At 72.5% G+C, this 190075-nt stretch carries 162 protein-coding genes, 2 pseudogenes and 2 riboswitches (1 of these 166 cut by a window edge); of the genes and pseudogenes, 78 read left to right on the top strand and 86 right to left on the bottom strand.

Annotated elements, in window-relative coordinates:
• On the top strand, positions 1-56 hold the final stretch of the coding sequence (locus E0F75_RS24475) for a LysR family transcriptional regulator (protein ID WP_187624716.1). The gene continues 934 nt to the left of window position 1, outside the view; only the last 56 of its 990 coding nucleotides appear in the window; its start codon lies beyond the left edge, outside the window; its stop codon occupies positions 54-56.
• A gap of 7 nt (positions 57-63) precedes the next feature.
• Here the strand turns inward: E0F75_RS24475 and E0F75_RS24480 are convergent, their stop codons facing one another.
• Positions 64-297: a hypothetical protein gene (locus tag E0F75_RS24480; RefSeq protein ID WP_187624717.1), complete on the bottom strand. Its 234-nt coding sequence runs from the start codon at positions 295-297 to the stop codon at positions 64-66.
• A gap of 327 nt (positions 298-624) precedes the next feature.
• Between E0F75_RS24480 and E0F75_RS24485 the strand changes: the two genes are divergently transcribed.
• Positions 625-1065 carry a hypothetical protein gene (locus tag E0F75_RS24485; protein WP_187624718.1) on the top strand — a complete coding sequence of 147 codons (441 nt, stop codon included), beginning with the start codon at positions 625-627 and terminating at the stop codon, positions 1063-1065.
• Positions 1066-1414: 349 nt separating this feature from the next.
• On the opposite strand, the gene E0F75_RS24490 is transcribed toward E0F75_RS24485, so the two are convergent.
• From E0F75_RS24490 to E0F75_RS24500, 3 genes and pseudogenes are all read right to left on the bottom strand, one after another.
• Positions 1415-1972: a 2'-5' RNA ligase family protein gene (locus E0F75_RS24490; RefSeq protein WP_206706134.1), complete on the bottom strand. Its 558-nt coding sequence runs from the start codon at positions 1970-1972 to the stop codon at positions 1415-1417.
• 333 nt (positions 1973-2305) lie between these two features.
• Positions 2306-2509 (bottom strand): annotated as a pseudogene (locus E0F75_RS40450) (hypothetical protein); the annotation flags it as partial.
• Between the two features lie 42 nt (positions 2510-2551).
• On the bottom strand, positions 2552-3013 hold the full coding sequence (locus E0F75_RS24500) for an Rrf2 family transcriptional regulator (protein WP_187624719.1): 462 nt from the start codon (positions 3011-3013) through the stop codon (positions 2552-2554).
• Between the two features lie 232 nt (positions 3014-3245).
• On the opposite strand from E0F75_RS24500, the gene E0F75_RS24505 reads away from it, so the two are divergent.
• Both E0F75_RS24505 and E0F75_RS24510 read left to right on the top strand, forming a co-directional pair.
• The gene (locus tag E0F75_RS24505) at positions 3246-5921 is read left to right on the top strand and encodes an FAD/NAD(P)-binding protein (protein ID WP_229312817.1); all 2676 of its coding nucleotides are present in this window, start codon (positions 3246-3248) and stop codon (positions 5919-5921) included.
• A 146-nt stretch (positions 5922-6067) separates the two neighbouring features.
• On the top strand, positions 6068-6259 hold the full coding sequence (locus E0F75_RS24510; RefSeq protein ID WP_187624721.1) for a hypothetical protein: 192 nt from the start codon (positions 6068-6070) through the stop codon (positions 6257-6259).
• Between the two features lie 133 nt (positions 6260-6392).
• Here E0F75_RS24510 and E0F75_RS24515 read toward each other — a convergent pair whose 3' ends face one another.
• Positions 6393-7289 carry a hypothetical protein gene (locus E0F75_RS24515; protein ID WP_187624722.1) on the bottom strand — a complete coding sequence of 299 codons (897 nt, stop codon included), beginning with the start codon at positions 7287-7289 and terminating at the stop codon, positions 6393-6395.
• 247 nt (positions 7290-7536) lie between these two features.
• Between E0F75_RS24515 and E0F75_RS24520 the strand changes: the two genes are divergently transcribed.
• Positions 7537-8298: a transposase gene (locus tag E0F75_RS24520; RefSeq protein ID WP_187624723.1), complete on the top strand. Its 762-nt coding sequence runs from the start codon at positions 7537-7539 to the stop codon at positions 8296-8298.
• Positions 8299-8631: 333 nt separating this feature from the next.
• On the opposite strand, the gene E0F75_RS24525 is transcribed toward E0F75_RS24520, so the two are convergent.
• Together E0F75_RS24525 and E0F75_RS24530 are read right to left on the bottom strand one after the other, a co-directional pair.
• Positions 8632-10206, bottom strand: a complete 1575-nt coding sequence (locus E0F75_RS24525) for a CATRA conflict system CASPASE/TPR repeat-associated protein (RefSeq protein ID WP_229312818.1) — start codon at positions 10204-10206, stop codon at positions 8632-8634.
• The gene (locus E0F75_RS24530) at positions 10193-10528 is read right to left on the bottom strand and encodes a CATRA system-associated protein (RefSeq protein WP_187624725.1); all 336 of its coding nucleotides are present in this window, start codon (positions 10526-10528) and stop codon (positions 10193-10195) included. Before E0F75_RS24530 ends, E0F75_RS24525 begins: the two co-directional genes overlap by 14 nt.
• A 130-nt stretch (positions 10529-10658) precedes the next feature.
• Here E0F75_RS24530 and E0F75_RS24535 point away from each other — a divergent pair, with 130 nt between their 5' ends.
• Together E0F75_RS24535 and E0F75_RS24540 are read left to right on the top strand one after the other, a co-directional pair.
• Positions 10659-12944 carry a CHAT domain-containing protein gene (locus tag E0F75_RS24535; RefSeq protein WP_187624726.1) on the top strand — a complete coding sequence of 762 codons (2286 nt, stop codon included), beginning with the start codon at positions 10659-10661 and terminating at the stop codon, positions 12942-12944.
• A gap of 10 nt (positions 12945-12954) precedes the next feature.
• Entirely contained in the window at positions 12955-16122 is a 3168-nt protein-coding gene (locus tag E0F75_RS24540) for a hypothetical protein (RefSeq protein ID WP_187624727.1), read from the top strand.
• Between the two features lie 668 nt (positions 16123-16790).
• Here E0F75_RS24540 and E0F75_RS24545 read toward each other — a convergent pair.
• Positions 16791-18314, bottom strand: a complete 1524-nt coding sequence (locus E0F75_RS24545) for an aldehyde dehydrogenase family protein (protein WP_187624728.1) — start codon at positions 18312-18314, stop codon at positions 16791-16793.
• Between the two features lie 44 nt (positions 18315-18358).
• Positions 18359-19753 (bottom strand): GAF domain-containing protein, encoded by a 1395-nt coding sequence (locus E0F75_RS24550; RefSeq protein WP_267499543.1) that lies wholly within the window; start codon positions 19751-19753, stop codon positions 18359-18361.
• Between the two features lie 92 nt (positions 19754-19845).
• Positions 19846-19954: riboswitch (ZMP/ZTP riboswitch) on the top strand.
• A gap of 28 nt (positions 19955-19982) precedes the next feature.
• Here E0F75_RS24550 and E0F75_RS24555 point away from each other — a divergent pair.
• Positions 19983-20837 carry a bifunctional 5,10-methylenetetrahydrofolate dehydrogenase/5,10-methenyltetrahydrofolate cyclohydrolase gene (locus E0F75_RS24555; RefSeq protein ID WP_187624729.1) on the top strand — a complete coding sequence of 285 codons (855 nt, stop codon included), beginning with the start codon at positions 19983-19985 and terminating at the stop codon, positions 20835-20837.
• 135 nt (positions 20838-20972) lie between these two features.
• On the top strand, positions 20973-22118 hold the full coding sequence (locus E0F75_RS24560) for a hypothetical protein (RefSeq protein ID WP_229312820.1): 1146 nt from the start codon (positions 20973-20975) through the stop codon (positions 22116-22118).
• Here the strand turns inward: E0F75_RS24560 and E0F75_RS24565 are convergent.
• Both E0F75_RS24565 and E0F75_RS24570 read right to left on the bottom strand, forming a co-directional pair.
• Positions 22099-23475, bottom strand: coding sequence for an SWF or SNF family helicase (locus E0F75_RS24565; RefSeq protein ID WP_187624731.1), 1377 nt, complete (start codon positions 23473-23475; stop codon positions 22099-22101). The two genes, E0F75_RS24560 and E0F75_RS24565, sit on opposite strands and share 20 nt — an antisense overlap.
• The gene (locus E0F75_RS24570; protein WP_229312821.1) at positions 23472-26627 is read right to left on the bottom strand and encodes a DEAD/DEAH box helicase; all 3156 of its coding nucleotides are present in this window, start codon (positions 26625-26627) and stop codon (positions 23472-23474) included. The genes E0F75_RS24565 and E0F75_RS24570 overlap by 4 nt, the downstream gene beginning before the upstream one ends.
• Before the next feature lie 393 nt (positions 26628-27020).
• Between E0F75_RS24570 and E0F75_RS24575 the strand changes: the two genes are divergently transcribed.
• Together E0F75_RS24575 and E0F75_RS24580 are read left to right on the top strand one after the other, a co-directional pair.
• Positions 27021-28112 (top strand): acyl-CoA desaturase, encoded by a 1092-nt coding sequence (locus E0F75_RS24575; protein ID WP_187624733.1) that lies wholly within the window; start codon positions 27021-27023, stop codon positions 28110-28112.
• Positions 28113-28199: 87 nt separating this feature from the next.
• Positions 28200-28745: an MOSC domain-containing protein gene (locus tag E0F75_RS24580; RefSeq protein ID WP_187624734.1), complete on the top strand. Its 546-nt coding sequence runs from the start codon at positions 28200-28202 to the stop codon at positions 28743-28745.
• A 159-nt stretch (positions 28746-28904) separates the two neighbouring features.
• On the opposite strand, the gene E0F75_RS24585 is transcribed toward E0F75_RS24580, so the two are convergent.
• From E0F75_RS24585 to E0F75_RS24605, 5 genes are all read right to left on the bottom strand, one after another.
• A complete protein-coding gene (locus E0F75_RS24585) occupies positions 28905-30293 on the bottom strand; it encodes a tannase/feruloyl esterase family alpha/beta hydrolase (RefSeq protein WP_187624735.1) in 1389 nt (462 codons plus the stop codon).
• A 223-nt stretch (positions 30294-30516) separates the two neighbouring features.
• On the bottom strand, positions 30517-31554 hold the full coding sequence (locus E0F75_RS24590; protein ID WP_187624736.1) for a hypothetical protein: 1038 nt from the start codon (positions 31552-31554) through the stop codon (positions 30517-30519).
• Between the two features lie 162 nt (positions 31555-31716).
• The gene (locus E0F75_RS24595) at positions 31717-32052 is read right to left on the bottom strand and encodes a hypothetical protein (protein ID WP_187624737.1); all 336 of its coding nucleotides are present in this window, start codon (positions 32050-32052) and stop codon (positions 31717-31719) included.
• Positions 32053-32138: 86 nt separating this feature from the next.
• Positions 32139-34118: a bifunctional serine/threonine-protein kinase/glutamate ABC transporter substrate-binding protein gene (locus E0F75_RS24600; RefSeq protein ID WP_187624866.1), complete on the bottom strand. Its 1980-nt coding sequence runs from the start codon at positions 34116-34118 to the stop codon at positions 32139-32141.
• 174 nt (positions 34119-34292) lie between these two features.
• A complete protein-coding gene (locus E0F75_RS24605; RefSeq protein ID WP_187624738.1) occupies positions 34293-34901 on the bottom strand; it encodes a class I SAM-dependent methyltransferase in 609 nt (202 codons plus the stop codon).
• A gap of 177 nt (positions 34902-35078) precedes the next feature.
• Between E0F75_RS24605 and E0F75_RS24610 the strand changes: the two genes are divergently transcribed.
• Genes E0F75_RS24610 through E0F75_RS24630 form a run of 5 tightly spaced genes read left to right on the top strand, consistent with a single transcriptional unit; the run spans position 35079 to position 40555 of the window.
• Positions 35079-35906 carry an MHYT domain-containing protein gene (locus E0F75_RS24610; protein ID WP_187624739.1) on the top strand — a complete coding sequence of 276 codons (828 nt, stop codon included), beginning with the start codon at positions 35079-35081 and terminating at the stop codon, positions 35904-35906.
• A 54-nt stretch (positions 35907-35960) separates the two neighbouring features.
• On the top strand, positions 35961-39083 hold the full coding sequence (locus E0F75_RS24615; protein WP_187624740.1) for a nitrate- and nitrite sensing domain-containing protein: 3123 nt from the start codon (positions 35961-35963) through the stop codon (positions 39081-39083).
• A complete protein-coding gene (locus E0F75_RS24620; protein WP_187624741.1) occupies positions 39080-39514 on the top strand; it encodes a roadblock/LC7 domain-containing protein in 435 nt (144 codons plus the stop codon). Before E0F75_RS24615 ends, E0F75_RS24620 begins: the two co-directional genes overlap by 4 nt.
• Before the next feature lie 14 nt (positions 39515-39528).
• The gene (locus E0F75_RS24625) at positions 39529-39945 is read left to right on the top strand and encodes a DUF742 domain-containing protein (protein WP_030316908.1); all 417 of its coding nucleotides are present in this window, start codon (positions 39529-39531) and stop codon (positions 39943-39945) included.
• Positions 39926-40555, top strand: a complete 630-nt coding sequence (locus tag E0F75_RS24630) for an ATP/GTP-binding protein (RefSeq protein WP_187624742.1) — start codon at positions 39926-39928, stop codon at positions 40553-40555. Before E0F75_RS24625 ends, E0F75_RS24630 begins: the two co-directional genes overlap by 20 nt.
• A 25-nt stretch (positions 40556-40580) precedes the next feature.
• On the opposite strand, the gene E0F75_RS24635 is transcribed toward E0F75_RS24630, so the two are convergent.
• Positions 40581-41006: a PPOX class F420-dependent oxidoreductase gene (locus E0F75_RS24635; RefSeq protein ID WP_187624743.1), complete on the bottom strand. Its 426-nt coding sequence runs from the start codon at positions 41004-41006 to the stop codon at positions 40581-40583.
• A 152-nt stretch (positions 41007-41158) separates the two neighbouring features.
• Between E0F75_RS24635 and E0F75_RS24640 the strand changes: the two genes are divergently transcribed.
• The 7 genes from E0F75_RS24640 to E0F75_RS24670 all read left to right on the top strand — a co-directional run bounded on the left by E0F75_RS24640 (position 41159) and on the right by E0F75_RS24670 (position 47356).
• A complete protein-coding gene (locus tag E0F75_RS24640; RefSeq protein ID WP_073905463.1) occupies positions 41159-41572 on the top strand; it encodes a roadblock/LC7 domain-containing protein in 414 nt (137 codons plus the stop codon).
• Positions 41573-41719: 147 nt separating this feature from the next.
• A complete protein-coding gene (locus tag E0F75_RS24645; protein ID WP_187624744.1) occupies positions 41720-42826 on the top strand; it encodes a DUF6397 family protein in 1107 nt (368 codons plus the stop codon).
• Positions 42827-42875: 49 nt separating this feature from the next.
• Positions 42876-44423, top strand: coding sequence for an ATP-dependent DNA ligase (locus tag E0F75_RS24650; RefSeq protein ID WP_187624745.1), 1548 nt, complete (start codon positions 42876-42878; stop codon positions 44421-44423).
• Between the two features lie 41 nt (positions 44424-44464).
• A complete protein-coding gene (locus tag E0F75_RS24655) occupies positions 44465-44917 on the top strand; it encodes a hypothetical protein (protein ID WP_229312822.1) in 453 nt (150 codons plus the stop codon).
• 193 nt (positions 44918-45110) lie between these two features.
• The gene (locus E0F75_RS24660) at positions 45111-45896 is read left to right on the top strand and encodes a polysaccharide deacetylase family protein (RefSeq protein WP_187624746.1); all 786 of its coding nucleotides are present in this window, start codon (positions 45111-45113) and stop codon (positions 45894-45896) included.
• A 378-nt stretch (positions 45897-46274) separates the two neighbouring features.
• On the top strand, positions 46275-46988 hold the full coding sequence (locus E0F75_RS24665) for a hypothetical protein (protein WP_187624747.1): 714 nt from the start codon (positions 46275-46277) through the stop codon (positions 46986-46988).
• The gene (locus E0F75_RS24670) at positions 46985-47356 is read left to right on the top strand and encodes a peptidase inhibitor family I36 protein (RefSeq protein ID WP_187624748.1); all 372 of its coding nucleotides are present in this window, start codon (positions 46985-46987) and stop codon (positions 47354-47356) included. Before E0F75_RS24665 ends, E0F75_RS24670 begins: the two co-directional genes overlap by 4 nt.
• An 89-nt stretch (positions 47357-47445) precedes the next feature.
• Here E0F75_RS24670 and E0F75_RS24675 read toward each other — a convergent pair whose 3' ends face one another.
• From E0F75_RS24675 to E0F75_RS24690, 4 genes are all read right to left on the bottom strand, one after another.
• Entirely contained in the window at positions 47446-48633 is a 1188-nt protein-coding gene (locus E0F75_RS24675; RefSeq protein ID WP_187624749.1) for a globin domain-containing protein, read from the bottom strand.
• Between the two features lie 70 nt (positions 48634-48703).
• Positions 48704-49147, bottom strand: a complete 444-nt coding sequence (locus E0F75_RS24680) for an Rrf2 family transcriptional regulator (RefSeq protein ID WP_187624750.1) — start codon at positions 49145-49147, stop codon at positions 48704-48706.
• Positions 49148-49204: 57 nt separating this feature from the next.
• A complete protein-coding gene (locus E0F75_RS24685) occupies positions 49205-50131 on the bottom strand; it encodes a hypothetical protein (protein ID WP_187624751.1) in 927 nt (308 codons plus the stop codon).
• A gap of 36 nt (positions 50132-50167) precedes the next feature.
• Complete coding sequence (locus tag E0F75_RS24690; RefSeq protein ID WP_187624752.1) at positions 50168-50569, bottom strand: SHOCT domain-containing protein; 402 nt, start codon at positions 50567-50569, stop codon at positions 50168-50170.
• A 160-nt stretch (positions 50570-50729) separates the two neighbouring features.
• On the opposite strand from E0F75_RS24690, the gene E0F75_RS24695 reads away from it, so the two are divergent.
• Positions 50730-51170: a DUF6325 family protein gene (locus E0F75_RS24695; protein ID WP_187624753.1), complete on the top strand. Its 441-nt coding sequence runs from the start codon at positions 50730-50732 to the stop codon at positions 51168-51170.
• A gap of 2 nt (positions 51171-51172) precedes the next feature.
• Positions 51173-51544 (top strand): SHOCT domain-containing protein, encoded by a 372-nt coding sequence (locus E0F75_RS24700; protein ID WP_187624754.1) that lies wholly within the window; start codon positions 51173-51175, stop codon positions 51542-51544.
• A gap of 120 nt (positions 51545-51664) precedes the next feature.
• Here E0F75_RS24700 and E0F75_RS24705 read toward each other — a convergent pair whose 3' ends face one another.
• Positions 51665-52114, bottom strand: a complete 450-nt coding sequence (locus E0F75_RS24705) for a peroxiredoxin (protein ID WP_187624755.1) — start codon at positions 52112-52114, stop codon at positions 51665-51667.
• A 127-nt stretch (positions 52115-52241) separates the two neighbouring features.
• Complete coding sequence (locus tag E0F75_RS24710) at positions 52242-52850, bottom strand: PadR family transcriptional regulator (protein ID WP_187624756.1); 609 nt, start codon at positions 52848-52850, stop codon at positions 52242-52244.
• A 147-nt stretch (positions 52851-52997) separates the two neighbouring features.
• Here E0F75_RS24710 and E0F75_RS24715 point away from each other — a divergent pair, with 147 nt between their 5' ends.
• Both E0F75_RS24715 and E0F75_RS24720 read left to right on the top strand, forming a co-directional pair.
• Complete coding sequence (locus E0F75_RS24715; RefSeq protein ID WP_187624757.1) at positions 52998-53483, top strand: SRPBCC family protein; 486 nt, start codon at positions 52998-53000, stop codon at positions 53481-53483.
• Between the two features lie 306 nt (positions 53484-53789).
• On the top strand, positions 53790-55001 hold the full coding sequence (locus E0F75_RS24720; protein WP_374115431.1) for an Ig-like domain-containing protein: 1212 nt from the start codon (positions 53790-53792) through the stop codon (positions 54999-55001).
• Positions 55002-55184: 183 nt separating this feature from the next.
• On the opposite strand, the gene E0F75_RS24725 is transcribed toward E0F75_RS24720, so the two are convergent.
• Positions 55185-56795, bottom strand: coding sequence for a PHB depolymerase family esterase (locus E0F75_RS24725; RefSeq protein ID WP_187624759.1), 1611 nt, complete (start codon positions 56793-56795; stop codon positions 55185-55187).
• Positions 56796-56964: 169 nt separating this feature from the next.
• Here E0F75_RS24725 and E0F75_RS24730 point away from each other — a divergent pair, with 169 nt between their 5' ends.
• Positions 56965-57483, top strand: coding sequence for a tetratricopeptide repeat protein (locus E0F75_RS24730; RefSeq protein WP_187624760.1), 519 nt, complete (start codon positions 56965-56967; stop codon positions 57481-57483).
• Between the two features lie 128 nt (positions 57484-57611).
• Here the strand turns inward: E0F75_RS24730 and E0F75_RS24735 are convergent, their stop codons facing one another.
• Positions 57612-57929, bottom strand: a complete 318-nt coding sequence (locus E0F75_RS24735) for a cupin (RefSeq protein WP_187624761.1) — start codon at positions 57927-57929, stop codon at positions 57612-57614.
• Complete coding sequence (locus E0F75_RS24740) at positions 57926-59200, bottom strand: MFS transporter (RefSeq protein WP_187624762.1); 1275 nt, start codon at positions 59198-59200, stop codon at positions 57926-57928. The genes E0F75_RS24735 and E0F75_RS24740 overlap by 4 nt, the downstream gene beginning before the upstream one ends.
• Positions 59201-59329: 129 nt before the next feature.
• Between E0F75_RS24740 and E0F75_RS24745 the strand changes: the two genes are divergently transcribed.
• Positions 59330-60220, top strand: coding sequence for a LysR family transcriptional regulator (locus E0F75_RS24745; RefSeq protein WP_187624763.1), 891 nt, complete (start codon positions 59330-59332; stop codon positions 60218-60220).
• Between the two features lie 10 nt (positions 60221-60230).
• Here the strand turns inward: E0F75_RS24745 and E0F75_RS24750 are convergent, their stop codons facing one another.
• The 7 genes from E0F75_RS24750 to E0F75_RS24780 all read right to left on the bottom strand — a co-directional run bounded on the left by E0F75_RS24750 (position 60231) and on the right by E0F75_RS24780 (position 68970).
• On the bottom strand, positions 60231-61571 hold the full coding sequence (locus tag E0F75_RS24750; protein WP_229312823.1) for a M20 family metallopeptidase: 1341 nt from the start codon (positions 61569-61571) through the stop codon (positions 60231-60233).
• A gap of 82 nt (positions 61572-61653) precedes the next feature.
• The gene (locus tag E0F75_RS24755; RefSeq protein WP_229312824.1) at positions 61654-62886 is read right to left on the bottom strand and encodes a VWA-like domain-containing protein; all 1233 of its coding nucleotides are present in this window, start codon (positions 62884-62886) and stop codon (positions 61654-61656) included.
• Between the two features lie 122 nt (positions 62887-63008).
• On the bottom strand, positions 63009-64265 hold the full coding sequence (locus E0F75_RS24760) for a MoxR family ATPase (RefSeq protein WP_187624765.1): 1257 nt from the start codon (positions 64263-64265) through the stop codon (positions 63009-63011).
• A gap of 112 nt (positions 64266-64377) precedes the next feature.
• Positions 64378-65799 (bottom strand): hypothetical protein, encoded by a 1422-nt coding sequence (locus E0F75_RS24765; RefSeq protein ID WP_187624766.1) that lies wholly within the window; start codon positions 65797-65799, stop codon positions 64378-64380.
• Between the two features lie 193 nt (positions 65800-65992).
• Complete coding sequence (locus E0F75_RS24770; RefSeq protein WP_187624767.1) at positions 65993-67648, bottom strand: acyl-CoA dehydrogenase family protein; 1656 nt, start codon at positions 67646-67648, stop codon at positions 65993-65995.
• Positions 67632-68249: a TetR/AcrR family transcriptional regulator gene (locus tag E0F75_RS24775; RefSeq protein ID WP_187624768.1), complete on the bottom strand. Its 618-nt coding sequence runs from the start codon at positions 68247-68249 to the stop codon at positions 67632-67634. Before E0F75_RS24775 ends, E0F75_RS24770 begins: the two co-directional genes overlap by 17 nt.
• Before the next feature lie 139 nt (positions 68250-68388).
• Positions 68389-68970: a TMEM165/GDT1 family protein gene (locus E0F75_RS24780; RefSeq protein WP_187624769.1), complete on the bottom strand. Its 582-nt coding sequence runs from the start codon at positions 68968-68970 to the stop codon at positions 68389-68391.
• Between the two features lie 298 nt (positions 68971-69268).
• Between E0F75_RS24780 and E0F75_RS24785 the strand changes: the two genes are divergently transcribed.
• From E0F75_RS24785 to E0F75_RS24800, 4 genes are all read left to right on the top strand, one after another.
• A complete protein-coding gene (locus tag E0F75_RS24785; RefSeq protein ID WP_187624770.1) occupies positions 69269-69913 on the top strand; it encodes a TetR/AcrR family transcriptional regulator in 645 nt (214 codons plus the stop codon).
• On the top strand, positions 69910-71364 hold the full coding sequence (locus E0F75_RS24790) for an MFS transporter (RefSeq protein WP_187624771.1): 1455 nt from the start codon (positions 69910-69912) through the stop codon (positions 71362-71364). Before E0F75_RS24785 ends, E0F75_RS24790 begins: the two co-directional genes overlap by 4 nt.
• Position 71365: 1 nt before the next feature.
• Positions 71366-72478 carry a PP2C family protein-serine/threonine phosphatase gene (locus tag E0F75_RS24795; protein WP_187624772.1) on the top strand — a complete coding sequence of 371 codons (1113 nt, stop codon included), beginning with the start codon at positions 71366-71368 and terminating at the stop codon, positions 72476-72478.
• 178 nt (positions 72479-72656) lie between these two features.
• Positions 72657-74582, top strand: a complete 1926-nt coding sequence (locus E0F75_RS24800) for a CocE/NonD family hydrolase (RefSeq protein WP_187624773.1) — start codon at positions 72657-72659, stop codon at positions 74580-74582.
• Between the two features lie 152 nt (positions 74583-74734).
• Here E0F75_RS24800 and E0F75_RS24805 read toward each other — a convergent pair whose 3' ends face one another.
• The 3 genes from E0F75_RS24805 to E0F75_RS40750 all read right to left on the bottom strand — a co-directional run bounded on the left by E0F75_RS24805 (position 74735) and on the right by E0F75_RS40750 (position 77464).
• On the bottom strand, positions 74735-76099 hold the full coding sequence (locus E0F75_RS24805) for an NtaA/DmoA family FMN-dependent monooxygenase (RefSeq protein WP_187624774.1): 1365 nt from the start codon (positions 76097-76099) through the stop codon (positions 74735-74737).
• Complete coding sequence (locus E0F75_RS24810) at positions 76096-77217, bottom strand: LLM class flavin-dependent oxidoreductase (protein WP_187624775.1); 1122 nt, start codon at positions 77215-77217, stop codon at positions 76096-76098. Before E0F75_RS24810 ends, E0F75_RS24805 begins: the two co-directional genes overlap by 4 nt.
• 118 nt (positions 77218-77335) lie before the next feature.
• The gene (locus tag E0F75_RS40750; RefSeq protein WP_374115430.1) at positions 77336-77464 is read right to left on the bottom strand and encodes a putative leader peptide; all 129 of its coding nucleotides are present in this window, start codon (positions 77462-77464) and stop codon (positions 77336-77338) included.
• Positions 77465-77738: 274 nt separating this feature from the next.
• On the opposite strand from E0F75_RS40750, the gene E0F75_RS24815 reads away from it, so the two are divergent.
• Entirely contained in the window at positions 77739-78908 is a 1170-nt protein-coding gene (locus E0F75_RS24815) for an alpha/beta hydrolase (protein WP_187624776.1), read from the top strand.
• 51 nt (positions 78909-78959) lie between these two features.
• Here the strand turns inward: E0F75_RS24815 and E0F75_RS24820 are convergent, their stop codons facing one another.
• The 4 genes from E0F75_RS24820 to E0F75_RS24835 form a co-directional block, all read right to left on the bottom strand.
• A complete protein-coding gene (locus E0F75_RS24820; protein ID WP_187624777.1) occupies positions 78960-79544 on the bottom strand; it encodes a nucleosidase in 585 nt (194 codons plus the stop codon).
• Between the two features lie 66 nt (positions 79545-79610).
• A complete protein-coding gene (locus E0F75_RS24825; protein WP_187624778.1) occupies positions 79611-79820 on the bottom strand; it encodes a DNA-binding protein in 210 nt (69 codons plus the stop codon).
• Positions 79821-79881: 61 nt separating this feature from the next.
• Complete coding sequence (locus tag E0F75_RS24830; protein WP_229312825.1) at positions 79882-81297, bottom strand: VWA domain-containing protein; 1416 nt, start codon at positions 81295-81297, stop codon at positions 79882-79884.
• Positions 81294-82163, bottom strand: a complete 870-nt coding sequence (locus E0F75_RS24835; protein WP_187624779.1) for a MoxR family ATPase — start codon at positions 82161-82163, stop codon at positions 81294-81296. The genes E0F75_RS24830 and E0F75_RS24835 overlap by 4 nt, the downstream gene beginning before the upstream one ends.
• Before the next feature lie 181 nt (positions 82164-82344).
• Here E0F75_RS24835 and E0F75_RS24840 point away from each other — a divergent pair, with 181 nt between their 5' ends.
• Entirely contained in the window at positions 82345-83883 is a 1539-nt protein-coding gene (locus tag E0F75_RS24840; protein ID WP_229312826.1) for a SpoIIE family protein phosphatase, read from the top strand.
• A 136-nt stretch (positions 83884-84019) separates the two neighbouring features.
• Positions 84020-84385 carry a luciferase family protein gene (locus E0F75_RS24845; RefSeq protein WP_229312827.1) on the top strand — a complete coding sequence of 122 codons (366 nt, stop codon included), beginning with the start codon at positions 84020-84022 and terminating at the stop codon, positions 84383-84385.
• A 131-nt stretch (positions 84386-84516) separates the two neighbouring features.
• On the opposite strand, the gene E0F75_RS24850 is transcribed toward E0F75_RS24845, so the two are convergent.
• Positions 84517-85008, bottom strand: a complete 492-nt coding sequence (locus E0F75_RS24850; RefSeq protein ID WP_187624780.1) for a PaaI family thioesterase — start codon at positions 85006-85008, stop codon at positions 84517-84519.
• A 112-nt stretch (positions 85009-85120) separates the two neighbouring features.
• On the opposite strand from E0F75_RS24850, the gene E0F75_RS24855 reads away from it, so the two are divergent.
• From E0F75_RS24855 to E0F75_RS24865, 3 genes are all read left to right on the top strand, one after another.
• Positions 85121-85594, top strand: a complete 474-nt coding sequence (locus E0F75_RS24855) for a helix-turn-helix domain-containing protein (RefSeq protein WP_187624781.1) — start codon at positions 85121-85123, stop codon at positions 85592-85594.
• 108 nt (positions 85595-85702) lie between these two features.
• Positions 85703-86620 (top strand): YhjD/YihY/BrkB family envelope integrity protein, encoded by a 918-nt coding sequence (locus E0F75_RS24860; protein WP_187624782.1) that lies wholly within the window; start codon positions 85703-85705, stop codon positions 86618-86620.
• Positions 86621-87096: 476 nt separating this feature from the next.
• Entirely contained in the window at positions 87097-87606 is a 510-nt protein-coding gene (locus E0F75_RS24865; RefSeq protein ID WP_187624783.1) for an NUDIX domain-containing protein, read from the top strand.
• A 65-nt stretch (positions 87607-87671) separates the two neighbouring features.
• Here E0F75_RS24865 and E0F75_RS24870 read toward each other — a convergent pair whose 3' ends face one another.
• Entirely contained in the window at positions 87672-88193 is a 522-nt protein-coding gene (locus E0F75_RS24870; RefSeq protein ID WP_187624784.1) for a hypothetical protein, read from the bottom strand.
• Positions 88194-88416: 223 nt separating this feature from the next.
• Here E0F75_RS24870 and E0F75_RS24875 point away from each other — a divergent pair, with 223 nt between their 5' ends.
• Both E0F75_RS24875 and E0F75_RS24880 read left to right on the top strand, forming a co-directional pair.
• The gene (locus E0F75_RS24875; RefSeq protein ID WP_229312828.1) at positions 88417-88629 is read left to right on the top strand and encodes a hypothetical protein; all 213 of its coding nucleotides are present in this window, start codon (positions 88417-88419) and stop codon (positions 88627-88629) included.
• Between the two features lie 123 nt (positions 88630-88752).
• On the top strand, positions 88753-89250 hold the full coding sequence (locus E0F75_RS24880; RefSeq protein ID WP_187624785.1) for a peptidylprolyl isomerase: 498 nt from the start codon (positions 88753-88755) through the stop codon (positions 89248-89250).
• A 180-nt stretch (positions 89251-89430) separates the two neighbouring features.
• On the opposite strand, the gene E0F75_RS24885 is transcribed toward E0F75_RS24880, so the two are convergent.
• From E0F75_RS24885 to E0F75_RS24895, 3 genes are all read right to left on the bottom strand, one after another.
• A complete protein-coding gene (locus E0F75_RS24885) occupies positions 89431-90270 on the bottom strand; it encodes an NAD(P)H-binding protein (protein ID WP_187624786.1) in 840 nt (279 codons plus the stop codon).
• 110 nt (positions 90271-90380) lie between these two features.
• Positions 90381-90629, bottom strand: coding sequence for a type B 50S ribosomal protein L31 (locus E0F75_RS24890; RefSeq protein WP_187624787.1), 249 nt, complete (start codon positions 90627-90629; stop codon positions 90381-90383).
• 111 nt (positions 90630-90740) lie between these two features.
• On the bottom strand, positions 90741-93326 hold the full coding sequence (locus E0F75_RS24895) for a SpoIIE family protein phosphatase (protein ID WP_229312829.1): 2586 nt from the start codon (positions 93324-93326) through the stop codon (positions 90741-90743).
• 159 nt (positions 93327-93485) lie between these two features.
• Between E0F75_RS24895 and E0F75_RS24900 the strand changes: the two genes are divergently transcribed.
• From E0F75_RS24900 to E0F75_RS24910, 3 genes are all read left to right on the top strand, one after another.
• Positions 93486-94250 (top strand): alpha/beta fold hydrolase, encoded by a 765-nt coding sequence (locus E0F75_RS24900; protein ID WP_187624789.1) that lies wholly within the window; start codon positions 93486-93488, stop codon positions 94248-94250.
• A gap of 333 nt (positions 94251-94583) precedes the next feature.
• On the top strand, positions 94584-95180 hold the full coding sequence (locus E0F75_RS24905) for a hypothetical protein (RefSeq protein ID WP_187624790.1): 597 nt from the start codon (positions 94584-94586) through the stop codon (positions 95178-95180).
• 117 nt (positions 95181-95297) lie between these two features.
• Positions 95298-96587 (top strand): alpha/beta family hydrolase, encoded by a 1290-nt coding sequence (locus E0F75_RS24910; protein ID WP_187624791.1) that lies wholly within the window; start codon positions 95298-95300, stop codon positions 96585-96587.
• Here E0F75_RS24910 and E0F75_RS24915 read toward each other — a convergent pair.
• Complete coding sequence (locus E0F75_RS24915) at positions 96581-97468, bottom strand: LysM peptidoglycan-binding domain-containing protein (RefSeq protein WP_187624792.1); 888 nt, start codon at positions 97466-97468, stop codon at positions 96581-96583. The genes E0F75_RS24910 and E0F75_RS24915 overlap by 7 nt on opposite strands.
• Positions 97469-97473: 5 nt before the next feature.
• Positions 97474-97657: riboswitch (cyclic di-AMP (ydaO/yuaA leader) on the bottom strand.
• Positions 97658-97998: 341 nt separating this feature from the next.
• Between E0F75_RS24915 and E0F75_RS24920 the strand changes: the two genes are divergently transcribed.
• The gene (locus E0F75_RS24920; RefSeq protein ID WP_187624793.1) at positions 97999-98601 is read left to right on the top strand and encodes a hypothetical protein; all 603 of its coding nucleotides are present in this window, start codon (positions 97999-98001) and stop codon (positions 98599-98601) included.
• 61 nt (positions 98602-98662) lie between these two features.
• Here the strand turns inward: E0F75_RS24920 and E0F75_RS24925 are convergent, their stop codons facing one another.
• Entirely contained in the window at positions 98663-100687 is a 2025-nt protein-coding gene (locus tag E0F75_RS24925; RefSeq protein ID WP_187624794.1) for a phosphocholine-specific phospholipase C, read from the bottom strand.
• Positions 100688-101052: 365 nt separating this feature from the next.
• Here E0F75_RS24925 and E0F75_RS24930 point away from each other — a divergent pair, with 365 nt between their 5' ends.
• On the top strand, positions 101053-102156 hold the full coding sequence (locus E0F75_RS24930; protein WP_187624795.1) for a peptidoglycan-binding protein: 1104 nt from the start codon (positions 101053-101055) through the stop codon (positions 102154-102156).
• A gap of 24 nt (positions 102157-102180) precedes the next feature.
• On the opposite strand, the gene E0F75_RS24935 is transcribed toward E0F75_RS24930, so the two are convergent.
• Positions 102181-103002, bottom strand: a complete 822-nt coding sequence (locus tag E0F75_RS24935; RefSeq protein ID WP_187624796.1) for a DeoR/GlpR family DNA-binding transcription regulator — start codon at positions 103000-103002, stop codon at positions 102181-102183.
• Between the two features lie 148 nt (positions 103003-103150).
• Between E0F75_RS24935 and E0F75_RS24940 the strand changes: the two genes are divergently transcribed.
• Positions 103151-104074: an SIS domain-containing protein gene (locus E0F75_RS24940; RefSeq protein ID WP_187624797.1), complete on the top strand. Its 924-nt coding sequence runs from the start codon at positions 103151-103153 to the stop codon at positions 104072-104074.
• Between the two features lie 110 nt (positions 104075-104184).
• Positions 104185-105021, top strand: coding sequence for a class II fructose-bisphosphate aldolase (locus E0F75_RS24945; protein ID WP_187624798.1), 837 nt, complete (start codon positions 104185-104187; stop codon positions 105019-105021).
• 32 nt (positions 105022-105053) lie between these two features.
• Here the strand turns inward: E0F75_RS24945 and E0F75_RS24950 are convergent, their stop codons facing one another.
• Positions 105054-105935, bottom strand: coding sequence for a LysR family transcriptional regulator (locus E0F75_RS24950; protein WP_187624799.1), 882 nt, complete (start codon positions 105933-105935; stop codon positions 105054-105056).
• Between the two features lie 71 nt (positions 105936-106006).
• On the opposite strand from E0F75_RS24950, the gene E0F75_RS24955 reads away from it, so the two are divergent.
• Positions 106007-106984 (top strand): DMT family transporter, encoded by a 978-nt coding sequence (locus tag E0F75_RS24955; protein WP_229312830.1) that lies wholly within the window; start codon positions 106007-106009, stop codon positions 106982-106984.
• On the opposite strand, the gene E0F75_RS24960 is transcribed toward E0F75_RS24955, so the two are convergent.
• The gene (locus E0F75_RS24960; protein ID WP_187624800.1) at positions 106981-107418 is read right to left on the bottom strand and encodes a nitroreductase family deazaflavin-dependent oxidoreductase; all 438 of its coding nucleotides are present in this window, start codon (positions 107416-107418) and stop codon (positions 106981-106983) included. The two genes, E0F75_RS24955 and E0F75_RS24960, sit on opposite strands and share 4 nt — an antisense overlap.
• A 116-nt stretch (positions 107419-107534) precedes the next feature.
• Between E0F75_RS24960 and E0F75_RS24965 the strand changes: the two genes are divergently transcribed.
• From E0F75_RS24965 to E0F75_RS24980, 4 genes are all read left to right on the top strand, one after another.
• Positions 107535-108332 carry an alpha/beta fold hydrolase gene (locus tag E0F75_RS24965; RefSeq protein ID WP_187624801.1) on the top strand — a complete coding sequence of 266 codons (798 nt, stop codon included), beginning with the start codon at positions 107535-107537 and terminating at the stop codon, positions 108330-108332.
• Between the two features lie 226 nt (positions 108333-108558).
• A complete protein-coding gene (locus tag E0F75_RS24970; protein ID WP_187624802.1) occupies positions 108559-109773 on the top strand; it encodes a S8 family peptidase in 1215 nt (404 codons plus the stop codon).
• 140 nt (positions 109774-109913) lie between these two features.
• On the top strand, positions 109914-110900 hold the full coding sequence (locus tag E0F75_RS24975; RefSeq protein WP_187624803.1) for a serine/threonine dehydratase: 987 nt from the start codon (positions 109914-109916) through the stop codon (positions 110898-110900).
• Positions 110901-111026: 126 nt separating this feature from the next.
• Positions 111027-111560: a GNAT family N-acetyltransferase gene (locus E0F75_RS24980; RefSeq protein ID WP_187624804.1), complete on the top strand. Its 534-nt coding sequence runs from the start codon at positions 111027-111029 to the stop codon at positions 111558-111560.
• A gap of 20 nt (positions 111561-111580) precedes the next feature.
• Here E0F75_RS24980 and E0F75_RS24985 read toward each other — a convergent pair whose 3' ends face one another.
• Complete coding sequence (locus E0F75_RS24985) at positions 111581-112855, bottom strand: serine hydrolase (protein ID WP_187624805.1); 1275 nt, start codon at positions 112853-112855, stop codon at positions 111581-111583.
• 269 nt (positions 112856-113124) lie between these two features.
• A complete protein-coding gene (gene katG, locus E0F75_RS24990; RefSeq protein WP_187624806.1) occupies positions 113125-115344 on the bottom strand; it encodes a catalase/peroxidase HPI in 2220 nt (739 codons plus the stop codon).
• Positions 115345-115516: 172 nt separating this feature from the next.
• Between katG and E0F75_RS24995 the strand changes: the two genes are divergently transcribed.
• Positions 115517-115927, top strand: coding sequence for a Fur family transcriptional regulator (locus E0F75_RS24995; RefSeq protein WP_187624807.1), 411 nt, complete (start codon positions 115517-115519; stop codon positions 115925-115927).
• A gap of 100 nt (positions 115928-116027) precedes the next feature.
• On the opposite strand, the gene tpx is transcribed toward E0F75_RS24995, so the two are convergent.
• Complete coding sequence (gene tpx / locus E0F75_RS25000) at positions 116028-116528, bottom strand: thiol peroxidase (protein ID WP_055601924.1); 501 nt, start codon at positions 116526-116528, stop codon at positions 116028-116030.
• 294 nt (positions 116529-116822) lie between these two features.
• Here tpx and E0F75_RS25005 point away from each other — a divergent pair, with 294 nt between their 5' ends.
• From E0F75_RS25005 to E0F75_RS25025, 5 genes are all read left to right on the top strand, one after another.
• Positions 116823-118046, top strand: a complete 1224-nt coding sequence (locus tag E0F75_RS25005; RefSeq protein ID WP_187624808.1) for an alginate lyase family protein — start codon at positions 116823-116825, stop codon at positions 118044-118046.
• Between the two features lie 139 nt (positions 118047-118185).
• On the top strand, positions 118186-119487 hold the full coding sequence (locus E0F75_RS25010; protein ID WP_187624809.1) for a glycoside hydrolase family 16 protein: 1302 nt from the start codon (positions 118186-118188) through the stop codon (positions 119485-119487).
• Positions 119488-119562: 75 nt separating this feature from the next.
• Positions 119563-120522, top strand: coding sequence for a GlxA family transcriptional regulator (locus E0F75_RS25015; protein ID WP_187624810.1), 960 nt, complete (start codon positions 119563-119565; stop codon positions 120520-120522).
• Positions 120523-120637: 115 nt separating this feature from the next.
• Positions 120638-121633: a type I glyceraldehyde-3-phosphate dehydrogenase gene (gene gap, locus E0F75_RS25020; protein ID WP_187624811.1), complete on the top strand. Its 996-nt coding sequence runs from the start codon at positions 120638-120640 to the stop codon at positions 121631-121633.
• Positions 121634-121842: 209 nt separating this feature from the next.
• Positions 121843-122718, top strand: coding sequence for an acetylxylan esterase (locus E0F75_RS25025; protein WP_187624812.1), 876 nt, complete (start codon positions 121843-121845; stop codon positions 122716-122718).
• A 79-nt stretch (positions 122719-122797) separates the two neighbouring features.
• On the opposite strand, the gene E0F75_RS25030 is transcribed toward E0F75_RS25025, so the two are convergent.
• The 4 genes from E0F75_RS25030 to E0F75_RS25045 all read right to left on the bottom strand — a co-directional run bounded on the left by E0F75_RS25030 (position 122798) and on the right by E0F75_RS25045 (position 128929).
• Positions 122798-123352, bottom strand: a complete 555-nt coding sequence (locus E0F75_RS25030) for a hypothetical protein (protein WP_187624813.1) — start codon at positions 123350-123352, stop codon at positions 122798-122800.
• Positions 123349-123720, bottom strand: a complete 372-nt coding sequence (locus E0F75_RS25035; protein WP_187624814.1) for a PadR family transcriptional regulator — start codon at positions 123718-123720, stop codon at positions 123349-123351. The genes E0F75_RS25030 and E0F75_RS25035 overlap by 4 nt, the downstream gene beginning before the upstream one ends.
• A 98-nt stretch (positions 123721-123818) precedes the next feature.
• Complete coding sequence (locus E0F75_RS25040) at positions 123819-126908, bottom strand: glycoside hydrolase family 3 N-terminal domain-containing protein (RefSeq protein WP_187624815.1); 3090 nt, start codon at positions 126906-126908, stop codon at positions 123819-123821.
• 71 nt (positions 126909-126979) lie between these two features.
• Positions 126980-128929, bottom strand: coding sequence for a lectin (locus E0F75_RS25045; RefSeq protein ID WP_206706136.1), 1950 nt, complete (start codon positions 128927-128929; stop codon positions 126980-126982).
• A 207-nt stretch (positions 128930-129136) separates the two neighbouring features.
• Here E0F75_RS25045 and E0F75_RS25050 point away from each other — a divergent pair, with 207 nt between their 5' ends.
• The 7 genes from E0F75_RS25050 to E0F75_RS25080 all read left to right on the top strand — a co-directional run bounded on the left by E0F75_RS25050 (position 129137) and on the right by E0F75_RS25080 (position 143608).
• Positions 129137-130147, top strand: a complete 1011-nt coding sequence (locus tag E0F75_RS25050) for a LacI family DNA-binding transcriptional regulator (protein ID WP_187624817.1) — start codon at positions 129137-129139, stop codon at positions 130145-130147.
• A 296-nt stretch (positions 130148-130443) separates the two neighbouring features.
• Positions 130444-133812 carry a CARDB domain-containing protein gene (locus E0F75_RS25055; protein WP_187624818.1) on the top strand — a complete coding sequence of 1123 codons (3369 nt, stop codon included), beginning with the start codon at positions 130444-130446 and terminating at the stop codon, positions 133810-133812.
• A gap of 31 nt (positions 133813-133843) precedes the next feature.
• Entirely contained in the window at positions 133844-138130 is a 4287-nt protein-coding gene (locus E0F75_RS25060) for a discoidin domain-containing protein (protein ID WP_187624819.1), read from the top strand.
• A 306-nt stretch (positions 138131-138436) separates the two neighbouring features.
• Positions 138437-139855: an extracellular solute-binding protein gene (locus tag E0F75_RS25065; protein ID WP_187624820.1), complete on the top strand. Its 1419-nt coding sequence runs from the start codon at positions 138437-138439 to the stop codon at positions 139853-139855.
• A 92-nt stretch (positions 139856-139947) separates the two neighbouring features.
• A complete protein-coding gene (locus E0F75_RS25070; RefSeq protein WP_187624821.1) occupies positions 139948-140913 on the top strand; it encodes a carbohydrate ABC transporter permease in 966 nt (321 codons plus the stop codon).
• A gap of 16 nt (positions 140914-140929) precedes the next feature.
• Complete coding sequence (locus E0F75_RS25075; protein WP_187624822.1) at positions 140930-141805, top strand: carbohydrate ABC transporter permease; 876 nt, start codon at positions 140930-140932, stop codon at positions 141803-141805.
• 192 nt (positions 141806-141997) lie between these two features.
• Positions 141998-143608 carry an alpha-amylase family glycosyl hydrolase gene (locus E0F75_RS25080; protein ID WP_187624823.1) on the top strand — a complete coding sequence of 537 codons (1611 nt, stop codon included), beginning with the start codon at positions 141998-142000 and terminating at the stop codon, positions 143606-143608.
• A gap of 430 nt (positions 143609-144038) precedes the next feature.
• Here the strand turns inward: E0F75_RS25080 and E0F75_RS25085 are convergent, their stop codons facing one another.
• The 9 genes from E0F75_RS25085 to E0F75_RS25125 all read right to left on the bottom strand — a co-directional run bounded on the left by E0F75_RS25085 (position 144039) and on the right by E0F75_RS25125 (position 153836).
• Positions 144039-145442 carry a hypothetical protein gene (locus tag E0F75_RS25085; RefSeq protein ID WP_187624824.1) on the bottom strand — a complete coding sequence of 468 codons (1404 nt, stop codon included), beginning with the start codon at positions 145440-145442 and terminating at the stop codon, positions 144039-144041.
• Between the two features lie 104 nt (positions 145443-145546).
• Positions 145547-146797, bottom strand: a complete 1251-nt coding sequence (locus tag E0F75_RS25090; RefSeq protein ID WP_187624825.1) for a hypothetical protein — start codon at positions 146795-146797, stop codon at positions 145547-145549.
• 5 nt (positions 146798-146802) lie between these two features.
• The gene (locus E0F75_RS25095; protein ID WP_187624826.1) at positions 146803-147396 is read right to left on the bottom strand and encodes a phage tail protein; all 594 of its coding nucleotides are present in this window, start codon (positions 147394-147396) and stop codon (positions 146803-146805) included.
• Positions 147393-149381, bottom strand: coding sequence for a putative baseplate assembly protein (locus tag E0F75_RS25100; RefSeq protein WP_187624827.1), 1989 nt, complete (start codon positions 149379-149381; stop codon positions 147393-147395). The genes E0F75_RS25095 and E0F75_RS25100 overlap by 4 nt, the downstream gene beginning before the upstream one ends.
• A gap of 7 nt (positions 149382-149388) precedes the next feature.
• Positions 149389-149787 (bottom strand): GPW/gp25 family protein, encoded by a 399-nt coding sequence (locus E0F75_RS25105; protein ID WP_030317086.1) that lies wholly within the window; start codon positions 149785-149787, stop codon positions 149389-149391.
• 58 nt (positions 149788-149845) lie between these two features.
• Entirely contained in the window at positions 149846-151660 is a 1815-nt protein-coding gene (locus E0F75_RS25110) for a VgrG-related protein (protein WP_187624828.1), read from the bottom strand.
• The gene (locus tag E0F75_RS25115; RefSeq protein WP_187624829.1) at positions 151657-152397 is read right to left on the bottom strand and encodes a LysM peptidoglycan-binding domain-containing protein; all 741 of its coding nucleotides are present in this window, start codon (positions 152395-152397) and stop codon (positions 151657-151659) included. The genes E0F75_RS25110 and E0F75_RS25115 overlap by 4 nt, the downstream gene beginning before the upstream one ends.
• Before the next feature lies 1 nt (position 152398).
• Complete coding sequence (locus E0F75_RS25120) at positions 152399-152836, bottom strand: phage tail protein (protein WP_030317091.1); 438 nt, start codon at positions 152834-152836, stop codon at positions 152399-152401.
• 61 nt (positions 152837-152897) lie between these two features.
• The gene (locus tag E0F75_RS25125; RefSeq protein ID WP_229312837.1) at positions 152898-153836 is read right to left on the bottom strand and encodes a hypothetical protein; all 939 of its coding nucleotides are present in this window, start codon (positions 153834-153836) and stop codon (positions 152898-152900) included.
• A gap of 1783 nt (positions 153837-155619) precedes the next feature.
• Between E0F75_RS25125 and E0F75_RS25130 the strand changes: the two genes are divergently transcribed.
• The gene (locus tag E0F75_RS25130; RefSeq protein ID WP_187624831.1) at positions 155620-155961 is read left to right on the top strand and encodes a hypothetical protein; all 342 of its coding nucleotides are present in this window, start codon (positions 155620-155622) and stop codon (positions 155959-155961) included.
• On the opposite strand, the gene E0F75_RS25135 is transcribed toward E0F75_RS25130, so the two are convergent.
• The 4 genes from E0F75_RS25135 to E0F75_RS25150 all read right to left on the bottom strand — a co-directional run bounded on the left by E0F75_RS25135 (position 155925) and on the right by E0F75_RS25150 (position 158634).
• The gene (locus tag E0F75_RS25135) at positions 155925-156077 is read right to left on the bottom strand and encodes a DUF6760 family protein (RefSeq protein WP_167346856.1); all 153 of its coding nucleotides are present in this window, start codon (positions 156075-156077) and stop codon (positions 155925-155927) included. The two genes, E0F75_RS25130 and E0F75_RS25135, sit on opposite strands and share 37 nt — an antisense overlap.
• Positions 156074-156493: a hypothetical protein gene (locus tag E0F75_RS25140; RefSeq protein WP_030317097.1), complete on the bottom strand. Its 420-nt coding sequence runs from the start codon at positions 156491-156493 to the stop codon at positions 156074-156076. Before E0F75_RS25140 ends, E0F75_RS25135 begins: the two co-directional genes overlap by 4 nt.
• Positions 156493-156936, bottom strand: a complete 444-nt coding sequence (locus E0F75_RS25145; RefSeq protein WP_073814308.1) for a phage tail protein — start codon at positions 156934-156936, stop codon at positions 156493-156495. The genes E0F75_RS25140 and E0F75_RS25145 overlap by 1 nt, the downstream gene beginning before the upstream one ends.
• 105 nt (positions 156937-157041) lie before the next feature.
• Complete coding sequence (locus E0F75_RS25150; protein ID WP_187624832.1) at positions 157042-158634, bottom strand: phage tail sheath subtilisin-like domain-containing protein; 1593 nt, start codon at positions 158632-158634, stop codon at positions 157042-157044.
• A 491-nt stretch (positions 158635-159125) separates the two neighbouring features.
• On the opposite strand from E0F75_RS25150, the gene E0F75_RS25155 reads away from it, so the two are divergent.
• The gene (locus E0F75_RS25155; protein ID WP_187624833.1) at positions 159126-160799 is read left to right on the top strand and encodes a peptidoglycan-binding protein; all 1674 of its coding nucleotides are present in this window, start codon (positions 159126-159128) and stop codon (positions 160797-160799) included.
• Positions 160800-160893: 94 nt separating this feature from the next.
• Here E0F75_RS25155 and E0F75_RS25160 read toward each other — a convergent pair whose 3' ends face one another.
• The 5 genes from E0F75_RS25160 to E0F75_RS25180 all read right to left on the bottom strand — a co-directional run bounded on the left by E0F75_RS25160 (position 160894) and on the right by E0F75_RS25180 (position 167875).
• Positions 160894-162954, bottom strand: a complete 2061-nt coding sequence (locus E0F75_RS25160) for an ATP-binding protein (protein ID WP_187624834.1) — start codon at positions 162952-162954, stop codon at positions 160894-160896.
• Positions 162951-163718, bottom strand: coding sequence for a DUF4255 domain-containing protein (locus tag E0F75_RS25165; RefSeq protein WP_187624835.1), 768 nt, complete (start codon positions 163716-163718; stop codon positions 162951-162953). Before E0F75_RS25165 ends, E0F75_RS25160 begins: the two co-directional genes overlap by 4 nt.
• On the bottom strand, positions 163718-164368 hold the full coding sequence (locus tag E0F75_RS25170) for a LuxR C-terminal-related transcriptional regulator (protein WP_187624874.1): 651 nt from the start codon (positions 164366-164368) through the stop codon (positions 163718-163720). Before E0F75_RS25170 ends, E0F75_RS25165 begins: the two co-directional genes overlap by 1 nt.
• Before the next feature lie 242 nt (positions 164369-164610).
• Entirely contained in the window at positions 164611-166746 is a 2136-nt protein-coding gene (locus tag E0F75_RS25175; RefSeq protein WP_187624836.1) for an FUSC family protein, read from the bottom strand.
• A 127-nt stretch (positions 166747-166873) separates the two neighbouring features.
• Positions 166874-167875, bottom strand: coding sequence for a helix-turn-helix domain-containing protein (locus E0F75_RS25180; protein ID WP_187624837.1), 1002 nt, complete (start codon positions 167873-167875; stop codon positions 166874-166876).
• Between the two features lie 197 nt (positions 167876-168072).
• Between E0F75_RS25180 and E0F75_RS25185 the strand changes: the two genes are divergently transcribed.
• Positions 168073-169047: a hypothetical protein gene (locus tag E0F75_RS25185; protein ID WP_187624838.1), complete on the top strand. Its 975-nt coding sequence runs from the start codon at positions 168073-168075 to the stop codon at positions 169045-169047.
• Positions 169048-169098: 51 nt separating this feature from the next.
• Here the strand turns inward: E0F75_RS25185 and E0F75_RS25190 are convergent, their stop codons facing one another.
• The 5 genes from E0F75_RS25190 to E0F75_RS25210 are packed head-to-tail and all read right to left on the bottom strand — an operon-like array spanning position 169099 to position 175111.
• A complete protein-coding gene (locus E0F75_RS25190) occupies positions 169099-170535 on the bottom strand; it encodes a cellulose binding domain-containing protein (protein ID WP_187624839.1) in 1437 nt (478 codons plus the stop codon).
• A gap of 57 nt (positions 170536-170592) precedes the next feature.
• On the bottom strand, positions 170593-172092 hold the full coding sequence (locus tag E0F75_RS25195; RefSeq protein ID WP_187624840.1) for a beta-N-acetylhexosaminidase: 1500 nt from the start codon (positions 172090-172092) through the stop codon (positions 170593-170595).
• A 9-nt stretch (positions 172093-172101) separates the two neighbouring features.
• Positions 172102-172935 (bottom strand): carbohydrate ABC transporter permease, encoded by an 834-nt coding sequence (locus E0F75_RS25200; protein WP_187624841.1) that lies wholly within the window; start codon positions 172933-172935, stop codon positions 172102-172104.
• A complete protein-coding gene (locus E0F75_RS25205; RefSeq protein ID WP_229312832.1) occupies positions 172932-173855 on the bottom strand; it encodes a carbohydrate ABC transporter permease in 924 nt (307 codons plus the stop codon). Before E0F75_RS25205 ends, E0F75_RS25200 begins: the two co-directional genes overlap by 4 nt.
• Complete coding sequence (locus E0F75_RS25210; RefSeq protein ID WP_187624842.1) at positions 173852-175111, bottom strand: extracellular solute-binding protein; 1260 nt, start codon at positions 175109-175111, stop codon at positions 173852-173854. The genes E0F75_RS25205 and E0F75_RS25210 overlap by 4 nt, the downstream gene beginning before the upstream one ends.
• A 180-nt stretch (positions 175112-175291) precedes the next feature.
• Here E0F75_RS25210 and E0F75_RS25215 point away from each other — a divergent pair, with 180 nt between their 5' ends.
• Positions 175292-176059, top strand: a complete 768-nt coding sequence (locus E0F75_RS25215) for a GntR family transcriptional regulator (protein WP_187624843.1) — start codon at positions 175292-175294, stop codon at positions 176057-176059.
• A gap of 35 nt (positions 176060-176094) precedes the next feature.
• Positions 176095-176859 (top strand): GntR family transcriptional regulator, encoded by a 765-nt coding sequence (locus tag E0F75_RS25220; protein WP_187624844.1) that lies wholly within the window; start codon positions 176095-176097, stop codon positions 176857-176859.
• A 468-nt stretch (positions 176860-177327) separates the two neighbouring features.
• Here the strand turns inward: E0F75_RS25220 and E0F75_RS25225 are convergent, their stop codons facing one another.
• The 5 genes from E0F75_RS25225 to E0F75_RS25245 all read right to left on the bottom strand — a co-directional run bounded on the left by E0F75_RS25225 (position 177328) and on the right by E0F75_RS25245 (position 182067).
• Entirely contained in the window at positions 177328-178236 is a 909-nt protein-coding gene (locus tag E0F75_RS25225) for an ADP-ribosylglycohydrolase family protein (RefSeq protein WP_187624845.1), read from the bottom strand.
• A 225-nt stretch (positions 178237-178461) separates the two neighbouring features.
• Entirely contained in the window at positions 178462-179664 is a 1203-nt protein-coding gene (locus E0F75_RS25230) for an ABC transporter permease (protein WP_187624846.1), read from the bottom strand.
• Positions 179664-180464, bottom strand: coding sequence for an ABC transporter ATP-binding protein (locus tag E0F75_RS25235; RefSeq protein ID WP_187624847.1), 801 nt, complete (start codon positions 180462-180464; stop codon positions 179664-179666). The genes E0F75_RS25230 and E0F75_RS25235 overlap by 1 nt, the downstream gene beginning before the upstream one ends.
• Positions 180461-181555: a peptidoglycan-binding protein gene (locus tag E0F75_RS25240; protein ID WP_229312833.1), complete on the bottom strand. Its 1095-nt coding sequence runs from the start codon at positions 181553-181555 to the stop codon at positions 180461-180463. Before E0F75_RS25240 ends, E0F75_RS25235 begins: the two co-directional genes overlap by 4 nt.
• Positions 181552-182067, bottom strand: a complete 516-nt coding sequence (locus tag E0F75_RS25245) for a hypothetical protein (protein WP_187624848.1) — start codon at positions 182065-182067, stop codon at positions 181552-181554. Before E0F75_RS25245 ends, E0F75_RS25240 begins: the two co-directional genes overlap by 4 nt.
• An 89-nt stretch (positions 182068-182156) precedes the next feature.
• Here E0F75_RS25245 and E0F75_RS25250 point away from each other — a divergent pair, with 89 nt between their 5' ends.
• The 7 genes from E0F75_RS25250 to E0F75_RS25280 all read left to right on the top strand — a co-directional run bounded on the left by E0F75_RS25250 (position 182157) and on the right by E0F75_RS25280 (position 189806).
• Positions 182157-182816, top strand: a complete 660-nt coding sequence (locus E0F75_RS25250; RefSeq protein WP_187624849.1) for a response regulator transcription factor — start codon at positions 182157-182159, stop codon at positions 182814-182816.
• A complete protein-coding gene (locus E0F75_RS25255; protein ID WP_187624850.1) occupies positions 182813-184057 on the top strand; it encodes an ATP-binding protein in 1245 nt (414 codons plus the stop codon). Before E0F75_RS25250 ends, E0F75_RS25255 begins: the two co-directional genes overlap by 4 nt.
• Positions 184058-184179: 122 nt before the next feature.
• Positions 184180-184758 (top strand): TetR/AcrR family transcriptional regulator, encoded by a 579-nt coding sequence (locus E0F75_RS25260; RefSeq protein ID WP_187624851.1) that lies wholly within the window; start codon positions 184180-184182, stop codon positions 184756-184758.
• 125 nt (positions 184759-184883) lie between these two features.
• A complete protein-coding gene (locus E0F75_RS25265) occupies positions 184884-186359 on the top strand; it encodes an MFS transporter (RefSeq protein ID WP_187624852.1) in 1476 nt (491 codons plus the stop codon).
• Between the two features lie 116 nt (positions 186360-186475).
• Entirely contained in the window at positions 186476-186916 is a 441-nt protein-coding gene (locus E0F75_RS25270; protein WP_187624853.1) for an SRPBCC family protein, read from the top strand.
• Positions 186917-187037: 121 nt separating this feature from the next.
• Positions 187038-188450 carry a carotenoid oxygenase family protein gene (locus E0F75_RS25275; RefSeq protein ID WP_187624854.1) on the top strand — a complete coding sequence of 471 codons (1413 nt, stop codon included), beginning with the start codon at positions 187038-187040 and terminating at the stop codon, positions 188448-188450.
• Between the two features lie 108 nt (positions 188451-188558).
• Positions 188559-189806: a glycosyltransferase gene (locus E0F75_RS25280; protein ID WP_187624855.1), complete on the top strand. Its 1248-nt coding sequence runs from the start codon at positions 188559-188561 to the stop codon at positions 189804-189806.
• 186 nt (positions 189807-189992) lie between these two features.
• Here the strand turns inward: E0F75_RS25280 and E0F75_RS25285 are convergent.
• Positions 189993-190075: pseudogene (locus E0F75_RS25285) on the bottom strand (TetR family transcriptional regulator); the annotation flags it as partial.

Raw genomic sequence — 190075 nt, forward strand, 5'->3', positions numbered from 1 at the left:
TGGCCTCGGCGCGGGACCGGGGGGCCGTCCGGGGCAGGAGCCAGGCCGAGGACTGACCCCACGTCACAGGTCGCTCCGGGCGCGGGGTCCCGGCCGCTGCCCCCAGCGTCCGGCGGTGGGCGGGAGGAACCTCGGGTGGCCCACGGCAGGAGGGGCCGGAGCGCGGCTGGACCGCGCCCCGGCTGTCTCGGGGAGGGCGGCGGTGAGGTGCTCGACCTGGCTGCGTAGTTCGCCGGCCCGGGCCGTGGTCTCGTCGTGCCGAGCCTGCAGGTCTGCCAGGAGCTCGAAGACGTTCACGCAGCCAGCCCACGGGTGCCGCGCCAGGTGGGGGCGGGTGTGGTGGGGCGGCGAGTCATGTTCGCGATGGCAGCCCAGTAGGCGCGTGAGGCGGAGGTGTCCGGGCGGTGGTCGTGCTGGCGGGCCAGGCGGCGATGCAACATCGATGTGCCGTTGACCTGCTCGACCACCCACCGCTTGGGCTGCGGGACGAACCCTTTGCCCTGGTCTTCGATGTCCGCCGGACGACCTCGACGTCGGTGTCCATCAGCGCCCCGTGGATGAGGACCTCGTCCTGGGCCGGGGCCCTGGTGCGCGGGTGGCGGCCGGGCAGGCTAGTTTGCTTGGATGAGTCTTCTTGATGATGTGGCCGAGCGCGACGGCTGGCGGTGCTGGGTGTGCGACGAACCGGTCGACCCCGACGAGTCGGTGAACGACCCGCGGGGGCCCAGTGTCGACAGCCGGACCGCCGACCGGAAGGCCAAGGTCGCCGAGCGGCTCGCGCACCGCGGGTGCAATAGCCGCAAGGGCGCGGTCAAGGTCGTCATCGCCTGGCCGGAGCGCCTGTACGTAGTCGAACCCGCGCCGCTGATCGCCGTTGCCGACAGGCTGGAGCGCAAGGGCGGCCGTGAGATGGTGGGCCGTTGTCCGACCAGGAAGGACGCCCAAGAGGCGGCGGATTGGCTGGTGGACAGGTTCTCCCGACTTCTACCGGGGCTGCCGGTGACCGCCGACATCGAGGCGGGCGGCGGCCAGTTCCTCGTCATCCTGGCCACCGGCCGCCGCTGATCGGGGATCACCCTCAGCCAAAGACGGCCGATGCCGGGGCGCAGTAGCCGGACAAGGCGAACGGGCCTGCGATGCCCCGCTCACAGCAGTAGCGCAGCAGTGCGGGCCGCCGCCCTCGCCGGGTGGCGGCCCGCTCTGCTGTTCACTCCTCGGAGGGAGAGGGGCCAGACGGCCGGCCCGCCGCCGTGCCACTCGATGAGCAGCGGGTCGTCCAGGCGGACGTTGTCCGGGGCCAGTCCTTCCCGCCGCAGGAACTCCAGGAGGTCGTGGGGCCCAGTGCGCGGCCGAGGATGGGGTGCCGGCCTCGGGCTGTGCTCGCGGCCAGCGGCGGGGGACTGGCGGGTGGTGTTCACGGCCCGTCCGGGACGCCGAGCGGCACCGCGAACCGAGGCTGCCGGCCTTCCTCTGTCAGCACCACCAGCTGGACCGCCGCCGCACGGGTGTCCAGCGGCAGCAGGCTGCCGATCGCAGCGCGGACATGGGCTGTAGCTGTCGGGTTGTCAGCACCCATGGCGACCGTGACATGGGCGGCGGGCCGCGCCCCGAAGCGGCCCCTGTACGGGTACGACCCCAGGCTACTGGGCGCGGAACGCGTCGACGATCGGTTGGAGTCCCGGAACGGTGCGGCGACGAAACCGGATGCCGTCACGACCTCCTCCAAGAGCAGATCAGCTGCCGGAAAACTCGCAGCCAGGGTACGCACGCCCTGCTCGCCCTGATCTGTCAGCGCCGATTCCGGCACGAACGGGTAGAGGAGCGAGACGTGCGCCGGCACCCCACTACGCACCAGAGCCGGGTCGGTACGCCACGCCGCCTCGAGGAGCGGGGCGGCATCGGGCAGGACAATGATGACGGCAGTGGCCGGGATGGCGGTGGGAGGAACTGGGAGGAAGGGAGCAAGTCGCATCTCGCTTCGAGCGAGTCGAGCCGAAGGCGCCTGCCGGGCAAAAGCCCAGGTCAGACGCCTTGCTTTGTGCCTCTAGAAGAACCCGAGCTTCTTCGGCGAGTAGCTGACCAGCAGGTTCTTCGTGTGCTGGTGGTACAGCAGCTGCACCGCGCTGACCAGGGCAAACGGCGGTACGTACGACTCCCTGGAGGGTGCTGATCCCGAAATGGTCCGGATCTTGGTGAGCGCGGTGCCCTGGGGAGGCGGGAATCGGGTGTGATGGGAAGGCGAGGGAGGGATCGGGAGCTGGGTGGGTCAGGAGGCCGGGCAGGACGGAACCGAGTCCTGCCGGAGTGGCGTCAGGTCATCGGCTGCGGTCCGGGCCCTGCAGGGAGCCCCGGCGGCCGGGCCGTCGCGCAGCCCGCGCGGGCCGAGGGGACGGCCATGGTCGGCAACGCCCTCCGGCCAGGCGCTCTTGGCGTGCCCCAGGACGAACAGCCGGCGCGGTCGGCCGTCGGCGGATCCGGCGAGCTCAGGGGTCTCGGTGCAGGGCGGCACATCCTTGAGCGTAAGGGGTGGGTCGCCGAACGGCCTTGCACGCTAGGGGTACGTCCGCACGTCGTCGTTGTAGTCGCGGGCCCGATCCCGTACGAGCTCGGGCAGTGTGCCCGTCGCCAGATCGGCGAGGGTCGTGCTCTCCAGGACCTGGCGCAGACTCGTCCGCACAGCACGCCACACATCCGGCATGGGAGCCGCCGCACCCTGGTACTCAAGACCCGTCAGCTTCAGGTCCCGCACACTGACGAGCGGTCCGTCCATCGCGCGGATGACGTCGGCGAGGGTGATCTCCACGGGCGGCCGGGTGAGGGAGTAACCACCGTCGGGCCCACGCACGCTGAGCACCAGACGCGCCTGCCGCAAGTCGCTCAGCACGACGAAGAGGAAGCGGACGGGGATGTCCTGGCGTCCGGCGATGTCCTCGGCCTTGAGAGGCCGGTCCGGGGAGCAGGCCAACTCGGCCATGGCCCGGATGGCGTAGTCCGTTCGTGCTGAGATCCTCACGGACTCAATGTCTCACGAGGAGCGGGAACCTGACCTGCGGCGGTGCTCACAGGACGTCAACAGCGCTCCGGTGCGTCGTTGTTGTCCGGAAGCGGCGTTGCAACTCCACTTTGTTCATCGACATAGTGAACATTGGCTGTGCAGTACCCGCCCCTGGCCGGAGGTTTCCGTGGTGTCCGTGGTACCTGTCGTGTCCTCGCCGTCCGCCGAGTCCGCCCGTCCTCGACCAACCGTGGCAGTCGTCGGCGCGGGCGCGGCTGGTGCGCTCGTCGCCGTCCAGCTGTGCGAGGGGGCGGCCCGACGCCGAATCCCGCTCGATCTGATCCTCGTCGACCCCGCGCCAGAGGCGGGCCGGGGCACCGCGTACGCCACCGAGGTTCCCGAGCACCGGCTCAACGTGCCCGTCGGTGGCATGAGCTGCTACCCAGACGACCCGGGTCACTTCCTGCGCTGGCTCTGCCGCCACGGCGAATCCACCGCCACCGCGGCGGACTTCGCCTCCCGGTACCGCTACGGCTCATATCTCGCCGACACGCTCGGCCGGGCCATCATCACGGCGCACGGCACGGTCTCCGTACGGCGGCTGCGCACCAGGGCCACGGGGTGCGCCGACGCGGCCAGGGGGCGTCTGGAGCTTCAGCTCGCCGACGGCGGCACGCTGACGGCGGACAGCGTGGTCCTCGCCACCGGGCCCGCGGCGGGCCGGTCCGGCTGGGCCCCGGCCGAGCTGGTCGCCTCCGACCGGTTCGTCCCCCGCCCCTGGACGCGGGGCGCGCTCGACGCCGTCGGCGAGTCGGACGACGTCCTTCTCGTCGGCACCGGACTCACCGCCGTCGATCTCGCGCTCGTCCTCGACCGTCCCGGCCGCACGGTGCACGCCGTGTCCCGTGGCGGGCTGCTTCCCCAGCCGCACGCGGTCGGCCCGCTGCCCCCCGTACCGCCGCCGCCGGGCCTCGCCGCTCTCCCGTTCCACCGCCTCCGCAGGGAGTTGAAGCGGCACTTCGCCGCCACACGCCGCACCCACGGCGACTGGCGGCCAGCACTCGACGGGCTGCGGCCCGAGATCGTACGGCTCTGGCAGGGCCTCACCGACGACGAGCGGGCGGAGTTCCTCGGCCGTGACGCCACCCCGTGGAACGTGCACCGGCACCGCATGGCACCCTCCACCGCCGAGGCCATCGCCCGGGCGCGCACTGCCCGCAGGCTCCGCGTCCACGCCGGCCGGGTCGCCTCCGCGGTACCACACAAGGACGGCGGCCTGATCGTTTCCCTCGCCGACGGCCGTGAGTTGCGCGTGGCATGGGTGGTGGACTGTACGGGGCCGGGGCTGCGGGCCGACGGCGGCGGCGACCCGTTGTGGAGCGGGCTGCTGTCCGACGGCCTTGCCGCACCCGGACCGCTGGGCATCGGTGTGTCCACCGACGGCGGCAGGCTGCTCGACGCCCAAGGGCACCTGGAGCGGCCGCTTTTCACGCTGGGCGCACCTCGTCGAGGCGAGCTGTGGGAGACGACCGCGATCCCCGAGATTCGTCACCAGGCCAGGGAGATCGCCGAGACTGTACTCACCCCGCTCACCAGCGCCCCCCGGTCGGTACGCCGCCGGCCCACTGACCAGTTCGGGCTACCGCTGTCCACCCATGCAGCAGCCGCGGCGTCCTTCCGTTGCGGACTCGCCCGGGTGATCACCGTTCGGGCGAAGGCGGCCGAGTCGTTCGCGCGCGCCACCGAACTGGACCCCGGGTTCGCGCTCGGTCACGCGGCACTCGCCTTGCTCGGTCACGAGTGCGGAGCGGATGTCGATGTCGCCCGGGAGCTGGCGGACGCCCAGCGCAGTGTGCGGGAACGCGGCGACGAGCGGGAGCGGTCGTTCGTCGACGTCGTCACGCGCCGCATCAGGGAGCACGAAGCCCACGCAGGCGCCACGGGCGACGGTGACACGGCGCTCGTGGACCACATCGGCCGCTTCCCCGCCGACGCGTTCGCGCTCGGCATCGCCGTCCCCACCATCGCCTTCTCCGGCGTCGCGGATCTCGACGGCACACTGGCCCTCGGTTTGGTGGAGCTGACCGCGTCCGCCTACGAAGGGCACTGGTTCCACACCTCGCTCCACTCCTTCGTCCGGCAGGAGCAAGGAAGGATCGAGGAGGCCGGCGAGCTCGCCCAGGCAGCACTCGCCGCACAACCCGCCTCCGGCCATGCCGTGCACGCCCTCGCCCACGTCCACTACGAGTCCGGTGAGCACCGCACCGGCCGGGACTGGCTCGATGGCTGGATCGGCGGCCAGGGGCGGGGCGCCGTGCACCGGGCGCACTTCTCCTGGCACGTGGCGCTCCACGAACTGGCCCTCGACGACTCCGCAGCGGTACGCCGCCGTTGGTTTGCTCAGCTCGCTCCGGGTCAGGTGAACGGGGTGCGGGCCCTCGTCGACTCCGGCTCCCTGCTGTGGCGGGCCCGGATGTCCCGGAACTGGACCGGTCGCGTCCCCATCGACGGCGTGCTCGACGCGGTCGCCCGCGATCTGGTCGAACGTCCCTCGACCGCATTCACGGCCCTGCACAGCGCCGTCGTCCTCGCCGCCGCCGACGACCTCCCCGCACTCCGCCGCCTGCGCACACACGCGGCCGGCGCGGACCCGGTGCAGCGGGAGGTCGTCGTCCCGCTGTGCAGCGCGCTGGAAGCGGTACTGGAGGAGGAATGGGCCACCGCGGTGCGGGAACTACGCGAACTGCTGCCCTCGCTGCGCCGCGTGGGAGGCAGTGCGGCACAGCGCGAGGTCATCGAGGAGACATTGCTGTACGCGCTGGTGGAGGCAGGTCACGGCGACACCGCCCGCCACCTCCTCGAACAACGCCTCGATCGTCGCGCGTCCCCGCTCGACCGGCGCAGGCTGGCCGGACTGAGCCTCTGACGGACGGGAAGGGAAATGGGTCTCGCACTCCCCACATCGAGCGACGGCGGCCATCAAGGCAGTGAAGAGGAGGCCGCTGATGGCCCGGGGATGATGACCGAGCAGGGCGGTATGCGTCTGCCGCCCAGTCCGGGGACCTGGACTGGGTGACGAGTTCTACCAGCGACGACGCGACCACCTTCCTCATCGAGTGGCGCGGCGGCGACGCCGACCATCTCGCCACCCTCGATCGAGCCGACGGCAACCGCCGCTACTCACTGAGCGACTGGTCGGCGACGCCGTCTGCCGTCAGCGTGCCCAGCCAGCGCGGGAACGGCCCTGATACCGCTGTCACCTAAGGGCTGTCCCGCAAAGATCGTCTGGTGCGCCCGGCCATGACGCGGCGAATCACCCGAGGCCGCGAAAGTCGAACCACACGCTCAACGCCCGTGGCCAGCCTGCCTCAGGGAGCTTGACCACAGGAGCTCATACTCACAGCCCGGCCTGAGCGAGCAAGGACTCGGCCTGTTGCCGCGAGAGATTTGGCGGGGCCGGTGCGGCTGGGGGACACGTGTGGGTGCCGCGGCTGAACGACAGCATCCACTCAGCAAGGGGGCTGTCGGGCTCCAGGGTGGCCACAACCTGTTCACGCATCGCCTGCGGGGTGTCGGCCCGGGCCGCGATCGCATTCCTGACGAAGATGTCCTGGTCACCTGCCAGCACGTCGCGCAGACCGGGTGGCAGGTCCGGATGTGCGGCGACGGCCTCACGGACATCGGAATCCGGGTCGGCAGCCAGCTCAGGGGTCGGTACGGCATGGGCGACCGCAGCGGCGCGGGTCACCGGATCTGCCAGCAGTCCCGGCAGAAGGTCCGCGGGAGGGACGAATGCCCGAACACTGCCACTGCGAATGCCTGGGTCGGCATCGGTCAGCAACATCCTGCGGACGTCGTCCGGAGCATCACGCCAGCGCTGGATGACCGACGATCGCACACTGGCCTCCGAGTCCGCGGCCAGGAGGGCTAGCAACTCCGTCGGCAGGTGCTTGTTCATCGCAAGGAACGACCGCACGGAAGGGTCCGGGTCGGCCGCCAGACGGGCGAGCAGCCCCAGAGGCTCGTCCCTGACGCTCGCCGCGGCCGCACACCGAACAGCAGGCTCCGGATGCTCCGCAAAGCGGGCCCTGATCCGAGAGGGCACGGAGGAGTTCCCGGCGAGAGTCCGTACGGAGCCGAGCTCGATGATCTCTGCTATCAGTTCGTCAGTCAGGTCCCGACGCAGCAACGCCACCGCGCGCCGAGCCCCCGGGTGCTGGAGCAGGCGCCGCACCAGGTCAGCGGGCAGGTCATCTTGGGCTGCTAGAGCACTGAGTTCAGCATCCAGTTCCATGGAACGCAGGGTAATCCTCGGGCCTGGAAGAGGACGCCCCAAGCCAATCTACCGTCGCAGCCGGACACCGAACTTGTCATGGGCGGCTCAGGCACAGGTACTGAACGACGGCGAGTACTCATTCCGCAACCCGACCAACCGCTTCGCCCTGTCAGCCGATCGCCTGGCCCGGGTGGCAGCCGCGCTGACGCCCTGACCCACACGCCCATTCCCAACGGCAAGTGGTCATGTTTGGAACAATCCTGCCGTGACTGCTGTGATCACGACTCCGGCATGGATATCTCCGTTCACCGGGCTGAGCCCGCGCTCCTTCAGCAAGTTGGTGACGATGCTGCGGCGTGACGGGGCGGCCGCGGTTCGCAGGGGCCGACCGTGGAGCTTGCCACTGGAGGACCGAGTACTGCTGGGCACGGCGTATTGGCGGACCAACTTGACGATGCGCCAGCTCGCCCTGATGTTCGGCATCTCGAAGTCCGCGGCTGACCGCATCATCGCCCACCTCGGGCCCCTGCTCGCGCTCCAGCCCCGGAAGCGGTTTCGCAAGGACACCGTGCTCATCGTGGACGGCACGCTGGTGCCCACTCGCGACCACACGGTGGCCGAGCAGTCCAAGAATTACCGGTACTCCACCAACCACCAAGTCGTCATCGATGCCGACAGTCGCTTGGTCGTCGTGGTCGGCCGGCCGCTTCCCGGTAACCGCAACGACTGCAAGGCGTGGGAGGAGTCCGGGGCCAAGGCCGCCGTCGGCAAAACGACGACGATCGCCGACGGTGGTTACCCCGGGACCGGCCTGCTCATGCCTCACCGGCGCCGCAAGGGCGAGGAACTGCCCGACTGGAAACAGCTACACAACAAGTCCCACAAGCAGGTACGCGCCCGCGTTGAACACACCTTCGCCCGAATGAAGAGCTGGAAGATCCTTCGCGACTGCCGCCTCAAGGGCAACGGAGTACACCACGCCATGCTCGGGATCGCCCGCCTGCACAACCTCGCCCTCGCCGGATAGATAGCGGGACAAGCCTTAGAGGCGGTGCCATCATCGCCGTCCGGCGGAAGTCCACGGAAGACGAACAGGAGACCCCGGCTACCAGCTGACCGGTGGAACGGCACATCAGCGAAGGCTGGCGCCGAACAAGCCACCTGGTTCATGCCCACCCCAGCCCGAAGGCCCCGGGAACCGCATGGTTACCGGGAACTTCGGCATATCCGGCAGAGCGACCGGCAGCCTGAACACCGCGACATGGTCCACTGGGGCACTCTGACCGGCGCCCTCCGCTTCCCCGGCATCGGCGTGCTCCAGCTCTTCGAGTGGTCGTATTTACGGCCGAGAGCAGCAGCGTCATGTGCCTCCGCCGCGGTCGCCGCGCCTGGCGCTGGCGGCTGCCGTGGCCAGGGCGACAGCTGTCCCGGCCGCTCCACACAGCCACGTCCACCCCGGCCCCAACGTGCTCCCTCCAAGCGCGGACGCCACGACCCAGCCGACGGTTCCTCCGAGCGCCCCTGCCCCCAGTCGGAGCATGGCGAGTGGCCACCGCCGCTCAGGCACGACGACACGCAGCACTACAAGCGAGGCCAGCAGAGCCAGGGCTCCCAGGGCGGCCACGACTGCGGGTTTCACCGAACCTGGAAGCGGAACGGTGTACTGGAGGGACTGAACGGCTGCCAGGCTCATCAGGATGGCGCCGATGGCGCCCGTCAGCCCGAGATTGACCGTCTCCTGCCGTCGCTGGAGACTGCGTTGAATCAACTGGTCGGCAAGAACTCCAACTTGGGTGCACCGGCGCACCGCGGCCTCCAGATACGTGGCATCGTCGTCGAGGCGCTGGATGAACCACTCGGACAGAGCTCGATCGTCTGCGAACAGTCCGCCGAGATCCGGATCGCCGCTGAGGGTCGTGAAGTTGGCCGCGGCGATCTCCACGGTGCGGGACATCTCCCGGCTGCGGGTCGAGCGGTCGACCAGACCGCGTTCGCGGGTTTGGAGATCGACCAGAGCCCGGGACGCATCGAGCAACTCTGAGTGGTGGCTGGCCCCGCGCTGCGAGGCGTCCGTCTTCTCCAGCACGTCCCCGACGACCTTGTCCGTAGCGGCGCGCAGTCGGCCTATGGTCTCGGCCGAGTCCCACACCCGCAGTTGGTACCGGAGTTTGGCCGTGTGTAGAAGGTACTTTCCCAACGGCGGCAGCGCGCGTGTACGCGTGGTCCAGACCCAGGCGGTCAACTCGGGGTCGCGATCGTGCGCGGCGACGACGAGCAGTCGGCGCTCATCGCGAGCATCCTGGGACGCCGAGGTCTCCCACACGGCGAACCCCTGGGGAACGATGACGCCCCCGTACGGCCAGCCCGTCGATGCTTCGTCGTCAGCGTTCGGAGCGTGGCCGCTCACGTACGTGGTCAGCGGGTCCTCCGGCGCCACCGACGGCGCAGCTGAGAGCCTGCTCGGAGTAGGAAGGTCCGGCTCGGCCAATCGCGCCAGATACAGCCGGGCCGATCCGAGTACGCCTGCCTCGTGCCGCTGTGTGTTCTGTGCAGCCCGCAGGACCCCGGACCACTGCCCGTCCAGTTCCGCCCAGCCCAGACCGTCGGCGGCGTCGGGGGCCAGCATGACCGACAGGCAGAGGGCATCGTGCTCCCGCCGGAGCGCGGCCTGCCACACCCCCGGCCCCGGTCGATTCCTGGTCGCGAGCAGCCCCTGCGTGCCCCGGACATCCGGGCTCCTGGAGGCGCCCGGCAGGCACGCGTCCCAGCCGTCCCCCGGTTCCAGCCCCGTACCAGTGCCCTCCACGGGAACGTTCATCCCGAGCATCTCACCGCACGTGTTCCACAGATTCCTGACGAAGGCGAGAGCGTCGTGCCGGTCGTCCCCTGTGGTGACGACGAAGACATGCACCCCCAGCGCCTCAGCTTGGAGCATCCGGACCTGCTGCGTCGGAGCCAGATGGGGCGCGGGGGGTCGGGTTGTCGCCGTCCAGGGCATGGACCAACTCGTCGAGTCGTTCGCGATATTCCTCGGGCAGCGGCAGCATCGAGCAGTCCTCCAGCCCGGAGATGCGCTGAGGGCCCGCCAGCTCGACATCCCCCAGGGCCTGCTCGAAGGCAGCGAAGTCTCCCGCTGCGAGCGCGTCCCGCATGGCCTTCAGGCCCTGTCCGACCACGTCCCAGTTCTTGGCACGGAGCTGCCAGACTTCGACATCCGCCAACACCTCGGCCGCCATCTGCCGCAGCTCCTCCTCCATGTTCATAGAACCTAGCGGCGCAACGGAACCGGTGCGGGTCCATTCAGCAAACTGATCAAGAGCCCATGACAGTAAGGTTGATGACCGTCCATCACGTTCCGTGGGTCCGAGACGTTGCTGCGAGGCACCTATGGCCAGTGTTTCCTCTCAACAGTCCCCCGAGCAGCAGGAGGAGGAGCGTCGCGAACGAGACCGGCTACGCACGCTCCAGCAGCAGGTCCGCGAGCGTGCGAGCCGCCGTCTGCGCGGCAACGTTCGTGCCGCGCGCGACACGCGTCCGGACATGGACCGCCTGGCCGTGGCGGTTGCACGCGCGAAGCCCGGCACTCGACGCCGAGCGGCCGCCGTGACGGCCCTGTCCGCAGAGCTACTCCTCCGCTTCCGTCAGAGCCCGGAGAAGAACCTCGCCGACCTCGTGACGGCGATCCGGCTGCTGAGCGAAGCGGCTGGCGGTCGGACGGCCGAGGATGCGGCCGGCCGTCAGCACGCCGTGGACGACGCCCGCGTGGAGCGGATCGTGGGATCGGGCAGCTCGGCGGATGCCGCGCGGGTGGCGTTGCTCGTCGAGTGTCTTGAGGAGTGGGCGGCCATCGAGCGGGTTGCACCCCCGGGCGGGTGGGGGACGGAGCCGGGGCAGGTGCCGGACCTCGACGTGCTACGGCGGCGACTGGCCGGGATGGCGGCTGCACCGGCTCGACAGCGGGTTCGCATGCTGCACGCCTGCGGCAGCGCCCGCGCGGCCTCGGACGGGCCAGGCGCCGGGTACGAGGACATGGTCGCCGCCGTCGCCCTGCTGCCCCGGACGATCGGATGGGGCGCTCCCCCTGGGGGCCCGGGATCGGCGACCGAACAGGTCGCGCTCAAGGCCGCGGTCACGGCGGACGCGGCGGCCTGCGCCATCGCCGCCGGGCGCCCCGTCGAGGCGATCGAGCTGCTGGAGACCGGCCGTGGGGTGGTGTGGGACCAGTTGCTGCACGCCACGATTCGGGCCGAGTTACGGGCCGTGGACCGCCGGCTCGCCCGACGCATGGACCGGGCCTGCCGCGAACTCGAACGGCCCGGCCGACCCGGCGAGGAACCCGACCGATACGCGGAGCGCGACGTGGCGGCAGAGCGGAACGCCCGCCCCGACACACCCTCCGCAGAGGTCGCACGACGGTGGGGGCTGGTCCTCCGGCTCACGGAGAAGAGCGCCAGGCGGCGCGAGCGGCGCTGGGCGCGGGCGGCCGAACGCGCCCAGGGACTCTTGCCCGACGCCACCTTCCAGACGGTGAGCTACCTCTCCGACATCAGGCCCGCCGCCGCCGAAGGGCCCGTGGTGGCAGTGATCCTCAGCCGGTTCGGCTGTCACGCCCTGCTCGTGACGGCGGAGGAAGACGCCCCGCGGGTCGTCCCGCTGCCTGCCCTGACCTTGCGGGCAGCGCAACGCAACGCCCGCGGCTATCTCACCGCGTTGAACCAACTGACCGGGGCGGAGCGGGAGGCACGCATCCAGGCGACACTGCACTGGCTGTGGGAGACCGTCGCCGTGCCCGTCCTCACCGCGCTGGCCCTGCCCGGACGCACCGGGGAGAGCGCGGACGGCGAGCTCCCACGCCTGTGGTGGTGTCCTTCCGGGCCGCTCGCGGTGCTCCCCCTGCACGCCGCCACACCGCGGCCGGGCGCGGGCAGTACGCGTGCCGGGGCCGGGGAGCGGGTCGTGTCCTCGTACACCCCGACCCTGCGCAGCCTGATCTCGGCCCGCAAGGCCCGGGACCTGCGCCGGAACAGCGGCAAGGGCAACCAGGGCGGGAATCCGGACGGCCGGGATCGGCTGCTCCTGGTGTCGGCAGGCGGCCGCGCCGGCCATCAGGTCCTTCCGGCGACGGCCCGCTTCCGTGACTTTCTCACCGGCCTCCTTCCGGAGGACCTGCTGACCACGCTGCACGGGGCGCAGGCCACCGCCGGGAACGTGAAAAGCGCGCTGGGCCGGCACAGCCGGGTCCACTTCGACTGCCACGGCCGGCAGGACCCCGTGTCACCGGAGCGCACCGGCCTGGTGCTGCACGACCAGGATCTGACCATCGCCGACCTCGCCGACGTCCGCGCGAGGCGGCCGGAGTTCGCCTTCCTCGCCGCGTGCTCCACCGCGGCACCGGACCACATGGACCTCGACGAGATGATCTCCGTGACCTCCGTCCTGCACTACCGCGGCTATCAGTCCGTCATCGGCACGATGTCGCCCGTCCTCGACACCAGTACCGAGCGCGTGGCCAAGGCGGTCTATGGCCGGCTCACCGAGTCCCGCCCCGAGGCGCGGCCGGAATCGCCGCCGGACTCTGCCGCGACCCTGCTGCACGATGCCGTGAGCCGGGAACGCCGACGGCGTCCCCGGCACCCGAGCACGTGGGTGCCGTTCATCCATGTGGGCGTCTAGCGTGGCCCCCGTGCCCGAGCGGGCCCTCCCCGCTCTCTTCGCCGTCGCCGGCGGCGGGCTGACCCGTGCCGACCTGCTGGCCCTGACCGACCTCCCGCCGGACAAGCTGGGCGCGGCGATCGCCGCCGCCTCCAGCACCGGCCTCGGCCGGGCAGCGAGCCGCTGGACCGGCGGGGCTGTCCACGTGATCGCCGACGCCGGGCAGCGGCAGCGGGTCACGGACGAGGCCGGGCAGCGCGTCACGGCGGACTGCGCCGCGGCCCTGCATGCGTGGGCGGAGTCGTACCGCGTGGGCGGCTGGCCCGACGGCACCCCGGAATACCTGATGGACGGATACTTCCGCCTTCTGGAGTCGACGGGCGACGTACACCGAATGACGGCCTGCGGTACCGACCGGGCGCGGCACGCGCGGCTGCGCGCGCTCACCGGTGGCGATGTCGCCGCGGTGCACGAGGTCGCGGCCTGCCAGGCCGCCCTCGCCGCGCAGGACGCCCCCGACCTGGCCGCTGCCGCCGTCCTGGCGCTGCTACACGACGAACTGAGCGTCCGCGGCGACCGGCTGCCCACCAGCCTGCCCGCGACCCTCACTGCTGCCGGCGACTCGGTACGGGCCGACCAGCTCGCCCGCTCCTTCGCCGCTCCGGCTCGCAGGGCTGGCGCTTTCACCGGCCTGGCTCTCGCGCTCCTGGACGAGGGCCGACTCGCCGAGGCGCGGCGTGCGATCGACGAACTCGTCCTTACCATCGCCAAGTTGGGCGCATCGGACGAGAAGGTGACGGAGGACGCGGTGCTGCGGCTCGCCGCCGCGGGCCAGTGGACATCGGCCGAGCGTATCGCCCGCGCGGCCCCCTCACGGTCGGCCAGGGTGGTCGTGCTGCGCGCGCTGGTGGACGCTCAGATCGCCGCAGGCCATCTCGACCAGGCCGAACACCTCGCCCTGACCCTCACCTCCGACGACGGCGGCACCGACGGCTACCACGGCGACGACACCGGCGGCGCTGACCGTAGGGCGCTGATACCGGTGATCGCCGCGCTCGCTGCCGACGGGCAGGGTGCTCGGGCCGAGTCGCTGGCCCGCGCCTTCCCCGGCCCCGACTCGATTCGGGAACATGGCGGCGTCCTGGCCCTGCCCCACCTTGTCATGGCGCTCGCCGCGACCGGGCAGGACGAGCAGTTCCACCGGCTCGTTCGCGCCGTGCCCGACGAGCGGAACCGCAACAGGCTGCTGGCGACCGCCACGATGGCCGCACCCCACGACGTCGACCAGGCGGAGGAGGCGGCACGTTCCGTTGCCGACGATCTCGACAGGGCCGAGGCCCTGAAAGGCGTCGTCGTCCGGCTCTTGCTGGCAGGGGATACCGAACGCGCCCTCTCCGTCGCGCGGGAGATTCCCGTCGGGCCCCTTGTCCGCGCGCTGCGGGAGAAGTTGGGCCAGTCGGATACGGAGTTCTTGTTGGATGGGCTCGGCCACCATGCACGGCCGGGCGTCGTGCGGGCGCTCGTGGAGCAAGGCCAACCAGACCTCGCCGAATCCTTCGTGAGCCGCATCTCGAACGACGGCGACTGCGCGGCGGCCTCCTGCGAACTGGCTGTGGCCCTCGCCATGACGGGCAACACGGCTCGAGCCGAGGCCCTGTACGCTGAGCACCGCCGCCGCCTCAGGTTCGACGACTCGGCGGTGCTCAAGGCGGTGGCCCTCACCCACCTGGAGACGGGGGCCCTCGACGAGGCCCTACGGACGGCGCACACTGCCGACACGCCGCATCTGGCACTGCAGCTTCTGCGCGACATCGCGGTGTGGCTGGTCGAGAACGGAATGACCGCCGAAGCGGAACGACTCGCGGCAAGCCAGGATGATCACCCCGAGATGCTGGCCACGATCGCTGCCACGGCCGCCGCCGAAGGGGATGCGGCCACCGCCCGTCGGCTCGCGTGGCGTGCGGCGGAGTTGCCGCAAGCGACGCCAGGGCTTCCCCCGTTGCGACTGCTCCTGCTCGCTGAGGCACTGGTCGAAGGGGAAGAGCACGCTTTCGCGTGCCAACTCACGGAGCGTGCCGTCGCCTTGGTCGGAACCTCCAATGATGTTCTGCTCAGTCGCGCCGCGGTCGTCCTGGCCCGCGCCGGGGACCTCTCCCGGGCCGAGACGCTGGCCCGCTCCTTCTCGTTCTGGTCACACCGGGAACCCGCCCTGGAAGCTGCGGCGTCGGCGTACGTGGACGCGGGCGACGTCGCCCGGGCACAGTCCGTGGTGGACGCCATGGACAGCGGGCATGAACACAAAGTCCGGGCGATGGTCGCGGTCGCGACAGCATTGACGCGCGCCGGCGACCGGGACCGGGCCCGGGTGGTCGCCGCCGAGGCCAAGGGGATCGCTCAGGATCTGTCCTATGGGCAGGGGCCGGCGCTCCTCGCCGTCATCGGTGTCCTGCTCGGCCTCGGCGACGTCGCCGAGGCCGAGCAGGCGGTCGGCGCCATCAGCGGCTACCACGAAAGTGAAGCGGCGCGGAAGATGGTGTCCGAGGCGCGCACGGAGCCCGTCGCGACGGACGCCCCTCGGCGGACGTGGGTGTCCGAGGGGCCGGGTGAGGTACCCGCGGTCGTCGCGGAGGTGGCTCGCTGGTTGAAGGAGGCCGGCGACGAGGCGGGCGCCGCCCGACTGCTCGCCGACGCCGCCGAGGACGCACGGAACGCAGACACTTCTCGCGACGCGAGGGACGCAGAGGCTGGACTCCCCGCCCGAGTGAGCCGACTGCTTGCCCGCGGGCTGTGCGGCATCGGCCGGCTCTGGGACTTCGTCCTCCCGAGCCTCGCCGCCGTCGACCGGACCGTCCCCGTCGCGGTCGCCGAGGCTCTGGGGCTCGACCACTCCGCTCCGCGCGCCGTCGACCGGCGACACGGGTGTTCCTACGCCGGTCTCACTGCGGACCAGCTCATCGCTAGCGTCGTGCTGTGCCGTCGTGCGGGCCGCGCCGAGAATCCGGACCTGCTCGTCGTCCTCGACGAACTGCGCCGGGACTACGGCCATCACGCCTGCCCCTTCGCCGCATCCCTCGAGCGCCTTGCCTACGGAACGCATGGCCCCGCTCTGTTCCAGGAAGGAATGCAGCCTGACGAGGCGGAGATCGTCAGCAGGATTCTGGAAGAGCTGTCGGGCGGCCGGGGGCAGCAGGCGCCCTGAACCCTCGAAGGCCCCGCTGAATGGCGCACGGCCGCCGAGGTGCGCCACTCAGCGGGCACATCGGCGCAGGAGGCGGATCGCGAGCGTCTGGCGGGAGTGTCGGCGGCGGTGCGGCCGACGAAAAAGTCACTGGGCTCGGCGTGGCCCCCGCCGCGTGAGCTCTCGCGGTGGAATGCGGTGCGACGGCATCAGCGCCAGTTCCCCACAGGAGCCTACGCAGCAGGCGGCCTGACTCCAGGTTCGGGGATGCCCTCCTGATGCTCGGGGGGTACCCGCGACGGCGCGCCAGCCTCGTGCGGAGTCACCGGCAGCGGTGAGGTGTTCGCTCTTTGGCGTCTCAGGTAGGTGGCACAGCGCCGGGCCGGCCAGAGCATCCAAGTGCTCTTCCAGTACTACGCCAAGTCCTGGACGGTCTTCAGGAGCATTCCAACCGGCTCATCGAGGAGTCGATGCAGGAGTGGAGCCGGCGCAGCGAGGACAGCAGCCCCAGGGGCTGAGCCGCAATCTGGCCCGTGTATGGCCCGGAACTGCTGGTCAGAACTGGGATACGGCTGGGATGAACTGGAAGAAGAGGGGCATTTCGACGCCTCCCCCAGGGGAAGGCTCGAGCGCTCCAAGAAGGCGCCTGACCCGGGGAAACCCCAGGTCAGGCGCCTTCTTCCGTGCCGCTAGAAGAAGCCGAGCTTCTTCGGCGAGTAGCTCACCAGCAGGTTCTTCGTCTGCTGGTAGTGGTCCAGCATCATCCGGTGGGTCTCGCGGCCGATGCCCGACTGCTTGTAGCCACCGAAAGCGGCATGGGCCGGGTACGCGTGGTAGCAGTTGGTCCAGACGCGGCCCGCCTGGATGGCGCGGCCCGCGCGGTAGGCCGTGTTCGTGTCGCGGGTCCAGACGCCGGCGCCCAGGCCGTACAGGGTGTCGTTCGCCGTGCTGATCGCGTCGTCGAAGTCCGTGAAGGACGTCACCGCCACCACCGGGCCGAAGATCTCCTCCTGGAACACCCGCATGCGGTTGTCACCCTCGAAGATCGTCGGCTGGACGTAGTAGCCGCCCGCCAGATCGCCTCCGTGCTCGACGATCTGGCCGCCCGTCAGGATCCGCGCGCCTTCCTTCTGACCGATCTCCAGGTAGGAGACGATCTTCCGCAGCTGCTCCGCCGACGCCTGCGCGCCGATCATCGTGTCGGTGTCCAGGGGGTGGCCCGGGACGATCTTCTCCGTGCGGGCGATCGCCGCCTCCAGGAACTCGCCGTAGTGGCCCCGCTGCACGAGCGCGCGCGAGGGGCAGGTACAGACCTCGCCCTGGTTGAGGGCGAACATCGTGAAGCCCTCGAGAGCCTTGTCGCGGAAGTCGTCGTCCGCCGCCCACACGTCGTCGAAGAAGATGTTCGGCGACTTGCCGCCGAGTTCCAGCGTCACCGGCTTCAGGTTCTCGGAGGCGTACCCCATGATCAGCCGGCCGGTCGAGGTCTCACCGGTGAAGGCGATCTTGGCGACGCGCGGCGAGGAAGCGAGCGGCTTCCCGGCCTCCTCGCCGAAGCCGTTGACGACGTTCAGGACGCCCGGCGGCAGCAGATCCGCGACCAGGCTGAGCCAGAAGTGGATCGAGGCCGGGGTCTGTTCGGCCGGCTTGAGGATCACCGCGTTGCCCGCGGCGAGCGCCGGCGCCAGCTTCCAGACCGCCATCAGGATCGGGAAGTTCCACGGGATGATCTGCGCGACCACCCCCAGCGGCTCGTGGAAGTGGTACGCGACGGTGTCGTCGTCGATCTCGCTCAGCGCGCCCTCCTGGGCACGCAGCGCTCCCGCGAAGTAGCGGAAGTGGTCGATGGCGAGAGGGATGTCGGCGGCCAGCGTCTCCCGGACCGGCTTGCCGTTGTCCCAGCTCTCCGCGACCGCGAGCGCCTCCAGACTGCTCTCCATCCGGTCCGCGATCCGCAGCAGGACGGCCGCCCGCTCGGCCGGCGCCGCCCGCCCCCACGCAGGGGCCGCCGCGTGCGCCGCGTCGAGGGCGCGCTCCACGTCCTCGGCGGTGCCGCGCGCGACCTCCGTGAAGGGGCGGCCGTCGACCGGGCTCGGGTTCTCGAAGTAGCGGCCGAGCGCCGGAGCGACGTACGAGCCTCCGATCCAGTGGTCGTAGCGGGCCTCGTACGACATGAGCGCGCCCTCGGTACCGGGTGCGGCGTAACGGGTCATGGGCATGGCCTCCCTGGGACGCGCCGGCCGTCCCTGGCCGGCGCTCACCGGCGAGTGTGCGGACCCGGACGTTGCAAGACCGTTGCACCGGCGGACAGTTCCGCCTCCAGGGAGTCGAGACGCGCGCGTACGGGCGGGAGTCGAGCCGCCGGAACCGCCGCGCACAACGCCCGCCATACCACCAGGTCGTCCTCGCCCCAACTGCTGTACGCCCAGTCCGCGAGCAGCCCGGGATCGCCCCGGTCCACCAGCGCCGCCCGCAGCCGGCCCGCGAGCCGCTCCCGCAGCCGTACGACCCCGGGGGCGAGCGAGGCCGGAAGCAGCGGGCCCGCGTACTCCCCGGCCGCCGCCGCGACGGCCCCCGAGGCCAGCCGCCGGTCCACCGCCGCGAAGTCCGCGTCCACCCCACCCGCCAGCCGGTACGGGCGCGAGCGCAGCACATCCGGCCCCAGCAGTGCCCGGAGCCGAGACAGCTCCGCCCGCAGCGTCACCGGCGTGACGGACTCGTCCTCGTAGAGGAGCGTGAGGAGCTCACCGCCGCCGACCCCTTCCGGGCGGTGCGCGAGCAGCACCAGGATCTCGCTGTGCCGGCGGCTCAGCCGGACCCGCCGGCCGCCGAGCGACAGCGACGCCTCGTCCCGGCCGAGCGCCGCGAGGCTCGCCCTGCCCGCTCCCGGCGCGGGCCCGAGCAGCGCGAGCTGCGACTCCGCCGCCCGCGCCACCGCCTGGACGAAGCCGAGACTGTGCGGATGCGCGAGCCGCCTCCCGCCCGTGATGTCGACCGCGCCGAGCACCCGCCCGCTGTGCGGGTCGTGCACGGGCGCTGCGGCGCAGGTCCACGCCCGCACCGGGTGCCGGAAGTGCTCGGCGGCGACCACCTGGACCGGCCGGTCGACCGCGAGGGCCGTGCCGGGCGCGTTCGTCCCGGCCGCCGCCTCCGACCAGCGGGCCCCGGCCACGAAGTTCATCCCCCGCGCCTTGCGCAGCGTGGCCGGGTGGCCCTCGACCCACAGCATCCGGCCGGCGGCGTCGCACACCGCGAGGAGATGCTCCCCGTCCGTCGCGTACGCCGCCATCAGCTCCCGGATCACCGGCATCGCCGCCGCCAGCGGATGGCCGTCCCGGAAGTCGGCGAGCTCGTCCTCGTCCAGCTCCACCCGGGCCGCTCCGTCCGGACTCACGTGCGCGCGTGCGGAACGGCGCCACGACGCGGCGACCAGCGGCCGGACCTGCCCGGAGCCGGGGGCCTCGACAGGGAGGTCGGGCGCCGGCCCGGCGTCATGGAGTGCCTCGCCGGGACCGGGTGCCGGCTCGGCGGGGCCGGGCGTCGCCTCCCCGCCACCGCGGGCCGTCCCGTCCGCCTTCATCGCCCGTCCGGCCACCCACGCGTCGCTCAACTCGGCCTCCTCGTCGAGGTCGTCCCGGCCCGTCGGGCTCATCGTGAAGCGCGGGGGCGCCGTCGACAAGCGCTTGGGCACGCCGTCCCGCGCACCCTGTCCGGGACCGGCCCCCGACCGCTCACGTACAGTAGGGCTCGGGCCGTGACTGGCGCTTGAGGTGGATCACCACCGGGGAGCGGCCCGGCGGAGGCGTGCTCGACCGGCGCGACCGTACCGATGCCGTGCGCCTGGGCGAATCACCTGTCAGAGACGACGCCCAGGAGTTGCCATGTCCACCAGCACCGCCACCCTCATGGACGGCACGGCCCTCGCCCGCCGAACGGTCGAGGAGACCGCCGCCCGCGCTGCCGAGATCACCCGTCGCACCGGTGTCACGCCGTGTCTCGCGACCGTCCTGGTCGGTGCGGACCCGGCCTCGGTCACGTACGTGAAGATGAAGCAGAACCGCTGCGCGAAGGCCGGAATCCGCTCCCAGCACGTCGAACTGCCCGCCACCACGACGACCGAGGAACTCGTCGCCGCGATCACGGCCCTCTCCGAGGACCCCGAGGTCCACGGCATCCTCCTCCAGCACCCCGTCGGCCCGCACATCGACGAGCGCGCAGCCTTCGAGGCCATCGCCCCGGAGAAGGACGTCGACGGCGTCACCATGGCCTCCTTCGCCGCCATGGGCTTCGGCCTGCCCGGCTTCGTCTCCTGCACGCCCGGCGGCATCATGCGCCTCCTCGATGCGTACGACGTGGAGATCCGCGGCAAGCGCGCCGTCGTCGTCGGCCGCAGCGCGATCCTCGGCAAGCCGGCCGGACTCCTCCTCCTCGGCCGCGACGCCACCGTCACCTACTGCCACTCCCGCACCGAGGACCTCTCGTCCGTCGTCCGCGAGGCCGACATCCTCGTGGCCGCCGTCGGCAAGCCGAACTTCATCAAGGGCGCGGACATCAAGCCCGGCGCCGTCGTCATCGACGCCGGCTACAACCCGGGCAACGTCGGCGACGTCGACTTCGCCTCGGCCGCCGAGCGCGCCTCCCTCATCACCCCCGTTCCGGGCGGCGTCGGCCCCATGACCATCGCCGTGCTCCTCGCCCAGACCGTCGAGGGCGCTGAGCGCCAGCTCGGCCTGTAGGACCGGTTCGTGACGGGGCGGCGGAAGGGGCGGCGGGCGGGATCGAGGCCGACGATGGTCACGTTTCTGTACAGGCCGCTCCCCGCACCCCCAAAAAGGTGGCAGCGGAGCCGCCGACGGGCGAATCTTGACCCTGTGCCCCACCCGTCCACCTCCACCCCGTCGCCGGACCGCCGACCGGGCGAACCCCACGCGCTCGGTGAGCCCGACTCGTTCGACACGTTCGACACGTCCGACCGGTCGGACCGCTCCGACCGCTCCGACCGCTCCGACCGCTCCGACCGTGTCGACCTGTCCGTCCCGTCGGATCTGCCTGATGTATCGGATGCGGTCGATGTGTCTGACCCGAGTGACCCGTCCGACTCGCTCGGTGAGCTTGGGGCGAGTGGTGTCTCCGGTACGGGCCCGGTGACCTGCTCTGCCACACCTGCGCGACCTGGTGCCGGTTCCGACTCCGGCTGGTCGCCCCGCATCGTCCGGCTCGGCGCGCCCCGGCCCGGGCCGGCCGCCCGGGGCGCCCGCCGGTTCGGCGTGCCGCTCGTCCCGCTGCTCGTCGCCGGGCTCGTGGCGACCGCGTTCGTCGCCTCGCGGGGCGGGACCGAGCAGAGCCTGTCCACGGCCGAACGGCCCGGCGGCGACCAGGTCGGCGCGCCGTCGCCCGTCGTGTCCGGCGACGGCCGCGCCGAGGCCACCCCGCCGGGCGGCGGAGGACCGACCGACACACGCACGGGTGACACCGGGGCAGCCGGCGTCCGCACCGCCGACACGCCGTCGGCCGCCGTGACCGCTGACGCCACGCCGGCCCGTACCACCTCCCCGCACCGGACCGCCGACCCCGGGGAAGTCACGGCCGCGACGCCCTCCCGGACCGGCGGCACCACCGCCACACGCTGGCCGACCCGCCCCGCGACGGGTGGCGCCGGCTCGTCCCGCCCCGTCTCCTTCGAGGCGCTGAGCGTCGGTGACTGCTTCGACATCGACCGCGGCGCGCCGGGCACCGCACTCCGGCGCTCCTGCGACACGCCGCATCACGCCGAACTCGTCACCCGGCTCCGCCTCACCGGTCTCCACGCCACGGACACGGCGATCCGTGAGGCGGCCACACTGCTCTGCCGCGAACCGCTGCGCCGCAAGGCCGCACGGCAGCCGCTCGGCACGCGCTGGACCACCTTCGTCCAGTACCCGTACCGGACGAGCTACCTCCTCGGCTCGGACGCCATCGCCTGCAGCCTGGCCGCCACCTCCACCGGTGACGGCACCCTCAGCCGCCGGCTCCAGTAGGACCGGCGGCGAGGGCCGTCGCCAGAGCCGTCGCCGGATCCCGGTCCGCCGGTCCGGCGGGGGACCAGCGGGCACCCGACTTCAGGTAGGGCCACCATCGCCCGTCCTCGCCGAGCCGTAGCTGCGCCTCCGCGCCCACCACCGTCCACCGCGCGCCACCCGACCGCCGCAGGGCCGGGCGCTCGTCGTCCTCCCAGGCCTCCGTGAGCCGGGTTCCCGCCCAGGCGAGCGCCTCGGTGTCCGGCGTCCAGTCCTCCTCCAGTACGGCGAGGGCGGCGGCGCCTCCGAATCCCCACGCGCGCGTGGCGAGGTCCATCTCCGCCCCCGTCCGGCCCGAGCCGGAGGTGAGCCGCGCCGTGATCCAGGGCATGGGGGAGTCCGACGCGAGCCGCACCGCGTCCTGAGCGACCGTCAGCGGAGCCGTGGGAGCCGTCGGAGCCGTGGGCGCCGCAGGCACCGGGGACCCTCCGTTGACCGACGCCTCGCCGGACGCCCCGACGGCGAGCGCCTCCACCAGCATCCGATGCGCGCGGCCCGCCGTGTCCGATGCGAGGAACTCCAGGGCAGCCGGTTCGACCCCGGGCTCCGGTTCCGTCTCCGTGTCCAGGGACGGCGACCGGCCCGGCGCGTCCTGAACGACCGGAGGCGCGGGGAGCGGCGGGACGAGGAACCCCGCCGCGTAGGCCTCCTCGGCCGACACGCCCGGCATCCCTCCGGCGCCCTCGGCTGTGTCCGCGCCCGGTGTGTCGTCCGCTCCCCGCCCACCGTGCGCGGCGCGCGAGGCGCTGCGCGCCTGCAACTGGTCCAGGAGGGTGTGCTCGCCGCGCCCGCGCATGAGGAGCAGGACGAAGGGGTCCTCGTCGAGCAGGCGGGCCACCTGGTAGCAGAGCGCCGATGAGTGCGGACAGTGGTCCCACGCCTCGCAGCCGCACTCCGGGTCGAGATCCCCGATCCCCGGCAGCAGATCGAGCCCCGCCGCCGCCGCGTCCTCGACCAGGTGCGGCGGCATCTCGCGGTCGAGGAGCGCGGCGATGTGCCCCGCGCTGTCGACGGCGAGGTCCAGAAGCCGCTCCCACTCCTCCTCCGAGAACTCCCGCACCAGGACGTCGCTGCGGTACGCAGTGCCGTCACGGTCCTTCACCACCGCCGTGATACGGCCCGGCCGCACCGACACGGCGCCCACCGCTCCCGCGCGCGCGTGCCGCCGTCCCGCCTTGAGCTGCTGGCCGTCGAGCGCGGTGTCCTCCAGGGCCTTCAGCCATGCCAGGCCCCACCAGGTCCTGGCGAAGGCCGCACCCCGCGCGGGAGGCAGCGCCGCGAACGTCCGCTCGTCGCCCTCGTGTCCGTACCCGCTCATCGTGCGTCACCCCGCAGTCGTACGAGCTCCGCCAGCTCGGCATCGGTCAGTTCGGTCAGCTCAGGCGGGGTGTCCCCGCCGGTCCCGAGGACGGTGTCCGCCAGCTCCCGCTTGCGGTCGAGCATGGTCGCGATCCGGTCCTCGATCGTCCCCTCGGCGATCAGCCGGTGCACCTGCACCGGGCGGTCCTGCCCGATCCGGTACGCGCGGTCGGTGGCCTGGGCCTCCACGGCCGGGTTCCACCAGCGGTCGTAGTGCACGACGTGTTCGGCGCGGGTGAGATTGAGCCCCGTGCCGGCGGCCTTGAGGGAGAGCAGGAAGACCGGGACCTCGCCGCTCTGGAAACGGGCGACCATCGCCTCGCGCTCGGCGACCGGCGTCCCGCCGTGCAGGAACTGCGTCCGCACGCCCCGCGCCGCGAGGTGGGCCTCCAGTAGCCTGGCCATTCCCACGTACTGGGTGAAGACGAGGGTGCACGCGCCCTCGGCGAGGATGGTGTCGAGGAGCTCGTCGAGCAGCTCCAGCTTGCCCGAGCGGCCCTCGATCCTCGGCCGGTCCTCCTTGAGGTACTGGGCGGGGTGGTTGCAGATCTGCTTGAGCCCGGTCAGCAGCTTGACGACCAGGCCGCGCCGCGCCATGCCGTCGGCCGCGGAGATCGCCGCCAGGGTCTCCCGTACCACCGCCTCGTAGAGACCGGCCTGTTCCGGCGTCAGGGAGACGGCCCGGTCGGTCTCCGTCTTCGGCGGCAGCTCGGGCGCGATGCCGGGGTCCGACTTGCGGCGGCGCAGCAGGAACGGGCGGACCAGCGCCGCGAGTCGCGCGGCCGCGGCCGGGTCCCGGCCGCCCTCCACGGCGGCCGCGAACCGGGTCCTGAAGGCGCCCAGGGTGCCGAGCAGCCCCGGCGTGGTCCAGTCGAGGATCGCCCACAGCTCGGAGAGGTTGTTCTCCACCGGCGTGCCGGACAGCGCCACGCGCGCGCGTGCCCCGATGGTCCGCAGCTGCCTGGCCGTCGCCGAGTACGGGTTCTTGACGTGCTGCGCCTCGTCCGCGACGACGAGTCCCCAGCTCCGCTCGGCGAGTCGCATCGTGTCGAGCCGCATGGTGCCGTACGTGGTGAGGACGAAGCCGCCGTCGGCGAGGTCCTCCAGGTCACGGGTCGCGCCGTGGAAGCGGCGCACCGGCGTGCCGGGCGCGAACTTCTCGATCTCGCGCTGCCAGTTGCCCATGAGGGAGGTCGGACAGACGACGAGGGTGGGCCCGGCGGAGGCCGGGTCGGACTGGCGGTGCAGATGCAGCGCGATGACCGTGATGGTCTTGCCGAGACCCATGTCGTCGGCGAGACATCCACCGAGGCCGAGCGAGGTCATCCGGTGCAGCCAGTCGAGCCCGCGCAGCTGGTAGTCGCGCAGGGTCGCGGCGAGCGCCGGGGGTTGGGCGACCCGCGGGTGGCCGCCCTCGGGGTCGGCGAGCCGCTCCCGCAGCCGCTCCAGCCAGCCGGTCGCCGCCACCTCGACGGGCCGGCCGTCGAACTCCGTGGTCCCGGTGAGGACGGCCGAGAGGGCGTCCACCGGAGTCACCGTGCGGTCCTGCTGCGACCGGGCCCGCCGCACCTCGGCCGGGTCGACCAGCACCCAGCGGTCACGCAGGCGGACCAGGGGCCGCCCGGCTTCGGCGAGCCGGTCGAGCTCGGCGCGGGTCAGCTCCTGATCGCCGACGGCGAAGCGCCAGTTGAAGCCGAGCAGGGCGTCGGCGGAGAGGAAGGAGGGGAGGGTCGAGGAGGAACGTGCCTCCTCGTCCGCCGCCTTGTCGGTGCCGAACTCTTCGGTACCGGCCCCGAAACCTCCGGTACCGGCCCCGAAACCTCCGGTACCGGCCCCGAAACCTCCGGTAGCGGCCCCGAAACCTTCGGTATCGACCCCGGACCCTTCGGCGGTGCGCTGTCCTTCCGGCAGTTCCCCGCCGACCGGTCCGATCACCGCACTCGCCGTCAGCCGGTCCGCGAGCTCGCGCGGCCAGTGCACCTGGACACCTGTGGCCGTCAGGGCCCGGCCGGCCGTACCGAGCAGCTCCGCGACCTCCTCGTCGGCGAGTTCGACGGTGTCGGGCACCGCCGCCGTCAGGAGCGGGGCCAGCGGGGGCCAGGCCCGCGCGGCGCGTCGGAGGGCGAGCAGGGCGTCCATGCGGGCCCGGGGGCCGAACGCGGCCGCCGCCCGGCCGGAGCCCGCCCACACCTCCGCCGCGTCCGCGACGAGGGTCGGGTCGGCGACGCCGTGCAGCTGCAGGACCGCCCGGAAGTCGGGAGCCTTCTCCGACTCGGCGGTGAAGCCCGGAAGTTCGAGCCGGAGCGACAGCCGGACGCCCGCGTCGTGCACTGCCGCCACATCGGCGGCCCACGCCCGCTGCTCGGGAATCGGCTGCGGCGCGTCGGCGGCGAAGGCGGGGCCGCCGGCGGCGAGCGGAGCGGCCGGGGTACGGGGGAGGGTGTCCGCGACGGCGTCGGCGAACGCGCGCAGCAACGCCTCGGGTTCGGGCAGGAGTAGCGGCTCGTCCGACGAGAGCGGTACGGCGTGGGCCTCGGGAGGCATCGACGCGGCGAGTGTCCGCAGTGCGGCGAGCTCGCCGGGCCCGAGCGGACCGGCCCGCCACGCGTCGGCGTCACCGGGGGTGAGGCCGGGCAGCAGCAGGCCGCGTGAGACCAGGTCGAGGGCGAGGAGCGAGGCGGCACCCCAGAAGGCGCTCGCGGGCGACGCGGTGTCGGAGAAGCGGGCGCGGGTGAGCAGCGGCAGGGAGTCCCGTACGGAGAAGGCACGCGCGGGGACGGTCACCGGCCGGAGGCTCTCCCCGTCGACGACCGTGATGTCGACGGCTGTGATGTCGATGCCAGCGGCACGAGCGGTGTCGGTGTCGGTATCGGGGTCGGTCCGGGCGTCCGGCCGGCTGCCGGCCGTGAGGGCGTCGGGGCTCGGCAGCGCGTCACCGTCCGCGGACCAGAAGGCGATCCGGCCCGCGCGGGCCGGATCTGCGGGGAGGAAGACGGCGGAGTGGCGGGTGAGTTCGCGGGAAGTGTCCCGGGAGGTGTCCTGGGCGGATACCGGAGGGGGTACCTGGGCAAGTTCGCGGGCGGAATCATCGGGTCCGTGCGACAGCGACAACGCATTCCTCAAATTTGACTACCTGAAGTCCGAGCGGCCGAGGGTACCTCACCGCACCGGCTCGCCGAGGCGCCCGCCTCGCGTGATCCACGACACAGTCCCCCGGGGGTGGGGCGAGCCCCACCCCCGGCCCCCGGCGCACCCCCGACCGTGGACGGGTGGTGACGCCATGGCCCCGGACGATCACGGATCCGTAGGTTCTCGGTAGGCGCCCAACGACCTTCACCGGCACCGGCATCACCCTCACCGACACCGGCATCACCGACACCGACACCGACACCGATGCCGCCACCGACACGGTGACGGGCGCCGCCGCCGTCACGGACACCGTCACCGCCGCCCTCACAGGCCGCGTCGCCGCCGACTTCCGACCGACAGAAACCGGAGCCCGCCATGTCCCAGGCCACCGTCCTGCCCCCGGCCGCCGCCGCTCCCGCCGCGGCGCCTGCCCGTGCCCGGGGCGGCAGCGAGTTCACCCCGCTCCTGCGGACGGTCAGGTCACAGGGCCTCCTCGAACACCGCCCCGGCTGGTACGCCCGCGGAATCGCCGTCAACCTCCTCGGCATCGCCGCCGTCGTGACCGGACTCGCCCTGATCGGTCCCTCCTGGTGGGCGCTCCTCCTCGCCGTACCCCTTGCGCTGCTCTCCGCCCGGGCCGCGTTCGTCGGCCACGACGCGGGTCACGCCCAGATCACCGCGAACCGCAAGGTCAGCCGGATCCTCCAGCTCGTCCACGCCAACCTCCTCCTCGGCATGAGCCGGGAGTGGTGGAACGACAAGCACAACCGCCACCACGCCCACCCCAACCACCTCGACAAGGACCCGGACGTCGCGGCCGACATCCTCGTCTTCGCCGAGCACCAGACGGCCGGCCGCACGGGGCTGCGCGGTTTCCTCACGCGTCACCAGGCGTGGCTGTTCTTCCCGCTGACGACCCTGGAGGGCATAGCGCTCAAGGTGTACGGAGTCCAGGCCCTGCTCGCCAAGGACGGGCCCTGCCGCTCCCGTCGCGAGCGGCTCGTCGAAGGCGCGCTGCTCCTCGCCCACTTCGCCGGCTACACGGCCCTGCTGCTCACCCTGCTCACCCCGGCCCAGGCGCTCGTCTTCGCCCTCGTCCACCAGATGCTGCTCGGCGTGCACCTGGGCATGGCCTTCGCGCCCAACCACAAGGGCATGGAGCGGCCCGACGAGCACGCGGACGGCGACGGCTGGGGTCACCTGCGGCGCCAGGTGCTCACCTCGCGCAACATCCGGGGCGGCGTCCTCACCGACTGGTTCCTCGGCGGTCTCAACTACCAGGTCGAGCACCACCTCTTCCCGAGCATGCCGCGCCCGAACCTTCGTCTCGCCCAGCCCGCCGTCCGGGCCCACTGCGCTGCCCTGGGCGTGCCGTACACGGAGACCGGTTTCGTGGACTCGTACCGACAGGCCCTCGGCCACCTGCACGACGTGGGCGCGCCGCTGCGGTCCGAGTGGGCCGAGTAGGGTCGCAGATGATCACATGCGATGTGATCATCGGTCCGGCGGTCGGTGCTTCGGCCGTCGGAAAGCGGAGAAGGGGAGCTCCTCGCCATGAGCGACGGCACGGTCACCACGGTCAGCAGCAACGGCACGTACACGTTCACCAAGCCCAACCGCGAGGGCATCACCCTCCTCGCCGGGCTCGGCGTGGAGGGCGACGTCCACGCGGGCGTGACGGTCAAGCACCGGTCGCGCGTCGCCCAGGACCCGACCCAGCCGAACCTTCGTCAGGTCCACCTCATCCACGCGGAGCTCTTCGACGACGTCGCCGGAGCCGGTTTCGAGGTCGCGCCCGGCGACCTCGGCGAGAACGTCACCACCCGGGGGATCGACCTCCTCGGCCTGCCCACCGGCACCCGCCTGCACCTCGGCAAGGAGGCGGTCGTCGAGATCACCGGACTCCGCAACCCGTGCGCCCAGATCGACAACTTCCGGCACGGACTGCTCAAGCAGGTGCTCGGCCGTGACGAGAACGGCGAGATCGTGCGCAAGGCCGGGATCATGGGCATCGTCCTGACCGGCGGCGAGGTGCGCCCCGGCGACCCGATCCGCGCCGAGCTGCCGGATGCCCCGCACCGCCCGCTGGAGAAGGTCTGAGCCACGGGTCTGAGCCATGGGTCTCAGTCACGGGTCTGAGCCTGGGCCTCAGTCACGGGTTGTGCCACGGGTCTGAGCCAAGGGTCTCGGCCACGGGGCCCCGGGCTCCTACCGGTCCCCAGGGCTCACCTTCTCCAGGGCGGAACCGGCCCCCGTAGCTCACCCCTCCAGGGCGCAGGAGTTCACCACGTCACCGCTCGCGGGTCGGGTGATCGTCCGGTCCGCCGGCGGATCCGTACCCTCCTCGACCCACTTCGTCAGCGCGTCGAACGCGGAGCGGTAGCACGGCAGGATCGGACGCAGACGGTCCGGATACGTGTCGTACAGGCCGTCGGTGTGCGTCCCGTCCTGCACCGTGTAGAACCGGTGCATCCCGCCCCGGCCCCGCCCGTCGATCATCCGCGTGTACACGTCGGAGTCGGTGGCGAGGGGCAGCAGCGTGTCGAGGTCGCCGTGGAGGGTGATGAGCGGCTTGCCGATGCGACCGGTGAGCGCGACCTTCGCCACCGCGCGGTGTACGGAGGCGGGCCGGGCGGCGTAGTCGTACGAGGCGTCCGAGGCGCAGGGTGCGAAGATCTGCTCCACGGTCCCGCCGGCGGTGGAACCGGGGCAGCCGGGGTCGTACGAGGGGTCGAACTCGGCCCGGAAGATCTTCTGTGTCAGACCCCAGTACGCCTTCTCGTGGTACGGCCACAGGAAGCGCGACCCGGGTGCGAAGCCTGCCTCGATCAGGTCCTCGTCGGAGGCCTGCCCGAGCGACCGGGCCACCGTCACCGGCAGGCTGGTCAGGAGGTTGGGGCCGCGCGAGGTCCAGAGCACGCCCTCCCAGTCGACGCCGCCGTCGTACAGCTCGGGACGGTTCTCCAGCTGCCAGCGCGTCAGATAGCCGCCGTTGGAGATGCCCGTCATGTACGTGCGCTCCGGGGCGCTGCCGTAGCGCTGCCGAACGGCCTTCTTCGCGGCCCGCGTCAGCTCCGTCACCCGGCGGTTCCACTCGGCGACCGCGTCCCCGGGACCGCGTCCGTCGGTGAAGAAGTCCGGTCCCGTGTTGCCCTTGTCTGTGGCCGCGTAGGCGAAGCCCCGGGCGAGGACCTGGTCGGAGATGAGCGCGTCCGTGGAGTACTGGCGCCGGGTTCCGGGCGCGCCGGTGACGACGAGGCCGCCGTTCCAGCGGTCGGGCAGCCTGATGACGAACTGTGCGTCGTGCGCCCAGCCGTGGGTGGCGTTGAGCCGCGAGTCGTCGGGGAAGTAGCCGTCGATCTGGACGCCGGGCACGCCCGACGGGTTACGGGTCCCGAGGGCGGCGAGGCCGGCCTGGTCCGCCGTGTCGGTGTACGGCGTGCCCGCGAGCCCGGCGGTCGTCAGATCCGCCAGGCAGGCGGACTGCTGGTGCTCGGCGCCGGGAACGTGGAGCCGGTCCTGGCGCGCGCAGTGCGTGGTGCTGCCCGCGGCTGCCCGCTCCTCCGCCCCGGCGGGCCCCGCGGGAGCCAGGACGGTGACGGCGGTCAGGAGTGCGGCGAGCAGCGGGACGCCTGGGAACAGGCGCATGGAGGCCTCCGGGGAGCGGGGGAAAGGGATGCGGCGCCACATCGTGCGGCGCACCCTCACCACCGGGCCATGGTCCCGGACCACACCTCGGGCTGTCGGGCCGTGTGGATCGGCATGACACCCTCGGCGGGCCTCCTGCCGAGCAGGAGGCGAGCAGGAGGCGATCAGAAATCGATCGGCTCGATCGGCTCGATCGGCTCGATCGGGGCCGATGGGGAGTCGATCAGGAGGGCCGTACCGCCATCGCGTCGAGCCCCTCGAGGAGCGCGGGCAGCCGCGGACCGCGGGCCACCGGCAGGACCTCGCCCGGCAGCTCGTCGAGCAGGACGAAGGCCATGTCGTCCGGACGCGCCACCAGCGACCAGCCGGGGCCGTCCGCGCGCAACGTCCGCACGCCCCCGTCCGTACCGGTGTCGGAGGACCGCACCCGCCCGATCGGCGGCGGCTCCTTGAGGTAGCCGCGGAGCTCGTCGAGGGCCCGGCGGACTCCGGTGTACGGGTCGGCGACGGCGTCTGCGGCCGCTGCCGCGCCGGTGGACGACACGCCCTCGCCCGATGTCGCCGCGTCGGTGGACGGCGCCGCCTTCGGGGGCGGCGCTGCCTTCTTGGGGGAGGGCCTCTCGAACCACGTCGTGGGCCTTGGCGCGGCCTCGGCCGGTGTCCTGGGCGAGGCGGCGGGCTCTGACGACGACACCGCGCTTTCGGACGGGACCGGCGTTTCGGACGGCACCGCCGCCCCCGTGTCCGACGACGCGCCGTCCGTCACCTGGCTCCGCCAGGCGGACCACTGGAGTGCCACCTCGTCCGCGCCGAGGCGCCGCTGGGCAGGCCCCCAAGCGTCGCCGGACGGCGGGACCAGCGGGGCCGGGTCACCCTCCTCCGGCTCCGGGTCGTGCGGGGCCGGCACGCCGGGCGCGCGCGTCACCACCGCGAGCGGCCAGCCCGGCAGCCCGGCGACCACCGAGTGTTCGTCGGGGGAAAGGTCGTAGGCCATGCCGCAGTCCCAGGAGGAGATGGCCACCGCGACGAGCGACACGTCGTCGACGACGACCGTCCACCGCGCGCCGAGCCCGTCCTGGCCGAACACGAGCCCGTACCCCTCGGCGTACGGCTGGAGCCCGAGCGCCGTGCAGGCCGCCGGGTAGTCGTCGCCGAGCACGCTCGGGAATCGCGCGGGCGTCAGCAGTGCCGCGGTCAGCACGAACAGCGCGTCGGCAGCGCCGTCGGCCTCGGCCTCGGCGATCGGGTCCGTCCCAGCCACGCATGCCTCCCCATCTGGTTGTCGGCGCACCTTAACCAGTGAGTAGGGAGCCCTGTCCATAGCCCGGCGCCGTGACCTGCATCGCCGTACGGGCGCGGGCCGGGCGGCAGACCGCGGCGCCGCCGCGTCTCCCGCGCTCGGGCCCGCCCCGCACCGCGAGCCCTACGCGTCGGCCTCAGGTCGCCCCGCCGGGTCCTCCCGCAGGCCCAGCAGCGAGCGGGCCACGACCCTCGGCGACTCGTTCCGTTCCCGGGCGAGGGTGAGGAGGGCCCGGCAGGCCAGCTCGTTGACGCCGAACGACAGCATGCCGGGGGAGACCCGGCTGGCCGCCTCCTCCGCCCGCGCCGGATCGTCCTCGGCGCACGCGGCCACGTACTCGGCGGCCGCCTCGAAGAGGTTGTGCCCCTGCCGGGGGCGCGCTGGCGCCGGCGCGGCGGCCTCGGGTGCCCGCCGGGCGGACGGAAGGAGCCTGCGCAGTCTTTCGGGTACCCGTGCCACGTCGCGCCGCCTTTCCCGGGCACGACTGCCCGGCACATCCACGGTAGTCAGTGAAGTGCTGGGAAAGAAGGGTGCGTTGGGGTCGGCTAGGAAGCCCCGCCGCTGGTGGACCACTGCTGGGCCGGCGGCGAGACGTTCTTCAGGAGCGGGAGGTTCCTCTCGACGGCCTTCTTCCAGGAGCCGTCGTCGATCATCTTCTGGAGCGCCCGCTGGACGGTGCCCTTCGCATCGCCGCCCTCCGGAACGCCGATGCCGTAGAGCTCGTCGCTGACACTGAACCCGGCGAGCTTGAACCGGCCCTTGTACGCGTCGTGCGCGGCGTACCCGGCGAGCAGCGTGTTGTCGGTGGTGACGGCGTCGACGGCGCCCGAGGCGAGGTCGTCGATGCAGCGGGCGTAGCTGTCGTAGGTCACGACCTGTGCCTGGGGGGCGAGCTTCGTCCGGATCAGGAGCGCGGTACCGGTACCCGTGGCCGTGCAGACCTTCCGGCCGTTGAGATCCGTCGGGCGCTTGACCGTGGTGTCGGTCGCGGGGAGCAGGACGTCCTGATGGGCCGTGAAGTAGGGACCGACGAAGTCGACCTTCTTGTCCCGCAGGGAGTTGAACGTGTACGTGGCCACGACGAGGTCGACATCACCACTGGTGAGGAGCGACTCGCGGGCGGAGCTCCGGGCCTCCTTCCACACGATGTCGGCAGGAGCGTGCCCGAGCACGCGCGCGACGTAGGTCGCCACCTCCACGTCGAGACCGGCGTACGTGCCGTCCGGGTTCTTGAAGCCGAGTCCGGGCTGGTCGAACTTGATGCCGATGGTGATCTTGGGCCCGCCGCCGGTCGGGGTCGCTCCGGAGGCGCCCGTGGAGGGGGTGGAGGGTGTCGACGGCGAGGAGGACCCCTGGCCGCTGGGCTTGCCCTCGACGCGGTCGCCGTCTCCGTCGCCCTTCTCGCCGCCGAACGGGAGGAGGTTCCAGACGAGCACACCGCTGAGGACGACGGCCGCCCCTGCTACCGCCGCGTACACCCCGCCGCGCCGCCTGTGTGCCGTGGGCGGCCTGGACGGTACCGGGGGCGCGAGGGGGAAAGCGGTGGCGGTGTCCGCGCCCGCGTCGACGGAGGGGCGTGCGTCGGCCACGGCCGCATGAGGCACCTGATCTTGCGGCTGCGGCTGCCGTTGAGGTCGAGACGGTGGCTGTGGCTGCGGCTGTGGTTGAGACGGTGGCTGCGGCTGAGGTCGAGCGTGAGCGTCCGCTCTGGCCTCCGCCTCCACTTCGGCGAGCATCCGGTCCAGCGCCTCGCCGTCGGGGCGCGCCGCCGGATCCCGTACCAGCACGCTCGTCAGAACCCGTGTCAGCGGCCCGGCCCGCCGAGGCGGCGGCACCTCCTCGCCGAGGACGGCCGCGAGCGTGGCGAGCGTGTTCGCACGGCGCAGCGGATGGTGGCCTTCCACCGCGACGTACAGCGTCATGGCCAGCGACCAGAGGTCGGCGGCCGGCCCGCCCTCCTCGCCGCTGACGCGTTCGGGCGCCATGTAGTCGGGCGTGCCGATGATGGACCCGGCGGCGGTGAGGGCGGTGGCCCCGTGGGTCGCCGCGATGCCGAAGTCGGTCAGGACCGGCTGTCCGTCGGGCCGCAGCAGGACGTTCGGCGGCTTGACGTCCCGGTGCTGGATGCCCACCGCGTGGGCCGCCCGCAGCCCCGCGAGGATCCCGCGCCCCAGCGTCGCCGCCTCGCCGACGGCGAGTGCACCGCCGTCGAGGCGGTCCTGGAGGGAACCGCCGGGGACCAGCTCCATGACGAGCCAGGGGTACGTGCCCTCGCCGCCGTCCACGATGTGATGGATGGTCACCACCTGGGGGTGCGCCACGCGCGCGAGTGCCCGGGCCTCACGCAGTACCCGGATGCGGAGCTCCCGGGCGGCCTCGGGGTCGTACTCGGCCAGCGCGGGGTCGGGCGGGCGGACCTCCTTGAGGGCGACCTCACGGTGGAGCGCCAGGTCCCGTGCGCGCCACACGGTGCCCATACCGCCGCCGCCGAGCCGCCCCACCAGCTCGAACCGATCGTCGACCACCCGCGCCACTCACAGCCCCCTCAGTCGCACCGCCGACCCCGCCCCGACTCTGCCACATCCGCGTGAGGGTTCCGGCCGGATCAAGGACGGGGACGAGGGGGCACGAGGGCGGGCAGCCGGGCGCGCCCCGGCACTCGTGCTCCGCAGGGAGTGCGAAGGGCGACGGCTCGCGCCTCAGGCCTCCCGTACGGCCATGGCCAGGTAGCGCGCGTCCTCGTCGACGTAACTGACGAGCCGCCAGCCCGCCTCGGCGAGTACGGGGCGCAGCCGGGGTTCGGCGCGCAGGTCGTCCGGGGTGATCTGCCGGCCGTGGCGGGCCGCGAGGGCCGCCCGTCCGATCGGGTGGAAGAGTGCGAGCCGGCCGCCGGGCCGTACGGCGCGGGCGAGTTCCCGCAGACCGGCGACGGGTTCGGCGAGGTGCGAGACGAGTCCCGCCCCGAAGACCGCGTCCAGCGCGCCGTCGCGCACCGGCAGGCGTCCGACGTCGGTGAGCAGCAGCGTCGCCGTCCCGGCCGTGCCGCCGCGCCCGGCGGCGACGGCCCGCTCGAGCATCTCGGGGGTGAGGTCGGCGCCGAGTACGGTGCCGGACGGGCCGACGGCGGCGCGGAGCGGTGTGAGGGCGCGGCCGGTCCCGCAGCCGGCGTCGAGCACCGCGTCGCCAGGGCGCAGGCCGAGCTCCTCCACGGCGGCGGCGTACGCGGGACCGTCGTCGGGGAACCGGCTGTCCCAGTCGGCGGCGCGGGAGCCGAAGAACTCTCGGACGTGTGTGGGGTCATCGCTCATGCGCTCATGATTCCGTACCCGGAGGAGTGACCGTCGTGTGTGAACATTTTGTGTGCACCGTGTGTGTGCACGTTCGAGCCCGGTGTGATCGTTCGGGATCATCTCTCTATCATATTCCATCAGCTTTCGAAATGCGCCCCTGGTGCGCCCCCTGATGCGCACTAGCGTCCGGGAGCCATGGGACACCTGGACCACGCCACCTTCGGCTGGCTGACACCTGCACTGTCGTACGCGATGGCCTGCGTCGGCGCCGCCCTCGGGCTGCGCTGCACCGTACGCGCCCTCGACGCGACCGGCCGCTCGCGGCGCAACTGGCTGCTCACGGCGGCCTCCGCGATCGGCACCGGCATCTGGACGATGCACTTCGTGGCGATGCTCGGCTTCGGCGTGACCGGCACCGACATCCGCTACAACGTTCCGCTCACCATCCTCAGCCTCGTCATCGCGATGGCCGTCGTCGGAGTCGGGGTGTTCGCCGTCGGCTACGGACGCGACCGCGTCCGCTCGCTCCTGATCGGCGGACTCACCACAGGTGTCGGCGTGGCGAGCATGCACTACATGGGCATGGCCGCCCTCCGGCTCCACGGCGAGGTCCGCTTCGACCCCCTGCTCGTCGGCCTCTCCGTGCTCATCGCCGTCGTCGCCGCCACCGCTGCCCTGTGGGCGGCCCTCAACATCCACTCAGCCGCCGCCGTGGCCGTCGCCTCGCTCGTGATGGGCGCGGCCGTCAGCAGCATGCACTACACCGGCATGTTCGCGGTGCGGGTGGACGTGGCCCCCTCGACCGCCACCCTCCCCGGCGCCACGGTCATGCAGTTCATCTTCCCGCTCGCCGTCGGCCTCGGCTCGTACCTCTTCATCACCTCCGCCTTCGTCGCACTCTCTCCGACGGCCAAGGAACGTGCGGCGTACGCCTCCGCCGGCCGCCTCACCGACGAGCGCGCGGTGGACGTCGCACCCCCCGGCTTCCGGACCGCTGAATCCGCCCGTACACCCGCGAGCTGAACCGAACTTCGTACACCACGCACCAGAGACCGTCGCAGCCGGAACGAGGAGGCCATGCGAACTCCCCGCAGGACCAACGACGCCAAGGCGTCGGCGCCGCCGTCGGCGGCCGCGCGCGGGCGGCGCGCACACGCCGGGCCGCCCGCCGACGAGCCGGGCGAGCCCACTCCCGGGGCCTTCCCCGGCACCGGACGCCCGGCCTCTGCCGGGCACCCGGCCGGCGCGGGACACGCGGCCGACACCGGTCGTACGGCCACCACCGGAGACCACGCCACCGCCCACGGCCCCGCGCCTCACGCAGCCGCGGCGCGCGCACTCGGCGCCCCGCGTCGCGGCCTGCGTCCCCGAACCGTCCGCGCCAAGATCGTCTCGCTCCTGATGGTGCCGGTCGTGTCGCTCCTCGCGCTGTGGGGCTTCGCCACTGTCACCACGGCCCAGGACGTCGCCCGGCTCCGCCAGCTCCAGCGCGTGGACGCCGAGATCCGCGAGCCCGTGACGGCCGCCCTCGCCGCCCTCCAGGCCGAACGGCGCGCCGCCGTACGGCAGATCGCGGCCCCCGGCGCCACCCGGGCCGCCGAGCTCAAGGACCGGATACGCCGCACGGACGAGGCAGTCGGCCGCCTCCGCCTGAACGACACGCACACCGTCGGCGACACCGGGGACCTCCCCCGCGACGTCGGGAAGCGGGTCAGCGCCTTCGTCGGCAAGGTCGCCGGCCTGGCCCGGCTCCGTACCGCCGCCACCGACGGACGTGCCGACGGGAACCAGGTGTACGAGGAGTACACCGCGGCGGTCTCCGCCGCCTTCGCCGTCGGCGGCGCCCTCACCGGCATCCAGGACAGCCAGCAGGGCTCCGACGCGCGCGTACTCCTGGAATTCGGCCGGGCCGGCGAGATGCTGTCCCGCGAGGACGCGCTTCTCACCGTCGCCCACCTCACCGGCCGGTTCTCGGAGGAGGGGCTCCGCGCCTTCTCCGGCGCCGTCGAGACCCGCCGTACCCTCACCGCCTCCGCCACCGCCGACCTGCCCGCAGCCGAACGCGCCGCGTGGGACCGGCTCGCCGCCGGCGGAGACCACGCACGGCTCACCCGGGCCGAGGACCGCGTCCGCGCCGAGAGCCCCGGCCGCACCGCCGCCCAGGCGGTCCCCAGCGCCGACTGGGACGACACCCTCGCGGCCGTACGGAGCGGACTCACCGCGATCGAGACCGAGGCCCGCGCCGCCGCGGCCGACCGCTCCGACCCCTTCGCCGGCGGTGTCCTCACTGCGGGCGGCGCGGCGGTGACCTTCGGCCTCGCGGCCGTCGCCGCCTCCCTCGTCATCTCCGTCCGGATCGGCCGCGGCCTGGTCGTCGAACTCGTCAGCCTCCGCAACACCGCCCTCGGCATCGCGCGCGGCAAACTCCCCGACGCCATGCGCCGGCTGCGCGCCGGGGAGGAGATCGACGTCCAGGCCGAGACCCCGCGCGGTCCCGTCTCCCAGGACGAGATCGGCCAGGTCGGCGAGGCCCTCACCACCGTTCACCGCGCGGCCCTCTCCGCCGCCGTCGAACGCGCCGAACTCGCCAGCGGCATCTCCGGCGTCTTCGTCAACCTCGCCCGGCGCAGCCAGGTCCTCGTCCACCGCCAGCTCAACCTCCTGGACAGCATGGAGCGGCGCGCCGACGACCCCAACGAACTCGGCGACCTCTTCCGGCTCGACCACCTCACCACCCGGATGCGCCGCCACGCCGAGAGCCTCATCATCCTCTCCGGCGCCGCCCCCGGACGCGCCTGGCGGATGCCCGTCCCCCTCACCAACGTCGTCCGCGCCGCCGTCTCCGAAATCGAGGACTACGCGCGCGTGGAGGTGCGTCGACTCCCCGAGACGGCCGTCGTCGGCGGCGCCGTCGCCGACCTCACCCACCTCCTGGCCGAACTCATCGAGAACGCGGCCCAGTTCTCGCCGCCCCACACCAAGGTCCGGGTCAGCGGCGAGCCCGTCGGCAACGGGTACGCCCTGGAGATCGAGGACCGGGGACTCGGCATGGGCAAGGACACCCTCGCGGAGGCGAACGCCCGCATCGCCCAGTCCGAGGCCCTCGACCTCTTCGACAGCGACCGGCTCGGCCTCTTCGTGGTCAGCAGACTCTCCTCCCGCCACGACATCAAGGTCCAGCTGCGGACGTCCCCGTACGGCGGCACCACGGCCGTCGTGCTGCTCCCGACCGATCTCCTCCAGGGCGCCCTGCCCCCGGGTCGAGGCGCCGGGGCGACCGGCCACGGAACCGACACACCCCACGCCGGAACCCCGCAGGTACGCGATCCCCGTACGCCCGCCCCCGACCGGGGAGAACCGGGCGCGGACCACCGGCAGAGCGGCGACGACCGGACGGCGGGCGACCGGTTCGGCACCGACAGGCCCGGCTCCCACCGCCTCGGCTCCGACCGGCGCACGGACGACGCGCGCGTCGCACGCGAACGCGAGGAGGCACAGCGCGCCGAGGCCCGCCGCTTCGGCCGTCCCCAGGTGTCCCGTCCGCCGGCGCAGGGCGGTCCGCCCGCCCCCGTCCTGGGGGGAGGTGCCCCCGCTGGGCCCGTTCCGGCGCCCCGCGGGACCGCCCCCCAGCCACCCGGCGGCACGCGGCCCGGGGTCCTGCCCAGGGAGACGAGCGGCTCCCGGCCGCCGGTCCCGCCGCAGGCTCCCGCGTCGCCGCGCCCGCAGTCCTTGCCGCGCCCGACCGTCGTACCCGCGCTCGCGGCGCCCGCGGAGCCCGGGCCGCCGCCCGCCGGGGTCACCGAACTGCGACGCCGCGGGCCCTCCGTACCACCGCCGACGCGGCAACAGCAGCCCGGCACGCCCGCGGGTGCCACCGGTCCCGCAGGTGCCGCCCGTCACGCCGGACACGGCGACGACACGGAGGGCGAGCTGCCGCGCCGGGTACGGCAGGCGAGCCTGGTCCCGCAGCTGCGCGAAGCGCCCGAATCGGCACCGGTGTTCGTACCGGCCGAGCCGGGCACGGACGCCCGCACCCCGGAAGTGGTACGGGACCGCATGGCGGCCTACCGCGACGGCTGGCAGCGGGGCGGCGGTGCGGCCCCGGGCAGCAGACGCCCCCTCGGCACCGGCACCGGTCACGAACCCGGCCACGGCACGACCCCCCTCGACGACCCCCGCCCCGAAGGAGACCAGCCATGATCGACCACGAGAGGATCTCCCACCACCGGTCCGGCGAGCTCGACTGGCTCCTCGACGACCTCGTCATGCGAGTCCGGGAGGTCCGCCACACCGTGGTGCTCTCCAACGACGGACTCGCCGTCGGGGCCTCCAACGGTCTCAGCCGCGAGGACGCGGAACACCTGGCCGCCATCGCCTCCGGCTTCAACAGCCTCGCCAAGGGGGCGGGCCGCCAGTTCCACACGGGCGGCGTCCGCCAGACCATGGTCGAGATGGACGACGGCTTCCTCTTCGTCGCCGCGGCGGGGGACGGCTCCTGCCTCGCCGTCCTCGCCTCGGTGAGCGCCGACATCGGCCTCATCGCGTACGAGATGGCCCGCCTCGTCAAACGCGTCGGCGAGCACCTGCACACCCCGCCGCGGCTCACGGTGACCCCGCCGGCCGTCGACTGACCCGGAGAAGGCCCATGAACGAGGACAGCACCGGCGGCGGCCCGTCCGTGCCGGGCAGTCAGTGGTACGACGCCGATGCCGGACCGCTCGTCCGCCCGTACGCGATGACCGGTGGCCGGACCAAACCCGGGCCCAGCAACGTACGGTTCGACCTCATCGCCCTCGTCGTCGTCGACGACGACCCGCCCGGACCGGCCGAGGAGTCCCTCCTCGGCCCCGAGCACCGGTCCCTGCTCGCCCTGTGCCGGGCCGAGACCCAGTCGGTCGCGGAGCTCTCCGCCGACGCCGACCTGCCCGTCGGCGTCGTCCGGGTCCTCCTCGGCGACCTCCTCGAATCGGGCTTCGTACGCGTCAGCCGGCCCGTACCGCCCGCACAGCTCCCCGACGAAAGAATCCTGAGGGAAGTAATCGATGGCCTACGAGCGCTCTGAGAGCACCGGCGCGGACGACGGCAGGGACGACGGCGCGGACACCAGCGCCCTCGCCCTGAAGATCCTGGTCGCCGGTGGGTTCGGCGTGGGCAAGACCACCCTCGTCGGCGCGGTCAGCGAGATCCGGCCGCTCCGCACCGAGGAACAGCTCAGCCGTGCCGGGGAGTCGGTCGACGACACCGGGGGAGTCGACCAGAAGACGACCACGACCGTCGCCATGGACTTCGGCCGCATCACCATCCGCTCCGGGCTCTCCCTGTACCTCTTCGGGACGCCCGGTCAGGACCGGTTCTGGTTCCTGTGGGACGAGCTGTCGCAGGGCGCACTCGGCGCCGTCGTCCTCGCCGACACCCGGCGACTCGAGGACTGCTTCCCGGCCGTCGACTACTTCGAGCACCGGAAGATCCCGTTCGTGGTCGCCGTCAACTGCTTCACGGGCGCGCGTACATACGGCGCGGCCGACGTCTCCCGCGCACTCGACCTGGACCGGGGAACGCCCGTCGTGCTGTGCGACGCGCGCGACCGAGACTCCGGGAAGGAAGTGCTCATCCGGCTCGTCGAGTACGCCGGGCGGATGCACACCGCCCGGCTCCTCGACACGGTCGGCTGAGCCGTCGTACCGCGACCCGGGCCGGTCAGTCGGCCACGCCGGCCTGGGCGATCACCTTCCGGATGCCTACCCGGACGAGGAGTTCGCCCGGGACGGCGTTGCGCTCCCCGAACTCGTCCGCCCGGTCCTCGCCCATGTAGCGGGCGCCGATGCGCCCTGCCCAGTGGCGCAACTCGTCAGGGTCCTCGCTGAGTTCGGCGCGACCGCTGAGCGAGACGAAGGCGAACGGCGGAGTGTCGTCGTCGACGCACAGGGAGACCCGTCCGTCGCGCGCGAGGTTGCGGCCCTTCACCGTGTCCTTGCCCGTGTTGAACACGAACTCGTCCCCGTCCAGAAGGAACCAGATCGGTACGACGTGCGGACTGCCGTCGTCGCGCACGGTCGCCAGCTTGCCGGTACGGGTTCCCTCGGACACGAAGGTCCGCCACTGATCATCGGTCATCCTCGTCATGCCCCCATCCTGCGGCACGCGCGGGCGTGGTGCAGTGCTTGCCCTGTTCACGACAGTGCGTAAGGCTTGCGGCGATACGGCGGACCACTGCGGCACGGGGACCACGGGACAACCGGGTCATCGGGGCGCACCACCCAGGGGGAGGACCACTGATGGCGTTGGACAAGGGACTGGACTGGCTGCTCGACGACCTGACGCAGCGAGTCGGATTCATACGGCACGCGCTCGTGCTGTCGAACGACGGCCTGGTGACGGGCGCGAGCAGCGGACTCGCACGCGAGGACGCCGAACACCTCGCGGCCGTCTCCTCGGGCCTGCACAGCCTGGCCCGGGGCTCGGGCCGGCACTTCAGGGCGGGCCGGGCGCGCCAGACGATGGTCGAGTTCGACGAGGCGCTGCTCTTCGTGACGGCGGCGGGCGAGGGCAGCTGCCTCTGCGTCCTGAGCGCGGCGGAAGCGGATGTCGGCCAGGTGGCGTACGAGATGACGCTGCTGGTCAACCGCGTCGGCGAGCACCTCGGCGTGGCCGCCCGGCAGCCGGGGCGCCCGGAGGGCGGCCTGATCTGACGCCACGGCCGCCGTCCCGAAAGCGTTGTCCACAGGCGGTTGTCCACAGGTCGTGCACGGTTCGTCACTCTGCGTTACGTTCTCGGTGGTGGGTCGGAGAGATCCACGACACGGAGAGACCACGGACGTACGGGGGAGGGCCACGCGATGACGGTGGACGAGGGGGCGCGCACGGTGACGGTGACACCGGGGCGGGCCGCGCAGGAACTGGAACTGAGGCGCGACGAGTTCCGGCTCGCGGTCCAGCTCGGCCTGGTGAGGACGGTGCCGGCGGGGGAGGGTGGACGACGGCGGGTCGAGCGTTGCGAGCTCGACCGGCTCAGGGCCGCGCCCGACTTTCCCGCCGGCCTGCGTGACCGGGTGCACGCGGTCGGCACGGCGGAGGCAGCAGCGCTCCTGGAGATCACCCCGGAGCGCTTCACCAGGCTGACCCGGACGGGCCATGTCAGTCCCGTGCGGTTCTCCCTGAACCGCTACCGGGCGGTGGTCTGGACGTATCTCGCGGAAGAGGTCGCCGAATTCGGCCTCACCTGCCCGGCGCTGCTGACCGGGCGACTGCCCATGGAACTCCGCGAACGGCTGGCCGCGCACGAGGACCTGCGCCCCAGGAACTGGAGGGCGCGGCGGCTCGGCGCGCTCCTCCGCGCCACGGACGACCCATGGGCACAGGCCGCCGCCATGGCCTCGATGCTCGACCCGGTCCAGGTGGCCGAGGTCGTCGACGACCCGTACGAGCGCACCCACCTCGACCGGCTGCGCCCGCCGGCGCCGCCCGGCATGCCGGTGCAGGCGGCCGGCCGCGACATCGCCGAGCGGCTCACGCGGGCCGACGACCCGGACGAGATCCTCTGGCACCGCCTGAGCCTGGCCCTGGCGCTCGACGAGGCCCGGACAGTGCAGCCCGCGCCGTATCCGGGCGATCCGGGCCGTTCGGGTGCGTCCGGGGAGCGGCCGGGTGCCGGGATGACCGTGCGGACGCTCCGGCGGCCGGCTCCGACCCTGGCGCCCGAACCGCCCCTGCCGCCCGTACGGCCCCTCCCGCCTGTACTGGCCGTGCCGCCACGGCCGTCAGCCGTACCAGTGGCTCCGCCTCCAGCTGCTCCTGCTCCTGCCCCGGCGGGGCGGCCGACTGCGATGGACCGTCCGCCGAGCCGTCCGGCCGCCCGCACCAGGCTCCTCGACCGGCTGCGGCGCAGGAGGGCGGCCGACGGCGGGCGGGCAGGTGGACGGAAGCGCCCGGTGTCCTGGCCCTGACGGCGACACGCGGCGTGCGGCGCGGGCGTGGGGTGGGGAGGATGGGCTCATGCTGCTCGCCCGTGTTGCGGAGGTGTCCCGGGAGGTCGCCGCCGCGTCGGCGCGCTCGCGCAAGATACGGCTCCTCGCCGAGCTGTTCGCGGAGGCCGAGCCCGATGAGAGCCCCCTCGTCATCGCGTATCTCTCCGGCCGGCTCCCGCAGGGGCGGATCGGCGTCGGCTGGAGCGTACTCAAGGAGGTGGTCCCACCCGCGGTCCCGCCCGCCGAACGGCCGGGCCTCACGCTCGGGCGCGTCGACGAGGCGATGACGGAACTCGCGGCGGTCTCCGGAGCCGGCTCCCGTGCCGAGCGGACCCGGCTCGTCCACGCCCTGTTCGCCGCGGCCACCGACGACGAGCAACAGCTCCTGCTGCGGCTCCTCACCGGGGAGGTGCGCCAGGGGGCTCTGGATGCCGTCGCTCTGGAAGGCGTCGCCCAGGCCGCGACCGTGCCCGCCGCCGAGCTGCGGCGTGCCGTGATGCTCGAAGGCTCGCTGCCCCCGGTCGCGCAGGCGGTGCTCGCCGAAGGCGTCACCGCGCTCGACCGGTTCACCCTCCGGGTCGGCAACCCGGTACAGCCGATGCTCGCGCACACCGCGGCCTCCGTCACCGAGGCGATCGGTGCACTCGGGCCCTGTGCCGTCGAGGAGAAGCTCGACGGCATCCGCGTCCAGGTCCACCGGCGCGGTGACGACGTCCGGGTCCACACCCGCTCGCTCGACGGCATCACCGACCGGCTTCCCGAAGTGGTCGCGACCGCGCGCGCCGTACCGGCCGACGGATTCATCCTGGACGGGGAGGTGATCGCGCTCGACCCCGACACCGGACGCCCCGCGTCGTTCCAGTCCATCGCGTCCCGGGTCGGATCCCGCACCGACGTCGCCGGGGCCCACGCCACCCTGCCCCTCACCGCGGTCTTCTTCGACGTCCTCGCGGTCGACGGCGAGGGACTGATCGACCGACCGGGCCGGGAACGGCACGCGGCCCTCGCCCGGCTGCTCCCCGAATCCCAGCGGGTCCGCCGCCTCGTCGTGGCCGATCCCGCCGACCCCGCGCAGGTGGAGGCAGCCGAGCGGTTCTTCACCGACACGCTGTCCAGGGGGCACGAAGGCGTCCTGGTCAAGGCGCTGGACGCGCCCTACGTGGCCGGCCGCAGGGGACGCACCTGGCTGAAGGTGAAGCCCGTCCACACCGTCGACCTCGTCGTTCTCGCCGTCGAGCGCGGCCATGGGCGCAGGACCGGGCTGCTCTCCAACCTGCACCTCGGCGCGCGCACGGCGGACGGTGGCTTCGTCATGCTCGGAAAGACCTTCAAAGGACTCTCCGACGACATGCTGCGCTGGCAGACCGAGCGGCTCCGTGAACTCGCCGTGGAGGACGACGGATTCACCGTGCGGGTACGGCCCGAACTCGTCGTCGAGATCGCCTACGACGGGCTCCAGGCCTCGACGCGCTACCCGGGCGGTGTCACCCTCCGCTTCGCCCGCGTCCTGCGCCACCGGCCCGACAAGCGGGCCTCCGAGGCCGACACCGTCGAGGACGTCATCGGCCGCACCTGAGCGGAGGGCGGCGGCCCTCGCGGGACGCCTCCCCGCGAGGGATGCTGGAGACGTGGCACGACGAGTGCCGGCACGACGAGCGCGGGGCGCCACGAGCGACCGGCGGCCGCGAGGAGATGAGCGACGTGTACGACTTGCACATCGACACCGACGTGACCGTGCAGCTCAGTGGCTGCAGCCGGGAGGACGCGCAGGCCGTCTTCGGCGTCCTCGACGGTGTCTACGAGCTGGAGGACATGACGGCCCCGGGTCCCCAGGCGGCCGCCGCGCCGGCCCCCACCGTCTGGACGGCCACCTTCGACACCGCCGGCGGACGCCACCAGGAGGTGCGTCCCACGCATCTGACCTCCCCGGTCGGTGCCACGCTCAGCGGCGGCTACCACGCCGTGAACGAGGTCGAGAAGGTGCTCGCCGCCGGCTTCGACATCCAGTCCCAGCAGTCCGTCTCCGGTGACCAGGAGACCGAGGCCCGACTGCTGCTCGCCTCCCGCTGAGCCTGAGGCGCGAACTCCCCGGACGGAGCGGACGGGCGCCGTCCGGGGTTCACGTGTGCCCGCGTGCTTGAAGGACCCCCCTGCCTTCCCCGGTATACACCGTGTGTAGAGTCTTCCGTCGGCCGTGAGTGCCGCTCTGACCAGGCGGTTTGCGGCCGTACCGAAGACATCACCGGGGAAAGCGGGTTCCACCATGTTCCGATCCAGGCTGGGCCGACGCAGGGGGACGGCCACTGCCCTGATCGCCGCGGCGTCATTGATGCTGACGCTCGGCGGCTGCGGAGTCGACACCGTCACCCCGCAGGACGCCCGGGGAGAGGGCGGAACGGACGACAAGGCGGGCGCCGCCGCCCGTCGCGTCGACTGCGCCAAGGTCAAGTGCATCGCGCTGACCTTCGACGCCGGGCCGGGCAAGGACACCCCCCGGCTCCTCGACATCCTCAAGGAGAAGCAGGTCCCCGCGACCTTCTTCCTGCTCGGCAGCAAGCACGTCGACCGCTATCCGAAGGTGGTCAAGCGCATAGCCGACGAGGGCCACGAGGTCGCCAACCACACCTGGACGCATCGGATCCTCACCGATCTCGACGAGTCGGAGGTCCGCGACGAGCTGTCCCGCACCCAGGACGCCGTCGAGAAGATCACCGGCCGGAGGCCCACCCTCATGCGCCCGCCGCAGGGCCGCACCGACGGAGCGGTGTCCGACGTCAGCCGGGAACTGGGGCTGGCCCAGATCCTGTGGAGCATCACCGCCAAGGACTACTCCACCACCGACTCCGCCCTCATACGTCAGCGCGTGCTCGAGCAGGCGCACGGCGACGGGATCATCCTGCTCCACGACATCTACGACGGCACCGTCCCGGCCGTTCCCTCCATCATCGACGAGCTCAAGCGGCGGGGCTTCACCTTCGTGACCGTGCCCGAACTGCTGGCCCCGGGCAAGGCGGAACCGGGCGCCGTGTACCGCCCCGAGAAGGACTGACCAGACCACCCGAAACCGGGTGAGGTGTCTCACACCGCCCACAGGGGAACGCTCGGAACATTCGGGAGAGGTTCACCGTTCATACGTATGTGACGCCGAAGGGGCCCGGTCCCCAAGGTCCCCCCCATGAGGTGACCGCTCTTCGCGTCACGGCAGATCGGCCCCGGTTGGAATCCCCCGTCCAACCGGGGCTCTGTCGTTCCCGGCCACCCTTCCGCACGGCACGACAGTGGCGCGCGAGCGGCGCGCACCCCGGCGCGTTCGACCCGTTCGAGTGAGCCCCGGCATGGTGGCTCCGCCCTCGGGCAGTGATCATCCCGAGCGCCGAGGCGATCACTCGCCGGTCGCTCCGACCAGGGACGATCGAAGGGGGACCCCATGTTTCGCACCACCCCGCGCACCCGACGTGCGCTCCTGACCGCGGCCGCCGCGCTCCTGCTGTCCGGCTGTACCGCCGTCGGGCCCGGAGCCCCCACGACCCCCGGCGTCCCCTCCGGCAAGGCGGCCCAGGACGCGCTCCTCAAGGCCGCCGAACACCGGCTCGTCGTGGACTGCCTGAGCCGCCGGGGGCTCTCGCCGGCATCCAGGCCCCGCGCCCCGGACGAGGAGCGGAAGCTCCAGACGGCGCTGTTCGGCGCCGGTCCTCGGGAACTCTCCGTCACCCTCGCCACAGGCGCCACCGTCACCGCCCATGAGGACGGCTGTGTCGCCGGTGCCCGCCAGCGGCTCTACGGCGACCAGCGCCGCTGGTTCCGGGCCCAGGTCGTCGTCGACAACCTCCGCGCCGAGGCCCAGGCCCGGATGCGCGACGACCCCACCCACCGAGCGGCACTCGACCGGTGGACCCGATGCGTCGCACCACCGGGCAGCCCCCGCCCCGACCGTCCCGATCCGGCCGTCGCCGCCCGCTGCTCCCGCGAGAGCGGACTCGACGAGGTCCGTGAGCGCCTGGAGGCCGCCGAGCTGGCCACGGTGCGCGCGCTGCGCCGGGACGAGCTCACCACATACCGGCAGCTGCGCGACCGCGCACTGCGGCAGGCAGTCGAACTGCCCGCGCCCATCCGACCGCAGAAAGGCACCATCCTCTCGTGAAGCGACTTCTCGTCACCGCCGCCGCGGCCCTGTTCGCCGCCACCTCCGGCCTCGCCCTCGCGACCTCCGCCGGCGCGGCCGAATGCCCCAGCGGCGAGTTCTGCGTCTGGCAGGACTCCAACTTCGGTGGCCAGCGCGCCAACTGGAGCGGGGACGACGGCTGGTGGGAGAGCTGGATCTCCGACACCGACTCCTCCTGGGCCAACCACGGCATCTCCGGACCCGGCATCAAGGACCACGTCAAGGTCTACGAGAGCGCCTGGCAGGGCGGCAGCATGACCATCTGTCTCGCTCCGGGCCAGGAGGTCGGCTACAACGGCGCGGCCAACGACCGGGGTGACTCCCACACCTGGTCGATGGGCTGCTGACACCCGCTCCACGAGCCCTCCCCGCGTCGTGGAACGGTCGCCCGTGCCCCTCCCCGCTCACCGGGCGGGGAGGGGCACGGCGCGGCCCGTCAGTTCTCGTTGCCCAGCCACAGGTCGGGGCCGAAGACCTCGTAGTGGATGTCGGCTGCCGCGACGCCCCGGCCGACGAGGGCGCCGCGGACGGTACGGAGGAAGGGCAGCGGTCCACAGAGGTACGCCGTGACGCCGGCCGGCAGGTCGAGCGCCGTGACGTCCGCGCGGCCCGTCCGGGCTCCGGAGTCGCCCGGCTCCTCGTACCAGAGGTGCAGCGTCCCCTGCGGCAGCGCGTCCACGAGGCGGCGCAGTTCGGCGGCGTGAGCGTGGGACGCGGGCGCGCGGTCGGCGTGGACGACGACGACCGGCCGGGTCGAACCCGTGGCCGCGAGGTGGTCGAGCATCGCCAGCATCGGGGTGCTGCCGATCCCCGCGGAGGCAAGGAGCAGCGGGCTCTCACCCTCGGGCAGGACCAGGTCGCCGAACGGGGAGGAGACGTCCACGGTGTCGCCCTCGCGTGCGTGGTCGTGCATCCAGGACGAGACCTCGCCGGCCGGGTCGCCGGCGACCCGCTTGACGGTGATCCGCCACTGCGGGTGACCGGGGGCGGCGGACAGGCTGTACTGGCGGATCTGCCGGGCACCGTCGGGCAGGGCGACCTGGACGCTCACGTACTGGCCGGGCAGGAACGCTGCCGTGGGCGTCCCGTCGGTGTGCCGCATGACGAAGGAGACGGTGTCGGACGTCTCCTCCCGCCGCTCGGCGATCTCCATCGACCGCCAGACCTGGCCCTCGGCGACACCGGCCTGCTGGTAGAGCCGGGCCTCCACCGCGATCAGCGCGTTGGCCATCAGCCAGTACACCTCGTCCCAGGCCCGTGCGACCTCGGGAGTGACCGCGTCGCCGAGGACCTCGACGATCGCGGCGAAGAGGTGCTCGTGCACCGTCTTGTACTGCGCGGAGGTGACGCCGAGCGAGGCGTGCTTGTGGGCGATCCTCGACAGCATCACGTCGGGACGCTCGTCGGGCCGCTCAAGCAGGGCGACGGCGAAGGCCGCTATGGAGCCCGCGAGCGCCTGCCGCTGCTCGCCGCTCGCCTGGTTGCCCCGGTTGAACAGGTCGCGCAGGAGCTCGGGATGGGCGGCGAAGAGGCGGCCGTAGAACCGCTCGGTGATCCGGTCGAGCGCGCCACCGACGGCGGGCAGAGTGGCGCGGACGACCGGGACGGCCTGCTCGGACAGCATGGGGACTCTCAATCTGGTAGATGATCTACGTATTTAAAGGTGTGCGTGCACGCCGTCGGGCGCGGACGACTCAAAGGGTGGGTCGCGGGGTGAGGGAGAGGAGCAGGGGGCCGGTCGGGGAGTCGACCAGCTCTGTCACGGTCAGGGGGTCGAGCACGCGGTAGAACGCCTCCTGCGCCTCGCGCAGCGCCCCCCGCAGCCGGCAGGCGGTCCGCAGTGGGCACGGGGGATCGCCTTCGCAGGCGACGACCTCCTCCTCGCCCTCCAGGGTGCGGGCCAGCCAGCCCACCGAGGAGCGGCGACCCCGTTCCGTGAGGGCCAGACCGCCGCCGCGGCCGCGGCGCGCCTCGACCACGCCGAGGTGCTGGAGCCGGGTGACCACCTTCGCCATATGGGCGTAGGGGACGTCCATCGACTCCGCCACCTCTCGGGTGGTGACGGATTCCTCCGGTGCGGTGACCGCCAGGCGCATCACGGCGCGGAGTGCCAGGTCGGTGAACTTCGTCAGCCTCACGCCATGACCGTATCAAAGCGGTATCCGGCATACGCATTAAGGGTTCCGGTGCTCGTCTCAGGAACGTCGTCGGTAGTGTCGCCACAGCCACCAGCCGCCCGAGACCAGGCAACTGGTGGTGAGGACGATCCCCACGACCGGCCACCGCCCGCCCGCGATGCGGATGTCCGTGACGATCACCAGGAAGAGGGCGACCGCCGGCAGCACGACGGAACCGACGGCCTTCAGACCCGCACGCGCCATGACGGGGTCGAGCCGTACACCGCGCGAGGAGCGCGGGTCGGGCGAGCCGGCGTAGAAGACGGTGGCCCGATCGGTCACGCGTGTGGTTCCCCGGTAGTACCCGACGGCCATGTACGGGAGCCAGACCAGCGGCGCCACCAGACCGACCAGGAACACGGCGCCGAGGAGTGCCCACCTGCCGATGCGGACCCATCGGCCGGCCTCGTCGTCCGGCGTGACGAGGCCGAGGAGCTTCGCCATCCGGACGATCAGGTCCCGGAACGCCGCCATGCGCCCCCGGCCGCCTCCGCTTCCCGGCCGGGTTCCGGCCGGGTCGAGCGCGGCCCGCGCGGTCTCGGTGTCCCCGTACACCCCTTGCAGGACGAGGAGTTCGGCACCGCGCTGCGGGTCCGTGGAGTCCCGCCCGTCGACGGCGGCGATCTCGAGGACGGTCCGCACCTGGGTGAGGAGCGCGCCGCAGAAGGCCAAGGGGATGAGCAGCAGGAAGGGCCCGCCGACGAACGCGCCCTCCGCCGTCACCGCCCGTCGTCCACGGGTCACGACCAGGGCGCGCAGCGCGGCGGCGTCGGCCTCGGGGTGGGCCTCCCGGAGGCGGTCGACGCTCGGACCGGCGCCCGGGCCCAGATGGCGCAGAGCGAAGGACGCGAGCGACTCCGGAAGCCTGCCGGGCTCCGCCAGGACCTCCTTCAGCAGGGATCCGGCGAGCCCGGCGGCCGGTGCCGCCCGCGTCCTCTTCCGCACGTCCGGGTGCGCCTTCCTGTCATGCGCTCCTGGGGCTCAGGCCAGGACCTTGGCCTTCGCCTTCTCGAACTCCTCGGGCGTGATCGCGCCCTTGTCCTTCAGCTCCGCCAGCCGGGCCAGCTCGTGGGCGGCGCCGCCGCCACCGCCCTCCTGGGGGCCGGCGGTCTTGCGGATGTAGTCCTGGAACGCGGCCTCGCTCTCCTTGGCCCGCTTGACGTCACGCTCGCCCATGCTCCTGCCCCGGGCGATCACGTAGACCAGCACGCCGAGGTACGGGAGCACGATGCAGAAGATCAGCCAGCCCGCCTTGGCCCAGCCGTTCAGCGAGTGGTCCCGGAAGATGTCGCCGATCACCTTGAAGAGCAGGAACAGCCACATGATCCAGAGGAAGAACCACAGCATGGTCCAGAAGAGGTTGAGGAGAGGGTAGTCGTCCATTCCGGCGCACTCCGTTCCCGCACCGGCCGGGGAAGCCGGGCATGGAGCGAGTTTCACCCAGCGCGGCCGCCTCCGCATGTCGTGGCCGCCGGCTCCACGTGCGGGCCCCCGGCCGCCGTGTTCGGATGGAGGCCGCGTACCGCACGAGGAACGGAGTGCCATGGGGCCGGTGGAATGTGTCGTGCTCGCCTTCCCGGGGGAGCGGCTGAAGGTGGCGGCGGTGACGGCCTTGGCGGATCTGCGCCGAGAGGGGCAGGTGCGGCTCGTCGACTCGCTCGTCGTGGTCAAGTCGGCCGGCGGAGAGGTGTCCACCTCCGAACTCGTCGAGTACGAGGAGTACGACGAGGCCACCGCCGAGATCGGCCCCGAGGTGAACCTGCTCGGCCCCGAGGACGCCGAGGAGGCCGCCGAGACACTCGAACCCGGCTCGTGCGCCCTGATGCTGCTCGTCGAACACGTCTGGGCCGCCCGTGCCGCGGACGCGATCCGCGAGGCCGGTGGCCGTATCGCGGGGACCGTGCGGGTGCCGCCCGAATACGTCCGGCAGGCACAGGACGCCCACCGCGAGGCCGTGGCGGGCGCCGTGGCCGAAAGGAGCTGACGATGTTCCTGCGACGCCGTCCCCTCGGACGCCCTGTCATCCGGCCCGCCGGAGCGCCGCTCCTGCGCGGCGCGCTCGTCGGCGGCGCGGCCTACGCGGCCGGCCGGAGCTCCGCCCGGGCCGCACGCCGCGAACAGGACCAGGAGGAGGCCATCGCCGATCTCCAGGCCCAGCAGCAGTCCATGGCCGCCGCTCCACCGGCCCCGAGCGCGCCACCGGCCGCCGCACCCGTCCCGGTCGCCCCCGCCGCACCGGCCTCCGGCGGGGCGCCCTCGGTGACCGATCAGCTCGTCCGACTGGGCGAACTCGCCCAGCAAGGGCTGCTCACCCCCGAGGAGTTCGCGGCCGCCAAGGCCGAACTCCTGGGCGTCTGAGGGGCTCGGGGCGCGGACGCGAAGAGGAGCGGCTCCGTCAGAGTCGGCCTTCAAGCACCGCCCTTAAGGCACCGCCCTTCATGCACCGTGCCTCATGCACCGTGCCTCACGCGCCGTGCCTCAGGCGCCGCGCAGGGCCGCGAGCGCGCGGTCGGCATGGGCGCTCATGCGCAGCTCGCTGCGTACGACCTCCCGCACCCGCCGGTCCTGGCCGATCACGAACGTCACCCGCTTCGTCGGCGCGAGCGAGAACCCGCGCTTCACGCCGAACCTGTCGCGCACGGCACCGTCCGGGTCCGACAGCAGGGGATAGCCGAGGGAGTGCCGCTCGGCGAATTCCTGCTGCCGCTCCACGGGGTCCGTGCTGATGCCGACGGGCAGAGCGCCGACGCCGCGGAACTCGGCCGCGAGATCCCGGAAGTGGCACGCCTCGGCGGTGCAGCCGGGGGTGAGTGCCGCCGGGTAGAAGAAGAGGACGACCGGCCCTTCGGCCAGCAGCCCGCTCAGGGAACGCGCGGCTCCCGTCTCGTCCGGCAGGCTGAAGTCCTCGACGAGGTCACCGACGTTCATAGAGGCCCGTCCCCGATCCGTACGTGCTCCGCCACCGGCGCGTCCGGTGGCCGGCCGGTGACGTTACCGCACGGTAGGACTCGCCGTCACCCTTTCGGGTGCCCGGTCAAGCCCCGGTCGTGCCCGGTCACGCTTGGTGTGCCGAAGTCGTCGCAGTCGCAGTCGCAGTCGCCCCGCCGCGGGCCGTGGCGCGCCGGTCGAGCACGGTGAGGGCGCGCTCGCCCCAGCGCAGGTTCTCCTCCTCGAAGAACCGGCCGCGCATCAGCGTGAGGTACGGGCCGACCCGCTCCGCCTCGTTGAGGTACGTCTCCTCGTCCCGTCCGGCGAGCATCCACTCCCGCAGCCGGTCGTAGCGGGCCAGCTTGGCCCGCGACGTCTCCATCCGCTGGGCCACGAACCCGCGGACGGCCGCCGTGTCACCCCCATCGCAGGCCTGGACCTGGACCAGCAGCTCGTCCCGTACGGCGCTGGGGCGCGGCGGCGTGGCCGTGTAGGCGGCCAGATCCCGCATCCCCGGCTCCGTGAGGCTGAACATCCGCTTGTTGGGACGCCGTTCCTGCTCCACCACGCGCGCCGTGATCAGGCCGGCCTCGGCGAGCTTGTCCAGCTCGCGGTAGAGCTGCTGCGGGGTGGCGGCCCAGAAGTTGGCGACGGACACGTCGAAGATCTTGGCAAGGTCGTATCCGGATGCCTCGCCCTCCAGGAGAGCTGCGAGGACGGCGTGCTTGAGGGACATCCCGACACGCTAGCAGCACGTTGAATAGTTTCCTCCGCACCTATTCAACCGGCGATCCCCAGGCCGGACGGGGGTCCTACGCTGGCACGTCCGTCCGGCGCCTGCCTAGGCTGGAGGGAGGGGACGGCAGACCCGAGGGGCAGCGCGATGGACAGCCACACGTTTGTCTACACCACGTATATCCGGACCACCCCCGACGAGCTCTGGAAGGCGCTCACGGACCCGGCGTTCACCCGGCGGTACTGGGGTGTGGCCTTCGAGAGCGAGTGGACCCCCGGCTCCCCCATGGTCTGGGACGAGGTCGGCCGCCGGACCGCCGACCCCGAGCAGGTCGTCCTGGAGGCCGAGCCCGGCCGCCTCCTCTCGTACACCTGGCACACGTTCACGCCGGCCTGGGCGGAGGCCGTGCGTCTCGGCCAGGACGTGTACGAGCGGCTCGCCCGGGAGCCCCGGTCCAAGGTGACCTTCCTGATCGAGCCCTCGGGCGACGCGGTCAAGCTCACGGTCACCCACGGCGACCTGGACCCCGGCGGCCTGATGAAGGGGATGATCGGCGAAGGCTGGCCCGCGCTGATCTCCAGCCTCAAGTCCCTTCTGGAGACCGGCGAGGAGCTCCCGGAACCGCCCCGCTGAGCCGGTCGGCATCCGCGCCGCTGACCCATTCGAGTCGTCTCGGCCGCCACTCCGGCGCCACGCCCAGCCCCTTGATCATCTGTTTCTCGTTTCATCCGATTTGATGCTGCGGTCGGCACCGCCTGCCGACGTCCTGGTCGTCGTCGGAAAGGGGAGGGCGTGTCGGACGCGTCGTCACGCAGATATGTGCGGGGGTGGGGAGCGCTCTCCCTGGCCGTCGGAGCCGTTCTCGTCAGTACGGCGGCCCAGTCGCCGGCCGATCCCGGCGCGCGTTCCTTCGCTGTCCCGGAACCCGCCGTCCTCGTCATGGTGGACGGCTGCTCCGCCGCCGGCGGTCTCTGCTCCGCCCCCCGCCACACCGTCGAGCTCCGGGGCGGACGGGTTCTGACGGGGGAGGCGTTCACCCTCGGAGACCAGGTCTCCGGACCCGTGGAACTCGCGCTGCGCACCCCCGGCGCACTCGCCGACGTCACCGTCACCGATCAGCGCGGCCGACGCGTCGCAGGGACGCCGAGCGTCGACGGCACCCGCTGGACCAGCGCCGCGCCGCTCCCCGCGGGCGCCCGGTACGCGGCCCGTCTCGTCGTCGAGCGGCCCGGGGCCCAAGGCCCCGACCGCCACCTCGCCCGCCTGGACTTCCGTACGGTGGCCGCCCCCGCCGGGGAACGGCTCACCGTCGCCTTCGGCCCCGATGACGGCGGCACGTACGGCGTGGGCCGGCCGGTCACCGCCGAACTCAGCCACCCCGTACCGGCGGACGAACCCCAGGCCCGCCGAGTCGTCGAACGCGCCCTCCTCGTGCGGACCGAACCCCATGTCGAGGGCGCCTGGTACTGGGTCGACTCCGACACCCTCCACTACCGGCCCCGCGCGTACTGGCCCGCCCACACCACGGTCCGGGTGCGCAGCGGCCTCGACGGGGCCAGGGTCATCGGCCGTCTGTACGGGGGCCGCTCACGGGCCGTCTCCTTCACCACCGGGGCCCGGATCGAAGCCGTCACCGACGTCGCCGCGCTCACGACGACCGTGTTCCGCGACGGCGAACCGATCCGCACGTTCCCGGTCACCACCGGCAAGGCCGGCTATCGGACCCGGGGCGGCACCAAGGTCGTGCTCGGCAAGGAGCCGCTCGTCCGGATGCGCGGCGACTCCATCGGCATCGCCCGCGGCAGCAGCGACTACTTCGACCTGAAGGTCCGCTGGGCCACCCGGGTGACCTGGAGCGGCGAGTACCTGCACGCCGCGCCCTGGTCGCTCGACGCGCAGGGCAGCGAGAACGTCAGCCACGGCTGCACCGGCATGAGCACCGAGGACGCCGCCTGGCTGTTCTCCACCGTGCGCGAGGGCGATCTCGTCCGCGTGGTCAACGGGTACGGCGAACTCATGCCCCCCTTCGACAACGGCTTCGGCGACTGGAACCTCAGCTGGCCCGAGTGGCGCCGGGGCAGCGCCTTCGCCGCCGGCGCCGCGGCCCCCCGCTCCGGAAGCGCCGCGGCCGCCCTCCGCCCGGCACTGTGACCCGACCCGACCCGACCCGACCCGACCCGACCCGACCCGACCCGACCAGACCCGGCCTGACCCGACCCGGCCTGACCCGGCCCAGACCCGGCCCAGACCCGACCCCGACCCGGCTCAGAACCCGAACCGCCCGCCGGCCGGCCTGCTCGGCGGCCGCCCCCGCCGTGTCCGCCGCCGGCCGTCCTACCGGTACTCGACCGTCAGCGTCACCGGCGTCGCCTGGTTCACGAAGAGGTACGCGGTCCCGGTCGGCGCCGACGAGAACCCGAGCCGGAACTGCGTGACCCCGCCCCGGTTCAGCGCCGCGAGCGCCTCAGCCGACAGGTCCGTCGACACCGCGCTCCCCGAGGTGAACGCGTCGACGCGCGCCGCACCCGACACCGACGCCGCCGCCGACCAGTCCGCCGGCTCCACCGCGCAGCCGCCGAAGCAGCCCGTGCGCAGGTCCACCTGCAGCCGGTTGCCCGAGGGCGAAGCCCACGGATCACCGGAGCCGCTCGACCTGGTGACGGTCAGCCAGGCCCGGGTGACCTCCTTGTCGGCCGGAATCCGGGAGGTGTCGAAGGAGACCACCGACCGGTTCACCCTGCCGTCCGTACCCCGCCCCAGCGCGAGCCCGTACACGTCCTCCAGGGTGCCGACCGCCGCGCCCGAACCGTCCGCCGACGCCTTCACGTACCCGTCCTCGGCGTCCGTGCTCGACAGGACCGTCCGGTCGCCCGTGGGCGGAGGCGTGCCGGTGCCGCGCAATGCCCGCACCATGCCCATGATCGCCTCGATCTGCTTCCCGCCGTGCCGGGCGTAGGCCGCGTCACCGAGGTAGCCCCACCAGTTCCAGCAGCCGTTCGGGTTCTCCAGGTTCGCGGTGGGTGCCGCCTGCGGATACAGCACGATCATGTCGTTGGTGTCCGCGTACTCGTTCAGGTACGCGTTCTCGACGAACCGGGTTCCGAAGCCCTGGTACGCATACCCCTGCTTGCAGCCGTGCAGCGCCACGAGCAGTCTGCAGCGGCCCCCCTGTGCACAGGAGGCCGGGACGTACGCGAAGCCCTCCGCGCCCATCGACAGGGCCGCCGCCGAGCCGCCCGGCGCGTACGCGTTCTGGTCGAAGCGGATCAGCGAGCCGCCGGTACCGGAGCCGGGCGCCGCGACCGAGCCGAAGAGATGCCCGAGCAGCGCCCCCTCCGCGTCGATCCCGCAGTTGTTGAGGAACGGAGTCTGCGTCACCGTGCAGGAGTTGGGGCCGAGCGGAGTGATCCAGGCGTGCCCCGCGGCCGTCGACCGGTTGTACTGGACCCGGGCGCCGAAGCGGCCGTAGTAGTCGGCGAGCGCGTCCGCCACCGGCCGCTTCACCGTGGTGTCGCCCGAGCCGCTGAACACGTACACCGGGTCACCGGCCAGATGCGCCACCGGGTCGATCTGGCCCTGCGCCGACCGGTCGCGCGTGGCCTGTTCCAGGGTGGCGAGCTGAAGGTTCTGCGTGGTGTCCATACAGGCGTTGAGCGCCGTGGCGAGCTGGCCGCGCGCGCAGTCGTACGGCCCCGACGCGAACGCCGCCGAGCCCTCGAATGTACCCGAGTACGCGACGTGCAGCTGGGTGGCCATGTACCCGCCGGACGACACCCCGGCACTGAACACGGAGCCGATGTCGTAGCCCTGGAGCGTGCCGGGCACGGGCGGGGGAGCGGCGGCCCCGGCGGGGGACGTGGTGGGAGACAGGGTCGCGGCGACGCACAGCAGCAGCGCCGCGAAGCGGCGTGGCCCGCGGCGACGGGTGGGACGGGGTGAACGCATGGGATCTCCCGGGCGGCTCGTTCCTGACGGAGGGTCGGCCGGGAGGCTATGGGCGGTCCACAGCCCTCCTCCATGGGCGAGGACGCCACAATCCGGCCACTCCGATATGGCGGCCCGTCACCTGGCAGCCGCCGTGGGGCCGTCCGACGCGAGCTGCGAGGATGCGGTCATGGAAGACCACGAGGACAGGGACGGCCGGCTGGCCGAGGCGGTCGCACTGCGCGGACAGGGCCACCGGGAAGAGGCCCGCGAGCGGCTCGTCGCCCTCGCCGCCCGGCACCCGGAGGACGCGGAGATCGCGTACCAGGCGGCCTGGGCGCACGATGTCCTCGGTCTGGAGAGGGAGGCCGTGCCGTACTACGAGCGCGCCCTCGCGCGCGGCGGGGCCGAGGGCGCCGGGCTGACCCCCGAGGACCGGCGCGGGGCGCTCCTGGGCCTCGGCAGCACCTACCGCGTCCTCGGCCGCTACGAGGATTCCGCCGCCCTCCTGACCGGCGCCGTCGAGGAGTTCCCGGAGGACGGCTCCCTGCGGACGTTCCTCGCGATGGCCCTCTACAACACCGGCCGGCACCACGAGTCGACCCGTCTGCTGCTCCGCCTGCTCGCCGCCACCAGCGAGGACCCGTCCGTACGGGAGTACCGCCGGGCCATCGAGCACTACGCCGAGGACCTCGACGCGATCGAGTGAGGCGAGGACGGTCCGCGTGCCGTCTGCCGTGCACCGGCGGCGTCGCTTCGCCCGCGGCGTGGGTTCACCGCCGTCGTTCGGTCCGGGGCCCGTCAGTCGTTCACCGCCGTCGTTCGGTCCGGGGCCCGTCAGTCGTTCACCGCCGTCAGGAGCACCACCGCGTCGTCCAGGGCGGTGATCCCGTGCCGTTCCCTGAGCATCCGCAGCGTGCCCGTCGACAGCTCCTCCGCCCGGCCCGCCATCGTCAGGTTCACCCGGCCCCGCAGCACCTGGAGGCTCGCCGCCGGCGGCGCGTTGTGCTCGTCCAGGGACGTGCCCGCCGTCAGGGCGATGACGGACTGCCGGAGTACCCCGTCGTGCATGATCAGATGGGCGCTGCGCCCGTGCGGCGCGGTGCGGGCCGCGGCCATGTGCTCGTCGGCCAGGGCGGTGAGGTCCAGCTTCATGACTCTCCCTGCGGGATGCGCGGGCGGATACCCCCAGCCTCCCGTGTGCCGTCCGGGACGCAACTCGGGGCCGTCTGTCCGGAACGCGTCACCACGATCCCGCCGGCGGCGACGAACACCCCGGCGGCGATCAGCACCGCGGACCAGCCGTGCTCCGCGTACAGCCAGGACCCGGCGAGGGAGCCGAGCGCCCCGCCGCCGAAGGTGGCCAGCATGAAGACCGTGTTGACCCGCGCGGCCACCGCCCGGCCGATCCCGAAGATCCTCGCCTGGTTGGCCACCTGGCAGGAGCTGACCCCCACCACCAGCAGGTTCGCCGCGGCGACCAGGCCCACGGGGGAGTAGGGGACCAGGCCGGCCACGCCGAGCCCGAGCCCCGCGAGCCCCAGCCCTCCGGCGCTCACCAGAGGTGCCCCGTACCGGTCGGTGAGTGGCCCAGCCGTCGCCGAGAGCAGCGCGGCGGGCAGGGTCAGCACCCCGAAGAGCCCGGCCGCACCCGGCCCGTACCCCAGCGGTGCCGCCGCCAGGTGGAAGGCGAGCACCGCCCAGAAGACGCTGAACGCGGCGAAGGCACAGGCCCCGAGGAGCGCCGAGACCCGCAGCGCGCGATGGGACGCCAGGAGCCCGGGCAGCCCGGCGAGGAGCCCGGCGTACGAGGTGCGACCGCGCGCCCCCAGCCGCTCGGGCAGCCGGCGGGGCAGGACGCACAGCAGGGCCGCCGTCGCCACGGCGGCCACGAGGTAGGCCGCCCGCCAGCTGCCGCTCGCGTCGGTGACGGCACCCGAGACCGTACGCGAGAGGGTCGAGCCCAGGGTGAGTCCGAGCCCCACGAGCCCCACGGTCCGGCCCTGCCGCCCGGGGCCCGCGAGCGCGGCCGCCACCGGGGTGAGGATCTGCGGAAGCACCGTCGTCGTGGACAGCGCGAGCGTCGCGAGCGTCAGCGTGACCACACCGGGCGCCGCCGCCGCGACGAGCAGCGCGGCGGTGGTGAGGGCGAGCAGCACCGAGGTCAGGCGTCGGAGCCGCGCGGTGTCGGCCAGCGGTACGAGCAGCAGGATGCCGAGCGCGTACCCGATCTGCGCGACGGAGGCGATGAGTCCCGCCGTCCGCTCCGTCACGTCGAGGCCCCTGGCGACCGCGGCGAGGAGCGGCTGCGGGAAGTAGATGTTGGCGACGGTGACGGCGCCGGCGACGGCGAAGAGCGGGACGTTCACCTTCACCGGCCGCCCGGGCGCGGTGGAGGGGGTCGGGGCGGTGGTGCGAGGGTCCACGAAGTCTCTTCCGTACGGGGGAGGGGGACGCCTCCAGGCTCCCCGCCCCCGCCCGGGCGGAACAAGCTGTCATCATGAAACCGGCGTTGAGCCACACTCAACGATCACAGCGGTCGTACGGGAGGTCCGGTGCTCGAACGGTACGAACTGGAGACGTTCCTCACGCTCGCCGAGGAGCTCCATTTCGGGCGCACCGGCGAGCGTCTCGGCGTATCCACCGGCCGCGTCAGCCAGACCGTGAAGAAGCTGGAGCGCCGCGTCGGAACCCCGCTCTTCGCCCGCACCAGCCGCAGCGTCGTCCTCACCCCGGTCGGTCTGCGCCTGTACGAGGACCTCCTGCCCGCCTACGAGCAGCTCCGTACAGCCCTGGAGCGGGCCACCGAGGCCGGACGCGGCGTCCACGGGAGACTGCGGGCCGGCTTCGGCACCCCCTGGGACGCCGAACTGCTCACGGCCGCCGCCGACGCCCTCCTCGCCCGCCGTCCCGGCTGCGAGATCACCGTCCGCGAGGTCCCCCTCGACGGCGGAGTCCGGCCCCTCCAGGACGGCGAACTCGACATCCAGCTCGCGGCCTTCCCCGTGCGTGAGCCGGAGCTGACCACCGGTCCCGTCGCCGTCCGCGAGGACCGGGTCCTGCTGCTGCCCGCGGCCCACCCGCTGGCCGGACGACCGTCCCTCGGCCTGGAGGACCTCGCCGAGCTGCCGCTGATCACCACCGGGGGCGCCCATCCGCGCCACTGGCTCGACCACCACTACCCCCGGCACACCCCGTCCGGGGCAGCCATTCCCCGGGGCCCGGTCGCGGCCACCTGGCAGGAGGTCCTCTCCCATGTGACGGCGGGCCGGGGCGTCACCCCGGGCGCGGCCCGGGGCGCCCGCTACCACCCCCGACCCGGCATCGCCTACGTCCCCCTGCGGGACGCACCGCCCCTCGAGTACGGCCTGGTCTGGCCCACCGCCGCCGACTCCGCCCTGATCAGGGCGTTCGTGGCGGCGGTCGGCACCGTACCGGAGGCCTGACCCCGCCCGTTCAGCCGCCGTCGCGGGGGACGAGCGCGCCCGTCAGATGGTCGTACGCCACGTGAGCGTGCAGCCGGACGGCGGTGACGAGAGTGCCGTCGTCCGCGTAGAAGTGCGGGTGGTGATTGGTCACCAGACCGCGCCCGCCGGGCACCGGCACCGGCCGCCCGGACGCGTCCAGGACGGCGTCCTGGACGCCGAGCATCACGTACAGGCCGCCGAAGCGGCTCACGAACTCGGAGACGTCGTCGTACCCGAGCGTCGCGCCCGTCTCCACCACACGCTCCTCGCCCACCACACGGCGGAAGGTCGGAAGGCCCGCCTCCACCCACGGCCCGCTGTTGTGCACGGGCGGCACGGGCTGCAGGTACTCCACCGTGGCCGTCGCCCCGAACGCCGCCGCCGAGTGCTCCGCGAGCACCGTGAGGCGCTGCTCGACCTGCGCCATGTCGGACTCCACAGCACACCGGACCGTGCCCCACAGCGTCACCGTCTGCCCGACGATGTTGAAGCGGCCGACGTCCTCGATGTGCCCGATGGACACCGTGACCGGGTCGAACGCCGACACCTGCCGGTACAGCTGGCCGATGCCCGTCAGGACCGCCCCCACCGCAGGCATCGGGTCGATGCCCTCCCAGGGCGTGGAGCCGTGGGTCTGCTTCCCGGTGACGACGATACGGACGAGGGCCGAGGCCCCGTACTGATTGCCGATCCGGTAGCCGACGTACCCCTTCGGATGCGGAGTCACATGCAGCCCGAACGCCATCGTCGGCACCGGGTCGGCGAACGCGCCCGCCTCGACCATCGCCCGCGCCCCGCCCTCCTCGGTGACCGGCGGGCCCTCCTCGGCGGGCTGGAAGACGAAGAGCACGGTGCCCGGCAGCCGGTCGCGCACCCCCGCGAGCACCGTCGCCGCGCCCAGCAGCGCCGCCGTGTGGCAGTCGTGGCCACAGGCGTGCGAGACGGGGAACGGGCCGCCCGGGTAGTCGGCGTCGACCACCTCGGAGGCGCAGTCCACCCCGCACAGGTCCTGGACTGGCAGCGCGTCCATGTCCGCCCGCAGCGCCGCGACCCGTTCGCCCGCGGCCCCGCCGCGCAGAACGCCCACGACCCCGTGACCGGCGATGCCGGTACGGACCTCGTCGAGGCCGAGGGAGCGCAGGTGGTCCGCCACCAGGCGGGCCGTGTTCACCTCACGGTTGGACAGCTCCGGATACCGGTGCAGATGGTGCCGCCAGGCCACCACCTGATCCGCCACCTCGGCCGCCCGCTGGTCCAGTTCGCCGTGGATCGCCTCGCCGCCCAACGTGACTCCCTGTCGTTCCGGCCGATGCCGATCGGCCGCGGTCATGGGGTACGTGCTCCACCAGGCTGCCATCCCCGGCGGCACCGGGCACCGCCCGGCGCACACGTGCCGCAGCCCTCACGACCGGCTAGCCGATCGTCACCACGCGCGCCCAGTCGGGCGGGGTGTCCGGCTCGTAGTCGGGATCGTTCTCGATCCACGAACCGCCGCGCGACCCGTCACGGGGGAACAGCCCCACCACCGTCCGGCACGGCGGCGGCTCGGACGGCCAGGGGGTCTGGCCGTCCGTCAGGACCACGATGACGTCGGGCCGGGGCGCCGTCCGCAGCGCCCGGGAGAAGCCCGTACGAAGATCCGTACCGCCGCCGCCCACCAACGGGATGCCCTCGGCACGGCACAACGGATGCACGGTGCGGGCCGCCGCGTCGCACGACATCACGGTCACCAGGTCACGACGCCCGCCGACGGCCCGGGAGATCGCGGCCACCTCCAGGAGCGCGCCGCCCAGCTCCGCGTCGCTCACCGAGCCGGACGTGTCCACGATCACCGACACCCGGGGCGGTCTGCGCCGAAGACTCGGCAGCACGGCACCCGGCACCCCCGCCGAGCGCCGCGACGGCCGGCCGTACGAGTAGTCCTCACCCGCGCCGGAGGCGGAGGCCGCCGAACGGACCGCCGCCCCCAACAGGTCCCGCCACGGCTGCGGCGGGTGGAAGACCTCCTCCGCCCACCGCTTCCACCCCCTCGGCGCGCTGCCCGGGCGGCCCTTGACGGCCTGCGCCACCCGGAACCGGACGGCGTCCTGCTGCTGCTCGCTGAGGCCGTCCGCGCCGTCGGGCCCCAGATCCCATTCCCGTTCGAGACCGTCGGCACCGCTGCCGCAGTCCAGCCAGGCGAGGTGCTGCATGCCGGAGCCGAGGCCGATCCGGCGCAGGTAGTCCTCCATCAACTCGCCGGAGGTCAGCCCGAGGGAGTCCGGAGTGACCGCGCCCTCGGGCATGACCAGTCCGTCCCCGAACACGTCGTCGTTGATCTCGCAGTCCGCCGCGATGTTCATCAGCAGCCTGGCGCCCGGGCCGGTCAGGCCGCGTTCCCGGGCGACCCGGTCACCGCGCCCGTGGTGGTCGCGCAGGAGGTGCGACACCTCGTGGACCCACACGCCGGCCAGTTCCTCGACCGGTGTCCGGTTCACGAAGACCGGCGAGACGTAGCAGCGCCAGTGCCGGTCGACCGCCATCGTCGGCACCCGCCGGGACTCGACGACGTGCAGGGCGAACAACGCGGTCGCCAGATAGGGCCGGGCCCGGACGGCGAACAGCCGGGCGGTGAAGAGCTTGTCGAGGTCGAGCGTGTTCCCCACACCGGAGCCAGCGCCGACATCGGCGCCTGTGCCTGTGCCCGCACCCGCACCCGCATGAGCACTCGCACCCGCATCCGTGCCCGCGCTCGCACCCGTGCCCGGACGTACGCCCGTCGCCGTGCTCATCGTGCGCCCGCGGCGGAGGCCGTGCCGCTCACGCGCCGCGCGCCGCTCGCGACCAGGGTCGCCGCCTCGTCCGCACGCCGGGACATCGAGACCGCCCCCGCGAGCCGTTCGATGGTGGGCGGCACGTCCCACTCCGTACGGCGGAGCGCGGCGAGCGTGGTCGCGGGTACGACGACGAGATCCGGCGCGCCGGTCTCCGCCGCCCTGGCGAGCAGGGCCCAGGCGGCCTCCCAGCGGGCCTTCTCGGGGCGCGCCCCGACCGCCGCCACGACACCGTCGAGCGCGGCCTGGCGCAGGTCACCCCGCTCCGGCAGATCGGCGCCGGAGGGGTCGGCGAGCAGCGTCTCGGGGTCCGGGAGGTCCATCCGGTCCAGACTCGCGAGGAGTTCGAGCCCCGGGCCGTCCCCGACGGTGCCCCTGACCAGGAGTGAGATCACCTCGCGGGAGGACGCGGCGGCGGTGGCGAAGGCGATGAGGCGCAGAGTCGCCTCCCAGCTGCGGGGCGAAGGCCAGGCGCCACCCCGCCGGGTCTCCCCGCTGGGCAGCCGGTGGACGAGCGTGGGGCGGGTGGCGAGGAGTCCGCACACCGCGCGCCGGGCGTAGTCCACGGCGTGCGGCAGGCGCTCCGGGTCGAGCCGGGGCAGGGTCGCCCGCGGCCAGGTGCCGCCGAGGCCGCGGACGACGACGTCGTGGTCGTGGGTCCACTGGAGGTGCACGAAACGGTTGGCCAGCGGCGGACTCAGCTCCCAGCCGTCGGCCGCCGAGGCCCGCGGGTTGGCGGCGGCCACGATCCGCACCCCGGACGGCAGGCGCAGGGCGCCGACCCGTCGTTCCAGGACAAGACGGAGCAGAGCCGCCTGCACCGCCGGTGGGGCGGTGGACAGTTCGTCGAGGAACAGCAGACCGCGGCCGGCCTTCACGAGCCGTACCGCCCAGTCCGGCGGGGCCATCGGGACGCCCTGCTCGGCGGGATCGTCCCCGATCACGGGGAGCCCCGAGAAGTCGGACGGCTCGTGCACGCTGGCGATCACCGTCGTCAGCGGGAGGTCCAGGGAATCGGCGAGCTGGGTCAGCGCGGCCGTCTTGCCGATCCCCGGCTCACCCCAGAGGAGTACGGGCAGGTCGGCGGCGACCGCGAGGGTCAGGGCCTCCAGCTGGTCGTCGGGGCGCGGCTCGGTCGTGGAGTCGCGCAGCAGGGCGAGCAGTTCGTCGGCGACGTCGAGCCGGCCGGGGGAAGGGGTGCTCAAGGACATGGGTGATCACCTGTGGGTTCGTCGTCGGTGCGCCGGTACCGGCGTGACGGCCGGTACCGGCGAAATGAGGGGGATGCCGGTGGTACCGGTGCGCGGGCCGGTACCGCTTCGATCAGCGGGTGTGGCTGTGGCGAGGGTGGGCGCGATGGCTCCGAGGGCGGTCCTGCCCGGGCAGCACACGTCCCGGTCCCGGGCCGTAGAGGTCCGCCCGGTAGAGCCCGTACGCGATCCGCCGCCGCGCGGCCGACTCCAGCGCGTCCCGCAGCGCGCCGTTGCGCAGGGCGGCGCCGGGACCGAGCAGGCCCTCGACGACGGCCAGCGCGCCGGCGGTGTCGCCGTGGTCCAGTCGCTCGCGGACACCGCTGAGGCAGTCCGGACGGCGGTGGGCGTCGTCGATGGCCTGGAGGCAGGGGAGGGGAGGCCCGCCCAGCGCGACCAGGAGCTCCTCCCGCCGGATCTCGGCGGGGCCGTGGTCGAGCGGGGCGAGGACGCCGTCGGACAGGCCGATCCGGTGCCGGACGCCCCGGCAGTCCACCCGGCGTGGCTGCCCCGGCGGATCCGCGACCGCGACCGGGCCCGGCCCGGCGGGCCGGTGGTCCGGTACGAGCGCCGAGGCGACCAGCGGATGCAGCCGCCCGGCCTCGATCAGACCGGCGCGCAGCAACTCCAGATCGGGCAGCACCCAGGTCGCGGCGTCGGGCAGCGTGGGCAGCACCCGCACTGCCGACGGAGGCGTGACAGGGGCAGCGGATGCCGGGCCGCCGCCCGCCGGAACGTCGAGAACCACCTGCCGCCCGGCCCCGAGCCGTACACGGACGCGCCCGGAGTCCCGCCCTTCGGCCCGGAGCAGGATCCCGGCCTCCGCCGCCCAGCGGTCGACGGCGCGGCCGGATGCCGCCTCGTCCGGCGACGACGGGCCGACGGACGGCCCCGACGGCGGATCGGTGGACGGCCCCGCGTCGACCCCGGAACGGACCCGCAGTTCGTCGCTGCGCCGCGCGTCCCAGAGGTGGCGGTGGAGATCCAGGCGGTACCGCCGACTCGGGCGCGGATGCGGATGTCGGCGCTCACCCGCGGAACGGGATCCGTCCCACAGCGCGAGGCTCATCCGCTGTCCGGCGTCCGCCCACGCGGGCGCGGTCCGCACCACGAGGTACACCGAGTGGGAGGCGATGCCTCCCACGTCGTCGTCCCCCGCGTCGTCCCCCGAGACTTCGTAGCGTGCCAGCGGGACGGTGATCCCCGGGCGCAGGACTCCGTCGGGAGCGATCCGCGGCATGTGCCAGCGCAGCAGGTCGGGAGCGAGTCGCCGGAGATCCGTCCTGACCAGGGTGGTGAGCTCCCGCCCGTACGCATGGGCGGCGGAGCGCAGGTCGAGATCGACGTCGACGTTTGCGGCGGCACAGGCTCCCGCCCAGTCGCCGGCGGTGCGCCGGAGTCCGGCGGTCTCGATCATGGAGGGCGGCACGGCGAACTCGCGCACGCGCAGCCAGAGGGAAAGGCGGGTATCGCCGTTCGCGGTATGAGTGAGCATCAGCACTCACCTTGCGCGGACGGGACCCCCGATCTGATAGCAGAGTAGGTCGTCATCACGATGATCGTATCGAGGGGAACGCGGCGGGACCACAGGTTTTTCTCCGGAGGGCGCCGGCACCGAGCCGCCCACCGCGCGAAGGCTTCGCCGGCCGGCCCGGGGGCCCGGCCGGCGAAGCCCTGCCCCGTGCTTCCTAGCCCGCGCTCACCGCGTCAGGACCGCTCCGTGCGATGATCGCCGCCGTGTCCACCCCCGCGGGCAGCGTGCCGAACGCGAGGCCGCGGTCGCCGTCGAGGCGCGACGCGCAGAACGCGTCCGCCACCGCCGGATTCCCGTGCCGTACGAGCAGCGAGCCCTGCAGCACCAGGGCCAGGCGCTCGACGAGACGCCGCGCCCCGTACGCCGCCGCGTCCGGGTCGACGAGCCCCGCGACTTCCTTGCGGAGGCCCGCGACGGCCGCGTCCAGACGCCGGTCGGCACCCGCGCCCAGGTCGACCTCCGCGAAGTACGCCTCCACCGCCTGCGGCTGACGGGTCATCGCCCGCAGCACGTCGAGCGCGGCGACGTTCCCCGAGCCCTCCCAGATCGACGGCAGGGGCGACTCCCGGTAGAGCCTGGGGAGGCCCGAGTCCTCCACGTAGCCGTTGCCGCCCAGGCATTCGAGGGCCTCCGCCGCGTGCGCGGGCGCCCGCTTGCACACCCAGTACTTGGTGACCGCGAGCCCGAGCCGCCGCAGCTGCTCCTCCTCCGCGTCGCCGCGCGTGGCCCGGTCGACCGCGCCGGCCAGTCGCAGCGCCGCGAGCGTGGCCGCCTCCGCCTCCACCGCGAGGTCGGCCAGGACGTTCCGCATCAGCGGCTGGTCGACGAGCCGCGCCCCGAACCCCTCGCGGTGCGTGGCGTGGTGCACCGCCCGGACGAGCCCGAGGCGCATCCCGGACGCCGAGCTGATGGCGCAGTCGAGCCGCGTCATGTTCACCATCCGGATGATGGTGGCCACCCCGCGCCCCTCCTCGCCGACGAGCCGGCCGAGGGCACCCTCGTACTCGATCTCGGAGGAGGCGTTGGAGCGGTTCCCCAGCTTGTCCTTGAGCCGCTGGAGGTGGATCGCGTTGCGGCTGCCGTCCGGCAGGACACGCGGCACCAGGAAGCAGGAGAGTCCGCCCGGCGCCTGCGCGAGCGTGAGGAAGACGTCGGACATCGGCGCCGAGGTGAACCACTTGTGGCCGGTCAGCGCGTACAGGCCCGGCTCGCCCGTCGGCACGGCCCGGGTCGTGTTCGCCCGGACGTCCGAGCCGCCCTGCTTCTCGGTCATCGACATTCCGGCGATGATCCCGCGCTTCTCCGTCGGTACCCGGAGACCGAAGTCGTACGACGAGGAGGTCAGCAGCGGCTCGTACACCTCGGCCAGCTCCGGCTGGGCGCGCAGCGCCGGCACCGCCGCGTACGTCATGGAGATCGGGCACAGGTGCCCCGCGTCGGCCTGCCCCCAGACGAACACCTTCGCCGCGCGGGCGACGTGCGCGCCCGGCCGCTCGTCGCGCCAGGGTGCGCCGTGCAGCCCGTGCCGGACGGCCACGTCCATCAGGTCGTGCCAGTGCGGGTGGAACTCGACCTCGTCGATCCGGTGGCCGTACCGGTCGTGGGTGTGCAGCACGGGGGAGTGGCGCTCGGCGAGCCGCCCCCACTCCTGGGCCTGTTCGCCGCCGGCCCGCGCGCCGAGCTCGCGGACCTCGGCCTCGGCCCAGCCCGCGCCCTCCCGGCGCAGCGCCTCCAGGAGCGCGGGGTCCGCGGAGACGTCGTAACCGGTCAGGGGCGGTGCCTGGTTGGTGACCTCATGCGTGGTCGGCATCGGGAACTCCCAGTGCTCGCAGGGTGAAGGTGACGAGTGCGGGTACGGTGCCGGGCCCGACGGAACCCTCCGCCAACGGGCCGACGAGCGCCTCCGCGCCCGCCCCGACCAGTGCCGAGGCGGTCAGGACCGGGTCCTGGGGCGGCAGTTCGCCCGAGCGCACGCCCTCCTCGACGCGCGTGGCGAACACGTCCCGGAAGGCGCGCCGGAAGACCAGCCGCTCGGCGTCCACGGCCGGGTCGACCGGCTCGGCGAGCAGTGCGTAGGCGAGGCGCGGCGACTTGAGGGCACGCAGGGCGAAGGTCTCGATGACGGCGACCACCCGCTCGGCGGAGGAACGGTGCCCGGGGTGTCCGGCAGCCTCGGAGACGGCCGCGACCTCCCGGCTCACCACGGTCCGGAAGAGCTCCACGGAGAGTTCTGTCTTGCCGGGGAAGTGGCGGTACACGCTGCCCGTGGCGATTCCGGCGCGGGCGGCGACGGCCGCCACCGTGCATCCCGCGTATCCCTGCTCGGACAGCAGTGCCCGGGCCGCATCGACGACCGAGGCCCGCTGGGCGTCGAGTCTGGCCTGGACGGCGGGGGTGCGTCGGTAGGGCATGGAAGGAGTGAATCAGTGATTCACTGCTTCATCAAGGTCCTGGACGCGCCGGGTGCGGTTGCGGTTGCGGGCGCGCGAACGGCGAACGCCCCCACCCTGCGGGGGTGGGGGCGTTCGCCGTGCGGTCGGGTGACCTGTCTCAGCCGGTGAAGACCTCGCTGAGGGACCAGATCGCGAGGCCCGCCATGCAGATACCGCCGATGCGCTGCACGGTCTTGAGCGGAACGCGCTTCGCGATGAAGCGGCCCGCGACCAGGGCGAGCGCGGAGACGCTCATCAGGGCGGCGAGGGAGCCGATCGCCGTCGACCAGGTGCCGTTCGTGGCGGCCAGGTTGGCGGTGGTGATCTGGGTGAGGTCGCCCCACTCGCTGATGAAGACGGCCATGAAGGCCGTCGAGAAGACGGGCAGGAAGCCGGTGACGGTCTTGCCGCCCTCGTCGGCCTCGTCGTCGCCCCCGCCGCGCAGCAGCATGAACGCGCCGAAACCGAACAGCAGGGCGGAGACGAGCTTCACGGACCAGCCCGGGAGCAGCCCGAGCAGGCTGCCGGCGCCGACCGCGATGGCGACGTGCGCGAGGAAGGCGGTCGAGGTGCCGATCCATACGTAGAGAGGACGCATCCGCGTGCCCATGGCGAGGGACGCGAACATCGTCTTGTCGGGAAGCTCGGCGAGGAAGATCAGCCCGAAGGCGGTGAGGATCGCCAAGGGGTCGAGGTGCATACCGGGGCTCTCTGCTCGGTCCGGGCCTGTGGACTCGGCACGGCACCTCGGTGGGCGACGGGAGGACCACTCGGCCCGGCATGACGGACCACGCCCACGGAAGCGCGGACGCGGTTGATGCCTGGCCGAAGGTCTCGCCCGTCCGCGTCGAACGCGGACCCGGTCACCGGGAACCCGAGGGCTCCAGTATGTCGACGACCGATTTGCAGGGCTACTCCCCTTCGCTGCCCCCGAGTGTAGCGGACCAGGGCGCGAGAGTGAGTAGACAACGTCTACTCGATCTTGGTAGACAGTGTCTATGCATGAGGAATCCGAAGATCACCGGGTCGAAGATCACCAGGCGCCCGGGAGCGAGGCCGACGACCGGAGCGACGGCGGGCTGCGCGAGCGGCTCGTCCGCGTCGGCGTCGAGCTAGTGAACGCAGAAGGCGCCCAAGCCCTCTCGCTGCGCGAGATCGCCCGTCGCGCCGGCGTCTCCCACGGCGCCCCCCGCCGCTACTTCCCGACCCATCTCGAACTCCTGTCGGCCATCGCCCGCCAGGGCTTCACCGAGCTGGCCGCCCGCGTCGCCGCCGAGGACCGGGAGACCGCCGCGCCCCGCGAACGGATCGCGCTCCTCGCCCGCGTCTACCTCGACTACGCCGGCACCCGACGCGGCATGTACGAGCTGATGTTCCGGCACGACCTGCTGGAGAGCGGCAGCCTCGGGCTGCGGGAGACGAGCCTGCCGCTCTTCGCCCGGCTCACCGAACTCGTCGCCCGCGTCCGCCCCGCCGCCGACGACCCCACCGTCCTCGCCGGCGCGTTCTGGGCCAATCTCCACGGCATCGCCCAGCTCTGGCACTGGGGCAGCCTCCGGCTCGCGACCGGCGGCGACGATCCCGCCCCGCTCCTCGCCGCGGCCCTCGACGCGCACCTCGGTCCCGCGGGGAGGGCCTCATGAGCCCGCGCCGTGCTCCCGTCCTGGCGTGCAGCGTCCTCGGTGCGGCGGTCGTCGCCCTCGACGGCACCGTCCTCACCGTCGCCCAACCCGCCCTCCAACGCGACCTGCACGCGGATGTCGGCCAGGTCCAGTGGACCAGCACCGCGTACCTCGTCGCCGTCGCGAGCCTCCTGGTCTTCGCAGGACGGCTCGGCGACCGCTACGGCCACCGCCGGGTCTTCGCCGTCGGCGCCCTCGGCTTCGCCGCCGCCTCCACCGGAATCGCCCTGGCCCCCGGCATCGGCACCGTGATCGTGCTCCGGGTGCTCCAGGGGGTGTGCGGCGCGCTCCTCCAGCCCGCCACGCTCGGCATGCTCCGGACCGCCTACCCGCCGGATCGGCTCGGCACCCCCATCGCCGTGCGCACCGCCGCCATCGGCCTCGCCGCCGCGGCCGGCCCGCTCGTCGGCGGCGCGCTGGTCTCCGCGTACGGCTGGCGCTCGGTCTTCCTCCTCGGCGTACCCCCGACCCTCGCCATCGGCCTGATCGCGCTCGCCACCCGAGAACGCCCGAACGAAGCGAACCCGTCGCGCGAACCGAGCCCGAAGCGGCAGACCGCCGCCACCGGCCTCTCCGCGCTCGACCCCGCCGGTGCCCTGCTGCTCGCCGTCACGCTGGGGCTGCTCGTCCACGGGCTCGTCGAGGCCGCCCGTCCCGGCGGCGCCCCCACCGGCCTGCTCGCCGTCGCCGGGGCCGTCCTCACCGGCGTCGTCCTCGCCCGGCACGAGCGTCGTGCCGCGCGCCCCCTGCTGCCCCCGGAGCTGCTCCGGAGCGTGCCCGTCGTCGCCGGCCTCGCCGTCCTGCTCGCCGCCTCGGCCGCCCTCTCCGGCTCGCTCTTCGTGGCGACGTACTTCCTGCAGGACGTCCAGGGTCTCGACCCACTCGACTGCGCGCTGCGCGTCCTCCCGCTCGCCGTCCTCATCGTGCTCGGCGCGCCCCTCTGCCCGACGCTCCAGCGCCGCTTCGGCCCCCGGCGTACGGCGACCGCCGGCGCCGCCCTGCTCACGCTCGGGGTGCTGCTCCTCGCCCGGCTCGACACGACCGCCGGCGCCGCCGCCGTCGGCGTGAGCGCCGCGCTGCTGGGCGCCGGGTTCGTCACCCTGATGGTCACCGCGACCTCGGTCGTCGTGCACCGCGCACCCGAGGCCCACGCCGGAGTCGCCGGCGGTCTCCAGCAGACCGCGATGAACATCGGACCCGCGCTCGGCGTCGCCACCGCGACCCTGCTGCTCGCCCTCGTCCCCGACGGCGGCTTCGTACCGTCCCGGGGCGTCGCCCTCCCGGCCCTCGTCCTGATCGCCGCACTCGCACTCCCCGCTGCGCTCGCCCTGCCCCGCGGCGCCGACCGGCGGAGGACACGCCCGGAGCCGCCGACACCCCGGGCCGGACGCCGACCGTGCGTACGATCATGAAATGCCAGCAGGTCTGCGGGCTCGTCCCGACGCCCCGACGCGCACCCAGTTCAACCTCGGTCGCGCGCTGCCCTTCCTGGTCCTGGCGCTGGCGTTCGTCGCCGATCTGCTGACCCCCGACCGGGACCGCTTCGACCGGCTCCTCGTCGCCGCACCCGCGCTCGCCGCCGTCACCTGGAGCGTGCCCTGGACGATCGTCATCGGGCTGCTCGCCGTCGTGGCCCGGCTGGTCCTCAGTCTCATCAGGGGCGAGTTCGCCGAGGCGCCCGAACTCGTCACGAACCTGATCGTGATCGCCGGAGTCACCGCCGCCGCTGCCTGGGTCAGCCGGGTCCGCACCCGCTACGAGCAGGACATGCGCGAACTCACCGCCGTCGCCGAGGTCGTCCAGCGGGTCGTGCTGCGCCCGCTCCCCACCCACCTCGGACGCTTCGACCTGCATCTGCTGTACGTGGCGGCCGCGGCCAAGGCCAGGATCGGGGGCGACTTCTACGAGGCCGTACGGGTCCCCGGCGCCGTACGGATCATGCTCGGCGACGTCCAGGGCAAGGGCCTCGGCGCCGTCGAGACGGCCTCCGTGCTCCTCGGCTCCTTCCGCGCCGCCGTCAACGACGCCGCCGACCTGGCCGCCCTCGCCGACCGGCTCGACGAGGGCCTCGCCCGCTACGGCGCCTGGGATCCGGACTCCGACGCCGCCGAACGCTTCGCCACCGTCGTGCTCGTGGAACTCCCCGACGGCGAGGACATCGCACGGCTCCTCAGCTGCGGCCACCCCGCCCCGCTGCTCCAGCGCGGCGGTGAGGTCGAGCCCGTGGGCTTCGCCGACCCCTCGCTGCCCGTGAACCTCGCGGGCCTCGCCGACTCCCACCATCGCATCGAGGAGGTGCCGTTCGGGCCGGGGGACCGGATGCTCCTCTACACCGACGGCGTCAGCGAGACCCGCGACCGGACCGGCACCTTCTATCCGCTGGAACTGCGCCTGCGCGGCTGGGTGCGGGAACCGGCCGAGGAGGTGCCGGCCCTCCTCCACAAGGACCTCACCGACTACGGAGCCGGCGGCCTCGACGACGACGTCGCCGCCCTGCTCGTGGTGGTTCCGCCCGAATACCGCTGAACCCGACCCGCCCTCGTCGTCCCCAAACATCGAGTTCGGGGCGGCTTGTGTCGTTCCCGACCGGTTGCGTGACACGTGCGCTGTTCGTGCGCTCTGGTCGCTCCGACCCGCATAGGTGAGGCTTGCGACCGTCCGCAACGCGGACAGTCACCAGTCTAGTCGAGAGGAACGGGTGCACGTGCCCAAGGAGAACCCCTTCACCACCGGCTCGTCCGAACGCTTTCCCGGCTTCCCGGACGTCACGGCGGCCCTGACCGCGGCCGAGACCTCCCGGATCACCGCACGCGGCCTCTGGGCCGCCGACGGAACGGTGGACCCCGGCGCCGTCCGGCTCGGACAGACCCTCGCCAACGCGCTCCTGAGCGACACGACCGACGGCACAGACGCGGCCACTGCACTGCTCCCCGCCGAACTCGCCGCGATCGTCGAGGAGGTGCGCGGCCTGGCGCTGCCCGCGTACCACCGCATCGAAGGGGCCGCCGAGAGCGAGGGAGCCGCGGAGAACGTCCGGCTCTCCGCGTTCAGCCTCCGCCAGCTCGGCCAGGGCCCGCACCCGCTCGTCGTCGTGCCCGCCGGCTGGACCCCGTTCGGCTGGCCGCTGTTCCTCTGGTCGTACCTCGTCCTCGCCCGCAAGGGCTACCACGTCCTCGCCTACACCCCGCGCGGCCTCGGCATCCCCGGACTGCCCTCCACCTCCAGCGGCTTCGTCGACGTCGCCGGACCCCACGACTGGGCCGACGGCTCCGCGGTCATCGACTTCGCCGTCGACCGCTTCGCCCCGAGCGTCGTCGGCTTCATGGGCGAGTCGTACGGCTCGGGCATCAGCCAGCTCGTCGCCGCCCACGACGACCGGGTCGCCGCCGTGGTCGCCCTCAGCACCTGGGGCAACCTCGCGACCAGCCTCTACGACCACAACACCCGCCACCTCGCGGCCGTGAAGGCCCTCCTCGCCCTCACCGGCGGACCGGTCGAGAGCAAGTTCGACGAGGCCAACCGGGAGATCCTCGCCGACTTCCAGGCCGACCGGAACCTGGACGCCGTCGTCGAGTGGGGCCTCAAGCGCGCCCCCGAGTCGTACCTCACCCTGACCAACGAGAAGGGCACGCCGACCTTCTTCTCCAACACCTGGCACGAGAGCCTCTTCGCGGTCAACCAGACCCTGGAGACCTTCAACGGCCTGGACGTGCCCAAGCGGCTCAACCTGTGGATCGGCGATCACGCCGCGCCCGAGGGCCCCGCCCTCATCGGCCCGCCCGCCGTCAGGGGCGAGGTCAACCTCCCCATGGCGGAGGCGTACGCCTGGCTCGACCACCACCTCACGGGTGAGCGCAACGGCGTGGAGGAGTGGCCGCAGGTCTGCAACCAGGTGATGTTCTCGTACGTGACGGAACCCGTCCTGGACCCGGAGACCGGCGAACCCACCGGCGAGAACCGGATCGTCGTCCCCGCCCGCCGCGAGACCAGTCCCGGCTGGAGCGAGGTCACCGACACCACCGAGGTGTTCGGCCTCACCGGCGACGGCGGGGGCGGCACCGACGGCCGGCTCGTCCCCGCGGGCGAGCCCGGGGCGGAGGAGACCGGCTGGCGGCGTGCGTTCCTCGCGGGCGTGGACACCGAGGCCACCGCCATGGACGCGATCATGAAGACCGGTCAGGCGGAGTGGCAGGGCAACCCCAAGATCTACGACACCCGCAAGATCGACCGCCGTCACGCGGTCGTGTGGACGACCGAACCGCTCGTCTCGCCCGACGGGGAGCAGGGCGTCGGCCGACGCGTCCGGGGCATCCCGCGGCTGCGCCTCACGGTCCGTTCCACGGCCACCTCCGCGAGCCTCTACGCCCACCTCCTGGACGTCGCCGAGGACGGCACGGCCCGGATCGTCACCCATGAGCCGCTCAACGTGTACGGCCTGACACCCGAACAGGACACCACCGTCACCTGGAGGCTCCAGGCGGCCGCGTACGACATCCCCTCGGGGAACCGGCTCATGCTGGTCGTCGACAGCAAGGACCCGCTGTACGGCGATGCCTCCGTCACCTGGACGCAGACCGGCATCGGCTCCCCGGAGGACGAACCGTCCCGGCTGGAACTGCCGCTCGGCTGACCCGGTCGGCTCCTGCCCGAGTCGTACGACGGACGGGCACGCGGCTCCACGCGCGCGTGCCCGTCCGTCACGGGTGTCGCACCGCAGGGCCGGCCCGCGTGTCGCACCGCAGGGCCGGCCCGCGTGTCACACCACCAGGGCCGGCCCGGGTGTCACACCACCGGGGCAAGCCCCAGATGCTCCCGGAGCGTCGTCCCCGTGTACGCGGACCGGTACACGCCCCGCTCCTGGAGCTCGGGTACGAGCAGCTCCACGATGTCGTCGAGACCGTCCGGCACCAGATACGGCGAGATGTTGAAGCCGTCGACGGCCCCGTGCCGGACGAACCGGGCGAACTTCTCGGCGAGCCCGGCCGGGGTTCCCACATGGCCGCGCTGCGGACCGAGCTCGATGACCGTCTCGCGCAGCGACCAGCCGTTGGCCTCGGCCTTCGCACGCCACTCGGCCACCGTATCCAGGGTCTCGCCCAGCTGACGGGTGCCGAACTTCCCGTCGTACGCGGCGACCACCGGGTCCTCGGCGGGCAGCGGCCCGTCGGCGTCCCGCCCCGACAGGTCGAAGCCCCACAGCCGGCTCGCGATGCCGAGGGCCACCGCGGGGGTGACCTGTTCGAGGCGGACCCAGCGCGCCTTCTCCTCGGCCTCCTTCTCGGTGGCCCCGATGACGATCTCCGTACCCGGCAGGATCCTCAGCGCATCCTCGGCCCGGCCCGCCGCCCGCAGCCGGCGCCGGATGTCCTCGGCGAAGGCGAGCGCGTCGTCGAAGTCCGTACCGTGCGCCGAGAACACCACATCCGCCTGACGGGCGGCGAAGTCGCGTCCCTCGCCGGAGTCGCCCGCCTGGAAGACCACCGGATGGCCCTGCGCACTGCGCGGCAGCGTCGGAACCAGGTCGACGTCGAAGTGCGCGCCCTTCGACCGTACGCGTCCCACCGCGTCCGGCACCGACCAGGAACGGGCGTCGACGGACCCGGCCACCGCACCCTCCGTCCAGCCGTCCCACACGGCCCGCGCCACCGACAGGAACTCCTCGGCGCGCCGGTAGCGGTCGGCGTGGTCGAGGAAACCGCCGCGCCGGAAGTTCTCCCCGGTCCAGGCGTTGTGCGTGGTCACCACGTTCCAGCCGGCCCGGCCGCCCGACAGCAGGTCGAGACCGGCGAGGCGCCGGGCGAGATCGCCCGGCTCGTTGAACGTGGTGTTGGACGTGGAGACGAGCCCGATCCGCTCGGTCGCGGCGGCGAGCGCCGACAACTGGGTGATCGAGTCCGGGCGGCCGGCGACGTCCAGCTCGTGGATACCGCCCTCCGACTCGCGCAGCCGCAGCCCGTCCCCGAGGAAGAAGGCGTCGAAGAGCCCGCGTTCGGCGGTCCGCGCGACCCGGAGGAAGGAGCCCGGATCGATCTGGGAGCCGCTCGAAGGGTCCGACCAGATCGTCCAGTGGTTGACCCCCTGGAAGAACACCCCGAAGTGCAGCAGCGCGTCCGGACGGGGGATGTCGGCGGGATCGGTGCGGGTCATCGGATCTCCTCCCGTACGGGCGCGGCGGCGGCGCTGTCGGTCGTCGTGAAGCGGCTGAGGGGCCGGGGGAGGCCCAGGGAGGCACGCAGGGTGGTGCCGGGCAGCGGCCGGGCCGCGATCCGCCGGACGAACAGCTCGGGCAGCACGAGCCGGGAGAGCACGGCGAGGTCCTCGTCGAGCACGAGCGGATGCAGCCGTACCCCGTCGACGCGCCCGTTCAACTCGGTGAGCAGGGAGACCAGACCGGCGGCGGGGCCGGTGTACCGCAGCCGGTCCGGCCGGCCGGTCCACGGGGCGTACCGCTCCAGGTCGGTGATCCGTTCCTCCGCCGTCTCGTGCGGGGTGTCCAGGGCCACCTCGATCTCGGCGAAGGCGCGCGGAGACGCGCTGTCGTCCGCGGCCGTCACCACGTCGGCGACACCGCCACCGCCGACCAGGGTCACATCGGTCAGCTCGGCCGGAACGATCCCCGGGCGGGCGAGGACCACGGGCCGCCCCTGCGGCGGGCGCGGCACGATCGACGGCCCCTTCACGGAGTACGTCTCACCGGTGAAGTCGATGGAATGGAGCCGCGACCGGTCGAGATAGCGGCTGGTGGCCACCGACCGGATCACCGCGTCGTCCTCCCACGAGTCCCACAGATCCCGTACGACCCGGAGTCCGTCGCGGGCCTCGCGCGCTGTCGCGTCGGGCCCCTCGACCGGCGGCCGCCCCCAGGCACGGGCGGCGGCGGGGGCCGACTCGACCCCCACCACCCAGCCGGCCCGACCGGCCGAGACATGGTCGAGCGAGGCGAGCTGCGAGGACACGTGGAACGGCTCGGCGTAGGTGGTCGCGAGGACCGGAGCCACCCCGAGGACACTCGTCGACGCGGCCACGAACGCGGCCCGCTCGACCGCCCCGATCCGTCCCACGGGACCGGCGCCGGAACCCGGCGGCAGAATCGAGTCGTCCAGGGTGACCAGGGTGAACCCGGCGTTCTCGGCGACGGCCGCCACCCGGGCGAGCCGACGCGGGGTCAGCAGCTCGCCGGGGGAGTGCGCGGCACGGCGCCACGCGGCCGGATGGGCACCGTCACCGTCGATCTCGACGGCCAGGCGCAGGGCGGGGCGGGGCATGGGAAGTCCTTCCGGAAGACAGGGGCACGCGGCAGGACCCACGGGCGCGCGGAGGCGCGACGGCGCGGGGCAGGGGCGGGCGGGACGTCAGCGGATGCGCGGACCCACGGGGGTGGGGTCAGACGCGGGGGGAAGGACAGATGGCCGAGGAGGTACGGCAGAGGTCGACGTGCCGTCGGCAGACGAGCCGCGCACTCGGCCGGAGGCCGGGACGGAGGCCGTGCGGCTCCGCGCTCGCTCCGCGCACATCCGCCTCCCCGCAGGTCCGGGCCGAGATCCCGTCCGGGTTCAGGAAGGGAGCGCTTCAGCTTAGGCAGGCCGCCTTCCGCACTGTCAAGGCCGTTCCGGGAGACGGGCGGGCGGACGGACGTGGACGGTAAGGGAGTTCGCCCGTGGTGCCGGCAAGTGGCCCCGAGTTCGGGGCCACTTCACCCGGACCGCGGCGCATACATCTCCGGGCTGACGGCACATGGGCCCGCAGCAGGACGCGACCCGGCGGTGGGTGCTTCTAGCGTGTCCTCATGATCCGATTCACCAGGGCGGCCGTCGCCGCCCTCCTCGTCTGCTCCGTCGCCTTACCCGCCGGTGTGGCCACCGCGGCCACTCCCGATGCCCCGCCGCCGTCGGCCGCACAGCCGGCGAGAGCCGCCACGCTGCCCGCACCCACCGGGCCGTACTCCGTCGGAAGCACCGTCCTCCCGCTCGTCGACCGGTCCCGCACCGACCCGTGGGTTCCCACCGCCGACGGACGCGCGCTCATGGTCACCCTCCACTACCCGGCCGCGGGCGCCGGTGGCGGCCGCCCCGCCCCGTACGCCACCCGGGAGGAGGCGCGGCTGCTCGCCGAGCAGCTCGGGCCCGGAGTCTCCGGCGACGTCCTCGCCCGTACGCGCACCCACAGCAGGACCGACGCGCGGCCCGCCCCGGGCCGTCGCCCCCTGGTACTGCTCTCACCGGGCTTCAGCGTCTCCCGCTGGACCCTCACCCATCTCGCCGAGGACCTCGCCTCCCGCGGCTACGTGGTCGCCTCCGTCGACCACGCCTACGAGTCCTACGGGATCAGCCTCCCCGGCGGCCGCACCCTCACCTGCGTCGCCTGCACGGCCCTCGACGAGGGAGGCGTGCACGGCAGCGTGGTCACCTCGACCCGCGCCGCCGACATGCGCTACGTCCTGGACCGGCTCACCGGGCCGCGGCCCGTCTGGAAGCACGCCGACGTGATCGACGCCCGTCGGATCGGCATGGCGGGCCACTCCATCGGCGGGGCGAGCGCGGCCTCCGCGATGGTGGCCGATCCGCGCATCGACGCCGGGATCAACATGGACGGGTCGTTCTGGGAGGAGCTGCCGGCGGAGGGCCTGCGGGGCCGCCCGTTCATGATGCTCGGGACCCACGACGCCATGCATCTGCCCGGGGGGACGGACACCACCTGGGACCGGACGTGGAACGGCCTCGACGGGTGGAAGCGCTGGGTCACCGTGGCCGGCTCCGAGCACTTCACCTTCTCCGACGGTCCCGTGATCTCGCGCCACTTCGGCCTGCCGCAGCCCGAGCTGCCCACCGACCGTGCCGTCGCCGTCACCCGGACGTACGCCGCCGCCTTCTTCGACCAGCACCTGCGCGGACTCCCGCGCCCGCTGCTCGACGGCCCCTCGCCGGCGAACCCGGAGGTCCACTTCCAGCACCGCTGACCGGCCCGGAGCCCGGCGGCCGTCACACGGCGGCCGCCGGGGTCGCCACCCTCAGGCGCGGTACGGAGTGTTCGCCGCCGCCCAGTCGGCGAGAACCCGCGCGCACTCGGCGACCGACTCACGCCAGGTGCGCGCGGCGCCCTCCCCGGCCTCGTCGCTGACGTGCTTCACGATCCGCAGCGGCACCCCGGCGATCCCGGCGGCGTGTGCGAGGGCGTACCCCTCCATGTCGACGAGAGCGGCCTGCTCCGCGAGCCGGGCGCGGGCGGTCTCGTCCGAGATGAACGTGTCCCCGGTCGCCAGGACCGTGTCACCGCCGTCCGGGAGCGTCAGCGGCGCGCCGTACGACTCGCCCGTCAGCGTGGCGAGAAGCCGGCCGTCGAAGTCGTGCTGCACCACGGTGCCGATCACATGCGTCCCGGTCATGCCGGGACGCAGTGCCCCCGCCGTACCCAGGTTCACGATCCCGGACGGCCGCGGGCCGCGGCCGAGGGTGAGCGCGAGCGCGGTCGCCGCGTTCACCTTGCCCATGCCGGTCAGCAGCACCGGCAGGTCCGTGTCCAGGAACTGCGCCTCCTCCTTGACGGCGAGGACGAGCAGCGGACGGTCGGCGGTGATCTCTCCCAAGAGTTCCATGGGGGTCACGCTAGTTCGCGGCCCCTTCCGCCGTACAGCCGAGGTCCCGGTGGGCGCGACGGGCGCTCACCGCAGCGACAGGCCGCGCTCCGCGAGCTCCTCGGCGAGCACGCGCAGCGCCTTCGGTCCCACACCGTGCAGGGCGGCGAGTTCGGTGGCGGGAACCCCGTCGAGCTGATCGAACCGGGTGTACCCGGCCGCGGCGAGCGCACGGGTGGCGGGCGCGCCGATGGTGCGGGGGAATTCCGTCTCGGGACGGTCGGATCCGGTGGACATGGGCCGATGGTGCCACGTGGGGAGAGTTCCGGCCCGCTCTCCGCCGCCGTGCCACGCGCGGTCACACGGGCAGCAGGCGACCGATCAGAGCCCCCAGCTGGCGGGCGTTCCGGCACGGGCGCATCTCGACGAGGCCGGCGTAGGCCGGCGCCACCGAATCGCCCGTTCCCCACAGCGAGGGCTGCTCGGGGTTGAGCCAGTGGACCCGGCGGGCCCGGTCCCCGATCCGCTTCAGGGCCGCGAGGTTCGGGTCGGAGCCGTTGGTGCGGGCGTCCCCGAGGACGAAGACGACGGTGCGCGGGCCGAGGACCTCGGCGTACCGGTCGGCGAACTCGCCCAGGGCCGTCCCGTAGTCGCTCTGCCCGTGCCACCCGGTCAGCTCCGCCTCCGCGAGGATGCGGTCGCCGAGACCGGCCGGATCGGCGGAACCCCGGGCGATCAGCCCCGTCACCTCGTCCACCCGGTTGACGAAGGCGAAGACGCGTACCCGGCTGAACTGGTCGTGCAGGGCCTGCACCAGCAGCATCGTGAACTGCGCGAAACCGGCCACCGACCCGGACACGTCGCACAGCAGGACCAGCTCCGGCCGCCGGGGAGGGCGGCGGCGCAGCACCGGCCGCACGGGTACGCCGCCGGTCGACAGCGAGCGGCGCAGCGTCCGCCGCAGATCGATCTCCCCGCGCGACGCCCGGCGCCGACGGGCCGCGAGCCGGGTGGCCAGCTTCCGCGCCAGCGGCCGTACCGTACGTCGCAGCTCGTCCAGCTGTGACCGCCCGGCGAGCAGGAAGTCGACGGTGTCCGCGGTGCCCGCCACCGCGCGGCGCGCGACCCGGTCGCGGCCCTGGCGCTCGGCCACGCGCCGCCGGGCCTCGGTCCGCACCCGCTCGCGGAAGGCCTCGATGCGGCGCCGGATCTCGTCGTCGAGCAGCCGCTCGGTGAACTCGGGCTCCTCCGTCCCGGGCGCGGCCCGGAGCCGCTCCCGCACGCGGGCGAGCAGTGTCTCGGGGCGCAGCCGGGCCAGGGTCTGGTACGAGGACCAGCCGTCCGACTCGGGGCCGGAGCCGTAGCCGCCGAAACCGCCCACCGCCTCGGCGGCGAGCCGGTCGAGGGCGGCGCCGTCAGCGCTGGTGAGGGCCTCGGCGAGCCGGTCGCGCAGGGTCGCGAGATCGGCCGGACCGGCCGGGGTGTTCTCGTCCGTCTCCGCGGCCCCGGTGTGGCCGAGGGGAAAGTACAGGTCGAAGACGCGGTCGAACACCGGACGCTGCGCCTCGCCGTGGAGCAAGGTCGTCGCCAGGGCCTCGCGTACCCGCTCCCGGTCGGTGAAGCCGACGGCCTCGAGGGCGTGCCCGGCGTCCACCGTCTCGCCGGTCCCGATCCCGAATCCGTGGGCACGCAGCGCCCCGACGAGACCGGTGAGACGGGCGGCGGCCGCCGTCGGTGCGGAGGCGGCGACCACGCCGTCGACCGGCCCGGTCACACCGCGTCCAGGTCGAGCTTGGCGGCGGCCCTCACGATGTCGTCCTGGTGCTTGAGCAGGACGCCCAGGGTCTCGCGTACGACGTGCTCGTCCAGCCGGTCGGCGCCGAGCGCGAGCAGCGTACGGGCCCAGTCGATCGTCTCCGAGACGGACGGCGCCTTGCGCAGGTCCATCGCCCGCAGCGCCCCCACGACCCGCACCACGGACGCGGCGAGGGCGTCGTCGAGGCCGGGGACCTTGAGGGTGACGATCCTGCGCTCCAGCTCCTCCTCGGGGAAACCGATGTGCAGGAAGAGGCAGCGGCGGCGCAGGGCCTCGGAGAGCTCGCGGCTCGCGTTGGAGGTGAGCACGGTGAAGGGGCGCCGGGTCGCCTTGATCGTCCCGAGTTCGGGAACGGTGATCTGGAAGTCGCTGAGGACTTCGAGGAGCAGGCCCTCCACCTCGACGTCGGCCTTGTCCGTCTCGTCGATGAGGAGCACGGTCGGCTGCTCGGAGCGGATCGCGGTGAGCAGCGGGCGGGGGAGCAGGAACTCCTCGCCGAAGATGTCCGTCCGCGTCTCGTCCCAGGACTCGCCCCGCCCGGCGGTGATCCGCAGGAGCTGCTTGGCGTGGTTCCACTCGTACAGCGCGCGGGACTCGTCGACGCCCTCGTAGCACTGGAGCCGGACCAGACGCGCGCCGGTGACCTCGGTGACCGCCTTGGCGAGCTCCGTCTTGCCGACGCCGGCCGGGCCCTCGACGAGGAGCGGCTTGCCGAGGCGGTCGGCGAGGAAGACGGTCGTGGCGACGGCGGGTGAGGCGAGATAGCCGGTCGCGGCGAGCCGATCGGCGACGTCGTCGACGGAGTTGAAGAAACCGGTCGTCATTGGCTGTCCCCCCGGGGAGCGGAATCTCGTACTGGCCAGTAGCCTCTGCTGTACTTGATCAGATCAGGCACCGCCGCACAACCGCCCCGCGCAAGGTCCGTGCCGCGCGCGGGGCGCCACCCGCTGGTGCAATGGGGGGACCGGGTACGCCACCCGGGGACCGCGCGGCGGTGGAGGTGTCGTGGCGGAACGGGAAGCGGAGCGGGAAGAGGCCCTCCTGACCAGGGTGCGGGCCATGGAGCAGGCGGTCGGCGAGATAGGCACGACGCTCGACGAGACGAGCACCTGCCGCGAACTCGCCGCCTTCGCCGCCCGACACCTGAACGCCACCACCACGGTCGACCTCCTGACGGAACCGGGTGCCCCACCGCGGCGCGCGGCCCACGCGGGACCGCCGGAGCCGTCGGGGCACACGGGCCGGACCGTGGCGGAGGCGACGGCACCCGCCACGGCTGCCGAACCTGGCGGAGGCCGTCCGATTGTCGGATCCGGGGCGGAGGCGGTCGGTGACCGTCCGGAGGCGGGATCCGGGGCGGAGGTGGCCGGTGACCGCCTGGCCGCGGGATCCGGGGCGGAGCCGGACGGCGGGACCGAGGCCGAGCCGGACGGCGGGGCCGAGGCGGCTCCCCGGGCCACCGCCCCGGGCGGCCCGACGGGCCGTGGGGCGTCCGCCGCCCCGGCCGGTCCCACGGCACCCGGGAACGCCGCAGAGGGCGCCACGACCCCCGCCGGCGGACCACGTCACCCCGCGGACCCCTTCGCCCCCGGGCCGGGCGGGCCGACCGGCCGCGTTCCCGTCCTGGCGGGCGACCTCGCCGCGCCCGGCGACCCCACCGCCCGCCGGCTCTCCCTCCCCCTCTCCGTCCACGACGAGGAGCCGCTCGGGACGGTCACCCTGACCCGTACCGGCGGCACGCCCTTCTCCGGTGACGAGGTGGCGCTGGCCCGGCACGCCGCCCGTCTCGCGGCCCGGCATCTCGGGCATGCCCGTCGTCTCGCGGCCGCCGAGGACGCCGCGCTCCACCTCCAGCGCGCCCTCGTCGCCGAGCCCGGACGGCCGCACCCCAATCTGGAGATCGCCGGCGGCTACCTGCCCGCGGGGCCCCGCGCCCTCGTCGGCGGGGACTGGTTCGAGACCGTACGGCTCCACTTCGGCCGCAGCCTGCTCGTCGTCGGCGACGTCATGGGGCACGGCCTCGACGCGGCCGTCGACATGAACGCCTACCGCACGGCGCTCCGCGAGGTCGCCGCGACCGACCTGCCCCCGCACCGGGTGCTGCGCCACCTCGACTCCGTGGTGGCGGAGGACGGCGCCCGGCGCCCCGCCACCGTCCTGCTCGTCCGGGTCGACCCGGCCCGCGGCACCGCGACGTTCGCGAGCGCCGGGCACCTCCCGCCCGTGGTGTTCGGCGCCGACGGCTCGGCCGAAGTCGTCGACCTCCCCGTCGGCCCACCCCTCGGCACCGGCGTCGGAGGCTACGAACCGACCACGCGTCCGCTCCGCCCCGGAGACACCCTGCTGCTCTTCACCGACGGACTCGTCGAACGCCGGGGCGAGGACATCGACGACTCCCTCGCCCGCCTCGCCGCCCTCCGGCTTCCCCGGGACTCCGGCCCCGACCGGGTCGTCGACGAGGTGCTCCGCCGCCTCGGCGCGCACGGAGCGGAGGACGACGTCGCCGTCCTCGCCGCCCGCATCCGCGCGCGTGCACCCCAGTGACGCAGGGTCACACCAGCCCCGCGGAACGTCGTGACGCACGGTCACACCACCCCTGTCTCCGGCATGTTTCAGCCCTGAGCGGGATTCTTCCGGCCGGACGCTTGTGCCGGGCCCCGGGGCCCGGCACGCTCCTCGTATGAACACGGCCAGGCATGCCAGTGAACGTCTGATGAGCTGGCCCTCGCTGACCCCCGGCCGCGCCCATTGCGGCGCCGCGCTCGGACTGGGCACGGCGACGCAGGAGATCGTGCATTTCCACGGCGAACACGAGGCCGACGTCCACCTCACCCGCGCCATGGTCGCGAAGCTGCGCCCGGCCCTCCTGGGGTCGAGCGCGGTCCGTCTGCGCGCCGGATCGGGGTGGGTGACGGTCCGTCTCGACATGGGGTCGGACATCGACCTGCTCGCCACCCTGGTGAGCGCCGCCCTCCAGGCCAACGGCGTCCCGGACGTCGCCCCGGACGGCTGCACGCGCACCCGCCCGGTCTCCGGACTCCGCTGACCGAACCGGGTCCGGGGCCCGGACGCAACCGAGACCGGACGTAACCGAGATCGGTCGGATCCGAGACCGGTCGGATCCGAGACCGGTCCTTTCCGAGCCCCGCCCGGACGGCTCTACGCGCGCGTGCTCCCCTAGGTCGGGACCGGGAACAGCATGCACGTGCTGGTCGCGTGGGCGAGCAGCCGGTCCTCCGCGTCGTACAGGCCCGCCTCCGCGAGCGCGGTCCGGCGCCCGCGCGAGATCACCGTGCCGATCGCCCGCACCTTGCCCGTGTCGACCGTGATCGGCCGGAGGAAGCGGGTCGACAGGTCGAGCGAGGTGTACGCCGTGCCCAGCGGGAGCGTCGAGTGGACCGCGCAGCCGGCCGCCGAGTCGAGCAGGGTCGCGTAGACCCCGCCGTGCACACTGCCGATCGGGTTGTAGTGCTCCTCGCCCGGCTCGAAGGTGAACACCGCGCGTCCGTCCTCGACCTCCTCGAGGCCGAAGCCGAGGAGCGCCGCGATCGGGGGCCCCGGCAGGCGTCCCGCCACCATCTCCCGCAGGAAGTCGAGGCCAGCCATCGTCCCGGCGGCCCGTGCGGTGGCTCCGGCGTCCTCCCACTCGACCGTGCGCGACCGCCCCATGACCACTCTCCGCCCGACGTGGCCGGCTGATTCCCAGCTGGCTCTGTACTGCGAAGCTAGCTGTCCTGAAAGCTGACTGTCAACGAAACAGTCAGGTGGCTACAGTGTGACGATGAAGTGGCTGGAGACGGACACGGAGAACTGCCCGGTCCGCCGCGCCCTGGACCTCGTGGGCGAGAAGTGGACCCTGCTGATCCTGCGCGACGCCTTCAACGGCGTCCGCCGCTACGACGAGTTCCGTCGGCATCTCGGGCTCTCCGAGGCCGTCCTCGCCGACCGGCTCCGCAAGCTGGTCACGGCCGGCCTGCTGCGGGCGGAGCCGTACCGAGAACCCGGTGCCCGGACCCGGTACGAGTACCGGCTCACCCGCAAGGGCGTCGACCTCTGGCCCGTACTCCTGGCCCTGAAGCAGTGGGGCGACACCCACGCGGGCGAAGCGGAAGGTCCGGTCCTCGACATCCGGCACGCCGAGTGCGGAGCCCCCGTCCGCGTCGTCGTCCAGTGCGAGGGCGAGGAACGGGCCACCCTGGCCGCCCGCGACGTCACCGTCCGCCCCGGCCCCGGCGCCCGCCCGCTCACCCCCTGACACCCGGCCGGGCGGCTTCCCGGGCGAACCCCCTGGATCCGCCGCCCCGGCACCCGTTCGGCCGCACCCCTGCGATGTCCCACCGCCCAGCCGGGTACCTCACGAGGCATGCCCTCCACACCCGGTCCGCCGCACGACGGTGCCCCCGCCGAGCACGGCCCCGAGCACGGCCGAGAACACGACCGCGAACACGGTCATGAACACGGCCACTGGTTCCAGCGGCTCCACACCCGCGTTCTCGTCTCACCCGTCGGGCTCGCCTGGAACCGCGGCCGTGCCATGGAACTCATGCACCGCGCCATGGGGTTCGCGGCGCTCAGCCTGCTCACCCTCGTGCCGCTCCTCATCGTCGTCGCGGCGGCCGACCTCGCCAGCGGTCAGGGCTTCGCCCGCTGGCTCGTCCAGGGCCTCGGCGTCTCCGAGGTCTCCGAGGAGGAGGTCGAGCGGCTCTTCGGGCAGCCGGGGCAGGCCCTGCAACGCACCACCGCCTTCGGCCTCGCCGCCCTCGCGGCCTTCGGCGTCACCTTCGGATCCGCCGTACAGACCGGGTACGAGCGGGCCTGGGACCTCCCCACGGCCCGCTGGCACACCATGTGGCGGCACGTCGTCTGGCTGGCCGTCCTCGTCGCCTGTCTGCTCCTGTTCGTCGCCACCCCCGCACCGGCCGAGTCCCCGGCGACGGTCACCGTTCTCGTCGCCCTGGGCGACCTGGTCGGCACCTTCCTCTTCTTCTGGTGGTCGCAGCGGTTTCTGCTCTGCGGGCGCATCCGCTGGCGCGCCCTCGCCCCGGGAGCCGTCCTGACCGCGCTCGGCCTGCTCGGGCTGCGCATCTTCTCCCAGCTCGTCTTCTCCCCGCTCATCGCCTCGAACGCGGTGACGTACGGTCAGTTCGGCACCGTCCTCGTCCTCCAGTCGTGGCTCGTCGGCGTCGGGTTCGTCGTGTACGGAAGCGCCCTCGTCGGCCGCCTGGTCCACGAGCGCCTGCTCGACCGACGCCTGCGCCGCGACACCCCGCCCGGCGCCTGACCCCGCCCGACCGAGCGGCCCGACCACCCCGACCATCCCGACCCGCCCAAGCGTCCGCCCTGTCTCCCCTGGTCGTTCACCCCGGGTCCGATGACCGCCCACCTGGCCGCCCTTTGTGATCACCGCCTGTCCGCCACTCCGTCAGCGCCGTTCCTCAGGAGGATCACCCCCGGCCGATGGGCGGCGATCGCCCGGCTCGCGGGCCTGATCGAGGCGACCCGCCTCATCAAGGAGTTCACCGACCGCCCGCGGACCGCCCCCGCCGCGGACCGCCCCCGCCGCGGACCGCCCCCGCCGCGCACCGCCCCCGCCGCGCCCCGGCGCCGGGGCGACGGGTGGCGACCTGACAAAGCACGGCCCGGACCGGCGGGAAATCGATCACACGATCCGGTGATCCACCCCGGAGCGGCCTGGTGCCGTCCCCCGGACCGCTTGGATGAAGGTGATCCCACCGGCCCGTCGAAAGAGAGCCGCCCATGGCGAACATCTGGCTGCCGCCCGTCGAGTACGTCGCGACCCTGCCGAGAGCGACGGCATACGCCTGCCTCTACTTCACCGACACCCGAGGCCGCCCCTTCCAGCTGCGCGCCAGCTACGACACCGAGCTGTGGCAGTGGCCCGGCGGGAACATGGACCCGGGGGAGACCCCCTGGGAGACGGCGGTACGCGAGTGCCACGAGGAGACCGGGATCACCTTCACCGGCGAACCGCGGCTGCTCGGCACCCACTTCGTCACCGACCGGGGCGAGGACTGGCCCGCCAACCACATCGGCTTCGTCTTCGACGGCGGTGAGCTGACGGACGAGCAGATCGCCGGCGTCGTCCTCGACCCCGCGGAGCACAGCGAGTACCGCCTGCGCACGCTCGACGAGTGGGAGCGGGAGATGGAGCCGCACGAGTTCGCCCGCCTCGCGGGCACCGACCGGGCCCGCAGGGCGGGCATCCCGTTCTACCTGGAGACCGGCCACGAAGGGGACCGGCCGTAGGCGTACGCGGGAGGAGTACGGAGGTGGAGCCGGCCCTCAGGACGGCCCCGCCTCCGGCCGGTCCCTCAGGCCCGGCAGCCCACCGGGTGGGCGATGTCGACCACGAAGCGCTCCGGCGAGTGCAGCCGGAAGGTCTTGTAGACGGGTTTGGTGTCGAAGGCGGCTCCGATGGTGACCACACCCTCGAAGTCGCCGGTCAGGGCGACCCCCTTGAGCGCGGGCAGATGGATCTTCAGCAGCCGGGGTCCTTTGTAGACGGACTTCCCGGCGTCGTCGTGGGCGGCCGCGGGGGACAGGCGGATCTCCAGGAACTGCTTGCCCGCCAGCGGGACCCTCTGGCCCGAGCCGTCGTAGTGCAGCGCGCCGACCTGGTGCACGGTGACCGGGGGCATGGCACCCCGTACGTCGATCACGAGCCGGTCGAAGGCCGCGTGGCCGCCCCAGCGGGCGTTGACGACCAGGGCCGTGGCCTGCGTCGACGAGCTCGGGGACGGGGTGTTCGTGGCGCCGGCCGGGATCGTGGCGCCGATCCCGGCGGTCAACAGGATTCCCGCGGCGACGGCCGCGAGGGTGTGACGGTGATGCATGACGTCCCCCAATTCTCCTGCTCCGGGGACAGTGGTGTCACTGACAGAGACATCCACCCACACCATATGGTTCCACCCGATATGGGGTAAATATTCCTCTTTCTGGGTGCGCGCGCGTGCGCATGCGCGTGCGGGTGTGCGAGCGCGATGGCCGGCGGGCGCGTCGTTCGTCCGGATCCGGCGAAGCCCGTAACCCCTCGGCCGCTCAGCAGTTGACCAGGGCATGAAGAAGCGCAGCATGCTCGCCATCGCCTCCCTCGCCGCAGGCGTCGTCACCGCCCTCGTCACGCCTCCGCCGCAGGCCAACGCCGCCGAGAGCCCCCTGGGCGGTGCGACCGGCCTCCTCCAGGAGGACCAGGGCGTCGACACCGTCCTCGACACCGTCCAGGGCGCCCAGAGCACCCTTCCCGCCCCCGGCGCGGGCGGGCTGCTCTGACCCGTGCCACCCGCGACGACCGGTGCCCCGCGCCCCCGACGGGCCGCGGGGCACCGGCACGCCGTGACCCGCGAGGAGGCGGCCCGTGCGCGCGCCGTGCGTGACTAATGACAGGATGTCCCCATGAGCGACAACGTTTACTTCGACATCACCATCAACGACGAGCCCGCGGGCCGGATCGTGTTCCAGCTGTTCGACCAGGACGTCCCGAAGACCGCGCAGAACTTCCGCGAGCTCGCCACCGGCGAGCACGGCTTCGGTTACGCCGGCTCCCCGTTCCACCGCGTCATCCCGCAGTTCATGCTGCAGGGCGGCGACTTCACCCGTGGCAACGGCACCGGCGGCAAGAGCATCTACGGCGAGAAGTTCGCCGACGAGAACTTCAAGCTGAAGCACGACCGCCCGTTCCTGCTCTCGATGGCCAACGCCGGCCCGAACAGCAACGGCTCGCAGTTCTTCGTCACCACGGTCGTCACCGACTGGCTCGACGGCAAGCACGTCGTCTTCGGCGAGGTCGTCGAGGGCCAGGACCTGGTCAAGAAGATCGAGGGCCTCGGCTCCCGTTCCGGCGCCACCTCCGCGGTCATCAAGGTCGCCGAGTCCGGCATCGTGAAGGCCTGATCGCCTTCCCGAGCTGAGCCGAGGGCGCCCCGCGCGCCCTCGCTCGACCCACCCGGCCGGGGCGGGGGACGCCGTCCGAGCGACGCGCGTCCCCGCCCTCGCCGAGGTATCCGACGGCTGCCCGCGCAGCCGTCCGTGAGCCGGCCCCCGCCGAACGCGAGCCCCGCACCGCGCCGTTCCTCAGGCGAAGGCGGGTGCGTTCCGTTCCGCCCACGCCGCGAACGGCTGCGGCGTCCGGCCGAGGACACGCTCCACATCGGGACTCACCCGCTGCTCCGCCGCGCTGGGGTCGCCCATCACCGACAGCATCCCGTCGACGGCGTCCTCCGGCAGGAACCGCACCAGCTGGGAGCGGGCCTCGCTCGCGCTCAGCGCCACGAACGCGACCGGGTCGCCCACCACCCGGGCCAGGGCCCGCACCTGCTCCCGCGGTGACACCGCCACCGGCCCGGTCAGGACGTACGTCCGACCCGCGTGCGCCGCCGGGTCGCGCAGCGCCTCCGCCGCGACGCCGGCGATGTCCATCGGGTCCACCACCGGCAGCGCCACATCGGCGAACGGAGCCGCCACCGTACGCGCGGAACGGACCTGCTCGGCCCAGAGGAAGGCGTTCGAGGCGAAACCACCCGGCCGCAGTACGGTCCAGTCCAGCCCCGACTCCCGTACCGCCGTCTCGAACGCACGCAGAATGTCGTGCGACACCGAATCGGTCCGCGTTCCCACCAACTGCGAGGACTGGAACACGATCCGCCGCACCCCGGCGGCCACCGCCGCCGCGACGATCGCGCGCGGATCCAGCTCGTCCCCGAGACCCGCCACGAGCAGGTACACCGCCTCCGCACCCTCGAACAGCCCGTCGAGACCGTCCGCATCGGCCAGGTCCCCCTGCCGGTGCGTCACTCCCGCGGGCAGCCCGTCGGCCGGCCGACGGCTCACCGCCGTCACCTTCTCACCGGCCGCGGCCAGCAGCTCCACCAGCGGTCGTCCGACGTTTCCGGTCGCTCCGGTCACCACGATCACGGTTCTTCCCCTCCAGGGAGTCATCGGCGGAGCGCGAGCGCTCCGCCGTCTTCGTGACCTCATCCTGGAAGGCGAACTGGCCACCTCCTGGCCAGTTTCACGGAGAGGTTTCAGCTCTCCTCGCCGAAGCGCCGCTCGAACTTGGCGATCCGGCCCTCGGAGTCCACCGTCCGCGCGGTGCCCGTGAAGAAGGGGTGGCTCTCGGAGGAGATCTCGACGTCGATCACGGGGTACGTGTTGCCGTCGTCCCACTCGATGGTCCGGTCGCTGGTCGCCGTGGACCGGGTCAGAAAGGCGTACCCGGCCGAGCGGTCACGGAAGACCACCGGGCCGTACTCGGGCTGCTTGTCCTGCTGCACGTGTCCTCCTCGGGCTCACGCCCTGGCTCGTCCGGCCTGATCGGCACGGCACCCCCAGCCTCCCCGTGCCCACGGCGACGGACCAGCGCCACGGGCCCGACCGGGTGACCGTCAGTCGTGTGCCGGCCGGCGCGCCGCGAGCAGCAGAGCGATGTCGTCCGGGCGCGACGTGACCTGCCGGGCGTCCCGGATCACCCGGTCGGCCGCTTCCGCGAGGGGCAGCGAAGCGGTCGCCGCGAGCGCCCGGCGCAGCAGCTCGATTCCGTCGTCGATGTCCTGGCCGGGCTTCTCCACCAGCCCGTCCGTGAACAGCGCGAGCACCGCACCCGGGTCCAGCTGCAGCCGCGTCACCGGATACGAGGCGCGGACGTCGATCCCGAGGACCATCCCGCCCGCCAGCTCGATCCGCTCCGTCACCCCGTTCGGGTGCATGAGCAACGGCGGCGGATGCCCGGCCCGAACCGCCCGCAGCTGCCCCGACCTCGGATCGAGGAGTACGTAGCAACAGCTCGCGAACTGGCCGGGATCGAGGTCGATGAGCAGCCGGTTGGTCCCCCGCATCACGTCCTGCGGCCGATGACCGGCCAACGCGAAGGCCCGTACGGCGCTGCGCAGCTGCCCCATGGTGGCCGCGGCCGCCACCCCGTGCCCCTGGACGTCACCGATGACGAGCGCGAGGCGTCCCCGCTCCGTCTCGATGACGTCGTACCAGTCCCCGCCGACGTCCATGCCCTGCGTGCCGGGCAGGTAGCGGCCCACCGTCTCCACGCCCTCCCGGACCGGAAGCCGGTGGGGGAGCAGCGCGTCCTGGAGGCCGCGCGCGACCGCCGACTCCGTGTCGTACCGCTGGGCCCGCTCCAGGGCCTGCGCGATGAGGCCCGCGAGCGCCGTGAGGACGGTCCGCTCCTCAGAACTGAACCCGCGCGGCCGGTCGAAGCCGAGGATGCAGGAGCCGACCGGCCGGCCGGAGGCGATCAGCGGCAGGAAGGCCCGTGCCCCCGAGTTCGCGTCCAGGGGCAGATCCGGATACCTGCGGCCCAGCTGCTTCATCGACTCGAAGAACAGCGGCCTGCCCGTCGTGAGCGTCTCCACGCCGGGCACGTGGGAGTCCAGGGCCACGCCGTCGAAGGGTTCGAGGAAGCCCGGCGGGAAGCCCGTCTCCCAGGCCAGATACAGCCGACGGTCGCTCAGCAGGTAGATGGCCAGCTGACGCCCGCCGAACGCCGGAAGCAGCTCCTCCGTCACGACCGCCGACACCTGGCGTGCCGTCACCGCCTCGGACAGCGCGATCGCCAGGGCCACCGGCCGGTACAGGGCCGAGACCTGGTCGTCGGGCAGGGACAGCGTGTCGTCCGTCGGCCCGCCGGGCGTGGGACGGTCCCGCGCGGGACGGCCCGGATCGTTCTCCGGCACCAGGACCATGGTCACGCCGTCCCGCCCGGGATGGAGGGAGACCGAAAGCCACTGACTGCGCTCCGGACGGGCCAGGAAGCGCACCGGGTCACCGGAGAGCATCGCGGCACGGAGCTGCTCCTCGTGGAACGGCAGACCGAACCACGGCAGGGCCTCCCACAGCGGCCTTCCCGCCAGGGCGGCGCGCGGGCGGCCGAGCAGCCGCTCGGTGCGCTCGTTGACGTAGGTGACGCGTCCGAGGCGGTCGATCGCCAGGATCGCTCGCGGGAGCCGGTCCGTGGCGTCGGAGCCGATCAGACCGGTGCCGAGGTCGACGAGGGTGCAGGTGAGCCGCAGACCGGTGCTGACGCCGCCGATTCCGAGACGTGGAGCCCCTGTCCCCGCTGCGCCCGAGTTCGGTGCCGTGTCCGCTGAGGTCGTACGCGCCCGCGTGGAGACCTCGAGCAGGTGCAGACCTCCGTCCGGACCCTTCAGCCGGATCCGACGCACCACCGGCCGCCCGTCCGGCCCCGTCGCCTGCCGGGCCGCCGCCCACAGCGCGTACCCGTCCTCCGGCTCGAGGAGCGAGGTGAGGACGTCGATCGGGCACGGTGAGGGCACGTCGGCGCCGAGGATCGCAAGCAGGCCGGCGTCCAGCGTGACCATGCCGGTGTCGAGGTCCCAGTCGAAGGAACCGAAGCGGACCGGCGGCGCGCCCGACGTGGAGAGCTGTACGCACACCGGGTCGCCGGGCCATTCGAGGGTCGTCCCCTGGCGGGCCAGCTCGGCGAGGGCCTCGCCGAGCTGCAGACCGCCCCGCATCATCCGGTTCCGGTCGCGGGTGTCCACCGGGACCCCGGGAGTCGGCGGCCGCAGCGCCACGAGGACGCCGTACCGTTCGCGACCGGCGACGACCGGCGTGTACAGCGAGGCGAAGGGGAACGGCAGGCTGGCCACCAGCTGCGGAAATCGCCGCATCGCCTCCTCGACGTCATGGAGGTGGACGGCCTGTCCGGAGCGATGGACCTCGGCGATCGGGAAGGGCCGGTTCGTGTGCATGCGAAACCACGGGCGGAACAAGGGACCCGGCAGCCCCACCAGGGCCGCCATCCGCAGCAGTCCGGGTGTTCCGGAGCGCAGGTACACCCCGCCGGCGTAGCCTCCGACCTCGTCGACAGCCCGCAGCGCCGCCTCGGCGAGCGTCCAGGTCAGAGCGCCGGAAACCGGCCCGTCGGCAGCTCCTTTCCCGGACGGAGGCCCGCTGCTGCCCGCCGGGCCGGCGGCGGTCGTGCCGTGCGAGGTCACACAGTCAGGATGCGCCCCACCGGAAAGGCACCGCATCCCGGACCCGTTCCCTTGCCGTCTCCGCACCAGGGGGTGTTGACCGCACGCGTCCGCACCGTCACACTCGGTCGTCGACCGGCGTCGCAGGGCGCGCTACACACCTCATGACCAGGGGGCAGGATGACGGGCCGGGTTCTTCCGTACGAGGTGCAGGGCGAGGGTCCGAGGCGGGCCGTCCTGCTCCACAACTGGTTCGGCGACCGCACCAGCTTCGCTCCGCTGCGGGCCCATCTGAACGATGCCTCCGGCTCCTACGCCTTCGTCGACTGCCGCGGCTACGGCGAGGCGCTCGACCACGCGGGCGCGTACACGATGGAGGAGGTCGCGGCCGACGCGTTCGCGGTCGCGGACGACCTCGGCTGGGACTCCTTCTCCGTCGTCGGGCACTCGATGGGCGGCAAGGCCGCGCAGCTGATGCTCCTCGACGCCCCCGACCGGGTCCGTTCGATCGTCGGTATCTCGCCCGTCTCGGCGGCCGGTTTCCCCATGGACGGCGAGACCTGGGAGCTCTTCGCCGGCGCCGCAGAGGAGGCGGCCAACCGGCGCGCGATCATCGACAACACCACCGGCGGGCGGTACGACGACGCCTGGCTGAGCACCCTCGTCGAGCGCTCCGTCCGGCGCTCCTCGGCGACGGCCTTCCGCGCCTACCTGGACTCCTGGTCGCGCACGGACTTCCACGAGCGCGTCCGCGACAACCCGGTCCCCGTCCTGCTCGTCGTCGGCGCCCACGACCCGGCGCTCGGCGCCGAGGCGATGGAGGCGACCTGGCTGCGCTGGTACCCCAACGCGCGGCTGGAGGTCCTCAAGGACGCCGGCCACTACGCGCCTGAGGAGACCCCGCAGGCGCTCGCCGAGGCCATCGAGGCCTTTCTCGCCGCCTGAGGGACGGCGGCAGGCACGGTCGCGGCGAGAACCTTCACGGTCAGGTTCAGGGTGAGGGTCACGCTCAGGATGAGAGTCAGGGCAGCTCCTGGTGGCACTTCGCGTGGGGGAGCAGCGCCTGACTGACCGAGCCGAGCAGCAGGCCTGCGCATCCGCCACGGCCACCGCCGTCGCCGGTGCGGCGTCTGTGTCGGCGGAGTCTCATCCGAACGTCGAAGGAGGCGACGACTTTCGAGGACAGCGGTGCGACCCCTCGGCATCGGATCATCGTGCTCACGACCTCATGGGGCGGGTCCTCCACCGACTCGCCCACGACCAGCAGGAGCACGTTCGATGGGCCTCGCGCAGACGCAGCACCGCTTCCTCGTCCGGCAGAAGGTGACGCCCATGGCCAATCGCTACCTCGTGCACACCGCGGGAGCGGACGGCGAGGAGGGCGAACTCGTCGCCTTCGCCCACCAGAAGAGATTGGCGTTCAAGGAGCACGTCACCTTCTACACCGACGAGTCCCGGCGCCAGGTCCTCTTCACCTTCAAGGCCCGCCAGGTCATCGACCTCGGCGCGACCTACGACGTGCACGGAGCGTCCGGCACCCGGCTGGGCGGCTTCCGCAAGAACTTCGGCGCCTCCCTGCTGCGCAGCACCTGGCATCTGAGCCGCGAGGGCGCTCTGGGGGAGACGACCGGGCAGGAGCGGAGCGAGGGCCTCGCGCTGCTGCGACGTGCCTGGGAGTTTCTGCCCTACACCGACCTGATCCCCTTCTTCGTGCCGTACCACTTCGACTTCACCGAGTCGGGCCGCTCGGTGATGTCCGTCGAGAAGCTCTTCGGTCTCCGCGACCGGTACGTGCTCGACATAGCCGACCCGGAGCTCGACCGGCGCCTCGCGATAGCCCAGGCCGTGGCCCTCGACGCCCTCCAGTCCCGCTGACGGCCGGTTCACCCGACCACCGGGGAAGGGGCGTCTTACCCTGGAGGGACGGGCAGGGGACGGAGCAAGGCGTTCCTCCCCGAGCCCGGAGCCGTGCAGGCGGAAGGACGGCGGGCCATGTTCTTCACTGATCGCACCGACGCCGGTCGGCAGCTGGCCGCCCGGCTCGACCACCTCAAGGGCCGTGACGTCGTGGTGCTGGGTCTTCCCCGCGGTGGGGTGCCGGTGGCGGCCGAGGTGGCCGACGCCCTCGACGCTCCGCTCGACATCTGTCTCGTACGGAAGCTGGGCGTGCCCCAGCAGCCGGAGCTGGCGATGGGCGCGCTCGGCGAGGGCGGCGTACGGGTGGTGAACGAGCGGGTGCTCCAGGAGGCCGGGGTCGGGGCGCGTGATCTGGCCGCGGTCGAGGAGCGCGAACACGCCGAGCTGGATCAGCGGGCCCGCCGCTATCGGGGCAGCAGGCCCTCCGTGCCCCTGGAAGGCCGAACGGTCCTGGTCGTGGACGACGGTCTCGCCACGGGTGCCACGGCGCTGGCGGCCTGCCGGGTGGTACGGGCCCGGGGCGCCGCCCGGATCATCCTCGCGGTGCCGGTGGCCCCCCGCGGCTGGAAGGCCCGGCTCGGTGGTGAGGCCGACGAGACGGTGAGTGTGCACGCGCCGGAGCTCTTCTACGCGATCGGACAGTTCTACCGGGACTTCACGCAGACCACGGACGCGGAGGTCCTCGCCTCTCTGGACCGGATCCGCGCCGCGCACGGACCGGTCGTCCAGGACGCGGACGTACGGATCCCCGTCGCCGACGGTGTCACGCTCGCCGGACGGCTCGCGGTGCCCGAGGGCGCCACCGGCATCGTCCTGTTCGCCCACGGCAGCGGGAGCAGCCGGCACAGCCCCCGCAACCGGGCGGTCGCGGGGGCGCTCAACCGGGCGGGACTCGGAACGTTGCTGTTCGACCTGCTCACCGAGGCCGAGGCGGTCGACCGGGCGCATGTCTTCGACACCCCGCTGCTCGCCGGCAGGCTCGCGCGCGCCACGGAGTGGCTCGCCGGGCGGCCGGAGAGCGAAGGCCTCCCGCTGGGCTACTTCGGGGCCAGTACGGGAGCGGCCGCCGCGCTGTGGGCGGCGGGCGACCCCGAGTCCTCCGTGGCCGCCGTCGTCTCACGCGGTGGCCGGCCGGACCTCGCGGCCGACCACCTGGCGCGGGTCAAGGCCCCGACGCTCCTCGTGGTCGGAGGCAGGGACGCGCTGGTGCTCGACCTCAACCGGCGGGCCGAGTCGCTGCTGCACTGCGAGAGCCGGCTGGAGATCGTGGAGGGCGCCACGCACCTCTTCGAGGAGCCGGGCGCCCTGGAGGAGGTGGCGGAGCTCGCCACCTCCTGGTTCACCGGGCACTTCCGGGATCAGTAGGCGCCGTTGACGTTGTCGATGGAGCCGTAACGGTCGGCCGCGTAGTTGCAGGCGGCGGTGATGTTGGCGACCGGGTCGAACAGGTCCATCGAGGTGCCGGGCACGTGGTAGGCCAGGAAGGTCGGCTCGATGACCTGGAGCAGGCCCTTGGAGGGGGTGCCGGCCACGGCGTTGGAGTCCCAGAGGTTGATGGCCTGGGGGTTGCCCGAGGACTCCCGCAAGATGTTGCGGTGGATCCCCTCGTACGAGCCGGGGATGCCGCGCTGGGCCATGATGTCCAGCGACTCGCGGATCCAGCCGTCCAGGTTGTTCGCGTACTGGGTGGCGGCGACGGCGGCGGCCTTGACCGGAGCGGCGGCGGCAGCGGGAGCGGCGGCCGAGGCACCGGTGTTGGTGGCGACGGCCGGGGTGGCGCTCCGGCGCTCGGAGCGGCTCGCCCGTTCGGTCGTGGCGGTCTTCTTCGCCTTCGTGGGAGCAGCGGCCTTCACGGAACCCGGACGAAGCGTCAGTTCAAGGCCCGGGTGAATAAGTGACGGATTGTCACCCACGGTGCTCTTGTTGGCGCGGTAAAGGCCCTTCCAGCCGCCCTGAATTCCCTTCTTCTGCGCAATCAGGGAAAGCGAGTCGCCGCTGACGACCGTGTAGGTGCGCGCGGCGGCCGGAGCGGCGGGAGCCTTCGGCGCGGCCTTCGCGGCGGCCGGAGTGGCGGGGGCGGTGATGACCTTGGCGGCGGTTTCCGGAGCTCCGGAAACGGGCGCGGCACCGGCCACGGCCGGGGCGATCAGCGGGAGGGCGAGAGCGGCTCCGCCCGTGCCGACCAGCGCGAGTCCACGGGAGACGGGGCGGCGGCGGGGACGGCGGTGCTTACCGTGAGCAGGCATGACGGGATTCCTCTCCGGCGCCTTCGGGGTGAGCTGTCGGGTTCGGACTGGAGATGTCCGGCCGCGCACACGCGGCTTCACCCCGAGCCGTTCCGGAATCCGGGCCGGCGTATTCGTGGGTCCCCCGCTCCTGCCGTCGGGTGAAAGAGAGGTATTTCGAGCGGTGGCAGGATTCGGCGATCCGCTCGAATGGAGGTGACCGTAGGCCAGTAATGCGATGGAGAACAAGAGGATCTGTGTCCAGGGGTCGGTGAAAGGATCACCGAATTCATGGAATTCAAGATCGGCGGTTGCTCCTTCGCATCGAACTTCCTTGTCCCGCACGGCCTGCGCGGATTCTGATCACCGATGGGTGTCCGGAAAAGTGAGTCGCATCACTAGGTACTCAATGCCCGAATGTGCACGATAATTCTGTTAATGGTGGAGTGGGCGATAAGGGCCCGTTCGGCCGCAGGGGCACTCAAGGGCATAAGTCGCAAAACCGACATTCCTCATGAAAGATGGAGCCACCCGACCGAGGAGCCGCCCGGATGTCGCCCTCCGCCTCCCTGCTCACCCCCGAGACCCTCGACCGTGAGGCCGCCGCCCTCTACGAGAGCGCCACCTGGCAGCGAATCGTCACGGACTGGACCGAGCCGCCGGTGCCCGCCCCCGCCGTGGAGAGCTGGCGTGACCTGCTCACCGTGCCGGTGGAGCAGCTCGTCGCCGACGCGCTCGACGCGCTGCCGCCGGCGCTTCCCGCCGAACGCCGGCTCCCCGGCCGGATCGGAGCCGTCCTGCCCGACCGACTGCACGCCTGGCGCCGCATCGGCCGGCCCGAGCTGCGCCCCTCGGTCCACCTCGGCTACGCGCGCCTCGTGCTGACGGAGTGGGGCTGGCAGAACGCCCCGTACAAGCTGCGCGACGCGCGCGGGGCCCGGTGTGTCTGCGGTGCGCTCCTCGCCGCGCACCGTCTCGGCCACGGCAGCGCGGCCACGATGAACGAGGCGGCCGCATGGATCATGGCCGAGCTCCGGTCGCGGGGGTGGGGCGAGCTGATCGGGCCGTGGAACCGGGCCCCGGGCCGTACGGCCGCCGAGGCGGTGGCCCTCCTCGACGCCACGATCCACCGCGCGGCGCACGCCGGACGCTGACGGCCTGACGGCAGGCGGGGCGGCGGCGAAGCGGTCGCCGCCCCGCACCCGGAGGGCGGGATCAGCCGGTGATGCTCGGCGCTCCGGTCTCGATGTGACCGGTGTACCGGCGCGACCAGGTCCCGTCGATGTCGGCCAGGATCGTGAAGTCGTACCAGCCGTTGTGGTAGGCGACCGCGTTGAAGAAGTCCTCCCGCGTGGAGCCGGCCGGGACCGTGTAGGTCCAGGGGCCGTCCGTGCGGTAGGCGTTCGAGCGGATCGTGAACGTCACCGGTCCGGCCGAGGTGTTGCTCAGCTTGAACCACAGGGCCGTCCGGCCCGTGCCCGTCTCGGTCGCGAACCGGGAGGTCGCCTCGATGGCCTTGCCGGCCTTGGAGGCGTCGCCGATGAACCGGCGCAGGAAGCGGTTCGGGCCCATCATCGAGATGTCGTACTTGCCGGACCCCGACCCCAGGCCGATGTTGAAGTAGTCGGTGGCCGTACCGCCCGGGTCGACGGTGTACTGCCAGGCGGCCGTGTCGCGGTGCTGGTGCGGGTGGATCGAGAAGTGGGCCGCCCGCTGTGCCTCGGTGCCCTGGTTCGTCATCGAGAACCAGGCGAGGATCTTGCCCGCGGCTCCGAACTCGAAGCGGTCGAGGTTGCCGTTCACCTGGTACGGCAGGGCGCGGGCCGGCCGGGTGCCGGCCTCCTGCGCGGGCTGGGCGTTGTTCTGGGGTGCCGGGTTCGGCAGCGGACCGCAGGTCGCCTGACCGATGACCTTCGCCGTGGAGGGGAGGCCGGACGGCACGCCGTACACCGGGTGGGCGAAGTCGAAGACGCCGGTCAGATCACCCGTCACCTTCCGTCGCCAGGCGCTGATGTGGGGGCAGGTGGCCGGCGTGCCGAGGGCCGTCGTCCACGTTTCCATGAAGCGCAGCACCGAAGTGTGGTCGAAGACCTCCGAGCTCACCCAGCCGCCCCGGGTCCACGGGGACATGACAATCATGGGGACCCGGAAGCCCAGGCCGATCGGTACGCCGTCGAGGTACTCGCCCGGGGTGCCCGGGGGAGCGACCGGCGGCGGCACATGGTCGAAGAAGCCGTCGTTCTCGTCGTAGTTGAGGAACAGCACGGTCGAGTCGAACACGTCGGCGTCGGCGGCGAGCGCGCGGTAGACGAGGTCGACGAAGTGCGCGCCGTCCCCGGGCGGTGCGTAGGGGTGCTCCGAGAACGCCTCGCTCGCGACCACCCACGACACCTGGGGCAGCGTGCCCGCGACGACATCGGCGCGGATCGCGGCGGCGATGTCGTCCGGGGTCGAGCCGGTCACCTTGGGGACCGAACCCATGCCGCGGTCGTGCAGCGGGTCTCCGGGCCGCGCGTCGGTGAACTTCTTGAAGTAGGCGAGACCGTTGTCGCCGTAGTTGTCCTGGGCGTTCTGATAGACCTTCCAGCTCACGCCGGCCCGCTGGAGCGCCTCGGCGTACGTCTCCCAGGTGAGTCCCGACTCGTCGCCGCCGTCCTTGCTGGAGCCGTCGATCTTCCCGCTCCACAGGAAGGTGCGGTTGGGGCCGGTGGCGCTGAGCGCCGAGCAGAAGTACGCGTCGCAGATCGTGTAATGGTCGGCGAGCGCGTGGTGGAAGGGGATGTCCTCGCGGTCGAGGTGGCCGAGCGTCCGGGTGTTGCCCACGCCGGTGACCCAGTTGTCGAGACGGCCCTTGTTCCACGCGGCGTGCTGCGAGGTCCAGCTGTGCGGCAGGTCGCCGTTGCACTGGGCGAGGGTCTCGCCGTCCACGCCGCCGGCGGGCGGGGTGTCGCTGAGCTTCCAGGGGTACTGGCGGCCGCCCCAGTTGGGCTGGTTGAACATGCCCCAGCCGCCGGGGATGTTGCCCGCGGCGCGGTCGCCGAAGCCCCGTACACCGCGCAGGGTGCCGAAGTAGTGGTCGAAGCTGCGGTTCTCCTGCATGAGGATCACCACGTGCCGGACGTCGGTGAGGGTGCCGGTGGCCGCCCTCGCGGCGGCGGAGGCCCGGGCCGCCGGCAGCGCGGCGCCCGCCACGAGCCCCGCGCCGATGCCGACGAATCCTCTGCGGCTGATGGGAATCATGCTCCGCCTCTCCTGTCACGGTGTGCCCGGACGGCACGTCGGGAGACATGATGGGGGAGGGGGGCTTAAAGGTATACGGCCGTGCGGTAATTCCTGGGTTAACAGCCAAGGGCCAGGGGTCACCGGGGTTGAAATTGGTCCGACCTCATACCAATAAGGTCGATGTCTGTGCCGGTGTCCTGACCTGACAGCAACGCAGGACACGTCTCTCCGCAAGGCTTAGAGTCGTGAGTAAGAGGCGTTCCGTCCCGGCCCGTGACCGTGGACCATGCGGAGCGTGGGGTACGGGACTTCGCGCGGTCGGCCGGCCACGGCCAACGGGGGAGCCTTGCCGTCCGGCCCTGAGTTCAGGGGTCCGATGAGTCATGCCTGACGTGAGGGTCGTGTGGACAGGGCTTGAGTGCCGTATGAGGCAAGAGGAGATAGACGAGATATTCGGCACCGTTCAGCTGATCACCGAGGTGACTACGGATCCACCGCCACCGCTGAAGTTCCCGGACAGTGGCACGCTGGAGTTCGGGCCTCCCGGGCAGCGAATCTTCTCCGCCGGGCGGCTGTTGTACTCCGGTCCGGCGCGGGACATGAGCGTCTCCGTCGCGATGGTGGAATGGGAATCGGGTGACGTGGAGAAGGCCAAGGAGGCCGTTGCCGACGCCGTCTCCACTGCGGCGACGCTAGCTGTCGGTCTCGCGACCGGCGGAGTGGGTTTCTTGGCCGAGCCCTTGATCGATGGCATTGTCGAAGGTCTGGTCGACGTCTTCGCCGACGACGTTTTCGGCCTTCAGGACGACGCCTACAACCCGTCGGCGATCTTCATCACAAAGGACCAGCTGCTGAACGCGGACGCCCGACGCAAGACCGTGCAGCGTGCCGACGACCCGCACACACTGCAGTTCACCGATCTCGTCATCATCACCGGCACCGACGATGCCGGGGACATGGGTGCCTACCATCTGTACCTGGACGTTCAGCCGTTGGCCGCCCCGGGCGGAGGCGGCGGGCCCGTGGACGACGGTGTCGGCACCCCCGCACTGAGCAGGGGTTCGCAGGGAGTGGCCGTGGAGAAGCTCCAGCGGCTGCTGAACGCCCATGTGCCGGACCTCCAGCCCTTGGATGTCGACGGGGACTTCGGCTCCGTCACGGAGGCGCGTGTCCGCGAGTACCAGCGTCGCGTCGACATCGTGGTCGACGGTGAGGTGCGCCTCCAGACCTGGGGCATGCTGACGGGCCTTGAACGAGCACAAGAGGACGCGGCCGGTACGCCCCCGCTGCGCAGGGGCGATCACGGCGCGGCGGTTCGCAAGCTCCAGCGGTTGCTGAACGCCCGCGTGCCGGATCTCCAAGCCCTCGCGATCGACGGGGACTTCGGTGATGTCACGGAAGTACACGTCCGGGAGTTCCAGAGCCGCCTCGCCGTCATCGTCGACGGCTTCGTCGGCCCTCAGACCTGGAACGCGCTGAAGCTCTGACGTCCGGCGGAAGCGGACCACCCGTCAGACGGTGAGGACCTTCACCCCGGCCTCGGTCAGCTGGGCGACCGCCTCCGCGCCGATGCCCGTGTCGGTCACGAGCAGATCGATCCGGTCCAGGCCGCAGATCCGCGCGAAGGCCCGGCGGCCCATCTTCGAGGAGTCGGTCACCACGACGACCCGGCTCGCCCGCTCCGCGAAGAGCCGGCTGATGCTCGCCTCGTCCTCGTGGTGCGCCATCACGCCGAGCGTGGGGTCGACCCCGTCGACCCCGAGCACCACCACGTCGAGCACGACCTCGTTGAGCACCCCGACCGTCAGGGGGCCCACCAGTTCGTACGTCTGGGGGCGTGCCACGCCGCCGGTGGTGACGATCTTGATCTGCGGGCGCACCGCGAGTTCGCCCGCGATGTTGAGCGCGTTGGTGACCACGGTCAGCGCGGGTCCGGAGCTCGCCGTTCCCGCCGTCCCGGCCGTCCCCGCGGTGTCGGCCCGACCGCTCGCGAACCGCAGGGCGAGGGCGCGTGCCACCTCCGTCGTCGTCGTACCGCCGTTGAGCCCGACGACCTCGCCGGGGGCGATCAGGTCGGCGGCCGCCTCCGCGATCCGCCGCTTCTCCGCGGCGTGCCGCGTCGACTTGTACCGCAGCGGCAGCTCGTACGAGACGCCGTGCGCGACCGCCCCGCCCCGTGTCCGTATCAACAGCTGCTGCTCGGCGAGCTCGTCGAGATCCCGGCGGATCGTGGCGGCCGACACGTCCAGTGCGGTCGCCGCCTCCTCGACCTCCAGCTTCCCCGAGGCGGCGAGTAGTTCAAGGAGCGTGTTCCACCGCTCGTGCTTGGACATGGGTCCCTCCCTCGGGCTCGTGCGCGCGTCCGATTCTATCCGCCGACGGGCGCGGGACCTGGAAAGAGCGTGCATGTTTCTGCTTGAATGACATCGACTTCAAGCATCTTTCATCATTTCAGTGCACTCTTCTTGCAAGGAGACCCGCATGAGCACCACCCGTACCGCCGTGGAGATCGCGTCCCAGCCGACGACCTGGCGTCAGGCTGCCCGCACGCTGCCCCAGCACACCTCCGCGCTGCCCCGACGGGGCGAGCGGGTCGCCGTGATCGGCTGCGGCACCTCCTGGTTCATGGCCCTGGCCTACGCCGAGCTGCGCGAGTCCGGCGGTCACGGGGAGACCGACGCCTTCGCCGCCTCCGAGTTCCCCTACGGGCGCGGCTACGACCGGGTCGTGGCCATCACCCGCTCCGGCACCACCAGCGAGGTACTCGCCGTGCTGTCCCGGCTGCGCGGCACGATCCCCACGGGCGCGGTCACGGCCGATCCCACGACCCCGGTCATGGACCTCGCCGACGAGGTCGCCGTGCTGGACTTCGCCGACGAGGAGTCGGTGGTCCAGACCCGCTTCGCGACCACGGCGCTCGCCCTCTTCCGCGCGCACCTGGAGGCCGAGGACGCCCTGCCCGAGGGAGTGGCCACCGTCGAGGAGGCCGCGCGGGACGCCGAACTGGCCCTCGCCTCCCCGCTCGCCGAGGACGTCCGTGCGGCGGAGCAGTTCACCTTCCTCGGCATGGGCTGGACCTACGGCCTCGCCCTGGAGGCCGGTCTGAAGATGCGCGAGGCCGCGGGCGCGTGGACGGAGGCGTACCCGGCGATGGAGTACCGCCACGGCCCCATCAGCATCACCGGTCCCGGCCGGGTCACCTGGGGCTTCGGCACGCTGCCGGCCGGACTCGCGGACGAGGTGCGCAAGGTCGGCGGCACCCTCTCCGAGAGCGACCTCGACCCGCTCGCCGACCTGATCCGTGCCCAGCGGCTCGCGGTGGCCGTCGCCGAGGCCCAGGGCCTGAACCCGGACACCCCGCGGAACCTGACCCGCTCGGTCGTCCTCACCGACGCCCAGGCCTGAACCCCTCCGCAGCCCTCGGTGCCGCCAGGACCTCCGTCGCCGCGGCCTCCACCCCCCGCCCCTGCGTCGCCCCGCCCCACACCCGTTCACACCCCCGGAGAAGGACCACCATGCCGTTGACGCCGACCGATGAGATCGTCCGCCGCGCCCGCGCGGCGGGCACCGGTGTGGGGGCGTTCAACGTCCTCCAGCTCGAGCACGCCCAGGCCATCGTGGCCGGCGCCGAGAGCGCCGACCGCCCCGTCGTCCTGCAGATCAGCGAGAACACCGTCCGTTACCACGGCGCGCTGGAGCCGGTCGCCCTCGCGTCCCTGGCTATCGCCCGCGCCGCCAAGACCCCCGTCGCCGTCCACCTCGACCACGCCGAGAACCCCGACCTGGTCCGCGAGGCCGTCGGACTCGGTCTGGGCTCGGTCATGTTCGACGCCTCGAAGCTCCCCTACGCCGAGAACGTGGCATCGACCCGCGAGGTCGTGGAGTACTGCCACCAGCACGGCGTCTGGGTCGAGGCCGAACTCGGCGAGGTCGGCGGCAAGGGCGGTGCCCACACCCCGGGCGTGCGGACCGACCCCGACGAGGCCCGTGCCTTCGTCGCGGCCACCGGCGTCGACGCCCTCGCGGTCGCGGTCGGCAGCTCCCACCAGATGCTGACCCGGGACGCGGTCCTGGACTTCGCCCTCATCACGCGCCTGCGTACCGCCGTCGACACTCCGCTCGTCCTGCACGGCTCCTCGGGCGTGTCGGACGCGGACCTCACCGCCGCCATCGCGGCGGGCATGACCAAGGTGAACGTCTCCACCCATCTGAACAAGGCCTTCACCCGGGCCGTCCGCACCCATCTGACCGAGCACCCCACGGCGGTGGACCCCCGGCACTACCTGACCCCGGCGCGCGCGGCCGTGGCCCGCGAGGTCGCCCACCTCCTGACGGTCCTGTCACCCGCCTGAGCCGGTGACGCCGGATGCCTCCCCGCGCCGGATCACACTTCCTGGAGCGCCGCGAGGAGGCCGCGTACGGCCGGGAGGGACAGCGAGGACTTCCGTACCGCCGCATGGATCGAACGGACCGGCTCCGGCCCACGGACCTTGCGGACGACCACGTTCGGATGGCGGCTGCCCAGGCCCATCAGCGGGACCAGGCTGACGCCGAGACCGGCCGCGACGAAACCCTGCGCGGTGGCGTACTCCTCGCACTCCACCGCGATGTCCGGGGCGAACCCGGCCGCCGCGCAGGCGTCGAGGACCGCGTCCAGGCAGGGGCCGGGCCGCTCGCTGCCCACCCACGGCTCGCCGGCGAGCTCGGCCAGGTCGACGGCGGTACGGCGGTCGGCGAGCGGATGACCCTTGGGCAGCACGGCGCGATAGGGGTCGTCGAGCAGATGGACCAGCCTGAGGCCGTCGCCGGCCGCGTCCGGGCCGCCGCCCCGGGGCCGTACGACAAGGGTGAGGTCCGCCTCCTCGTCGGGGGGCGCGCCGTCGGCGATCCTCAGATCGACGCGCACGCCCGGGTGCTCGGTACGGAAGCGGGCCAGGGCGGGTGCCACGAGATCCGCGCCCGCGGTGGCGAAGTAGCGGATCGAGATCCGCCCGGTGCGGCCCGTCCGCAGATCGGCGAGAGCGGTCTCGGCCTCGGCGAGCTGGCGGCCGATGACGGCGGCGTGCTCGGTGAGCAGCCGCCCGGCGGCGGTGGGGCGAACGCCCCTGCCGAACCGTTCGAGCAGGGCGATGCCCGCCTCCTTCTCCAGGACACCGATCTGCTGACTCACGGCGGACGGGGTGTAGCCGAGGTTCGCGGCGGCGGCGGTGACGGAGCCGCTGGTGACGACGGCCCGGAGCACCTGCATGCGTCTCACATCCAGCATGTAGCACAGCTTAACGCTGGATGCATGATTCATCGCTTGTCCTGTCGGATCATGCGCGGGACGGTGAGTCCATGACATCGGCGATACGCATGGGCGTGCTGGCCCTGCTCTGGGGCTCGGGCTTCCTCTGGATCAAGATCTCCCTCAACGAGGGCCTCAGCCCGGGGTGGATCACCTTCGTCCGGTGCGTGCTCGGCGCCGCGGTGCTCCTCGGGCTCGCGTACGCTGCGGGGCAGCGGCTGCCGCGCGACCGGGCCACCTGGGGGCGGCTCGTCGTCGCCGCCTTCTTCTGCAACGCGCTGCCGTTCCTGCTCTTCTCGGTCGGAGAGCAGACCGTGGACAGCGGAGTGGCGGGCGTGCTCAACGCCACGACCCCGCTCTGGTCCCTCCTCATCGGCCTGGCCCTGGGCACCGAACGCCCGCTGCGTGCCACCCGCCTGACCGGGCTCGCCCTCGGCTTCGCCGGAGTGCTGCTGATCTTCGCGCCCTGGAGTCACGGCTCCGGCCTGATGAGCTGGGGCGCCCTCGCCCTCCTCGGCGCCTCCGCAAGCTATGCCGTGGCCTTCGCCTACATGGCCCGTCACCTCACCGGCCGGGGCACCGCGCCGCTGGCGCTCTCCGCCGCACAACTCCTCGCCGCGACCGCCCTGAGCACGCCCGCCCTCGCCGCAGGCGGAACGGCGACGGTGACCTGGACGGGCGTCCTGGCGGTCGTCGTCCTCGGTGTCTTCGCCACCGGGCTCACCTTCCACCTGAACTACCGGATGATCGCGGAGGAGGGCCCGACCGCCGCCGCCACGGTCGGCTATCTGCTCCCGGTGGTGTCCGTGACCCTGGGCGCGCTGATCCTCGACGAACCGCTGACGGCACGGGTGGTGGCGGGGATGACGGTCGTGCTGGTGGGGGTGGGGCTGACGAGGTCACGGACGCGACGGCCGCGTGAGGAGCCCGAGGCGTCGGGCCCGCCCCGGGCGGTCGCACGTGCCGCCCGGAGCACCTGCCCGAGCGGCTCGGGGGTGTCTTGCCGATCAGGGTCGGACAGGCGCTAGCCGACCCGCTCGACCACGAAGACGGGAATCTCCCGCTCGGCCTTGAGCCGGTAGTCGGCGTAGTTGGGGAAGGCCGCGACCGCCCGCTCCCACCAGGCAGCGCGTTCCTCTCCGGTGACCAGACGGGCTTCCATGTCCCACGTCTGGGTGCCGTCGCGCACCTCGACGAGGGGCGAGGCGACGAGATTGTGGTACCAGACGGGGTGCTTGACGGCACCGCCGTTCGACGCGACGAGTGCGTACGCCCCATCGTGCTCGACGCGCATGAGCGGGGTCTTGCGGAGCTTCCCGCTCTTCACGCCACGGTTCGTGACCAGGATGACCGGCATGCCCCGCAGGGTGGTGCCCTTGGTGCCGCCGGACGCCTCGTACAGCTCGACCTGATTGCGCACCCACGTCGTCGGGCTGGGCTCGTATTCACCTTCGAGTGGCATGGCATCCCTTTCGTTGATCCGGCATCGCCGCCCGCCCGCCCCGGCGTTGTCAGTGCCGACTCCTAGGCTGGCTCCCGACGTGACGAACAGGCGCGACACAGGGGAGAGCACACAGCATGCGGGAATTGTTCCTGGCGGGACAGCAGGCGCACATCCGATGGATCGACCTGCCGGGCACGGGGGCCGGGCCCGTGCGCGTGTTCGTCCACGGCCTGGGGTGCACCTCGGCCTCGGACTTCGCTCACATCGCGGCCCACCCCGCGCTCGGCGGCGGCCGGGCGCTGCTCGTGGATCTGCTCGGGTACGGGCTGAGCGACCGGCCCGCGGACTTCGACTACCGCATGGAGTCCCAGGCGGAGGCGGTCGCCGCGGTCCTCGACCACCTCGGGCTCACGGACGTGGACCTCGTCGGGCACTCCATGGGCGGTGCGGTGACGATCCATCTGGCGGCGGCGCGCCCGGAGCTCGTGGCGAGACTCGTGGTGGCGGAGCCGAACCTGTACGGGGGCGGGGGACCGTTCAGTTCCCCGGTGGCCGCCCAGGACGAGGACGCGTTCGTGGCGGAGGGGTTCGCCCGGATGGTGGCAGGCGCCGACCGTGCCGACTACGCAGCCCGGCTGCGCCTCGCCGATCCGCGGGCCGTACACCGCAGCGCGGTCGCCCTGGTCGAGGGCAGTACGCCCGCCCCCGGTGACCTCCTCGCCGCGCTCACGGTGCCCCGGACCTATCTGGTGGGGGAGTTGAGCCTGCCGGAACCCGACGCGGAGAAGGTCGCCGGGTTCGGGGTCCCGGTGATCGAGATCCCCGGGGCGGGGCACAACCTGATGCTGGACAACCCGGACGGATTCGCCACGGTCCTCGGTCGCGCCCTGGCGGACGCCCCGACCTCACGTCCTGGCCACGAAAGAGCCTGATCAGGCCACTTCAGAGGGGTTCGACGGGGGTTCGATTGCAGGCGTGTGGCAGATGCATGACAAGGCTCCAACTCCCTTGAGCTACGCCCGTAGAGCGGCCAGGCTGCTGATCACGCCGGGACCGGACACACCGGTCCCGACCGTGCACGTGGCCCCACGTGCGCCCCCCACAGTCGCGCCGTCCCACCCCACGGGGCGCGACGCCCATGAGGAGGAATCCCTCGCAATGGCACTCCCGCAGAACACCCGGACCCGCCTCGCCGTGACTGCCTCCGCCGCGAGCATTGCCGCCCTGCTCGGCACCTTCGCCGCCGTCCCGGCCCACGCCGCCCCCGCGGAGGGCACCGTCCTCGCGGCGGGTTCTGCCGACGCGATACCCGGCAGCTACATCGTCACCCTCAAGCAGGGCGCGGGCTTCAAGGCCGCCTCCGCCAAGGGCCGTAGCCTGATATCCGGCTACGGCGGCACGGTCCGCAAGACGTTCGGCTCCGCCGTCAACGGCTACACCGCCACCCTCGACGCCACGGAGGCCCGCCGGCTCGCCGCCGACCCGGCCGTCGCCTCCGTCGAGCAGAACCAGATCGTCCGCGCCGACGCGACGCAGACCAACGCCCCCTGGGGCCTGGACCGCATCGACCAGGCGAACCTGCCGCTCTCCGGCACCTACACCTACCCCGACTCCGCCGGCAGCGGCGTCACGGCGTACGTGATCGACACCGGCGTCCGGATCAGCCACTCCCAGCTCGCCGGGCGCGCGGTGAACGGGTACGACGCCGTCGAAGGCGACACCGTCGCCCAGGACGGCAACGGCCACGGCACCCACGTCGCCACGACGATCGCGGGAACCACCTACGGTGTGGCCAAGTCGGCGAAGATCGTGGCCGTCCGCGTCCTCGACAACAACGGCTCCGGGACCACGGCCGGTGTCATCGCGGGCATCGACTGGGTCACCGCCCACCACACCGCCGGTGCCCCGGCCGTCGCCAACCTCTCGCTCGGCGGCGGCGCGTCCACCGCCCTCGACAACGCGGTGAAGAACTCCATCGCCGACGGCGTCACCTACGCGGTCGCCGCCGGCAACTCCGGCGTCAACGCCTCCTCCACGTCGCCCGCCCGGGTCCCGGCGGCGATCACGGTCGGCGCCACGAGCAACACCGACGCCAAGGCCAGCTGGTCCAACTACGGTTCGGTCCTCGACCTCTTCGCCCCCGGGGTGTCGATCACCGCCGGCTGGAACACGAGCGACACCGCCACCAGCACGATCTCGGGCACCTCGATGGCCACCCCGCACGTCGCCGGCGCCGCCGCGATCTACCTCGCCGGGCACCCCTCCGCGACCCCTGCCCAGGTGTCCACCGCCCTCGTCAACGGCGCCACGACCGGCAAGGTGACCAGCCCGGGCAGCGGCTCCCCGAACCGGCTCCTGAAGATCGTCCCGTAGGTCCGGACAGGGCACCGCCCCGGAGGCAGCCGGCGCCTCCGGGGCGGTGCCGTGCCCCGGCCCCACCGCGGGGGTCCGCACTCCTGAGAGGATCGACGACAAGAAAGCCCTCGGTACTCCGACCCGCACCAGGAGCCCCCGTGCACACCCCCCTCACGTACGCCGACGTCAAGACCGCCGCCGACCGGATCGCCGGACAGGTCCGCCCCGTCACGGTGGCCGAGGCGGAGCCCGGCGCCGAGCCGTACACGCTCCACTTCGCCCTGGAACACATGCAGCACACCGGCTCCTTCAAGGCACGCGGAGCACAGAACTTCCTGCTCGCCCACCGGGAGGACGGCACCCTTCCCGCCGCCGGAGTCACGATCGCCTCCGGTGGCAACGCCGGGCTCGCCTGCGCCTGGGCCGCACTGCGGCAGGGCGTCCGGGCCACCGTCTTCCTGCCGACCACCGCCCCGAAGGTGAAGGCCGACAGACTCGTCGGCTACGGCGCCGACGTCCGGCTCGTCGGCACGGAGTACGCCGAAGCGCTCGCGGCCTGCGAGGCGTACGCGGCCGAGACCGGGGCGCTCGCCTCCCACGCGTACGACCATCCGCTGATCGCCGCCGGGGCCGGCACCCTGCTCGACGAGATCCACGACCGGATCCCGGACCTCGACACGGTCGTCGTCGCGGTCGGCGGGGGCGGCCTCTTCTCCGGTGTCGCCACCGCGGCCAGGCACCACGGCATCCGCACCGTCGCCGTCGAACCCGGGAACTGCCGCGCCCTCGACGCCGCGCTCCGGGCCGGGCACCCCGTCGACGTGACCGTCGACTCAGTCGCCGCCGACTCGCTCGGCGCCCGCCGAGCCTCCGCCACCGCCCTTGCGGCCGCCCGGCACGACGACGTCCGTACCGTCCTCGTCCAGGACACCGAGATCATCCGTGCCCGCCGGGCCCTGTGGGACGACCGCCGCCTCGCCGTCGAGCACGCGGCCGCCACCGCCCTGGCCGCCCTCACGGCCCCGGACCGGCAGGGAGACACGACCCACGGCTACCGCCCGGCCCCGGGCGAGAAGGTCTGCGTCGTCCTCTGCGGCGCCAACACGGACCCCACCGACCTCGCGCACACTGCAGGAACCGCGTAGCACGGCCCATGGACCGCCCCCGCCCCGAAGCATCCCTCTGCCACCACGTGGTGGCACCGGTCCGGAGCTGAGCGACCGGGAGGGCCGGTGGCGCGGGGTGCTCGCCCCGTGCGTCAGGATGGGGGCATGACCGAAATTCGTACCCCCCGTCTCATCCTCCGGCGCTGGAGCGACGACGACCTTGTCCCGCTGGCCGAGATCAACGCCGATCCCGAGGTGATGCGCTGGATCGGGGACGGCTCGGTCCGGGACCTGGAGCGGACCGCCGAGGACATCGAGCGGTACGAGGAGGAGTGGGACGAGGAGGGCTTCGGGATCTTCGCCGTCGAGCTCATCGCCTCGGGCGAGCTGATCGGCTTCGCCGGTCTGTCCCTGCCGGAGTTCCTCCCGGAGGTGATGCCGGACGTGGAGATCGGCTGGCGTCTGGGCAGGCAGTTCTGGGGCCAGGGATACGCCTCCGAGGCCGCCCACGCGGTCCTGGAGTTCGCACTCCAGGACCGCGGGCTCGACCGGGTCGTCGCCATCACCCACATCAGCAACCAGGCCTCCGAGAACGTCATCGGCAAGCTCGGCATGACCGAGGAGCGCGATACGACCCACCCGGCCTTCGACGTTCCCCTGCGGGTCTACGCGATCGACCTCACCGAGTACGAGGCCTGAAAAGCCCGGTCGAGGCCGCCTCAGTGGCGCTCGGGCAGGTCCCGCTCCGCCGGCAGTGACGTGAGGTCACGGGCCGAGGGCGAGGCGGCGGCGCGCGAGGACGTGGCGGGCGCCGGCTTCTTGCCGCAGAACGCCGCCTCCAGCGTTCCGCCGAGCGCCGTGTTGGCGGCACCGTGGTTCGAGGTGTTCGCCATCGCCGAGACGCTGCGGCGGCCGTCGCGGGTCGAGAAGGTGTACGTGTAGAAGCCCTGCACCGTGCCCGTGTGCCCGTACACCTGCGTACCGCACGACAGGTCGTAGCGGCGCAGACCGAGCCCGTAGAACCGGGTGTTGGCGGCGTCGGTCGGCGTGACCGTCGTCATGGCCTCCATCATCGCCGGGGACAGCAGCCGGCCGCGCATGAGCGCGCTGGTGAAGGTGTTCAGGTCGGCGGGGCTGGAGATGACGGCCCCGGCGGACTGCGCCCAGGAGACCGTCTGCTCCGTGGAGTCCACCAGCGCGCCGCCCTCCTCGTCCGGGTGCAGGTACCCCCGCACGTGGGCGCCCTTGATCCGGGTGTCGGGGTGCACGTACGACGTCTTGCCGAGCTTCAGCGGCTTGAAGATGCGGCGCTCGTACGCGTCGGCCACGGGCCGGCCCGTGAGCTGCTCGATCAGCATGCCGACGACCACGAAGTTGGCGTTCGAGTACTGGTAGGAGACGCCGGGCTGGGTGGTCCGCGGCTCGCTCAGCGAGAGGTCGACGAGCTCCTGGTAGCTGAACACCCGATTCCGTACGGCCTCGAAGCCCGGCACCGTGTGCTCGAACATCGCGTTCGTGTAGTCGGCAAGTCCACTGCGGTGGGTCAGCAGATGACGGACCGTGATGCGGTCGTCGGGCAGCAGACCGGGGAGGTAGGTGTTGACCGGCGTGTCGAGCTGGAGCCTGCCCTCCTCCACCAGCTGGAGCAGCACGACGGTGGAGAACGTCTTGCTGACGCTGCCGATCCGGAAACGTGAGTGGATGTCCATGGGCGCGCCCGAGACGCGGTCCTGGACGCCGACGGTCCGGCTGCGGACCCCGTCGGGACCGACGAACCGGGCCATCGCGCCCGGAGCTCCGTTGGCCATGGCCGAGTTCAGCGCGGCGACGACGCCGTCCATGTCGGGCGCGGGGACCGCGGGAGTCGTGGCGGCGGTGGGCGCGACAGGGGCGCCGGGAGCGGCGAACGCGCTGGTGGCGGGGGCAACGCCCGCGGCGAGCGCGGCGATCAGGGTGGCACTCACGGCCAGGCGTCGGTGCGACGACAGGGGCACGGTGTTTCCTCGACTTCTTCCGAATCGTTCGGTACGGCGCGCGGCTGACGTGCGCCGCAGGGCACGGGAACACCCGACCGTGAGGCCTGGCCCCGGTACCCATGGATCATGAGTGCCAACGTCCGAGAACGGTTCCTGACACGGGGCACGGGTTGTGGAACCGGCACGTCCACGCCTACGCGCAAGGGCCCGGCCGGTCGAAGGAGTCGACCGGCCGGGCCCTTGGATCACACGGGGTTCAGCCGTTCACAGCCGTTGCCGGCCGGCGATCAGGCGACGTCGAACCGGTCCAGGTCCATGACCTTGTTCCACGCGGAGACGAAGTCCTTGACGAACTTCTCCTTCGCGTCGTCGCTCGCGTAGACCTCGGCCAGCGCGCGCAGCTCGGAGTTCGAGCCGAAGACCAGGTCGGCGCGGGTGCCCGTCCACTTGACCTCGCCGGTGGCGGAGTCGCGGCCCTCGTACGTGGTCGCGTCCTCGGACGTCGCCGTCCACGCCGTCCCCATGTCGAGCAGGTTGACGAAGAAGTCGTTCGTCAGGGAGCCCGGGGTCGTGGTGAGGACACCGTGCGCGGACTGCTGGTGGTTCGCGCCCAGGACGCGGAGGCCGCCGACGAGGACCGTCAGCTCCGGCGCGCTCAGGGTCAGCAGGTTGGCGCGGTCGATCAGCAGGTACTCGGCCGGAAGGCGGATGCCCTTGCCGAGGTAGTTGCGGAAGCCGTCGGCCTGCGGCTCGAGCGCGGCGAAGGACTCCACGTCCGTCTGGTCCTGCGCGGCGTCCACACGGCCCGGGGTGAACGGCACCTCGACGTCGAAGCCGCCGTCCTTGGCCGCCTTCTCGACGGCCGCGGAGCCCGCGAGCACGACCAGGTCGGCGATCGAGACCTTCTTGGCGCCCGCGGCGTCGAAGGAGGCCTTGATGCCCTCGAGCGTGCGCAGCACCTGCGCGAGCTCGTCCGGGTTGTTGACCTCCCAGTTGCGCTGCGGCTCCAGGCGGATGCGGCCGCCGTTGGCGCCGCCTCGCTTGTCGCTGCCACGGAAGGAGGAGGCCGCGGCCCAGGCCGCGGAGACCAGCTGCGCGACCGTGAGGTCGGAACCGAGGATCTGCTCCTTGAGGGAGGCGATGTCCGCGGCGTCGAGCGTCTCGCCCTCGCGCGCCGGCAGCGGGTCCTGCCACAGGAGGACCTCGGAGGGGACCTCCGGGCCGAGGTAGTGGACGGCCGGACCCATGTCACGGTGCGTCAGCTTGTACCAGGCGCGGGCGAAGGCGTCCGCGAACTGCTCCGGGTTCTCGTAGAAGCGCCGCGAGATCTGCTCGTAGGCCGGGTCGAAGCGCAGCGAGAGGTCGGTGGTGAGCATCGTCGGCAGGTGCTTCTTCGACGCGTCGTGGGCGTCGGGGATGATCGCCTCGGCGTCCTTCGCCACCCACTGGTTCGCACCGGCCGGGCTCTGGGTGAGCTCGTACTCGTACTCGAAGAGGTGCTTGAAGAAGTCGTTGCTCCACTGCGCGGGCGTGGTGGTCCAGGTGACCTCGAGACCGCTGGTGATCGCGTCGGCGCCCTTGCCGGTGCCGTACGAGTTCGCCCAGCCGAAGCCCTGCGCCTCCAGGGGCGCGGCCTCGGGGTCGTCGCCGACGTTGTCCGCGGGGCCGGCGCCGTGGGTCTTGCCGAAGGTGTGGCCACCGGCGATGAGGGCGACGGTCTCCTCGTCGTTCATCGCCATGCGGCGGAACGTCTCACGGATGTCGCGGGCCGCGGCGACCGGGTCCGGGTTGCCGTTGGGGCCCTCGGGGTTGACGTAGATGAGGCCCATCTGGACCGCGCCGAGCGGGTTCTCCAGCTCGCGGTCACCGGTGTAGCGCTCGTCGCCGAGCCAGGTGGTCTCGGGGCCCCAGTAGACGTCCTCGTCGGCCTCCCAGACGTCGGCGCGGCCACCGGCGAAGCCGAAGGTCTTGAAGCCCATCGTCTCGAGGGCCACGTTGCCCGTGAGGATCATGAGGTCGGCCCAGGAGATGTTCTGGCCGTACTTCTTCTTCACCGGCCACAGCAGCCGGCGGGCCTTGTCCAGGTTGCCGTTGTCCGGCCAGCTGTTCAGCGGCGCGAAGCGCTGCTGACCGGCTCCGGCGCCACCGCGGCCGTCGCTGATGCGGTACGTGCCCGCGCTGTGCCAGGCCATGCGGATCATGAGCGGGCCGTAGTTGCCGAAGTCGGCCGGCCACCAGTCCTGCGAGGTGGTGAGCACCTCGGCGATGTCCCGCTTGACGGCCGCGAGGTCGAGGGCGTTGAAGGCCTCGGCGTAGTCGAACTCCGCACCGAGCGGGTTCCCCACGACGGGGTTCGTGGCGAGGATCTTCAGGTTGAGCCGCTCCGGCCACCACTGGCGGTTGCCGCCGCCCTGGGTCGGGTGCGCGGCACGGCCGTGCGCGACCGGGCAGCCGCCCGTGCCCTCGGGGGCGGGGTCGGTGACGATTGCGTCGTGGTTCTCGGACATGCAAATCCTTCCGGACGGGGCGGATCGTGGTGCTCAGCCGGGGCGGGCACCAGCGGGGTGTCTTGTGCCCGACCGGAGCCGTGGTGTGCCTTGGCTATTGCCGGAACCGATCCTACGATGGACAGAGTCCAAGTCAAGAACCACGCCAATCATCCGAAGGGGTGAGCCGAAAATGAGTGACCTGCTGGAGCGTCTGCGGGCGCGTGGCTGGCGCATGACCTCCCAGCGGCGTGTCGTCGCGGAGGTCCTCGCCGGCGAGCACGTCCACCTCACGGCCGACGAGGTGCACGCGCGCGCCGTGGCACGCCTTCCGGAGATCGCGCGGGCGACCGTCTACAACACCCTGGGTGAGCTGGTGGCCCTCGGTGAGGTCGTGGAGCTCTCCATCGACGGCCGGGCGAAGCGGTACGACCCGAACGCGCACCACGCCCACCAGCACCTGGTCTGCTCGAACTGCGGCCTCATCCGCGACGTCCACCCGGCGGGGGACCCGCTGGCGGTCCTCCCGGACGCGGAGAGGTTCGGCTTCACCGTCTCGAAGGCCGACGTGACGTACCGCGGGCTCTGCCCCGCCTGCGCCTGACGGGCCGCGCAGCGCCCGGGCCGGTCCGTCGAAACGGCGAGAGCCCCTCCACCGTGGCGGTGGAGGGGCTCCCGTGCGTCGCCGTGAGGCGGCGGCGTTCCTACTTGAGGGCGGCGAGCGCGTCCTCGTAGCTGGGCTCCTCGGCGATCTCGCCGACGAGCTGCGCGTGCAGGACGGTGTCGTTCTCGTCGAGGACGACGACCGCGCGGGCGGTCAGGCCGGCCAGCGGGCCGTCCGCGATCTCCACGCCGTAGTTGGTGTGGAACTCGCGGCCGCGGAGCGTCGAGAGGTTCTTGACGTTCTCAAGACCCTCGGCGCCGCAGAAGCGGGCCTGCGCGAAGGGGAGGTCGGCGGAGATGCAGAGCACCACCGTGTTCTCCAGCGCGCCGACCTTCTCGTTGAACGCGCGGACCGAGGACGCGCAGGTCGGCGTGTCGACGCTCGGGAAGATGTTGAGGACCTTGCGCTGACCGGCGTAGTCCTTCAGCGACTTGTCCGCCAGGCCCTCGGCGACGAGCGTGAAGTCAGGAGCCTGGCTTCCCGGGGTCGGCAGGGTGCCGTTGACCTGTACAGGGCTGCCCTTCAGCGTGACCTGGGCCATGGGAGATCTCCTTCGGACGATGTAAGTGACAACGAGGGGAATCGTACGGCGTGGTGGCCCGCCCACGGGACACGTCCGTCGGGAAGGGCCCGGCGTGACCGATCATCGATCGTTCATGGATGTGACCATCGGCAAGGCTTCGTGAGCCGCCTCCGTTGACTGTCCGAGCTGGCGAGAGTGCCGAAAGTGTGCACCGGGCACTCATTCCATTACCTTGACGCCTTTGGTTCAGACCTTTAGGTTCCACCCTCGATAGCCATCAGTGGTTCACATATGTGAAGAAGGAGCAACTCCATGGCCATTCGGCGCGATGCTTCCCGTGCGAAGCGCAGGGGAAGGAAGGTGCTGCTCACCGTCCCCCTGCTGGCCGCCGCCCTCCTCGCCACCCTCGTCGCGGGGCCCGGGGGAGGCCGCGCCGAAGCGGCTCCCACCACGTTCGTGCACCCCGGCGTCCTGGTCTCCCGCGGTCAACTCGACTTCACCCGCGAGCGGGTCAACGCCGGCGCGCAGCCCTGGAAGGGCGCCTACGGCCAGATGGCGGCGAGCAAGTACGCCTCGCTCTCCCGGGTCCCGAAGCCCCGCTCCGTCGTCGAGTGCGGCTCGTACTCGAACCCGAACAACGGCTGCACCGACGAGCGGGAGGACGCCATCGCCGCGTACACGCTCTCCCTCGCCTGGTACGTCACGCGGGACAGCCGGTACGCCCAGAAGGCCATCGAGATCATGGATGCCTGGTCCGGGGTGATCACCGACCACACCAACTCGAACGCGCCGCTGCAGACGGGCTGGGCCGGATCCTCCTGGCCGCGGGCCGCCGAGATCATCCGCTACACCTACACCGGCTGGCCCCAGGCCCGCGTCGACCGGTTCAAGACCATGCTGCGCAACGTCTACCTCCCCGAGGTCACCAACGGCTCCCACTCCAACGGCAACTGGGAGCTCAGCATGACCGAGGCGGCCATCGGCATCGCCGTCTTCCTGGAGGACCGCGCCGCGTACGACAAGGCGGTGGCCAAGTTCCGCGGCCGCGTCCCCGCGTACATCTACCTCGCGGGCGACGGCGCCCTGCCGAAGGCGGCGCCGGGCAGCGGCCTCGACACGCGCGACGAGATCGTCCGGTACTGGCAGGGTCAGACGACCTTCGTCGACGGCCTCACCCAGGAGACCTGCCGCGACCTCACCCACACCGGCTACGGCCTGTCCGCCATCTCGCACATCGCCGAGACGAGCCGCATCCAGGGCCAGGACCTCTATCCCGAGGTCGCCGACCGGCTGCGGCACGCGCTCGGCCTCCAGGCCAAGTACGAGCTCGGCGCGGCGGTCCCGAGCTGGCTCTGCGGCGGCACGCTCAAGGATCACCTCGGGCCGGTCACCGAGGTGGGCTTCAACGCGCTGCACCACCGCATGGGGTACGGGATGACGAACACCCAGAACCTCACCGAGTCCCGGCGCCCGGCGGGCACCGACAACCTCTTCGTCGCCTGGGAGACCCTCACCCATGCCGGCAACCCCGACTGACCGTTACGCGCGGGGTGGTCCGCACCTCTTGACGCCCCCTTACTTCACTTCTTAAATCATGGAGGCGCCTAAGGCTCTCGTCATGTCATGGGCATGGCGAGAGCCTGTCTTTCCCCCACACCCGACGGAAGTGAGAGTCATGCCCTCCGCCCGCTCAGCACGGCGGCCGCTGTTCACCGCCGTGACAGCACTCGCCCTGGCCCTGGCCACCGCGGCGCTCGGTCCCACCGGCCTCACCGGGAACACCGGCCCCGCCGAAGCGACCGCCGCCTCCCGCACCGCCGCCCTCCAACCGGCGGCCGAGGCAGCCGCCGTCACCTTCTCCGACACCTTCGACGGCGCCGCGGGACTCCCCGTGGACGGCTCGCGGTGGCAGATCGAGACCGGCGACAACGTCAACAACCACGAGCGGCAGTACTACACGGCCGGCAACCGCAACGCCGCCCTCGACGGCCAGGGCCACCTCGTGATCACCGCCCGCAGGGAGAACCCCGGCAACTACCAGTGCTGGTACGGCCGGTGCGAGTACACCTCGGCACGGCTCAACACCTCCGGCAAGTTCACCGCGCAGTACGGCCACGTCGAGGCCCGGATGAAGGTGCCGCGCGGCCAGGGCATGTGGCCCGCGTTCTGGATGCTCGGCAACGACCTCGGCCAGGTCGGCTGGCCCGCCTCCGGCGAGATCGACGTCATGGAGAACGTCGGTTTCGAGCCGTCCACCGTGCACGGCACCCTGCACGGCCCCGGCTACTCCGGCTCCGGCGGCATCGGCGCCGGCTACACCCTGCCCGGTGGCCAGGCCTTCGCCGACGCCTTCCACACCTTCGCCGTCGACTGGTCGCCCGGGAAGATCACCTGGTCCGTGGACGGAACCGTCTACCAGACCCGTACGCCCGCCGACCTCGGCGGCCGCGCCTGGGTCTTCGACAAGCCGTTCTTCCTCATCCTCAACCTCGCGGTCGGCGGCTACTGGCCCGGCGACCCGGACGGCTCGACCGCCTTCCCGCAGCAGCTCGTCGTCGACCACGTCCGCGTCACCACCGCCGACGGCCCGACCACCGGGGGACCGATCACCGGCATCGCCGGCAAGTGCGTGGACGTGGCCGGGGCGAACAGCGCCGACGGCACCCCCGTGCAGCTCTACGACTGCAACGGAACCGGCGCCCAGCAGTGGACCGTGGGGGCCGACGGCACGATCCGGGCGCTGGGCAAGTGTCTCGACGTCACCTCCGCCGGTACGGCCGACGGCACCCCCGTCCAGCTGTGGGACTGCAACGGCAGCGGTGCTCAGCAGTGGACGGCCAACGCCGCCCGGGACATCGTCAACCTCGGATCCGGCAAGTGCCTGGACGCCACCGGCAACAGCTCCGCCAACGGCACCAGGCTGCAGATCTGGTCGTGCGGCGGCGGCGCGAACCAGAAGTGGACGGTGACGCGCTGACTTCGCCCGGCCGGTAACGCGCTGACCGGCTGAGCCGTCGGCCGGCGACGCGGGCCGCCCGCCTACGCTGTACCCGTGCCGCCCACTCCCCGCCTCCACCGCGTCGCCGTCCTCGTACTCGAAGGGGCGAAGCCGCTCGACGTCGGCATCCCCGCGCAGGTCTTCACGACCCGCGCGAGCATGCCGTACGAGGTGAGGGTGTGCGGCGCGGAACCCGGGCTGGTCGCCGGGGGCGACGGTCTCTCGTACGCCGTCGCCCACGGCCTCGACGCGCTCGACTGGGCCGACATCGTCTTCGTCCCCGGCTACCGCTTCCCCGACCGCGAGGACCCGCCGCGCGGCGTGGTCGACGCGCTGATCGCGGCCCACGACCGGGGCGCCCGCCTCGCCGCCATCTCCACGGGCGCCTTCGCGCTCGCCGCGACCGGTCTGCTCGACGGCAAACGGGCCACCACCCACTGGCACTACACCCAGGCCCTCGCGGCGAAACGCCCCCTCGTCCACGTCGACGAGAACGTCCTCTTCGTCGACGAGGGGAGCGTGCTCACCTCCGCCGGCGCGGCCTCCGGCATCGACCTGTGCCTGCACATCCTCCGCGGCGACCTCGGCGTGGCCGCCGCGAACCACGCCGCCCGACGCCTGGTCGCCGCCCCCTACCGCAGCGGCGGCCAGGCGCAGTACGTGCCGCGGAGCCTGCCCGAGCCGCTCGGCGAGCGGTTCGCCGCCACCCGCGAATGGGCCCTGCACCGGCTCGGCGAGCCGCTCACCCTCGATGTCCTCGCCCACCACGCGGCGGTCTCGGCGCGCACCTTCTCCCGGCGCTTCGTCGAGGACACCGGGTACACGCCCATGCAGTGGGTGATGCGCGCCCGCGTCGACCTCGCGCGGGAACTCCTGGAGCGCTCGGAGCGGAGCGTCGAGCAGATCGCCGCCGACGTCGGCCTCGGCACCGGAGCGAACCTGCGACTGCACTTCCAGCGCATCCTCGGCACCACGCCGAGCGACTACCGGCGCACCTTCACCAAGGGCGAGTAGACCCTCCGGCCGGGTCTTGGCGCGATCCTTGCGGACCGTGGCGATCTCGCCTCTGTCAGGACCGTTCCCGCCGAGCGAACCTGGTGGCGACGCAGAAGTTGAAGGGACACCATTCATGACTCGCATCGCCATCAACGGATTCGGCCGCATCGGACGCAACGTGCTGCGCGCACTGCTCGAGCGCGACACCGACCTCGAGGTCGTGGCCGTCAACGACCTGACGGAGCCGACCGCCCTCGCGCGACTGCTCGCCTTCGACTCGACCTCGGGCCGCCTCGGCCGTCCCGTGAGCGTCGACGGCGACACCCTCGTCGTCGACGGCCGCCGCATCAAGGTCCTCGCCGAGCGTGAGCCGGCGCAGCTTCCCTGGGCCGAGCTCGGCGTCGAGATCGTCCTCGAGGCGACCGGCCGCTTCACCAACGCCAAGGCCGCCCGCGCCCACATCGACGCCGGTGCCAAGCGCGTCCTCGTCAGCGCGCCCGCCGACGGTGCCGACGTCACCCTCGCGTACGGCGTCAACACCGACGCGTACGACGCGGAGCTGCACACGATCGTCTCGAACGCCTCGTGCACCACGAACGCGCTCGCGCCGCTCGCCAAGGTCCTCGACGACCTGGCCGGCATCGAGCACGGCTTCATGACGACGGTCCACGCCTACACGCAGGAGCAGAACCTGCAGGACGGCCCGCACCGCGACCCGCGTCGCGCCCGCGCCGCCGGCGTCAACATCGTTCCGACCTCGACGGGTGCCGCCAAGGCGATCGGCCACGTGCTGCCGAACCTGGACGGCAAGCTGTCGGGCGACTCGATCCGCGTTCCGGTCCCGGTCGGCTCGATCGTCGAGCTCAACACGACCGTCGCCCGCGACGTGACCCGTGAGGACGTCCTCGAGGCGTACCGCGCCGCCGCGGCCGGTCCGCTCGCCGGTGTCCTGGAGTACTCGGAGGACGCGCTGGTCTCCTCCGACATCACGGGCAACCCGGCCTCGTCGATCTTCGACTCGGAGCTCACCCGCGTCGAGGGCCGCCACATCAAGGTCGTCGCCTGGTACGACAACGAGTGGGGCTTCTCGAACCGCGTGATCGACACGCTCCAGCTGCTGGCCCGCTGACCCCGGACGCCACCACCGAGCACCGCCACCGCACGTCGCCCTCGCCGAACCACGGATTCGGCGGGGGCGACGTGCGTTCTGGGCAGATGCACAAAGGGGTGGCGCGAGGTCTGGGCTCCTGCGGACAGACACCCGCCCCGGTGAGCTCGATCATGGCCTGGTCACGCTTGCGAGGACGCGCAACGTGCCGGATCCGTAAAGGAGTTCGTATGCCAGGGAGAACGAGTCGCGTGTTCGGCGGTCTTCTGCTCGCGGCCGTGATGGCCGTGTGCACCGCGCCGGGCACGGCCGGCGCGGCCGCCGACGCGGGGACCGCGGGCACCATTCCGTCCGTCGGCACCGACTGGGGCCGGACGGGGCCGTACGAGGTGGCCGTCGACATCGAGGCGGTGCACACCTTCTACTACCCCCGGAACATGGGGCAGTCGGGCGAGCGCCACCCGGTCGTGATCTGGGGCAACGGTACGGGCGCCGTGCCCGGCGTCTACAGCTCGCTGCTGCGGCACTGGGCGAGCCAGGGCTTCATCGTCGCCGCCGCCAACACCCCCACGTCGAACTTCGCGATCAGCATGCGCGCGGGGATCGACGTCCTGGAGCACCGGGACGCCGACAGCTCCAGCAGGTTCCACGGCAAGGTCGACCTCGACCACATCGCCTCCGCCGGTCACTCGCAGGGCGGAGCGGCTGCCGTCAACGCGGCCGTCGACCCGCGGGTCGACACCGCCATCCCGATCCAGCCGGGTCCGCTGACCGACCCGGACCTCATGGACGAGCCCGTCTTCTACCTGGCCGGCCAGCGCGACCTGACGGTGTGGCCGGCCCTGGTGAAGGCCCTGTACCGGGACACGGACCACGCCCCCGCCGTGTACGGCGAGGTCCGCGGCGCCGGGCACCTCAGCTCCATCGGCGACGGCGGGGACTTCCGCGCCCCGACCACCGCCTGGCTGCGCTACTGGCTGCTCGGCGACGAGAACGCGCGCGGGATGTTCTTCGGCCCCGGGTGCGGCTACTGCGCCGACGGCGACCTGTGGTCCGGCTGGGACCGTAACGCCAAGGCGCTCCAGATTCCCGGGCCCGCCGCCTGACATCGGCCCCGCACACACGACCGGCTCCGGGTCGGCCCCTCGGTGAGGGCCCGTCCCGGAGCCGCGTCGCTCCCCGGCATCAGCGGCGTACGGCTCGCAGCAGGAGGATGGCGCCGAGGGCCGGGACGCCCAGCGAGAACACGAGGATCAGCAGGATCTCCATCGGCCCGATCCGGGACGCGTCTCCGAGCAGCGCGCCCAGGAGGACCACGACGGGCACGGCCGCGCCGGTTGCCGTTCCGATGAGCTTCTGACGGTTCTCCCACTGGGGTGCGCCCCACAGCAGCACCAGGGCGACGATCAGCGCGATCGCCCCGGCGTACGGGTTGAGCAGGAGGAGCACTCCGGAGACGCCGAGCAGGATCGCGATCAGCTTGGTGCGGCCGGTCCTGGGCGCGGCCGCAGGTCCGGCCGGGGACTCCTCGGCGAGGGCGGAGGCGGCGACGGTACGGGGCTCGCCGAGGCCGGCGAGGACGGCGCGGACCTGGTCGTCGCCCTCCGCGCCGCTGACCTCGATGTGCTCGCGGAGGTCCGCGAGGAGCTCGGCCCGGCGCTCGGCGGGCAGCTCGGCCGTCTCACGCGCGACGGCGTCGAGGTAGGCGGCGACGAGCGGGTGCCGGTCGGTGGTGTTCATACGGGGTCCCCCTGTGGGTCGGTGAGGAAGTGATCGACGGCGTCCCTGAACAGCGGCCACGCCTGGGCGAACTCGGCGAGGGACGCCCGGCCGACGCGCGTGAGCGTGTAGTAGCGGCGCGGCGGTCCGCTGGGGGAGTCGCGCAGCTCGGTGTCGACGAGCCCTTCGCGGCGCAGTCGAGACAGCAGGGGGTAGATCGTGCCCTGACTGGTGGTCATGACGCTGACCGCGGAGAGCTCTGCGACGAGCTCGACGCCGTACTTCGGCTCGTCCCTGAGCAGCGCGAGAACGCAGTACTCCAGCACTCCCTTGCGGAGCTGGCTGGGAACCCTGTCGCCCGCCTCGTTCATTGCGTTACCAGGAACCATGCAATGCAAGATAGCTCGGGAAGGTGAGCACGACAAGCCCGACCCCCGGGGGGTGTCACTCTCCCCCCGGGGGTCGGGCCCCGTCCCTGCGCTCTCCGTCAGCCCGCGGCCCGGTATGCCTCCGTCAGCTTGCCGACCGCGCCCGCGAGATCACCCGTGAGCAGCAGATGGTCCGCGTCGGCGAACGGCTTGGCCGTGGCCTCGGTGATGTGCCGGCCGATCCTCTTCTGGACGATCTGCCGCGCCACCGCGACGAGCTTCCGCCCCTCGGCGGAGTCGCCCCGGCCGACCGCCTGGAGCGCCCTGGCGGCGACCCGGAGCGCCCGCAGCGCGGGCTCCCCGCCGGACGGCGCCGGGGTGAGGGTGGTCAGCCCCCAGCCGTACGGGTACTGCGGGTCGTAGCTGCTGTCGCCCACGTTGAGGGGCAACTGGGCCTCCGACTTCGGCCAGGTCACCGGAAGCTGCCCGGTGAACGGCCGCTTGCCGTAGAGGACGTCGGCGACGCCGTCGCCCTCCGTGCCAGGCAGCCAGGAGGCGACCAGGGCGTCGACGGCCGGCAGCCGGTCGCCGATGAGCTGCGGCCGTCCCGACACGACCAGGACCGCGCACGGCATCGCCGCGCAGACCTTGTCGACCGCGGCCTTGTCGGCGGCCGTCAGCTCCAGGTCGTTGCCGTTGCCCACGTCGCCGAACCCCTCCGCGTACGGGGTCTCGCCGACCACCACCACACCGACGTCGTAGCCGTCGGTCGGCGCGGAGGCGTCCTTCGACCAGCCGATATCCGCCTCCGGCGCGGCCTTCCGCATCCCTTCGAGGATCGTCGTACCGGTCGTGGTGCGGCCGGACGAACCCTGCCAGCTGATGGTCCAGCCACCGGCCTGGTTGCCGAGGTCGTCGGCGTTCGACCCGGCCACGTACACCTTCTGGGCGGGCTTCAGCGGCAGGACGGAGCCCTCGTTCTTCAGGAGCACCTGCGACTTCGCCACGGCCTCCCGAGCCACCGCGCGGTGTTCGGCCGAGCCGATCGACGGCAGGTTCGTGGTGTCCGCGTACGGCTTCTCGAAGAGACCGAGGCGGAACTTCTGGGTCAGGACGCGGGCCACCGCGTCGTCGATCCGCGCGGTGGAGATCCGGCCGGACTCGACCTCGGAGATGAGGGTCCGGGTGAACTCCTGGTAGTTCGTCGGCACCATGATCATGTCGAGACCGGCGTTGATCGAGGTGCGCACATCGCTGGGGTAGTCGCCGGGGATCTGGTCGATGGCCTGCCAGTCGCTGATGACGAAGCCCTCGAAGCCCATGCGGTCCTTGAGGACGCCGTTGATCATCTCGGCGTTGGCGTGCATCTTCACCGGACCCTGCTCGTCCCCGAGGACGTCGAGCGAGGAGTACGAGGGCATGACCGTGCCCGTACCGCGCTTCACCGCCTCCGCGAACGGGGCCAGGTGCACGGCCTCCAGCTCCGCGCGGCTTACCTTGGTGACGCCCTGGTCGATCGTGTACGAACCGGTCGTCGAGGAGCCGAAGGCGGTGCCGCCGTCGCCCACGAAGTGCTTGGCGCTGGTGAGGACCTTGTCGTTGCGGTCGAGGTCCTTCCCGTTCCGCGCGCCCTGCATGCCGTTGATGACGGTCTCCATCGCGGTGACCAGCGCCGGGTCCTCGCCGAAGGCCTCGTAGGAACGGCCCCAGCGCTCGTCGCGGGTCACACAGAGGCACGGGGCGAAGTCCCAGGGCACGCCGGTCGCCCGCACCTCCTTCGCGGTGACGGCGCCGGTCCGCGCGGCGAGCTCCGGGTCACGGCCGGCTCCGATGCCGATGTTGTGCGGCATGATCGTCGCGCCGATGACATTGTTGTGCCCGTGCACCGCGTCCACGCCGTAGATCAGCGGGATCTGGTAGCGGGTGGCCTGCGCGCGCAGCTGGTACGCGTCGACCATCGCCGCCCAGGCCGCGGGCGTGTTGGGCGTGGGCACCGAGCCGCCGCCGGAGAGCAGGGATCCGAGCGCATAGCCGGCGATGTCGCCCTGGGCCCGCAGCGCGTTGCGCTCGGCCTGCGTCATCTGGCCGGCCTTCTCCGCCAGGGACATCCGGGAGAGCAGATCGGCGACCCGCTTGCGCACCGGCAGCCGGGCGTCGAGGTACGGCAGGCCGTGCGCGTTCACCACGACCAGCGGGGTCTCGGCGGGCGCCTTGGCGCCGTCGACGGTGAGCCGCAGCGGAATCGTCTCGGCGGACTCGGCCGAACCGTCCTTCAGGGTCTGCACGGTGATCGAGCGGGTCGTACCGGAGGGCGTCCCCGCGGGGAACACGACGCTGCCGGTGACCGGCCGGTAGTCCTTCCCCGGCTCGGCCCCTCCCGGCTCGGTGCCGCCGCTCTCCGTCTCGTACGTCACGGTGACGGGCTCACCGATCGGCCCGGAACCGGTGGTGGCCACCGAGACGTCGACCCGGGCAGTGCCGCCCTCGTCGACGGGGTGCACGACGGACTTCGTGACCACCTTGGTGTTCAGGGCGGGCTCCGCCGTGCCGTACAGCTCGACGCCGTCCAGGGCGAACGCTCCGGGCCCGCCGGTCGGGAGCGTGACCGCGTACCCCCACATCCGGTCGAGGCCGAGGACCTGGTCGATGCCGCCGACGGGCTGGTAGTCGGTCCGGTACTGGAACTCCGAGAACGGGACCTCGACGAGGTGCCAGCCCTCCCAGTCGTCGGTGAAGGAGGTCGTCCACAGCTCGGACGCCTCGCCGTTCGCGCCGCCGTCCTTGAGCTCCAGGGCGATCCGCCTGCCCGAGCCGGGCGGCAGCGGTGCCGTGTTCTGGCCGTACCACCAGAACCGGATGCCCCTGTACGCCGTCCAGTCGTGCGCCGGCCGGTCGAAGGCGAAGTCGTGGGTGAAGCCGCCCCAGCCGCTGATGTCGTAGCGGCCTTCGAGGACCTTGCCGCCCTCGGGGGCGTCGGCGCGCTCCCTCAGTTCCAGCTTCGGGTGCGACTCGGTGGCGTTGCCCCAGGTGAACAGGCCCTCGGCGGGTGGTGACGCGAAGGGGACCTCACCTTCGAACCGGTCGACGGCTCGGGGCGCGGGTTCCTGGGCGGCGGCGCTCGGGAGGCCGCCGGTGAGCAGACCGGTGAGGACGGCTGTCGTGGCGACGACGGCCGCGCTCACCGTTCTGCGGGGACGTGCGGGTGGCATTCGGGCTCCTTGAAGGGCCTGTGCGGAGGCCCTGTGCGGGGGAGGGGACGGAAGGGGTGGGAGGCGGCGGATCAGGCCGCGTTGTGGGTCCACTTCTGGTTGGCCCCGCCGGTGCAGGTCCAGATCTGCGCCCGAGTCCCGTCGGCGGAGGAGTTGCCGGTGATGTCCAGGCACTTGTTCGCGCCCGTGTTGACCACGTCGTGCGTGGTGGCGTTGTACGTCCAGCGCTGAGCCGCGGTGCCGTTGCAGTTGTACAACTGGACCTGGGCGCCGTCGGCCGTCGAACCGCCGGTGACGTCGAGACACTTGCCGAGCGCCCGGACGCTGCCGTCGGCGGCGAGCGTCCAGCGCTGCGCCTCGGTGCCGTTGCAGCCGTACAACTGGACGGGGGTGCCGTCGGCGCTGGCGCCGCCGGCCACGTCCAGGCACTTGCCGGCCGGACCGGTCAGGGTGCCGGTGCCGGTCTCGCCGCCGCCGGTCGTCCCCGACCAGGTGAAGGTCGCGGTGGTGCGGGCGGGCAGCGTGTACGTGAAGGACTGGTTGCCCCAGTCGACCCGGACGGACTGGGCGGAGGCGCCGCCGTTGTGGGCGATCAGCGCCTTGGAGCCGTCGGAGTTGCGCCAGGCCACGTTCTGGACCGTGCTGTTCGCGGTGGAGTCGATGCGGTACGCGCCGGGCTTCACGAACTTGGTGAGGTGGCCCGTCGTGTAGTACTCCACCGTGTAGTCGACCTGTCCGGCCCGGGCGCCGCCCTCCTGCACGGTGATGAGACCGGTGCAGGTGCCGCAGCCGCCGTTGTGCGGGCCCATGTTCTGGTTGAGCCCCAGGCTCCACTTGACCAGGCTGCCGCTCCAGTTGCGGGCGTAGTTGACGATGTCGCTCATGTCCTCGTTGTGCTGGTTCCCGATCCAGGTGCCGCCCGAGTGCTCGGTGCTGAACTGCTTCACCGAGGGGTACTGGTCGTGGACCTGGGTGCCCACGGCCGGGTCGCCGGAGTAGCCGTGCCAGGCGATGCCGCCGAACAGCGGATCGTTGCGCACGCCCGCGTCGTTGAGGATCCCGGCGCCGAAGCCGGCGTAGTCGCCGTAGTTCCAGTCGTGGACGAGGACCTTGGTGGTGATGCCCGCGGCCCGGAAGGCCGGGTAGACGTGGTTCTTGGTGAACTCGACGAGCCCTGCCGGGTTCCAGCTCATCCCCGGGTAGTTCATGGCGGTCGGGTTGCCGGCCTGACAGCAGTTCGGCTCGTTCTGCACGGAGAGGTAGTCGACCTTCACCCCGGCCGCCTGGTAGCTCTGCACGTACTTCACCAGGTACTGGGCGTACAGCGGGTAGTACTCCGCCTTCAGCCAGCCCATCTGGTCCATCCGGCCGTTGTCCTTCATCCAGCCCGGCGCGCTCCACGGCACGCCCTTGACCCGGAGGGCGGGGTTGAGCTGCTTGGCCTGCGCGGTCAGCAGCCGGACGCCGGTGTCGTAGCCGTTGGAGCCGAAGTCGTCGAGGTCGCAGCAGGTGTCGTCGAGGGAGACGTTCCCGGGCCGGGAGAGGTCCGAGGCGCCGATGGGGTTGCGGACGAAGGACAGACCGATGCCCTCGGTCGGCGAGAACAGCTTGCGCATCACGTCGTCACGGGTGGCGGCGCTGATGGCGCCGCCGCGCAGCAGATGGGCGGTGGTGTCGGTGATCGACGCGCCCCCGCCCTCGAACTGCTGGTACGTGGAGTTCTCGTTGACGGTGATCGTGTGGTTCGCGGAGCCGCCGGCCGGGCCGAACGCGAGGGGCGCCTGCTGGGCCAGACCGCGTGTGACGGTACGGCCGCCGGAGTCGGAGGTCGTGGTGAGCCAGACGTCGACCCGCTCGCCCGCGGCCTGGGCGGTGCCGGGCCCGGTGAGGACCAGGCTGCCGGCGACGAGGGCGCCGGCGGTCAGCGCGGTGAGCGGCCGGAGCCGACGGGTGCGGAGCACGGCGGCCGCTCGTCGCTCTCGTCTCTCCACTCCGCGCCGGAGGAACGCGCGTACCCGCATAAGTGTGTTATGCACCTGACAACCCTTTCGCCGCCTCGCGCCCAACAGGCAACAGCAGTAAGCCTTTTATCAAGGCATGAAGTTATGAGGCGCCCTTCTGCCCGTCAACCCTTCAAGCGTTGTTCGCTCTCATGGGTTGCGTTCGGTCGCCGCAAGAGGTTGGCAGTGACGCAACTCGCTTGCGAAGTTTGCGATACTCTTGCGTTCATGACGCGACGACTTGCTCAAGTGGCCAAGAAGGTGGGAGTCAGCGAGGCGACGGTCAGCCGTGTCCTCAACGGAAAGCCCGGTGTCTCCGAGGCGACACGGCAGTCCGTCCTCACCGCGCTCGACGTGCTCGGATACGAGCGGCCCACGCAGCTGCGGGGCGAGCGCGCGCGACTGGTCGGCCTCGTGCTGCCGGAGCTGCAGAACCCCATCTTCCCCGCGTTCGCGGAGGTGATCGGCGGCGCGCTCGCGCAGCAGGGACTGACCCCGGTCCTGTGCACCCAGACCAAGGGCGGCGTCTCCGAGGCGGACTACGTCGACCTCCTGCTCCAGCAGCAGGTGTCCGGAGTCGTCTTCGCCGGAGGGCTGTTCGCGCAGGCCGACGCCCCGCACGACCACTACCACCAGCTCGCCGAGCGCAACATCCCGGTGGTCCTGATCAACGCCTCCATCAAGGGGCTCAACTTCCCCTGCGTCTCCTGCGACGACGCCGTCGCCGTCGAGCAGGCGTGGCGCCACCTGGCCTCCCTCGGGCACGAGAGGATCGGCCTCGTCCTCGGCCCCAGCGACCACGTCCCCTCGCGCCGCAAGCTCGAGGCGGCCCGAGCCGTGGCCGAGGCCGCCGGCGGAGAACTGCCGGACGAGTACGTCGTACGGTCGATCTTCTCGCTCGAAGGCGGGCAGGCCGCAGCCACCCGCCTCCTGGAGCGGGGCGTCACCGGCATCGTGTGCGCCAGCGACCCGCTCGCCCTCGGCGCCATCAGGGCGGCCCGCCGCCGCGGCCTCTCGGTCCCCTCGCAGGTGTCCGTCGTCGGCTTCGACGACTCCGCCTTCATGAACTGCACCGAGCCGCCGCTCTCCACCGTGCGCCAGCCCATCGAGGCCATGGGACGCGCCGCCGTCGAGCTGCTCTGCGCCCAGATCCAGGGCACGCAGACGGACCCCGGTGAGCTCCTCTTCGAGCCCGAACTCGTGGTGCGCGGCTCGACGGCGCCGCCGCCGACCGTCTGACCCTTCCCCTCACCGTTTCCCGGCTCCGGCGCCGGGGAGGCCTCACCGCCTCCCCGGCGCCGGAGCCGTTCCTCGTTGACCTGCGCGGATGTGGCGGCCCAACTGCCGTTTCTGTCAAGGCTGTTGACAAAGCGGTGACCTGCTAGAAACCTGACACCCCGGCGGCGCAAAAGATTAACGAAAATGCTCAATAAGTCTGTATCTCGCCGTCATTCATTGTCAGAGTTCCGCTGGGTTCCTGGCTAGAGGCCCTGTGCCGGCTCCGTGCCGGAGGCCCAGCAGACGGAGAGGCCCATATGAGAGGCAAAATCCTGAGCTGGCGGCTGACGATCGGTGTCCTGATCGCCGGACTGATCGCCGTCGGACTCCTGCCGGTCACCGCCTACGCGGCGGCCGCGACCAACCTCGCCCTCGGCAGAACGACGACGGCATCGGGCGCTCACGGCGCCTACCCGGCGGGCAACGTCACCGACGGCGGCCAGCAGTCCTACTGGGAAGGCCCCGGAGGATCGTTCCCGCAGTGGGTGCAGGTCGACCTCGGCGCCGGAACCCGCGTCGACAGCGTCGTCCTGAAGCTCCCCACCACCTGGGAAGCCCGCTCCCAGACCGTCGCCGTGCTCGGCAGCACCGACGGCAGCACCTTCACCACCCTCGCCGCGCCCCGGTCACGGGCGTTCGACCCCTCCGTGTCGAACACCGTCACGGTCGGCATCACCTCCACGACGACCCGGTACGTCCGCGTCCAGGTGACGGCCAACACCGGCTGGAACGCGGCCCAGCTCTCCGAGGTCGAGGTCTACGGCGAGAGCGGCGGCCCGGTCGACCCGCCGCCCACCGGCACCAACCTCGCGCGCAACAAGCCCATCGAGGCGAGCTCCACGACACAGACGTACGTCGCGGCCAACGCCAACGACGACAGCACCACCACCTACTGGGAGTCCGCCGGCTTCCCGGCCGACCTGACGGTGAAGCTCGGCGCCGACGCCGATGTCACGGCCGTGGTCGTCAAGCTCGACCCGGCCCAGGTCTGGGGCCCGCGCACCCAGGCCATCCAGGTCCTCGGTCGGGAGCAGGCCGCCTCCGGCTTCACCTCGCTCAAGGCACGGGCCGACTACGCGTTCAGCCCCTCCAGCGGGCAGAACACCGTCACCATCCCGGTCACCGGCCGCTACGCCGACCTGCGGCTCACCTTCTTCTCCAACACCGGCGCCCCCGGCGCGCAGGTCGCGGAGTTCCAGGTCGTGGGCGCGGCGGCGCCCGGCCCCGACCTCACCGTCACCGATCTGACCTGGTCTCCGTCCACCCCCTCCGAGACGGACGCCGTGACCGTCGACGCCACCGTGCGCAACGCCGGCACCGCGGCGGCCGCCGCCACGACCGTCGAGGTCAGCGTCGAAGGTGCCGTGGCCGGTTCCGCCCCGGTCGGCGTGCTCGCCGCCGGCGCCTCGGCGACCGTCCCGGTCACCGTGGGCAAGCGGCCCATGGGCTCGTACACCGTCTCGGCGGTGGTCGACCCGACGGACACCGTTCCCGAGCAGGACAACGGCAACAACAGCCGGACCGCCGCCACGAAGCTGGTCGTCGGCCAGAGCCCCGGCCCCGACCTGCGGGTCACCGGGATCACCAGCAACCCGACCAGCCCCGCCGTCGGTTCCGCCGTCACCTTCACCGTCGCGGTCCAGAACCGCGGCACCACCGCCGCCACCGGCACGGTCACCCGGCTGACCGCGGGTACCACCACCCTCAACGGCACCACGGGCACCATCGCCGCGGGTCAGACGGTCAACGTGCCGATCTCCGGCAGCTGGACCGCCACCTCCGGCGGTGCCACGCTCACCGCGACCGCCGACGCCACGGGCACCCTCACCGAGACCGACGAGACCAACAACGTCCTCTCGCGCTCCCTCGTCGTGGGCCGGGGCGCCGCCGTTCCGTACACCGAGTACGAGGCGGAGGACGCCCGCTACCAGGGCACCCTGCTCACCGCCGACCAGAAGCGGACCTTCGGGCACACCAACTTCGCCACCGAGTCCTCAGGCCGCAAGTCGGTCCGGCTCGCCACCACGGGTGAGTTCGTCGAGTTCACCTCCACGAACCCGGCCAACTCCATCGTCGTCCGCAATTCCGTGCCCGACGCGGCCGCGGGTGGGGGCGCCGACGCCACGATCAGCCTCTATGTCAACGACGTCTTCGTCCGCAAGCTCACCCTGTCGTCCAAGCACAGCTGGCTCTACGGCAGCACCGACGACCCCGAAGGACTCACCAACCGTCCCGGCGGCGACGCCCGCCGCCTCTTCGACGAGTCCCACGCCCTGCTCGCCCAGTCGTACCCGGTGGGCACGAAGTTCCGCCTCCAGCGCGACGCCGGGGACTCGGCCTCCTTCCACATCATCGACCTGATCGACCTGGAGCAGGTCGCGCCCCCGGCCGGCAAGCCGGCGAACTGCGTCTCCATCACCGAGTACGGCGCCGTCCCCAACGACGGCATCGACGACACCGACGCCCTCCAGCGCGCGGTGACCGCCGACCAGAACGGCCAGATCCCCTGCGTCTGGATTCCCGCCGGCCAGTGGCGCCAGGAACAGAAGATCCTCACCGACGACCCGCTCAACCGTGGTCAGTTCAACCAGGTCGGCATCCGCGACGTCACCATCCGCGGCGCGGGCATGTGGCACTCCCAGCTCTACACCCTCACCCCGCCGCACGAGGCCGGCGGCATCAACCACCCGCACGAGGGCAACTTCGGCTTCGACATCGACCACAACACCCAGATCTCCGACATCGCCATCTTCGGCTCCGGAGCGATCCGCGGCGGTGACGGCAACGCCGAGGGCGGCGTCGGCCTCAACGGACGCTTCGGCAAGGACACCAGGATCAGCAACGTCTGGATCGAGCACGCCAACGTCGGCGTCTGGGCCGGCCGCGACTACTCCAACATCCCCGAACTGTGGGGCCCGGGAGACGGTCTCGAGTTCACCGGGATGCGGATCCGCAACACCTACGCCGACGGCATCAACTTCGCCAACGGCACCCGCAACTCGACCGTCTTCAACTCGTCCTTCCGCAACACCGGCGACGACGCCCTGGCCGTCTGGGCCAGCAAGTACGTCAAGGACACCTCGGTCGACGTCGGCCACGACAACCACTTCCGCAACAACACCATCCAGCTGCCCTGGCGTGCCAACGGCATCGCGGTCTACGGCGGGTACGGCAACACCATCGAGAACAACATCATCTCGGACACCATGAACTACCCCGGGATCATGCTCGCGACCGACCACGACCCGCTGCCCTTCTCCGGCCAGACCCTCATCTCCAACAACGCCCTGCACCGCACCGGCGGCGCGTTCTGGAACGAGGACCAGGAGTTCGGCGCCATCACCCTCTTCGCCCAGGGCCAGCCCATCCCCGGCGTCACCATCCGGGACACCGAGATCCTCGACTCGACCTACGACGGCATCCAGTTCAAGACGGGTGGCGGCGAGATGCCGGACGTGAAGATCACCAACGTCCGCATCGACAAGTCGGTCAACGGCTCCGGGATCCTCGCGATGAGCGGCGCCCGCGGCAGCGCGACGCTGGCCGGCGTCACCATCACCGACTCGGCCGAGGGCGACGTCCTCGTCGAGCCCGGCTCCCAGTTCGTCGTCAACCGGACCGGCTGACCCCGTGCCCATGAATCGAGAGCGAGGACGGATGAGTTTCCGCCACTGGAGATCACGGGGCCTGAGCGCCGTGATCGCGACCAGCCTCCTGGCCCTGGGAGGACCCCTGATGTCCGCCCGGGCGGCGGGCGGCCCCAACATCGCCCTGGGCGACGCCGCCGCGGCGTCCGGATCCCACGCCGAGTACGGCGCCGCGAACATCACCGACGGCAACCAGGGAACGTACTGGCAGAGTGCCGGCGGCACCCTGCCCCAATGGGTCCAGGTCGACCTCGGCGCCACCACCCGCCTGGACGAGGTGGTCCTGAAACTGCCCGCCGGCTGGGAGAGCCGCAACCAGACGCTGTCCGTCCAGGGCAGCGCCGACGGCACGAGCTTCGCCACCCTCAAGAACTCCGCCTCCTACAGCTTCGCCCCGGGCGCGGCCAACACCGTGACCGTCTCCTTCCCGGCCACCCAGGCCCGGTTCGTACGGGTCGACATCACCGCCAACACCGGCTGGCAGGCCGCGCAGCTCTCCGAACTGGAGGTCCACGCGGCCGACGGATCCTCGGCCGACCTGGCGAGCGGCCGCCCCCTGACCGCGAGCAGCCACACCGAGGTGTACACGGCGGGCAACGCCAACGACGGCAACCGGGCCACCTACTGGGAGAGCGCCAACAACGCCCTCCCGCAGTGGATCCAGGCCGACCTCGGCTCGTCCGTCCGCGTCGACCGGGTCGTCCTCCGGCTTCCCGAAGGCTGGGGCGCGCGCAGCCAGACCCTCAAGATCCAGGGCAGCGCGAACGGCACCGCCTTCACCGATCTGACCGCCTCCCAGGCCTACACCTTCGACGCCGCCGGGGGACGGGCCGCGACGATCACCTTCGACGCGACCACCACCCGGTACGTCCGGGTCCTCGTCACGGCGAACTCCGTCCAGCCCGCCGCCCAGCTCTCCGAGCTGGAGATCTACGGGCCGACCTCGGGCGACACCCAGGCACCGTCCGCACCCGCGAACCTCGCCCTCACCCAGCCGGCCACCGATCAGATCCGGCTCACCTGGAACGCCGCCACCGACGACACCGGCGTCACCGGCTACGACATCTACGCCAACGGCACCCTCCTGACCAGCGTCGCCGGGAACGTCACCACCTTCACCGACACCCGGCCGGCGAACCAGACGGTCACCTACCGCGTCCGCGCCAAGGACGCGGCGGGCAACCAGTCCGCCGACAGCAACGCCGTCACCCGCACCGGCGACACCGGCGACACCCAGGCCCCGACGGCGCCCGCGAACCTCGCGTTCACCGAGCCCACCGCCGGCCAGATCAAGCTGACCTGGAACGCCTCCTCGGACAACACCGGCGTCACCGGCTACGACGTCTACGCAGACAACGTCCGCCGGGGCAGCGTCGCCGGAGGCGCCACCACCTACACCGACACCCAGCCGGCCTCCGCGACCGTCACCTACCGCGTCCGCGCGAAGGACGCGGCGGGCAACCAGTCGACCGACAGCAACGCCGTCACCCGCACCGGCAGCGGCGGTGGCGGCTCCAACCTCGCCGTCGGCAAGGAGATCAACGCCTCCTCCACCGTGCACACCTTCGTCGCGGCCAACGCCAACGACAACAACGTCAGCACCTACTGGGAAGGCGCCGGCGGCAGCTACCCGAACACCCTTACCGTCAAGCTGGGCTCCAACGCCGACGTCGGCAGCCTCGTCCTCAAGCTCAACCCGGACACGGCCTGGTCGACCCGCAGCCAGACCGTCGAGGTCCTCGGCCGGGAGCAGAGCGCCACCGGCTTCAGCGGCGTCGCCGCCGCGAAGAGTTACACCTTCGACCCGGCGAGCGGCAACACCGTCACCATCCCCGTCACGGCCCGCGTCGCCGACGTCCAGCTGAAGTTCACCGCCAACACCGGCTCCGCGGCGGGCCAGCTCGCCGAGTTCCAGGTCATCGGCGTCCCCGCCCCCAATCCCGACCTCGAGGTCACCGGCCTCACCACCACGCCCGCCTCGCCCGTCGAGTCGGACCCGATCACCGTCAGCGCCACCGTCCGCAACAGCGGCCCGGCCGCCGCACCGGCAAGCGCCGTCGCGCTGCGCCTCGGCGGCACGAAGGTCGCCACCGCGCAGGTCGGCGCCCTGGCCGCCGGCGCCCAGACCACGGTCAGCGCCTCCATCGGCGCCCGTGACGCCGGCAGCTACCAGCTCAGCGCCGTCGCCGACGAGGCGAACGCCGTCATCGAGCAGAACGAGTCCGACAACACCTACACCCGCCCCACCGCCCTGGTGGTCACGCCGGTGTCCAGCTCCGACCTCGTCGCCGCCTCGGTGACGACGTCGCCGTCCAGCCCGGCCGCCGGTGACACGGTCACCTTCAAGGTGGCCCTGAGGAACCAGGGCACCGCGGCGAGCGCCGCGGGCGCACACGGCATCACCCTCACCCTGACGGACTCGACGGGCGCCACCGTCAAGACCCTGACGGGCACCCACAACGGAGCCCTCGCGGCCGGTGCGGGCGCCGAGGTGGACCTCGGCCCGTGGACGGCCGCCAACGGTTCCTACACCGTGAGGACGGTCGTCGCCGACGACGCCGACGAACTCCCGGTCAAGCGCGCCAACAACACCTCCACCCAGCCCCTCTTCGTCGGCCGGGGCGCCGACATGCCGTACGACATGTACGAGGCGGAGGACGGCACCGTCGGCGGCGGAGCCACCGTCGCCGGGCCGAACCGCACCATCGGCGACATCGCGGGCGAGGCCTCCGGCCGCAAGGCCGTCAGCCTGGACGCGACGGGGGAGTACGTCGAGTTCACCACCCGGCGCAGCACCAACACCCTGGTGACCCGCTTCTCCATCCCGGACTCCCCGGGCGGCGGCGGCATCGACTCCACCATCAGCGTCTACGTCGACGGGGTGCTCAAGAAGTCGCTCCCACTGACGTCGAAGTACGCCTGGCTGTACGGCGCCGAGGCCGGCCCCGGCAACTCCCCGGGCTCGGGCGCACCGCGGCACATCTACGACGAGGCGCACCTCCTGCTCGGCGAGACCGTCCCGGCGGGCAGCAGGATCCGGCTCCAGAAGGACGCCGCGAACACCTCCACGTACGCGATCGACTTCGTGAACCTGGAGCAGGTCGCCCCGGTCGGGAATCCGGATCCCGCCACGTACGCCGTGCCGGCCGGATTCGGGCACCAGGACGTGCAGAACGCCTTGGACAAGGTCCGGATGGACACCACAGGCACCCTCGCGGGGGTCTACCTGCCGCCGGGCGACTACCAGACGGCGAGCAAGTTCCAGGTGTACGGCAAGCCGGTCAAGGTGGTCGGCGCCGGACCGTGGTTCACGACGTTCCACGCACCGTCGGCCCAGGACAACACCGACGTCGGCTTCCGCGCCGAGGCGGCGGCCAAGGGCTCGCTGTTCAAGGGCTTCGCCTACTTCGGCAACTACACCTCGCGCATCGACGGACCGGGCAAGGTCTTCGACTTCGCGAACGTCACCGACATCGTCATCGACGACATCTGGAACGAGCACATGGTGTGCCTCTACTGGGGCGCCAACACCGACCGGATCACCATCAAGAACTCCCGGATCCGCAACCTGTTCGCCGACGGCATCAACATGACCAACGGCTCGACGGACAACCACGTCGTCAACAACGACGCGCGGGCCACCGGCGACGACAGCTTCGCCCTGTTCTCCGCGATCGACGCCGGCGGCGCCGACATGAAGAACAACGTGTACGAGAACCTCACCACCACCCTGACCTGGCGAGCGGCGGGCGTGGCCGTCTACGGCGGCTACAACAACACCTTCCGCAACATCCACATCGCCGACACGCTCGTCTACGCGGGCATCACCATCTCGTCCCTGGACTTCGGCTATCCGATGAACGGCTTCGGGACCGAACCCACGACCTTCGAGAACATCTCCGTCGTCCGGGCGGGCGGCCACTTCTGGGGCTCCCAGACCTTCCCCGGCATCTGGGTGTTCTCCGCGTCGAAGGTCTTCCAGGGCATCAGGGTGAACCACGTGGACATCGTCGACCCCACGTACAGCGGGGTGATGTTCCAGACGAACTACGTGGGCGGTCAGCCACAGTTCCCCATCAAGGACACCGTGTTCACGGACGTCTCGATCACGGGTGCGCGCAAGAGCGGTGACGCGTTCGACGCCAAGTCCGGGTTCGGTCTGTGGGCCAACGAGATGCCCGAGTCGGGGCAGGGGCCCGCCGTGGGCGAGGTGACCTTCAACGGGCTGCGGCTGAGCGGCAACGCGGTGGACATCCGTAACACCACCCCCGCCTTCAAGATCGACATCAACTCCTAGTCCGGCCGGCGGGAAGCCCTGCCCTTCCCTCGCGAGGCCGATGCAGGTGGCTTGCAGTCACTTGCATCGGTCTTGCGTGCGTTCTGTCGCCCGTGTCGTGCGACGGGTCCGCCGGACTCGGCCTCAGGCCCCTGAACTGTCGGTTTCCTGAGCGGTCAACTCGGCCCATCGGCCCCTGGCTGTCAGGCAATTACGAAATCAGCGCGATATCTTGCGTTCACTTGTTGATGGTGGTTGAGTGTGCGACGCCCCACAACGCACAGGCGGTGGGGCGACCTCCACGTTCAGGCCCGAAGGGGACCACCCATGAGAAGTGCCCGGTTCCGCCGTACGCGCCGCGCCAGCGCGGTCACCCTCGTCTCCGCGCTCACGCTGACCGCGCTCGCCGCCTGCGGCACGAGCAGCAGCAACAACAACGGCGGCGGCGGTTCCGAGGGCGGTGGGTCCTCCGACCCCACCGCTCCGCTGGACCCGAAGACCAAGGTCACGCTCACGATCGACTGCATGCCCCCCGCGGCGAAGGCGGCCGAGCTCAAGGAGTGGAAGGAGGACGTCGCCGAGTTCAACAAGACGTACCCCAACGTCACCATCGAGGGCCGCTCCACCCCCGGCCAGTGTCTGGAGCCGCCGCGGTTCACCGCGATGCTCAAGGCCAAGTCCCAGCCGGACGTGTTCTACACCTACTTCACCGACCTGCCGCAGGTGCTCTCCGAGAACGGCGCCGCCGACATCACCGCGTACGTCAACGACAAGAGCGTCCCGCTCCTCAAGGACATCGACCCGAACGTCCTCGGCTCCCTCAAGCAGGACGGCAAGCTGTACGGCCTGCCCACCAGCAACTACACGATGGGCCTGCTGGTCAACCGCAAGCTCTTCACCCAGGCGGGCCTGGACCCCGACGCCCCGCCGCGCACCTGGGAGGAGGTCCGCGCCGCCGCCAAGAAGATCGCCGGACTCGGCAACGGCGTCGCCGGCTTCGGCGAGTACAGCGCCGGCAACACCGGCGGCTGGCACTTCACCGCCCAGATGTACAGCGTCGGCGGCGAGGTCGTCGACGCGAGCGGCAAGAAGGCCGCCTTCAACAACGAGCTCGGCAAGCAGGTCGCCAGGAACCTCCACGCCATGCGCTGGGAGGACGACAGCATGGGCAAGACCCAGCTGCTCAAGTGGGGCGACCTGCAGAAGCAGATAGCCACCGACAAGCTCGGCATGTTCCTCGCCGCCCCCGACGACATCGCGTACATGGTCCAGCAACTCGGCGCGACGTACGAGAACTTCGGCATGGGCCCCATCCCCGGCGAGAAGAACACCCTGGCCGGCGGCAACAACTACATGATCAAGCAGGGCATCTCCGGCGACAAGATCAAGGCCGCCGTCGCCTGGCTCAACTTCAAGAACCTCACTGTCGGCAAGGGCCAGTTCGACTGGGCCCGCACCAAGCAGGACGCCCTCCCCGTCGGCGTCCCGCAGCCCAACTTCTGGCTGAACGGCTCCAAGGGCAAGGACGACGCCGCACGCGTCGCCAACGCCACCATGCCGGTCCAGAACTTCAAGTCCTTCATGGACAACCCCGTCGCCGGCAAGGCCGAGCCGCCGAAGGCGCAAGAGGTCTACAAGGTCCTCGACAACGTGATGTCCGGCCTCCTCACCAACAAGGACGCCGACATCGACAAGCTCCTCGCCACCGCCGAGGCACAGGTCAACCAGGTCCTCGCCACCCGGTGACGGGCACCGGCGGGGGCGGACCGACCGCCCGCCCCCGCCGGCCCGCCACCCCTCCCAGGACCACCCCGGCAGACCAGTACCAAGGAGCGACGATGTCGGCCCCCAGCCTGACCCCGAGCACGACGGGCAGCGCCCGTCACTCCCCGCCGGCCGCGGCGGGACCCGTACCCCCCGGCGGCCGTGCCCGCTTCGCGAAGAGCCTTCGGCGCAACCTCACCGCCCACGGCTTCCTCATCGGCGCCGTGCTCTGCTTCGCCTTCTTCTCCTGGTACCCGATGGTCAGGGAGTTCCTCCTGGCCTTCCAGAAGACCGAGAGCGGACAGTCGACCTGGGTCGGCCTCGACAACCTCGTCACCGTCGTCAACGACCCCGCCTTCTGGCAGGCCTGGCGCAACACGCTCCTGTTCACCGTGCTCGCGCTCGTCTTCGGCTTCGTCGTCCCCTTCGTCGTCGCCCTCGTCATCAACGAGTTCCACCACGGCCAGGGCTATCTGCGCCTGCTCGTCTACCTGCCCGTGATGCTCCCGCCGGTCGCCTCGGTGCTCCTCTTCAAGTACCTGTACGACCCCGGCTACGGCCTCCTCAACGAGCTCCTCCGCTTCCTCCACCTCCCCGAGCAGCAATGGCTCCAGGACCCCGACCTCTCCATGCTCTCCGTGGTCATCGCCTCCACCTGGATGAACATGGGCGGCGCGGCCCTGATCTACCTCGCCGCGCTCCAGAGCATCCCCGGCGAGCTGTACGAGGCGGCCGAGCTCGACGGCGCCGGACTGTTCCGCAAGATCTGGCACGTCACCATCCCGCAGACGCGCCTGATCCTCTCCCTGATGCTGCTCATGCAGGTCATCGCCACCATGCAGGTCTTCGTCGAACCGTTCCTGCTCACCGGCGGCGCGGGCCCCGAGGGATCGACCACGACCGTCGTCTACCTCATCTACCAATACGCCTTCAACTTCAACAACTACGGTGCCGCGGCGGCGCTCGGACTGCTCCTCCTCGTACTCCTGGCCGGATTCTCGGCGGCGTACGTGAAGCTCAGCCGCGCCGAGGACGAGTAGGACCGGGGAGACCAGCATGTCCACACGCACACTCATCTCGCCGGCGCAGCTCGCCCGCCCCGGGGGCAAGGCCCTCTACCGGGTGGTGTTCGCCGTCGTCGTCGGCGGCTTCACCCTGGCGTTCCTCGGCCCCCTCTACTGGATGGTGTCCAGCGGCTTCAAGGACACCCAGGAGGTCATCCAGACCCCGCCGACCCTGGTGCCGGAGACCTTCGCGCCGGAGAACTACTCGCGCGCCTGGGAGGTCATGGACCTCTCCACGCTGCTCTTCAACACCCTCTACTACGCGTTCGGCGCGCTCGCCTTCCAACTCGTCCTGGACGTGGCCGCCGCCTACTCCCTCTCCAAGCTCCGGCCGATCTTCGGCAAGGCCGTGCTCGGCATGATGCTCGCGACCCTGATGATCCCGGCGACCGTCCTCGTCGTACCCCAGTACCTGACCGTCCTGGACCTGCCGATCTTCGAGCGCAACCTGCTCAACTCGCCCTGGGTGATCTGGCTGCCCTCGGTGACCAACGCGTTCAACATCTTCCTGCTCAAGCGCTTCTTCGACTCGATCCCCAAGGAACTCCTGGACGCCGCGTCCATCGACGGAGCGTCCCCGATGCGGATCCTGTGGTCGATCGTGCTGCCCGTCTCACGGCCGATCCTCGGCGTCGTCTCGATCTTCGCCGTCGTGGGGGTCTGGAAGGACTTCCTCTGGCCGATGCTCACCCTGCCCGACCCGGCCGGCCAGACCCTCAACGTCGGCATCTACTCCCTCTCCAACGGCGTCCCGGTCAACGTCCTGATCGCCGCGCTCACCATCGCGTCCGTGCCGACCCTCCTCATCTTCCTGGTCTTCCAGCGCAACATCATGAGCGGCCTCACGGCGGGCGGCCTCAAGGGCTGACCGGCCCCTCCGCGTCACCGCGGCCACCGGCACCGGCGCCACCGGCAGCCACCCCGGCCACTCCGCCGGCCCGACCGCCCACGCCCCGCGCCCTCCGCACCACCCCATGCCTTCGTCGCCGGCCCGCCTTCCATGCCCCGCAGCAACCGGGCCGGCGACGAAGAACCCCGACCTGCCCGAAAGGACCGTCACGTGGCAGCCCCTCACTCGCATCGCACCGACGACTGGTGGCGCGACGCCGTCATCTACCAGGTGTATCCGCGCAGTTTCGCCGACGGCGACGGCGACGGCACCGGGGACCTCGCGGGCGTCCGGGCGAGACTGCCCTACCTCGCCGAACTCGGCGTCGACGCCGTCTGGTTCACGCCCTGGTACCTCTCGCCCCTGGTCGACGGCGGCTACGACGTCGCCGACTACCGCACCATCGACCCCGCCTTCGGCACCCTCGCCGAGGCCGAGAAACTCATCGCCGAGGCCCGCGAACTCGGCATCCGGGTGATCGTCGACATCGTCCCCAACCACATCTCCGACCAGCACGCCTGGTTCCGCGCCGCCCTCGCGGCCGGCCCCGGCAGCCCGGAGCGCGAGCTCTTCCACTTCCGGCCCGGCCACGGGGAGAACGGCGACATCCCGCCCAACACCTGGCCCTCCCAGTTCTCCGGACCGACCTGGACCCGGGTCGAGGACGGCGAGTGGTACCTCCACCTCTTCACCCCCGAACAGCCCGACCTCAACTGGGCCCACCCGGCCGTCCGCCGCGAACACGAGGACGTGCTCCGCTTCTGGTTCGAACGAGGAGTGGCCGGTGTACGGATCGACTCCGCCGCCCTGCTCGCCAAGGACCCGGCCCTCGCCGACTTCGTCGAGGGCGTCGACCCCCACCCGTACATCGACCAGGACGAGCTCCACGACATCTACCGGTCGTGGCGCGCCATAGCCGACGAGTACGGCGCCGTCTTCGTCGGCGAGGTCTGGCTCCCGGACTCCGAACGCTTCGCCCGCTACCTCCGCCCCGACGAACTCCACACCGCGTTCAACTTCAACTTCCTCTCCTGCCCCTGGGAGGCGGACCGGCTGCGCCGCACCATCGACGACACCCTCGCCGAACACGCCCCCGTCGGCGCCCCCGCGACCTGGGTCCTCTGCAACCACGACGTCACCCGCACGGTCACCCGCTACGGGCGCGCCGACACCGGCTTCGACTTCGCCACGAAGACCTTCGGCACCCCCACGGACCTCGCCCTGGGAACCCGACGGGCCCGCGCTGCGGCCCTGCTGACCCTGGCCCTCCCGGGATCGGTGTACGTGTACCAGGGCGAGGAGCTGGGCCTGCCCGAGGCGGAGGTGCCGCTGGACCGGATCGAGGACCCCATGCACGCCCGCTCCGGTGGCACCGACCCCGGCCGCGACGGCTGCCGCGTACCGCTGCCGTGGACCGCCGGAGCACCCTGGAACGGGTTCGGTTCCGACCCCGGCTCCGAGCCGTGGCTTCCCCAGCCCCGGGACTGGGACGACTACGCGGTGGACCGGCAGCAGGCGGACGGGGACTCGATGCTGGCGCTGTACCGCGAGGCGCTGAGGCTGCGCGGCTCGGTCGAGGGCTTCGGCGACGGCCCCCTGACCTGGCTGCCCGCGGCGGAGGGCGTACTCGCCTTCGCCCGCAGCGAGGGCCTGCTGTGCCTGGTCAACCTGTCCGCGACCCCGGCCGGACTCCCGGCGCACGAGGAACTGCTCCTGGCGAGCGGCCCGCTTGACGCCGACGGCCGACTGCCCGCGGACACGGCGGTGTGGCTGCGGACCTGACGCTTCTCGTACGGCCATGAAGCGTGCCCGGTCCCGGTACCGGGCGCGCCGTGCCGCGCCGGGTGGCTCGCTGCCACCGGGCGAGGGCTCAGACCCCGCCGTCGTACCGGCGGAGGACCTGGGGCAGATAGTCCGCGCCGGGACCGAGACGGGCCGCCTCGGCGGGCCGAGGGCACGAAGGCGACCTCGTCCAGCTCGGGCCCGGCCCCGTGCCCGGTATCCGCGGCCACGAGCTCGGCATGCCGACGGAGCACGAGGGCGCGGGTCACGGGCGGGGCGAGGAAATGGAAGCCGAGACTGCCGAACCGGTGTCCACGCGTGACCGCGAACAGCCGCAACTCCCCGTCGGAGGTCCGGACCCCGAGCTCCTCGGCGAGCCGCCCGCGCACCGTCCACCGGGAGCCGGCGGCGTCGCGCCGGCGGCGGCCCCCTAGAGCCGGGCCTCGTCCACCCTCAGCTCCGCACCTCGGATCGTGTCCATCACCGCGTCCGACACGGCGTGCATCCGGGGCTCGCGGAGGTCGAGGACCGGCGACGGGTTCGAGACGCCGTGGGCGACGAGCAGGTTCATCAGGGGCCAGAGGGCCTCGGACCGCCTCGGCAAGGGGATGCCGAGTCCGTCCGGCGCGACGACCTGGGCCGTCGTGACTCCGGCGAGAAGATTCGTGCGGGCCCAGTCGACCACCTGGGAGCCGCCGTTCGGACCGACCCGGAGAACGACGTCCCTCGTGTGGTGCATGACCGCCAGATAGTTCATCGGCACCGTGAGGCGCCTGACCACGTCGTACGCGGGAGAGCCGTCCGCCGGACGGACGCGGAACAGCGTGTCCAGAACCGGACCGTGGTCCTGGAACGTGGTCCGGCCGCGCAGCGACAGGAACCGGGCGAGCACCAGATGCCCGCCACGGCGCGACCAGCGGCGGGAGACGGAGCCGAAGGCTCCCTCCTCACCAGGGAGGAACTCCGCAAGACGACGGGCCTCCTCGCCCGGCTCGGTCACCGGCGCCCGCTGCTCGGTGACGTCGCGGGCCACGGCCGCGTACCGGGCCGCCGTCGCCGCGTCGAGGCGCCGGAGGTCGATGAGGTCGCCGTCCATCACGACGCCGCCGACCGACCGGGAGATCCGCATCTGCTCCAGCTGCCGACGGGCGTAGCGGGTCACGTCGGTCACGCGTCCGTCGAGGTCGATCACCCGGCAGGTCCTCGTCCCCGCCAGGAGAAGGCTGCGCGGCCAGAGGACCGTGACCTTCCCCGGCGTCGGAGCGTCCGGGGGATCGACGAGGACGGCCAGCCGCCCCGCCGTGATCGCCGAGAGGCAGAGGGACGGCACCTGGACCTCCTCGGTGACCTCGCGTCCCCCGGAACCCCGGCCGGGGTCCTCCTCGTCATGGACCCGCAGCCGCAGCCCGACCGTCGCCTTGAACTCGGCCGGATCGTGATCGCCGCCGTACGTCGTGAACGTCGCACCCCCTTCGGGGCTGTAGCGCACGAACGACGCCTCCAGGACGTCCGCCCGTACCAGGCGCGCGCCCACCACACCCCCGGGGGAGCGAGGCGCCCACACCACCGTGGTGTCGTCCCCGTACGCGGGGCCCGCGTCCCGCACCAGGTTCCGCCGGGTGATCCGGGGAAACTCCTGCCGGGCGCTCCGGACGGCCGAGAAGGGGATCATGACCGTTCCCACCGCCCCGATGCCCGACGCGCCGGCCACCCAGAACCATTCGGCGCCCTCGACCCAGGCGACGTACGCCACGACGAGGAACACCGGTCCGGCCAGACCGGCGAACGCGGCGAGGATCAGATTGCCGATGAGCGCGCCGGTGTAGCTGCGCATGGACCCCTCCTTCAGTCAGGTACCCCGGGGATCATCGTTCTTCCTCGTCCCGTGCCTGAGAAGGGGTCCCGGCCCGATTTCCGGCCTTTCCCGTTCGCACGGGGTCAGGACACGGACCTGCCGAAGAACTCCAGCTCCGCGACGGCCACCTGCTTCGTGGGGTCGGCCCGCCACGCCGTGCGCAGCACCAACTGCACCGTCAGCGCGTCCCGTACCCGCACGTCGACCCGCTGGGTGCCGCCGTCGTCGATGCGGTGCTGCGAGACGTGCGTCTCGCCGGAGGAGTCCTTGACCACCAGGTCGAAGGTGCGCGGGGTCGCCTGGCCGTCGGCCTGCGTGGTGTTCTTCGAACTGCCGGGGGTGATCAGGACGCTCAGCAGATCGGTCGGCTCGGCGAACCGGGCCTCCATGTACTGACCCGCCGAGTCGCCCGCGTACCCCGTGCCCCACCAGGTGTTGGAGTACCCGTCGCCCGCCAGCTTCGCCTGCTGCCTCGGCGCGGAGTGGGAGGCCGCCCAGGCCACCGGGTGGACCGGGACCCGCTTGGCGAAGTGGTCCTGGATCGCGCGGACGGCCGGGGGACCGCCGGCGATGCCGCCGACCACCACGGTGACGACCCCCGCCGCGATCAGGGCGCGGACGATCCAGCGGCTGCGGTCGCGGGTGAGCCCGGGACGCCGGCCCGCGTACGGGCCCTCGGCCGTCGAGAGCTGCTCGGGGACCATCGGAGTCGCACAGAAGCGGCAGAAGTGACGGCCCGGGGTGTTGGCGAGCGAGCAGGCCGGGCACGGCTTGCCGCCCTGCACGGCGACGGGCGCCTCGGCGGCCCGGACCGTCGGCCGGGCCGCCTCCGGACGTGCGGGGAGCACGGGCGCGGCGACGGCCGGCTCCACGGGACGGTTCCCGGGGACCGGGACGAGGAGCGACCGTACGAGCGTGTCCGACGGCCCGTCGGACGCCGGCCCCGCCTCCGGCACGGGAACGGGCGCGGGTGCGTCCGAGGCGGGGTTCACGGCGGGCAGCGGGGCGGTCACTTCCTCCGGACCGACGGAGGACCGGGTGTCCGTCACCTCGGCGGGGGAGGCGGCCGAACCCTCCGCGGCGGCCCGTGGCGCGTCGTCCGCCGGCGTGGCCTCCGGCTCCTCCCGGACCGTCCCCCCGGATTCCGAAGCGGCCGCCACGGACGGGGCGGACGGGGCGGACGACGAGGCGGCGGACGAGCCTTCCGTGCTCACCGCGCCGGCCGGGCTGTCCCAGCGCAGGAACGCTCCGCAACTGTCACAGAACGACTGGTCCGCCGCACGCACCGGGCTCGCGCAGTCCGGGCAGGGGCGGGACTGGGGCGCGTCACTCATCAGGGTCAAGCTCCTTCGGATGTACGGGAAGTGGTCGCCGAGGGCGGCGGGGAGGTCGTCACCGAGACCGTGAACGGCAGGTGCGCGGGACGGGCCGCGGCCACGACCGCGCGCAGCCGGTGCGGATCCACGGCGGCCGGGTCGGCGACCCGGAGAACCACGTGCAGTCCGGCGACGGGCGCCCCCGGGAACGGTCCGAGCGGCGCGGACGACCAGCTCGCACCCCCGCTCTCGGTGATCTCCGGGGGCACGCCGAAGGCGAGCCGGACCGCCGCCGCGAGCCCCTGCCGGGTGCCGCGCACCCGGTGCAGCGCCACGGCCGACGCGACCGCGTGGCGGCGGAGCGGCAGCGGCTCGTCGCCGTCCAGCTCCGCGCCGACCCAGGTCGCGAGGTAGTCCACGAAGTCGGCGGGGGCGAGCGCCGGCGAGAAGTACGCCTCCAGGGAGTCGAGGACGTTGAAGAGCGGAGCGAGGACGACGTCCAGGCCGGACACGAACCGCTGCCCGAAATCGTCCTCCGCGTACACGGCGGGCAGCGCCGCACCCAGCGGGTACGGGGTCGCGAGGCCCGGAACCGTACCCCGCGCCGACCCGCTCACCGCGCCTCGATCACACGGACGCGATGGTCGAACGGGAAGAGCAGCGCGGACGGCGCCAGCTCGATCCGGTCCGTCGTGTCACCCCTGCGGCCGGTCAGCGGATCGGCCGGATGCAGCAGGACCTCGTCCACCAGCTCCACGCCCGGCACCCGCTGGAGCGCCGCGAAGACCTCACCGGCCCGCAACGGGCGCCCGAACGGCCATCCCTCGCCGTGCGCCCCGCCCGTCAGCGGGTCCAGATACGCGTACAGCGCGTCCAGCGCCTCCGCCCGTACGCGCTCCGCCTCGGCCGCCCGGAAGGAGTGCAGCGTCGCCACCACCGTCACGCCCTGGTAGAACGGCGGCCCGACGGCCAGCCGCGTGCCCAGCGGGCGCCGCTCGTCGAGGAAGCCCGTCACCCGGGACAGCAGCTCCTCGCCCGGCACGAGCTGCTCGAACCGCAGCCGGCCGCCCCGGTCCGGCACGGCCTGCGGCACGACCAGGACCCGGACCGCGTTGTCGCCCGCCTCGGCGGCGTCCGCCGCCAGGCAGGAGATCCGCGCGGCCTCGGGCGCCGCCCGGCGCGCCAGCTCCTCGTAGTCCCGGGCGGTGACGGCCCGTTCCTGCGCACGGAGGCTGATCGGCGCGCGGGACTTGGCCTCCTCGACGGTCTCCCCGTCCACCCCGCCGCGCGCCGCCTCACGGTTCTCCACGCGCGCGATGTACGGGATGGAGCTGCGCAGGACGGTGATCGTGGAGCGGGCCACGTTCCCCGCCCGGCCGCCCCCGGTGCCGTACCGGACCGCCCGGATCGCCGCCCCCTTCGGCGGTACGGCGCCGAACTGCCGCAGCGTGCCGTCCGGTTGACGTACGCACGGCCCGAAGGCGATCTCGCCGGTGGTCGCGTCGAGGGTGACGTGCCGGTCACCGGGGCGCGAGGAGGCGAAGTCGCGGACGACGGTCCACTCCTGCCAGCCGGCCTCGGGGTCCTCCTCGTCGACGCCGCTGTCCGCCCGCTCGGCGACCTGGAGGAGCAGCGGCGGCCGGTCCACGACCGGCGCGTGCGCCAGCCGCAGCCGCTGCGCCGGCACGCCCTCGGACTCGCCGAGCTGCTCGTTCCGCACTGCCTCGGCGTGCGCCGCGCGGACCGTCCCGCCGATGGTGAACGCCTCCGCCGCCCGTACCGTCGGCGACTCGCTGTACGACGGCAGACCCGCGGCGGCCTCGACGACCCGGCAGCGCACCCAGCCCGCCTCGTGCCCGCCGAGGCGCGACACCGCGTGCCCGGACGGCATGTGCAGCACCACCTCGCCCGGCCGGTTGAGTCCGCCCGTGCTGTCCTCGTCGACCTCGCACGCGACCCAGCCCTCGGCCCCGGTCCACGCCTCCCACACCAGCGGCGGCCTGCGCGGATCGACACCGACACCATCCACCCGGCTGTCCAGGTCGAGGACGAGTACACAGTCCGGCACCGCCGCCGAGAGACCGAGCAGCAGCAGATCACCGACGCGCGGCAGGGGAGAGAAGGCGGGCACGTCCGCACCGCCGAGGAGATCCTGCGAACGGTCCTCGGGCGCGCCACCCGCCTCCTGGCGCAGGATGTGCGTCAACGAGCAGGGCACGACGGTCAGATCGGCGGCCGTCGCGAAGACGACCGCCTCCTCCGTCTCCGTACGTCCGGTGGACACCTCCGTACCCGTGGGCAGCACCACCGGCTCCGGCTGCGGCGCCGAGAGCCGGAAGGTGATGTCGGCGCGGGCGGCAGCGGGCGGGAAGAGCGTCACCCCGAGCAGGTCGAGGAAGGCCAGGTGGTTCTTCTCCGGGACCCGGTTGAGGCGGTAGACGAGCTGGTCCGCCATGTGCGCGACCGCCTCGACCAGGGTGACGCCCGGGTCCGAGACGTTGTGGTCGGTCCACTCGGGGCACGCCTGCTGGATGTAGCGCTTGGCGTCGTCGACGAACTGCTGAAAGCGGCGGTCGTCGAGATGGGGTGCGGGCAGGGCCATGGTGGTTTCAGTCCTCGGAGGGGATGACGTAGAAGGGGAAGACGAGATTGCGCGGGTTGTTGGCACCGCGCACCCGGTAGCGGATGTCGATGAAGAGGGTGGTCGGCTCCCCGGGGGCGGGAGAGACCGTGACCTCCTCCACGTCGATGCGCGGCTCCCATCGGTCGAGCGAGGACATCACCTCGTACCGGACCCGGCCCATCGTCGAGTCGTTGACCGGGGCGAACACCAACTCGTGGACCGCGCACCCGAATTCGGGCCGCATCGGCCGCTCGCCCGGCGCGGTGGCGAGGACGAGCCGCATCGACTCCTCGATCTCCCGGTCGCGCCGGACGAGCGCGATGGAGCCGCTCGGGCCGGTCCGCAGCGGGAAGGCCCAGCCCGCGCCGACGAAGTGCTCACTCAAGGGAAGGTCCTCCTCGGGATTCCGTGGGACGGGATGAATGCGGCAGTCGGAGCGGTCATCAGAACGGCGCGATCGCCGAAGCGGGATTGAGCATCGGCGGGCTCAAGGTGTGGAAGAGCGGCGCGTTGACCACGGCCTGGGTCAGCGCCGACACCTTGAACTTCGTCCCGGCCTTGATGTCCACGCCGAGCCCCGCGTTCAGCGTGATGCGCCCCGTCGCGGAGAGTGTCAGGTCCGTCCCCGACTCGACCGTGACCCCCCGGGCCCCCGAGATCGTGACCGTCCCGTCGCTGTCGATCGTGAGCGTGGTGCGCGCCTCGTTCAGCTCGACGCTCAGCCCGCCCTTCGCGGTGCGCAGCCGGATGCCGTGCGAGGCGCGCGTCCGGCCGCCCTCCTCGCGCAGCTCCACGGTGTGACCGGTACGGGAGGTCAGGGCGCGCCACTGGACGCGCCCGCTGGTCGGATCGACGGGCGGCACCCGGTCGGTCGCCGGGGTGTGCTTGTCGACGCCGTTGTACAACCCCGCCAGCACGTAAGGGTGTTCAAGGGAGCCCCGGTCGAAGGCGCACAGCACCTCGTCGTCCACCTCGGGGAGCATCAGACCGCCGCCCCCGCGTCCGCCGAGCTGCGCGACCCGGCACCAGCCGCTCTCGTACGTCGCCGACAGCCACGGGAAACGCAGTCTGACCCGGCCGAGCGAGAGCGGGTCCTTGGTGTTCGTGACCAGCGCGACCGCGACGCCGGGCATGGGCGGGGCCGCCTCCCCGCCGCCGGAAGCCGTCCCGTACAGCGAACGGAACTGCCGCCCGGACACGGTCAGCCACGTGGCGAACTGCCGTCCGGAAGCGAAGACATGACGTACCCCGGTCGCGGTGTACCGCCCCTCGAACGGGAAGCCGGCGCCCTTCACGGCCACCGGCTGCCCCGGCTTCAGGGCCGGATTGCCGGTGACGGCGACCTCCAGCTCCGCGAACGACCCGGTGACGTCGTCGGCCAGCGCCGTCGCCGCCTGCGTCACCTCCGACTGCGTGGTGAACGGCGTGTCCGTCGCGGCCAGTTCCGCCGGACCGAACGGCGCGGAGAGCTGCGCCGGGGTGATGTCCGAGACGATCTCCTTGCTCGCGACGGCGGGCGTCGGCGAGGACAGCGCCTGCTTGGTACGGGGATCCCAGCCCCGCACGTCGACCTTCCCGACCTGCCCGGCGGCGGTCACGGACACCCGGCTCTGCAGCGTGTTGCTCCCGAAGTCCAGGACGTACGGGCTGGCCGCCGCCGGCGTGGTGTCCGCGGGCGCCGAGGAGGCCGGGGGCAGCGCGGCGAACACGAGCCGGCCCGCCGGGTCGAGCGACAGCCGGACGTCGTTCTCGCGCGCGAGCCGGGAGAGGAAGTCCCAGTCGGTGATGTTGGGCTGGGTGGCGAGCTCGTACACCGTCGGTGTCGCGTCGACCTTGCCGAGCGGGATCCGGTTGAGCCCGGCGAGCTTCCGGACGATGTCGGAGGCCGTCATGTTCGGATAGCCCTCGACGCGCCGGCTGCGCAGCAGACGGTGGCCGGGATCGTAACCGCGCACGATCAGATAGCGGCCGTGACCGGGCGCCGCGTCCACCTCGACGGCCGTGACCTCGCCGGTGAGCATGGGCTCGCCGAGCCTGCCGTCGGTGAACGGGGACAGCACCGCCATCGCGCCGACCTTGAGGAACGGGAACTTCGTGGTGAGGGTGCCGTCCTTGTCGCTGAACGTCAGCTGGAACGCGGACGGGACGTTGACGCTCGCGTCCACCCAGCCCTCGGTGAGGCGGACCGCGAGCGGGTCCGGCAGCGGCGTGCCGTCGAGCTGCACGTGGAGGACGGTGGTGAAGGTCTTCTCGCTCATGAGGCGCCCTCGGTCTCCGGCGTTTCGGTGGTGGACGGGAGCAGCAGTTCGGTGCCGGGGCGCAGCCGCATCGGGTCGTCGATGCGGTTCGCCTCCGCGATGACCCGCCAGCGGGTCGCGTCGCCGTACTCGCGCCAGGCGAGGGAGGCGAGGGAGTCACCGGCGACCGTGCGGTGCACCCGGCGGGCCGAGAGCGCGCCGGACGTCGGGTTCTGCTTCTTGGTCGCGCTGGAGATCTCGGTGAGGGAGAGCGAACACGTCGCGCGGATCGGGATCCCGCTGGGGCTGAAGAGGGTGTACGTCGCCGACACGGAGGTCACGTACGCGACGAACTGCACCGTCGAGAACGATCCCCAGGAGAACCGCACCCACGGCGGCGACGGCGCCTTCGCTGCGATGCTCTGCTGGGTCACCTCGCAACAGGACAGCAGCAGCTCCACCTGCTGCTGCACGTCGTTCGACGACGGGTCGCCCGAGCGGTCAAGGAAGACCTCCAGCTGGAGCTGGGCCGGCTCGCTGCCGGTGAACTTGGGCGGCGCACCCCGGTCGTACGCGACGGCCTGCTCGGTGAACCAGTGCGCGGACCGGCTCAGTTGGAGCTGATCCGGGTTGAACTCGAACTTCACCTCGCCGAGCTTCCCGCCGTACGAGCTGGACAGGTCGGTCGGCGGCTGGTGGATGGCGAGCGAGGCGCGGGAGAGGCCGCTGGCCGTCAACCCGCCGAAGAACGGGGCCATCTCAGGCGCCTCCCGCGTCGGTGAACCCGTGGTGCGCGATCTCCAGGGTCTCCGTCGCCACGGCCGGACTGGCCGGGTCGAGGGTCGGCCCCGTCCAGCGCACCGGCAGCACCTCGACCAGACCCCACTGCGCCACGATCGACCCGTCGGCGCGCAGCGCCGCGATCTGCGCGGTCGGACGGGTGATCCCCGTGGCGAGCGACGAGATCCAGGCGGCGACGTTCGCGGTCTCGGGGGTGAGCGGGCGGGTGAGCCGGATGGTGGAGAACGTGACACGGGTGGGCAGCTGCCAGACGAAGCCGTTGTTGCCCCCCTCCCGGCGCTGCTCCACCTCGACCTCGGAGGAGAGACCGTCACAGCTGTTGAACACGCCGAGGTCCTCGCCGTCGATGGTGAGCTTGAAGAAGACGGTGGATGCGGGGTCCGGCTGCTGGGGCATGGTGGCGGGTCTCTCGGATCGGCGCGGTCAGCGGTGAGTGGGGTGGTGAGGGCGGGTTTCGTCAGCGGCCGTGGTCTCGGAGGCGGCCCACTCGCTCGCGGTCGGCACGGAGCTCGGCACGGAGAAGCCGCGAGAGGGGGGTGACGAGACGGCGGGCCAACTCGTCGAGGTGGGTGGGTGATTCGGGGTCGGCGGGGCCCGGGGCGGCGGTGCGCTGCACGGACGGTGAGGGCGCGGCCGGGGCCGTCCGGGTGACCGTGGTGGCGGCGCGCGGCGCGGGTGCGGCGGGGGCGGGAGCAGGGGCGGCCGAGGTCCGTTGGAGCGGGGTGGGGGTGACCACGGGGACGGCCGGCGCGGGCGTCGCCGTCGGGGTCGCCCCGGTGGCGGGCTGACGCTGGACCACCGGCCGCGCGACGGGCCGCGCGGCGGACGGCCGGGCGAGGGGGACGACGGGACGGGGAGAGCCCTGGGGTGCGACCGTGCCGCTGCGGGGCGGAGCGGCGGGAGCGCGCTGAACGGTCGGGGAGGGGGCGGCGGTCGGCGTGAAGAGAGGAACGGCGGGGGGCGTCGCGGGCACGGGTACGGGCTGCCGGCGGCCGGGCGCGGCGGGGAGAGCCGGGGTGCTGGAGGGGGTGCTCGCGCTGCTCGGCAGGCTCGGGGTGAGCGGACGGGCGGTGGCGAGCGGATGGACGGCCCGCCGCTGCACCGTGGGCGCGGTGGCGCGGGGGAGGTCGGTGACGGTGACGACGGGCGGCTGCGCGGGAGCGGGAGTGGTGACGGGGGTGCGCGGGCCGGTGGGCACCGTGGACGCGGGGGAGTCGGCAGGGACCTGAGGCCGCGGTGCGGCCGTGGCGCGCTGGACCGGGGGAGGAGTCGATGGGGCCGGGACGGGGGCGTGAGGCACGGCGGCGGTCGACGGCACGGCGGGTACGTTCGCGACGGGTGCCGTGGGGACCACCGGCGCCTGGTGCTGGTGCTGGTTCGCGGTCGCCCGTTGCACGGGCGCGGACTCGGCCGACGTCGGGACGGGGTTGGCTGCCCGAGCGGGCACCTGCGGTCCGACGGGTCCGATCGGTGTGACGGGTCCGATCGGTGTGACGGGCCCAGGGGCGGGCGTGACGGGGTCGCCGGGGGCGGGCGAGGCCGCCTTGGCCGGAACGGACGACGACGGTGTCGCGGACGCGCGCGCGACCGGCGCGCCGATCGGAGGCCTTCGCGGCGCGGCGTTCGCACGCGATACCGGCGCGTCGGCGGTGGCGCGCTGAACGGGGGCGCCGAGTCCGGGCCGGGCCGGGGGAGTCGGCGGGGTGGCAGGCGTGACGGGGGTGGATGCGGGCGCCCGTGCGACCAGGGGCGCAGGAGCGGTCGGGCCTGCCTGAGACTTCGGTGAGGTGGGCCGTACAGGCGCGGCCTGAGCCGTGGGCGCAGCGGTGTCCGGGATCGCCGGGGAGGCCGTCGTCGCGGGACGTACCGGCGCGGTCGAAGGCGCGGGCGCGGCGACGGGTGCCGGAGCCGACGGGCGCGCGGGAGAGGCGGAGCCGGGCGTGGGCGACGCGCCCGCCGGGGGGACGGACGTGACGGGGGTCCGGGCCTCTGGGGTCGACGGAGTCACGGGGTTTCCTGCGGGGGAGGCGGACCTGGCGACGGTTCGGGCCACCGGAGGCGCCGGAGCCTCCGGGGTCGACGAGGTCGCCGTGGTCGAAGGGGTCGACGGAATCGCGGCGGCCGCGGGGGAGGAGGAACGCGCGGCGCTTCGGGCCACCGGGGTGGCCGGAGTCGCCGGGCGCACCGGCGCGGTGGGTCCGTTCTTGGGACCCTCTGCCACAGGACCGGCGGGCGCGGCGGGACTGGCCTTCGGCGCCGGCGCCGTGGAACCAGCGGGCGCAGGTGCCGACGACTGCCGTGTCGAAGGGCTCGCCCGAGGTGCCGACACCTCCGGAGTCGCCGGGACCGCCGGAGCCACCGGCGGCGTCGACGCCGTCGTGTTCCAGTCGGCGCCCGGTGCGCGCCGCGAGCGGCGTACGGGCGCGCGGCGCTGCACTGGAGTGCCGGGCGTGAGGCCGGGAGTCCCGGGCCCGCCGGGGGAAGCGGGACCCGGGACGTTCTGGGGCCGACCGGCAGCCGAGGGCTCCGGTGCGGCGGTGTCGGGCGCATCCGTGGGACGCGCCCCGTTCTCGGGCGTACGGGCGGGGGTCGCTGTCCGCCGGCCCGGCGCCGTGCCGGGCCCGACCGCGTCCGCGGGGCGCGCGGCACCGGCCGGAGCCAGTTGCCGCGGCGGCTGCACGGGCCGTGCGGAGACCAGCGGCGACCGCCGAACGGGCGCTGGTTGTACGGGTCGTGGCCGGGTGGAACTGTCGGAAGGTCGCGTGGTCCCGGCCGCACCGACCGTGGGCGCGGACGCCGGAGCAACCGGGTCGTCCGTCCCGCCGGTGGCCACGGCGGCACGCTGGACGGCGGGAGGCGCCGAGTGAGGCGCACCCGAGACGGCGCCCACGGTCCCTGCCTCGCGCGTCGCGCCGCCACCCCGTACCGGAGCGGCCGCAGCCTTCCCCCGTACGGGGCGAGGCGTCCGCGCCGGGCGGACGACCGGCGGCGTCGCGGGCACACGCTGCACAGTCGCAGCCGTCTCCTGGCCCGATCCCGCCGAACCTGCCGGACCCGTCGATCCCGACGGACCTGCCGCACCCGCCACCGGCAACCGCAGCCCCGGCAGCTCCGCCCCCTCGGAGCGCCCCGCCGACTCCCGCTCCACGGGCAGGGGCACCGCCCGTACCGCGTCGAGCATGACGCCGCCCGGTGCGTCCGGCACCGCCCCGTGGCCGAGGTCGCTCTGGAAGGAGGGGTTCCAGTGGGTCGCGAGCGACGCGGAGAAGCCGTACTCCGCGACGGTCCGCGGACCCGCGGCCAGGACCCGCTGCACGGGCGGCAACGCCCGCCACGCGTCCCCGGACGCCGCCGTCGGTGCGACGGACGCCGAGCTCTCCTCGCGTACACCGGATTCCGCGCCCCGCGCGTTCCGCGTCCGCGCCGTCCGCCACTTCTCGAACATCCCCACAGTCCCCTCCAACCTCCTTTCCCTGTACTGCCGTTACGCCTGCGACCGCTCCACCAGTGACGCCACCTGAGCCACGTACCTCCGTCGGTCGGCGTGCTCCAGATCGAGGATGTCGTCCATGCCCCAGTGGAAGTGGAAGGCGAGGTACGCGGTCTCCTCCTCGATCCGGTCGGCCGCGTACGTCACGATTCCCCCAGGCGGCTCCCGGCCAGCTCGACCTCGAAGGACTCCTCGCAGTGCGGGCACGCCACGGCGGCCCGGGTGTGGCCCTCCGCGTTGATCTGCCGGTAGAAGTCCTGGAGGAACGCCAGGTCGGAGGCGAACATGTTCTCCACCGTCCCGTCGTGGACCGACGGGAGCGTGCCGAGCCGGGTGATGACCCGGCCGAGCAGCACCACGGACAGGTACGCCGGGTTCTCGCGGACCCGGATGTCGCGCAGCGGGAGCAGCTCGTCCCGGGCCGTGGCCAGCCGCATCGCCCCGTTGCGGTGCACGGTGCCCGCCTCGTCGACGAACCCGCGCGGCAGCTCGAACTCGAACTCCGTGCGGAGCGGCTCCTGTGGGCGGCCCTGCTGCGTGCCCGCCGATCCCTCGCGTCGCATCAGCCGAGCGTCAGCTCTTCGAAGGTGATGGTGACCTGCTCGGTGAGGGCCGCGGCGTCGCCGGCCTTCGTCGCGCTCAACTCCACCTTGGTGCACCAGGCGTTGCGCAGGTTGTACCGCTTGACCTCGGTGAGCTGGTAGTCCAGGAAGATGATGGACGCGTCCTTGCGGGCCGAGCCCATGTCGCCGGCGATGGACGACGTGATCCACTCGGTGAACGCGGCGGACTGGGTCGCACCACGGGTCACCGTGCACTCACCGGCCTTCTTCACGCCGGGGAGCTTCTTGATGATCGGCTTGCCGTCCGCCGAGACCTGCTGGAACTCGATGACGTCCTGCTCCATCGAGAGGCCGCTGATCTCCTGCAGGGTCTCGACCATGACGCCGTCGATCTGCAGGCCGAAATTGTGGGTGGTGAGGGCGTCACCGGTGTCGAGGGACATGGGGGTTCACTCCTGTTCGAGGGGCGGATCCGGGCGCGGCAGGCGCACGGACCCGGGGCCGGAAGGGCGGGGAGACGAGCGGGACGGAGGGCGGGGAGGGGAGGACTACTCCTCCAGCTCGCCCCCGCCGCCCTGGATCTGCGCGAGCCGGAAGACCACGAACTCGGCCGGCTTCACCGGGGCGATGCCGATCTCGCAGACCACACGGCCGAGGTCGACCGACTCCGGCGGGTTGGTCTCCGCGTCGCACTTCACGTAGAAGGCGTCCTCGGCGCGCTGGCCGAACAGCGCGCCCTGGCGCCACTCGTTGACGAGGAAGGCGGAGATGTTGCGGCGGATACGGGCCCACAGCGAAGGGTCGTTGGGCTCGAAGACGACCCACTGCGTCCCGACGAGGATCGACTCCTCGAGGTAGTTGAAGTAGCGGCGGACGTTCAGGTAGCGCCACGCCGGGTCGGAGGCCAGCGTCCGCGCGCCCCACACCCGGATGCCCCGGCCGGGGAAGGCGCGGATGCAGTTCACGCCGATCGGGTTGAGCAGGTCCTGCTCGCCGCGCGTGATCTGGAGCTCCAGGTCGACCGCGCCGCGCACGATCTCGTTGGCGGGGGCCTTGTGGACACCGCGCTCGGCGTCGTTGCGCGCCCAGACGCCGGCCATGTGGCCGGACGGCGGAACCACCCGGGTCTGGCCGCTCGCCGGGTCGAAGGCCTTGATCCACGGGTAGTAGAGGGCCGCGTACGGGGAGTCGTAACCGGCGATCTCCTGGCGCCACTTGCGGATGTCGCGGGCGTTCAGCGACGGCGGCGGGTCGAGGATCGCCATCCGGTCGCCCATCAGCTCGCAGTGGGCGATGAGACCGATCTGGACGGCCTTGACCTGCTCCAGGTCGATGAGCCCCTGCTGGTAGGCGGCCATCAGGTCGGGCACCGCGACCATGTTGATCTCGTCGTACGCCTCCAGGCCGCCGAAGCCGGTGCGGTCCGCGGAGTCGCCGATGAACTGCCCGGACTCCAGGGCGGCGGCGACGTCGGCGCTCGCGTCGACCTGAGCCGGGATCCGCGCCGGCGGGGCGAGCGTCACGGACTGCGCGTCGGGCCTGGCGAGCTGCCCGCCGGCCGCGGCCTCCTCCAGGACGATCGTCTTGGAACGCTGCTTGACCTGCGCGACCACGTAGTTGCGGGCGCTCTTCTTGGCGGAGGCGTCGAAGCTCTCGACGACCTTCTCGCCGTCCTTGACGACCAGCTTGAAGCGCTCGGCCTCGCCCTCGACGTCCTGCACCTCGACGGTGAGCGCCCCGCCCGCCTCGGAGCCGGCCGTGATCGCGGCGACCTTGAAGGTGCCGAGCGCGACGGCCTCACCGGCGACGAGCTGCGGCGCGGCGGCGGCTGCCGACGCGGCGGCCGATCCGACGGCGCGCGTGGCGCCCTGCGCGTCGCCACCGCCGACGCGCACGACGTACGCGGCGGTGCCGCCGTTGTTGAAGAACCCGTACACGGAGTGGGCGAGGTAGTACCCGTCCGTGAAGTCACCGAACGACGCCACGTACTGGGACCAGTTGGTGACGAGCACGGGCTCGTTGAGCGGCCCGACGGGCGCGAGCCCGACGAACGCGGCGACAGAGGTTCCGAGGCCCTCGATGGGACGGGAGCCGCTGGCGACTTCCTCGACGTAGACGCCGGGGGACAGGTACGTGGGCATGGTGCGTGTTCTCCTCGGAGAGCGTGGTTCTGCGGAATGCGGTGACTCTGCGGTGTCACAGCGTGGGGCGTGCGGTTGCCCGCGTCCGGCGTGCTGCGGTGCGTCGACCTCGTCCCGCTCGCCCTCCCCCCGACCGTGGACAGCGGTCGTACGCCTCCGACTCTCGCCGAGCCGCGCCGCCCCGAGCAGGGGAGAAGGGGCGCTCACGAGGGCAGGGCCGATTGCCCTCGCGGACATCGGACACCCGCCCGTCCGACCCGTGGTCCGTGCGGCCCGGCCCCGCGGTTCGTACGGGCGGCCCCGCGCACTTCCACGGCCCGACCTCGCGGTTCGCACGGCCGGAAGCCCGCGGTTCGCACCCCCGAGTCCCCGGCCCCGGCCGCTGCGGCACCCCCCACCGCGGCCGACGGGCTGCCGGGGCACGCCACGCTGCCCCCGAGCAGGGACTTTCGGGCAGCCCGACACCCTGCCCGCGCCCTTAACGTTCGCCCATGACCATGTGGACCTCTCTGGACCCGGCCGAGGTGACCGTCGAGCCCGGAGCACGGGCCGGCGCCCGACTGCGGGTGCGGAACACCGGCGACACCGTCGAGGAATACCGCCTCTCGCTCGTCGGCAAACCCTCGGGCTGGTCCCGGATCGAGCCGGACGTGCTCCGCCTCTACCCGGGCAGCGAGGGGACCGCCGAGATCTCCTTCGCCCCGCCCCGCTCCTCGGACGTGGAGGCCGGGCCCCTCGCGTACGGCATCCGTGTCGACCCCCGGGAGAGCTCCGGCGCCCGCGACGTCGTGGAGGGCCGGCTGACCATCACGCCCTTCACCGAGACGCGCGCCGAACTGCTGCCGCCCGCCCTGCTCGGCCGCTTCCGCGGGCGGGCCCGTATCGCCGTGGACAACCTCGGCAACACCCCGCTGACCGCGTCCCTCGTGGCGCGCGACGAGGCGAACCGGCTCACCTTCGACGTACGGCCGAACGCCGTGCAGATAGCCCCGGGCCGCGCCGCCTTCGGTGACCTCGTGGTGCGGCCGCAGGCCGTGCGATGGACCGGCGCCGAGGAGTCGCACCGGTTCACCGTGGCCGTCCGACGGGCCGGCGACGACACCACCCTCGACCTCGACGCCACCTTCGACCAGCGCCCCGTCTTCGGGAACTGGCTCGTCGTGGCGGGCGGACTCCTGCTGACCGCCGTGATCGCGTTCATCGTGCTCTGGATCAACTTCTCTCCGAAGGTCGTCAGCGCGGCGAAGGATCTCCGGGCGACCAACGCGCCCCGGCCCGCGCCGCAGGGCACCGGCGACGCGCTCCCCGACGCGCCGCCTCCGCCCGGCGGGACCGGAGGACCCACCCCGGGCGAGAAGCCGCCCGGCTCCCTGCCGCCCCTGACGGACGGGGGGTCGCCGGGCGGCGGCGACGGGACGGGTGACGGTCCGGGCGACGGCGGCGGACCGACCGAAGGCGGCGCACCCGGCGGTGGCGGTGGCGGTGGCGACGGTGGTGGAGGCGGCGGTGCCGACCCGACCGAGGGCGGTCAGGACCCCGGCGACGGTGACGGTGGCGGGGACCAGAAGCCGCCGCCGCCCCCGCCGGCGCAGCAGCTCACCCTGCCGCCATGGCGCCTCGGCTACCCGAAGGACCTCGTCGTCGAATTCGCCCAGGAGCGCCTCGCGAGCCTGGGGACGAGCAACGCCTGCACGCTCAAGCCGGGTTGGAACCCGGGTGTGATCGACACCCGGACCCGCGCCTCCCTCGCCTGCTACCAGCACGCCGTCGTCAATGACGGGATCAAGAACGGCAAGAACTCCGCCGCGATCTTCGACACGGACAATGAGGGCGAGCTGGGCCGGGCGACCCTCACGTCCCTGTGGGCCCAGCGCATCACGCCCGACTCGGTGAAGAGCGGCGCCAACACCATGCAGACCACCCAGCTGATGGCGGCCTTCTGGTGGGCCTACAACCGCCAGTCCGACGCCAAGGACCTGGAAAAGGCGCGCTGGTACGCCCAGGCCGGCATCGACTACCTGCGCTCGGACAAGCAGACGACCGCCCGGTACAACAGCAGCGTCGCCGACCACATACGCCAGTACCAGGCGGCCGTGGGACTGCCCGTCACCGGCGAGGCCGATTGGAACACGATCCGCAAGATGGTCGGCGGCAGCGTCATGTAGCCGAGCCGAGCCCCAGTGACTCGGCAGCACAGGAGAGGGGGCCACCCGCACCGGGTGGCCCCCTCTCCGTCGTCGCTCCCGCGCTCCGGCGTGGTTACGGCGCCCAGGGCGCCCGACCCTCCAGGACCAGCCGCCCCGCCTTCCGGTACTCGCGCCGCGCCCCCGCCCGTACGTCCGCGCCGGTCACCGTCGAGCCGCGGGCCGCGGCCAGGTATCCGGCCGTCACCGCGGCCGACCGGATCGCGCCGCCCGCCAGCTCGAACTCCTTGGCACAGCGCGCGATCTCCTCGGCCACGTCCGCCGCCTTCGGGGTGCCCGCCAGGCAGGAGTGCCACAGCGACACCCGCTGCTCGGGGTCGGGGAACGGAAAGTCCACGACCACGTCGAGCCTGCGCGTGAACGCGTCGTCGATGTTGGCCCGGAGGTTGGTGGTGAGCACCGCGATCCCGTCGAACGCCTCAAGACGCTGCAGCAGATACGCGCTCTCCAGGTTGGCGTAGCGGTCGTGCGAGCTCTTCACCTCCGACCGCTTGCCGAACACCGCGTCCGCCTCGTCGAAGAGCAGCACGCAGTCCGTGCGGTCCACCTCGACGAAGATCCGCTCCAGGTTCTTCTCGGTCTCGCCGACGTACTTGTCGACCACCGAGGAGAGGTCCACCACATAGAGGTCCAGGCCCAGTTCGCCCGCCACCACCTCGGCGCCGAACGTCTTGCCGGTGCCCGACTCCCCGGCGAACAGCGCCACGACACCGCGCCCGCGTCCGCCACCGGTGCGCAGCCGCCACTCGCCGAGGACCCGGTCCCTGTGACGGGCCCGCGCGGTCAGTTCGTGGAGCAGACCCAACGGCTCCTCGGGCAGCACGAGATCGGCGAAACCGACGGCCGGCCGGATCCGTCGGGCATGGCTGTCGAGCAGCGGTGCGGAGACCAGCCGGGCACTGTGCTGCACGTGCGCCAGGGTCGGCGCGGTGCCCTCGAAGGCGGCGAGTGCCCGCGCCGCCCGGGCCGCACGGCGGATCTGATCGCTGCTGAGACGGTACGCCGCCGTGGCCTCGGCCAGGTCGAAGTCATTCTCCAGGGAGCCGAGTTCACGCTGCCACAGGTCGGCGGTAGCGACCGCCTCGCCCGGTGCTTCGAGGGCCAGGAGTTCCGCGTCCGGCGCCCAATCGGGGTCGGGGGCTTCGGCGCCGGCGAGGACCACCGTCGTACCGGACGAGGCGAGCGCCCGGACCAGCGGCCCGGGCCGCTGCGGCAGCGGCTCGACGACCACGGCGGCGCCGCGCAGCCGTGCCTCACGCAGCACCGCCCGTGCCACCGCCGTGTCGACGCACTCGGGCCGGTACCGCAGGACGGGCCGTCCGGCTCCGAGCAGTGCCGCCACGACCGCATCCGTGGCGGCCCCCGGCACACGCTCCCGCAGATGCACGGTGACCGGCCCGGCGGCGGCGACCCGTTCGCCGAGCGGTGTGGTCGCCACGTCCGACTCCGCACCGGCGGGGGCCGGCGTCAACAACTCCACGCCGACCCCCATCAGGTGGGCGTCCGTCCGGGTGTCGTCGCCCAACAGGTGCGCCACCACCCGCTCGGGTACGCGCAGCGCACGACCCGGCAGCGGCCGGTCCTCGTCCTCGACGTCGAGCAGGCCCCCGAAGCGCAGCGGCGCGCCCGGATGGAAACGGTCACGTGCGGCGGGGTCGAAGGGGCCGGTACCCGCGAGGTCGAGGGCGAGCGCCATCGTGGCGCGGCGCCGCCCGACATCGTCGTTGAGGTACCCGTACAGCGCCTCGAAACCCCGCTCCACGTCGGGCGCGAGCGCCACGAGCAGGATGTGCGCGTCGAGCGGGGACAGCCCGAAGGCCCGTGCGAGTGCGCCGAGTCGATCGTCCCCGCCGAGGTCCGGCAGCGGGAAGGCGACGTCGTGTGCCTCTTGAATTTCGTGCGCCTCTTGAGCCTCGCGCGCCTCATGTGCCTCGTGGCCGAACGGCTCCGCGGAGATCCGGCGTGCGGCCTCCGCGGACAGGTAGAGCCCGCGCAGGGGATCACCGGCCGTGGGGTCACCGGCACTGCGTACGTCGACGAGCGCGCCGACCCGTGCGCGCAGGACGGCGAGGTGTGCGAGCAGCGGGGAATCGAGGACGGCCCGGGGGTCGCTCATGCGCCGGCCCCGTCCTGCGAGCCGCAGCCGCCGCTTCCGCTCTCCAGGGCTTCCAGGGCCTCCAAGGCCTCGAACGCCGCCAGACTCTCCTCGGCGTGCTCGGCGTGCTCGGCGTCCTTGGCCTGGTCGGGCGTCTGGGCCTGAGGGGCCACCCGTGCCACCCCCTGGCGCCGTATCATCCGGGGCCTCGATGTGGCAGGCACACCCGCGACGCCACGTACGACGATCTCCCCCTCGGTGACCGGCGGCGCCACCTCGTACACCGGCGTCACCGGGAACGGCGTGGTGATCACGACGTCCAGCGAGGGCTTCAGCTCACCGCCGAGCGCCGACCAGATGTCGGCGAGCGAGCGCGACTCGGTGGGCGGGACCGCGACGGAGATCGGCAGCTGGGTGGTGATCGAGCGCACCGACTCGGGCACCGTTTCGTCGGGCAGCACCTCGTGCGGGAGCAGCAGTGCCATCGCCCCCGACAGCAGCCGGTGCTCGTCCTCGGGCCGTGAGGTCCAGGCGGTCACCAGGTACGAGAGCCGGAACCAGCGCGGCGGTTGGCGCTTGCGGGTGACGATGCCCTGGGCGTCCCATTCGGCGTAGGCGCCGCGCTCGCGCCGGGCCACGTCCTCCCGGATGTCGTACAGATAGGCGTTCAGGGTCGGGGCGTTGCGGCGGGCCGCCCAGTCACGGGTCGGCGCGTCGAAGGCGACATCGCCCTCGACGGCGGGCGTCAGCAGCCGGCGCAGTGCCTCGTCGATCTCGTGCAGCATCAGATGTAGCCTTCGCGGAGCGCGTACGCGACGGCATGCGCCCGGTTGGTGAGCTGCAGACGCGTCATCAGCGCGTGCAGGATGTTCTTGACGGTGCGCTCGGAATAGGCGAGCTTCTCGCTGATCTGCCGGGTGTCGAGCCCCTCGGCGAGCAGCCTCAGGACGTCCACCTCGCGCGGCGCCATCCCGAAGAGCGGCGCCGCCCCTCCGGTGGCCGCGCCCGCCGTCGTCGCCCGCTGCAAGCGCCCCACCTGGTTCAGCAGACGGCTGACGAGGTCCGGCGGGAGCTCGCCGTCGCCGCGCGCCGCGCTGTGCACGGCGCTCAACAGCCGTTGCTCGGTGGCCTGATGACGCCAGATGATGGCCCGCACCCCGTACTCGACGACGGCCATCAGGTCAGGCTCGCGCAGCTCGCGCGCGACGAGCACGACACGCTGGTCCCTGCCGCGCAACAGGCGCCGCAGTTCGGCCGTGGTGGGCTCGTCGATCCGCTCGGCGAGCATCACCGCGACCGCCGGGGAGTCCCGGCAGACGTCGTCCTGGTCAGGGACAACGTCGACGGTCGGCTGATGCCTCAAATGGCTGATGAGCCCGGCCCGACTGAGTGGATCGGATGCGTGGACGGTCACCGTCACCCGCTTGGTGAGCACTTCCGCTACCTGCTCTTTCTCACACGCCTCGACCGTCCGTGCGCGGCCGCATGGTGAGGTCCCCGTGGTCTGCTGATGACTGGTCTGCTGTGGTGCTGTCGTGGCCGGCGTGCCGGCCACGGTGGTCCCTTCCAGGGTCTCGTGCGCCACTCACGTCCCGCTGCCGCCGTGCTAACGCATCGCTGTCGTCCTTCAGAACCACGTGCTCGGGCTCTGAACAGCCAATTCTCATGTGGCACAGCTCACTTGTGGTCGCTGGTGATCCGCTCCATGTCCGTCATCAGCGAATCCAGCCACTCCACGGCCGCGTAATACCGCCGAGGAGCCCCCGGCGGCTCGGCGGCGAAGTCGGCGAAGTCCCGTGCGCCGACGGCGACCGGTGTGCCGGGCGTGTCGCCGATGGGGTCCAGACGGGCGGAGACCAGGAGCATGCCCGCGGCCACCCGGTCGCCGATCCGGGTCACCGCCGCGGCCGGCTCCTGGGGCAGGGGCGGGACGACGGTCGGCTCGGGCGGCACGAGCAGCCGGTCCGCACCCCACAGGGTGTGGTGGCCGGACAGCAGGGCGGCCTGCCAGTCCTGGGTGTCGTTCGGCGTGTCCAGCTGCTTCGGCTCGCTCCGGTACTGCGCGTACGCCGATTCCGCCATGATCAGAGCGTGCTGCAACGACCGGTGGCCCGGCGAGGTGGCCACGGGGGCGCGCGCCCCGCCCGTGGCGAGCTGCGAGGTCGTGGCCACCACGGTCTCCGCGGCGCTCCGGAGCATCGTAGCCACCGACCGCCGCAACTCGTCATGGGCGCCCTTGGGCCAGGCGAGCAGCCCGAACACGGCGCCGACCGCGCTGCCCGCGACCACGTCGAGGAGCCGGAACTCGGCCAGCCGCCAGGTCGCGGGGGCCAGCTGGGCGAAGACCAGGGCGACGACCATCGTGAACATCGCCTGGGCCCACCCCACTCCCTTCACCGGACCCAGCGTGAAGGCGACCAGCATCAGCGGCGGCAGCGCGGCGGCGTACACCGTCGTGTCCGTCCCGACCAGAGCGAGCAGGGCGGCCACGACGACCGCCCCCAAGAGGGTCCCGGTGAGCGCCACCCGCACCGTGCTCCTCGTCTCCCGTGCCGTCGTACGGGTCAGGGTGAGCGTGGCGAGGAGCATCCAGAATCCGTGCGGCAGCGTGTCGAGGCCGGCGATGGTCCGGGCCGCCGCGAGTGCCAACGCGATGCGCACCGCGTTCTGGAAGAACACCGACCGCTGCCCCGCGTGGCCCGAGAGCCGCCGCCACCACAGCTGCGGTGCCCGCATGCGTGCGTACCAGAACCGCCTCGGTGCCGCCGCAGGGGCGGCCCTGCCCCGGACGGCGATCTCCGCCGCCATGGACACCGCCAGCGCGGCGTCGGCCACCTCGAGGACGGCCGCGTGGCGGCGCAGACCGGCGGGCGTGGCACCCGGCTCGGCACCCTCGGCCAGGGCATGACGGACAGCCTGGAGCCGGGAGCGGGCACCTCCGGAGCCCTCCCGGCCGCGCAGCAGGGACGCGGTCTCCAGGCACGTGTCGCGCACCGCGTGCAGCACCTCGGGCCACGCCCGCGCCTCCGCGGGGCCATCGGGCGGCGGCGGAAGCGCCGCCAGCCGCCCGAGCAGCGTGCGGGCGGCCAGACCGGTGTGCGCCAGGGCCCGGGCCCTGACACCGGGACCCGCGGGCCGTTCCGCCTCCGGCACCCGTGAGGACCGCAGGCCGCCGCTCAACTCCCGGGCGGCCCGCAGCGCCGTGTCGGTGAGCGTGTACGGGGCGGAGGCCAGGTCGTCGGCGCAGCGCCCCGCGTGGTGGGCGGCCCGGGCGGCCAGCTCGCGGTACGGGACGCCCGGCACGCGATCGGGCAGCAGGAACGCCTCGGCGAGGATCAGCAGCACCAGGCCGACCGTCGCTCCCACCAGCCGTTCCCCGAGGGTCTCGGGGACGTAGGGCGGAAAGGACGGCAGGATGTACATGAGTTGCAGCCCCGGAGCGGCGCCGGCCGGCCGCGGTCCTCCCACGGCCATGAAGGCGAGGACGAATCCGACGACCAGCATGCCGAGGACCGCACTCCACGTCCGTACGGACAGGTAGGTGCCGATCGTGATGAGCACCCAGCAGGCGGGCACCACGGGCAGCAGGGTCGCGGCGCGCTGCCGCCCGGTGCCGGGGATGTGCGACAGACCTGCCATCGCGACCGCGGCGAAGAGCGCGTAGGTGGCGGCGACGGCCGAGTCGAAGCCGTACAGGAAGAGATAGAAACCGGCGGCAGCGGCGAGCGTGACGCGCACCGACCGCCGTACGGCCGCCGCGTAGGCGGGCGGGAGCCGGGCCTTCGACAGCCGCTCCCCGGGAGTGCCACCCATACCCCCAGGATCCACCGGGACGCACCGTCCGGCATGCGGCGGCCCTCCGCCCCTGTGCCGATCGGTGCCACGGGCGGCCCGGCGCCCTACGGCCCGGCCCGGGACCCCCGCAGCGTGTCGCCGTCGCTCAGACCCCGGCCAGCAAGGAGGCACCGAGCGGGGTGAGGCTGTGCAGCACCGACGTGCCCGTCCGCACGGTGGTGATCAGACCCGCTCCGCGCAGGACCCCCGCGTGCTGGCTGGCGGCCGCGAGCGAGAGCGCCGCGCGCTCGGCGAGCGCCGTCGTGGTGGCGGGAGACCGCAGCAGCGCGAGCACCTGCGCCCGATTGCGCCCGAGCAGCGCCGCCAGCGCATCCGGCCGCTCACCGGACCCGCCCGCGCGGCCCGCGCCGGCCCCGTCGTCGTACAGGGGATAGACGAGGACGGTCGCCGCCTCCGGGCGGTACATCACCATCGGGCCGGTCGCGAACCACGACGGAACGAGCAGCAGGCCACGCCCGCACAACGGGATGTCGTACGTCGAGGCGGACGGCAGGTGCAGCGTCGGCGGCTGCCAGTTCCAGGTGGTGCCCAGCGTGGTGAGGAGGGCGTCGACACCCCCGCGCAGCAGCATCTCCGCCCGTAGCGCCCGATCGGTCAGGGCGTCGCTGCGGATCCGTGGCCAGAGCGGCTCGATTGCCGTACGGAAGTAGCCGCGCGTGTCGTCGACCAGGGCCGCGGAGGCGGCCGGTGCGCCCTGGGCCAGGTCGTGGGCCCACCGGCCGGGGCGGCCCAGGCCGCCGTTCCAGCCGGAGACCTCCGGTATCCCGAGATCGATCGCGAGCCGCTCCGGCGGCGTCGAGGCGGCCGCCTCCAGGGCCTCGGCGAAGTCGTGCGCCGACGGTTGCAGCAGGAAGTCCGGGACGAATCCGTCCTCGGTGAGCAGCTCGGCGAGGACACCCGCCCCGAGGTTCGTGCCTCCCGGCAGGGAGGCGTGCCACTGCCGGGCCGCGGTCCGTACCCGCGCACCCCGGCGCAGGCCCGGACGCAGGCCCAGACGGAGACTCAGAACGGTCTCCGACAGCACGTTCGCCGCCGGGGCGAGCGTGATCCGACACAGATCGGCGGCCGTGAAGTGAAGGCGGATCATGCCGACCGATTATCGGCCCCACGGCTCCTTTCCCCCAGAGGGAACGGCGCACCCGTTCACCAGACGTGACGGCGGACCCTTTCGCCCCTACGTGAAAGGCGATGCGTCGCGGAAGGCGAGGGAGCACGCTCCCCGTGTCCACCTCGCAGAGCCGCCTCGCCGAGCTCCCCCGCCGAACCTCCCCCGGAGGAACATCCATGCGCCGCGCCCCCACCCGTACCGCCTGCCTCGTCGCCACAGCCCTGCTCACCGCCCTCGTCGGCGCGCCCGGCCCCGCCGTCGCCCGGGACCTGCCCGACACCTATGTCGTCTCCCGGGCCCCCGGCGTGCTGCCCGAGGGGATCGCGGTCACCCCGGACGGCACCCTGTACGTGTCGTCGGACGGCACGGGCGCGCTGTACCGCGGTCACATCGGCCGCCCGGACCTGCGGCCGTTCCCCGCGCAGGGACTGAAGGACCGCACCAGCACCCTGGGCGTCCACACCGACCGGCGCGGCCGTGTCCTCTCGGTCGGCGGAGCGACCCTGACCGTCCACGACCGGCACGGACGCCTGCTCGCCACCCGTACGGCCGCCGGCGGACCGCTGGGCGCGCCCGACCTCAACGATCTGACCGTGACGAAGGACGCGGTGTACGTGACCGACTGGGCCAACCCCGTGGTGTACCGGGCGGACCTGCGGGACGGAACCGTCGGTCCCCTGGAACCCTGGCTGGACATCCGTGACGCCTTCCCGCAGTTCCCTGCGCAGTACTGGCTGTTGAACGGCATCGTGGCGAACGGGTCGGGCACCACCCTCCTGGTCGCCTCCAACGGCACCGAGGCGGTCTGGCGCGTCGACACCGCCGACCGGACCGTCACCCGACTCTCCCTCGGCGAAGAGTCCTTCGGACCCGACGGCATGGTGCTGCGCGGACGGACCCTCTACGCCGTACTCAACTACGGCGCCCCGCACGGGGTCTACATCGCCCGTCTCGACTCGGAGTTGCGCACGGGCACGGTGACCCACCGCCTGACGCATGCATCCCCCGGCGGCGAACCCTTCGACCTGCCCACCACCCTCGCCCGGCACGGCTGCCGCCTCTACGTGGTGAACAGCCAGCTGGACGAGCCGCCGGGCCGGCCCCCGTACACCGTGAGCGCCGTCGACGACCCGACCTGCCGCACCTCCTGACCCCTGCCGGGTGGGCCGCCGTCCCGAGGGACGACGGCCCACCGGGACGGCTTACTGCGTGGCCGGCACCGTGTCCTGGAAGGCCGTGCCCGCCGTGCGGTACGCCCCGACCTTCGCGGCCACCTGCGCCGGGGTCAGGACCTGGTCCTTGACGTGCAGCACGTAGTCGACCTTCTGGTCGTAGGACCGCGGTGTCGTCGAGGTCTGGCCGGCGAGGTCGATCAGCCACTGGTTGAAGTTGATCGACATCGGGCGCTCGGGCAGGTACCGGGCGTCGTGCCGGCCGAACTCCTGGCCGTCGACGTAGTAGACGATCGCGTTGTCGTCGATGGTCAGCACGAGGTCGTGCCAGCCGTCGTAGCTCGTCCGGGCCTCGGAGTGCTGGTTGACGGCCTCCCAGGGGTCGGGCCGGTAGGTCTCCCACGACGTGGTGTAGAGGATGTCGGCGGGCTCGCCCCAGCCCCCGTTGGGCAGGTACTCGAAGTCGTACTCGGCGTAGTCGTCGGCCATCGGCGCCTTGAGGTCGTTGATGGTGAAGAAGGTCTGCACGACACGGTCGCCGTCCGGACCCGACACCGGCGCGTCGGAGAAGCGCACCCGCGCCGCATACGTGCCGTTCTTGAACTTCGAGGCCCGCGTGAGGATCTCGGTGTGCCGGGTGGACTCGCCGGTCCCGGCGGTCGAGCTCCGCAGGTTCATGATCGAGTTCGTGCCCTCCTTGGCGAAGGTGACGTTCTCGGGCGCCCAGGTGGCACCCGGCACCCCGGGGCCGCCGGAGTTGGACCGGACGCTCCAGCCGTGGGCGCCGATCGCCGGGTCGGTGTGTCCGGTGTAGTCGAAGTCGTCGAAGAGCGTGGCCCCGTTGGGCGGCGGGGTGGTCGGGGGAGTGGTCGGGTCGGTGGGCGTCGGGGTGGGTTCGTTACCCGCCGGGGCGGTGCCCCAGACCGGCACGCCGCCCACGGTGGCCGTGACCTTGGACCAGTTGGCGTACGTCGTCTGGGTGGGCCCGAAGGAGTAGTCGTCGCTCTGGTTCAGCGACTGCCAGTTGGAACGGTGGAAGCGCAGCTGCATGTCGCCGGTGTCCGCGCCGGGGGCGAGGGCACCGGCGCCGGCGGTGAAGCCGATCTCCAGATAGCGGTCGGCGGTCGCGGTGGGGTTGGCGAGCGTGCCGAAGGTGCCGGTGAGGTTCGCGCAGCCCTTCACCGCCCAGGAGCAGGCGTAGGTGTACGAGGCTCCCGCGTCGGCCTTGAAGTAGTAGCGCACCTTGACCTGGCTCAGCGGAACGCTCGACGAGCCGGTGTTGACCACCTTGAGCCACGGTTCGACCTGATCGCCGCCGGTCGAGCTCTGCCGGTACTGGACGGTGACCGCCTCACCGGCGGCCGCCGCCGGCAGGGCGGTGAGGGCGGTGGCACCGAGCCCGGTCACCGCGGCGACGGCGAGCGCGGCACGGATCTGCAGGCTCCTGCTCCTTGTGGGGTCGTTCATGGTGATTCCTCTCCTTGGGTGGGGTGCTTCCCGGGGTGCTTCTGTCTGTGGACGGGGTCATGGGGCGGGGGTGAGGAGGGGCGCGGGCGGCAGGCGGCGCGGCACCCCGAGGGCGTCGAGCCGTGTCCGGTGGTGGCGAAGGCGCTCCTGGAAGCCGGGCCAGTCGTGGCGACCGGTCCAGACGACCTCGGCGAGTGCGCAGAGCCGCGGAAACGTGAGGTACTCGGCGTGCGCGGTGGTGGGCACGTACTCGGTCCACAACTGCACCTGGGAGCCGAGGACCTGGGACGCCTCCTCCGGGCTCCAGTCCGCCGGGGCGGGGTCGTTGCCGTGTACGGCGCGCAGGTCGACGACCTCGCCTGCCTGGCCCGGCGGTTCGGCCGGGCTGGCCGACTGGGGGTAGTCGAGGTAGGTGGTGCGGTGGGGCGCCATGACGACGCGATGCCCGCGGCGGACGGCCGTACGACCGTGGTCGGCGTCGCGCCAGGGCATGACGGTGAAGTACGGCGGGAGGTCGGCGCCGTTCTCGGTCCAGCTCAGCGGCAGTCGCCCCGCGTCGAGGAGGTGCCGGCCGATCCGCTCCATGAACCAGCCGTGCAGGGCGGCGGGTCCCGCCAGCCCCTCCTCGGCCGCCCTTCGGCGCGCGGCGGGCGAGTCGTGCCACTCGGTCGTGGGGCACTCCTCGCCGCCGATGTGCACGTACGAGGAGGGGAACACGTCCATCACCTCGTCAAGGACGGTGCGGCAGAAGTCGAGCGCTCCGTCGTGGACGCCGAGGATCGTGTCGCACACGCCCCACCGGTCCCAGACGTCATAGGTACGGCCCGGCTGGTTGCCGAGCTCGGGGTAGGCGGCGAGCGCGGCCCGGACATGCCCCGGCATCTCGATCTCGGGCACGACGGTGACGCCGCGCTCCGCCGCGTACGCCACCAGGCCGGTGAGCTCCGTACGGGTGTAGGCACCGCCGTGCGGCAGTCCGCCGACCTCGGTGAGCCGGGAGAGCGCGGCGACCGGCATGCGCCAGCCCTGGTCGTCGGTGAGATGGAGATGGAGGACGTTGAGTTTGTGGAGGGCGAGGAGGTCCACGTATCGCCGGAGGTAGGAGACGGGCCGGAAGCGGCGGGCGACGTCGAGCATGGAGCCGCGCCAGGGGAAGCGGGGGGTGTCGGTGATCTGGGCGCAGGGCACGGACCACGCGACGCCGGTCACGGGCTCGGCGCGGAGGGCCTCGACGGGCAGCAGCTGGCGGAGGGTCTGGATGCCGGCGAGGAGTCCCCGCGGGCGGGCGGCCCGCAGCAGCACCCCTTCGGCGCCGACGGTGAGGCCGTATCCCTCCTCGCCGAGGCCGGTGAGGGCGCGGTCGAGCGCCAGGACGACGGAGCCGTCCGCACGCGCGGGCAGCGGCAGACCGGTGGCCGGGCCGAGCAGGGTGCGCAGCAGTCCGGCCGCGCCTTCTGCGCCGGGTGAGACCTTGAGCGCTGTCGAGTCGGTGAAGGTGAACGTGCCGGGCAGGAGCTGGAGGTGGGTGGGTTCGGGGACGAGTCGGGGCTGGGGCATCGCGGTGCGTTATCCCTTCACGGCTCCGCCGGTCATTCCGGCGGCGACCCGGCCCTGCAGGACCAGGAAGAGGACGAGGACGGGCAGGGCGAAGAGGGTGGAGGCGGCCATGGTGGCGCCCCAGTCGGTGCCGAAGACATTGGAGAAGGACGACAGCCAGACGGGCAGGGTCCGGTCGTCCTGGTTCTTGATGATGAGCATGTTGGCGAAGGCGAACTCGTTCCAGGCGGTGATGAACCCGAAGAGCGAGGTCGCGAGCAGCCCGGGGGCCAGCAGCGGGAGCGTCACCCGGCGGAACGCGGCGGTGCGGGTGCACCCGTCGACCTGCGCGGCCTCCTCCAGCTCGGCCGGGACCGCCGCCAGGAAGGAGCGGAGGGTGACGATGGTGAAGGGCAGGGTGACCATGAAGTAGACGAGGCTGAGCGTCGCGAGCCGGTCGAGCAGGTCGGCGTCCCGGGCGATCACGTACATCGGGATCAACAGTGCTTCCCAGGGCGCCACTTGGGCGATGAAGACCATGAGGATGAAGCCCCGTCGGCCGCGCCAGTTCATCCGGGCGACGGCGAACGCCGCGGCCAGCGCCACCACGAGGGCGAGCAGGACGCAACCGGCGGTCACGAGCAGGCTGTTGCGCCAGAAGATCCAGAACCCGTCGGCGGCCACGGCGTTCCGGAAGTGCTCCAGGGTGACGGAGACGGGCAGGAACCGCGGTGTCTCGGACTGGATGTCGCGGGTCGGCCGGAAGGCCGTGAGGACCATCCAGTACACCGGGAAGACGGCCAGGACGAAGACGAGCGCCGCCGCGGTGTTCAGGGGGAGTCGGCGCAGGGCGCGCGGTGTCACCGGTCGGCCTCCTGTCGGAGCATCTGGCGGAAGTAGGCGATCAGCACGGCCACGAGGAGGAGGACGGTGAGCGTGGACACGGCCGCCCCGAGGTCGTAGCGGTGCAGCGACTGGGCCACCCGATAGGCGTACACGGGCAGTGTGGTCGTCGCCTCGCCCGGCCCGCCCTTGGTCACCGCCCAGATCTGCGCGAAGCAGCGGAAGACCCAGATGACCTCCAGACAGAGGACGAGACCGAAGATCGGGCGCAGCAGGGGAAGCGTGACCGAGCGGAAGATCCGCCAGGCCCCGGCCCCGTCGAGCCGGGCCGACTCGTACAGCTCGGCGGGGACGGTCAGCAGCGCCGAGTGCAGCGTGATCGCGGCGAAGGGCACCGACTGCCAGACCACCAGCAGGACCAGGACGGTGAAGGCGGCGGGGCCGTCCGCCAGCCACGAGTACCCCTCGAAGGACTCGAACCCGAGCCGTACGAGCACCCAGTTGACGACCCCGAGCCGAGAGGCGAAGAGCCACTGGAAGACGGTCGTGGTGGCGATGACCGGGCTGGCCCAGGCGAGGACCAGACCGGTCGTCACCAGGATCCGCATCCGCCGGCCGAGCCGCTGCATCATCAGGGCGACCAGCGTGCCGATCACCATGATCAGGACGACGTTGATCAGGGTCCACCAGAAGGTGCGCCGGACGACCTCCCAGAACTCGGGGTCGGCGAGCACGGTCCGGTAGTTGCGGAACCCCACGAACGCGGCGTCGCCACGGATGAGTTCGCCCAGGCCGTACTCCTGGAAGGAGATCAGCAGATTGCGGGCGAAGGGATATCCGAGGAGGAGCAGACCGCCGAGGACGGTGGGGGCGACCAGGAGGTAGGGCCAGAAGGCCGCTCGGTTCGACCGGTCGGGGAGCCGTACGGCGGGGCCGCTCACGAGCCGAGGGTCTTGGTGATGCTCTGCGAGGCGGTCGCGGCCGCCTGTGCGGGATCGGTACCGGTGAGCACGGCGGTCATGTACTGCTTGATCGGGTTGGTGGCCTCGACGGCCGCCCACTGCGGGGAGTTCGGCGTCGCCCGGCCCTGGGCCGCGCCCGCGGCCATGGCGGCCGTCCCCTCGTCGTCCTGGATCACGCGCGCGAGCGAGGTGCGGTTGGGCACGTAACTCATCGTCCTGGCCATGTCCGTCTGCCACTTCTCGCCCGTCAGCGCCTTGACCACCTCGTACGCGGCCTCGGGGTGGGTCGACGCCTCCGGAACGATGAGGTCGGAGCCGCCGGTGAAGACCGCGCCCGGCTTCCCCGCGGTCTTGCCGGGGACCGGGAAGAAGCCGAGCCTGCCCTTGAGGGCGGGGTTGATCTCCTCGACGATCTTCGCGCCACCGGGTACGGCGATGATCTGGGCGACCTCGCCCTTGGCGAAGACCTCGGCCTGCGGGGGCTTGGCCTCGTCCGAGTCCTTGGGTCCCTTGCCGAGGGCCTGGAGCTGCCGGTAGAAGTCCATGCCGGCGCGCGCCTGGGCGGTGTCGAGCGCCCCCTTCCACGCGGACCCGTCCTTGACCGCGAGGTCGCCGCCCTCCTCCCAGATGAAGCCGGAGAGGGTGTACCAGTTCTGGCCGGGCAGGTAGATGCCCTGGGTCTTGCCCCGGTTGAGCTTCGCGGTGACGGTGAGCCACTCGGCCTGTGTCTTCGGGGGAGTGGTGACGCCCGCGCGGGCGAACAGGTCCTTGTGGTAGATCACGACCCGGTTGGCCGCGTACCAGGGGATGCCGTACTGCCTGCCGTCGACCTTCCCCGGCTCGGCGAGCCCCGGCAGCCAGTCCGCGCCGGTCAGCTCGGCCGTCTTGTCGGTGAGGTCGCGGACGCCGCCGCTCGCCGCGTACTGCGCGATCTGGGTGTTGCCGACCTCGATGACGTCCGGGGCGTCCTTGCTGGCGAGGGCGGCCGTGACCTTCTCACCGATGCCGTCCCACTCCTGGATCTGGATGTCCAGGCCGATGTCCTTGTGCTCCGCCTCGAAGCCGGTGCGGAAGCGGTCGAGGAAGGCGTCGGTGACGCTGTCCTTCATGATCCATACCGTGACCTTCTCCGGTCCGCCGGAGGCTGCCGGGTCGCCCGATCCGCCACAGGCCGTGGCGGTGAGGGCGACGGTCGCCGCGAGGGCGACGGAGCCGGCGAGAGGACGAGTCTTCACGGGCACCTCGATGCATTGTTGACCAATTGGTCAAGTGGTCAGGTGTGTGACCAGAAGGTGGCACGGTCGAGAGGAGTCGTCAATCCCTTGAAAAACATGGGTTGTTCACCGGGTCTCAGCTCAGCCACTGTGGCTAGTATCGGATTTACCAGTTGACCAGTCAGGGTGAGGGTGGGCGGCATGAAGGACGGCTCCTCCAGCGGGGTGCTGAAGAGGGAGCGGGTACGGGAACACCTGTTGGGCCTGATCGAGGCGGGCGGCCCCGGCGACCCGATCCCCTCCGAGCGCACCCTCTGCGCCACCCTGGGTGTCTCCCGGCCCACCCTGCGCGCGGCCGTCGACGAACTCGTCGCGACCGGCGCACTGGTGAGGGAACACGGCCGCGGCATGTTCGTCGCCCCCGCCAAGATCACCCAGCGGCTCGCACCGGACGACGCGGCCTTCACCGTCCCCCGCGCGTCGGGCAGCTGGTCCAGCACCGTCCTGGAATCCGCCACGATCCGGGCCGGTGCCCGCATCGGCCGCAGGCTCCGCCTCTCGCCCGCCGCCGAACTGCTCTACGTCGCCCGCCTCCGCCTGGTCGACGGCTCACCCATGGCCATCGAGCACCTGCACATCCCTGCGGACCTGGTGGGCGCCGCGCTCACCCCGGAGGAGCTCGAAGCGGGCGACCTCTACGACCATCTGCGGGAGCACCACCGGGTCCACGTCCAGGAGGCCACCCAGTCGATCGAACCGACCGTCGTCAGCGAGGACGAGGCCGCGCTCCTGGACGTCCCCGTCCTCTCGCCCGCCCTGCTGATCGAACGCCTCACCCTCGACACCGCGGGCCGCCCCGTCGAGTACGTCCACTCGGTCTACCGGGGCGACCGCTACCGCATCGTCTCCCGCCTCGACTTCACCCGCGACGGCCTCGTGACCTCCTCGACGGAGGGGGATGCATACTGACCGGCAGCGGAACGACGCACGGGGGAGTGGACGGCATGGAGCTGAAGCGGGAACGCGTACGGGAGCATCTGCTGACCGTGATCGAGAGCCGCCGTCCCGGCGATGCCATCCCGTCCGAGCGCACCCTCTGCACCACCCTCGGCGTCTCCCGGCCCACCCTGCGGGCGGCGGTCGACGAACTCGTCGCCACGGGCCTGCTGGTACGGGAACACGGCCGCGGCATGTTCGTCGCACCGGACAAGATCACCCAGGAACTGGTCGCCGAACACCGGGCGGCGGGCGCGCCCCGGAGCCGGGGCGACTGGACGAGCTCGGTGCTCGCACTCCGCACCGTACGGGCCGGCGCCCGCATCGGCCGCAGACTGGCGATCTCCCCGGCGGCGGAACTCGTCCACGTGACGCGCCTCCGGCACGTCGACGGCGCCCCGATCGCCCTGGAACACCTCCACGTCCCGGCCGACCTGGTCCCCGGACTCACCGCGGCCGACATGGAAGGCGGCTTCTACGCCCATCTGCGGGAGCGGCGCGGCATCCGGCCGGCCCACGCGGTCCAGTCGATCGAGCCGACGGTGCTGAGCGAGGAGGAAGCGGCCCTGCTCGACGTGCCGGTCCTGTCACCGGCCCTCCTCTTCGACCGGATCACCTCCGACACGAACGGCAGACCCGTCGAGTACGTCCGCTCCCTCTACCGGGGCGACCGCTACCGCATCGTCTCCCGCCTCGCCCTCGGCGACGGCCCGCCCGGCGACCCGGCGACGGACGCGGCACGGGGCGGGACGTGGTGGGGGACGGTCGAGTGACGAGCGCTCTCGGTGCGCCGGGCGAGCACGTCACGGGTGAGGGCGAGGTGGGACTCCTCCTCGGGGCGCGTGGCCGGTTCGCCACGGCGCCCGGGCCGTCGCACCCACGGCGCGAGGCTCCGGCCCCGGGGCCGTGCCCTCGCGTCAGTACCGCAGGACCGTGCCCTCGACGATGTCGAGTGCCTCCGCGGCGATCAGGCCGCGGGCCCGCTCCGCGCCGTGGGCATCCGCCTCGACGGCCACGAGTACCGGCGGCGCCGCCCGTCCGGCGCGTGACCGTCCTCGTCTCCTCGGGCGTGGGCTCGCGGAAGACCGGGTCGTGGAAGGCCGTCGGGCAGCTGACGAAGGCCGGGTCGGAACAGCAGCGCGGGGGCGAGCCCGAGCCTCGGAGCCGCTCCTCGAGCGCGAGCAGCGCAGCCGTGTCCAGGATCTTCACCTCACGCGGAGCCGGCTGATCGAGACCCGTTGTCACCGGACGACCGGCGGCAGCGGTTCACGGGCCGCGTGCCAGGCCGCCGGGAGGGCGGCGACTCCCGTCCGCGCGGCGATCACCCCGCCCGCGATGGCGCAGGTGGTGTCGATGTCACCGCGCCCGGCGACCGTGAACCACAGGCCCTCGTGCAGGTCGTCGAGGTGCCCCGCCGCACACCACAGCGCGTAGGGAACGGTGTCGGGCCCGGACATCCGGTAGCCGGAGCCCAGGACCTCCGCGGCGTGCCGGACGGAGGTGCGCTCCGGCATCCGGGCCGCGATGCGCAGACCCGAGCGGACGTCGCCGTCGGGGAGGCGCGCGGCGACGGACCGGAGGAACTCCGGCCGCGCCGGAGCGGGTCCGCCCCGGCTGCGCGTCGCCAGCGCGGCGGCGAGGGCGACCGCCACCGCCCCGGCGACCGCCTCCGGATGGTGGTGCGAGACCGTGCTCTGGCGGGCTGCCTGCTCGGCGACGACGTCGAGATCGGCGGCGTGCCAGGCGCCGAGCGGGGCGACGCGCATGGCGGCGCCGTTGCCCCAGGAGCCCTGGCCGCCGAACTGTCCGGCGACCACCTCCCGCCAGGGTTCGCCCGCTCCGATCCGACGGAGCACGTCATGCATCGAAGCCCCGTACCCCCGGTGCGTGTCGTCGGCGTAGGCCGCCGCGAGGCCGAGGGCGAGACGGTCCTGGTCGACACCGCCGTCACCGTCGGCGAGCTCCCGGACGAGAACGAGCGCCTGGGCGGTGTCGTCACTCCACTGCCACAGCGGCTCCGGAGGCAGCGTCCGCGTCTCCAGGGCCGCCGGGCCCTCCCGGCGCAGGATGCCGAACCATCGGTCACCGAAGGCGTCACCGAAGGCGAGCCCGTGCAACGAGTCGAGGGCGGCGGCAGGCACGTTGATCATCGGACGAGTATCACAGCGGGTCGACGTCCCCGGCACCGCGTTTATGCCTCACGGTGCGCCCGACCGCCTCAGCGCCGGTGCGCCACCGCCGGCAGGGCAGGCCAGGTGATGCCCGTCCGTTCTGACGCCCCGGCCGCGGTCCGTCCTGACGCCCCCGGCCGCCCGGCGGTGAGCCGGGCGGCCGGGGGCGTTGCGGAGGAGCCGCGTGCCGCTGCCTCGGTGTTCCTACGCCGTGGCCAGCGCCAGCGTCGGCGACAGACGTGACGCCCTGACCGCCGGGTACAGCCCCGCCACCGTGCCGATCGCGAGCGTCGCCGCGAAGCCGCCGCCCACCGCCCACAGCGGTACGACCCACGGCAGCCCGCCCGTCGACGCGTACACCCCCGTCGCCGCCCCGCCGAGCGCAACGCCCGCCAGGCCGCCGAGGCCGGACAGCATCAGGGACTCCGTCACGAACTGGATCCTGATCTGACCCCTGGTCGCGCCCAGGGACCGGCGGAGGCCGATCTCGTGGCGGCGTTCGAGGACGGAGATGATCATCGTGTTGGCGACGCCGACCCCGCCCACCAGAAGCGCGATCCCACCGAGTCCCAGGAGCAGCGTGGAGAACGCTCCCTCCGTCGCCGCCTTGGCCTTGAGCGCCGACGACGGATCGCCGACCGACACGTTCTGCGGGTTCTGCGGATCGATCGTCGGAGCGAGCAGCTGCTGCACGTCCTCCACGGACGCGTCGGCGGACCGCTCGTACACCGTCGTCGGATGCCCGTCGAAGCCCAGCAGTCGCTCCGCGCCCGCCCAGCCGACCAGGGCCGACCGCTCGATCTCGGGCGCGAGCGGCAGCGGGTCGAGGATGCCGATGACCGTGAAGTACCGGTCGTCGATCCAGACCTGCCGGCCCGGCTCGGTGATCCCGAGCCGCTCTGCGGCGACATGGCCGAGGACCACGGACGGGTAGCGGCCGGTGGCGGCGTTCAGCCAGGTGCCGGACGCGAGCCCGCCCCTGAGGACGTCGAGGAGACCCTCCGTCGCCGCCTTCACCGCGATCCCGCCGGTCTCGGCCTCCGGGATCTTCTCGGAACGGCGCACCGAGCTCCTGAGGTCACCGGTCCCGGCGGCCTCCTCCACTCCCGCGATCCGGCCGACCATTCCCACCGCCTCCTTCGGCAGCTTGACCTCCTGCCCGCTGAACATCCCCTCGCCCGGCTTGGCGACCAGCATGTTCGTACCGAGCGCGTCGAGCTGACGCAGCAACTGGGCCTGGCTGGACGCGGAGATGCCGACGACCGCGATCATCGTGGCGATGCCGATGGCGATGCCGAGGGCCGAGAGCACCACGCGTACGGGCCGGCTCCGCAGCCCGGCCGAGCCGACGTGCAGGACGTCCCGCGGACCGAGCCGAGCGGCCGTGAGTCTTCTTGTACGGGACATCAGGCCGCGACCTTTCCGTCACCGGAGGTGTCCGATGCACCGGGTGTGTCAGACACACCGGCCCCACCGGACGCGGGCGACGTATCGGCCACCACCCGCCCGTCCCGTATCCGCACCTGCCGCGGCAGCCGCCCCGCTATCTCCGTGTCGTGCGTGATGACCGCGATCGTCGCGCCCTCCGCGTTGAGTTCGTGCAGGAGCGCCATCACCGCCTCCCCGGACGCGGAGTCCAGCGCACCCGTCGGTTCGTCGGCGAGCAGCAGGGCCGGCTCGCCGACCACCGCGCGCGCGATGGCGACACGCTGCTTCTGCCCGCCCGACAGCTCGTGCGGCCGGTGCTTCATCCGGTCGGCGAGGCCCACCCGGGCCAGCGCCTCGGCGGCCATCCTGCGCCGCCGCGCGCGGGGAAGTCCGGAGTACAGCAGCCCCTCGGCCACGTTCTCCAGCGCACCCACGCCCGGCACCAGATGGAAGGCCTGGAAGACGAAGCCGATGCGGCGGGCGCGCAGCGCCGACAGCCTGCGATCCGACAGGGAGGCGATGTCGTGCCCGGCGATCTCGACCGTGCCGGCGCTCGGCCGGTCCAGGGTGCCGACGATGTGCAGCAGCGTCGACTTGCCGGATCCGGACGGCCCGACGATGCCGAGCAGCTCCCCTTCCCCGATGGTGAGATCGACGCCGTCGAGGGCACGGACGCCGCCCGCGTACTCCTTGGTGACTCCGCGGAGGCGTACGACCGGCGTCGGCGTCCCACCGGGCGTCGGGGTCGAGCCCGTGGCCAAGGCCGAGGTCGTCGTCATGCGGCCGGCACCCCGACCTTCATGCCCTCGCGCAGCCCCTCGCCGCTGACCTCGACCCGGCCCTGCCCGAACATGCCGAGCTCGACCTCCAGGTCCCGGGCCGTGCCGTTCTCGACGACCTGGACACCGAAGCCGCCGCCGGGCAGGGCGAGCAACGCGTTCACGGGTACGGTCAGGACGTCCCGGCGCGTCTCACCGGTGAGGTCGACGGTGACCGGGGACTGGTCGATGCCCTTGACCTTCTCCGGCTGGTCGAAGGAGACCGTGACGGAGATCTTCGGCGTCCGGTCCTGCGGATCGTCGCCCGCCGACGCGGTCTTCCCGACGGCCGACACCTTCCCCGGAAGCTCCGTACCGTCCGGCAGCCGGACCTTCACCCGCGTCCCGGTCTTCGCCGACTCCGCCTCCGACACGGGGATCTTGAAGCGTACGACCCGCTCGGAGCCGGTCACGGTGAGCACAGGACCGCCCGGCGCGATCCGGTCGCCGGGCGCGGCGCCCGCCTCCTTCACCCGTACCGCACTGCCCGCGAAGGCGATCTGGTCAGGGCCGACGGTGCCGGTCTGCTTCAGGTCGTGGGACTTCTGCCACCGCTTCACGGCGGCGGCCGTCTTCGCCGTGTACTCCTCGTCGACGTCGAATCCGACGTACCCGAGGGCGGCGAGGTTCTCCTCCAGCCGGCGTACGTCCTTGCCCTTGTCGCCGGTCCTGAGCGTCCGGTACATGGGCTCGGCGCCGTACATCAGACGGACCGGGCCGCCCTCGACCTCGTACAGCCGCTCGTCCCGCTCGACGACCGAGCCGGTCGCCGCGACCCAGGTCAGGACCCCGGCCGGACCCGCGTTGATCTTCCGTTCGCCAAGGTGGCCGAGGGTGCCGTCCTGCTGGGAGCTGTTGCTGAGGTCGCCCCGGGTGACCGGCGCGGTCGCGGCCGGCAGCCCCTTCGCGTCGGCGGCGCCACCGGATCCGTCCGCCGCCTTGTCGGGCGCGGACACGGCGGTGACCGCCGCGCCGCCGCCCGCGACGGCGACGATCGCCGCGAGGGCGAGCACCAGCCGGCGCCGGGCCATCGGCCGCTCGCGGCCGCTCATCGGGCCACGCTCTCGCACGCCTTGGCGGCCTTGTCGAACTTCTGCTTCTCCGCGCCCTGCGGTATCGGCATGGCCGCCTGCGCCCCGCCGTCGAACTTCGGGTCGGGCATGTTGAAGCCGTTCTCCCGCATGCACTTCGCGTATGCGAGCGCCTTGTCCTTGTCGGCCTGCGTCGGCTCCTTGCCGAAGCCGGCGCCGCCGGCCTTGTCCTGGCAGGCCTTGAACGCCTTCTCCATCTTCTCCTTCGACATGCCGTCACCGCCGATCGTCAGCCCGACGCCCTGCTCGCCCGGCTTCGGCTCGGGCACGTCGAGACCCTGCTCGCGCAGGCACTTGCGGTGCTCGAAGGCCTGGTCGGCCTTCTTTCCCTCGTCGCTCACGCTCCCGTCCTTCTTCCCGCTCCCTGAACTGCCCGAGTCCGAGCCCGATCCCGAGCAGGCGGTGGCGAGCAGGGTGAGGGCGGCGGCCAGGGAGGTGGCGGCGGCGGCCCGGGTGATCCGTCGAATCGTCATGGCGTGGAGCGTGCCGCGAAGGGGTGTTTCGTTTCCCTCAGCGGTTTTGTTTACACCGGCGAAAGGTCGCTTTCGGATACACAGGAGGCATGCGCGTACTGGTGGTGGAGGACGAGGCGTTTCTCGCCGAGATGATCGCCGAGGGGCTGCGCCGCGACGCGCTCGCCGTGGACATCGCGGCCGACGGCCTCGAAGCACTGCGGAAACTGCAGCTGGGGGAGTACGACGTGCTCGTCCTGGACCGGGACCTGTCCGGGATGCACGGCGACGACGTCTGCCGCCGTGTGGTCGAACAGCGGCTGATGACCCGGGTGCTGATGCTGACGGCGGCGGGCACGGTACGGGACCGGGTCGAGGGCCTCGGCCTCGGCGCCGACGACTACCTGGCCAAACCCTTCGCCTACGACGAGCTGCTCGCCCGTGTCCTGGCGCTCGGCCGGCGTGCCCGGCCCGCCCTGCCGCCCGTACTGGAGCGGGCCGGCGTCGTCCTGGACACCGCCCGCCGCCAGGCCAGCCGGGACGGCCGCCATCTGCAGCTGTCGCGGAAGGAGTTCGCCGTCCTGGAGGCCCTGCTGCGGGCCGAGGGCGCGGTGGTCAGCGGAGAGGACCTGATCGAGCAGGTCTGGGAGGAGCACACCAGCTACCGCACGAACGCGGTACGGGTCACGCTGAGCAAACTCCGCGCGAAGCTGGGCGAGCCGCCGGTCGTGGAGACGGTCCCGGGCTCGGGCTACCGGATCGGGTCATGAAGCGGGTCGTGAAGCAGGTCGTCACGGGGGAGCGGGCCCGGCTGACCGCCCTGTACGGCGGCCTTCTGCTGCTCGCGGGCGCCCTGCTGACGGGGGTCGTGTACTTCCTCGTCAAGGAGGGCCTGTACTCGTCGATCAGTCTGGCCGTCACCGGGACCGTACCGGCGCGGCGGCTGGAGGAGCTGCCGAGCCCGTACCCGAGCGCGACCGCCGGCTCCGCTCCGGCCAGTTTCCTGCCGGCCACGCTACCCGCGAGCCCGGCCCCGAGCGGTGCCACCCAGCTCCCCGGCGAAGTGCTCGCGATCACGCGGTCGGTGAGCGGCGCGGCGGAGTCGGCGGCGCTGGAGCGCCTTCTGACGGTGTCGTCGATCGTGCTCCTCGTGTACGCGGTGCTCTCCGTCGTCCTCGCGTGGTGGATGGCCGGCCGGGTGCTCCGGCCGGTGGCCGTGATCACGGAGACGGCCCGCCGGCTGTCGGGCGAGAACCTGCACGAGAGGATCGCGCTCGACGGTCCGCCCGGCGAGCTCAAGCGGCTCGCCGACACCTTCGACGGGATGCTCGGCCGGATGGAGGGGCTGGTCTCCGCCCAGCAGCGGTTCGCGGCGAACGCCGCCCACGAGCTGCGCACGCCGGTGGCCGTGCAGCGCGCGGCAGCCGAGATCGGGCTCGCGGGGGAACCCACGCCGGAGCGCGTCGCCCGCATCCGGGCGAAGCTGATCGAGGTCGCGGACGACAGTGAACGGATCATCGAGGGCCTCCTGCTGCTCGCCGCGTCCGACCAGGGTCTCCGGGAGCGACGTCCGGTGGCCTTGCACGAGGTGGCCCGCCAGGCGGCGGACGCGCTGGCGGCGGAGGCCGCGGAACACGAGGTGACGGTGTCGGTACGGGCTCTGCCCCTGACGGTCGACGGCGACGCGGTGCTCCTCGACCGCCTGGTGCACAACCTGGTCGTGAACGGTGTACGCCACAACGTCCCCGGCGGCCGGGTCGAGGTCCGTACGGGTCCGGGAGGCGTCGAGGTGTCGAACACCGGACCCGAGATCCCGCCCGAGACGGTCCCGCTGCTCTTCGAGCCCTTCCGTCGTCTGACGGAACGCACCCACGGCCCCGGCGAGGGCGCGGGCCTCGGCCTCTCGATCGTCGAGTCGATCGCCCGGGCCCACGACGCGACGACGGAGGCGTCTCCGAACGCGGAGGGGGGCGGGCTGACGGTGCGGGTGCGGTTCGGCAGGGAGAGGTGAGGAAGCGACGACGGCCCGGTCGACGGAGCCTGAGGGGTGTAGCGGCGTTTCAGGGGCTTGGTGACGCTTGAGGGGCCTGGCGGCGCTTGACGCCGACAAAGTGTGAGTGGTTAAGTACTCACATGAAGCCAGAACGTCCCCGCCAGTTGTCCACCGCCGAGGAGCGCCGCGCGACGGTGCTGCGCACCGCCATCGGCGCCTTCGCCGCCCGCGGCTACTTCGGCACCACGACGACCGAGGTCGCCAAGGCCGCAGGCATCTCCCAGGCGTACGTCTACCGGCTCTTCCCGAACAAGGAATCGCTGTTCGTCGCCGTCGTGGAGCACAGTTTCGTCCAGGTGCGGGCCAGCCTGGAAAGGGCTGCGGCCGAGGCGCAGGGCAGCACTCCCGAGGTCGTCCTCTCGGCCATGGGGGACTCGTACGCCAGGTTGATCAGCGGCAGCGACGGTGACAGCGACCTGATGCTCGTCCAGCTCCAGGCGCAGGCGGCCGCGACGTCCGTGCCGGCCGTGCGCGAGGCCGTGCGGCAGGGCTACGCCCGTCTTGTGGAGTACGTACGTGGTGCCTCGGGCGGCAGTGAGCGGCAGGTCCAGGAGTTCTTCGCGCTGGGCACGCTGTGTCATCTGATCGTGTCGATGGGGGCGGGCGAGGTGGACGCCCCCTGGAGCCGGACGCTGGCGGCGGGCATCAGGCACTACTGACCCCGGGCCCGCTTCGGCGGGCGAGCGAGCGGGTGAGTGGTGCGCGGGGAGCGGTGGGCGGGGCGTGGCGGCCTCGACTGTTTTTCGGACACAGATGTGAGTGGTTGACCACACAATGACGCTCAATGAGGCTGGAGCTTGTCGTGCAGAAGCATTCCGGAACCATCAACCGCCGCCCCGGGGCCACGCTCGCGGCACTGGCGGGCGCGCAGTTCACCGTCATGCTCGCAACGTCGATCGTGAACGTGGCCCTGCCTCAGATCCGGGCCGGCGTCGGCCTGTCGGACAGCGGGACGACCTGGGTCGTCAACGCCTACGGTCTCGCCTTCGGGGCGCTGCTCCTGGCCGGCGGCCGGGCCGCGGACCTCCTGGGCGGTCGGCGGGTCCTGCTCGCGGGACTCGGGTTCTTCGGGGCGGCGTCACTGGCGGCCGGACTCGCGAGCACGCCGGACGTGCTGATCGCCGCTCGTGTCGTGCAGGGCCTCGGGGCGGCGGCCGTCGCCCCGGCGGCCCTTGCGCTCCTGATGGAGCTGTTTCCGCCCGGTCCGGGGCGGGGGAGGGCGCTGGGGGTCTGGGGCGCGGTCTCCGGAGCCGGAGGCGCGGCCGGCGTCCTCCTGGGCGGCGCCCTGACGCAGGCGTGGGGCTGGCCGTGGATCTTCCACGCGGTGGCCGGGGGGACGCTGTTGGTCCTGGGCGGGGTGGTCGTCGCCGTGCCCGCGGTGCCGCTGTCCGGCGGCGAGCTGCCGAGGCGAGGCCGGTTCGATCTGCCGGGCACCGCGAGCGTGACGCTCGCACTCACCGCCCTGGTGTGGGGACTGACCGGCGCCCGCCGCTCCGGCTGGGCCGACGCCCAGGTCCTGGGAGCCCTCGCCCTCGCCGCCGTACTCCTCGTCGTATTCGCCCTGATCGAGCGGCGGCATCCCCACCCCCTCCTGCCACCACGACTGTTCACCGAAGCCAGGGTCGGAGCCGGGAACGCGCTCATGGCACTGCTCGGGTCGGTGTGGATCGCCCTGTTCTTCTTCCTGCCGCTCTACCAGCAGCAAGTGCTCGGCTCCAGCCCCTTGGTGACGGGCCTGGGTCAGCTTCCGCTGGCCGGAGCGATCACGCTCGGTTCGGCCTCGGCGCCGCGTATCGCCCGGCGGATCGGACCCACGGCGACCGTCACGGCGGCCCTGCTTGCCGAGGCGGGCGGGCTGCTGTGGCTCGCACGGATCAGCACCGACGGCAGCTACGCCGCCGACGTCCTGGGTCCGAGCCTGCTGATCGGGCTCGGCCTGAGCGTCGCCTTCGTCCAACTCACCGCCCTGTCCGTCGAGGGAGTCCCACGGACCGACGCGGGCCTGGCCGGGGGCCTGGTGAACACCACACGCCAGATGGGCGGAGCCGTCGGCCTCGCCGTGCTGGCCACCGTGGCCGGCTCCGTCACGGCCCACGCGGAGAACGGCGGCCGACCGTACGTCGAGGCGCTCACCGCCGGATACCGCACCGCCTTCGGCATCTCGGCCGCGGTCCTCACGGTCACCGCGGCCCTGGCCCTGATCCTCGCCCGCCGAGCGAGCAGCCGCCCTCTTCCCCTCCCTCTGACGCCTACGACCTGACCGCAAGAGCAGCCGCATTCACCCAAAGCGGACCCCTTCCCCTGCAGCGGCCCCGCTGCCCCGACGGCAGTCCCGTTCCCCACGCACGACCCACCACGAGAGAAGGAAGACCCACCATGCGCACCATCGACGAGAACGCCCCCGTCATCGTCCGCCTGTCCACCGTGATCGACGCCCCGATCGAGAGGGTGTGGCAGCTCCACACGGACATCGACGCCTGGGCGGACTGGAACGCGGACGTCGACGAGGCGTCCCTCAACGGCCCGCTGGAGCGTGGCACCTCCTTCACCTGGAAGACCCACGGCCTGGACATCACCTCCACGGTCACCGAACTCGTCCCCGGCGAGCGGATCGTGTGGGGCGGCCCCGCCAACGGCATCACCGGCATCCACGTGTGGACCTTCGAGCGGACCGGCGACCGGGTCACCGTCCGTACCGAGGAGTCCTGGAGCGGCGCACCCGTCGACGCCGCGACCGAGGAACTCGGCCACGCCCTCGACCGGTCCCTGCGGAGCTGGCTGACCTCCCTGAAGGACCGCGCGGAACGCGGCATGTGAGGCCCGCACCGCCCTGCCTGTCCCCGTTCCCCCACGCCACGCCACCCCACCGCAACGCAACGCAACGCAACGTACGTACGTCGAGACAAGACCGGACACCCCGAGAAGTGAGGTTCCAGCCATGACCAGCAAGCCCTTCCTGACCGGCCACTACGCGCCCGCCGTCGACGAGATCACCGCGACCGGGCTGTCCGTCGAGGGCAGCCTGCCTCCGGAGCTGTCCGGCCGGCTGGTCCGCAACAGCCACAACCCGAAGCCCGGCGTCACGCCCACCCACTGGTTCAAGGGCAGCGGCATGGTCCATGGCATCCGGCTCCAGGACGGCCGGGCGGAGTGGTACCGCAACCGCTGGGTGCACACTCCCGCGCTGGAGGGTGCCCCGTACATGACCGAGACGGGTCCCGACCTGACCGCCAGCACCGCCGGAACGCACGTGATCGAGCACGGCGGACGACTCCTCGCCCTGTGCGAGGCCAACGTCCCGTTCGAGCTGACCCGGGATCTGGACACCGTCGGTGCCTACGACTTCGGGGGCAAGCTGCGCGGCGCGATGACCGCGCACCCCAAGACCGACCCGGTCACGGGGGAGCTGCACTTCTTCGGCTCCTCGCCCCTCCCTCCGTACCTCATGTACTACGTCGCCGACCCGAAGGGCACGATCACCCAGGGCGTCGAGGTCCCCGGGGCCACGGCCTCCCTCAAGCACGACTTCGCCCTCACCCGCCACCACGTCGTCTTCGTCGAGGGCACGGTGTCCTTCGACCCGAGCGAGCACTCCGGCATCCCCTACGCCTGGAACGACGCCCAGCCGGCCCGGATCGGCGTCATGCCCAGGGGTGCGGACGGCGCGGCACACATCCGCTGGTTCCCCGTCGAGCCCGGCAGCATGCTGCACGCCGCCAACGCCTACGAGGACGACAGGGGTCGTATCGTCCTCGAAGGCCCCACCGTCGACCGCGAGGGATTCCGGCTCTCCTGGAACTGGTGGGTCAGCGCCCCCGGGCGCGGCGCGGAGCCCAACACCCGCTCCTACACACGTCGTTGGGTGATCGACCTGACGGCCGGCAGCGTCGATGAGCAGATCATCGACGACCTGGCGGTGGAGTTCCCCACCCTCAACGAGGACTTCCTCGGCGCGGAGCACCGCTACCAGTACGCGGTGTCCTTCCCCGACCAGAACGGCCTCGGCGGCTACGGGATCGTCAAGTACGACCGTACGACGGGTGCTCGGCACGTCCACGAGGTCGGCGACGCGCGACTGCCGAGCGAGGCGGTCTTCGTCCCGGCCGCAGGCGCCACTCGGGAGGACGACGGCTACCTGCTCACGGTGGTCTCCGACCTGAAGCAGGACGCCTCGCAGCTCCTGGTCATGGACGCCTCGGGCCTGGACCGGATCGCGACGGTCCATCTGCCCCGCCGTGTCACCGCGGGCATCCACGGCTCATGGATCCCCGACACCGCCTTCGGGGGAGGGGGCATCTCAAGCCGAACCCCGCGCGCGACGCCCAGTGTGGGGTGGCGACGGCCCTCATGATCCACTTACCGGTGGGCGGGGGGCTTGTGGCAAGGGCGGGGGCGTGCCGCAGCATCACCGACCGAGACCGGGGCGTGCTGACGGAAAGACGGAAGAGGGAGCTGCGGGATGCGTGTGGTGCTGTCGACGTACGGAGGGCGCGGGAGCGTCGAACCGATGGTGGGACTCGCGGTGCGGCTGCGGGAACTCGGCGCGGAGGTCCGGGTGTGCGCACCGCCGGACGAGGAGTTCGTGGACCTCTTCGCCGGCATCGGTGTGTCGCCGGTGCCGGTGGGCCGACCGGTACGCGCCATGGTGGCCTCGGTGGAACCGGGGTCGGCGGTGGGCCTGGCGCAGCGGGCCGCGGAGCTGATCGCCGCACAGTTCGGCACGGTCGCCGAGACGGCCGAGGGGTGCGACGCGCTGGTGGCGACGGGTCCGCTGCCGGTGACGGCCGGCGCGCGGTCGGTCGCGGAGAAGCTGGGCATCCGCTACGTACACGCGAGCCATCAGCCGATCGCCCTGCCCTCGCCGCACCAGCCTCCGCCCGCCCGGCGGGGCCGGCCGTTGCCGCCGGGGGTGACGGACAACCGCGAGCTCTGGGAGATGGACGCCAGGAACGCGAACGAGATGTTCGGCGCGGAGATCAACACCCACCGGGCGGCCGTCGGCCTGCCGCCGCTGGACAACGTCCGCGACTACGCCTTCACCGACCGGCCTTGGCTGGCGACGGACCCGATCCTGAGCCCGTGGCCGGAGCCGTCAGATCTCGATGTCGTGCAGACCGGCGCGTGGATACGGCCGGACGACCGCCCGCTTCCGCCCGGCCTCATGGAGTTCCTCGACGCCGGAGCCCCGCCGGTGTACGTGGGCTTCGGTAGTACGCCGATGGGCGCCGACGCCTCGAAGAACATGGCCCGGGTGGCGGTCGAGGCGATCCGCGCACAGGGTCGCCGCGTGATCGTCGCCCACGGCTGGGCCGGCCTGGACCTGATCGACGACGGGGCCGACTGCTTCGCCGTCGGTGAGGTCAACCAGCAGGCGCTGTTCGCCAGGGTGGCGGCCGTCGTCCACCACGGCAGCGCGGGCACCACGACGATGGCCGCGCGGACGGGCGTGCCTCAGGTGGTGGTGCCCCAGGGCGCGGACCAGCCGTACTGGGCGGGTCGGGTGGTCGACCTCGGCATCGGCGTGGCGCACGACGGCCCGACCCCGACCGTCGCCTCCCTGCTTGCGGGCCTCGAAACGGCTCTGGCCACGGCGACCCGCGCACGGTCCCGGGTCGTGGCGGGGACGATCGACACGGACGGCGCGATGACGGCCGCGAAGCGGCTGCTCGCCGAGATCGCCCCGAACGGACAGCCACTGCCCGCCTGAACGAGAGCCAGTCTGCCCGGCACCACGGCTGCCCCACTTGGCCCGAAGGCGACTCGCCTCCCTCCGCCCGTTTCCCACCCGACCGCTGCAGCGGATCGGCCGGGAGGCGGGCGGCTGCTTTCTCCTGCCGTCGGGCGGGGATCGACGCGAGGCCGAACTCGAAGCGTGCGTCGCCGGGGCGGTGTGTCAGGTGATGGCGAGCCGGTCCACCAGCAGTTCCACCCTCCATTCGGTGTGTTCCGGCGGCAGTCGTCCCGCCCTTGTCAGGG

The organism is Streptomyces sp. CB02980, assembly GCF_014451325.2.
Taxonomy (GTDB): domain Bacteria; phylum Actinomycetota; class Actinomycetes; order Streptomycetales; family Streptomycetaceae; genus Streptomyces.

What these genes read in the sequence shown, in the direction of transcription:
- E0F75_RS24950 (WP_187624799.1), bottom strand. Translation starts at nt 105,935, where the DNA reads ATGCTGGATGTGAGACGCATGCAGGTGCTCCGGGCCGTCGTCACCAGC.
- E0F75_RS25075 (WP_187624822.1), top strand. Translation starts at nt 140,930, where the DNA reads ATGTCCACACGCACACTCATCTCGCCGGCGCAGCTCGCCCGCCCCGGG.
- E0F75_RS25130 (WP_187624831.1), top strand. Translation starts at nt 155,620, where the DNA reads ATGACGCCGCCCGGTGCGTCCGGCACCGCCCCGTGGCCGAGGTCGCTC.
- E0F75_RS24660 (WP_187624746.1), top strand. Translation starts at nt 45,111, where the DNA reads ATGTTCCGATCCAGGCTGGGCCGACGCAGGGGGACGGCCACTGCCCTG.
- E0F75_RS25185 (WP_187624838.1), top strand. Translation starts at nt 168,073, where the DNA reads ATGCGCCGCGCCCCCACCCGTACCGCCTGCCTCGTCGCCACAGCCCTG.
- E0F75_RS24805 (WP_187624774.1), bottom strand. Translation starts at nt 76,099, where the DNA reads ATGACCCGCACCGATCCCGCCGACATCCCCCGTCCGGACGCGCTGCTG.
- E0F75_RS24750 (WP_229312823.1), bottom strand. Translation starts at nt 61,571, where the DNA reads ATGACCGCGGCCGATCGGCATCGGCCGGAACGACAGGGAGTCACGTTG.
- E0F75_RS24810 (WP_187624775.1), bottom strand. Translation starts at nt 77,217, where the DNA reads ATGCCCCGCCCCGCCCTGCGCCTGGCCGTCGAGATCGACGGTGACGGT.
- E0F75_RS24925 (WP_187624794.1), bottom strand. Translation starts at nt 100,687, where the DNA reads ATGATTCCCATCAGCCGCAGAGGATTCGTCGGCATCGGCGCGGGGCTC.
- E0F75_RS25235 (WP_187624847.1), bottom strand. Translation starts at nt 180,464, where the DNA reads ATGACGACGACCTCGGCCTTGGCCACGGGCTCGACCCCGACGCCCGGT.
- E0F75_RS25265 (WP_187624852.1), top strand. Translation starts at nt 184,884, where the DNA reads ATGAGGCTGGAGCTTGTCGTGCAGAAGCATTCCGGAACCATCAACCGC.
- E0F75_RS24635 (WP_187624743.1), bottom strand. Translation starts at nt 41,006, where the DNA reads ATGACGAGGATGACCGATGATCAGTGGCGGACCTTCGTGTCCGAGGGA.
- E0F75_RS25160 (WP_187624834.1), bottom strand. Translation starts at nt 162,954, where the DNA reads ATGAGCGACCCCCGGGCCGTCCTCGATTCCCCGCTGCTCGCACACCTC.
- E0F75_RS24610 (WP_187624739.1), top strand. Translation starts at nt 35,079, where the DNA reads ATGGGACACCTGGACCACGCCACCTTCGGCTGGCTGACACCTGCACTG.
- E0F75_RS25110 (WP_187624828.1), bottom strand. Translation starts at nt 151,660, where the DNA reads ATGAGCGAGAAGACCTTCACCACCGTCCTCCACGTGCAGCTCGACGGC.
- E0F75_RS24845 (WP_229312827.1), top strand. Translation starts at nt 84,020, where the DNA reads ATGAACACGGCCAGGCATGCCAGTGAACGTCTGATGAGCTGGCCCTCG.
- E0F75_RS25065 (WP_187624820.1), top strand. Translation starts at nt 138,437, where the DNA reads ATGAGAAGTGCCCGGTTCCGCCGTACGCGCCGCGCCAGCGCGGTCACC.
- E0F75_RS25195 (WP_187624840.1), bottom strand. Translation starts at nt 172,092, where the DNA reads ATGCCCCAGCCCCGACTCGTCCCCGAACCCACCCACCTCCAGCTCCTG.
- E0F75_RS24790 (WP_187624771.1), top strand. Translation starts at nt 69,910, where the DNA reads ATGAGCCCGCGCCGTGCTCCCGTCCTGGCGTGCAGCGTCCTCGGTGCG.
- E0F75_RS24615 (WP_187624740.1), top strand. Translation starts at nt 35,961, where the DNA reads ATGCGAACTCCCCGCAGGACCAACGACGCCAAGGCGTCGGCGCCGCCG.
- E0F75_RS24850 (WP_187624780.1), bottom strand. Translation starts at nt 85,008, where the DNA reads ATGGGGCGGTCGCGCACGGTCGAGTGGGAGGACGCCGGAGCCACCGCA.
- E0F75_RS24915 (WP_187624792.1), bottom strand. Translation starts at nt 97,468, where the DNA reads ATGCCTGCTCACGGTAAGCACCGCCGTCCCCGCCGCCGCCCCGTCTCC.
- E0F75_RS24955 (WP_229312830.1), top strand. Translation starts at nt 106,007, where the DNA reads ATGACATCGGCGATACGCATGGGCGTGCTGGCCCTGCTCTGGGGCTCG.
- E0F75_RS24855 (WP_187624781.1), top strand. Translation starts at nt 85,121, where the DNA reads ATGAAGTGGCTGGAGACGGACACGGAGAACTGCCCGGTCCGCCGCGCC.
- E0F75_RS25100 (WP_187624827.1), bottom strand. Translation starts at nt 149,381, where the DNA reads ATGGCCCTGCCCGCACCCCATCTCGACGACCGCCGCTTTCAGCAGTTC.
- E0F75_RS24715 (WP_187624757.1), top strand. Translation starts at nt 52,998, where the DNA reads ATGGACAGCCACACGTTTGTCTACACCACGTATATCCGGACCACCCCC.
- E0F75_RS24535 (WP_187624726.1), top strand. Translation starts at nt 10,659, where the DNA reads ATGGCCAGTGTTTCCTCTCAACAGTCCCCCGAGCAGCAGGAGGAGGAG.
- E0F75_RS24940 (WP_187624797.1), top strand. Translation starts at nt 103,151, where the DNA reads ATGAGCACCACCCGTACCGCCGTGGAGATCGCGTCCCAGCCGACGACC.
- E0F75_RS24630 (WP_187624742.1), top strand. Translation starts at nt 39,926, where the DNA reads ATGGCCTACGAGCGCTCTGAGAGCACCGGCGCGGACGACGGCAGGGAC.
- E0F75_RS25005 (WP_187624808.1), top strand. Translation starts at nt 116,823, where the DNA reads ATGGCCATTCGGCGCGATGCTTCCCGTGCGAAGCGCAGGGGAAGGAAG.
- E0F75_RS24525 (WP_229312818.1), bottom strand. Translation starts at nt 10,206, where the DNA reads ATGCTCCAAGCTGAGGCGCTGGGGGTGCATGTCTTCGTCGTCACCACA.
- E0F75_RS24705 (WP_187624755.1), bottom strand. Translation starts at nt 52,114, where the DNA reads ATGAACGTCGGTGACCTCGTCGAGGACTTCAGCCTGCCGGACGAGACG.
- E0F75_RS24820 (WP_187624777.1), bottom strand. Translation starts at nt 79,544, where the DNA reads ATGGAACTCTTGGGAGAGATCACCGCCGACCGTCCGCTGCTCGTCCTC.
- E0F75_RS25230 (WP_187624846.1), bottom strand. Translation starts at nt 179,664, where the DNA reads ATGTCCCGTACAAGAAGACTCACGGCCGCTCGGCTCGGTCCGCGGGAC.
- E0F75_RS24980 (WP_187624804.1), top strand. Translation starts at nt 111,027, where the DNA reads ATGACCGAAATTCGTACCCCCCGTCTCATCCTCCGGCGCTGGAGCGAC.
- tpx (WP_055601924.1), bottom strand. Translation starts at nt 116,528, where the DNA reads ATGGCCCAGGTCACGCTGAAGGGCAGCCCTGTACAGGTCAACGGCACC.
- E0F75_RS25115 (WP_187624829.1), bottom strand. Translation starts at nt 152,397, where the DNA reads ATGGCCCCGTTCTTCGGCGGGTTGACGGCCAGCGGCCTCTCCCGCGCC.
- E0F75_RS24900 (WP_187624789.1), top strand. Translation starts at nt 93,486, where the DNA reads ATGACGGGCCGGGTTCTTCCGTACGAGGTGCAGGGCGAGGGTCCGAGG.
- E0F75_RS24825 (WP_187624778.1), bottom strand. Translation starts at nt 79,820, where the DNA reads ATGTCCACCGGATCCGACCGTCCCGAGACGGAATTCCCCCGCACCATC.
- E0F75_RS25250 (WP_187624849.1), top strand. Translation starts at nt 182,157, where the DNA reads ATGCGCGTACTGGTGGTGGAGGACGAGGCGTTTCTCGCCGAGATGATC.
- E0F75_RS25190 (WP_187624839.1), bottom strand. Translation starts at nt 170,535, where the DNA reads ATGAACGACCCCACAAGGAGCAGGAGCCTGCAGATCCGTGCCGCGCTC.
- E0F75_RS24485 (WP_187624718.1), top strand. Translation starts at nt 625, where the DNA reads ATGAGTCTTCTTGATGATGTGGCCGAGCGCGACGGCTGGCGGTGCTGG.
- E0F75_RS24835 (WP_187624779.1), bottom strand. Translation starts at nt 82,163, where the DNA reads ATGACGACCGGTTTCTTCAACTCCGTCGACGACGTCGCCGATCGGCTC.
- E0F75_RS25085 (WP_187624824.1), bottom strand. Translation starts at nt 145,442, where the DNA reads ATGCGCAGCTACACCGGCGCGCTCATCGGCAATCTGATCCTCGCCGCG.
- E0F75_RS24970 (WP_187624802.1), top strand. Translation starts at nt 108,559, where the DNA reads ATGGCACTCCCGCAGAACACCCGGACCCGCCTCGCCGTGACTGCCTCC.
- E0F75_RS24795 (WP_187624772.1), top strand. Translation starts at nt 71,366, where the DNA reads ATGCCAGCAGGTCTGCGGGCTCGTCCCGACGCCCCGACGCGCACCCAG.
- E0F75_RS25140 (WP_030317097.1), bottom strand. Translation starts at nt 156,493, where the DNA reads ATGCGACGCGAGGGATCGGCGGGCACGCAGCAGGGCCGCCCACAGGAG.
- E0F75_RS24860 (WP_187624782.1), top strand. Translation starts at nt 85,703, where the DNA reads ATGCCCTCCACACCCGGTCCGCCGCACGACGGTGCCCCCGCCGAGCAC.
- E0F75_RS24605 (WP_187624738.1), bottom strand. Translation starts at nt 34,901, where the DNA reads ATGAGCGATGACCCCACACACGTCCGAGAGTTCTTCGGCTCCCGCGCC.
- E0F75_RS24690 (WP_187624752.1), bottom strand. Translation starts at nt 50,569, where the DNA reads ATGGACGACTACCCTCTCCTCAACCTCTTCTGGACCATGCTGTGGTTC.
- E0F75_RS24815 (WP_187624776.1), top strand. Translation starts at nt 77,739, where the DNA reads ATGATCCGATTCACCAGGGCGGCCGTCGCCGCCCTCCTCGTCTGCTCC.
- E0F75_RS25280 (WP_187624855.1), top strand. Translation starts at nt 188,559, where the DNA reads ATGCGTGTGGTGCTGTCGACGTACGGAGGGCGCGGGAGCGTCGAACCG.
- E0F75_RS25090 (WP_187624825.1), bottom strand. Translation starts at nt 146,797, where the DNA reads ATGAGTGACGCGCCCCAGTCCCGCCCCTGCCCGGACTGCGCGAGCCCG.
- E0F75_RS24585 (WP_187624735.1), bottom strand. Translation starts at nt 30,293, where the DNA reads ATGCGCCTGTTCCCAGGCGTCCCGCTGCTCGCCGCACTCCTGACCGCC.
- E0F75_RS24700 (WP_187624754.1), top strand. Translation starts at nt 51,173, where the DNA reads ATGTTCCTGCGACGCCGTCCCCTCGGACGCCCTGTCATCCGGCCCGCC.
- E0F75_RS24785 (WP_187624770.1), top strand. Translation starts at nt 69,269, where the DNA reads ATGCATGAGGAATCCGAAGATCACCGGGTCGAAGATCACCAGGCGCCC.
- E0F75_RS24730 (WP_187624760.1), top strand. Translation starts at nt 56,965, where the DNA reads ATGGAAGACCACGAGGACAGGGACGGCCGGCTGGCCGAGGCGGTCGCA.
- E0F75_RS25050 (WP_187624817.1), top strand. Translation starts at nt 129,137, where the DNA reads ATGACGCGACGACTTGCTCAAGTGGCCAAGAAGGTGGGAGTCAGCGAG.
- E0F75_RS25025 (WP_187624812.1), top strand. Translation starts at nt 121,843, where the DNA reads ATGCCAGGGAGAACGAGTCGCGTGTTCGGCGGTCTTCTGCTCGCGGCC.
- E0F75_RS25260 (WP_187624851.1), top strand. Translation starts at nt 184,180, where the DNA reads ATGAAGCCAGAACGTCCCCGCCAGTTGTCCACCGCCGAGGAGCGCCGC.
- E0F75_RS25070 (WP_187624821.1), top strand. Translation starts at nt 139,948, where the DNA reads ATGTCGGCCCCCAGCCTGACCCCGAGCACGACGGGCAGCGCCCGTCAC.
- gap (WP_187624811.1), top strand. Translation starts at nt 120,638, where the DNA reads ATGACTCGCATCGCCATCAACGGATTCGGCCGCATCGGACGCAACGTG.
- E0F75_RS24920 (WP_187624793.1), top strand. Translation starts at nt 97,999, where the DNA reads ATGTCGCCCTCCGCCTCCCTGCTCACCCCCGAGACCCTCGACCGTGAG.
- E0F75_RS24640 (WP_073905463.1), top strand. Translation starts at nt 41,159, where the DNA reads ATGGCGTTGGACAAGGGACTGGACTGGCTGCTCGACGACCTGACGCAG.
- E0F75_RS25055 (WP_187624818.1), top strand. Translation starts at nt 130,444, where the DNA reads ATGAGAGGCAAAATCCTGAGCTGGCGGCTGACGATCGGTGTCCTGATC.
- E0F75_RS25045 (WP_206706136.1), bottom strand. Translation starts at nt 128,929, where the DNA reads ATGCGGGTACGCGCGTTCCTCCGGCGCGGAGTGGAGAGACGAGAGCGA.
- E0F75_RS24545 (WP_187624728.1), bottom strand. Translation starts at nt 18,314, where the DNA reads ATGACCCGTTACGCCGCACCCGGTACCGAGGGCGCGCTCATGTCGTAC.
- E0F75_RS24675 (WP_187624749.1), bottom strand. Translation starts at nt 48,633, where the DNA reads ATGCTGTCCGAGCAGGCCGTCCCGGTCGTCCGCGCCACTCTGCCCGCC.
- E0F75_RS24870 (WP_187624784.1), bottom strand. Translation starts at nt 88,193, where the DNA reads ATGCATCACCGTCACACCCTCGCGGCCGTCGCCGCGGGAATCCTGTTG.
- E0F75_RS24910 (WP_187624791.1), top strand. Translation starts at nt 95,298, where the DNA reads ATGTTCTTCACTGATCGCACCGACGCCGGTCGGCAGCTGGCCGCCCGG.
- E0F75_RS25035 (WP_187624814.1), bottom strand. Translation starts at nt 123,720, where the DNA reads ATGGTTCCTGGTAACGCAATGAACGAGGCGGGCGACAGGGTTCCCAGC.
- E0F75_RS25270 (WP_187624853.1), top strand. Translation starts at nt 186,476, where the DNA reads ATGCGCACCATCGACGAGAACGCCCCCGTCATCGTCCGCCTGTCCACC.
- E0F75_RS24530 (WP_187624725.1), bottom strand. Translation starts at nt 10,528, where the DNA reads ATGGAGGAGGAGCTGCGGCAGATGGCGGCCGAGGTGTTGGCGGATGTC.
- E0F75_RS24710 (WP_187624756.1), bottom strand. Translation starts at nt 52,850, where the DNA reads ATGTCCCTCAAGCACGCCGTCCTCGCAGCTCTCCTGGAGGGCGAGGCA.
- E0F75_RS25145 (WP_073814308.1), bottom strand. Translation starts at nt 156,936, where the DNA reads ATGTCCCTCGACACCGGTGACGCCCTCACCACCCACAATTTCGGCCTG.
- E0F75_RS25120 (WP_030317091.1), bottom strand. Translation starts at nt 152,836, where the DNA reads ATGCCCCAGCAGCCGGACCCCGCATCCACCGTCTTCTTCAAGCTCACC.
- E0F75_RS25175 (WP_187624836.1), bottom strand. Translation starts at nt 166,746, where the DNA reads ATGGGTGGCACTCCCGGGGAGCGGCTGTCGAAGGCCCGGCTCCCGCCC.
- E0F75_RS24515 (WP_187624722.1), bottom strand. Translation starts at nt 7,289, where the DNA reads ATGGAACTGGATGCTGAACTCAGTGCTCTAGCAGCCCAAGATGACCTG.
- E0F75_RS25030 (WP_187624813.1), bottom strand. Translation starts at nt 123,352, where the DNA reads ATGAACACCACCGACCGGCACCCGCTCGTCGCCGCCTACCTCGACGCC.
- E0F75_RS25010 (WP_187624809.1), top strand. Translation starts at nt 118,186, where the DNA reads ATGCCCTCCGCCCGCTCAGCACGGCGGCCGCTGTTCACCGCCGTGACA.
- E0F75_RS24720 (WP_374115431.1), top strand. Translation starts at nt 53,790, where the DNA reads ATGGTGGACGGCTGCTCCGCCGCCGGCGGTCTCTGCTCCGCCCCCCGC.
- E0F75_RS24625 (WP_030316908.1), top strand. Translation starts at nt 39,529, where the DNA reads ATGAACGAGGACAGCACCGGCGGCGGCCCGTCCGTGCCGGGCAGTCAG.
- E0F75_RS25220 (WP_187624844.1), top strand. Translation starts at nt 176,095, where the DNA reads ATGGAGCTGAAGCGGGAACGCGTACGGGAGCATCTGCTGACCGTGATC.
- E0F75_RS24780 (WP_187624769.1), bottom strand. Translation starts at nt 68,970, where the DNA reads ATGCACCTCGACCCCTTGGCGATCCTCACCGCCTTCGGGCTGATCTTC.
- E0F75_RS25060 (WP_187624819.1), top strand. Translation starts at nt 133,844, where the DNA reads ATGAGTTTCCGCCACTGGAGATCACGGGGCCTGAGCGCCGTGATCGCG.
- E0F75_RS24575 (WP_187624733.1), top strand. Translation starts at nt 27,021, where the DNA reads ATGTCCCAGGCCACCGTCCTGCCCCCGGCCGCCGCCGCTCCCGCCGCG.
- E0F75_RS25165 (WP_187624835.1), bottom strand. Translation starts at nt 163,718, where the DNA reads ATGCTGCACGAGATCGACGAGGCACTGCGCCGGCTGCTGACGCCCGCC.
- E0F75_RS24665 (WP_187624747.1), top strand. Translation starts at nt 46,275, where the DNA reads ATGTTTCGCACCACCCCGCGCACCCGACGTGCGCTCCTGACCGCGGCC.
- E0F75_RS24995 (WP_187624807.1), top strand. Translation starts at nt 115,517, where the DNA reads ATGAGTGACCTGCTGGAGCGTCTGCGGGCGCGTGGCTGGCGCATGACC.
- E0F75_RS25155 (WP_187624833.1), top strand. Translation starts at nt 159,126, where the DNA reads ATGACCATGTGGACCTCTCTGGACCCGGCCGAGGTGACCGTCGAGCCC.
- E0F75_RS24775 (WP_187624768.1), bottom strand. Translation starts at nt 68,249, where the DNA reads ATGCCCTACCGACGCACCCCCGCCGTCCAGGCCAGACTCGACGCCCAG.
- E0F75_RS24565 (WP_187624731.1), bottom strand. Translation starts at nt 23,475, where the DNA reads ATGAGCGGGTACGGACACGAGGGCGACGAGCGGACGTTCGCGGCGCTG.
- E0F75_RS25215 (WP_187624843.1), top strand. Translation starts at nt 175,292, where the DNA reads ATGAAGGACGGCTCCTCCAGCGGGGTGCTGAAGAGGGAGCGGGTACGG.
- E0F75_RS25180 (WP_187624837.1), bottom strand. Translation starts at nt 167,875, where the DNA reads ATGATCCGCCTTCACTTCACGGCCGCCGATCTGTGTCGGATCACGCTC.
- E0F75_RS24965 (WP_187624801.1), top strand. Translation starts at nt 107,535, where the DNA reads ATGCGGGAATTGTTCCTGGCGGGACAGCAGGCGCACATCCGATGGATC.
- katG (WP_187624806.1), bottom strand. Translation starts at nt 115,344, where the DNA reads ATGTCCGAGAACCACGACGCAATCGTCACCGACCCCGCCCCCGAGGGC.
- E0F75_RS24960 (WP_187624800.1), bottom strand. Translation starts at nt 107,418, where the DNA reads ATGCCACTCGAAGGTGAATACGAGCCCAGCCCGACGACGTGGGTGCGC.
- E0F75_RS24655 (WP_229312822.1), top strand. Translation starts at nt 44,465, where the DNA reads ATGCTGGAGACGTGGCACGACGAGTGCCGGCACGACGAGCGCGGGGCG.
- E0F75_RS25040 (WP_187624815.1), bottom strand. Translation starts at nt 126,908, where the DNA reads ATGCCACCCGCACGTCCCCGCAGAACGGTGAGCGCGGCCGTCGTCGCC.
- E0F75_RS24905 (WP_187624790.1), top strand. Translation starts at nt 94,584, where the DNA reads ATGGGCCTCGCGCAGACGCAGCACCGCTTCCTCGTCCGGCAGAAGGTG.
- E0F75_RS24580 (WP_187624734.1), top strand. Translation starts at nt 28,200, where the DNA reads ATGAGCGACGGCACGGTCACCACGGTCAGCAGCAACGGCACGTACACG.
- E0F75_RS24645 (WP_187624744.1), top strand. Translation starts at nt 41,720, where the DNA reads ATGACGGTGGACGAGGGGGCGCGCACGGTGACGGTGACACCGGGGCGG.
- E0F75_RS24760 (WP_187624765.1), bottom strand. Translation starts at nt 64,265, where the DNA reads ATGTCCTTGAGCACCCCTTCCCCCGGCCGGCTCGACGTCGCCGACGAA.
- E0F75_RS24930 (WP_187624795.1), top strand. Translation starts at nt 101,053, where the DNA reads ATGCCTGACGTGAGGGTCGTGTGGACAGGGCTTGAGTGCCGTATGAGG.
- E0F75_RS25275 (WP_187624854.1), top strand. Translation starts at nt 187,038, where the DNA reads ATGACCAGCAAGCCCTTCCTGACCGGCCACTACGCGCCCGCCGTCGAC.
- E0F75_RS25225 (WP_187624845.1), bottom strand. Translation starts at nt 178,236, where the DNA reads ATGATCAACGTGCCTGCCGCCGCCCTCGACTCGTTGCACGGGCTCGCC.
- E0F75_RS24725 (WP_187624759.1), bottom strand. Translation starts at nt 56,795, where the DNA reads ATGCGTTCACCCCGTCCCACCCGTCGCCGCGGGCCACGCCGCTTCGCG.
- E0F75_RS25240 (WP_229312833.1), bottom strand. Translation starts at nt 181,555, where the DNA reads ATGAGCGGCCGCGAGCGGCCGATGGCCCGGCGCCGGCTGGTGCTCGCC.
- E0F75_RS25255 (WP_187624850.1), top strand. Translation starts at nt 182,813, where the DNA reads ATGAAGCGGGTCGTGAAGCAGGTCGTCACGGGGGAGCGGGCCCGGCTG.
- E0F75_RS24620 (WP_187624741.1), top strand. Translation starts at nt 39,080, where the DNA reads ATGATCGACCACGAGAGGATCTCCCACCACCGGTCCGGCGAGCTCGAC.
- E0F75_RS24865 (WP_187624783.1), top strand. Translation starts at nt 87,097, where the DNA reads ATGGCGAACATCTGGCTGCCGCCCGTCGAGTACGTCGCGACCCTGCCG.
- E0F75_RS24735 (WP_187624761.1), bottom strand. Translation starts at nt 57,929, where the DNA reads ATGAAGCTGGACCTCACCGCCCTGGCCGACGAGCACATGGCCGCGGCC.
- E0F75_RS24935 (WP_187624796.1), bottom strand. Translation starts at nt 103,002, where the DNA reads ATGTCCAAGCACGAGCGGTGGAACACGCTCCTTGAACTACTCGCCGCC.
- E0F75_RS24770 (WP_187624767.1), bottom strand. Translation starts at nt 67,648, where the DNA reads ATGCCGACCACGCATGAGGTCACCAACCAGGCACCGCCCCTGACCGGT.
- E0F75_RS24765 (WP_187624766.1), bottom strand. Translation starts at nt 65,799, where the DNA reads ATGCTCACTCATACCGCGAACGGCGATACCCGCCTTTCCCTCTGGCTG.
- E0F75_RS24945 (WP_187624798.1), top strand. Translation starts at nt 104,185, where the DNA reads ATGCCGTTGACGCCGACCGATGAGATCGTCCGCCGCGCCCGCGCGGCG.
- E0F75_RS24490 (WP_206706134.1), bottom strand. Translation starts at nt 1,972, where the DNA reads ATGCGACTTGCTCCCTTCCTCCCAGTTCCTCCCACCGCCATCCCGGCC.
- E0F75_RS24880 (WP_187624785.1), top strand. Translation starts at nt 88,753, where the DNA reads ATGAGCGACAACGTTTACTTCGACATCACCATCAACGACGAGCCCGCG.
- E0F75_RS24550 (WP_267499543.1), bottom strand. Translation starts at nt 19,753, where the DNA reads ATGAGCCCGACGGGCCGGGACGACCTCGACGAGGAGGCCGAGTTGAGC.
- E0F75_RS24695 (WP_187624753.1), top strand. Translation starts at nt 50,730, where the DNA reads ATGGGGCCGGTGGAATGTGTCGTGCTCGCCTTCCCGGGGGAGCGGCTG.
- E0F75_RS24875 (WP_229312828.1), top strand. Translation starts at nt 88,417, where the DNA reads ATGAAGAAGCGCAGCATGCTCGCCATCGCCTCCCTCGCCGCAGGCGTC.
- E0F75_RS25150 (WP_187624832.1), bottom strand. Translation starts at nt 158,634, where the DNA reads ATGCCCACGTACCTGTCCCCCGGCGTCTACGTCGAGGAAGTCGCCAGC.
- E0F75_RS24555 (WP_187624729.1), top strand. Translation starts at nt 19,983, where the DNA reads ATGTCCACCAGCACCGCCACCCTCATGGACGGCACGGCCCTCGCCCGC.
- E0F75_RS24650 (WP_187624745.1), top strand. Translation starts at nt 42,876, where the DNA reads ATGCTGCTCGCCCGTGTTGCGGAGGTGTCCCGGGAGGTCGCCGCCGCG.
- E0F75_RS25245 (WP_187624848.1), bottom strand. Translation starts at nt 182,067, where the DNA reads ATGACGATTCGACGGATCACCCGGGCCGCCGCCGCCACCTCCCTGGCC.